This window comes from Burkholderia sp. MS455 (genome assembly GCF_016899445.1).
Classification (GTDB): Bacteria; Pseudomonadota; Gammaproteobacteria; order Burkholderiales; family Burkholderiaceae; genus Burkholderia; species Burkholderia pyrrocinia_C.
This window is the reverse complement of sequence record NZ_CP041777.1, coordinates 631264-855619: the sequence shown is the minus strand read 5'-3', so window position 1 is coordinate 855619 and position 224356 is coordinate 631264. Positions and strand designations below refer to the sequence as shown.

215 protein-coding genes and 9 pseudogenes (2 of these 224 running past the window's edge) are annotated in these 224356 nt (G+C 67.1%); 131 read left to right on the top strand and 93 right to left on the bottom strand.

Going from position 1 to position 224356, the window contains the following annotated elements:
- Together FPJ27_RS03600 and FPJ27_RS03595 are read left to right on the top strand one after the other, a co-directional pair.
- A protein-coding gene (locus FPJ27_RS03600) for an RNA polymerase sigma factor (RefSeq protein ID WP_204420869.1) crosses the window boundary here: on the top strand, positions 1 to 418 show its 3' portion. It extends 131 nt beyond the left edge of the window; only the last 418 of its 549 coding nucleotides appear in the window; the start codon falls outside the window, past its left edge; the stop codon is at positions 416 to 418.
- A complete protein-coding gene (locus FPJ27_RS03595) occupies positions 415 to 1353 on the top strand; it encodes an anti-sigma factor (protein WP_204420868.1) in 939 nt (312 codons plus the stop codon). The genes FPJ27_RS03600 and FPJ27_RS03595 overlap by 4 nt, the downstream gene beginning before the upstream one ends.
- A 150-nt stretch (positions 1354 to 1503) precedes the next feature.
- On the opposite strand, the gene FPJ27_RS03590 is transcribed toward FPJ27_RS03595, so the two are convergent.
- Positions 1504 to 1749: a hypothetical protein gene (locus FPJ27_RS03590; protein ID WP_204420867.1), complete on the bottom strand. Its 246-nt coding sequence runs from the start codon at positions 1747 to 1749 to the stop codon at positions 1504 to 1506.
- 383 nt (positions 1750 to 2132) lie between these two features.
- Here FPJ27_RS03590 and FPJ27_RS03585 point away from each other — a divergent pair, with 383 nt between their 5' ends.
- From FPJ27_RS03585 to FPJ27_RS03570, 4 genes are read left to right on the top strand one after another with little or no spacing between them, the layout of a single operon-like run.
- Positions 2133 to 3923, top strand: coding sequence for an acyl-CoA dehydrogenase (locus FPJ27_RS03585; protein ID WP_204420866.1), 1791 nt, complete (start codon positions 2133 to 2135; stop codon positions 3921 to 3923).
- A 36-nt stretch (positions 3924 to 3959) separates the two neighbouring features.
- Complete coding sequence (locus FPJ27_RS03580; protein WP_204420865.1) at positions 3960 to 5633, top strand: electron transfer flavoprotein-ubiquinone oxidoreductase; 1674 nt, start codon at positions 3960 to 3962, stop codon at positions 5631 to 5633.
- Between the two features lie 42 nt (positions 5634 to 5675).
- Positions 5676 to 6869, top strand: a complete 1194-nt coding sequence (gene bktB / locus FPJ27_RS03575) for a beta-ketothiolase BktB (protein WP_204420864.1) — start codon at positions 5676 to 5678, stop codon at positions 6867 to 6869.
- A gap of 38 nt (positions 6870 to 6907) precedes the next feature.
- Complete coding sequence (locus FPJ27_RS03570; protein WP_204420863.1) at positions 6908 to 7762, top strand: 3-hydroxybutyryl-CoA dehydrogenase; 855 nt, start codon at positions 6908 to 6910, stop codon at positions 7760 to 7762.
- Positions 7763 to 7827: 65 nt separating this feature from the next.
- Here the strand turns inward: FPJ27_RS03570 and FPJ27_RS03565 are convergent, their stop codons facing one another.
- Positions 7828 to 8493, bottom strand: a complete 666-nt coding sequence (locus FPJ27_RS03565) for a TetR/AcrR family transcriptional regulator (protein WP_204420862.1) — start codon at positions 8491 to 8493, stop codon at positions 7828 to 7830.
- A 97-nt stretch (positions 8494 to 8590) separates the two neighbouring features.
- Between FPJ27_RS03565 and FPJ27_RS03560 the strand changes: the two genes are divergently transcribed.
- Together FPJ27_RS03560 and FPJ27_RS03555 are read left to right on the top strand one after the other, a co-directional pair.
- A complete protein-coding gene (locus FPJ27_RS03560) occupies positions 8591 to 9415 on the top strand; it encodes an NmrA family transcriptional regulator (protein ID WP_204420861.1) in 825 nt (274 codons plus the stop codon).
- 2 nt (positions 9416 to 9417) lie between these two features.
- On the top strand, positions 9418 to 9903 hold the full coding sequence (locus FPJ27_RS03555) for an anthrone oxygenase family protein (RefSeq protein ID WP_204420860.1): 486 nt from the start codon (positions 9418 to 9420) through the stop codon (positions 9901 to 9903).
- A gap of 24 nt (positions 9904 to 9927) precedes the next feature.
- On the opposite strand, the pseudogene FPJ27_RS03550 reads toward FPJ27_RS03555, so the two are convergent.
- The 4 genes and pseudogenes from FPJ27_RS03550 to FPJ27_RS03535 form a co-directional block, all read right to left on the bottom strand.
- Positions 9928 to 10127: pseudogene (locus tag FPJ27_RS03550) on the bottom strand (helix-turn-helix domain-containing protein); the annotation flags it as partial.
- 248 nt (positions 10128 to 10375) lie between these two features.
- Positions 10376 to 10603, bottom strand: coding sequence for a hypothetical protein (locus tag FPJ27_RS03545; RefSeq protein WP_083534036.1), 228 nt, complete (start codon positions 10601 to 10603; stop codon positions 10376 to 10378).
- Positions 10604 to 10988: 385 nt separating this feature from the next.
- Positions 10989 to 11579, bottom strand: coding sequence for a dimethylsulfoniopropionate lyase (locus tag FPJ27_RS03540; protein ID WP_204420859.1), 591 nt, complete (start codon positions 11577 to 11579; stop codon positions 10989 to 10991).
- A gap of 342 nt (positions 11580 to 11921) precedes the next feature.
- Positions 11922 to 12065, bottom strand: a pseudogene (locus FPJ27_RS03535) (IS5/IS1182 family transposase); the annotation flags it as partial.
- A 129-nt stretch (positions 12066 to 12194) separates the two neighbouring features.
- Here FPJ27_RS03535 and FPJ27_RS03530 point away from each other — a divergent pair.
- The 12 genes from FPJ27_RS03530 to FPJ27_RS03480 all read left to right on the top strand — a co-directional run bounded on the left by FPJ27_RS03530 (position 12195) and on the right by FPJ27_RS03480 (position 26414).
- A complete protein-coding gene (locus FPJ27_RS03530) occupies positions 12195 to 15650 on the top strand; it encodes an adenylate/guanylate cyclase domain-containing protein (RefSeq protein WP_204420858.1) in 3456 nt (1151 codons plus the stop codon).
- Between the two features lie 92 nt (positions 15651 to 15742).
- The gene (locus FPJ27_RS03525; RefSeq protein ID WP_204420857.1) at positions 15743 to 16792 is read left to right on the top strand and encodes a patatin-like phospholipase family protein; all 1050 of its coding nucleotides are present in this window, start codon (positions 15743 to 15745) and stop codon (positions 16790 to 16792) included.
- Between the two features lie 63 nt (positions 16793 to 16855).
- On the top strand, positions 16856 to 17470 hold the full coding sequence (locus tag FPJ27_RS03520) for a hypothetical protein (protein WP_239483136.1): 615 nt from the start codon (positions 16856 to 16858) through the stop codon (positions 17468 to 17470).
- A 61-nt stretch (positions 17471 to 17531) separates the two neighbouring features.
- Positions 17532 to 17654 carry a hypothetical protein gene (locus tag FPJ27_RS36765; protein WP_275557377.1) on the top strand — a complete coding sequence of 41 codons (123 nt, stop codon included), beginning with the start codon at positions 17532 to 17534 and terminating at the stop codon, positions 17652 to 17654.
- 166 nt (positions 17655 to 17820) lie between these two features.
- Positions 17821 to 18624 carry a transporter substrate-binding domain-containing protein gene (locus FPJ27_RS03515; RefSeq protein WP_083534028.1) on the top strand — a complete coding sequence of 268 codons (804 nt, stop codon included), beginning with the start codon at positions 17821 to 17823 and terminating at the stop codon, positions 18622 to 18624.
- Between the two features lie 4 nt (positions 18625 to 18628).
- On the top strand, positions 18629 to 19363 hold the full coding sequence (locus tag FPJ27_RS03510) for an ABC transporter permease subunit (RefSeq protein WP_204420856.1): 735 nt from the start codon (positions 18629 to 18631) through the stop codon (positions 19361 to 19363).
- Complete coding sequence (locus FPJ27_RS03505) at positions 19360 to 20127, top strand: ABC transporter permease subunit (RefSeq protein WP_204420855.1); 768 nt, start codon at positions 19360 to 19362, stop codon at positions 20125 to 20127. Before FPJ27_RS03510 ends, FPJ27_RS03505 begins: the two co-directional genes overlap by 4 nt.
- A 27-nt stretch (positions 20128 to 20154) precedes the next feature.
- The gene (locus FPJ27_RS03500; protein WP_072437980.1) at positions 20155 to 21537 is read left to right on the top strand and encodes an LLM class flavin-dependent oxidoreductase; all 1383 of its coding nucleotides are present in this window, start codon (positions 20155 to 20157) and stop codon (positions 21535 to 21537) included.
- A 351-nt stretch (positions 21538 to 21888) separates the two neighbouring features.
- Positions 21889 to 23397, top strand: a complete 1509-nt coding sequence (locus FPJ27_RS03495; protein WP_204420854.1) for a sugar ABC transporter ATP-binding protein — start codon at positions 21889 to 21891, stop codon at positions 23395 to 23397.
- Between the two features lie 15 nt (positions 23398 to 23412).
- Positions 23413 to 24471, top strand: a complete 1059-nt coding sequence (locus FPJ27_RS03490) for an ABC transporter permease (protein ID WP_204420853.1) — start codon at positions 23413 to 23415, stop codon at positions 24469 to 24471.
- A 263-nt stretch (positions 24472 to 24734) separates the two neighbouring features.
- Complete coding sequence (locus FPJ27_RS03485; RefSeq protein WP_204420852.1) at positions 24735 to 25811, top strand: substrate-binding domain-containing protein; 1077 nt, start codon at positions 24735 to 24737, stop codon at positions 25809 to 25811.
- Positions 25812 to 25883: 72 nt separating this feature from the next.
- A complete protein-coding gene (locus FPJ27_RS03480) occupies positions 25884 to 26414 on the top strand; it encodes an OsmC family protein (RefSeq protein WP_204420851.1) in 531 nt (176 codons plus the stop codon).
- Positions 26415 to 26464: 50 nt separating this feature from the next.
- Here the strand turns inward: FPJ27_RS03480 and FPJ27_RS03475 are convergent, their stop codons facing one another.
- The 3 genes from FPJ27_RS03475 to FPJ27_RS03465 are packed head-to-tail and all read right to left on the bottom strand — an operon-like array spanning position 26465 to position 29149.
- Positions 26465 to 27295 (bottom strand): ABC transporter ATP-binding protein, encoded by an 831-nt coding sequence (locus FPJ27_RS03475; RefSeq protein WP_072437732.1) that lies wholly within the window; start codon positions 27293 to 27295, stop codon positions 26465 to 26467.
- Positions 27292 to 28146 (bottom strand): ABC transporter permease, encoded by an 855-nt coding sequence (locus tag FPJ27_RS03470; protein ID WP_072437981.1) that lies wholly within the window; start codon positions 28144 to 28146, stop codon positions 27292 to 27294. Before FPJ27_RS03470 ends, FPJ27_RS03475 begins: the two co-directional genes overlap by 4 nt.
- 10 nt (positions 28147 to 28156) lie before the next feature.
- Positions 28157 to 29149 (bottom strand): aliphatic sulfonate ABC transporter substrate-binding protein, encoded by a 993-nt coding sequence (locus FPJ27_RS03465; RefSeq protein WP_204420850.1) that lies wholly within the window; start codon positions 29147 to 29149, stop codon positions 28157 to 28159.
- 344 nt (positions 29150 to 29493) lie between these two features.
- Here FPJ27_RS03465 and FPJ27_RS03460 point away from each other — a divergent pair, with 344 nt between their 5' ends.
- On the top strand, positions 29494 to 30921 hold the full coding sequence (locus tag FPJ27_RS03460) for an MFS transporter (RefSeq protein WP_204420849.1): 1428 nt from the start codon (positions 29494 to 29496) through the stop codon (positions 30919 to 30921).
- A gap of 121 nt (positions 30922 to 31042) precedes the next feature.
- Here the strand turns inward: FPJ27_RS03460 and FPJ27_RS03455 are convergent, their stop codons facing one another.
- Positions 31043 to 32443 (bottom strand): LLM class flavin-dependent oxidoreductase, encoded by a 1401-nt coding sequence (locus tag FPJ27_RS03455; RefSeq protein ID WP_204420848.1) that lies wholly within the window; start codon positions 32441 to 32443, stop codon positions 31043 to 31045.
- The gene (locus FPJ27_RS03450) at positions 32440 to 33699 is read right to left on the bottom strand and encodes a monooxygenase (RefSeq protein ID WP_204420847.1); all 1260 of its coding nucleotides are present in this window, start codon (positions 33697 to 33699) and stop codon (positions 32440 to 32442) included. Before FPJ27_RS03450 ends, FPJ27_RS03455 begins: the two co-directional genes overlap by 4 nt.
- Before the next feature lie 292 nt (positions 33700 to 33991).
- Here FPJ27_RS03450 and FPJ27_RS03445 point away from each other — a divergent pair, with 292 nt between their 5' ends.
- Positions 33992 to 35230, top strand: coding sequence for an SfnB family sulfur acquisition oxidoreductase (locus FPJ27_RS03445; protein WP_204420846.1), 1239 nt, complete (start codon positions 33992 to 33994; stop codon positions 35228 to 35230).
- Positions 35231 to 35476: 246 nt separating this feature from the next.
- On the opposite strand, the gene deoC is transcribed toward FPJ27_RS03445, so the two are convergent.
- The gene (gene deoC / locus FPJ27_RS03440; protein WP_204420845.1) at positions 35477 to 36157 is read right to left on the bottom strand and encodes a deoxyribose-phosphate aldolase; all 681 of its coding nucleotides are present in this window, start codon (positions 36155 to 36157) and stop codon (positions 35477 to 35479) included.
- 146 nt (positions 36158 to 36303) lie between these two features.
- On the opposite strand from deoC, the gene deoR reads away from it, so the two are divergent.
- Positions 36304 to 37074 (top strand): DNA-binding transcriptional repressor DeoR, encoded by a 771-nt coding sequence (deoR, locus tag FPJ27_RS03435; RefSeq protein WP_204420844.1) that lies wholly within the window; start codon positions 36304 to 36306, stop codon positions 37072 to 37074.
- A 22-nt stretch (positions 37075 to 37096) separates the two neighbouring features.
- Here the strand turns inward: deoR and FPJ27_RS03430 are convergent, their stop codons facing one another.
- The 5 genes from FPJ27_RS03430 to FPJ27_RS03410 form a co-directional block, all read right to left on the bottom strand.
- Positions 37097 to 38149, bottom strand: a complete 1053-nt coding sequence (locus FPJ27_RS03430; RefSeq protein ID WP_072437739.1) for an aldose 1-epimerase family protein — start codon at positions 38147 to 38149, stop codon at positions 37097 to 37099.
- Positions 38150 to 38151: 2 nt separating this feature from the next.
- A complete protein-coding gene (gene fucP, locus FPJ27_RS03425) occupies positions 38152 to 39525 on the bottom strand; it encodes an L-fucose:H+ symporter permease (protein ID WP_204420843.1) in 1374 nt (457 codons plus the stop codon).
- A gap of 41 nt (positions 39526 to 39566) precedes the next feature.
- Positions 39567 to 40493 (bottom strand): ribokinase, encoded by a 927-nt coding sequence (rbsK, locus tag FPJ27_RS03420; RefSeq protein WP_204420842.1) that lies wholly within the window; start codon positions 40491 to 40493, stop codon positions 39567 to 39569.
- A gap of 726 nt (positions 40494 to 41219) precedes the next feature.
- Positions 41220 to 41630 carry a type II toxin-antitoxin system VapC family toxin gene (locus FPJ27_RS03415; protein ID WP_204420841.1) on the bottom strand — a complete coding sequence of 137 codons (411 nt, stop codon included), beginning with the start codon at positions 41628 to 41630 and terminating at the stop codon, positions 41220 to 41222.
- Positions 41630 to 41848, bottom strand: coding sequence for a type II toxin-antitoxin system PrlF family antitoxin (locus FPJ27_RS03410; protein WP_072437743.1), 219 nt, complete (start codon positions 41846 to 41848; stop codon positions 41630 to 41632). The genes FPJ27_RS03415 and FPJ27_RS03410 overlap by 1 nt, the downstream gene beginning before the upstream one ends.
- Positions 41849 to 42208: 360 nt before the next feature.
- On the opposite strand from FPJ27_RS03410, the gene FPJ27_RS03405 reads away from it, so the two are divergent.
- Complete coding sequence (locus tag FPJ27_RS03405) at positions 42209 to 42592, top strand: hypothetical protein (protein WP_239483135.1); 384 nt, start codon at positions 42209 to 42211, stop codon at positions 42590 to 42592.
- Between the two features lie 1022 nt (positions 42593 to 43614).
- Here FPJ27_RS03405 and FPJ27_RS03400 read toward each other — a convergent pair.
- Positions 43615 to 43998, bottom strand: coding sequence for a hypothetical protein (locus tag FPJ27_RS03400; RefSeq protein ID WP_204420840.1), 384 nt, complete (start codon positions 43996 to 43998; stop codon positions 43615 to 43617).
- 249 nt (positions 43999 to 44247) lie between these two features.
- Between FPJ27_RS03400 and FPJ27_RS03395 the strand changes: the two genes are divergently transcribed.
- The 3 genes from FPJ27_RS03395 to FPJ27_RS03385 all read left to right on the top strand — a co-directional run bounded on the left by FPJ27_RS03395 (position 44248) and on the right by FPJ27_RS03385 (position 45983).
- A complete protein-coding gene (locus FPJ27_RS03395; RefSeq protein WP_072437744.1) occupies positions 44248 to 44688 on the top strand; it encodes an Hsp20/alpha crystallin family protein in 441 nt (146 codons plus the stop codon).
- 15 nt (positions 44689 to 44703) lie between these two features.
- Positions 44704 to 45111 (top strand): Hsp20/alpha crystallin family protein, encoded by a 408-nt coding sequence (locus tag FPJ27_RS03390; protein ID WP_204420839.1) that lies wholly within the window; start codon positions 44704 to 44706, stop codon positions 45109 to 45111.
- A 308-nt stretch (positions 45112 to 45419) separates the two neighbouring features.
- Positions 45420 to 45983, top strand: coding sequence for an Hsp20/alpha crystallin family protein (locus tag FPJ27_RS03385; protein ID WP_204420838.1), 564 nt, complete (start codon positions 45420 to 45422; stop codon positions 45981 to 45983).
- A gap of 159 nt (positions 45984 to 46142) precedes the next feature.
- On the opposite strand, the gene FPJ27_RS03380 is transcribed toward FPJ27_RS03385, so the two are convergent.
- Entirely contained in the window at positions 46143 to 47222 is a 1080-nt protein-coding gene (locus FPJ27_RS03380; protein ID WP_204421255.1) for a PHB depolymerase family esterase, read from the bottom strand.
- Positions 47223 to 48009: 787 nt separating this feature from the next.
- Between FPJ27_RS03380 and FPJ27_RS03375 the strand changes: the two genes are divergently transcribed.
- The 4 genes from FPJ27_RS03375 to FPJ27_RS03360 all read left to right on the top strand — a co-directional run bounded on the left by FPJ27_RS03375 (position 48010) and on the right by FPJ27_RS03360 (position 50951).
- A complete protein-coding gene (locus FPJ27_RS03375; RefSeq protein ID WP_034184581.1) occupies positions 48010 to 48816 on the top strand; it encodes a transporter substrate-binding domain-containing protein in 807 nt (268 codons plus the stop codon).
- A gap of 65 nt (positions 48817 to 48881) precedes the next feature.
- Positions 48882 to 49568, top strand: coding sequence for an amino acid ABC transporter permease (locus FPJ27_RS03370; RefSeq protein ID WP_034184580.1), 687 nt, complete (start codon positions 48882 to 48884; stop codon positions 49566 to 49568).
- Positions 49565 to 50215 (top strand): amino acid ABC transporter permease, encoded by a 651-nt coding sequence (locus tag FPJ27_RS03365; RefSeq protein WP_072437748.1) that lies wholly within the window; start codon positions 49565 to 49567, stop codon positions 50213 to 50215. The genes FPJ27_RS03370 and FPJ27_RS03365 overlap by 4 nt, the downstream gene beginning before the upstream one ends.
- Positions 50202 to 50951 carry an amino acid ABC transporter ATP-binding protein gene (locus FPJ27_RS03360; RefSeq protein ID WP_152862234.1) on the top strand — a complete coding sequence of 250 codons (750 nt, stop codon included), beginning with the start codon at positions 50202 to 50204 and terminating at the stop codon, positions 50949 to 50951. The genes FPJ27_RS03365 and FPJ27_RS03360 overlap by 14 nt, the downstream gene beginning before the upstream one ends.
- Before the next feature lie 70 nt (positions 50952 to 51021).
- On the opposite strand, the gene FPJ27_RS03355 is transcribed toward FPJ27_RS03360, so the two are convergent.
- The gene (locus FPJ27_RS03355) at positions 51022 to 51999 is read right to left on the bottom strand and encodes an AraC family transcriptional regulator (protein WP_204420837.1); all 978 of its coding nucleotides are present in this window, start codon (positions 51997 to 51999) and stop codon (positions 51022 to 51024) included.
- A gap of 94 nt (positions 52000 to 52093) precedes the next feature.
- Between FPJ27_RS03355 and FPJ27_RS03350 the strand changes: the two genes are divergently transcribed.
- Both FPJ27_RS03350 and FPJ27_RS03345 read left to right on the top strand, forming a co-directional pair.
- Positions 52094 to 52927 carry an oxidoreductase gene (locus FPJ27_RS03350; RefSeq protein ID WP_204420836.1) on the top strand — a complete coding sequence of 278 codons (834 nt, stop codon included), beginning with the start codon at positions 52094 to 52096 and terminating at the stop codon, positions 52925 to 52927.
- Between the two features lie 160 nt (positions 52928 to 53087).
- Positions 53088 to 53924 (top strand): alpha/beta hydrolase, encoded by an 837-nt coding sequence (locus tag FPJ27_RS03345; protein WP_204420835.1) that lies wholly within the window; start codon positions 53088 to 53090, stop codon positions 53922 to 53924.
- A 301-nt stretch (positions 53925 to 54225) separates the two neighbouring features.
- Here FPJ27_RS03345 and FPJ27_RS03340 read toward each other — a convergent pair whose 3' ends face one another.
- The 3 genes and pseudogenes from FPJ27_RS03340 to FPJ27_RS03330 all read right to left on the bottom strand — a co-directional run.
- Positions 54226 to 54498 carry a hypothetical protein gene (locus FPJ27_RS03340; RefSeq protein WP_174378959.1) on the bottom strand — a complete coding sequence of 91 codons (273 nt, stop codon included), beginning with the start codon at positions 54496 to 54498 and terminating at the stop codon, positions 54226 to 54228.
- Positions 54499 to 55095: 597 nt separating this feature from the next.
- On the bottom strand, positions 55096 to 55749 hold the full coding sequence (locus tag FPJ27_RS03335; protein WP_204420834.1) for a YitT family protein: 654 nt from the start codon (positions 55747 to 55749) through the stop codon (positions 55096 to 55098).
- A 139-nt stretch (positions 55750 to 55888) separates the two neighbouring features.
- Positions 55889 to 56077 (bottom strand): annotated as a pseudogene (locus FPJ27_RS03330) (aminotransferase class IV); the annotation flags it as partial.
- A gap of 191 nt (positions 56078 to 56268) precedes the next feature.
- On the opposite strand from FPJ27_RS03330, the gene FPJ27_RS03325 reads away from it, so the two are divergent.
- Positions 56269 to 57417, top strand: a complete 1149-nt coding sequence (locus FPJ27_RS03325; protein WP_072437754.1) for a porin — start codon at positions 56269 to 56271, stop codon at positions 57415 to 57417.
- A gap of 91 nt (positions 57418 to 57508) precedes the next feature.
- On the opposite strand, the gene rfbB is transcribed toward FPJ27_RS03325, so the two are convergent.
- From rfbB to FPJ27_RS03275, 10 genes are read right to left on the bottom strand one after another with little or no spacing between them, the layout of a single operon-like run.
- Positions 57509 to 58513: a dTDP-glucose 4,6-dehydratase gene (gene rfbB, locus FPJ27_RS03320; RefSeq protein ID WP_204420832.1), complete on the bottom strand. Its 1005-nt coding sequence runs from the start codon at positions 58511 to 58513 to the stop codon at positions 57509 to 57511.
- Positions 58510 to 59394, bottom strand: a complete 885-nt coding sequence (gene rfbD, locus FPJ27_RS03315) for a dTDP-4-dehydrorhamnose reductase (protein WP_204420831.1) — start codon at positions 59392 to 59394, stop codon at positions 58510 to 58512. Before rfbD ends, rfbB begins: the two co-directional genes overlap by 4 nt.
- Positions 59391 to 59963, bottom strand: coding sequence for a dTDP-4-dehydrorhamnose 3,5-epimerase (gene rfbC / locus FPJ27_RS03310; RefSeq protein WP_072437757.1), 573 nt, complete (start codon positions 59961 to 59963; stop codon positions 59391 to 59393). Before rfbC ends, rfbD begins: the two co-directional genes overlap by 4 nt.
- Complete coding sequence (gene rfbA / locus FPJ27_RS03305) at positions 59960 to 60856, bottom strand: glucose-1-phosphate thymidylyltransferase RfbA (RefSeq protein WP_072437758.1); 897 nt, start codon at positions 60854 to 60856, stop codon at positions 59960 to 59962. Before rfbA ends, rfbC begins: the two co-directional genes overlap by 4 nt.
- A gap of 41 nt (positions 60857 to 60897) precedes the next feature.
- Positions 60898 to 62277, bottom strand: a complete 1380-nt coding sequence (locus FPJ27_RS03300) for an MFS transporter (protein ID WP_239483134.1) — start codon at positions 62275 to 62277, stop codon at positions 60898 to 60900.
- Positions 62274 to 62993, bottom strand: coding sequence for an ABC transporter ATP-binding protein (locus FPJ27_RS03295; RefSeq protein ID WP_072437760.1), 720 nt, complete (start codon positions 62991 to 62993; stop codon positions 62274 to 62276). Before FPJ27_RS03295 ends, FPJ27_RS03300 begins: the two co-directional genes overlap by 4 nt.
- Entirely contained in the window at positions 62990 to 63772 is a 783-nt protein-coding gene (locus FPJ27_RS03290) for an ABC transporter ATP-binding protein (protein ID WP_072437761.1), read from the bottom strand. Before FPJ27_RS03290 ends, FPJ27_RS03295 begins: the two co-directional genes overlap by 4 nt.
- On the bottom strand, positions 63769 to 64656 hold the full coding sequence (locus FPJ27_RS03285) for a branched-chain amino acid ABC transporter permease (RefSeq protein ID WP_204420830.1): 888 nt from the start codon (positions 64654 to 64656) through the stop codon (positions 63769 to 63771). The genes FPJ27_RS03290 and FPJ27_RS03285 overlap by 4 nt, the downstream gene beginning before the upstream one ends.
- Positions 64649 to 65542, bottom strand: a complete 894-nt coding sequence (locus FPJ27_RS03280; protein ID WP_204420829.1) for a branched-chain amino acid ABC transporter permease — start codon at positions 65540 to 65542, stop codon at positions 64649 to 64651. Before FPJ27_RS03280 ends, FPJ27_RS03285 begins: the two co-directional genes overlap by 8 nt.
- Before the next feature lie 17 nt (positions 65543 to 65559).
- Positions 65560 to 66654, bottom strand: coding sequence for an ABC transporter substrate-binding protein (locus FPJ27_RS03275; protein ID WP_072437764.1), 1095 nt, complete (start codon positions 66652 to 66654; stop codon positions 65560 to 65562).
- A gap of 306 nt (positions 66655 to 66960) precedes the next feature.
- Here FPJ27_RS03275 and FPJ27_RS03270 point away from each other — a divergent pair, with 306 nt between their 5' ends.
- The 10 genes from FPJ27_RS03270 to FPJ27_RS03225 all read left to right on the top strand — a co-directional run bounded on the left by FPJ27_RS03270 (position 66961) and on the right by FPJ27_RS03225 (position 75400).
- On the top strand, positions 66961 to 67308 hold the full coding sequence (locus FPJ27_RS03270; protein ID WP_034184553.1) for a RidA family protein: 348 nt from the start codon (positions 66961 to 66963) through the stop codon (positions 67306 to 67308).
- A 12-nt stretch (positions 67309 to 67320) separates the two neighbouring features.
- Positions 67321 to 68565: a D-amino acid dehydrogenase gene (locus FPJ27_RS03265; protein ID WP_204420828.1), complete on the top strand. Its 1245-nt coding sequence runs from the start codon at positions 67321 to 67323 to the stop codon at positions 68563 to 68565.
- Entirely contained in the window at positions 68562 to 69353 is a 792-nt protein-coding gene (locus FPJ27_RS03260) for an aspartate/glutamate racemase family protein (protein WP_081938620.1), read from the top strand. Before FPJ27_RS03265 ends, FPJ27_RS03260 begins: the two co-directional genes overlap by 4 nt.
- Before the next feature lie 79 nt (positions 69354 to 69432).
- Positions 69433 to 70137, top strand: coding sequence for a GntR family transcriptional regulator (locus FPJ27_RS03255; RefSeq protein WP_072437766.1), 705 nt, complete (start codon positions 69433 to 69435; stop codon positions 70135 to 70137).
- A gap of 122 nt (positions 70138 to 70259) precedes the next feature.
- Entirely contained in the window at positions 70260 to 71144 is an 885-nt protein-coding gene (locus FPJ27_RS03250; RefSeq protein ID WP_072437767.1) for a glycosyltransferase family 2 protein, read from the top strand.
- A gap of 70 nt (positions 71145 to 71214) precedes the next feature.
- Positions 71215 to 72150, top strand: coding sequence for a dihydrodipicolinate synthase family protein (locus FPJ27_RS03245; RefSeq protein WP_204420827.1), 936 nt, complete (start codon positions 71215 to 71217; stop codon positions 72148 to 72150).
- Positions 72151 to 72191: 41 nt separating this feature from the next.
- Positions 72192 to 73370 (top strand): L-rhamnonate dehydratase, encoded by a 1179-nt coding sequence (rhmD, locus tag FPJ27_RS03240; protein WP_204420826.1) that lies wholly within the window; start codon positions 72192 to 72194, stop codon positions 73368 to 73370.
- Positions 73371 to 73379: 9 nt separating this feature from the next.
- Positions 73380 to 74165 (top strand): SDR family NAD(P)-dependent oxidoreductase, encoded by a 786-nt coding sequence (locus FPJ27_RS03235; RefSeq protein ID WP_072437769.1) that lies wholly within the window; start codon positions 73380 to 73382, stop codon positions 74163 to 74165.
- 11 nt (positions 74166 to 74176) lie between these two features.
- Positions 74177 to 74491, top strand: a complete 315-nt coding sequence (gene rhaM, locus FPJ27_RS03230; RefSeq protein ID WP_175961837.1) for an L-rhamnose mutarotase — start codon at positions 74177 to 74179, stop codon at positions 74489 to 74491.
- A gap of 15 nt (positions 74492 to 74506) precedes the next feature.
- Positions 74507 to 75400: an amidohydrolase family protein gene (locus FPJ27_RS03225; protein ID WP_204420825.1), complete on the top strand. Its 894-nt coding sequence runs from the start codon at positions 74507 to 74509 to the stop codon at positions 75398 to 75400.
- Between the two features lie 45 nt (positions 75401 to 75445).
- On the opposite strand, the gene FPJ27_RS03220 is transcribed toward FPJ27_RS03225, so the two are convergent.
- The 4 genes from FPJ27_RS03220 to FPJ27_RS03205 all read right to left on the bottom strand — a co-directional run bounded on the left by FPJ27_RS03220 (position 75446) and on the right by FPJ27_RS03205 (position 80970).
- On the bottom strand, positions 75446 to 76153 hold the full coding sequence (locus tag FPJ27_RS03220; protein WP_204420824.1) for a DUF3142 domain-containing protein: 708 nt from the start codon (positions 76151 to 76153) through the stop codon (positions 75446 to 75448).
- A 7-nt stretch (positions 76154 to 76160) separates the two neighbouring features.
- Positions 76161 to 78332: a hypothetical protein gene (locus tag FPJ27_RS03215; RefSeq protein ID WP_204420823.1), complete on the bottom strand. Its 2172-nt coding sequence runs from the start codon at positions 78330 to 78332 to the stop codon at positions 76161 to 76163.
- A gap of 364 nt (positions 78333 to 78696) precedes the next feature.
- The gene (locus tag FPJ27_RS03210) at positions 78697 to 80109 is read right to left on the bottom strand and encodes a 3-deoxy-D-arabino-heptulosonate 7-phosphate synthase (RefSeq protein ID WP_204420822.1); all 1413 of its coding nucleotides are present in this window, start codon (positions 80107 to 80109) and stop codon (positions 78697 to 78699) included.
- A gap of 99 nt (positions 80110 to 80208) precedes the next feature.
- Positions 80209 to 80970: a fumarylacetoacetate hydrolase family protein gene (locus tag FPJ27_RS03205; RefSeq protein ID WP_204420821.1), complete on the bottom strand. Its 762-nt coding sequence runs from the start codon at positions 80968 to 80970 to the stop codon at positions 80209 to 80211.
- 426 nt (positions 80971 to 81396) lie between these two features.
- Between FPJ27_RS03205 and FPJ27_RS03200 the strand changes: the two genes are divergently transcribed.
- Together FPJ27_RS03200 and FPJ27_RS03195 are read left to right on the top strand one after the other, a co-directional pair.
- The gene (locus FPJ27_RS03200) at positions 81397 to 81873 is read left to right on the top strand and encodes a universal stress protein (RefSeq protein WP_204420820.1); all 477 of its coding nucleotides are present in this window, start codon (positions 81397 to 81399) and stop codon (positions 81871 to 81873) included.
- Positions 81874 to 81888: 15 nt separating this feature from the next.
- Positions 81889 to 82080 (top strand): DUF2964 family protein, encoded by a 192-nt coding sequence (locus FPJ27_RS03195; RefSeq protein ID WP_034184541.1) that lies wholly within the window; start codon positions 81889 to 81891, stop codon positions 82078 to 82080.
- A gap of 133 nt (positions 82081 to 82213) precedes the next feature.
- Here the strand turns inward: FPJ27_RS03195 and FPJ27_RS03190 are convergent, their stop codons facing one another.
- The gene (locus FPJ27_RS03190; protein WP_239483133.1) at positions 82214 to 83404 is read right to left on the bottom strand and encodes a tetratricopeptide repeat protein; all 1191 of its coding nucleotides are present in this window, start codon (positions 83402 to 83404) and stop codon (positions 82214 to 82216) included.
- Positions 83405 to 83767: 363 nt separating this feature from the next.
- On the opposite strand from FPJ27_RS03190, the gene FPJ27_RS03185 reads away from it, so the two are divergent.
- The 3 genes from FPJ27_RS03185 (at position 83768) to FPJ27_RS03175 (ending at position 86996) form a co-directional block, all read left to right on the top strand.
- The gene (locus FPJ27_RS03185) at positions 83768 to 85489 is read left to right on the top strand and encodes a site-specific integrase (RefSeq protein ID WP_204420818.1); all 1722 of its coding nucleotides are present in this window, start codon (positions 83768 to 83770) and stop codon (positions 85487 to 85489) included.
- Between the two features lie 168 nt (positions 85490 to 85657).
- Entirely contained in the window at positions 85658 to 85981 is a 324-nt protein-coding gene (locus FPJ27_RS03180; RefSeq protein ID WP_204420817.1) for a TfoX/Sxy family protein, read from the top strand.
- Positions 85982 to 86075: 94 nt separating this feature from the next.
- The gene (locus FPJ27_RS03175; protein ID WP_204420816.1) at positions 86076 to 86996 is read left to right on the top strand and encodes a hypothetical protein; all 921 of its coding nucleotides are present in this window, start codon (positions 86076 to 86078) and stop codon (positions 86994 to 86996) included.
- Positions 86997 to 87021: 25 nt separating this feature from the next.
- Here the strand turns inward: FPJ27_RS03175 and FPJ27_RS03170 are convergent, their stop codons facing one another.
- Together FPJ27_RS03170 and FPJ27_RS03165 are read right to left on the bottom strand one after the other, a co-directional pair.
- Positions 87022 to 88173: a branched-chain amino acid ABC transporter substrate-binding protein gene (locus FPJ27_RS03170; protein WP_204420815.1), complete on the bottom strand. Its 1152-nt coding sequence runs from the start codon at positions 88171 to 88173 to the stop codon at positions 87022 to 87024.
- Between the two features lie 40 nt (positions 88174 to 88213).
- Complete coding sequence (locus tag FPJ27_RS03165) at positions 88214 to 89443, bottom strand: FAD-dependent oxidoreductase (protein WP_204420814.1); 1230 nt, start codon at positions 89441 to 89443, stop codon at positions 88214 to 88216.
- A gap of 231 nt (positions 89444 to 89674) precedes the next feature.
- Here FPJ27_RS03165 and FPJ27_RS03160 point away from each other — a divergent pair, with 231 nt between their 5' ends.
- Positions 89675 to 91087, top strand: coding sequence for a PLP-dependent aminotransferase family protein (locus FPJ27_RS03160; RefSeq protein WP_204420813.1), 1413 nt, complete (start codon positions 89675 to 89677; stop codon positions 91085 to 91087).
- A gap of 10 nt (positions 91088 to 91097) precedes the next feature.
- On the opposite strand, the gene FPJ27_RS03155 is transcribed toward FPJ27_RS03160, so the two are convergent.
- Positions 91098 to 93272, bottom strand: a complete 2175-nt coding sequence (locus tag FPJ27_RS03155) for a DUF4132 domain-containing protein (RefSeq protein ID WP_204420812.1) — start codon at positions 93270 to 93272, stop codon at positions 91098 to 91100.
- Complete coding sequence (locus FPJ27_RS03150; RefSeq protein WP_072437784.1) at positions 93265 to 93579, bottom strand: hypothetical protein; 315 nt, start codon at positions 93577 to 93579, stop codon at positions 93265 to 93267. Before FPJ27_RS03150 ends, FPJ27_RS03155 begins: the two co-directional genes overlap by 8 nt.
- A 447-nt stretch (positions 93580 to 94026) precedes the next feature.
- On the opposite strand from FPJ27_RS03150, the gene FPJ27_RS03145 reads away from it, so the two are divergent.
- The 3 genes from FPJ27_RS03145 to FPJ27_RS36245 all read left to right on the top strand — a co-directional run bounded on the left by FPJ27_RS03145 (position 94027) and on the right by FPJ27_RS36245 (position 97503).
- Positions 94027 to 95451 (top strand): PLP-dependent aminotransferase family protein, encoded by a 1425-nt coding sequence (locus FPJ27_RS03145; protein WP_072437985.1) that lies wholly within the window; start codon positions 94027 to 94029, stop codon positions 95449 to 95451.
- Between the two features lie 882 nt (positions 95452 to 96333).
- On the top strand, positions 96334 to 96837 hold the full coding sequence (locus FPJ27_RS03140) for a hypothetical protein (RefSeq protein ID WP_072437785.1): 504 nt from the start codon (positions 96334 to 96336) through the stop codon (positions 96835 to 96837).
- A gap of 261 nt (positions 96838 to 97098) precedes the next feature.
- Positions 97099 to 97503 carry a hypothetical protein gene (locus FPJ27_RS36245; RefSeq protein WP_239483132.1) on the top strand — a complete coding sequence of 135 codons (405 nt, stop codon included), beginning with the start codon at positions 97099 to 97101 and terminating at the stop codon, positions 97501 to 97503.
- A gap of 401 nt (positions 97504 to 97904) precedes the next feature.
- Here the strand turns inward: FPJ27_RS36245 and FPJ27_RS03130 are convergent, their stop codons facing one another.
- Complete coding sequence (locus tag FPJ27_RS03130) at positions 97905 to 98516, bottom strand: TetR/AcrR family transcriptional regulator (protein ID WP_072437787.1); 612 nt, start codon at positions 98514 to 98516, stop codon at positions 97905 to 97907.
- A gap of 95 nt (positions 98517 to 98611) precedes the next feature.
- Here FPJ27_RS03130 and FPJ27_RS03125 point away from each other — a divergent pair, with 95 nt between their 5' ends.
- From FPJ27_RS03125 to FPJ27_RS03115, 3 genes are all read left to right on the top strand, one after another.
- Positions 98612 to 99532: an alpha/beta fold hydrolase gene (locus FPJ27_RS03125; protein WP_204420811.1), complete on the top strand. Its 921-nt coding sequence runs from the start codon at positions 98612 to 98614 to the stop codon at positions 99530 to 99532.
- The gene (locus tag FPJ27_RS03120) at positions 99519 to 100388 is read left to right on the top strand and encodes an SDR family NAD(P)-dependent oxidoreductase (RefSeq protein WP_204420810.1); all 870 of its coding nucleotides are present in this window, start codon (positions 99519 to 99521) and stop codon (positions 100386 to 100388) included. The genes FPJ27_RS03125 and FPJ27_RS03120 overlap by 14 nt, the downstream gene beginning before the upstream one ends.
- A 121-nt stretch (positions 100389 to 100509) precedes the next feature.
- Positions 100510 to 101367, top strand: coding sequence for an SDR family NAD(P)-dependent oxidoreductase (locus FPJ27_RS03115; protein ID WP_204420809.1), 858 nt, complete (start codon positions 100510 to 100512; stop codon positions 101365 to 101367).
- Positions 101368 to 101763: 396 nt separating this feature from the next.
- Here the strand turns inward: FPJ27_RS03115 and FPJ27_RS03110 are convergent, their stop codons facing one another.
- On the bottom strand, positions 101764 to 102786 hold the full coding sequence (locus FPJ27_RS03110; protein WP_204420808.1) for a PHB depolymerase family esterase: 1023 nt from the start codon (positions 102784 to 102786) through the stop codon (positions 101764 to 101766).
- Between the two features lie 231 nt (positions 102787 to 103017).
- The gene (locus tag FPJ27_RS03105; protein WP_204420807.1) at positions 103018 to 103227 is read right to left on the bottom strand and encodes a hypothetical protein; all 210 of its coding nucleotides are present in this window, start codon (positions 103225 to 103227) and stop codon (positions 103018 to 103020) included.
- A gap of 322 nt (positions 103228 to 103549) precedes the next feature.
- Between FPJ27_RS03105 and FPJ27_RS03100 the strand changes: the two genes are divergently transcribed.
- Positions 103550 to 103948, top strand: coding sequence for a hypothetical protein (locus tag FPJ27_RS03100; protein WP_175961812.1), 399 nt, complete (start codon positions 103550 to 103552; stop codon positions 103946 to 103948).
- Complete coding sequence (locus FPJ27_RS03095; protein WP_175961811.1) at positions 103945 to 104172, top strand: hypothetical protein; 228 nt, start codon at positions 103945 to 103947, stop codon at positions 104170 to 104172. Before FPJ27_RS03100 ends, FPJ27_RS03095 begins: the two co-directional genes overlap by 4 nt.
- A 277-nt stretch (positions 104173 to 104449) precedes the next feature.
- Here the strand turns inward: FPJ27_RS03095 and FPJ27_RS03090 are convergent, their stop codons facing one another.
- Positions 104450 to 105463: a LysR family transcriptional regulator gene (locus tag FPJ27_RS03090; protein ID WP_204420806.1), complete on the bottom strand. Its 1014-nt coding sequence runs from the start codon at positions 105461 to 105463 to the stop codon at positions 104450 to 104452.
- A gap of 105 nt (positions 105464 to 105568) precedes the next feature.
- Between FPJ27_RS03090 and FPJ27_RS03085 the strand changes: the two genes are divergently transcribed.
- The 3 genes from FPJ27_RS03085 to FPJ27_RS03075 are packed head-to-tail and all read left to right on the top strand — an operon-like array spanning position 105569 to position 107711.
- A complete protein-coding gene (locus tag FPJ27_RS03085) occupies positions 105569 to 106303 on the top strand; it encodes an SDR family oxidoreductase (RefSeq protein ID WP_204420805.1) in 735 nt (244 codons plus the stop codon).
- 12 nt (positions 106304 to 106315) lie between these two features.
- Positions 106316 to 107083 (top strand): SDR family oxidoreductase, encoded by a 768-nt coding sequence (locus FPJ27_RS03080; protein ID WP_204420804.1) that lies wholly within the window; start codon positions 106316 to 106318, stop codon positions 107081 to 107083.
- A 28-nt stretch (positions 107084 to 107111) separates the two neighbouring features.
- Entirely contained in the window at positions 107112 to 107711 is a 600-nt protein-coding gene (locus tag FPJ27_RS03075; RefSeq protein ID WP_072437795.1) for an NADPH-dependent F420 reductase, read from the top strand.
- 248 nt (positions 107712 to 107959) lie between these two features.
- On the opposite strand, the pseudogene moaD reads toward FPJ27_RS03075, so the two are convergent.
- The 5 genes and pseudogenes from moaD to fdhD form a co-directional block, all read right to left on the bottom strand.
- A pseudogene (gene moaD / locus FPJ27_RS03070) lies at positions 107960 to 108218 on the bottom strand (molybdopterin converting factor subunit 1).
- Positions 108219 to 108261: 43 nt separating this feature from the next.
- The gene (locus FPJ27_RS03065; protein ID WP_072437796.1) at positions 108262 to 108834 is read right to left on the bottom strand and encodes a molybdenum cofactor biosynthesis protein MoaE; all 573 of its coding nucleotides are present in this window, start codon (positions 108832 to 108834) and stop codon (positions 108262 to 108264) included.
- Between the two features lie 46 nt (positions 108835 to 108880).
- Positions 108881 to 110005, bottom strand: coding sequence for a GTP 3',8-cyclase MoaA (gene moaA / locus FPJ27_RS03060; protein WP_175961805.1), 1125 nt, complete (start codon positions 110003 to 110005; stop codon positions 108881 to 108883).
- Between the two features lie 199 nt (positions 110006 to 110204).
- A complete protein-coding gene (glp, locus tag FPJ27_RS03055; protein WP_204420803.1) occupies positions 110205 to 111419 on the bottom strand; it encodes a gephyrin-like molybdotransferase Glp in 1215 nt (404 codons plus the stop codon).
- The gene (fdhD, locus tag FPJ27_RS03050; RefSeq protein WP_204420802.1) at positions 111416 to 112288 is read right to left on the bottom strand and encodes a formate dehydrogenase accessory sulfurtransferase FdhD; all 873 of its coding nucleotides are present in this window, start codon (positions 112286 to 112288) and stop codon (positions 111416 to 111418) included. Before fdhD ends, glp begins: the two co-directional genes overlap by 4 nt.
- 422 nt (positions 112289 to 112710) lie before the next feature.
- Between fdhD and FPJ27_RS03045 the strand changes: the two genes are divergently transcribed.
- The 5 genes from FPJ27_RS03045 to FPJ27_RS03025 all read left to right on the top strand — a co-directional run bounded on the left by FPJ27_RS03045 (position 112711) and on the right by FPJ27_RS03025 (position 117553).
- Positions 112711 to 114111, top strand: coding sequence for a cytochrome ubiquinol oxidase subunit I (locus tag FPJ27_RS03045; RefSeq protein WP_072437800.1), 1401 nt, complete (start codon positions 112711 to 112713; stop codon positions 114109 to 114111).
- A 2-nt stretch (positions 114112 to 114113) separates the two neighbouring features.
- Positions 114114 to 115121, top strand: a complete 1008-nt coding sequence (gene cydB, locus FPJ27_RS03040) for a cytochrome d ubiquinol oxidase subunit II (protein WP_131947247.1) — start codon at positions 114114 to 114116, stop codon at positions 115119 to 115121.
- A 163-nt stretch (positions 115122 to 115284) separates the two neighbouring features.
- Positions 115285 to 116205 (top strand): bestrophin family protein, encoded by a 921-nt coding sequence (locus FPJ27_RS03035; protein ID WP_204420801.1) that lies wholly within the window; start codon positions 115285 to 115287, stop codon positions 116203 to 116205.
- 209 nt (positions 116206 to 116414) lie between these two features.
- Positions 116415 to 116801, top strand: a complete 387-nt coding sequence (locus FPJ27_RS03030) for a VOC family protein (RefSeq protein WP_204420800.1) — start codon at positions 116415 to 116417, stop codon at positions 116799 to 116801.
- A gap of 338 nt (positions 116802 to 117139) precedes the next feature.
- Entirely contained in the window at positions 117140 to 117553 is a 414-nt protein-coding gene (locus FPJ27_RS03025) for a VOC family protein (protein ID WP_204420799.1), read from the top strand.
- A 117-nt stretch (positions 117554 to 117670) separates the two neighbouring features.
- Here the strand turns inward: FPJ27_RS03025 and trpS are convergent, their stop codons facing one another.
- From trpS to FPJ27_RS03010, 3 genes and pseudogenes are all read right to left on the bottom strand, one after another.
- Complete coding sequence (gene trpS / locus FPJ27_RS03020) at positions 117671 to 118684, bottom strand: tryptophan--tRNA ligase (RefSeq protein ID WP_204420798.1); 1014 nt, start codon at positions 118682 to 118684, stop codon at positions 117671 to 117673.
- A gap of 209 nt (positions 118685 to 118893) precedes the next feature.
- Positions 118894 to 119049 carry a hypothetical protein gene (locus FPJ27_RS03015; RefSeq protein WP_175961797.1) on the bottom strand — a complete coding sequence of 52 codons (156 nt, stop codon included), beginning with the start codon at positions 119047 to 119049 and terminating at the stop codon, positions 118894 to 118896.
- Positions 119050 to 119311: 262 nt separating this feature from the next.
- Positions 119312 to 119722 (bottom strand): annotated as a pseudogene (locus tag FPJ27_RS03010) (HipA N-terminal domain-containing protein); the annotation flags it as partial.
- A gap of 232 nt (positions 119723 to 119954) precedes the next feature.
- Between FPJ27_RS03010 and FPJ27_RS03005 the strand changes: the two are divergent.
- From FPJ27_RS03005 to FPJ27_RS02990, 4 genes are all read left to right on the top strand, one after another.
- On the top strand, positions 119955 to 120605 hold the full coding sequence (locus FPJ27_RS03005; protein WP_204420797.1) for a hypothetical protein: 651 nt from the start codon (positions 119955 to 119957) through the stop codon (positions 120603 to 120605).
- A gap of 93 nt (positions 120606 to 120698) precedes the next feature.
- Positions 120699 to 121031 carry a RebB family R body protein gene (locus tag FPJ27_RS03000; protein WP_072437807.1) on the top strand — a complete coding sequence of 111 codons (333 nt, stop codon included), beginning with the start codon at positions 120699 to 120701 and terminating at the stop codon, positions 121029 to 121031.
- Positions 121032 to 121216: 185 nt separating this feature from the next.
- On the top strand, positions 121217 to 121612 hold the full coding sequence (locus tag FPJ27_RS02995) for a RebB family R body protein (RefSeq protein ID WP_239483131.1): 396 nt from the start codon (positions 121217 to 121219) through the stop codon (positions 121610 to 121612).
- Positions 121613 to 121808: 196 nt separating this feature from the next.
- On the top strand, positions 121809 to 122132 hold the full coding sequence (locus FPJ27_RS02990) for a RebB family R body protein (protein ID WP_072437809.1): 324 nt from the start codon (positions 121809 to 121811) through the stop codon (positions 122130 to 122132).
- 76 nt (positions 122133 to 122208) lie between these two features.
- Here FPJ27_RS02990 and FPJ27_RS02985 read toward each other — a convergent pair whose 3' ends face one another.
- Positions 122209 to 123093 (bottom strand): Crp/Fnr family transcriptional regulator, encoded by an 885-nt coding sequence (locus FPJ27_RS02985; protein WP_239483130.1) that lies wholly within the window; start codon positions 123091 to 123093, stop codon positions 122209 to 122211.
- 196 nt (positions 123094 to 123289) lie between these two features.
- Between FPJ27_RS02985 and FPJ27_RS02980 the strand changes: the two genes are divergently transcribed.
- The 8 genes from FPJ27_RS02980 (at position 123290) to argE (ending at position 129362) form a co-directional block, all read left to right on the top strand.
- Complete coding sequence (locus FPJ27_RS02980) at positions 123290 to 123847, top strand: sigma-70 family RNA polymerase sigma factor (protein ID WP_204420796.1); 558 nt, start codon at positions 123290 to 123292, stop codon at positions 123845 to 123847.
- Between the two features lie 113 nt (positions 123848 to 123960).
- Positions 123961 to 124254: a RebB family R body protein gene (locus FPJ27_RS02975; RefSeq protein WP_072437812.1), complete on the top strand. Its 294-nt coding sequence runs from the start codon at positions 123961 to 123963 to the stop codon at positions 124252 to 124254.
- Between the two features lie 35 nt (positions 124255 to 124289).
- Positions 124290 to 124895 (top strand): hypothetical protein, encoded by a 606-nt coding sequence (locus FPJ27_RS02970; protein WP_239483129.1) that lies wholly within the window; start codon positions 124290 to 124292, stop codon positions 124893 to 124895.
- A gap of 159 nt (positions 124896 to 125054) precedes the next feature.
- Positions 125055 to 125501, top strand: coding sequence for a hypothetical protein (locus FPJ27_RS02965; protein ID WP_034184499.1), 447 nt, complete (start codon positions 125055 to 125057; stop codon positions 125499 to 125501).
- Positions 125502 to 125684: 183 nt separating this feature from the next.
- Positions 125685 to 127007, top strand: coding sequence for an NAD(P)/FAD-dependent oxidoreductase (locus FPJ27_RS02960; protein ID WP_204420794.1), 1323 nt, complete (start codon positions 125685 to 125687; stop codon positions 127005 to 127007).
- 75 nt (positions 127008 to 127082) lie between these two features.
- On the top strand, positions 127083 to 127532 hold the full coding sequence (locus FPJ27_RS02955) for a RidA family protein (protein WP_204420793.1): 450 nt from the start codon (positions 127083 to 127085) through the stop codon (positions 127530 to 127532).
- Complete coding sequence (locus FPJ27_RS02950) at positions 127529 to 128206, top strand: DUF1028 domain-containing protein (RefSeq protein ID WP_204420792.1); 678 nt, start codon at positions 127529 to 127531, stop codon at positions 128204 to 128206. Before FPJ27_RS02955 ends, FPJ27_RS02950 begins: the two co-directional genes overlap by 4 nt.
- Complete coding sequence (gene argE, locus FPJ27_RS02945; protein WP_204420791.1) at positions 128199 to 129362, top strand: acetylornithine deacetylase; 1164 nt, start codon at positions 128199 to 128201, stop codon at positions 129360 to 129362. Before FPJ27_RS02950 ends, argE begins: the two co-directional genes overlap by 8 nt.
- Before the next feature lie 56 nt (positions 129363 to 129418).
- Here the strand turns inward: argE and FPJ27_RS02940 are convergent, their stop codons facing one another.
- Positions 129419 to 130342, bottom strand: coding sequence for a LysR substrate-binding domain-containing protein (locus tag FPJ27_RS02940; protein WP_204420790.1), 924 nt, complete (start codon positions 130340 to 130342; stop codon positions 129419 to 129421).
- A gap of 389 nt (positions 130343 to 130731) precedes the next feature.
- Between FPJ27_RS02940 and FPJ27_RS02935 the strand changes: the two genes are divergently transcribed.
- The gene (locus FPJ27_RS02935; RefSeq protein ID WP_204420789.1) at positions 130732 to 132153 is read left to right on the top strand and encodes a cytosine permease; all 1422 of its coding nucleotides are present in this window, start codon (positions 130732 to 130734) and stop codon (positions 132151 to 132153) included.
- 132 nt (positions 132154 to 132285) lie between these two features.
- Here the strand turns inward: FPJ27_RS02935 and FPJ27_RS02930 are convergent, their stop codons facing one another.
- From FPJ27_RS02930 to FPJ27_RS02910, 5 genes are all read right to left on the bottom strand, one after another.
- A complete protein-coding gene (locus FPJ27_RS02930; RefSeq protein WP_204420788.1) occupies positions 132286 to 134565 on the bottom strand; it encodes an FdhF/YdeP family oxidoreductase in 2280 nt (759 codons plus the stop codon).
- A 127-nt stretch (positions 134566 to 134692) separates the two neighbouring features.
- The gene (locus FPJ27_RS02925) at positions 134693 to 137539 is read right to left on the bottom strand and encodes an AAA family ATPase (RefSeq protein ID WP_204420787.1); all 2847 of its coding nucleotides are present in this window, start codon (positions 137537 to 137539) and stop codon (positions 134693 to 134695) included.
- A 566-nt stretch (positions 137540 to 138105) separates the two neighbouring features.
- On the bottom strand, positions 138106 to 138375 hold the full coding sequence (locus FPJ27_RS02920) for a hypothetical protein (protein WP_175961783.1): 270 nt from the start codon (positions 138373 to 138375) through the stop codon (positions 138106 to 138108).
- 93 nt (positions 138376 to 138468) lie between these two features.
- Positions 138469 to 139284, bottom strand: a complete 816-nt coding sequence (locus FPJ27_RS02915; protein ID WP_204420786.1) for a family 1 encapsulin nanocompartment shell protein — start codon at positions 139282 to 139284, stop codon at positions 138469 to 138471.
- Positions 139277 to 140344 (bottom strand): Dyp-type peroxidase, encoded by a 1068-nt coding sequence (locus FPJ27_RS02910; protein WP_204420785.1) that lies wholly within the window; start codon positions 140342 to 140344, stop codon positions 139277 to 139279. Before FPJ27_RS02910 ends, FPJ27_RS02915 begins: the two co-directional genes overlap by 8 nt.
- 391 nt (positions 140345 to 140735) lie before the next feature.
- Here FPJ27_RS02910 and FPJ27_RS02905 point away from each other — a divergent pair, with 391 nt between their 5' ends.
- The 5 genes from FPJ27_RS02905 to FPJ27_RS02885 all read left to right on the top strand — a co-directional run bounded on the left by FPJ27_RS02905 (position 140736) and on the right by FPJ27_RS02885 (position 144021).
- Complete coding sequence (locus FPJ27_RS02905) at positions 140736 to 141185, top strand: phosphate-starvation-inducible PsiE family protein (protein ID WP_072437823.1); 450 nt, start codon at positions 140736 to 140738, stop codon at positions 141183 to 141185.
- Positions 141186 to 141226: 41 nt separating this feature from the next.
- Positions 141227 to 141424, top strand: a complete 198-nt coding sequence (locus FPJ27_RS02900; RefSeq protein WP_072437824.1) for a hypothetical protein — start codon at positions 141227 to 141229, stop codon at positions 141422 to 141424.
- A gap of 75 nt (positions 141425 to 141499) precedes the next feature.
- A complete protein-coding gene (locus FPJ27_RS02895; RefSeq protein ID WP_072437825.1) occupies positions 141500 to 141955 on the top strand; it encodes a DUF1269 domain-containing protein in 456 nt (151 codons plus the stop codon).
- A gap of 32 nt (positions 141956 to 141987) precedes the next feature.
- A complete protein-coding gene (locus tag FPJ27_RS02890; protein WP_072437826.1) occupies positions 141988 to 142236 on the top strand; it encodes a hypothetical protein in 249 nt (82 codons plus the stop codon).
- A gap of 360 nt (positions 142237 to 142596) precedes the next feature.
- The gene (locus FPJ27_RS02885) at positions 142597 to 144021 is read left to right on the top strand and encodes a PLP-dependent aminotransferase family protein (protein WP_204420784.1); all 1425 of its coding nucleotides are present in this window, start codon (positions 142597 to 142599) and stop codon (positions 144019 to 144021) included.
- A gap of 56 nt (positions 144022 to 144077) precedes the next feature.
- Here the strand turns inward: FPJ27_RS02885 and FPJ27_RS02880 are convergent, their stop codons facing one another.
- On the bottom strand, positions 144078 to 145238 hold the full coding sequence (locus FPJ27_RS02880; RefSeq protein ID WP_072437828.1) for an NAD-dependent formate dehydrogenase: 1161 nt from the start codon (positions 145236 to 145238) through the stop codon (positions 144078 to 144080).
- Positions 145239 to 145490: 252 nt separating this feature from the next.
- Between FPJ27_RS02880 and FPJ27_RS02875 the strand changes: the two genes are divergently transcribed.
- Both FPJ27_RS02875 and FPJ27_RS02870 read left to right on the top strand, forming a co-directional pair.
- The gene (locus FPJ27_RS02875; protein WP_204420783.1) at positions 145491 to 147023 is read left to right on the top strand and encodes an FAD-dependent oxidoreductase; all 1533 of its coding nucleotides are present in this window, start codon (positions 145491 to 145493) and stop codon (positions 147021 to 147023) included.
- A 37-nt stretch (positions 147024 to 147060) separates the two neighbouring features.
- On the top strand, positions 147061 to 147438 hold the full coding sequence (locus FPJ27_RS02870; protein WP_204420782.1) for a DUF5594 family protein: 378 nt from the start codon (positions 147061 to 147063) through the stop codon (positions 147436 to 147438).
- Positions 147439 to 147517: 79 nt separating this feature from the next.
- Here the strand turns inward: FPJ27_RS02870 and FPJ27_RS02865 are convergent, their stop codons facing one another.
- On the bottom strand, positions 147518 to 147736 hold the full coding sequence (locus FPJ27_RS02865) for a DUF6566 family protein (protein WP_204420781.1): 219 nt from the start codon (positions 147734 to 147736) through the stop codon (positions 147518 to 147520).
- A gap of 171 nt (positions 147737 to 147907) precedes the next feature.
- Between FPJ27_RS02865 and FPJ27_RS02860 the strand changes: the two genes are divergently transcribed.
- From FPJ27_RS02860 to FPJ27_RS02850, 3 genes are all read left to right on the top strand, one after another.
- Positions 147908 to 148546 (top strand): NAAT family transporter, encoded by a 639-nt coding sequence (locus FPJ27_RS02860; protein WP_204420780.1) that lies wholly within the window; start codon positions 147908 to 147910, stop codon positions 148544 to 148546.
- A gap of 131 nt (positions 148547 to 148677) precedes the next feature.
- Positions 148678 to 148815, top strand: a complete 138-nt coding sequence (locus tag FPJ27_RS02855; protein WP_083534020.1) for a hypothetical protein — start codon at positions 148678 to 148680, stop codon at positions 148813 to 148815.
- Positions 148816 to 148836: 21 nt separating this feature from the next.
- Entirely contained in the window at positions 148837 to 149160 is a 324-nt protein-coding gene (locus FPJ27_RS02850; RefSeq protein ID WP_204420779.1) for a four-helix bundle copper-binding protein, read from the top strand.
- A gap of 52 nt (positions 149161 to 149212) precedes the next feature.
- On the opposite strand, the gene FPJ27_RS02845 is transcribed toward FPJ27_RS02850, so the two are convergent.
- Positions 149213 to 150271, bottom strand: a complete 1059-nt coding sequence (locus FPJ27_RS02845; RefSeq protein WP_072437831.1) for a sigma-54 dependent transcriptional regulator — start codon at positions 150269 to 150271, stop codon at positions 149213 to 149215.
- 347 nt (positions 150272 to 150618) lie between these two features.
- On the opposite strand from FPJ27_RS02845, the gene FPJ27_RS02840 reads away from it, so the two are divergent.
- The 8 genes from FPJ27_RS02840 (at position 150619) to FPJ27_RS02805 (ending at position 158564) form a co-directional block, all read left to right on the top strand.
- Positions 150619 to 151986 (top strand): sigma-54 dependent transcriptional regulator, encoded by a 1368-nt coding sequence (locus FPJ27_RS02840; RefSeq protein WP_072437832.1) that lies wholly within the window; start codon positions 150619 to 150621, stop codon positions 151984 to 151986.
- Positions 151987 to 152062: 76 nt separating this feature from the next.
- On the top strand, positions 152063 to 154369 hold the full coding sequence (locus tag FPJ27_RS02835) for an ATP-binding protein (protein WP_204420778.1): 2307 nt from the start codon (positions 152063 to 152065) through the stop codon (positions 154367 to 154369).
- A gap of 371 nt (positions 154370 to 154740) precedes the next feature.
- Positions 154741 to 155136 carry a BON domain-containing protein gene (locus tag FPJ27_RS02830; RefSeq protein ID WP_204420777.1) on the top strand — a complete coding sequence of 132 codons (396 nt, stop codon included), beginning with the start codon at positions 154741 to 154743 and terminating at the stop codon, positions 155134 to 155136.
- Positions 155137 to 155163: 27 nt separating this feature from the next.
- Positions 155164 to 156189 (top strand): SDR family oxidoreductase, encoded by a 1026-nt coding sequence (locus tag FPJ27_RS02825; RefSeq protein ID WP_072437836.1) that lies wholly within the window; start codon positions 155164 to 155166, stop codon positions 156187 to 156189.
- Positions 156190 to 156222: 33 nt separating this feature from the next.
- On the top strand, positions 156223 to 156522 hold the full coding sequence (locus tag FPJ27_RS02820; RefSeq protein WP_072437837.1) for a DUF2795 domain-containing protein: 300 nt from the start codon (positions 156223 to 156225) through the stop codon (positions 156520 to 156522).
- 52 nt (positions 156523 to 156574) lie between these two features.
- A complete protein-coding gene (locus FPJ27_RS02815) occupies positions 156575 to 157144 on the top strand; it encodes a hypothetical protein (protein WP_072437838.1) in 570 nt (189 codons plus the stop codon).
- 151 nt (positions 157145 to 157295) lie between these two features.
- Complete coding sequence (locus tag FPJ27_RS02810) at positions 157296 to 157901, top strand: DUF4142 domain-containing protein (protein ID WP_204420776.1); 606 nt, start codon at positions 157296 to 157298, stop codon at positions 157899 to 157901.
- Positions 157902 to 157955: 54 nt separating this feature from the next.
- Positions 157956 to 158564: a DUF892 family protein gene (locus FPJ27_RS02805; protein ID WP_204420775.1), complete on the top strand. Its 609-nt coding sequence runs from the start codon at positions 157956 to 157958 to the stop codon at positions 158562 to 158564.
- 131 nt (positions 158565 to 158695) lie between these two features.
- Here the strand turns inward: FPJ27_RS02805 and FPJ27_RS36240 are convergent.
- Positions 158696 to 158881: pseudogene (locus FPJ27_RS36240) on the bottom strand (hypothetical protein); the annotation flags it as partial.
- Complete coding sequence (locus FPJ27_RS02800; RefSeq protein ID WP_239483128.1) at positions 158826 to 159533, bottom strand: UdgX family uracil-DNA binding protein; 708 nt, start codon at positions 159531 to 159533, stop codon at positions 158826 to 158828. The pseudogene FPJ27_RS36240 and the gene FPJ27_RS02800, both read right to left, overlap by 56 nt.
- 165 nt (positions 159534 to 159698) lie before the next feature.
- Between FPJ27_RS02800 and FPJ27_RS02795 the strand changes: the two genes are divergently transcribed.
- The 3 genes from FPJ27_RS02795 (at position 159699) to dctA (ending at position 162273) form a co-directional block, all read left to right on the top strand.
- A complete protein-coding gene (locus FPJ27_RS02795) occupies positions 159699 to 159869 on the top strand; it encodes a hypothetical protein (protein WP_204420773.1) in 171 nt (56 codons plus the stop codon).
- 114 nt (positions 159870 to 159983) lie between these two features.
- Complete coding sequence (locus FPJ27_RS02790; RefSeq protein ID WP_204420772.1) at positions 159984 to 160907, top strand: LysR family transcriptional regulator; 924 nt, start codon at positions 159984 to 159986, stop codon at positions 160905 to 160907.
- A gap of 43 nt (positions 160908 to 160950) precedes the next feature.
- Positions 160951 to 162273 carry a C4-dicarboxylate transporter DctA gene (gene dctA / locus FPJ27_RS02785; RefSeq protein ID WP_204420771.1) on the top strand — a complete coding sequence of 441 codons (1323 nt, stop codon included), beginning with the start codon at positions 160951 to 160953 and terminating at the stop codon, positions 162271 to 162273.
- A gap of 24 nt (positions 162274 to 162297) precedes the next feature.
- Here dctA and FPJ27_RS02780 read toward each other — a convergent pair whose 3' ends face one another.
- The 5 genes from FPJ27_RS02780 to FPJ27_RS02760 form a co-directional block, all read right to left on the bottom strand.
- Complete coding sequence (locus FPJ27_RS02780) at positions 162298 to 163080, bottom strand: substrate-binding domain-containing protein (RefSeq protein WP_204420770.1); 783 nt, start codon at positions 163078 to 163080, stop codon at positions 162298 to 162300.
- Between the two features lie 45 nt (positions 163081 to 163125).
- A complete protein-coding gene (locus FPJ27_RS02775; RefSeq protein ID WP_034184471.1) occupies positions 163126 to 164421 on the bottom strand; it encodes an MFS transporter in 1296 nt (431 codons plus the stop codon).
- Between the two features lie 193 nt (positions 164422 to 164614).
- Positions 164615 to 165097 carry a PRC-barrel domain-containing protein gene (locus FPJ27_RS02770; RefSeq protein ID WP_072437843.1) on the bottom strand — a complete coding sequence of 161 codons (483 nt, stop codon included), beginning with the start codon at positions 165095 to 165097 and terminating at the stop codon, positions 164615 to 164617.
- A 95-nt stretch (positions 165098 to 165192) separates the two neighbouring features.
- Positions 165193 to 165624 carry a CBS domain-containing protein gene (locus FPJ27_RS02765; protein WP_034184469.1) on the bottom strand — a complete coding sequence of 144 codons (432 nt, stop codon included), beginning with the start codon at positions 165622 to 165624 and terminating at the stop codon, positions 165193 to 165195.
- A 94-nt stretch (positions 165625 to 165718) separates the two neighbouring features.
- On the bottom strand, positions 165719 to 165973 hold the full coding sequence (locus FPJ27_RS02760; RefSeq protein ID WP_072437845.1) for a hypothetical protein: 255 nt from the start codon (positions 165971 to 165973) through the stop codon (positions 165719 to 165721).
- Between the two features lie 169 nt (positions 165974 to 166142).
- On the opposite strand from FPJ27_RS02760, the gene FPJ27_RS02755 reads away from it, so the two are divergent.
- The 11 genes and pseudogenes from FPJ27_RS02755 (at position 166143) to ligD (ending at position 174777) form a co-directional block, all read left to right on the top strand.
- Complete coding sequence (locus FPJ27_RS02755) at positions 166143 to 166445, top strand: hypothetical protein (RefSeq protein WP_034184667.1); 303 nt, start codon at positions 166143 to 166145, stop codon at positions 166443 to 166445.
- A gap of 175 nt (positions 166446 to 166620) precedes the next feature.
- A complete protein-coding gene (locus FPJ27_RS02750) occupies positions 166621 to 166863 on the top strand; it encodes a hypothetical protein (protein ID WP_072437847.1) in 243 nt (80 codons plus the stop codon).
- Positions 166860 to 167171, top strand: coding sequence for a hypothetical protein (locus FPJ27_RS02745; protein ID WP_204420769.1), 312 nt, complete (start codon positions 166860 to 166862; stop codon positions 167169 to 167171). Before FPJ27_RS02750 ends, FPJ27_RS02745 begins: the two co-directional genes overlap by 4 nt.
- 25 nt (positions 167172 to 167196) lie before the next feature.
- Entirely contained in the window at positions 167197 to 167505 is a 309-nt protein-coding gene (locus FPJ27_RS02740) for a hypothetical protein (protein WP_072437849.1), read from the top strand.
- Between the two features lie 220 nt (positions 167506 to 167725).
- Positions 167726 to 169165 (top strand): RNA polymerase factor sigma-54, encoded by a 1440-nt coding sequence (locus FPJ27_RS02735; RefSeq protein ID WP_204420768.1) that lies wholly within the window; start codon positions 167726 to 167728, stop codon positions 169163 to 169165.
- A gap of 85 nt (positions 169166 to 169250) precedes the next feature.
- A complete protein-coding gene (locus FPJ27_RS02730) occupies positions 169251 to 169439 on the top strand; it encodes a DUF3008 family protein (RefSeq protein WP_175961755.1) in 189 nt (62 codons plus the stop codon).
- A gap of 46 nt (positions 169440 to 169485) precedes the next feature.
- Complete coding sequence (locus FPJ27_RS02725; RefSeq protein WP_152859985.1) at positions 169486 to 169647, top strand: DUF1328 domain-containing protein; 162 nt, start codon at positions 169486 to 169488, stop codon at positions 169645 to 169647.
- Positions 169644 to 170030, top strand: a complete 387-nt coding sequence (locus FPJ27_RS02720; RefSeq protein ID WP_204420767.1) for a DUF3022 domain-containing protein — start codon at positions 169644 to 169646, stop codon at positions 170028 to 170030. Before FPJ27_RS02725 ends, FPJ27_RS02720 begins: the two co-directional genes overlap by 4 nt.
- Positions 170031 to 170391: 361 nt before the next feature.
- Complete coding sequence (locus tag FPJ27_RS02715) at positions 170392 to 170895, top strand: YetF domain-containing protein (RefSeq protein WP_204420766.1); 504 nt, start codon at positions 170392 to 170394, stop codon at positions 170893 to 170895.
- Between the two features lie 53 nt (positions 170896 to 170948).
- Positions 170949 to 171938: a Ku protein gene (locus FPJ27_RS02710; protein ID WP_204420765.1), complete on the top strand. Its 990-nt coding sequence runs from the start codon at positions 170949 to 170951 to the stop codon at positions 171936 to 171938.
- A gap of 24 nt (positions 171939 to 171962) precedes the next feature.
- Positions 171963 to 174777 (top strand): annotated as a pseudogene (gene ligD / locus FPJ27_RS02705) (DNA ligase D).
- 92 nt (positions 174778 to 174869) lie between these two features.
- Here ligD and FPJ27_RS02700 read toward each other — a convergent pair.
- Positions 174870 to 175226, bottom strand: a complete 357-nt coding sequence (locus tag FPJ27_RS02700) for a DUF3175 domain-containing protein (RefSeq protein WP_204420764.1) — start codon at positions 175224 to 175226, stop codon at positions 174870 to 174872.
- Between the two features lie 235 nt (positions 175227 to 175461).
- Here FPJ27_RS02700 and FPJ27_RS02695 point away from each other — a divergent pair, with 235 nt between their 5' ends.
- From FPJ27_RS02695 to FPJ27_RS02680, 4 genes are all read left to right on the top strand, one after another.
- The gene (locus tag FPJ27_RS02695) at positions 175462 to 175830 is read left to right on the top strand and encodes a hypothetical protein (protein ID WP_204420763.1); all 369 of its coding nucleotides are present in this window, start codon (positions 175462 to 175464) and stop codon (positions 175828 to 175830) included.
- 174 nt (positions 175831 to 176004) lie between these two features.
- The gene (locus FPJ27_RS02690; protein WP_034184452.1) at positions 176005 to 176553 is read left to right on the top strand and encodes a type 1 glutamine amidotransferase domain-containing protein; all 549 of its coding nucleotides are present in this window, start codon (positions 176005 to 176007) and stop codon (positions 176551 to 176553) included.
- A gap of 4 nt (positions 176554 to 176557) precedes the next feature.
- Complete coding sequence (locus tag FPJ27_RS02685; RefSeq protein WP_072437858.1) at positions 176558 to 176899, top strand: DUF1488 domain-containing protein; 342 nt, start codon at positions 176558 to 176560, stop codon at positions 176897 to 176899.
- 279 nt (positions 176900 to 177178) lie between these two features.
- The gene (locus FPJ27_RS02680; RefSeq protein WP_204420762.1) at positions 177179 to 177406 is read left to right on the top strand and encodes a hypothetical protein; all 228 of its coding nucleotides are present in this window, start codon (positions 177179 to 177181) and stop codon (positions 177404 to 177406) included.
- A 29-nt stretch (positions 177407 to 177435) separates the two neighbouring features.
- Here FPJ27_RS02680 and FPJ27_RS02675 read toward each other — a convergent pair whose 3' ends face one another.
- Complete coding sequence (locus tag FPJ27_RS02675; protein WP_204420761.1) at positions 177436 to 178686, bottom strand: phosphatidylserine decarboxylase family protein; 1251 nt, start codon at positions 178684 to 178686, stop codon at positions 177436 to 177438.
- A gap of 123 nt (positions 178687 to 178809) precedes the next feature.
- Here FPJ27_RS02675 and FPJ27_RS02670 point away from each other — a divergent pair, with 123 nt between their 5' ends.
- Positions 178810 to 179052: a hypothetical protein gene (locus FPJ27_RS02670; RefSeq protein ID WP_204420760.1), complete on the top strand. Its 243-nt coding sequence runs from the start codon at positions 178810 to 178812 to the stop codon at positions 179050 to 179052.
- 174 nt (positions 179053 to 179226) lie between these two features.
- Here FPJ27_RS02670 and treY read toward each other — a convergent pair whose 3' ends face one another.
- From treY to FPJ27_RS02610, 12 genes and pseudogenes are all read right to left on the bottom strand, one after another.
- On the bottom strand, positions 179227 to 182016 hold the full coding sequence (treY, locus tag FPJ27_RS02665; RefSeq protein ID WP_204420759.1) for a malto-oligosyltrehalose synthase: 2790 nt from the start codon (positions 182014 to 182016) through the stop codon (positions 179227 to 179229).
- On the bottom strand, positions 182013 to 184229 hold the full coding sequence (gene malQ / locus FPJ27_RS02660; protein ID WP_204420758.1) for a 4-alpha-glucanotransferase: 2217 nt from the start codon (positions 184227 to 184229) through the stop codon (positions 182013 to 182015). The genes treY and malQ overlap by 4 nt, the downstream gene beginning before the upstream one ends.
- Positions 184226 to 186091, bottom strand: coding sequence for a malto-oligosyltrehalose trehalohydrolase (gene treZ, locus FPJ27_RS02655; RefSeq protein WP_204420757.1), 1866 nt, complete (start codon positions 186089 to 186091; stop codon positions 184226 to 184228). The genes malQ and treZ overlap by 4 nt, the downstream gene beginning before the upstream one ends.
- Before the next feature lie 8 nt (positions 186092 to 186099).
- Positions 186100 to 188214, bottom strand: a complete 2115-nt coding sequence (glgX, locus tag FPJ27_RS02650) for a glycogen debranching protein GlgX (RefSeq protein WP_204420756.1) — start codon at positions 188212 to 188214, stop codon at positions 186100 to 186102.
- Between the two features lie 34 nt (positions 188215 to 188248).
- A complete protein-coding gene (gene glgB, locus FPJ27_RS02645) occupies positions 188249 to 190456 on the bottom strand; it encodes a 1,4-alpha-glucan branching protein GlgB (RefSeq protein ID WP_204420755.1) in 2208 nt (735 codons plus the stop codon).
- Positions 190453 to 193881 carry a maltose alpha-D-glucosyltransferase gene (treS, locus tag FPJ27_RS02640; RefSeq protein WP_204421251.1) on the bottom strand — a complete coding sequence of 1143 codons (3429 nt, stop codon included), beginning with the start codon at positions 193879 to 193881 and terminating at the stop codon, positions 190453 to 190455. The genes glgB and treS overlap by 4 nt, the downstream gene beginning before the upstream one ends.
- Positions 193881 to 197273: a maltotransferase domain-containing protein gene (locus tag FPJ27_RS02635; RefSeq protein ID WP_204420754.1), complete on the bottom strand. Its 3393-nt coding sequence runs from the start codon at positions 197271 to 197273 to the stop codon at positions 193881 to 193883. The genes treS and FPJ27_RS02635 overlap by 1 nt, the downstream gene beginning before the upstream one ends.
- A 151-nt stretch (positions 197274 to 197424) precedes the next feature.
- The gene (locus tag FPJ27_RS02630; protein ID WP_204420753.1) at positions 197425 to 197913 is read right to left on the bottom strand and encodes a phage protein NinX family protein; all 489 of its coding nucleotides are present in this window, start codon (positions 197911 to 197913) and stop codon (positions 197425 to 197427) included.
- 29 nt (positions 197914 to 197942) lie between these two features.
- Positions 197943 to 198725, bottom strand: a complete 783-nt coding sequence (locus tag FPJ27_RS02625) for an endonuclease/exonuclease/phosphatase family protein (protein WP_204420752.1) — start codon at positions 198723 to 198725, stop codon at positions 197943 to 197945.
- Positions 198716 to 200879, bottom strand: a pseudogene (locus FPJ27_RS02620) (VTT domain-containing protein). Before FPJ27_RS02620 ends, FPJ27_RS02625 begins: the two are co-directional and overlap by 10 nt.
- Positions 200880 to 200953: 74 nt before the next feature.
- Complete coding sequence (locus tag FPJ27_RS02615; protein WP_204420751.1) at positions 200954 to 201289, bottom strand: hypothetical protein; 336 nt, start codon at positions 201287 to 201289, stop codon at positions 200954 to 200956.
- Positions 201286 to 201569 (bottom strand): annotated as a pseudogene (locus FPJ27_RS02610) (MgtC/SapB family protein); the annotation flags it as partial. The pseudogene FPJ27_RS02610 and the gene FPJ27_RS02615, both read right to left, overlap by 4 nt.
- Positions 201570 to 201827: 258 nt before the next feature.
- Here FPJ27_RS02610 and FPJ27_RS02605 point away from each other — a divergent pair.
- Positions 201828 to 202070 carry a DUF6566 family protein gene (locus FPJ27_RS02605; protein ID WP_034184441.1) on the top strand — a complete coding sequence of 81 codons (243 nt, stop codon included), beginning with the start codon at positions 201828 to 201830 and terminating at the stop codon, positions 202068 to 202070.
- A 193-nt stretch (positions 202071 to 202263) separates the two neighbouring features.
- On the opposite strand, the gene FPJ27_RS02600 is transcribed toward FPJ27_RS02605, so the two are convergent.
- A complete protein-coding gene (locus tag FPJ27_RS02600; protein WP_047904178.1) occupies positions 202264 to 202938 on the bottom strand; it encodes an HAD family hydrolase in 675 nt (224 codons plus the stop codon).
- A gap of 222 nt (positions 202939 to 203160) precedes the next feature.
- Between FPJ27_RS02600 and FPJ27_RS02595 the strand changes: the two genes are divergently transcribed.
- Positions 203161 to 204372 (top strand): sugar transporter, encoded by a 1212-nt coding sequence (locus FPJ27_RS02595; protein WP_204420750.1) that lies wholly within the window; start codon positions 203161 to 203163, stop codon positions 204370 to 204372.
- Positions 204373 to 204512: 140 nt separating this feature from the next.
- On the opposite strand, the gene FPJ27_RS02590 is transcribed toward FPJ27_RS02595, so the two are convergent.
- The gene (locus FPJ27_RS02590; protein WP_204420749.1) at positions 204513 to 205289 is read right to left on the bottom strand and encodes a glucose 1-dehydrogenase; all 777 of its coding nucleotides are present in this window, start codon (positions 205287 to 205289) and stop codon (positions 204513 to 204515) included.
- 158 nt (positions 205290 to 205447) lie between these two features.
- Here FPJ27_RS02590 and FPJ27_RS02585 point away from each other — a divergent pair, with 158 nt between their 5' ends.
- The 9 genes from FPJ27_RS02585 to FPJ27_RS02545 all read left to right on the top strand — a co-directional run bounded on the left by FPJ27_RS02585 (position 205448) and on the right by FPJ27_RS02545 (position 213730).
- Positions 205448 to 206350: a LysR family transcriptional regulator gene (locus FPJ27_RS02585; protein ID WP_204420748.1), complete on the top strand. Its 903-nt coding sequence runs from the start codon at positions 205448 to 205450 to the stop codon at positions 206348 to 206350.
- A 186-nt stretch (positions 206351 to 206536) separates the two neighbouring features.
- A complete protein-coding gene (locus tag FPJ27_RS02580; RefSeq protein WP_143155706.1) occupies positions 206537 to 206974 on the top strand; it encodes a hypothetical protein in 438 nt (145 codons plus the stop codon).
- Positions 206975 to 207342: 368 nt separating this feature from the next.
- Entirely contained in the window at positions 207343 to 208479 is a 1137-nt protein-coding gene (locus tag FPJ27_RS02575; protein WP_204420747.1) for a muconate/chloromuconate family cycloisomerase, read from the top strand.
- A 51-nt stretch (positions 208480 to 208530) separates the two neighbouring features.
- Positions 208531 to 209466, top strand: coding sequence for a catechol 1,2-dioxygenase (gene catA, locus FPJ27_RS02570; protein WP_204420746.1), 936 nt, complete (start codon positions 208531 to 208533; stop codon positions 209464 to 209466).
- A 114-nt stretch (positions 209467 to 209580) separates the two neighbouring features.
- Positions 209581 to 210939, top strand: a complete 1359-nt coding sequence (locus FPJ27_RS02565; RefSeq protein WP_204420745.1) for a Rieske 2Fe-2S domain-containing protein — start codon at positions 209581 to 209583, stop codon at positions 210937 to 210939.
- Positions 210936 to 211424 (top strand): benzoate 1,2-dioxygenase small subunit, encoded by a 489-nt coding sequence (gene benB, locus FPJ27_RS02560; protein WP_072437880.1) that lies wholly within the window; start codon positions 210936 to 210938, stop codon positions 211422 to 211424. Before FPJ27_RS02565 ends, benB begins: the two co-directional genes overlap by 4 nt.
- A 39-nt stretch (positions 211425 to 211463) precedes the next feature.
- Positions 211464 to 212486: a benzoate 1,2-dioxygenase electron transfer component BenC gene (gene benC / locus FPJ27_RS02555; protein WP_072437881.1), complete on the top strand. Its 1023-nt coding sequence runs from the start codon at positions 211464 to 211466 to the stop codon at positions 212484 to 212486.
- A complete protein-coding gene (benD, locus tag FPJ27_RS02550) occupies positions 212483 to 213259 on the top strand; it encodes a benzoate diol dehydrogenase BenD (RefSeq protein ID WP_204420744.1) in 777 nt (258 codons plus the stop codon). Before benC ends, benD begins: the two co-directional genes overlap by 4 nt.
- 72 nt (positions 213260 to 213331) lie before the next feature.
- Positions 213332 to 213730: a RidA family protein gene (locus FPJ27_RS02545; RefSeq protein WP_072437883.1), complete on the top strand. Its 399-nt coding sequence runs from the start codon at positions 213332 to 213334 to the stop codon at positions 213728 to 213730.
- Positions 213731 to 213790: 60 nt separating this feature from the next.
- On the opposite strand, the gene FPJ27_RS02540 is transcribed toward FPJ27_RS02545, so the two are convergent.
- From FPJ27_RS02540 to FPJ27_RS02525, 4 genes are all read right to left on the bottom strand, one after another.
- Positions 213791 to 214597: an oxidoreductase gene (locus FPJ27_RS02540; protein WP_072437887.1), complete on the bottom strand. Its 807-nt coding sequence runs from the start codon at positions 214595 to 214597 to the stop codon at positions 213791 to 213793.
- A gap of 34 nt (positions 214598 to 214631) precedes the next feature.
- On the bottom strand, positions 214632 to 217763 hold the full coding sequence (locus FPJ27_RS02535) for an efflux RND transporter permease subunit (protein ID WP_204420743.1): 3132 nt from the start codon (positions 217761 to 217763) through the stop codon (positions 214632 to 214634).
- Positions 217760 to 218875, bottom strand: coding sequence for an efflux RND transporter periplasmic adaptor subunit (locus FPJ27_RS02530; RefSeq protein ID WP_204420742.1), 1116 nt, complete (start codon positions 218873 to 218875; stop codon positions 217760 to 217762). Before FPJ27_RS02530 ends, FPJ27_RS02535 begins: the two co-directional genes overlap by 4 nt.
- Before the next feature lie 82 nt (positions 218876 to 218957).
- Positions 218958 to 219575, bottom strand: coding sequence for a TetR/AcrR family transcriptional regulator (locus FPJ27_RS02525; RefSeq protein ID WP_072437890.1), 618 nt, complete (start codon positions 219573 to 219575; stop codon positions 218958 to 218960).
- 78 nt (positions 219576 to 219653) lie between these two features.
- Here FPJ27_RS02525 and FPJ27_RS02520 point away from each other — a divergent pair, with 78 nt between their 5' ends.
- Together FPJ27_RS02520 and FPJ27_RS02515 are read left to right on the top strand one after the other, a co-directional pair.
- Positions 219654 to 221114 carry a TolC family protein gene (locus FPJ27_RS02520; RefSeq protein ID WP_204420741.1) on the top strand — a complete coding sequence of 487 codons (1461 nt, stop codon included), beginning with the start codon at positions 219654 to 219656 and terminating at the stop codon, positions 221112 to 221114.
- A gap of 229 nt (positions 221115 to 221343) precedes the next feature.
- A complete protein-coding gene (locus FPJ27_RS02515; protein WP_072437892.1) occupies positions 221344 to 221838 on the top strand; it encodes a low affinity iron permease family protein in 495 nt (164 codons plus the stop codon).
- A gap of 342 nt (positions 221839 to 222180) precedes the next feature.
- Here the strand turns inward: FPJ27_RS02515 and FPJ27_RS02510 are convergent, their stop codons facing one another.
- Complete coding sequence (locus FPJ27_RS02510; protein WP_204420740.1) at positions 222181 to 222891, bottom strand: response regulator; 711 nt, start codon at positions 222889 to 222891, stop codon at positions 222181 to 222183.
- Positions 222892 to 223512: 621 nt separating this feature from the next.
- Between FPJ27_RS02510 and FPJ27_RS02505 the strand changes: the two genes are divergently transcribed.
- Both FPJ27_RS02505 and FPJ27_RS02500 read left to right on the top strand, forming a co-directional pair.
- The gene (locus FPJ27_RS02505) at positions 223513 to 223860 is read left to right on the top strand and encodes a hypothetical protein (RefSeq protein WP_072437908.1); all 348 of its coding nucleotides are present in this window, start codon (positions 223513 to 223515) and stop codon (positions 223858 to 223860) included.
- 82 nt (positions 223861 to 223942) lie between these two features.
- Positions 223943 to 224164: a hypothetical protein gene (locus FPJ27_RS02500; protein ID WP_204420739.1), complete on the top strand. Its 222-nt coding sequence runs from the start codon at positions 223943 to 223945 to the stop codon at positions 224162 to 224164.
- Positions 224165 to 224231: 67 nt separating this feature from the next.
- On the opposite strand, the gene FPJ27_RS02495 is transcribed toward FPJ27_RS02500, so the two are convergent.
- Positions 224232 to 224356 carry the end of a GNAT family N-acetyltransferase gene (locus FPJ27_RS02495; protein ID WP_235212566.1) on the bottom strand. Its footprint extends 430 nt past the window's final position, so only the last 125 of its 555 coding nucleotides appear in the window; its start codon lies off the right edge, out of view; the stop codon is at positions 224232 to 224234.

The window sequence follows — 224356 nt, the reverse complement described above, 5'->3', positions numbered from 1 at the left end:
GCGCGCGCATCAATTGCGACCGGACACCGCGCCGCTGAGCTGGATGTTCTCGATCGTCCAGTCCACCTGGCTCAACGAACTCCGCGCACGCAGCGTGCGCAGGCGCTCGGGCATGGAGTGGGACGACGACTTCCTCGAAACCGTCTCCGATCCCGCTGCACCGACGCTGGAGCAACAGGCCCTGGATGGACAGATTGTCAGGGCAGTGCAGCAGTTGCCCGAAGCCCAGCGGGTGGTCATGCTGCTGGTCGGCGTGGAGGGGCTCAGCTATAGCGAAGCGGCCGACGTGCTCGGCGTACCCATCGGTACGATCATGAGCCGGCTTTCGCGAGCTCGCCAGGCGATCGGTTCCCTGTTCATCGATCGAAAAGAACGACGTGTGAAAAGCGCAGCGAATAGAGAGGATCAGGGGGCATGAAAATGAACGACATCCTGCTCATGGCATACGTGGATGGAGAGCTCACGTCGCACCAGCGCGAGGAAGTCGAGAGGGCGATTGGAACGTCGGCCGATATCGCCACACGCATTGCATGGCTCGAAGCATCGGTGTTGCCGTATCGGCGTGCATTCGAGCAGCAGGAATGGCCGTCGGTTCCGCAGAGCCTGGTGCGCAAGGTCGCCGAAATCGCGCAGGCGGACGCCGCGCCTTCGGATAATTCCGCGGTTGGCGTCAGTCATCCGATGGATGCGCCTGTTTCGCAACGCGATGTACGCGAAGCGCCCGCCGTGCCGATACGCTCGCGCGTTCGCATGATGGTGCCGTGGCTCGCCATGGCCTTCATCGCGGGCGCGTTCTTCTGCGGCGCCATACTGCGCTTCGCGCCGGGCGCGGCTCACGGTGACTTCGCACCGAAGGGCGCACCGGTGGTTGCGCAGACGCAGGCGTCCCCCTGGGTTATGGCCGCTGTGAATTATCTGCGACTCTATACGCGCGACACCGTTGCTTTCGATTCGTCGAATCTCGCTGTCGCGGCGCATACGGTGGAAAACATTCGCCGTGACGACGGGCTGCCGATACGGATTCCGGATCTGCGCTCGACGGGGCTGACGTTCAAGCGCATACAGCGCCTGCACTTCAACGACAAACCGTTGGTGCAGATCGTCTATCTGCCGGGAAATGGCATGCCAGTGGCGCTGTGCGCGATGAAGGACGACAAGCCCGACACGGCGCTCGCCCGACAACAGGTCGGCGGCATGGACGTCGTGACATGGCGGCGTGCCAGGATCACTTATGCGCTGATCGCCCGACCCGGCGACACCGACCTCGGCGCAATCGGCAAGCAGATATCCGAAAACGGCGTGGGAGAAATGCTCGGTCAGTTGCCGCATGTCGACCAGGCGATCGCGAGTTGAAGGAGATCTCGAGGTCTGCAGCGCATTTCGGTTGCACGGCGCGCATTTCCACGCCAGTTTCACGTTGAGTTAGCGGCGGCATTGCCGTCGAGCGGCGATGCGGCATGGACGCCGCTGGCGACGGCGCAGGCTTGCCGATATGCAAGCGCGCTACGCTTCGCCGGGTGCGTCGGGCGTCGGCGTGATCAGCCGTTTCAGGCCGGCGTCCATTTGTCGCGCCTGCTCCTGAAGTTCCGCGATGGCGGCGCTCGCATCCTTGCGTCCACGCCGACTCGCGATGGCATTGTTGACCCGTTCGACTGACGTACCCACGCGTCGTATCGTCAGCTCCCGGAAACTCATCGCGCCATCGTCCGGATTGGCGTCGCGTCGTTGATTCTTGATGTTGGTGACCATTCCCTGGGTCGAGGCCGTAGAGTCCTCGCGACCCGTGCCGACTCCTGCCGCACGCTCCCATGGGCGGCTCCCATCGGCGATTCCCATAACCGGCTCCCATTGCCGGCACGCGTCGTCACCACGCTCGTCGCTTCGACCCCATCACCCGGGCATACCGATGGCCGGCCGCTGACTCGATCCGGACAAACCCGTATGCTGCAGGCCGTTTCCGGGCAACGCCCGCGCCTCTCATGGCCGATTTTGTCACCAGGTGGGCCGAATATGACATTGGGAATCGGCCATCGCGGCATTACGATGGGTCACGTCGTCGCCCGGGTCCGGCCGGCTTTGCCGTACCGGCCCGGTAGCGCACCTCATTCACCGCCTGATTTGGAACATCGACCATGAGCTATAACGCCCCCGTCAAGGACATGCTGTTCGTGCTGAAGGAACTCGCGGGTATCGACGCCGTCGCGCAGTTGCCGGGCTTCGAGGATGCCGGTTACGACACGGCGCAGGCCGTGCTCGACGAGTCCGCGAAGTTCTGCGGCGAGGTGCTGGCGCCGCTGAACGTCGAAGGCGACCGCAACCCGAGCAGCTGGAAGGATGGCGTCGTGACCGCGACGCCGGGCTTCGGCGACGCGTTCCGCCAGTTCGTCGAAGGCGGCTGGCAGGGGCTGCAGCATCCGGCCGAGTACGACGGCCAGGGGCTGCCGAAGTTGATCGCGACGCCGTGCATCGAGATGCTGAACGCGTCGAACCTGTCGTTCGCGCTGTGCCCGCTGCTGACCGACGGCGCGATCGAGGCGCTGCTGACGGCCGGCACCGACGAGCAGAAGCAGCGCTACGTGCCGAAGCTGATCTCGGGCGAATGGACGGGGACGATGAACCTGACCGAGCCGCAGGCGGGCTCCGATCTGGCGCTGGTGCGCTCGCGCGCGGAGCCGCAGGGCGACGGCACCTACAAGGTGTTCGGCACGAAGATCTTCATCACGTGGGGCGAGCACGACATGGCGGACAACATCGTCCACCTGGTGCTGGCGCGCACGCCGAACGCGCCGGAAGGCGTGAAGGGCATCTCGCTGTTCATCGTGCCGAAGTTCATGGTCAACGACGACGGTTCGCTGGGCGCGCGCAACGACGTGCACTGCGTGTCGATCGAGCACAAGCTCGGGATCAAGGCGAGCCCGACGGCGGTGCTGCAATACGGCGACCACGGCGGTGCGATCGGCTACCTGGTCGGCGAGGAGAACCGCGGCCTCGAATACATGTTCATCATGATGAACGCGGCGCGTTTCGGGGTCGGGATGCAGGGGATCGGCGTGGCCGACCGTGCGTACCAGAAGGCGGCGGCGTTCGCTAAGGAACGCGTGCAGAGCCGCCCGGTGGACGGCTCCGCGAAGCAGTCGGTGACGATCATCCATCACCCGGACGTGCGTCGCATGCTCGGCACGATGCGTGCGCTGACCGAAGGCGCGCGGGCGCTGGCGTATGTGGCAGCCGCGCACAGCGACATTGCCCACCGCCATTCGGACGAGGCGACGCGCGGCCGTCATCAGGCAATCTACGAATATCTGGTGCCGGTCGTGAAGGGCTGGAGCACGGAGATGGTGAACGACGTGGCGAGCCTGGGCGTGCAGGTGCACGGCGGGATGGGCTTCATCGAGGAGACGGGTGCGGCGCAGTACTACCGCGATGCGCGGATCCTGGCGATCTACGAAGGGACGACGGCGATCCAGGCGAACGACCTGGTGGGCCGCAAGACGATGCGCGACGGCGGCGCGGTGGCGAAGGCGCTGATCGCGGAGATCGGCGACACGGTGGCAGCGCTGGGCAGGCTGGACGGTGCGGCGGCCGCGTCGATGAAGGCGCAGCTGGAAAAGGGTGCGCGCGCGCTGTCGTCGGTGGTGGACTACGTGGTGGCGAACGTGAAGCAGGACCCGAACGCGGTGTTTGCGGGCAGCGTGCCGTATCTGAAGCTGGCGGGCGTGGTGCTGTGCGGGTGGCAGATGGCGCGCGCGCTGGTGGCCGCGCAGGCGAACCGCGCGAGCGACCCGGCGTTCTTCGACGCGAAGATCGCGATCGCGCAATGCTATGCGGAGCACATTCTCGTGCAGGCCGGCGCGCTCGAAGCGTCGATCGTTGGCGCGAAGGGCAACGAGAGCGTGCTCGCGTTGACGGAAGACCAGTTCTGACCGGCTGACGGTCGGGACGCAGGAGGAGACAGGATTTTGACCACACAGGACTTGCTTGCGCAATACGGCCCGCGCGAATCGATGGAATACGACGTCGTGATCGTCGGCGGCGGCCCCGCCGGGCTGTCGGCGGCGATCCGGCTCAAGCAGCTGGCCGCCGAGAAAGGCACCGAGATCGGCGTGTGCGTGCTCGAGAAGGGTTCCGAGATCGGCGCGCACATCCTGTCGGGCGCGGTGATGGACCCGCGCGCGATCACCGAACTGTTCCCCGACTGGAAGGAACAGGGCGCGCCGCTCACCGTCGAGGTGAGCGAGGACCGCTTCCTGTTCCTGTCCGAGAAGAGCGCGGTGACGACGCCGAACTGGGCGCTGCCCGAGAACTTCAAGAACCACGGCAATTACGTGATTTCGCTGGGCAACGTCACGCGTTGGCTCGGCCAGCAGGCCGAGGCGCTGGGCGTCGAGATATTCCCGGGATTCCCGGCCGCGGAAATCCTGTACAACGACGACGGCTCCGTGAAGGGCGTCGCGACCGGCAACATGGGCGTGGGCAAGGACGGCGAGCCGACCGAGAACTTCCAGCTCGGCATGGAGCTGCACGCGAAGTACACGCTGTTCGCCGAAGGCTGCCGCGGCCATCTGGGCCGCCAGCTGATCTCGAAGTTCAAGCTCGACGCGAACGCCGATCCGCAGGCGTACGGGATCGGCATCAAGGAGCTGTGGGAAATCGATCCCGCGAAGCACAAGCCGGGCCTCGTGATCCACACGGCCGGCTGGCCGCTGAAGTCCGATACGTACGGCGGCTCGTTCCTGTATCACATGGACAACAATCAGGTCGTGGTCGGCTTCGTGGTGGGCCTCGGCTACACGAACCCGTACCTGTCGCCGTTCGAGGAATTCCAGCGCTACAAGACGCATCCGTCGATCCGCGCGTTCCTGGAAGGCGGCAAGCGCGTGTCGTACGGCGCGCGCGCGATCACCGCGGGCGGGCTGCTGTCGCTGCCGAAGACGGTGTTCCCGGGCGGCGCGCTGATCGGCGACGACGCGGGTTTCCTGAACGCATCGCGGATCAAGGGCAGCCACGCGGCGATCAAGACCGGCATGCTGGCGGCGGACGCCGCGTTCGACGCGGTGCAGGCCGGCCGCCAGAGCGACGAACTCAACGCGTACCCGGACGCGTTCAAGCAGTCGTGGCTGTACACGGAGCTGTACCGCGCGCGCAACTTCAAGCAGTGGATGGCCAAGGGGCTGTATCTCGGCACGCTGATGGTCGGGCTGGAGCAGAAGGTGATGGGCGGCAACGTGCCGTGGACGCTGCACCACCAGCACGCGGATCACGAGATGCTGAAGCCGGCGTCGCAGTGCGAGCCGATCGAGTATCCGAAGCCGGACGGCAAGCTGACGTTCGACCGGTTGTCGTCGGTGTTCATCTCGAACACGAACCACGAGGAGAACCAGCCGGCGCACCTGACGCTGAAGGATGCGAGCGTGCCGGTGAACGTGAACCTGCGCACGTACGCGGGGCCGGAGGGGCGCTTCTGCCCGGCGGCGGTGTACGAGTTCGTGAAGAACGACGACGGCAGCGATCGGCTGGTGATCAACGCGCAGAACTGCGTGCACTGCAAGACCTGCGACATCAAGGACCCGACTCAGAACATCGTGTGGGTCACGCCGGAAGGCGGCGGCGGGCCGAATTACCCGAACATGTAACGCATCAGCGCGCATGCTTGCGCGAACGAACCGGAGCAGACGATGAGCAATGCAGCGAAAGAAGTCGTGGTGGTGAGCGGTGTCCGTACCGCGATCGGTGATTTCGGCGGCAGCCTGAAGGATTTCTCGCCGACCGACCTCGGTGCGAAGGTCGTGCGCGAAGTGCTGTCGCGTGCGAACGTGCCGGGCGACGCGGTCGGGCATGTCGTGTTCGGCCACGTCGTGAACACCGAGCCGAAGGACATGTATCTGTCGCGCGTCGCGGCGATCGACGGCGGCGTCGCACAGCACACGCCCGCGATGAACGTGAACCGCCTGTGCGGCTCGGGCCTGCAGGCGATCGTGTCGGCCGCGCAGACCATCATGCTCGGCGATGCCGACGTCGCGATCGGCGGCGGCTCGGAGAACATGAGCCGCGCGCCGTACACGGTGCCGGCCGCGCGCTTCGGCCAGCGCATGGGCGACGGCAAGCTCGTCGACATGATGCTCGGCGCGCTGCACGACCCGTTCCAGACGATCCACATGGGCGTGACGGCCGAGAACGTCGCACGCAAGTACGACATCTCGCGCGACGCGCAGGATGCGCTCGCGCTCGAATCGCATCGTCGCGCGGCGCGCGCGATCGCGGAAGGGCGCTTCAAGGATCAGATCCTGCCGATCTCGATCCGCACGAAGAAGGGCGAGGTGGCGTTCGACACCGACGAGCACGTGCGTCACGACGCGAGCGCGGACGATTTCACGAAGCTGCGCCCGGTGTTCGCGAAGGAGAACGGCACCGTGACGGCCGGCAACGCATCGGGCATCAACGACGCGGCCGCGGCCGTGCTGATGATGAGCGCGGACGCCGCACGCGCGCAGGGCGTGAAGCCGCTCGCACGCCTCGTCGCGTATGCGCACGCGGGCGTCGATCCGGCGTATATGGGCATCGGCCCGGTGCCGGCCACGCAGAAGGCGCTCGAACGCGCGGGCTTGAAGATTACTGATCTCGACGTGATCGAGGCGAACGAGGCGTTCGCAGCGCAGGCCTGCGCGGTCACTCAGGAACTCGGCCTCGATCCCGCGAAGGTCAACCCGAACGGGTCGGGCATCTCGCTCGGTCACCCGATCGGCGCGACCGGTGCGTTGATCACGGTCAAGGCGCTGTACGAGCTGAAGCGCATCGGCGGGCGTTACGCGCTCGTGACGATGTGTATCGGCGGCGGCCAGGGGATTGCTGCGATCTTCGAGAACATCTGATAATCGGACACTCAGCACCCGAACACACAGGAAACTTCATGGCCATCGAAATCGTCGGCGTCGTGGGCGCCGGAACCATGGGCAACGGCATTGCGCAGACCGCCGCCGTTGCGGGACTCAACGTCGTGATGATCGACGTCAGCGACGCTGCGCTCGACAAGGGCATCGCGACGCTGAAGGGCAGCCTCGAGCGGCTCGTGTCGAAGGACAAGCTCGACGCGGCCGCACGCGATGCGGCGCTGGCGCGCATCACGACGTCGACCGACTACGCGAAGCTCGCGTCGGCCGACATCGTGATCGAAGCCGCGACCGAGAATGTCGAGCTGAAGGGCCGCATCCTGAAGCAGATCGAGGCCGTCGCGCGGCCCGACGCGATCGTCGCGACCAACACGTCGTCGATCTCGATCACCGCGCTCGCGGCGCCGCTCGCCGATCCGGCGCGCTTCGTCGGCATGCACTTCTTCAATCCGGTGCCGCTGATGCCGCTCGTCGAGATCATCCGCGGGCTGCAGACGAGCGACGCGACCGCGTCGGCCGTGCGCGAATTGACCGAACGTTTCGACAAGTCGCCGATCGGCGTGCGCAATTCGCCGGGCTTCGTCGTGAACCGGATCCTCGTGCCGATGATCAACGAGGCGTTCTTCGTGCTGGCCGAAGGCATCGCGTCGGCCGAGGAGATCGACGCGGGGATGAAGCTCGGCGCGAACCACCCGATCGGGCCGCTCGCGCTGGCCGACCTCGTCGGCCTCGACGTGTGCCTCGCGGTGATGGACGTGTTCGTGAAGGACTTCGGCGATCCCAAGTATCGTGCGTGCCCGCTGCTGCGCGAGATGGTGTCGGCAGGGCGGTTGGGGCGGAAGGTGGGGCGCGGGGTGTACGACTACAGCAAGTAAGCGGCACACCATGCCACTTCGTCGCGCGGCCGCCTCAGGGCGGCCGCGTGCATTAAGCGGTGCGACTACGCGTCCAGCACCCCCAGATCCCGCGGCAACATCCGCTTGAACATCGCGAGGATCTGCCGCGCCGTCTTCGGCGGCAGCGTGATCGCATGGCGCACGGCCGCTGCGATCTGGATCATCATCAGCTCGGCGAACGCGCGCCGCTGCGCGCGTGTCGTGTCGGGCGCCACGTCTCCCAATGCATCCGCTAACAGCGCGGCCAGAAACTCGCCGTCCGCCCGGTCGAGTTCCTGCAGCGCGCGGTCGGCCTGCGTCGCGCGCCAGATGTCGCGCATCAGCGGCTCGTCGACGAACATCCGGTAGTAGCTGTCCGTGATGCGGGCGAGCGTGCCGTGCAGGTCGTCGAGCGTCTTCATCGCGGCGAGATCGCGCCGCACGCAGTCGTGCCCGACGGCGTTGTAGCGTTCCGCGAGCGTGCCGATCACGGCCGCCTTGTCCGGAAAGTACTGGTACAGCGAACCGAACGAGATGCCCGTGCGTTCGACGATGTCGCTCATCCGGAACGCGTCGCAGCCTTTCTCGATCATCACGTCCGACGCACACGCGAGGATGCGCTCGAACCGCTCGCGGCTGCGCTGCTGCGTCGGCACGAGCCGCGCGCGCGCCGGCGCGTCCGCTACCGCCGCTTCGGGCGCGTCGTTCTGCCCCGATTTTTGTCGGCTCATGCCGCCTCCGGAAAAACTTGACGTTGCAAATGCGAGAGTCTATCGTGTTTTTAAAACGCGAGACATTCTCGCATTTTAGAGAGAAAAGGAGACGCACATGTCGGCACTTCCCATCCTCATCGTCGGCGGCTCGGGCAAGACGGGCACCCGCGTCGATGCACGGCTGCGCACACGCGGCATCGCTACCCGGCCCGTGTCGCGCACGTCGGCCGTCCGCTTCGACTGGACCGAGCTCGCGACGTGGCCCGCCGCACTCGACGGCGTGTCGGCCGCGTACGTGACCTACCAGCCGGACCTGGCCGTCGAAGGCGCGGTGGAAGCGATTGCCGCATTCGCACGGCTCGCGCGTGAAAGCGGCGTCGAGCGCGTGGTGCTGCTGTCCGGGCGCGGCGAGCCCCGCGCGCAGGCTGCCGAGGCCGCGCTGCAGGCGTCGGGGGTGGGCTGGGGCGTGGTGCGCGCGAGCTGGTTCAACCAGAACTTCTCCGAGGGCTACCTGCTCGACGGCGTGCTGGCCGGCGAGGTCGCGCTGCCGGTCGGTGCGGTGCGCGAGCCGTTCGTCGATGCGGACGACATCGCGGACGTGGCCGTGGTCGCGCTTACCGATGCCCGGTTCGCGGATCGCGTGATCGAGGTCACGGGCCCGCGCGCGCTGACGTTCGCCGAAGCCGTCGGCGAAATCGCGCGGGCCGCCGGCCAGCCGATCGCGTATCGCGAGATTCCGCCCGATGCGTTCGTCGCGGGGCTGCGCGAGGTCGGCGTGCCGGAGCCGGTCGTCGAGTTGCTCGACGAATTGTTCGGCACGGTGCTCGATGGGCGCAACAGCGCGGTGGCGCACGGCATCGACGACACGCTCGGGCGGCCGGCGCGCGATTTCGCCGACTATGCGCGTACGACGGCCGCAACCGGCGTGTGGAGCGCGTGACCATGATCGCGTTCGTGACTTCCGCATTGCTGTGGGGTTCGGCCATCGGCTGCGGGCTGATGGCCGGCGTGTACTTCGCGTTCTCGACGTTCGTGATGACGTCGCTCGGACGGATCGCGCCGCAGGCCGGCGCGGCCGCGATGAATGCGCTCAACGTCGACATCGTGCGTTCGCCGTTCATGCCGCTGTTCCTCGGCACGACGCTGATGGCGCTCGCGCTGGTCGTGCTCGCGCTGTTCGATCGCGATCAACCGGGCGCGATGGCGGCGCTCGCGGGCGGCGTGCTCTACGTGGCCGGCATGTTCGCGGTGACGATGGCCGTCAACGTGCCGCTCAACGATGCGCTCGCCGCGGCCGATCCGGCGACCGCGCAAGGCGCGGCGCTGTGGACGCGCTACGTGCACGACTGGACGATGTGGAATCACGTGCGCACGGTGGCGTCGGCGGCCGCGTGTGTGTTTTTTATCGCGGGGATTGCGGCGCGTTAGCGCTGCCGTCGAGCCGGACACGCGCTACGCATGAAACGCCGACGGCGACGTGTCGAAATGCCGCTTGAACATTGCGGAAACGCGCTCTGGCTGCTGTAACCGTGATCCATCGCGACGGTCGGCACCCACTCGCCATGTGCGAGGCGCTTGAGCGCGAGCCGCCGCCGCGCCTGCTCGCGCCAGCGGCGGAAGCCGAGCCTCGTCTCGCGCCGGAACGCGCGATTGCGGTTCGAACGGCCGCTCCCTGATGTCGCGCAAGCCGTGCCGGAAGCGAAAACACCGGCGGCCTGCATGGCCGATGAAGGACGCCGGGAATCGGGGTCCGCGATACAGCGATTTCGTTTTCTTCATCCCGGCGTCCTGGACTCGCCAATGTGACAAGTGCCATGGAAGCTGCATTTATTTCGGGTTTTCCGGAAATTTATTCTAATAAGACCCCGGGTTGCCGGAAGGAATGCAGATCGGTCGATTTTTAGCTGATCGAGCCGATAACGACGAAACTGAAATTCCGGTCGGAATATTTTCCGTTTGCGTCGCCGGTTTGAATCGTGGCTCCGCTGCCGGAAAGTGCCGGAAAGATCACGTTGTCCAGCGTGTTTTGTCCGCCGCCGTATCCCCATTGCGAGCCGACAATCGCGGGCGTTTTGATGAATGCGGTATTGAACGAGAGCTGGTACGTGCCGGTGCTTTCGCGTTTCACGGCGAATCCGCCCGAGCCATCCACGACCGTGCCGTTGCCCTGGACGCTGCCCCACAGTGTAACTTGAGCCATGATCGTTTCTCCTTCGCTATTCTTCTAAAACAATATCGGGAATTGAAACGGAATGTCGATCGTATGCAGTCGGGATTCCCCGGATCGACAGCTGTATTGTATGTGATGGATTTTTAAAGCCGGGATCATCGGTAAATAATTTATTCTGGTTTGTATTCTAAATAAGTCGAATTTGTAATGGCTGGCGCGAATTGTTGCGCAATATCGGCGCGTGGCGTCGGCAACCGATAAAAACCCGCATTTATCGGGAGCGGACCGTGGCATGCCGATCGCGGCGGGCAATCCGCGAGCGGCTGTGAACCCGACGCCGGGCTCAAGGCAAGAGGCACCACATCGCGAGAAACGGCGCGCTGCCCGAGCGCATCGCATGCACGATATTGGGCGTGTTGTGCAGCCCGCCGCCGATGCCCGGATCGAACCACGCGCCGTCCCGCTGGCGAAATTCACCCGCGGACAGCAGCACGTATGCCTCTTCCGGCAGATGCTGGTGATCGGGGTAGCGGGTAAAGGGCGCGATCAACGAAAACCCGAGCTGAACGTCGTAACGGCTCTCCATTCCGCCCGGCCCGCAGATCATCCCGTTTACGTGCTTCTCGACGTAATCTACGCTCCCGTTCAACCCCGACGTTCGTCGTTGCCAGCCCAGCGAGGGTTCGAGCGTCTTGAGCGCGCGTGCCGCGGCGCGCAGGTCGGACGAATCGTCAAGAAGGGGCGCAAGCGCGGAATCGAGGAGGTCGCAGGCCGGATATCGTTTCGCGGCACGCATGCCGTCGTGAGACGGATGCTCGAGGCGAGCGAAAACCTGCGCCGCTGCGTGGCGGGCCGCATCCGGCAACCTGGTCGACTGAAACAGGGCCTGGGCGATGGCGATGAAATGTTCGAGGTTTTCGTTGCGCGTGTACATGGTGCTCCATGAATGCGGTGACGGCCGTGTCGCATGCGTTGCGACGCGTTGAGTGCGTGGCGATTTCCCGTGAATGCCATTGCACGCTCTCGGGCGTTGCCCTCCGTCCGAATCATAGGCCAAGCGCGTCATGTCCGGCACGGCTGCCGTATCGTGTCGCGCTCGGGTGGAAAGCGCTCGCGCGGCGACACCTCTCGCGTCGAGAAGGCCCGCCGGTATTGGCATTGTGCACCGGCCGGCGCACCGTCCGAGCGCTATCTCAATCAGTGATCGACAGCGGTGCCGAATGCGGGCGGTCGGCCAGCGCCGATCGTCGAGCGTCGCACGCCGCGCCAAGAAGCTCTAACAAAATGAATTTTGAAGCCGTCGCCGGCAAATGATGCAGGCGGCGATTCTCACGAATGCTTCATGGATCGCCGCGAGGCATTCGAACCGGATGCACAGGCGTCTGAAGTTGTGAAGCCATGCGAAGGTACGCTCGACCACCGCATCTGCTACCGTCGGGCCATTGGTTTCTTCTCTGGTCGGCATGCATGATCACGGTCGCCGGCCTGAATACCCACAGATAGTGGCGCATAATGTTTTGATATCGACCCTTGGCAGAAAGAGGGTTTTATGCGCTGCACAATATGCGGATCCGAGAATCCTCCCGGTGCGAGGGTCTGCCAGGAGTGTCAGGCCGTGCTGTCCCGCACTTGTCCGCAATGCGGACATGAGGCCGAGCCAGCAGCCCGCTTCTGCAGCAATTGCGGGGCGTCGCTGGCTACACCCGCCGCTGCGCCGTCATTTTCTCGACCATCGGTTCGGGAGCCGCCGCCAACCCCCATTCATTACACGCCCGATCATCTCGCCGAGCGGATCCGTGCCGAACACGCGGCCATGGAAGCGCGCGGCGAGCCCGCCGGCGAGCGCAAGACCGTTACCGCGCTGTTTGCCGACATGGCCGGGTCGACCGCGTTGATCCACGATCTCGATCCCGAAGTGGCGCATCGCTTGATCGTGCCCGTGGTCGAGCTGATGATGGAAGCCGTCCACTACTACGAAGGGTACGTAGCGAAATCGCTCGGCGATGGCATCCTCGCGCTGTTCGGCGCACCGATCGCCCACGAAGACCATGCGCAGCGAGCGCTTTTCGCCGCATTGCGCATGCAGCAGGCGATGCGGCAGCATGGCGACCGCATTCGTCTGCGGGAAGGCATTCCTCTGCAAATTCGCGTCGGCGTTCATACGGGCGAGGTCGTCGTCCGTTCCATCCGCACCGACGACTTGCACACCGAATACGATCCGCTCGGGCATACGATCCACATCGCGTCGCGGATCGAGGGAATCGCCACGCCCACGTCGATTCTCGTCAGCGAGTCCACCCATAAGCTGGCCGAAGGCTATTTCGAGTTCAAGGCGCTCGGGGCAACGCAACTCAAGGGAATTCCGGCGCCGCTGTGCGTATACGAGGTGCTTGGCCTGGGGGCGTTGCGCACGCGCCTGCAGCTGGCGGCGCATCGCGGTCTCGCGCGGTTCGTCGGCCGTGAAACGGAAATGGACCATCTGAACCGGGCACTGGAGGCAATGAGGGGCGGGCATGGGCGCGTGGTCGGCGTGGTGGGGGAAGCGGGCGTCGGAAAGTCGCGCCTTTTTCACGAGTTCAAGGAGCGTTCACGGCGTGGCGCGCTGGTGCTGGAAACGTTTTCGGTCTCGCACGGCAAGGCGTTTCCCAATTTGCCGCTCATCGAACTCCTGAAGAACTATTTCCAGATCACGACGCAGGACGACGAGCGGCGCTGCCGGGAAAAGGTCATCGGCAAGGCGCTCACGCTCGAGCGCAGTTTCGAGGACCTTGTGCCATACGTCCTCTATCTGCTTGGAATCGGTGAGGGCGGGACGATACTGGTCGAGATGGATCCGCAGATCCGGCGCGACCGTACCTTCGACGCGATCAGGAAGCTTCTCGCGCGAGAGAGCCGGAATCAGCCGGTCCATTTGCTGTTCGAGGATCTGCAATGGCTGGACCGTGAGACAGAAGCCTTCCTCGCATACCTGGTCGACCACGTGCCGGACGAGCGAATACTCCTTCTGGTGAACTACAGGCCCGAGTATCGGCCCGCGTGGGGCCGCGCGGTTCATTGCAGCAAAATCCGTCTCGAACCGCTGGGTCCGTCCGATGCTCAAGGACTGCTTACGGCGCTGCTCGGCGAAGATCGCACACTCGTGCCTCTAAAGCAGCTCATTCTGGAGAAGACGGAGGGCAACCCGTTTTTCATGGAGGAAGTGGTTCAGACGCTTGTCGAAGAGAAATCGCTGCTCGGCGATGCCGGGCATTACCGCATCGTGGAGACTCCGGCGACGCTGCACATTCCCACCACCGTGCAGGGCGTGCTGGCTGCCCGGATCGATCGGCTTCCCATCGAGGAAAAGGAACTGCTACAGGCGCTCGCAGTGATAGGCCACGAGTTTCCGTTCAGCCTGATCCGGCGAATTTGCAGTGAAGCGCCGGCGTGGGACGATGAACTGCGTCGTCTGCTCGCCCATCTGGAAGCCGCGGAGTTCATCTACGAGCGACCCGCCTTTCCCGAGGTCAATTATTCATTCAAACACGCGCTGACTCAGGAAGTGGCCGGGCGCTCGTTGCTCACGGAACGGCGTACCACATTGCACGAGCGCACTGCGCAGGCGATCGAGGTGCTGTTCCCGACGCGCATCGCCGATTACTGCAGCGAACTTGCGCACCACTACAGTCAGAGCGGAAACATTCCCAAGGCTGTCGAATATCTGCATCGTGCGGCGCAGCAGGCGCTACGTCATGCCGCCCACCCCGATGCAATGAATCACCTCGGAGCGGCGCTTGCGCTGCTCGAGCGTTTGCCGGATACACCGATGCATGCGCATTGGGAACTGACGCTGCTGCTTTCCCTTGGGCCGGTCTTGATGGATGTCCGTGGGTATGGCGCGACAGAGGTGGGCGTGACATACAGGCGCGCGCTCGAGTTATGCGAGCGGACCGGTGAGGCATCGCAACGCTTTGCGACGCAGTTGGGCTTGCGGATACACCATGTGGTGCGCGGCGAGTATGCAATCGCGACCGATCTGAGCAACCAGATGCTCGGTATTGCCAGGGATGCGAATGATCCAGGCATGCTCGTGGAGGCACATGGTGCGCTGGGCGTGTGCTTTTTTCTGCAGGGCGATTTCGGCGCTGCTCGCGCAAACCTGGAACAGGCCTGTGCGATCTACGATCCGAAGCAGCATCAGGCACACGTCTTCGCACACGGGGTGGATCCTGGTATTCGGGCGCTCAATTACCTCGTATTGACTTTGTGGTTTCAGGGCTATCCGGAACAAGCGCTCAAACGCAGCGCCGAAGCACTCACGCTCGCGCAGGGCCTTGCTTATGGGCCATCTCTGGCGTTCAGTCTTACCTACGCAGGCCACTTGCATCAACTGCGGAGGGAGCCGGCGCTTGCCGGTGAGCGTGCCGATGCGGTCATTGCCGTATCGACCGAGCACGGATTGCCTTACTGGCTCGCGTGGGGGACGCTTCTGCGAGGCTGGGCGACGAGCGAGCAAGGAAACATCCAGGACGGGATCGCGCAGATGCGGCTGGGCCTCGACGCGCAGCGGGCAGCCGGCGGCGAAGACCTGCGGCCATATTCTCTCGCGTTGCTCGCCGACAGTTACTGGCGTGCGGGCGACAAGAGGGCAGCACGAGACACGCTGGAAGAGGCGATGGCGATCGTCGAGAAATCCGGTGAGCATTGCTACGAAGCCGAGCTCTGCCGGCTCACGGGAATCTATTTGGCCGGAGAGGCGATCAAGGACGGCACGGCACCCGTACGCGATAACGAAGCCGTAGACTGTTTTCACAGAGCGATCGCGCGAGCGCGCCGGCAGGGTGCCAGGGCGCTGGAATTGCGAGCAGCGTCGGACCTTGCGAGGCTGTTGCAACGGCAGGGGAAGACCGTGGAGGCAAGGCGGGCGCTGTCCGAGGTGTACAGCTGCTTCACGGAAGGATTCGGCACGAGCGACCTGCGAGAGGCGAAAGCGCTGCTGGATGCTTTGGACGCGCGCGCCGGATGAATGGACCTGCGGCGCACGACGACGTATCGCGTGACGCCGTATCGTCCATTACCTGCCGGTGCTCCGCATAACGGAGAGCTGGGGAGACGGGCATGACGATCACGCACGCAAGACGCCGCAATGATGGACCGCGCAAACAGATCGCGCTGGCTTTGCAGGGTGGCGGGATGCATGGCGCCTTTACCTGGGGTGTGCTCGACAGTCTGCTCGAAGACAGCAGGCTCGAAATAGAGGGTGTCAGTGCAACCAGCGCCGGCGCGATGAACGCCGCTGTACTCGCATACGGGCTGCAAAAAGGTGGCGAAGACGGGGCGCGTCAGGCACTGCACGACTTCTGGCGGGCAGTCGCGCAATCGGCCGAGCGTTACAACCCGCTGCGTTGGGTGCCCTGGCTGAAGGGCACGCACAGCTTCGGGCTCGATCATTCGCCGCTGTATGCATTTGCCGACATGATGCTGCGCGTTTTTTCGCCCTATCAGTTCAATCCGAACAACCTGAACCCGCTGCGCGAAGTGCTCGAAAGCCAGGTCGATTTCGACGCGCTGCGCAAGCACTGTCCGATCCGGTTGTACCTGTGCGCAACCAATGTCGAGACGGGGAAAATACGCATCTTCACGGGAGAGGATGTCAGTGCAGACGCGGTACTTGCGTCGGCATGCGTGCCGACACTGTTCCAGGCGGTCACGATCGATGGCGAGTACTACTGGGATGGCGGTTACATGGGTAATCCGGCCATCTATCCTCTCATCTACAATTGCGCGACCCGCGACGTCGTGATCGTGCACATCAATCCGCTCGTGCGCCGCGGTGTGCCGATCACGGCTGCGGAAATTCTCAACCGTATCAGCGAGATCAGTTTCAATTCGTCGCTGATGCGCGAGATGCGGGCAATCTCGTTTGTCACCGACCTGATCCGGCAAGGCACGATAAAACGTGGCGAGATGAAGGAAATGCTGATCCATTCCATTTGCGCCGACGACGCTCTGTGCGCGTTGAGCGTATCGAGCAAGTACAACGCGGATTGGGGATTTCTCAGCGAACTGCATGACTACGGGCGACGCGAAGCGGATACGTGGCTCGCGCATCACTACGGAAACATCGGACAGCGGTCGAGTATCGACATCCGCAGTGAATTTCTCTGAGCGCATCGCGGTAATGTCGGCACCGGGCGATCATGCGCAGCCGTCCCGGGCCAAGGAGCGAACGTGAACCGGACGCGGGCGCGGTTCGTCGCGTTGTGGTCGTGCAGCGGCGGGACACATGCCGAGGATGTCTATCGCATGCTGGCGCGATGCTATATGGAGCCGGCGCGCCATTACCATACGCTCACGCATGTACGGCGATGTTTGCGTCATCTCGACCTGGCGCGCGACTCGGTTCCCGAACCGGACGCCGTCGAGCTCGCGCTCTGGTTCCATGACGTGATTTTCGTTCCGGGCGCGCAAAACAACGAGCAGCGTAGTGCGGACTGGTTCAGACGCCAGGCAGGGGAGCGAATCCGCGCGTGCGACCGAATCTGCGCGATGATTCTCGCGACGACCCACTCGGGCATTGCCGCGGAACTGGATACCCGTTTCGTGTGCGACATCGACCTGGCCGTGCTTGGCGCTTCTCGCAGCCGATTTCGCGAAGACGGTCGGCGCCTCCGGGCAGAGCGCCCCGATCTTGACGACCGGGCTTACGACCTTCATGAACGGACGATTCTTCGCGGGTTACTCGCACGCCCGCGCATCTATCTCACGGATTTCTTCTACGCGCGCTGCGAGACGCGAGCGCGCAGAAACTTGAGCTGGCGGCTGGGCTTGCCGAGTCCGGAATAGCCTCGACAAGCTGCTGTCGGCGTTCGCAATTGGCACTGGCGGTGCGATCGTCGATTTACCGGTGCCTGATTCGCTGACGATGCCGAGCGTCGGCGCGATGCACCGGCGGCCGAGCGGCGGCATGTTCGATGGAGAGTCCCGCGATCGCGATCTGCCGGCGCGCAAGTTCGCCGGGTTGTACTGATCCACGCATCGCGCGGCTGTTCTCACCCCCCGATTCACATATCGCCCGATCAGATATCGATCGCAAAAATAACCATTTGGTACACGCGTCGGCACGCATTACAGTCTCGCCTCCTGCTGCCGGTCGCGACGCCGGTCATTCCGACGCTATTTCAGAAATCTGCCAAATGAATCGTTTGATGCGTTCCAGGGTCCGCGGCGCCGCCGCCACGCTGTTCGTGCTCGGCGCGGCGTGCGCCGCCCACGCGGCTCAACCGACGCTGCGCGTCGGTATCGATGCCGAGTCGTATCCGCCGTTCTTCTCGAAGGACGCGACCGGCAAATGGAAAGGGTGGGAAATCGATCTGCTCGAGGCCGCATGCGGCAAGCTGAACGTGCGCTGCGAACTCGCCGACATCGCGTGGGACGGCCTGATTCCGGCGCTGCAGAACCGCAAGATCGACGTGATCTGGTCGTCGATGACGATTACCGGCGAACGGCAGAAGGCCATCGACTTCAGTCGTGCCTACTACGAATCGCCGACGGTATTCGTCGGCGCAAAAAGCGACCGGCGCCGCGTCGATTGCGCGGTGCCCGCGAGCTTCAAGGGCCGAGTGATCGGCGTCGAGGCCGGCACCAATTTCTCGGCCTTCCTCGATGCGCGATTCAAGCAGGACGTGCAGATCAAGGCCTTCGACAAGTTCGACAATGCGCTCGCCGATCTGGTCTCCGGCCGGGTCGATTACGTGCAGGAAGCGAAGGGCCTGTTCACGGCGTTCCTGTCGTCTCGCGACGGCAAGGATTTCGAGGTCAAGGCCACCTGCGCGGACAACCCGGTGCTGGGTCTCGGCATCGGCGCGGGCGTGCGGCGCGGCGATGCGCTGCGCGACCGGCTGTCGGGCGCGATCGCGCAATTGCAGCAGGACGGCACGTGGGATGCGATCACCGCGCGCTATCCGAACCTGAAAGGCACGATCGAGAAGGGCCGTTGAACCGATGGCCGCAGACGATTCGCTGCTGGCGCTGCTCGCATTCGGCGACGGCGGTTACGGCCGCATCTTCGCGAGCGCGTTCGCGCTGACGCTCGGCGTCGCGGCCGCGTCGTTCGGCGCAGGCACGCTGTTCGGCATCGCCGGCGCGCTCGGCAAGCTGTCGCGGCACGTGGCGCTCGCCTGGCTCATCCGGCTCTACACGACGCTGGTGCGTGCGCTGCCCGAGCTGTTGTGCCTGCTGCTCGCGTTCTATGCGCTCGCGCCCGCCGTCGAGGCCGCGCTGCGCCGCGGCGGCCTGGTGCCTGACGGCTTCGCGTTTCCGCCGTTCCTCGTCGCCGCACTGTCGCTCGGCTTCATCCAGGGCGCCTATCTGACCGACATCTTCCGCGCGGCGCTCGTCAACGTGCCGGTCGGCCAGATCGAAGCCGCGCATGCGTACGGAATGACGCCGTGGCAGACGCTGCGACGCATCCGGCTGCCGGCCGCGGCGCGGCTTGCGCTGCCCGGTGTCGGCAACGTTTGGCTGAACGCGACCAAGGATGCGTCGTTCATCAGCGTGCTCGGATCGTTTACGGATCTGCTGAAGGCGAGCCAGCTCGCCGCCGGCGCGACCCGGCACTACGTGTTCTTCTATCTGGTCACGGCGGCGCTGTTCCTGCTGCTGAGCGTCACGTCGACGGGGCTGTTCGCCGCGCTCGAACGGTACGCGAGCCGTGGCGCAACGAGTGCAACCGCATGAGCTTCTCGCTGCCGTTCCTGCTCGATACGGTGATGCCGAAGCTGCTCGCCGCGGTGCCTACGACGCTCGCGCTGATGCTGTTGGCCGGCGTGGCCAGCGTGCTGCTCGGCATGCCGCTCGCGCTGGCCGCCGGCGCACGCCGGGCGCCCCTTCGCTGGTCCGCACGCGGCTGGATCATGCTGATTCGCGGCACACCGATGCTGGTGCAGCTTTATCTGCTGTACTACGGATTCGGCCAGATCGTGCCGCGCGAATGGATGCGCGACAGCTGGGCGTCGCCGCTGTTGCGCGACGCGTTCTGGTATGCCGTCGTTGCCTTGAGCGTGAACGAGAGCGCGTATGTCGCGACGATCCTGCGCGGCGCGATCGCCGGCGTGCCGGCCGGCGAGATCGAGGCCGGCTACGCGTACGGAATGACGCGCGCCGGTGTGCTGCGCCGCATCGTCGGCCCGCGCGCGTGGCGGCTCGCGCTGCCCGCGCTCACCGGCGAAGCAATCCTGCTGCTGAAGTCGACCGTCCTCGCGTCGACCATCACGGTGTTCGACGTGATGGGCACGGCCAATACGCTGCGGTTCGAGACGTTGCGCGTATACGAACCGCTGGCCGGCGCGGCGATAGTCTATGTCGTGCTGGTCGCGCTGCTGACGATTCCTGCCGCCCGTCTCGAGAGACGCCTCAACCGCTACCTGACGCGCGAGTCGGACGACCGCGCACCCGCGCGCGCACGTAACGCGTCGTCGGGCGTGTGGGCGGCACCCAACTGATTCCCCTGTTCCGCATTGAGCATGACGATGTCCGATCCTCGACCCCTGCTGTTTTCCCTCTATGAACAAGCCAGCGTCGGCTGCGGCGGCGCGCCGAGCCTCTGGACCCATCCCGCCGACGAACGGCTGCGCGCCAATACGCTCGCGTACTGGTCGGACCTGGCGCGCAAGGCCGAGCAGGCCGATCTCGACATGCTGTTCTTCGCGGACGTGCTTGGCCTGTACGACGTGTACGGCGGGTCGGCCGACGCCGCACTGCAGTGGGCGGTCGAAGCGCCCGCGAACGATCCGATGATGCTGATCCCGGCGCTCGTCGCGCAAACCGAGCGGCTGGCGTTCGGCGTGACCGCGAGCACGACCTACGAACATCCGTTCGCGCTCGCGCGCCGCTTCAGCACGCTCGATCACCTGAGCAACGGCCGGATCGGCTGGAACATCGTGACGTCCTACCTGACGAGCGCGGCGCGCAATTTCGGGCTAGACCGGATGATCGGCCACGACGAACGCTACGCACGCGCGGAGGAGTTTCTCGACGTCGTGTACAAGCTGTGGGAAGGCAGCTGGGCGGACGACGCGGTCGTCGCGGACAAGCAGGCGCCGCGCTATGCGCGCGGCGACCGCGTGCGGCCGATCGCACACGAAGGCACGCACTATCGGGTGCACGGCCCGCACGTGTGCGCGCCGTCGCCGCAGCGCTCGCCGGTGCTGATTCAGGCGGGCTGGTCCGGGCGCGGACGGGAATTCGCGGCGAAGCACGCCGAGATGGTGTTCGTCGCGAAGTCGAATCCGCACGAGATCCGCGCAGGCCTCGACGAGATTCGCCGGCTTGCAGTCGAAAACGGCCGCGCGGCGGACGACGTGAAGGCGCTGACGGTGCTGCGGATCGTGACGGCGCGCTCGTCGAGCGACGCGAAGGAGAAATACCATGCGCTGCAGCAGCACTATCACCTGCAGGCGCAGCTTGTCAGCTACGCGGGCGACACCGGCATCGACATCGATCGCTATGCGGACGACGAGCCGCTGACGACGCAGACGGAAGGGCTGACGTCCTACGTGGTGCGACCGGACGGCAGCGGCAAGCCGCTGACGGCCGGCGACGTGCGGCGCAAGTTCGCGAACGTCACGCGCGGCACCGACCTGATTCTCGTCGGTTCGCCGGACGAAGTCGCGGACCAGCTTGCCGAGCACGCGCAGCAGTCGACGACGAGCGGCTACATGCTCAATCCGCTGATCAGCCCCGGCACGCTCGACGATTTCGCCGAACTGATCGTGCCGGAGTTGAAGAAGCGCGGCCTGTACCGGACGCAGTCGCCGGGCGGCACGTTCCGCTCGCGCCTGGGCGGCGGCGATCGCCTGCCGGACAGTGCGTATGGCGCGTCGTTCCGGCAGCCCGCGGCGGCCGGGCGCTGACGGTCGGACGGATATCGATTCCCCAAAACATTGGTAGGGCCGCGCGATGACGAGCGGTAGAGTCGACTATTCGGTCGCGGACCGGCCGCATCGGGAACAGCGGGCGCAGCATGCGTCCGTCCCGGCGGAACGACGAACCCGGGAGTTGCCTGACATGAACCGTGAGGTGCCGTTTCAGCCGGAAGCAGGTTGTGCCGACTCGAAGCATGACGACGAGCGTTTCGTATCCGCCTGCGGGAGCGCGATCGAAGCGCCGTTCGCGAGCGATGCCGAACGCGGCTTCGAATGCGAACGGCTGGCCGGACGGCGGTACGACTTTCCGAAGTGGCACGGGCGCCGGCGGGCACGACCATGAGCGCAGGCGCCGCAAATCGACCGCGCCGAGCACCGACGCCGCCCGTCCTGAGCGCGGCCGGCATCGCGAAACGGTTCGACGCGACCGTCGCGCTGGCGGCGCTTGACCTGTCGATCGGCGCCGGTGAAGTCGTCGCGTTGATGGGCGCGAACGGCGCCGGCAAATCGACTTTCGTGAAGATCCTGAGCGGCGTGATCAGGCCCGACGGCGGCACGCTGACGCTGCGCGGCGCCTCCTATCGGCCGGCTTCGCCGCACGCGGCGAAGCGGCTCGGCGTCGCCACGGTGCACCAGTCGGTCGCCGACGCCGTCGTGCCGACGCTGTCGATCGCCGACAACCTGTTGCTCGACCGGCTGTGCGATCCGGCGTCGCCGTGGCATGCGCCGCCGGCTGCGCGGCGCGCCGCGGCGCGACCGCTCGCCGCGCGCGTCGGGCTCGACGTCGACCTGTCGGCGCCGCTCGCATCGCTGTCGCTGGCCGATCAGCAGCGCGTGACGCTGGCGCGCGCGCTCGCCGGGCAGCCCGGCCTGCTGATTCTCGACGAGCCGACCGCGAGCCTGTCCGCGCCGGAAGCGGAGCGGCTCTTCGGGCTGCTGGACGCGTTGCGCGACGACGGGGTCGCGATCCTGCTGGTGTCGCACCGGCTCGGTGACTTGCGCCGCATCGCCGATCGCGTGGCGATCGTCCGCGACGGCCGGATCGTCGCCGATCTGGCCGCGCCGGTCGACTTCGATGCCGCGGTGGAAACGATGATCGGGCGGCCGTTGCCGAAAGCACGCGCGGCGGAGGCGGGCCGCGCCGCGTCGTCGCCCGAAGCGGGCCTCAGCCTGCGGAACCTCCGGCTGTCGCCGGCCAGCGTGCCGTTCGATCTCGACGTCCGGCGCGGCGAGATCGTCGCGATCGCGGGCCCGGTCGGCGGCGGCAAGTCGTGCCTCGCCAGCGTGATCTTTGGCACCGTGCGCGCGGCTGCCGGCGAGATGGCGCTCGATGGCCGGCCGTGGCGGCCGCGCTCGCCGGCCGATGCCATTCGAGCCGGCGTGTTCCTGGCCGGCGAGGACCGCTGGCGCACGTCGCTGTTTCCCGACAGCGTGCCGTTCGCGTCGATCGCCGGCACGATCAGCTTTCCGTTCCTGTCGCGCTGGTTCACGGGCGGCGCGCTGAGGCCGGCCCGCGAACGCGCCGCCGCCGCGGCCGCGATCGCCGCCTTCGGCATCCGCTGCACGGGCCCGGACGACCGGCTCGTGCGCCTGTCCGGCGGCAACCAGCAGAAAGTCGTGCTCGCGCGCTGGCACGCGGAACGCGCGCGGCTGCTGCTGCTCGACGAACCGTTCCAGGGCATCGATGCCGGCGCGCGCGCCGATATCGTCGATACGCTGCGGCGCCACGCGCACGAGCGCGCGACGCTCGTGTTCGTCAGCGATCTCGAAGAAGCGGCCGAGATCGCCGATCGCATCGTGCGGTTCGATCGCGCCACGCTCGACCATCCGCTTTCGTCTTCCTCCTGAATGACTGCGCCTCCCATGAAACCCGTTTCCACTTCCGTCGTGCCCGATGCATTGCCGGGCGAGCGGGCGCGCCGTCCCGCGCCGGCCCGCATCCGCGCGGCGCTCGAACGCACGGGCATCCTGCTCGTGCTGGCCGCCCTCGTCGCCGTGTTCGCACTCAGGGAGCCCGCGTTCCTGAACCTCGACAACCTGTTCAGCATCCTTCAGGCGGTGTCGATCGTCGCGCTGCTCGGCATTGGCGTGACGATCACGCTCGCGGCCGGCGGCTTCGACCTGTCGGTGGGCAGCGTCGCCGCGTCCGCGCAGATGGCCGCCAGCTACGTGCTGGTCGTCTGGCACGGCGGCACGTTCGCGGCGGTGGCCGCCTGCGTCGCGCTCGGCGTGGCCGCCGGGTTGTTCAACGGCCTGCTGATTACACGGCTGCGCGTGCCCGACCAGCTCGCGACGCTCGGCACGCTGTTCCTGCTGGCGGGCCTGCAGCTGATCCCGACCGGCGGCCGGTCGCTCGCGACCGGTTCGGTGCTGCCCGACGGCACGGACGCGACGGGCGTGTTCCCCGTCGCGTTTCTCGCGCTCGGGCGCCTGCGCCTGTTCGACGTCGTGCCGTTGCCGGTGCTGTTGCTCGCGGCGGTGACGGTGCTGGCCTGCGTCGCGATGGAGGCGACGCGCTGGGGCCGCGTGATCTATGCGATCGGCGGCAACGAGACGGCCGCGCGGCTCGCCGGCGCGCCGGCCGCGCGCTACCGGGTCGCCGCGTATGTCGTGTCGGGCGTGATCGCGTCGCTGGGCGGCGTGCTGATCGCCGCGCGGGTCGGACGCGGCGACGCGAGCGCCGGGCACTCGCTGCTGCTCGACGCGGTGGCCGCCGCGCTGGTGGGTTACGCCGTGTGGGGGGCCAAGCGACCGAACGTGTTCGGCACGGTCGTGGGCGCGGTATTCGTCGGCGTGCTGCTCAACGGGCTGACGATGCTGAACGCGCCGTACTACATGCAGGACTTCATCAAGGGCGTGTTGCTGGTGCTCGCGCTGGCGTTCACGTTCGGCATCGGCCGCCGTGCGGACGCGCATGCGTGACGGGGCGGGGCGCGCGGCGCCCCGTCAAGCGGCTCGGCTGCGCCGTGTCGCGGCGTCTGCAGTCAACCCGGGCGCGGTCCGCAACCGTCGATTCCGGAGACGGTTATCACGAGCGCGCTCGATTGCTTGTTCCCGAATCGACGCGCTGCCGCCGCAACCGATTTGACGTCCGAAGGAATATCCATTGCCGAATCGCTCGGTTTGAGCGCGCGTGTCGCGCTGATAGATTGTGCGGGTATCGTTCCCACGGAGACAGGCAGACCATGCGATCGTCGCTTCGCCACAAGCCGCGCATCGACCGGAAGGTCGGCGCGCTCGCGCTGTTTTTTGCAGCTGCATTGGCCGCGCTCGCATCCGCGGCGCACGCCGGCCCGCTCAAGGGCGCGCCCGCACCGTTCGACAAGGGCGGCGTGAAGATCGCACTCGTCAACTATCTGTCGACCGGCGACTTCTTCCAGGCCTACGAGGCCGGCGCGCAGAAGCAGGCGAAGGCGCTCGGCGTCGATTTGCGCATCTACGAGGGCCGGCAGGACGCGGCCGAACAGCGCGAGCAGATCCAGCAGGCGATCGGCATCGGCGTGTCCGCGATCATCGTCAACCACGGCTTGCCCGAATCGTTGAAGGACGTCGTCCAGCGTGCGCTGGACAAGGGGATCAAGGTCGTCGCGTTCGACGTCGATCTCGGCAATCCGAAGGTGCCGCAAATCGAGCAGAGCGATCGCGACCTGGCCAACCTGCTGCTCGGTCAGGCGGTCAAGGACAACGGCGACGCATTCGCGGCCGGTTATGTGTATGTCGCCGGCTTTGCGCCGCTCGACCGGCGCGATGCCGCATGGCGCGACTTCAAGCGCGCGCACCCGAAGGTGCAGGAAAAGGCGCGCTGGGGCACCGTCGACAATCCGATTGCGCAATCGGTCGCGAATCAGGCGGCAGCGGCCTATCGAGCGAATCCCGACATCCGCGTCGTGTTCGCGCCTTACGACGAGTTCGCGCGCGGCGCGAAGCTCGCCGCGGACGAAGCGAAGCTGTCGTCGAAGATCCGCATCTACAGCGCGGATATCTCGACCGCCGACATCGAGGCCATCCGCGCACCGAACAGCGCGTGGGTCGCGACGGCCGCGACCAATCCGGCGATCGTCGGCGCCGTGTCGGTGCGGGCCGCCGCGCTGCTCGTCGCCGGCCAGGACCCGGGAGCGCGCATCGTCGTCAAGCCGACGCTGATCACGCGCGACGATCTCGTGAAAAACGACATCCGGACCGTGGCCGAACTCGGCGCGAAGTTCCCGGCGTTCCGCGCGAGCGACGCGGCGACTGCCGCATGGATTCCGAAGGCGGACTGAGCGCCGCCGACAGCGGGCGGCGGACGCCGCCCTGCGCGAAGCACAATCGACTGACGCACCGACGACCCGGCCATGACGACCCTGAACGACTATCTCGCCCAAAAACGCGACGCCTGGCATGCGAAGCAGGAAGCGGCACGCAACGATCCCGATTTCAAGGCGACGCCGCTGAAGGCGACCGTGCGCGCGCTCGGCCGCAGCGGCGTGCGGGAGATCCGCATTCGCGACTTCCAGGTGATCAGCGACAGTCCGCCCGACTTCGCGGGCTACAACCTCGGACCCGCGTCGCCGGAGCTGCAGCTCGGCGTGCTGGGCAGCTGCCTCACGCACATCACGCTGATCCAGGCCGCCGAGCGCGGCCTGAAGATCGATGCGATCGAGGTGGAGGTGACCGGCGACCAGCATCCGCTCGCGCAGCAGCCGGGTTTCGAGCATGTGCCCGTGTTCCCGCACAACCTCCGCTATACGCTCGACATCGTGTCGCCCGAGCCGCCCGACGCGATTCGCGCGCTGCATCAGGCGGTCGAAGCGGTCTGCCCGATCTTCAACCTGCTGAGGTTGCCGCAAACCATCGACGGCGAACTGCGGCACACCCGTGCATGACGCGCCGGGGCGGCACGCTCGCAGGACTGGCCGGCTCTTGCCAGGGAATTTCAAGCCCCCCGGATTCCGGATGCCTGATGGCCGCGCGGCTGGGGTCTCGTGCCGTCGGCGCGATCGTGAAAACGCTGGAACGCGTCCATTAGCCGCGCGCGTTGCGCGGCCAGCGACGGGTCGCGCCGATCGCGCGGCTGCGCGACCGCGACGTGGATCTCGTCGTGGACGCGGCCCGGGTTCGGCGCGAGCATCAGCACGCGATCGCCGAGATACAGTGCCTCGTCGAGATCATGCGTGACGACGATCGCGGACATCCGGTGACGGTGAACCACATCGAGCAGCAGCGTCTGCAACCGCATCCGGGTGATCGCGTCGACCGCGCTGAACGGTTCGTCGAGCAGCAGCAGGTCAGGCTCGCCGAACAGCCCGCGCGCGATCGCGGCGCGCTGGGCCATCCCGCCCGATAACGTGGCCGGCAACTGCCGCGCGGCGCCGGCAAGGCCGACTTCGTCGAGCAGCCGTGCGACAGTCGGCTCGCGGCCGCCTCGCGGGCCGGACGCGAAGCCGACGTTGTCCGCGATCGATAGCCACGGCAGCAGCCGCGGTTCCTGAAAAATGACGCCGACGCGCGGGGATGGCCCGTCGAGCGCCATTCCGTCGAGCTTCACGCTGCCGCGGAAGTCCGTGTCGAGACCGGCGACGATTCGCAGTAGCGTGCTTTTTCCGCAACCGCTTGGGCCAACGATGCAGACGATCTCGCCGCGGGCGACCTGCAGCGGGATGCCGGCGAGGATCGTGCGATCTCCGTAAAGCTTGCTGGCGATCCGCAGGTCGAGCAGCGGCGCATCGGTGCCCGCCGTCGTGTGCGCAGAAGGAAGCGTGCTCATTTCGACGCCTCGCGCGGCGTGTTGTCGAACGCGTCGCGCCAGCAGAGCCAGTGCGACTCGATGCGCCGCATCGCGCCGTCGGTCAGCTTGCCGAGCAACGCGAGCAGCAGGATCGCGCCGAACACGAGATCGGGGCGCCCGGTTTCCCGGCCGTCGCTCAACAGGAAGCCAAGGCCGCGCGTTGCCGCGATCAGCTCCGCGGCGACCATGAACATCCACGCAAGGCTGAGGCCGGTACGCAGGCCGGTAACGATTTGCGGCAGCGCGGCCGGCAGCAGGATTCGACGGAACAGCGCGATCGGGCCAAGCCGGTATACCGCGCCGAGCTCGACGAGCTTGCGGTCGACGTCGCGAATCCCGGCGACCACCGCCAGATGAACCGGAAAGAACGCGCCGATCGCGATCAGCGTGATTTTCGGCGCTTCATCGATGCCGAGCCACAGCAGCAGCACCGGCACCCACGCGAGCGACGGGATCGCGCGCAGCGCCTGGAACGTCGGCTCCAGCAGCGCGTCGATCCGTCGGCTCAGGCCCATCGCCGCGCCGACGACGAGCGCGAGTCCGGCACCGGCCGCGAAACCCGACGCAACCCGAAGCGTGCTCGCGCCGATATGGCGTGCGACGCGCGTGATGCCCATCCGGGCGAGCGTATCAAGAATCTCGCTCGGGGCCGGGACGAGATGGTCCGGCAGCCAGCCGTGCCGCACGCCATATTCCAGCAGCGCGAGCGCGGCGAACGGCAGCGCGAGGCCCGCGACGCGCCACGCGCGAAGCGGGTCGCGCCGGCTCGCGCGGGGCGATTCGGCGAGGCGGGGCGCGAGTGCGTCGTCGCGGGCAGCGGTGTCCGTCATCGGCGGCACCTCAGTGCGATGCGGCGACGAGCGGGCGCGCAAATGCCGGATCGATCAGCGTATCGACAACCTTCGCGGGATCGACGCCTGGCTTGGTTAGCTGTTCGGCCGTCAGCACCGGTGCCGCTGCCTTCAGCGCCGCGCGCTGGGTATCGCCCGGCACCGGGTCGCCGAAGTCGTTGCGCTGAAGCTGCAGTTTCGCGACCGGCAGCGATACCTTCGATTCGTCGGCGACGATCTGGGCGGTGTCGGCCGGATGCGCGATGATCCATTGGCGTGCGCGATCGTATACCTTCAGCACGCGCGTGACCGCCTGCGGGTACTGGCTGGCGAATGCGTCGCGGACGTTCAGGAAACCATACGTATTGAATGCGACGTTGCGGTACAGCAGGCGCGCGTTGTCGTCGAGCTGGGCGGCGGCCATGTGCGGATCGAGACCGGCCCATGCGTCGACCTGACCGTTCGCGAGTGCGGAGCGCCCGTCCGGATGCTGCAGGTTCACGATCTCCACATCGTCGCGCGTCAGGCCAGCCGTGTGCAACGCGCGCAGCGTGAACAGGAACGGATCGGTGCCGCGCGTCGCCGCGATTTTCTTGCCCTTCAGGTCCGCGAGCGAGCGGATCGGCGAATCCTTGCGGACCACGAGCGCAGTCCACTCGGGGCGCGAGAACACGTATACGGCGCGGATCGGGTTGCCGTTCGCCCGGGCGAGCACCGACGCGAGCCCCGCGGCCGATCCGAAATCGACCGCGCCGCTGTTCAGGTATTCCAGCGCGCGATTGCTGCCGAGACTCAGCACCCAGCGAATCGACGTGCGGTCGGCCTTGAACTCGTCGTCGAGCCAGCCGAAGTGGCGAATCACCAGGCTCTCCGGCGAGTAGTACGCATAGTCGACGCGGATTTCCGCGGGGGTTGCCGCACGTGCGTGCATCGATACGAGACCGGCGAATGCGGCAACGACGACGGCCGCGGATTGCCATGCGCGGGACCAGGACAGCTTCATCGGGGAATCTCCGGAAGAGCGGCAACGCGCCGCGAACAGGCAGGATGACCGTCCAATGTACCGAAGCGCCGGCGAATCGATAACGAAGAAATCCACGATTGCACATGCGCGCTGCTGCTAAGCGAACGAGACGAACAACTTTATGACGCACACCGAATAATTTATCGCTTTATATCGCTTGGGATAACCGGATCGCGAGAACAGAATCTCCGCTGCCGGAACTCGTCGGCAGTACGTGCTGATGATCGAGCATTTGCTCCACGCACCGTCGACAGCGAGTGTATGCGCTGCGTTCCTGGCTCCCTGTGGATATCGCCGAGCATTCGGCGCAACAAAGGAAAGCGATGAGTTCGATCGATCTGAACGCGGTCACGCCGGTTTCCGCGCCTATCCGCTCCGCGAGCGACGTGGCGCGCCTGATCAATACGACGGACAACTCCGTCAGCCATGCGCGGATGATCGTGCTGCTCGCGCTCGGCGGCGTGTTTCTCGATGCGTACGACCTGACGACGTTGTCCTACGGCATCGACGACGTCGCGCGCGAGTTCGGTCTGACGCCCGCGCTGACCGGGCTGGTCGGTTCGGCGATCATGATCGGCACGATCTTCGGCAGCCTGATCGGCGGATGGTTGACCGACAGGATCGGTCGTTATCAGGTGTTCATGGCCGACATGCTGTTTTTCGTGATCGCCGCGATCGCGGCCGGGCTGGCGCCGAACGTCTGGGTGCTGATCGGCGCACGCTTCGTGATGGGGCTCGGTGTCGGCATCGACCTGCCTGTCGCGATGGCGTTTCTCGCGGAATTCTCGAAGTTCAGCGGCCGCGGCAACAAGGCGTCGCGGCTCGCCGCGTGGTGCCCGATGTGGTACGTGGCGTCGTCGGTCTGTTTCCTGCTGATCTTCGGCCTGTATTTCCTGTTGCCGGCCGAGCACGCGGGTTGGCTTTGGCGCGCGTCGCTGATCTTCGGCGCGGTGCCCGCGCTCGTCATCATTCTGGTCAGGAATCGTTTCATGAACGAGTCGCCGCTATGGGCCGCGAACCAGGGCGACCTGGCCAATGCCGCGCGAATCCTTCGCGAGTCGTACGGCATACACGCACACGAAGCGGAGGATGCGCGACGCGAGCCGAGCCAGCCGCCCGTGCGGATTCGCGTGCTGTTCCAGCGCCCGTATCTCGGACGCACGATCGTCGCCAGCGTGATGAACCTGTGCATCCCGTTCGAGTACACGGCGATTGCGTTCTTCCTGCCGTCGATCCTGTCGCAGTTTCTCGGTGCGGGCGTGTTCGAGACGATCGCGGCGTCGCTCGCGTTGAACGTTCTGTTCGCGTTTACCGGCGGCTTGCTGGGCATGCGCCTCGCGTATCGATATCCGTCGCGTCATGTCGCGATCACGGGCTTCGCGCTGCAGTTCGTCGCGCTTGTCGCGCTTGCGCTGGCCGGGCATCCGCACGGCGCGCTCGCGGTCGGCATCGTGCTGCTGATGCTCGGCACCTGGCTGTTCGCCGAAGGTTTCGGGCCGGGTGCGCAGATGATGATCTATCCCACCTTGTCTTACCCGGCGGCGATCCGCGGCACCGGTGTCGGCTTCGGGCGTTCGCTGTGCGGCATCGGCCAGGCGCTTGCGCTGTTCGTGCTGCCGATCCTGCAGGCCCGTCTCGGTACGGATATGTTCTGGGTCGTCGCGATCAGTGCGGTCACGCCGATCGTGTTTCTGTTGATCGTGCGTTACGAGCCGACGGCGCGCGACATCGACGACGAAAGCGCCGCGTAAACGCTGGCGGAGGAGCGTTCACCGCCCCGGAAAATACCAACGGCTTCGTCGGACCGCACGAAGCCGTTTGCGCTGAAGCCGGTCGCCGCAGAATGCGGGCAAGCCGGCTTCGACCTTGCCGTCACGCGCTGACGGTCTCCCGCCCGGCATCGCGCTTGACCTGCTCGATATCGCGAAACTGCGCGGCCGGATGCTCGTCCGGCAGCCGCGCCGTGCCGCCGAACAGTTTCTCGCGCAGCGTGCCCGGCGCATACTGCGTCGGATAGACGCCGCGCCGTTGCAGCTCCGGAACGAGAAAGCGCACGATGTCTTCGAAGGTTTCATGCGCGACCGCATACGCGAGATTGAAGCCATCCACGTCGGTTGCGGCAACCCATTCCTGCAGGATGTCCGCCACGGTCGCTGCCGACCCGACGAACACCGGGCCGAGTCCGCCGATGCCGCCCCATGCCGCCAGCGCCTCGATCGTCCACGCGGTGTCGCCGCCGGCGAGGTGCTCGACCGCCGACACGATCGCATTGGTTTCGACGCGCCTGACCGGATCGGCCGGCGCATACTGGCCGAAGTCGATGCCGGTCCAGCCGGACATGAACACCAGCGAGCCGTCGTACGACACGTAGCGGCGGTACTCGTCGAACTTGGCCTGTGCTTTTGCGTCGGTTTCGTCGACGATCACCGTGGCGAGGTTGTAGATCAGCACCTTGCGCGGATCGCGGCCCGCGGCGGCGGCCTGCGCGCGCACATCGGCCACGTAGCGCGCGAGCTGCTCGCGGGTCGGCGCGGCGACGAACACGCATTCGGCGTGCTGCGCGGCGAACGCCTTGCCGGGGCCGGACGCGCCGGCCTGGAACAGCACCGGCGTGCGCTGCGGCGACGGTTCGCACAGGTGATAGCCGGGCACGTCGAAGAAGCGGCCCTTGTGGCCGATCTCGTGCACCTTCTCGGGATGCGTGAACACGCGGCCGTCGCGATCGCGCACCACCGCGCCGTCTTCCCAACTGCCCTCGAACAGCTTGTACAGCACCTCGACGTATTCGGCCGCGACCGCATAACGGTCGTCGTGCGTGCGCAAGCCGTGATCGCCGACGTTCTTCGCGCCACTTTCCAGATAGGACGTGACGATGTTCCACGCGAGCCGGCCCTTGGTGTGATGGTCGGCGGTCGATAGCCGGCGCGCGAACGTGTACGGGTGCTCGAACGTGGTCGACGCGGTGATGCCGATGCCGAGATGCTCGGTCGCCATCGCGATCGGCGCCGCGAGCTGCAGCGGGTCGTTGACCGGAATCTGCGCGGCCTGGTGCAGTGCGTGGTAGTTGCTGCCCTTGTAGACGTCGTAATAGCCGATCACGTCCGCGATGAAGATCGCGTCGAAGATCCCGCGTTCGAGGATGCGGGCGAGGTCGGTCCAGTAATCGAGGTCCTTGTACTGCCACGAACGGTCACGCGGATGCGCCCACAGCCCCGGCGACTGATGGCCGACACAGTTCATCTCGAACGCGTTGAAGCGAATGGTCTTGCTCATCGCGCGACTCCCGGTTCCGCGCCGGCGCTCGTGCCGTTGCCGACGCGCCAGACGAACGGCGGCGTGCGGCCGTTGATGACCCAGTCGCCGACGATCCTGGCCTTGTAGACGAGCGGATTGTGCGACGACACCGTGCGCGCGTTGCGCCAGTGGCGGTCGAGCGCGGTCGTGCTGCGCGTGGCGGACGCACCGAGCGCGTCGAACAGGCGTGTTGCGGCGCGCAGTACGAGTTCGGACACGACGAGCTGGCTCTGCGCGGATTCGATTTCGGCCGCGACGTTCGCGTCGTGCTCGGCCTGCTCGTCGCCGCCGAAGCGGGTTTCGTAGGCGAGCTGAAGCGGCTGCGCGGCGCGCAGCGCGAGCGCGTCGGCCGCATAGGCCCATGACGCGATCTCGCCGATCACCTGCTGGAGCTGCACGTCGTCGCCCGCACGTGCGGCGTTGCCGTGGCTGTACACGCGGGTGCGAGTGCGCACGAGCGCGCCCGCATCGCGCACGATCGCGTGGCCGATGCCGGCCAGCGTCGCAACGTGGAAGAGCTGGTAGAACGCGGTCTGGTACTTGAAGCGGCGTGCGAAGTCGATCACGTTGTCGGCGTCGACCGTCGCATTCTCGAAGTGCGTCGTGCCGCTGCCGGTGGTCGTCTGGCCGAAGCCGTCCCAGTCGTCTTCTCTGATCACGCCGGGCTGTGCGGTCGCGACGGCGACGATCACGTCGCTGCCGTCGTGCGCGCGCTGCGCGAACACGTCGATCCAGTCGGCGAACAGGCTGCCCGTGCTGTAGAACTTTCGCCCGTTCAGCACGAGCCGGCCGTTCTGCTCCGACACCTTCGTGATGGTCTGGCCGAGCGGCACGTCGCCGGCCTCCGACCACGCGTTGCCGACGAGCTGGCCGCTCGCGAACCGGTCGAACCATGTCGTGCGTTGCGGCCCGGGCGGCGCGTTCAGCCAGTCCTCGACGAACGCGAAGTGTCCACGCAACGCCTGCGGCAGATTGGAATCGGCGGCGGCGAGCTCGATCAAGAGCCGGAACAACTGCGGCAGCGATGCGCCGGCACCGCCGTCTCGTATCGGCAGCCGCACCGCGCCGAAGCCGGCCGCCTTCAGCCAGCCGATCGCTTCGTGCGGCAGTTCGCGGCGGCGTTCGCGTTCGGCGGTGCCCGCAGCGATGCGGTCGAATATCGGCCGGAACCGGCTCGCGAGTGCGTCGTAGTCGGTGCCGGTGGAAAGGTCGGTGTCTGCGTGCGACGAAGTCATGCGGATTTCCTCGAAGGGCGGGGCCGTTTGCGCCGGGAGGCCAGTATAGGAAGCGCGGGGCGTGCGTTCCAATAACGGATTCGCAGATCGTTATCGTCGATGAGCATTACGCGGACCGGCTGGGGACGCTCCGCCGTTCGGGCATCGATTGCGACGCTGAAGCATGGTGCCGCGTACGTGATTCTCGATATCGTTTGTGATCCGAAGGAATATCGTTACGAGAATCGCTCGGTTTGCCGACCTGCAGCGCACTGCTAGATTGAACGCTTTCGCCATTCGACAGGAGAGCCCGATGTCAGATACGAGCGCCACGATTCAGGAGCGGCCGGCCGAAGCGAAACCGCAAGCGGCCCGAGTGATCACCGACGATGCGCAGGCGATCGCGGCCGCGCATGTGCTGGCGCAGCGGCTTGCGGAAGGCGCCGCCGAACGCGATCGGGAGCGCCGGTTGCCGCGCGACGAGATCGAATGGTTCTCGCAGTCGGGGCTATGGGCGATCACGGTGCCCAAGGCATACGGTGGCGCGGGCGTATCGCATGTGACGCTCACCGAGGTGATCAAGATCGTCGCGGCGGCCGATGCGTCGCTCGGACAGTTGCCGCAGAACCATTTCGGGCTGGTCGACGTGATCGCACTGGTCGGCACCGACGCGCAGAAGCGCTATTTCTTCGCGGAAGTGCTGAGCGGCAAGCGGTTCGGCAACGGCTTCTCGGAGAAGGGCACGAAGCACGTGCTCGATCTGAAGACGCGCGTGCGCGGCGACGGCGACGACTATGTCGTCGATGGCACGAAGTTCTACTCGACGGGCGCGCTGTTCGCGCATTACGTGCCGGTGCTCGGCCTCGACGATGCGCAGCACGCGTGGCTTGCGTACGTGCCGCAGCCGACGCCGGGGCTGACCGTGATCGACGACTGGTCGGGGTTCGGGCAGCGCACGACCGCGAGCGGCACGGTGGTGCTCGACGGCGTGCGCGTGCCCGCGTCGCATGTACTGCCCGCGCAGCGCGTATCGGACGAGCCGACGCTCAACGGCCCGCTGTCGCAGATCATCCAGGCGGCGATCGATGCCGGCATCGCGAAAGCGGCCATCGACGATACGCTGGTGTTCGTGCGCACCCGTACGCGGCCATGGGTCGACAGCGGCGTCGAACGGGCGGCAGACGATCCGCTGATCCTCCGCGAGATCGGCCGTCTGCATATTCAGCTTCATGCGGCGGAAGCGCTGCTCGAACGCGCGGCGCGCACGCTCGACGAGATCGGCGCGCGCGGCACGGTGACCGATGACGATGTCGCGCGCGCGTCGGTCGCGGTCGGCGAAGCGAAGGTGCTGACGACCGAGATCGCGCTGCTCGCGGGTGAGAAGCTGTTCGAGCTGGCCGGCACGCAGTCGACGCTCGCCGAGCACAATCTCGACCGGCATTGGCGCAACGCGCGCACGCATACGTTGCACGATCCGGTGCGGTGGAAGTATCACCTCGTCGGCAACTACTACCTGAACGGCGTGCGTCCGGCGCGCCATGCGTGGAATTGAGCCGCTCGCGATCCGGCCGATAGCGGATACGCACGTTGCGCAAGTCGCCGACGGTGGCCGTGATTTGCGGATGATCGGTTGATTTTTTGGACCGGAGCTGCGCTCTGGCTCGCCTCCCGAGGCAGGCAAGCCGAATGCGGATCCACGCTTCGTGGCTTGCCGCGGTGACGGACGAACGGCTCGTGGCGGTGAATGGAGTTCGACACCGCCGCTGACAGTCCTGTGCGGGCACCCACCCTTCGCGCGTCAGTACGCCGAATCGCTGCCGCCCCGATCGGTGACGATCGCCACCCCCGAGCTCGTGCCGAGCCGCGTCGCGCCGGCCTCGAGCATCGCGAGCGCGGCCGCGCGGTCGCGCACGCCGCCCGATGCCTTCACGCCAAGGTCCGGCCCGACCGAGCGGCGCATCAGCGCGACATCCGCGAGCGTCGCGCCGCCGTGGCCGAACCCGGTCGACGTCTTCACGAACGCGACGCCGAGATCGCGGCACATCTCGCACACGCGCACCTTCTCGTCGTCGCTCAGCAGCCCCGTCTCGAGGATCACCTTCAGCGGCACCGCGCCGCATGCGTGCTGCACGGCCGCGATGTCGGCCTTCACGTCGTCGGCGCGGCCGCTCTTCAGCGCGCCGAGGTTGATCACCATGTCGATCTCGCCGGCGCCCGCCGCGATCGCAGCCGACGCCTCGAATGCCTTCGCGGCCGACAGCGCCGCACCGAGCGGAAAGCCGACCACCGCGCAGACGAGCACGCCGGTATCGGCCAGCTCGCGTGCGGCGAGCGGTACGTTCGCCGAATTCACGCAGACCGAGTAAAAGCGATGCGCGGCCGCCTGGCGGCAGAGTTCGCGGATCTGCGCGTCGCTCGCGTCGGGCGCGAGCAGCGTGTGATCGATGGTTTGGGCGAGTTGGGCGTTGGAAAGCGGCATGTTTCAGGACTCCACGGATCGTGTGCCGGAAAGGCACACGGAAAGTTGATGTTTTCACATCGGTTTGTTACAAATACGACATTCCGGCCGGGCCCGCGCGCCCGGCACGACGAGCGACGAGTGCGACAGGCACGCAGGATACAGGCATGGAAACGAAGAAGGGCGAACGGATCAAGACGCTGATGAACGTGCTGCAAGGGCAGAACGCGATTCATCTGAGGGAAGTCGCCGAGCTGTTCGGCGTGTCCGAGATGACGATCCGCCGCGATCTCGCGGACAACCCGCACGGCCTGAGCCTGATCGGCGGCTACGTGACGCGCCATTTCGCCGCGCAGCGCAGCGACATCGGCGAGTACCTGATCAGCGCCGAGAACAACCGTCAGACCGAGGAAAAGCGTCGCATCGGCAAGCTGGCCGCGCAGTTCGTGACGACCGGCGACACGATCTTCGTCGACTGCGGCTCGACCACGCCGTTCATCGTCGACTTCATTCCGGACGACCTCGAATTCACGGCCGTCTGCAATTCGCTGAACGTGTTCGCGAAGCTGCAGCAAAAGCCGCATTGCAGCGTGATCCTGTGCGGCGGCGCGTATCACCGCAAGAACATGGTGTTCGAGTCGGTCGCCGAAACCGGCATCCTCGACACGGTGCGCGTGTCGAAGGCGTTCATCTCCGCGGCCGGCGTGAGCGACCGCTGCGGCGTCACGTGCTTCAACTTCCACGAAGTCGACGCGAAGAAGAAGGTGATGGCGCGCGCGCAGAACCGCTTCCTGCTCGTCGACCACACGAAGTTCGACGAAGTGCGCGCGGCCTATTTCGCCGAACTGACCGACTTCAACTATGTAATCTCCGACGGGCAACTGGGCAGCCGCTACGAAACGGCGATCCGCGAACACGGGATTGCGTTCGTGACCTGACGCAACGCGGCCGCGCATCGCTTCACGCATCGCGTGCTTCCGCCGCGCTCAGGTAGCCGGTCACCACGTCGAAGCGGCGCGTCGCGCCCGGCGCGAGCGCCGCGACATGGCCCTTGCGGCGTTCGGCTTCATACCCCTCCGGCTCGCAGGTCGACGGCAGCGCAAACGCGGCGACCTGCTGGTCCGCGTTGTGCAGGATCCAGCGCGTCGCATGCGGGAACTGTTCGGGGCGGTACGAGGTATGGAATGCGCCGCCGTCCGGATGCGCGAGCAGGAAATGCGCGACGCCGTCTGCATCCGTTTCCGCACCGTTCATGAAAAACACGATCTCGGGGTCGTACAGCGCGGGCGCATCGAGCGTCGCGAGCCGTTCAGGTTCGCGTGCGAGCGTGGCCGTGTAGTCGCGCCACGCGGCGGTAGGCTTCACGTGCGCGGGCACGCTTTCACGCAATCGCAACCCGCCGCGCGGCAACCACTGCACGAAACGGCCGCCCGGCACGTATGCATAGTTCAGGTGTGCCATGTACATCAGGTCCATCGGTGCGCCGCCGAGATTCGTCACGTCCATCGCGATCGTCATCTGCGCGTCGTGTTCCGCGAGCCGTACCGACGGACGCGCGACGTAGTGGCTGCCGAAACCCTGCACGTATTCGTATTCGCCGGTCACTTCGGCTGTTGCGCCTTGCGCATCCGTGCCGACGATCAGGCTTGCGCGATCCATCGGCGCGCACGGCATCTCGCCGTGCAGCGCGTGCGTGTCGTCCGGGCCCGGGCAGCCATTGCGCAGCAACCCGCTGTGGAACATGAAGCAGCCGTAGGTATCGATGATCGACACCGCGCGCTTCGGCTGCCGGAACATGTGCTTCATCGTCAGGTCGCGGCCGTCGAACGCGGCGGCCCAGATCATCTGTCCGAGATACGGCAACACGACGACGTGGCCGCGGCGGTTCTCGAGCTTCAGCGCCTCGACGCCGGACGGATACGCGAACGCGGTGACGGTGATGCCGTCGGTGCGGTACAGCGTGCGCGGCATGTCGCGGAAGTCGTCGCGCCGCAGTTCGATCTCGCCTCGCATGGTTACGCTCCCGACGTGGTGCGCGTCGCGGCGTAGCGCGCGGGCGCGTTGCCGTCGGCTGCCGCGTCGGGCGTCGCGACCGGCAGGTGGCGCAGGCAGTAGACGCCGTAGTAGACGATCACGACGAAGCACGCGAGCGGCACGGCGAACGCGAGCTGCATGTTGCCGCCGGTATGGTCGGAGATCAGCCCCTGGATCAGCGGCACGACCGCGCCGCCGACGATGCTCATCACGAGGATCGAGCCGCCGTATTCGGTGTCCTTGCCGAGGCCGTCGATCGTGAGGCCGTAGATCGTCGGCCAGCACGGGCCGAGGAACACGCTCACGCACACTGCTGCGTAGACGGCCGTGATGTTATGCACGCTGATCGTGTACGCGAGCAGCGCGATGCACAGGATGCCGTAGACGATCAGCACCTTGGCCGGCCCGACGCGCTTCATCACGAGCGTCGCGACCAGCTTGCCGACGAAGAACGCGAAGAACGTCGCGAGCAGGTAGCGCGATGCGCCGCGCTCGGTCAGGCCGCCGATCTGCATCGCGAGCCGGATCGTGAAGCTCCACACGCCGACCTGTGCGCCGACGTACAGGAACTGCACGACGATGCCCGCGACGAAGCGTCGGTTGCCGAACAGGCGCGCGAGCGTGCCGCGCGCGTCGATCCTGTGCGTGGCCGCGCTCGGCCCGTTGCCCTTGCAGGCCGGGTAGGGCGTGAGCGCAAACACGATGAACACCGCGACGAGCACGACGATCAGCCATTTATACGGCTCGAGCGTGGCCTGGATCATCGCGAGCTGGTGCACGTGCGCGTCGGCCGCCGACATTGCCGCGAGCTGCGCATGCGACGCATCGCCTTCCTTGAAGATCAGGAAGCTGCCCATGTACACGCCGGCCATCGCGCCGAACGGGTAGAACGTCTGCGAGATGTTCAGCCGCCGCGTGCTGGTGTCGCGTGGGCCCATCAGTGTCGAATACGAGTTCGACGCCGTCTCGAGGAACGACAGGCCCGCGGCGATCACGAACAGCGCGACGAGGAACATCCCGTACTTCGCCATCGACGCAGCCGGGAAGAACAGCAGGCAGCCGGTCGTGTAGAGCAGCAGGCCGACGAGGATCGTCGTCTTGTAGCTGAACTTCTTCACGATGGTCGCGGCGGGGATCGCGAGGAAGAAGTAGCCGAGATAGAACGCGGACTGCACGAACGCCGATTCGAAGTCGGACAGGAAGAACGATTTCTTGAACTGCGCGATCAGCACGTCGTTCAGGTTCGCGGCGGTGCCCCACAGCGCGAACAGGCAGCACAGCAGCGTGAATGCGAAAAGCGGTGTGCGGGTCAGGTAATAGCCGTCGGGTGTGTGTTCGATTCTGGCTCGGCTCACGGGTGTCTCCTTCCCAATTGTCTCGTCGATGAAGGCGCCGGTCAGAGGCCGGCGTCGCGGAGGAAGCGTTCGAACGTTGCGGTGTCGGCGTACGACTTCTGCGTGCCGAGGCCGGTGACCGAATGCGCGGCGTACGCGGATGCGTGGCGCATCGCGTCGATCGCATCGCGCGACGCGGCGTAGCAGCGCGCGAAGCAGCCGATATACGCGTCGCCGGCGCCCGTCGTATCGCGCGCGTCGACCGGCACGCCCGGCACGTGCCGCACGCCGTCGCGCGACACGAGCAGCGAACCCTTGTCGCCGAGCGTGACGAGCACGTGCTTCAGGCCGCGCGTGACCAGCGCTTCGGCGGCGCGCGCCGCGGTGTCGCGCGAATCGACCGGCATGCCCGACACGATCGCGAGCTCGGTTTCGTTCGGCACGAAGAATTCAACGGAGTGGATCCGCTCGAAATCGAGATCAGCCACCGCGGGCGCGGGATTCAGCAAAACGGGGATGCCGTGGCGCGCGCCGAACGCGATCGCGTGATAGACGGTGTCGAGTTCGATCTCGAGCTGCAGCACGATCAGCGCGCATTCGGCGAGCGCCGGCGCGGCCGCGTCGATGTCGGCCGGCTTCAGGTGGCGGTTCGCGCCCTTGACGATCAGGATGCTGTTGCTCGAATCGGGTTCGACGAAGATCGGCGCGACGCCGCTCGGCACGCCGGCGACCTTGCGCACATGCGTGGTGTCGATCCCCTCGCGCTCGAAGTTGCGGATCGTGTTGTCGGCGAACACGTCGTCGCCGACCTTCGTCACCATCACGACGCGCGCGCCGAGGCGTGCGGCCGCGACCGCCTGGTTCGCGCCCTTGCCGCCGCAGCCGAGCTCGAAGTTCGGTGCTTCGAGCGTTTCGCCCCGGGCGGGCATGCGCGCGACATAGGTCACGAGGTCGACCATGTTGCTGCCGATGACGGCGATTGTCTCCATCTGCGTCTCTTCCTTGGTATGGGGTGCGCCGCATGCGTGGTCGGCAGCGGCCTGCTACGAGTGATAATAAAATAACATTAAATGTGAAAAAGCAATCTCGTGATGTTAGGAAGATCACTATTTGGGATGGAGGCGTGCGTTGCTGGGGCGGGACTCGACTCAATGCGAGCAGGTGGGATAACTGGCGTCGGCGCTCTCTTCGCGGGTGACAGAAGGCGAAGGGCGTGGCACGGATGCACGGGACGCCGACCGCACGGGGTGGTTCAACATAGACGCCGTTCGGAACGACGACAGACCTGCAAGGACCGTGTGACGCCTCGTCGACGTTGTGGCGCTCAATCGCGAGAACTGAAGGAAAACATATTAAGGGCTATGTTCCCCCTTCATTTCGGGACGTCGCGCGAAAGCTCTACGCTCGCGGCGTTCTCCAGAGGGAATTGAGCGCTCCACCGCGGCGATCGAGAAACGGCGCCGCCACCACTTCGGCGCCCCTGTATTTCCTGCGTTGGCGACGACGTGCCGGCGGGCAGGTTCATTGGACATTGCGTCACACGCGGGCCTGGACGTTCTTTGATTCGGGCGGGGCTGCGGGTGAGGTGGCTTCGCCTGAGACGGGGTTGAAGCTCAATTGCGAGCGCCCATACACTCAGCGGGGCGAGAGGCAACGGCCTCGGCGGGCCGATCGAAATCGAATCCAGTGCGTGTCGGTGAGCTTTGTAATGCCTACTACTTGAGCTGTGGATCGAGATTCTGGGCACCCGGCAAACGTGACGCACGCTGGTCGAAAGTTAGAAGCGGTGCGCGACCCGCGGCTCCGCTTTGGCCAACGTGCAGGCAGTCAGCAAAATCCCCGCCGTGCTCTCGGTACAAGTGGAGGGCGCGTTCAACGGCGCCTTCCGCTTCAAAACTGAGTTCGCGCGTCTCGAGCAGCGCCGTGAGTGCTGTCACGATCTCTTGCCGATTGAACTTGTAGCGTGAACGCAGGACCCATTCGATTTCCAATGTCACGGTCACTGGAACGTAGAACGCCTCGGCTTGTCCGGCTGACGCGGCGAACAACTCACGGATGCGCGCGACCTGATCGACGTCGTCGTTGGTGAGCCAGCGCACGAGGACGTTGGTATCGAGACTGGGCATCAGGCGTCGCCCATCCGCATGACCTCGGTCGGTACACTGGTGTTCGACGGTAGCGCGCCCTGCAGATCGAGCAGGCTGCGGGTTTTGGCGCGCAGGATGACCGTCCCATCGTCGAGCGGGGTAAACACGATCCGTACGCCGGCCGCGAGGCCGAGCGCGTGCCGGATCCCGGCGGGCAACGTCAGTTGCCCCTTACTGGTGAGCGTGGCTTCAAACATGATTCCTCCTTACATTTGAGGTAATTGTAAGGCGATGCGATGATCTTCGCAATCGGCTCGACGCGAGCGGTAACCGCCCCTCGCGCGACCCGACCCAGCAAGCGCATGACACGGTTTTATCATACGAATTTGCGCCGAATCTCTATATTGAACGTTCGGCAGTTGAGGGCCGAATCTTCAAAACGCGCACGCGTTGGCAAAAGCGCCCATGTCGACGACCGAGCATGCTGCCGATCACGGATCACTACGAGGAGTTGCAACCATGGGATCGTCTCTGCAGGGCATTGCGTTCAGGTCGGTGTACAACAAAAAGTGGATATCGCTGGTTACTAGCTTCTTCGGCCGAGATTGTTACGTCGCATGCAAAGACACACCGGATGCGTTCTGCATGTTTCCCTGAATCCGCCGATGGGGGTATTTAGCGATGTGGATGACAACTGGATCATGCAAAGCCCGGACGATCCGCCGAAATTGATCCCATATTCAGCCGTTGAGCCGCCGGATGACAATATCCTCAATCACGCGCGCTTCGGGTTCACGAAGTCCGCGCTCGGCCAGGGCACCGTGGTAGGGCTCTATACGCTGGATAAAAACTGGAGCTGGGTGGTCGACGACAACGGCACCGACCAAGGCGTGCTCAGCTTGGTCGCCAATGATTCGTTAGATGGCATAGGCGACAACTTCGTTGGCAAAACGGCGTTCGAGTGCTGGGACAGCGTGCTGTCGCCATGGCCGCCCGCCTAAGGGCGGTCGGGCCGTCTGACTGCCGGCCCCCCTGGCGCTTGCCCTTGCTGCGGGCGTGAAGCAGACCGCACCGCACTGCCGCTCACGCCGCTGAGCGGTCCTGCGAAATCGCCTGGACGACCCACGGTCACGTCCCTCATAACCCGGCTTCGGCCGGGTTTTTCATGGCCGGCGCCAGCACACAGCAGGGCAGAGGCGTAAAAGTGCTGCATCTGATAACTCGGCTTATCAGATGGGTGATTTTTCACTCCCCGATTGAGTCGATTCCACCGCACCTGAACCCAGTCGCAGCGAGTTCGGTCCGAGGTCGTTAGCTTCGGTTTCCACATATGCCATCCTGAACGACCGGCCACTTGAATGTGCCTCGGTGATGCCTAATGTGCGCGATAGGTGTCTATAACTAGTGCATAAAAGGAGCGCGACACCATGAACACCCTCGCGCCCTCCGCCCAGCGGCCTCTGCAGCGACGCCCGCCGGCGCCGCACCCGCCAGCTTCGAGGCCTTTCTCAGCTCGCTGCGGGAACCCGACACGGCAGCCCCCGTGCTGTCGGCCCGACGCTATGTGGCGGCCCTGAACATCGACCTGCAGACGCTGGCCGATCAGGCGCATGTTCACCGCAACACCGTAGCGCGGGCCTCGGAGTCGGTGTCGGTTCAGTACTTCCTGAGCGAGGCGATCCGCGTGATTCGCGCCGCGACCGACCTGTCCGGTGACGTGCACCGCGCGTTACTATCCCGGCGATTTACGCCGCGTACGGATAGTCTCCCGGCGCGAACTGCGCGTTGCCCCGCCGATCCGGATGTCCTGCTGGATCGGCAATGCCCGCGGCAGTGGTGCAATAGCGACCACTGCCGCAGGGACGGCGCCCGCGGCAGGGCAGCCGCGGCGAATAATCGGCGTGACCCTATTTTCATGGTGGTACTCCCATTCCGCGACCAGCGCCGCCACGTCCGCGCCTTGTCCGCATGGCGCGAGGCGGGAGCCGGCACCGGCCGCATGGCGAGGCGCCGGACCGATCGCTCACTGGATCGGCGGTGCCGCGCCCAGCTTCTCTGACAACATTCGCTCGTACACGCCAAAGTGTAGATCGACCTCCTTCTGCGTGACGTGAGAGACCGTGATGGTGATCTGGCCAGGTAACAGGCCCAACACGACCGCGACCGCAGCTTCAAGTTGCGGTGCACAAATCTTGTCCTCCACCATCGTCGTGCCGACCAGCACATCGTAGGTCTTCTCCTGCCGACAGACGACCTCGACGAGTCGCGCCCGCGCGCTCATGTTGTTGTCGATCGCGAGCCTGACGACCTCGGTCACAGTGCGCATCGTCTCGGTCGGAAAGCCCTTCGTCGAGCGCAGCCGGATACGATGCCTGCCAAGCGTAAGCCAGTCCGTGTCGAATTCCATGGCGTCCTCCGCATGCAGTTCCAAGCCGCTGCGATGATAGGTTCCAGCGCCGAAATTTCAAGTGCGAAAATCCGCCGACACCCCTTGAAATTTTCCGTAGAGTTCCTATCTTAAGTTTCGCTCAGGCAGACGCGCGAGTTGCTTCATTCCGCGCGCTGCGTGTTTCGATTTGTTTGCCAGCAGTCTGGCAGGCGAACTGGAGCGCGTAGGCCCGTTCGCCTCCCGGCTGCACTCAAGGAGGATACGATCGTGAGCGATCTTTACTTCGGAACCGACCTCTTCAGCGAGTTCGACCGCCTGCAGCAGCAGATGGCGCAACTCTTCGGCGGGTTCCCGTCCAGCCTCCGCGCCGGCCGGCTCGGCGCGTTTCCTCAGATCAACATCGGTGCGACCGACGAGTCGATCGAAATCGTCGCCTTCGCGCCCGGCGTCGATGCCGCCGCGCTCGACGTATCGATCGACAAGGGCCTGCTGACCATCAGCGGCGAACGCAAATCGACACAACCCGATACGGGAAGCGAGACGCGCACCTATGCGCAGGAGCGCTTTGTCGGCACCTTCCGACGCGTCATCGAATTGCCCGACACCGCTGATCCCGACAAGGTCCAGGCGCGCTACGAAAATGGCTGCCTGTCGATCAGTGTCGGCAAGCGCGAGTCGTCCAAGCCGCGCGCCATCACTGTCCAGTAGCCTGAGGAGACGATCATGACTGACACGACCCAACTGGCCGAACGCGACCAATCCACCGTAGCACGTCGCGACACTGAACTGCCCATGCGCCGGATCACTCTCGTCCCGGCCGTCGACATATACGAGGACAGCCAGGGCGTCACACTTTGGGCGGATCTGCCCGGTGTGACGAAGGACAAGCTGGACGTCAAGGTTCACGACAGCAGCCTCTCGATCGAAGCCGAGGCGGTGGTGCCGACGCCGGCAAACCTGCGACTGCAACATGCCGAGGTCCGCGAACCGCACTTCGCCCGGACGTTCACGCTGTCACCGGACTTCGATACGTCAAAGATCGAGGCGAGCCTCCAGGATGGGGTGCTGAAGCTGACGATCCCACGCCGCGACGAAGCGCGCCCGCGGCGCATCGAAGTCAAGTCCACCTGACCGTCAGCAACGGCAGGTCAGAAGCAGCGGCGGGAGCGATCGCGCTGCCGCCGCTGCGAATCAGGAGCAGTGGCACCGGTGTCTGATGTCATGCAGGAGTCCTGGAAAGAACATGCGATCCGAATCCGTACGATTCCCGTGCGAAAGATCGTGACACGCGCGGCCGAAACGCAACGCGACGCGGTCTGGTACGCGCTGAAACTGATCGATCACGACGTGCTTGGAGCAGTCGGAGGTCAGGGCGCGCTCGCTACCTGATGGGCTGGGCGCCACGCTCAAAGCAGGTTGAAACCGAATCGGAGGACGCTATGGATAACGATCTGAAAAAGTGGAATCCCTTCAAGTTCCTTCGCGGGGCTGCCCGCCAGTCCGATGCAGAAGGCCCGGAAAGCCCGCCGGCAAGCGAACAGTGGCGGGCCCCGTGGCCTGACATTCCGCGACTGTTCTCACGCGAACCGTGGCGTGCAGTGGAGGAGTTCTTTCACGACCCATTTGCGGGCCGTGGCGCGCTCGAACGATGGTTTGGCGATTTCAGTTCATCGCGCTTCCAGCCGCGCATCGACGTCGTCGATGAAGGAAAGGTGTTGCGCGTGACCGCCGAACTGCCTGGAATGGAGCGCGAAGATCTGACGGTGAGCGTCGAGGATGGGGTAATCGTGCTGCGCGGCGAGAAAAAGCAGGATGTGCGCAGCGAGGAAAACGGCTGCTACCGGCTGGAGCGATCGCATGGAAGCTTCATGCGCACGATCCCGATGCCGGAAAACGCCGACCCCGACCACACCTTGGCAAAGTTTGATAACGGCGTACTCACGTTGACCGTGCCGAAATCGGAGCCGGTGCACACTGTGAGTCGCACGATCGATATCGGCTAGGGCAAGCACGCAAAGTGCCACGGTGGAGGGTGGATATCGAACGCAACGAATCCATGGATGACGGTCGCCAGCCGAGGTAGAAGGGTCGTTACGGAAATGCATGAAGCTGGAGACACTCGACGCATATCGCGCTGCTTATCCCATGATACGGCGGACGCTTCATGCCGCGCCGCGCCGCTGCCGGCGAAAAAAATCCCACAGCATCGCCGTCGCGTCAGGGCCCTTGTCTGAATGAAACGCTTCGCGAGGGTCGCCACCGCTCCATGCGTGACCGAGGCCTCGAACGATGCAGATCCTCACGACGAGCCGGCCGGTCTTCAGAAAGTCCACGTAGTCGACCGCATCGCGAGTGTATGTTCGCTGTTCGCCGACGCGTAACTCGCCTTGCGCATCGACCAGCCGGTTGAGCCGTGCAAATTCGATGCCGAGCTGTGCGGCGTTGCGCTTCGCGACAACGACATCGAGCTCACCGTGGACGATGATGGCAGGCATGCCCGGATAGCTGGATACGTCGACCGACGCCTCGATCAGGCGCAGCGGATCTTCACGGCTGCCGTTACGCATGACGCGCATGGCGGTCATGGCGGAACTGGTGACACCGAACACCGGGCCCGAGTGTAGACCGACGGCGGCAAAGAGCGCGGGGTAGTGAATCCCTAGAACCGCAGCGAGGCCGGCTCCCGCCGAGATGCCCGCGAGATAGACGCGCTGATGGTTGAAGCCGTGTTCCCGGACGGTCGCCGCGACGAGCGATGCGACGGCAGGCGCCTCGGAGTGCGTCAGGTTCTCGTGCCAATGCCAGCATCGGTGAGGGTGCGTGGTCTTCGCCTGCTCGGGAAGCAGCACCGCAAAACCGGCCCGATCGGCGAGCCTGCAAATGCGCGTGCCGGCGGCGAACGACTCCACGGTCTGCCGGCAACCATGCAGCATGACGACGAGGGGCAGCCCCGTCGGCGACGCCGCGGTAGCCGGCAGATACAACGCGTACGTGAGATGGTTGACGAGCCGACCGGCCAATGGCGGCGCGGAGTGAAACGAGCGTATCCACCGACCGTCCGTCCGCATCGATGGAGGGCGACCCGTGCGCGGTTTGCCGACGCGCTTCGCGGCGACCGGGCGAGCGGGCTTGACCGTCGACGGCTTGCGCGCGACGGTTTTCCTCTTCTTCGGCCGCGAGACCGTCAGGCTGGAGAGCAGACGGAGACCGCTGAGCCAGACGCTGGTCTTTTTCCTGGGCATGGAGGCTTGCAGCAAGACTTCGCTGTCGATGTCACGCGTCGATGGCGGGTTTGCGTTCGACCCCGAACGACACTCCGCATACTAACGCAGAGCCGCGCGCGGCGGGCAGGCGAAGCCGCGACCCATCCAGGTGAGCGTTGAATCGGCGGCTGCATTGGCGCGCGTGTCGGGCAGGGCCGGGCACGCATTCCAGTCCGAACTCGTCGCGAGTCGGTTCGCCGCGCTCGAGTCGCCGATCGGCGAAAACGATGTGTTGCCCCTGCATGCTTGCGCTGAGCAAAAGCGGAATGTGTCTCGGATCGTTCGGTGGTTGGCAGGACTATCGAACGGCGGCGATTCGAAACGGGACTTGCCTGAAGCGTAATCGGACCGACCGTCTGCCGCGATTCCGCCGTGCGTTACCGGACAACGAAGGTGACTGGCGAGCCGGGGCCGCCGAAGCCCGCGGATGCCGAGCGCGCTGGACTTTCGTCTGATTCTCCGATTTCGATGTTTCGCGCATTCCGGATCGACCGATGGGCGCCGGCGTGTCCTTCCGCGACCGCCGGCCGATTCGTCTGGTCAGACTGGTCGGATGGTTTGGTGCATGGGCGCGCGCCGCGAACGGGCAACCGCGGCGTTCGGCATCGAATCATGCACCGAAATGAGGAATGTGTTTCGGCATATGTGGAGGCAATTGCGGGCAATTGAAGCGTTAAGCGGGGGTGGCCCGGTTTTTGCTGAAGTGGGCATGGCCGCGCAACGGTTGCGCGCTGCCCGACGACAGACGAGACAAGGAAGACTCACCGTGAATTCGATCACCCGACCGTTCCCCCGACGCGCATGGCTGGCTGCGCTGATTGCCGCGCCCGTAATGGCGCTGTTTGCCGCCGCGCCCGCGCGCGCCGATGCGCTCGACACCATTGCGAAAAGCGGCGCGCTGCGCGTCGCGGTGCCGGAGGACTATCCGCCGTTCGGCTCGGTTGGTACGGACATGCAGCCGCAGGGCTACGACATCGACATGGCCGAACTGCTTGCGAAATCGCTCGGCGTGAAGCTGAAGCTGGTGCCCGTGAACAGCGCGAACCGGATTCCGTATCTGACGACCAACAAGGTCGACATGGTGATCTCGTCGCTCGGCAAGACGCCGGAGCGCGAGAAGGTCGTCGACTTCTCGACCGCCTACGCACCGTATTTCCAGGGCGTGTTCGGGCCGGCCGACGTGAAAGTGAGCACACCCGCCGACTTGAATGGCAAGACGGTCGGCGCTACGCGCGGCGCACTCGAGGAGATCGCGCTGTCGCAGCTCGCACCGAACGCGACAATCAAGCGCTTCGAGGACAACAACGCGACGATCCAGGCGTTCCTGTCCGGGCAGGTGCAGCTGATCGCGGCCGGCAACATCGTCGCGGCAGCGATTCTCGCGAAGAATCCGCCGCGCCGGCCCGAGGTCAAGTTCGTGATCAAGAATTCGCCGTGCTTCGTCGGCGTGAACAAGAACGAAGCACGCCTGCTCGCGAAGATCGACGACGCGATCGCACATGCGAAGCAGGACGGCACGCTGAGCGCGATGTCGAAGAAGTGGCTCGGCCAGCCGTTGCCTGCCGGCCTGTGAGCGATCGCCGCCGTGCCTGCGACGGCGCGGCGATCGTCGTCTGAACCCGATCCTTCCCATCTGTCATGAGCTATCAGCTTCGATTCGGCGAGCTCGCCGAATACGCCGGCATGTTCGCGAGCGGCGCGGCGACGACGTTCGCGCTGACCGCCGTCGCGACCGTGCTCGGCGTTTCGATCGGCGTGCTCGGCGCGGCCGCGTACAGCGCCGATGCGCGCGCGGCCGTGCGGCTGCGCCCGTTGGTCGGCGCGTACGTCGAGGCGATTCGCAATACGCCGTTCGTCGTCCAGCTATTCTTTATCTTCTTCGGATTGCCCGCGCTCGGCGTGCATATCGACGAATACACGGCCGCGATTCTCGCGATGACGCTGAATCTCGGCGCGTACTCGGTCGAGATCGTGCGCGCGGGCGTCGCCGCCGTGCCGAAGGGGCATCTCGAGGCGGCCGCCGCGCTTGCGATGTCGCGCGCGCAGATGCTGCGCCACGTCGTGTTGCCGCAGGCGCTCGCGAAGGTGTTTCCGGCGCTCGCGAGCCAGATCGTCATCACGATGCTCGGCTCGGCCGTCGTGTCGCAGATTTCGGTGGCCGATCTCACCTATGCGGCGAGCTACATCCAGTCGCGCAATTTCCGCTCGTTCGAAACGTATTTCGTGATCGCGCTCGCGTATCTGGCGATGGCGCTGCTGCTGCGCGCCGCGCTTGGCTCGATGGGGCGCCGCCTGTTCTCCCGCCGGGTGCGAGGTGCGCGATGATCGATTTCACGTTCGGGCAGATTCTGGCAAACCTGCTGCTCGCCGCACGCTGGACGGTCGTGCTGTCGATCGTGTCGTTTCTGTCCGGTGGTCTCGTCGGCCTCGGGTTGCTCGTGATGCGCGTATCGAACTCGCGTGTGCTGCGCAGTTGCGCGAAGCTGTATATCGAGGTGTTCCAGGGAACCCCGTTGCTGATGCAGCTGTTCGTCGTGTTCTTCGGCCTGCCGCTCATCGGTCTCGATGTGTCGCCGTGGGTTGCGGCCACGGCCGGCCTCACGTTCTTCACGAGCGCGTATCTCGCGGAAATCTGGCGCGGCTGCGTCGAGGCGGTGCCGAAAGGGCAGTGGGAGGCATCGGCAAGCCTCGCGATGAGCTACGTCGAGCAGTTGCGTCATGTGATCCTGCCGCAGGCCGCGCGCATCGCGATCGCGCCGACGGTCGGGTTCGGCGTGCAGGCCGTGAAGGACACTGCACTGGTGTCGATCATCGGCTTCACCGAGCTGACCAAGGTCGGCGTCGCGATCTCGAACGCGACGTTCCGTCCGTTCGTCGTGTACGGGCTCGTCGCGCTCATCTATTTCGCACTCTGTTATCCGCTTACCCGTTACGCGCGCACGTTGCAAAGGAGATGGAATGCCGCTCGTTGAAACCCGTGGTCTCGAAAAGAATTTCGGCACCCATCATGTGCTCAAGGGCATCGATTTCTCCGTCGAACGCGGGCAAGTCGTGTCGATCATCGGCCGCAGCGGCTCGGGCAAGAGCACGCTGCTGCGCACGCTCAACGGGCTCGAAAGCATCGACGCGGGCACGATCGCGATCGACGGAGAACGCGTCGACGCGCGACACGCGGACTTGCGTGCACTGCGGCTCAAGGTCGGGATGGTGTTCCAGCAATACAACCTGTTCCCGCATCTGAGCGCCGGGCAAAACGTGATGCTCGCGCAGTCGGTCGTGAAGAAGTCGCATCGCCAGCAGGCGCGCGCGATCGCGGAGCTGATGCTCGAGCGTGTCGGCCTCGGCGACAAATTCGACGCGTTTCCGGAACAGTTGTCGGGCGGTCAGCAGCAGCGCGTCGCGATTGCGCGCGCGCTCGCGATGAAGCCGAGCGTGCTGCTGTGCGACGAAATCACGTCGGCGCTCGATCCGGAACTTGTCGGCGAGGTGCTGGGTGTCGTCGAGCAGCTCGCGCGCGACGACATGACGTTGATCATGGTCACGCACGAGATGAACTTCGCGCGCGCGGTGAGCGACAAGGTGGTGTTCATGCATCAGGGCAGGGTCTGGGAAAGCGGGACGCCGGAGGAGATCTTCGCGCGACCGGGGACGGTGGAGTTGAAGCGGTTCCTCGGGGGGCTCCAGAAGACGGAAGCGTTCGTGAACTGACGCCGGTCCGATCCGCGGAGTTCGTGATGGCGCTTGATCTGCTCCGGGCCGCCATCCGGCCACGCGCCTCTCAATGCGACGACACGAACACCGCATCCTCGAACGCCTCCGGAATCGCGAAGCTCTCGCGCATGCGCCGCGTTTCCTTGGCCGGTGTCAGGCCGAACAGGCGCTTGAATTCCCGGCTGAACTGCGACGGGCTCGTATAACCGACCGCGTAGCCGGCCGCCTCGGCCGTCAGGTCCTGGCGCACCATCAGCAGCCGCGCCTGATGCAGGCGTGTCGACTTTAGGTACTGCATCGGCGACACCTGCGTGATCGCCTTGAAGTGGCTGTGAAAGCTCGGCACGCTCATGCCGGCCTCGTCGGCCAGTTGCGATACGTCGAGCGGTTGCGCGTAATCGGCATGGATCACGCGCAGCGATCGGCCGATCCGGCCGAATTGCCCGCGCATCGCGAGTGCGCTGCGCATCGCGCTTCCCTGCGCGCCGGTCAGCACACGGAAATACAGCTCGCGAAGCAGCGCCGGGCCGAGCACCGCGGCTTCGAGCGGCTGCTGCATCGCCTCGACGAAGCGCAGCACCGACGCGTGCATCGCTGCATCCATCGGCGTAGACATCATGCTTCTGGGCGCCTGCACGTGTTCCGCCACGCCTTCGCGGTCGATCTGCGCCGCGAGTTCGGCGGCCATCGTGAAATCGAGGTGCAGATACAGCGCGAGAAGCGGGCGTTCGGGCGTCGCGTCGGTTTCCATGCTGAACGGGACGGGTACGGACACGGCGAGGTAGTGATGTTCGTCGTACAGATAGCGTTCGCCGCCGAAGTAGCCGCGCTTGCAGCCCTGGCAGACGATCACGATTCCCGGGTCGTACAGTACCGGCGTGCGCGACAGCGCGCGGTTCGAGCGCAGGATGCGCACGCTCGGCAGCGCCGTCAGGTTGTAGCCTTCGTCGGGCGCCAGCGCGCGCAGTAGCGCGACCAGGCGTTTGCGGTTTCGCGGTGATGACGACAGTGACGAATGTCGGGCGGAGGAGGGCTCGGCGCTCATAGTTTTGTGCAAGAAAATCAGCGGAATCGGGCTTATTCGACGTTGATCGTCAGACTAGTATGCATGCTTCTATCGACATTCGGGAGAAGCGAACATGGCATCCGGCAACATCATGCTCATCACCGGCGTCAGCAGCGGCTTCGGCCGCGCGCTCGCACAGGAGGCGCTCGCGGCCGGCTACACGGTGGTCGGTACCGTGAGAAGCGCGCCGGCGGCGCGGGAATTCGAGGCGCTGTCCGCGCAGTCGGCTTTCGCGCGCGTGCTCGACGTGACCGATTTCGACCGCATCGACGGCATCGTCGCGGAAATCGAAGCGAACGTCGGGCCCGTCGACGTGCTGGTGAACAACGCCGGCTACGGGCACGAAGGCATCATGGAAGAAGCGCCGCTCGCCGAGATGCGCCGGCAGTTCGACGTGAACGTATTCGGTGCGGTCGCGATGATGAAGGCCGTCGTGCCGTTCATGCGCGCGCGCCGGCGCGGCCGCATCCTGAACATCACGTCGATGGGCGGCCACATCACGATGCCGGGAATCGCTTATTACTGCAGCAGCAAATTCGCGCTGGAAGGCATTTCCGAAACCGTCGGCAAGGAGCTCGAGCCTTTCGGCATTGCGGTGACGGCCGTGGCGCCCGGTTCGTTCCGCACCGACTGGGCCGGCCGCTCGATGGCGCGCACGCCGCGCTCGATCGCCGACTACGACGCGCTCTTCGATCCGATCCGCAAGGCGCGCGAGGAGAAGAGCGGCAAGCAGCTGGGCGATCCCGCGAAGGCCGCGCGGGCGATGCTCGCAGTCATCGCGGCGGAACATCCGCCCGCGCACCTGTTGCTCGGCAGCGATGCGCTGCGGCTGGTGCGAACCAAATTGTCGGCGCTGGAAGCGGAAATCCGTGCGTGGGAGGCCGTGACGGTGTCGACGGACGGTTGACGATCGGCGCACCGGCATCGCTCGCATCCCAGGCGTTTATCTCCCGTCAGTAGATGATCGGCAGTCGCGGCGCACCGTGGCATCACGGTTTCACAATAAAAGCAGATAATGGCTGCCGGCCGGTACGCCGAGCTTATCCACCTCACAGGAGTCAATCGCGATGCCATACGTCACTACGAAGGATAACGTCGAGATCTTCTACAAGGACTGGGGCCCGAAGGATGCACAGCCCATCGTCTTCCATCATGGCTGGCCGCTGTCTTCCGACGACTGGGATGCGCAGATGCTCTTCTTCGTTCAGAAGGGCTATCGCGTGGTTGCGCACGACCGGCGCGGCCACGGCCGGTCGGCGCAAGTGTCGGACGGCCATGACATGGATCACTACGCAGCGGACGCGTTCGCGGTCGTCGAAGCGCTCGACCTGCGCAATGCAGTGCATATCGGTCATTCGACCGGCGGCGGCGAAGTGGCGCGCTACGTTGCGAAGCACGGCCAGCCGGCCGGTCGCGTCGCGAAGGCGGTGCTGGTCAGCGCGGTGCCGCCGCTGATGCTGAAAACAGAATCGAACCCCGAAGGCCTGCCGATCGACGTGTTCGACGGCTTCCGGAAAGCGCTCGCCGACAATCGCGCGCAGTTCTTCCTCGACGTGCCGAGCGGCCCGTTCTACGGTTTCAACCGGGCCGGCGCGACGGTGCATCAGGGCGTGATCCGGAACTGGTGGCGGCAGGGGATGGAAGGCAGCGCGAAGGCGCACTACGAAGGCATCAAGGCGTTTTCGGAAACGGATCAGACCGGGGACCTGAAGTCGATCACCGTCCCGACGCTCGTGCTGCATGGCGAAGACGACCAGATCGTGCCGATCGCCGATGCCGCGCTGAAGTCGATCAAGCTGCTGCAGAACGGCACGCTCAAAACGTATCCGGGTTATTCGCACGGCATGCTGACGGTCAATGCGGACGTGCTCAACGCCGACCTGCTGGCGTTCGTGCAGGCGTAACGGTGTCGGCAGGCGATCCGGCAGTGCCGTTGGAAACGGCTGCCGGATCGCCTGCCGCATCCTGCATGTGTTGCATTGCGATAGTCCTCGCCGAGTCCGTTCTCCGATTCCAGGTCCTTGAGCCGACGGGCGTCGGCCACATCCTGCCGCCGAACTTATCAATCGAAAGAAGCGCCGCGTGGCGGGCGTGAGTGTGTCATGCCTCATCATTTTTGGAACTGCAATAAACAATGGGGCTGGATTGAAAAATGGAATCCAGCCCCCGGTGCCGAATGTCGGTAATTTCCGGATTATTTAAAGTTTATCGAATGGCAAAGCGGGTGGCCGGTGAGCCATTCGCACAATTATTGCCGTAGATAAACAGATTTCTGTTTTCGGAATATGCGGAGTAAATCAGGGGGTAAACTTCCTTGGCGCTGAAAGAATAGGCGCCATCGCCAATGGTCACCAGCAGGTTGCCGGTCGTGTCGGTTTCGATCTTGTCGATCTTGCCGGCCTTGCAAAGTGCCTGTGCGGAAGCATACGAGGAGGCGAACATCAGGGCTGAGAAAAGCACGGTCGCAATCTTGTTCATGTTTTTTCCTAGGATAGTAATGAGTGGAGTAACGCGGTTTGGTGCCGCATGGCCATGCCCGGAACTAAATGCCTGTTTTTCCGGATCGCTGATTCTCGAATGTCGAGAAGTCCGCGATGGCCTGGTCAAGAAAAACTCGTGAGAATTAGTTTTAAAAATAATATTTCGCACCTCCTTTGCCTCATCGATTTGGAATCAAAATGCTGCGGCGCGGAACACAGGCTATTGATTGGATTCGATGGATTCCAATCGAATTAATTTATCGGCTTCTTGATTCGATAATTTTTCGAATTAACTCTGTTTTCGTAAATTTTCGGTGAGGCTGTTTTTATTTATTGATTGGTGTTGGAATTTGAATAATCGGCGATGAATATTGATTCGATGGTTGATGGTGTCGTGAGCGGGCAGGCGAGGCGCACGGGATCGACGCCGGAAATGTCGACGGTCAAGTGGAGCGGTGCGGGCCGGACCGGACTTCATGTCTTGCCGTGCACCGGAGACTTGCGTTTGATATGTTCAACGGCTGCCCCTTGCTTCAGTCGGCATGAGGCTGCCAATACCGGCTGGACGAGATGTGCCGGTATGTCGACCGGGCGCTCAGGGCGCGGTACCGGTATAGCGGCCCGGGCGATGCCATGCGACGACCATCGCGCTCATGGCGACGGCGCTGATCGCCGACCAGCCGACGCGATCGGCCTGAATGACCAGCGTGGACGTCAGCAGGATCATCGCGTCGATACACACTTGCGTAATACCGGCGTTGATGCCTCGCACGCGCTGCAGCCACAACGTGACGACACCGGTGCCGCCGACGCCTGCGCCGTGCCGCGCGAGCGCAAGAATGCCCATGCCGCACAGCGTGCCGCCCACCAATGCCGCGAACAGCGGGTTCACGAAGGCAATTTTCAGGGTCCGGGGCATCGCCGCGAGGGCGAACGTGATGCCGCAGCTCGCGATCGTCGATTTGATTGCGAAACGTGGCCCCATCACGAAGTGCGCGAAGATGAAGAATGGCAGGTTGACCAGCGTGAAGATCGTCCCCACCGATAACGGACAGAGATACGAGACGAGCAGCGCAATGCCGGCGATCCCGCCGGTGACAAGTCCGGCCGCCTTGAGCAGGACGAGCCCGATAACCACAAAGGCCATGCCGACCATCATCCCGTAGATGTCTTCGAGCACGGAGTGCGGCGTTGCGCTTGTGTCGCGTGTCGGGATGGCGCCGGATACGGCGCCTGATTCGTGCTTCATGATGTCTGCAGCCACATCGGGACGGCGGATCGAATCCTCCCAGGTCGATCGCGCCGCGGGTTCCTGGTACGTGCCGATGTCTCCTGGCGGCGCGCCGTCAGGCAGCTTACCTACGCAAAATTATTTGGGCAAATAGCTCGAATGCGTACGGCAACTCGTCGACGGCGATACCTTCACGCGTCGCCAGTTCGATAATCGACGCGCGCGTGACGCCCGGCAGGATCGCGCCCGATAGCGGCGGCGCGCGCAGCGAGCCGTCGTCCGGAACGAAGAACACGTTCATGCCACCTGGTTCCTCGATCCACTTGTGTCGCGCGGCGTCGGGAAACTGCTATCCGTTTTCCGTACCTCCAAACAGCCCCCGTTCCGAAGAGCACCTTTCCACGGCAGGGGACTAACAGCAGAAAAACGGCTCATTACACTGCGCCCGTTGCATCGCCGAGAGATCTCGACGCGGCACGCATACGCAGCGCACAAGCGTTGCGACCGGCAAACGAAAGACTTTGGGGGGAAATCGTCATGAACAAGCGTTGGGGGATCATCGCGCCCGCCGCCATGCTTGCTGCCGCCGCGCATGCACAAAGCAGCGTGACACTGTATGGCAAGATCGAGGACGGCATCAACTACACGAGCAATGCACGCGGCCACGGAACCGTGCAACTGCAGAGCGGCTACGATTACGGTAGTCGCTGGGGTATCAAGGGCACCGAGGACCTCGGCGGAGGCTACCAGGCGATTTTCACCCTCGAGAGCGGCTTCGACGTCAACAACGGAAAAATGAGCCAGGGTGGCCGGGAGTTCGGCCGCCAGGCCTTCGTCGGTATCGCGTCGGATCGTTACGGCACCGTGACGTTCGGCCGTCAGTACGATCCGAGCGTCGACGTTTTCTCGCCGCTCACCGCAAACGGCAACTGGACCGGCTATCTGTTCTCGCATCCGTACGACAACGACAACACGGACTACTCGTTCCGCGTGAACAACTCGGTCAAGTACGTGTCGCCCGTGTGGCACGGGATTACCGCGGAGGCAATGTATGGACTCAGCAACCAGGCGGGCGGCTTCGCGAACAACCGTCTGTATGGCGCCGCGCTGCAATATCAGCAGGGCGGGCTAACGGTCGGCGCGTCATATTTGAAGATCAACAACGCCCGCAATGCCGATTCGACCGGCGCGATTACCGGCGACAACACGTTCGACGCGTCGTCACAGCAGAACATCGGTATCGGTGTGAATTACGCGTTCTCGAATGCCCTCGTCGGGTTCACGTATTCGCACGTCGACGTCTACGATCCGACGTCGAACGCGTATTTCACCGGTACGACGCAGCCGGCGGGCGGTGCGTGGAAATCGTGGAAATTCGACAACTTCGAGGTGAACGGGCTCTATCACTTCACGCCCGCGTTCTATATCGGTGCTGCATACACGTACACGCAGGCTCGTGTCGCTTCGACGGTCGGCGCGTTCAATCCGAAGTGGCATCAACTGAGCACGAAGTTCAATTACGACATGTCGAAGCGGACGTCGGTGTTCGTGGAAGGCGTCTACCAGCACGCGATGAACGCGCACACCGGAACCGACTTCGACTACGCATACGTTCCGGGCGCCGCCGATATCTCGTCGGGCCCGAACCAGTATGTCGTGCGGGTCGCGCTGCTGCATCACTTCTGAGACCGGCGCCGTTCGCGGATGCCGCACACCGTGCGACGGCCCCGATCCGCATGACGGACGCGATGGGCAATGTCGAGTGACGTCAGGATGCCTACAGATACCAGTCGAGCGTCTTCAGGATGCCCGTCTCGAAGGTTTCCGCCGGCTTCCATCGAAGTTCGCGCTCGAGCTTGCCTGCGTCGATCGCATAGCGGCGATCGTGACCGGGGCGATCGGCGACGAAGTGCTTGAGGCGCGCGTGCGGCGCGCCCTGCGGCCGGCGCACGTCCAGCAGCGAGCAGATCAGGTCGACGATGTCGGCGTTGCGCCACTCGTTGCATCCTCCGACGTTGTACGTCTCGCCGACCGTGCCGTGCCGGATCACGGCATCGATCGCCCGGCAGTGATCGTCGACGTATAACCAGTCGCGGACGTTTGCGCCGTCGCCGTAGAGCGGAATGGGTACGTCGTTGACGCAGCTGCGGATCACCGTCGGGATGAACTTCTCGGCGTGCTGGCGCGGGCCGTAGTTGTTCGAGCAGTTGGTCGTCGTGACCGGCAGCCCGTACGTGTGGAAGTACGCGCGCACGAGATGGTCGGAGCCGGCTTTGCTGGCGGAATACGGCGAATTCGGCGCGTACGGCGTGGTTTCGGAGAACGGTGGATCGTCCGGCGCGAGCGATCCGTACACCTCGTCGGTGCCGATGTGATGGAAGCGGCGCTGCGCGTGCGCGTCGGCGTCCCGCCCCGTCATCCAGACCGTGCGCGCCGCGTCGAGGAGGGTCCAGGTGCCGACGACGTTCGCGCGGACGAATTCGCCCGGGCCGGTGATCGAGCGGTCGACGTGGCTCTCGGCGGCAAAGTGGACGATCGTGTCGATCGCATGGTCGCGCAGCAGGCTCTCGACGAGCGGCCGGTCGCAGATGTCGCCGAGCACGAACCGGTGGCGGCCGGTGTCTTCCGAGCCCGCGAGATGGTCGAGGCTGCCGGCGTAGGTGAGCAGGTCGAGATTGATGATCCGGACCTGCGGATCCGTTGCGAGCAGGTAGTGGACAAAGTTGGCGCCGATAAACCCGGCGCCGCCCGTGACGAGGACATGTTTCGGTCGATGGCTCATGAGGTTCGTTTCCAGGTATCGAGCACGTCGGCGAGCGCCGGGATCCAGCAGGGCGCCTCGATGCCGAAATGCTCGCGAATGCGGGTGCAGTCGAGTGCGGAGTTCGCCGGCCGCGGCGCCGGCAGCGGATAGGCGGCCGTGCGGATCGGGCGCACGAGCGGGATGCGATCGATGAGGCCGGCGCGCCGTGCCTGCCCGAAGATCGTCTCGGCGAAGCCGTGCCAGGTCGTGACGGGCGTGCCGCACAAGTGGTAGGTGCCCCAGCGCGTCGTGGCACCCGCGCGGTGGCGATCCGCGATCGCAAGCAGCGCGTCGGCGACCGCGCCGGCGTGCGTCGGGCCGCCGTACTGGTCGGCGACGACCGCGAGTTCGTCGCGCTCGCGGCCGACCCGCAGCATCGTGCGCACGAAATTGCCGCCGTGCGCGCCGAACACCCACGCGATCCGGAGGATCAGGTGCGCATCCGGCAGCCGCTGGCGGACCGCTTCCTCGCCTGCCCATTTGGTGTGCCCGTAGACACCGAGCGGCGCGACGCCCGCCGCTTCGTCGTACGCGCCTTGCGCGCGGCCGTCGAACACGTAGTCGGTCGACAGGTGCAGCAACGGGATGCCGGCCGCGGCGCACGCATCGGCGAGTGTCGCCGGGCCCGCGCAATTGGCGCGCCATGCGGCGTCGGGTTCGGTTTCCGCGCGATCGACGGCCGTCCACGCGGCCGCATTGATCACGAGCGTCGCGCGGTGCGTGGCGAGCGCATCGCGGACCGCTCGCGGATCGGCGATGTCGAGCTGCGCGCGGGATAGCCCGATCGCCGCTCGCGCACCCGCGCGCAGCAGGAGTTCACGACCGACCTGGCCGAGCGCGCCGGTCACGACGATCGTCATCGCAGGGCTCCGTGAAGGTCGGGCGACGCCTGCGCACGGTCGCGCAGGCGCGGCTGTCGGCGATCCTTGTCGGACAGCTCGAACGGCACGTCGAGCGCGGGCCATTCGATGCCGATGTCGGGGTCGTCCCACAGCACGCCCGCGTCCGACGACGGGTCGTAGTACGCGGTGCACTTGTACGCGAAGTCGGCCTCGTCGGACAGCACGCAGAAGCCGTGCGCGAAGCCCGGCGGAATCCACAGCTGGCGATGCGACACGTCGTCGAGCACGGTGCCGAACCAGTGCCCGAGATGCGGCGAACCGGGCCGGATGTCGACCGCGACGTCGTACACGGCGCCGCGCGACACACGCACGAGCTTGCCCTGCGGATGCCGGAACTGGTAGTGCAGGCCGCGCAGCACGCCGCGCCGGGAGCGCGAGTGGTTGTCCTGCACGAAGCCCGCGTCGACGCCCGCGTCGCGCAGCCAGGACTCGCGATAGCTTTCGACGAAGAAGCCGCGCGCGTCGCCGAAGCTCGCCGGTTCGATCAGCAGCACACCCGGCAGCGTCGTCTCGATGACGGACGTCATGCGGCGACCTCCTTGTTCAGCACGTCGAGCAGGTAACGGCCATAACCGCTTTTCGACAGCGCATGCGCGAGCGCTTCGAGCCGTTGCGAGTCGATCCAGCCGAGCCGGTACGCGATCTCCTCGGGGCAGGCGATCTGCAGCCCCTGGCGTGCCTGCATCACCTGGATGAAATTCGCCGCATCGAGCAGCGACTCGTGCGTGCCGGTGTCGAGCCACGCGTAGCCGCGGCCGAGGATCTCGACGTTCAGCTTGCCGTTCTCCAGATAGGCGCGGTTCAGGTCCGTGATCTCCAGCTCGCCGCGCGCGGACGGGCGCACCTCCTTCGCGAGCGAGACGACGTCGTTGTCGTAGAAGTAGAGACCCGTCACCGCGTAGTGCGATTTCGGTTCGCGAGGCTTCTCTTCGAGATCGATCGCCCGCCCGTGCTCGTCGAACGATACGACGCCGTAGCGCTCCGGGTCGCGCACGTAATAGCCGAACACCGTTGCGCCCGTCGTGCGCGCGGCGACGCGCTGCAGCAGCGACGACAGCGCCGGACCGTGATAGATGTTGTCGCCGAGCACGAGCGTCGCCGCGTCGTGCCCGATGAACGACGCGCCGATCACGAACGCCTGCGCGAGCCCGTCCGGGCTCGGCTGCACCGCGTACGAGAAATTCATGCCCCATTGCTCGCCGTCGCCGAGCAGTTGCCGGAACGCATCGAGATCGCGCGGCGTCGAGATGATCAGGACGTCGCGGATGCCGGCCAGCATGATCGTGCTGAGCGGGTAGTAGATCATCGGCTTGTCGTACACCGGCATCAGCTGCTTCGATACCGAATGCGTGAGCGGATGGAGCCGGGTGCCGGATCCGCCCGCCAGAATCAGTCCCTTACGGCCAGTCGCTGTGTGCATGATGTCCTCGCTGTGATGAAGAAGGGCGGCCCGCGTGCGCGTCAGCCCGGGTCGATGCGCCGGAACACGATCGCGAAGCCGGCCAGGTAGACGGCCGCGATCACCGCGAAACCGGCGGCGGTCGCGCGGTCCGGGTCGGCGATCGCGTGCAGCACGACCGACGCGATCGCGACGCCGACCAGCGAGCCGATCTGCCGGCTCGAGTTCAGCGATGCGGCGGCGAGATTCGCGTCCGCGGGGCCGGCCGACTGCATGACGACGAGATTCATCGCGGGGATCGCCTGGCCCGCGCCGAAGTTCGCGATGCCGACCGCGATCGCGAGCGCCGTGTAGGGCATCGCCTCGATGCCGATCAGCGCGGTGCTGCCGAGCGTGGCGAGCGCGAGGCCCGCGAGCAGCGTGCCGCGCGGGCCGAGCCGCGCGCTCACGCGGGCGGACGCGAGATTGCCGATGCCGAACATCGCCATCAGCGGAAACAGCTCGAAGCCGGCGCGCAGCGCGCTCGCGCCGCGCGTCTGCTGCAGGTAAAGGCTCAGCAGGAAGATTTCCGCGAGGATGCCGAAATTGATCGCGAGCCCGAGCAGGCCGCCCGCGACGAAGCGCGGGTTGCGCAGCAGCGCGGGCGACAGGATCCGGTGGCGGGCGCGACGTTCGCGCCACACGAATGCGGCGCCGGCAGCGAGCGTCGCGGCCGCGCCGGCGACGATGGCGGGCGAGCGCCAGCCGGCGCCCGGCCCCTCGATCAGCGTATAGCTGAGCGCCGCGAGCGCGAGCACGCCGAGTAGATGGCCGAACGTGTTCAGCGGGCCGGGATGGCGCGGCGAATGCCCGACATGGCGGCGCGTGAGCCACAGTCCGGCGAGACCGACGGGCAGGTTGACCCAGAAGATTCCGCGCCAGCCGATCGCGTCGACGAGCATGCCGCCGACGCACGGCCCGATCGCCATCGCCGCCGATACCAGTGCGCCCCAGATGCCGATCATCCGCGTGCGCAGCGGCCCGGCCGGAAACGCCAGCGTGAGCAGGCTGAGCGAGCTCGGCATGAAGAGCGCGGCACCGACGCCCTGCAGCAGCCGCGCGGCGACCAGCATGCCGCTCGTCTGCGCGGCCGCGCACAGCACCGACGCGGCGACGAACAGCGCGAGCCCGGCGACATAGATCGTACGCGGCCCGTAACGGTTCGCGAGCGCGCCGCCGAACAGCAGCAGCGCGGCGAAGCTGAGCGTATAGGCGTCGACCACCCAGACGAGTGCCGTCAGCGACATGTCGAGACTTGCCTGCATCGCCTTCAGCGCGACGTTCACGATGGTCACGTCGAGCATCGCCATCACGAAGCCGCAGGCGAGCGCGATCATCACGCGCGCGGGCTGGGTGGCGGTCGCGCCGCTCGCGCCGGCAGCGGGGGCGGCGTTCGTGCTCATGCCGCGCGCCCGCCGAGATAGAGACGCCGCATCTCGTCGCTGTCGAGCAGTTCGGCCGACGTGCCCGTCAGCGCAACGCGGCCCATCGTCAGCACCACGCCGCGATCGGCGATGCGCAGCGCCTCGAGCGCGTTCTGTTCGACCATCAGTACTGCGATGTGCTCGGTGTCGCGCATCCTGACGATCGCGTCGAACACCTCGTCGACCATCTTCGGCGACAGGCCGGCCGACGGCTCGTCGAGCAGCAGCAGCACGGGGCGCGGCATCAGCGCGCGTGCGAGCGACACGATCTGCCGCTCGCCGCCCGACAGTGCGCCCGCGGGCGACCGGTAGCGGCGCCGCAGCACCGGGTATTGCTCGCACAGCTCCTCGATCCGCGCTTCGCGCGGGAACGCGGACATCGCGTGGCCGCCGAGCATCAGGTTCTCGCGAACCGTCAGCGCGCCGAACACGTTGTCGGTCTGCGGAACGAAGCCGATGTCGTACTCGCGGATCTTGCGGTATACCGGCACGCGTGCGATGTCGCGGCCGTGCATCGTGACCGCGCCGGCGCGCGGCAGCACGAAGCCGGCGATGGCCTTGAGGAGCGTCGACTTGCCGCAGCCGTTCGGGCCGAGGATCGTGACGATGTCGACCGGCCCGACGGATAGCGATACCCCGTGCAGGATGTCGATGTCGGGTGTGTAGCCGGCGATCAGATCGCGGACGTCGATCATGACACCCCCAGCGGACGGCGCGCATGCGCGCGGCCCAGGTAGGCATCGAGCACGCGCCGGTTGCTCTCGAGTTCGGCGGGACGGCAGTCGGCGATCGCGGCGCCGCGATCGAGCACGATGCAGCGGTCGCACAGCTCGCGGATGAAGTGCATGTCGTGCTCGATCACGACGAGCGTGACGCCCTGTCCGCAGATGCGGCGCAGTTCGGCGACCAGCTCGCCGCGCAGGTTGGGGTGGACGCCCGCGGTCGGTTCGTCGAGCAGCAGCAGCTTCGGCTCGGTCATCATCGCGCACGCGATGCCGAGCAGTTTCTTCTGGCCGCCCGAAATTGCCGCGGCGCCGAGCTGCGCGACGTGCGCGAGCTTCAGCTCTTCGAGCAGCGCGGTAGCGCGTGCGCGGGTTTCGGCTTCCAGCGCGCGCGTCGCACGACTGCGCAGCAACGCGGCGACAGGCCCGTGACGGGCCGACGACGCGGCCATCGCCAGCTCCAGCACCGACATGCGCGCGGGCATCGACGGCAACTGGAACGTCCGGCGGATGCCGAGCCGCGCGATCCGGTGCGGCGCAAGCGTGTCGATGCGGCGCCCGGCGAAGCGGATCGCGCCGGCCGCGACGGGAGCGAAGCCCGTGATCGCATTGAGCGCCGTGCTCTTGCCCGAGCCGTTCGGACCGAGCAGCCCGACGATCTCGCCGTCGCCGACGGACAGCGTGAGGCCGGACAGCACGGTGTTGTCGCCGTAGCGTATCGTGACGCCTTCAAGGTCGAGCAGGGCGCTCATGGGTGAACCTCCAGTCGTTCCGGCACAAGGCCGCGCGGGCGCCACAGCACGCATGCGAGCAGCATCAGGCCGACGAGGCCGAGGCGCACCGCGCCCGCGAGATCGCTGCCGACGCCGAGCCAGTCCTTCAGGAACGGCGCGACCGCGTAGACCACTTGCACGATGAGTGCGCCGGCCAGCACGCCCGCGTGGCTGCCGAGCCCGCCGACCATGACGATGGTCCACAGCGCGAAGGTTTCGGATGCCACCATCGTGTCCGGGCCGACGTAGCTGATGTACCAGGTGAGGAGCGCGCCCGCGAACGCCGCGGGCAGCGCCCCCGCGACGCTCGCCCGGGTCTTCAGCGCGACCGGGTCGTAGCCGAAGCAGACGGCGAGCGCGGGCTCTTCGCGCATCACCTTCAGCGCGCGGCCGAAGCGGCCGGTGGTCAGCAGCCGGCATGCGGCGTATGCGACGGCGAGGCCGCCGGCCGCGACGGCGAGGAACGCCAGGTCGGCCCACGGCGCGCGCAGCCCGGGAAAGAGCGGCGCGATGCCGCCGATGCCTTGCGCGCCACCCGTCAGCCAGCCTTCGTTCAACGCAAACATGCGCAGGATCTCGGCGATCGCGAGCGTCGCGATGCCCCAGTAGTCGGCCGACAGATGGCGGCCGAGCCGCGCGATCGCGACGGCCAGCACGCTCGCCGCGCCGGCCGCGAGCGCGAGCGCGGCCGGCAGCGGCCAGCCGAGCTGCGACGCGATGCCGGCGGCGTAGGCGCCGAGCCCGGCGAACGCGACGAAGCCGAAATTGACGAGCCCCGCGTAACCGGCCTGCAGGTTCAGGCCGAGCGCCATCGTCGCGTACAGGCACGCGACGGTCAGCAGATGGACGATGAAACTAGACACGACGCACCTCCCTGTCGAAGATCCCGTGTGGCCGGAACACGAGTACGGCGAGCAGGATCGCGAACGACACGGCGCCGACGTATTCGACCGGAAAGAACGCGAGCGGCCGGCCGACCAGCCCGCCGAAGTCGACGTCGAGCGCGGTCGTTTCGGCGAACGCGATCAGGAGCGCGCCGGCCGCCGCGCCGAGCGGATTGCCGAGGCCGCCGAGGATGGCGGCGGAAAACACCGGGATCAGCAGCCCGTAGCCGAGGTTGACGTGCACGCTTTCGGTCGCGCCGAGCATCGTGCCGCCGAGCGCCGCGAGCACGCCGCTTGCGAACGTGATCACGTTGGTCACGCGCTGCGCGTCGATGCCCGTTGCGAGCGCGAGCGCGCGATTCGACGCGAGCGCGCGCATCGCGCGGCCGAGGCGGGTGCGGTACAGCAGCAGCGCGAACACGGCGAGCGCGACGGCGCCGCACGCGATCGAACCCGCCTGCGCGGATGACATCGCGACGCCGCCGACCATCAGCGGCGGACGCACCGCCTGCGCATACTGCAGCGGCCTCGAGCCGGCGGCGCCGAGCATCAGCGCGACGGCGAGCAGCGACACGGCGAGCGAACCGATCATCGCGACCGCGCTGCCCGAGCGCAGCAGCCGCGTGAACACGAACAGGTTCAGCAGCGTCGCGGCAAGGCCGACCAGCACGCACGACACGGCGGTCGCGAGCGCGAACGGCAGGCCCGCGCGCTCGAACCCGAGGGTCGCGAACGCACCGATCATCGCGTACTGGACGTGCGCGATGTTCGGGAAGCGAATCAGCGAATACAGCGTCGACAGGCCGACCGACACGAGCAGCAGGTCGGACGTGCGCATCAGGACATCGATCAGGAATTGCAGCATCGCGTTGCTCCCGGCGGCTAGCGCGCGACGACGGATTGCCGGTACACGACCTTCTCGTACGGCTGCACCGTGCGCTGGCCGTCGGCGTCGAAGGCGATCGTGCCGGTCACGCCCGTATACGGCCGGCTGGCCGCGAGCGCCGCGCGCACCTTCGCCGGATCGGCCGATTGGGCGCGATTGATCGCGGCGGCGGACAGCATCGTCGCGTCGTACGCGTAGCTGCCGAACGCCGAGCGCGGCGCCTCGTGGTAGGCGGCTCGATAGTCGGCCGCGTACGCGTCGGCACTTGTGCCGAGCGCCGCGACCTCCAGGCCGATTTGCCCCTGCGCGATCTGGGCGGGCGTGTCGCTCGTGCACATCGTCAGGTAGATCCCGTACCACGGCCGCTGGTTGAGGCGCATTTCGAACGCCTGCCGGTTCAGCGTCGCGGCTTCCTGTCCGTACGCGCTGTACACGTAGCCGTCGGGCTGCGCGCGCGATGCCTGCTCCAGCTCGCGCCGGTAGGTCGACTGGCCCTCGGTGTAGAGCACCGTCGACACGATCGTGCCGCCGAGCGCCTCGAAGCGCTTCCTGAACTCGGCCGCGATGCCCTGGCCGTAGCCGTTGTTCGGCGCGATCAGCGCGACGCGCCGCAGTTTGCGGTCGTACACATCCTGCGCGGCGAAGCGCGCGGACAGGTCGTCGAGCCCGATTGCGCTGAACGAGCCCGCGCCGATCTTGCGGACCTGCTGGCTCGACGAACCGATGTTGATGTGCACGTCGCCCTGACGCACGAGGAACTGCCCGACCGGAATCGTCACCGACGAAGAGAATTCGCCGAGCACGAGCGGCACGCGCTCGACCGTCGCCAGCTTGCGCGCGGCGTCGAGCGCCGTGTTCGCCGTGCCGCCAGAATCCTCGATCTGCACCTGCAGCTTCTGCCCGAGCACGCCGCCTTGCGCGTTGATCTTCGCGACCGCGAGCTCGATCCCGCGCCGCTGGTCCTCGCCGATCGACGCGCTTGCGCCAGTCAGCGGCAACACGGCGCCGACGCTGACGTCGGCGCGCGCAGGAAATGTCGCCCACGCGCCGAGCGCGACGCAGATCCCGAGACTCCAGCAACCCAGCTTCATTTTTGTTCTCCTGAATGCGTGTTGAATTGCGTTTGAAATACAGAAGTGTCGACAGAATCACAGAACAAAAATCGTTGGCAAACACTTTTTGAACGGATGTGGCGAAGTCCGTCAAATGCACCGATGTGCGTAAGAAAATGCCTTGTTTTAAAGCGTTAAATGCACAAAATAAGCGACGGTAAACACCAGCGTCGGGCATCTGCGCCAGACTGGCGCGGCGTCGAATATTTTTGAAAAAAGTGTATACAGTTGTGAATATGGATGCTTAGAATTCAACCCACTCGACACGGAAACGGAGGCGGTGCGATGGAGATCAAGCGATATGGCGCAGGCGAACGGATGAGCCAGCTCGTGGTTGCGGGCGGCTTCGCGTTCATTGCCGGACAGGTTGCCGACGACACAGCGCTCGACGTCGCCGGCCAGACCCGCCAGATCCTCGACAAGATCGACCGGCTGCTCGACGGCGCGGGGCTCGACAAGCGCCGGATCGTGTCCGCGAACATCTGGCTTGCCGATCACCGGAGCTTTGCCGACATGAACCGGATCTGGGACGCATGGGTGCCGCAGGGCGACGCGCCGGCGCGCGCATGCGTCGAGTCGGCGCTCGCGTTTCCCGAGTACACGGTTGAAATCGCGGCGATCGCCGCGTTCTAGCGGAGGCGAGCGATGAGGACGGTCGTGCTCGGAGGCGGCATCGTCGGTGTGACGACCGCATACTTTCTCGCGAAGGCGGGCGACGAGGTGGTGGTGGTCGACCGGCGCGACGGCGTCGCGCTCGAGACGAGCTTCGCGAACGCGGGGCTGATCGCGCCCGGGCATTCCTATACGTGGGCGTCGCCGCGCGCGCCGAAGATCCTGCTCAAGTCGCTGTTCTCGGACGGGCAGGCGCTGCGCCTCAAGTGGTCGCCGGACTGGCGGATGTGGGCGTGGTGCCGCCAGTTCCTGCAGAACTGCACGGCGGAGCGGTCGCGCCGGAACACGTCGATCAAGGTGCGGCTGTGCCGCTACGCGCAGCAGCAGCTCCAGTCCGCGACCCGCGACGAGGGGCTCGCGTACGACCGGATCAGCGGCGGGCTGCTGTACCTGTACCGGGATCCCGCGTCGTTCGAGCGCGGCATCGCGAACATGCGGATCCTGTCCGACAACGGCCTGCCGCTCGAGACGCTCGACCCGCGCGCGGTGATCGAGCGCGAGCCCGCGCTCGCCGGCGCGGCGGGCGAGATCGCGGGCGCGATCTACTGCCCGTCCGACGAGAGCGGCGACGCGCATCTGTTTACCCGCGCGCTCGCCGAGCGCTGCCGCGCGCTCGGTGTCGAGTTCCGCTTCGGCGCGACGATCGACGGCATGCGCGCGAACGCCGGTGCAGTGGACTACGTGCAGACGTCGCAGGGCCGCGTGAGCGGCGACCGCTACGTGCTCGCGCTCGGCGCATACTCGCCGTTCATCGCGCGCCGGCTCGGCTACCGGTTGCCGATCTATCCGGTGAAAGGCTATTCGGTCACGCTGCCGATCGACGCGCGCCACGAGCCGCCGACGCTCGGCGGCGTCGAGGAAAACCAGCTCGTCGCGTGGGCAAGGTTCGGCGAGCGGCTGCGCCTGACCGCGACGGCCGAATTCGGTGGTTACGACACGACCCACACGCCGGCTGACTTCGCGCACATGCTGGCGACCGCGAAGGCGCTGTTTCCGAACGGCGCCGACTATACGAAACCGTCGTACTGGGCCGGATTGCGGCCGATGACGCCGGAAGGCACACCGATCATCGGCGCGACCCGGCATCGCAACCTGTTTCTCAACACCGGGCACGGCCACATGGGCTGGACGATGTCGTGCGGTACCGCGAAGATCGTTGCCGACCTGATCCACGGCCGGCAGCCCGACATCGACATTACCGGGATGACACTCCAGTGAGCGAACTTCTTTCGACCCCTGTGCAGCACGGCGCCGGTTCGTACGCGCGCTTCGGCTTCTCGCTCGATGCGGGCATCGCGCGCCGCGCGGCGATCGGGCTCGTCGTGCTCGCGACCGACCATACGATCGAATACGAATGGCGGCGCGTGCTCGCGCTCGACGGCGTCGCGTTCTACGAGAGCCGGATCGCGAACTCCGCCGACATCACCGCGGAGACGCTCGCGCGGATGGACGGCGGGATCGCGGCGGCCGTCGAGCTGATTCGCCCCGGCGAGCGGCTCGACGTGGTTGCGTTCGGCTGCACGTCCGCGTCGATGGTGCTCGGCGAGGAGCGCGTGTTCGAGCGGATCCGCGAGGCGCGGCCGGGCGTCGCGTGCACGACGCCGATCACCGCGGCGCGGGTCGCGCTCGGCGCGCTGGGTGCGCGCGGCGTCGCGCTCCTCACGCCGTACGAGCGTTCGATCAACGAAGCGATGGCGGCCTACCTGCGCGCGCGCGGCGTCGACGTCGTGCGTGCGGGCTCGTTCGAGCACCGCGACGACAACGAGGTGGCGCGAATCGACCGCGCATCCATCGAGCGCGCGGTGCTCGCGCTGGCCGCCGATCCGGCGGTGGACGCAGTGTTCGTGTCGTGCACGAGCCTTCGGCTCGTCGACGCGCTCGCGGAGATCGAGGCGCGCGCCGGCAAGCCGGTGTTGTCGAGCAATCACGCGCTCGCGTGGCATGCGCTGCGGCTCGCCGGCGTCGACGATCCGGTGCCGGGCTTCGGACGCCTGCTGATGCAATGACGGTAGCAGCACGAGAGGCGTCCGCAGGCCGGTCCATGGCCGATAATGACGGTCGCCGACAGACGAAGGAGGAGGCGAGATGGCAGCGAATTCCGTGCTTGGCGGCCGCGAGGCGCTGGCGCCCAGGCGCGCGGGCCTCACGGTCAACGAGATTTACGAGCAGCTGAAGCAGATGGCCGTGGTGTATACGATCCGGCCGGGCGAGCGGGTCAACGAGCTCGAACTGGCGGAACGGTTCGACGTCAGCCGCACGCCGATCCGGGAGGCGCTGAACCGGCTCGTCGCAGAGAACCTGCTGGTCTTCGTGCCGAATCGCGGATTCTTCATCCGCCAACTGGAAGGGAAAGACGTGTTCGATCTCTTTGAGCTGAGGCGTTCGATCGAGTCGACCGCGGTGATGCTCGCGTGCGAGCGGGCGTCCGACAACGACATCAAGACACTGCGCCGCTTCTGGCGCCAGGTGATGAAGAGCGCGCCGCGGATGCCGTCGTCGGAGCTCGTCCTGAAGGACGAACTGTTTCATCTGGAGCTTGCCGCGCTGTCGGGCAATGCGGAGATCGGGCGCGTACTGCAGGGAATCAACGCGCGGATTCACTACGTGCGATGGGTCGACGTCGACCAGCGGCGCGACGCGGCCTTCACCGAGCATCTGGAGATCCTCGATGCGCTCGCCGCGCGGGACACCGAACGATGCGTCGCGTTGACCGACACGCACATCCGCTGGCGGATGGAGGAAATCACGCGCGTCGTGGCGGCGAGCGTCGTCAAGCTGTACGCAAAATAACGGGCGGTCCGCGGCGCACGCGCGCCCGGCGAGACCGCGTCGACGAGACGCAAGGCAAAGGAGGACGGGCCGCCCGCCTGCCGGTGCGGCGCATCGCCACGCTTTCGTTACGAGGTGCCGTCATGAAACATGGCACGCTGGTCACGCTGTACAAGCCGTCCGCGGCGCAGATCGACCATCTGCTGGGCCTGCCCGCGCACTGTCCGGCCGTCGTCGCGGTCGACAACTCGCCCGTCGTCGATCGCGAACTGCACGCGCGGCTCGCCGCGCACGGCGTCGACGTGGTCGCGAACCACAATCGCGGCGGGATCGCCGGCGCGTTCAACGCCGGTGTGGAGTTTCTCATTCGCCGCGGCTGCGACGTGTTTTTCATCTTCGATCAGGATTCGACCGTGCCCGCCGATTACTTCGAGCGGATGCTCACGGGGTGCGCGACGGTCGGCGATACGCGCTTCCTGGTCGGGCCGCGCATCTTCAACCGGAACTTCCGGCGCAACCTGCCGCTCTTCACCGTGCGCCGCTGGTCTGCGCGGATCACGCCGATCGGCGACGGCGCGCGCGGCTTGCTGCCGTGCTCGGTGATCATCTCGTCCGGCACCGCGATCTCGCTCGACGCGTATCGCGCGCTCGGCCGGTTTCGCGAGGATTTCTTCATCGATCATGTCGACGCCGAGTACTGCATGCGCGCGCAGGCGAACGGCGTGCCGGTGTGCGTGAATGCGGACGTGTCGCTGCCGCACGAGCTCGGCAGTCCGTCGGCCCGGCAGCACTGGCCGCGCGTCGAGATCTTCGATCAGAGCGCGCTGCGCCATTACTACGCGGCCCGCAACTGCATCCTGGTCGCACGCGACTACTGGCGCCGCTATCCGGCCATGCTGCTGATCAACCTGATCACGCTGAAGCACGTCGCGTTCATCCTGCTGCATGCGCGCGACAAGCGAACCAAGCTGCACGCGATTCTGTGCGGCGTGACGGACGGGCTGCGCGGCCGGTACGGCCGGGTCTGACCGACTCGCGACGACGTGCGGAATCGCGTTTCATCATTTTTGCAATCCTAAATGAAGTGAGGCCGACAAGATGATCCATGACACGCAGGCAGCTCGCCGCTATACGGGCGCGTTTTCCGTCGCGCCGACCATTTTCACCGAATCGGGCGAACTGGACCTGGAAGGGCAGATGCGTTGCGTCGACTTCATCATCGACGCGGGCGCGGACGGGCTGTGCATCCTCGCGAACTACTCGGAGCAGTTCTCGTTGTCCGACGACGAGCGCGAGCGGCTCACCGGGATGATTCTCGAGCACGTCGCGGGCCGGGTGCCCGTGATCGTGACGACGACCCATTTCAATCCGGTGATCTGCGCGGCACGCAGCCGGGCCGCACAGGCGGCCGGCGCGGCGATGGTGATGGTCATGCCGCCGTATCACGGCGCGACGATTCGCTGCGGCGAGGCGGCGATCGGCGCGTTCTTCTCGGAGGTCTCCGATGCGATCGACATCCCGATCATGTATCAGGACGCGCCGATGAGCGGCACGCAGGTATCGGCGGCGTTCCTCGCGCGGCTCGCGCGCACGATTCCGAACCTGCGCTATTTCAAGATCGAGGTGCCGCAGTCGGCGGCGAAGCTGCGCGAGCTGATCGCGCTCGGCGGCGACGCGATCGAGGGGCCGTGGGACGGCGAGGAGGCGATCACGCTGCTCGCCGATCTCGACGCGGGCGCAACGGGCAGCATCCTCGGCGGCGGCTACCCGGACGGGCTGCAGCCGATTCTGGCCGCTTATCGCGCGGGCCGGCGCGACGAGGCGGTGGCCGGCTACGAGAAGTGGCTGCCGCTGATCAACTATGAAAACCGGCAGGCCGGGCTGCTCGCCTGCAAGGCGCTGATGAAGGAGGGCGGCGTGATCGCGTCGGACGCGCCACGGCGCCCGCTGATGCCGCTGCACCCGGAGACGCGCTCGGGCCTCGTCGAGATCGCGCGGCGGCTCGACGCGCTCGTGCTGCGCTGGGCGCGCTGACACGCGCGCATTTTTCTTCTTTCCGATCGAGGAACGTCCCGATGAGCATGCCCACGATACGACACATCTGCGCGCTGACGGTACGCGGCGGCGGCGCCGACTACCACGACCAGGGCGCTGACCACTGGATCGACGATCACATCGCGACGCCGATGGCGCGTTACCCCGAATACCGGCAGAGCCGGCAGTCGTTCGGCATCAACGTGCTCGGCACGCTCGTGATCGAGATCGAGGCGAGCGACGGCACGGTCGGTTTCGCGGTGACGACGGGCGGCGAGATCGGCGCGTTCGTCGTCGAGCGCCATCTGGCGCGCTTCATCGAAGGGCAGCGCGTGACCGACATCGAGAAGATGTGGGATCAGATGTTCTACGCGACGCTCTATTACGGGCGCAAGGGCGTGGTGCTGAACGCGATCTCCGGCGTCGATCTCGCGTTGTGGGACCTGCTCGGCAAGGTGCGCGGCGAGCCGGTGCACCAGTTGCTCGGCGGCAAGGTGCGCGACGAACTGCAGTTCTATGCGACGGGGGCGCGGCCGGATCTCGCGAAGGAAATGGGGTTCATCGGCGGCAAGCTGCCGCTGCATCATGGCCCGGCGGAGGGCGACGAGGGCCTGCGTCGCAACCTCGATGCGCTGGCGACGATGCGCGATCGCGTCGGCGCGGATTTCTGGCTGATGCTCGACTGCTGGATGAGCCTCGACGTGCGCTACGCCACCCGGCTCGCGCACGAGGCGCGCGCTTACGGGCTCAAGTGGATCGAGGAGTGCCTGCCGCCCGACGACTACTGGGGCTACGCGCAGTTGCGCCGCGCGGCGCCGCCCGATCTGCTCGTGACGACGGGCGAGCACGAGGCGACCCGCTGGGGCTTCCGGATGCTGCTCGAGATGGGCTGCTGCGACATCATCCAGCCTGATGTCGGCTGGTGCGGCGGCCTGACCGAACTCGTCCGCATTTCGGCGCTCGCCGACGCGCACGGCGTGCTGGTGGTGCCGCACGGTTCGTCGGTCTACAGCTATCACTTCGTGACGACGCGGCACAACAGCCCGTTCGCGGAATTCCTGATGATGGCGCCGCAGGCGGATCGCGTCGTGCCGATGTTCGATCCGCTGCTGCTCGACGAACCGGTGCCGACGGGCGGGCGGATGAAGGTGCCGGATACGCCCGGCTTCGGCGTGCGGCTCAATCCGGCCGTGCGCACCGAACGGCCCTACACGCACTGAGCCGCCGCGATGAAACTGCTCGAGAACAAGGTCGTGATCGTCACCGGCGGCTCGCGCGGAATCGGCCGGGCGATCGCGCTCGCGTGCGCGCGGCATGGCGCTGACGTGGTCGTCAATTACTGGGCCAACCCGTTGCTGCCGGCGCAGTCGGATCACGCGCTCGACGCGCTGGTCGACGAGATCGGCGCGACCGGCCGGCGCGCGCTCGCCGTGCCGGGCGACATCGCGCGGCCGGACACCGCGGACGAACTGGTCGAGCGGGCCGTCGACGCGTTCGGCCGGATCGACGTGCTGGCGAGCAATGCGGGGATCTGTCCGTTCCACGCGTTCCTCGATTTGCCCGCCGACCTGCTGCGACGCACGATGGAGGTCAACCTGCACGGCGCGTTCCACGTGACCCAGGCGGTCGCGCGCCGAATGGCCGCGCAGGGCGACGGCGGCGCGATCGTCGCGACGAGTTCGATCAGCGCGCTCGTCGGCGGCGGCATGCAGACGCACTACACGCCGACGAAGGCCGGCGTGCACGCGCTGATGCAGTCGTGCGCGGTCGCACTCGGCCCGCACCGGATCCGCTGCAATTCCGTGCTGCCGGGCACGATCCGCACCGAGATCAACGAAGCGGATCTCGCGGCGCCCGGCAAGGCCGAGTACTTCGAGCAGCGCATTCCGCTCGGCCGCCTCGGCGAACCCGACGACGTCGCGGACTGCGTGGTGTTCCTTGCGTCGGACCTGGCGCGCTACGTCAACGGCGCGGCACTTCTCGTCGACGGCGGCCTCTACGTGAACCTGCAATGACGGGGGCGGACATGGAAACGATCGCTTTCCGGATGCGGCTGCATCCCGGGCAGAAGGACGAGTACCGGCGGCGCCACGACGCGATCTGGCCGGAGCTGGCCGACGCGCTGCGCGCGGCCGGCATGGCCGATTACTGGATCTTTCTCGACGACGAGACGGATTGCCTGTTCGCCGTCTTGAAACGGCCGGCCGGGCACCGGATGGGCGAACTCGCGCAGGCCGACGTGATGCGTCGGTGGTGGGCGTACATGGCCGACCTGATGGCGACGGACGGGGACGGGCGGCCGCTCGAAAAACATCTGGAACCGATGTTCCATCTGGCGTGATCGCAGGGAGGCGCAATGCAGGTCGTCGATCCACATGTGCATTTCTGGGATGCCGATGCGTTGAGCTACGGCTGGCTCGACCGCGCGCAACCGGCGTTTTCCGGGCCGGTGGCGGCGCTGCCGCGCGCATACGGTCCGGCCGACCTGCGCGCGGACGCGGGCGGGATCGACATCCTGAAAGTCGTGCACGTCGAAGCGATCCATGACGCGTGGACCACGCCGAGCGAGGTCGAATGGCTGCAGGCGCTGGCCGACACGCCGGCGAGCGGCGGCATGCCCGAGGGCATTGTCGCGGGCGTCGACCTGTCGCGTGCCGACGCGCCTGCGAGGCTCGAGGCGGCCGCCGCCTGCGCGAACGTGCGCGGCATCCGCCAGGTACTGAACCGCCACGCGAACCCCTGGTACAACTACGTCGATCGCGACTATCTCGACGATCCGGGCTGGCGCGACCATTTCGGGTGGCTCGCACGGCTCGGGCTGTCGTTCGACCTGCAGCTCTATCCGTCCCAGGTCGGGGCCGCGCTGACGCTGGTCGACGCGCATCCGGACACGGTCTTCATCGTCAATCACGCGGGCATGTTCGTCGACCGCGACAGCGTGCACGGCTACCGCGCGTGGCGCACCGGGCTGCACGGGCTCGCCCGGCGCGAGAACGTCATGCTCAAGCTGAGCGGGCTTGCGATGTTCGATCACCGGTGGACGACCGAGAGCTTCCGGCCATATGTGCTCGAGGGGATCGACGCATTCGGCGCCGCGCGATGCATGTTCGCGTCGAATTTTCCGATCGACCGGCTGCATGCCGGGTATCCGGCGCTCTGGCGAGCGTATTCGGAGATCATCGCAGGGGCGAGCGATGCGGAGAGGCTCGCGTTGTTTGTCGGCAATGCAGAGCGGATTTATCGCATCTGATACTCCGGCACGCGGGCGGGATCAACGTCGCCGCGTTTCCGCCCGCTAGCTGTTGCGCAGGAACACGACGTAGCCGCGGAACCACGGATTCGTCGCGAGGTACGGCGGCGCGTCCCATTCGCCGCCCTGGATCACGCCGATCCGGAACGGCAGTTGCAGCCGCGCGACGCGCGGCAGGTAGGCCGCATAGTCGGGGATCGTGCTGCGCCCCTGGTAGGTCTGCACGACCACCTCGTCGACGATGCCCCTGAGCTGGTTGACCTGGTCGGCATCGATGCGGCTGCTCCAGTCGAGCAGCCCCGTGATGCTCAACCGGCAATCGGCGGGCAAGGTCTCGCGCAGCGTGCGCAGGAATTCCAGGTAGTCTTGCAGATGGCGCGTACGCGCATCGAAGTCGATCTGGATGCCCGCGATCGTGCGGCCCGATGCGCGCGAGCGCGTGAGCTGCGCCAGCATGATCTGCGTGACGCGCGACGTCCAGCGCAGCGTATGCGCACGGTAGACGAGCCAGACGCGCGCGTTCGGCGCGGGCGGCAGTGCGACGCCCTGCGCGATGACGCGTACCTGCGATTCGTCGCGCGGCGACGCTTCGATCTGCCCTTGCAGCACGTAGACGGCGCGCGCGCCGCTTACGACCGCCTGCGGTTTCACGCCGGCCCACAGCCAGAACGCGTCGTACTGTGCGGGATCGACGGTGCCGGCCAGCACGATGCGTCCGGCCAGCAGCAGCGCGACGCACGCAATGCGCTTCACGCCGCGCTCACCAGTAGTAGCGGAGCTTCTGCGCCCACGGACTGCCCGGATAGGTGGCCTTCAGCGTATCGAACCAGCGCTTGCGCGTGTTCTTCGGCACGTCCTTGCCGCCGCAGTCGTTGCTGCCCGACGGCGCATAGCACTTGATCGCGCGGTAGAACGCGTACGCGCGGTCGTTCGGGTTCGCCTGCGCGTCGGCCATCACCGTCGCGTAGCTCGACATCCGCGCGTACGGCTTGCCCGCGAACTGCGACGGCGATGCACCGAGCGTCGGCGGTACGCGCGTGGAGGATGTCGACGACGCGTTGCGCATCCACGGCGGCACCGGATCGCTTTCGAGGCCGAACGCGGGCGGATGAAGGCGCACGAAATCGGCGAGGCAGTTCAGCCCTTTCGAATCGCCGGGGTTTTGCTGAAGCGTCGCGGCGATGTCGCGTGCGGACGGGCACGTGTAGCCGTCTTCGTTCCTGGCGCCGGGCGCGATGAACGGCTTTAACGGATCGGCGGGCGTGCCGGACACCAGCGCGGCGTCGGCGATGAAGTCGGCATAGTGCGAGCGCGTGAGCTCCTTGTACAGCAGCGTGTACAGCGCGGTGTCGCGCAGCGCGCCGCCGGTCGCCTGGTTCTGCGCCTGCGCGCGCAGCAGGTCGGCACCGGCCGTGCTCTGCAGCAGGATCGCCCGGAGCGCGGCGTTCTGCACGGGCGAATCGTCGGCGAACACGTCGTTGACGAGCCCGGCCTGTTCCAGGTTGATCGCGAGCGCGAGTTCCAGCGCTTCGCGCTGGAAGCGGAATTTCGCGAGCGGGATCAGGTCGCGCCACAGCTGGCGGGCCTTGTCGGTCTGGCCGCTGTCCTCCAGCGCGAACGCGCGCAGCGCCTGCTGGCTCAGGCCGAAGTAGTCGAGCGGCACGGCGGGCGTCTGCGGCAGCAGTTCGAGCGCGGCATCCGGCTTGTGCCCGATCTGGACATACCAGATCGCGAGCAGGTAGTCGTAGAGCGCGGGCGCGTTCGCGAAGCGCGGCTTCTGCGCCTGCAAATCGTCCAGCGTCAGCGGCTTGTTGCGGCTCGAATCGCTGCTGTCCGACGTACGCATGCGCAGCAGGTCGACGGTCGCGAGCACGGTCGGCGACTGGATCTGGGCCGCGTCGAGGTCCGACCCGAACAGCAGCTTGCTGTCGAGTTCGTTCGCCAGTTGCATCAGCGGAACGTTCGACGTCGCGGGCGACCAGCGCGCGAGCGCATGGCCGTAGAGGTCGGCCTGCTGCGCGACGTTTCCGCCGAGCCACGCGACGCGCCGTAGCAGCCCCGTCGCGGACACCGCATAGCGCCCCTGCGGATACACCTTCAGGTAGGTGCGAAACACCGTATTCGCGGCGTCGAGCGACACCTTCGTCACGCGAGCGCGCGACGGCGTGGGGCTGTCGTTGTCGAATACATTGGCCTGCGCGGCGTTCAACTGCGCGCGCCCGGCCATATAGAGGCCGGTTTCCTTCAGCCACGGGTTGGCGCTGTGCGATGCGTTCGCGAAGGCCTTGGTCGCGGCGAGGAAGTCGGTGCGATAGAACGCGTTCGTGCCGTCGAGGTACGCGGCGAACTGCTGGCCAAGCGGCGATTTGACCGGCGGCTTCGTCCATGCGGCGCTCGCGCCGCCCGCGGCACAGGTTTTCTGCGCGATGTCGGCGCGCGCTGCGCGCAGGCGCGCGGCTTCGTCGGCGGGGACGCCGGCGGCACCGCTCAGTGCGTCGTTGAACGCGTCCGCGCCGGCGTTCATGCTGCGGCAGATGCTGCCTTCGCCGTCGGCGTACCGGTTCGACGGCGCATCCGCATCCGACCCGCTGCCGGTCTTGTCGGGCTCCTTCTGGCCGATATAGATCCATCCGGAAAAGTCCATCGGGAACGGCACGATGATCTGGTTGATCCGGTCCTTCGCCGGGATCGTCTTCGGGTCCGGAAACACCTGCGCGACCTTGGCGCTGTCGACCATCATCAGCATCGCGTTGATGCGCGTGTCGTTGGCGGGGCTCAGCATCGGCACGTTGCCGCACGAGTAGCCGTTTTGCCGGAGCGTGGCCGGCACGTTGCAACTGTCGTCCGAACTGGCGTGGGCCGTGGGGATCCAGAGCAGGCCGGCCGCCAGCGCGGCGAGCAGGTTTCGGTGCAGCGTCGGGTTTCTTCGCATTTTTCTTGTGCTGGGTGGGGCCGCGATGGCCGGGTCTCTCAGGGGGCGTCGTGCCCCGGCGCGTATCGTACCTCACGGGCGGGACGGATAGCGCCGGCGGGTAGTGCGGTCGCGGTGATCAGGCGACGGGCGCGAGTCTGTCGGCCGGACGCGGCGATTGCCGGCCCGGCGAAATGGAAGTCCACTCGGCGTAGACGTAACGCCACCTTGAATCCGGATCGCCTGAATCAAGATTCAGCCGGCAGTTGCGGCCGACGATCGATGGGCCGACGGCGGCCGGCTGGCGGGGTGGACGCTGCCGTTCGGCGTGCTCGCCAACTGAGCGGGCGGCGCGTTGTCGTCGCGCGACGGCCCGGCTCGTGCATCACGCGTACACGCTGCTCGCGACGCCGTCGTCGGCGACATCGTCGATCGCGGCCCGCAAGTCGTCGATCGCCACCATCAGTTCGCGGACCTGCCGCAGCGACGGGTATTGATGCAACACGGCATGCCATTGCGGCAGCGTCAGCAGCGCGTGCCAGATGACGCCGAGGCCGCGCGGATCGGCGTCCGGCTGCCGTGCGAGCGCGCTCGCGTATTCGAGGCTCGCCTGCGCCGACAGCAACTGCATCCGGCTCGCGGCGCCCAGCAAGCGCGGCGTCGCGTCCGCGGACGCATCGCAGCAATAGAGCACTTCCCGTTGCAGCGCCGCGTCGTCGGTCGTCAACGCGCGCAGCGACGCGCCGTGCACGCGCACCGTGCCCTGGTGCGTCTCGAACGAATAGGTCGTGTCGGGGTCGGCTTGCGCGAGCAGGTTCAGGCCGCGCAGCAGCCGCGGCAAATCGGTCGTCGCGGCATCCGCGGACGCCTTCGCTTCGACGAGGAAGCGGACGTTCCATGCGGGCGCCGCTTCGTCGCCGCGCGGGCGTTCGAGCAGGATCGCATCCCATTCGGTTTTGGCGCGGTCGTGCCGGCCCGGGATCGACGACGGCACGCGCATCGATGTGACCACACGGTAGGTGCGCCGTTCGTCCACGGCTTCGAGCCTGCCGGCCAACGCGTCGAGCGCCCGTGCGGCCAGCGCTTCGACGGCCGCGCCGCGCCGCTGCGACGCGGCGCCCTGCGCGACCGCGATCGTGCTGCCTTCGAGCGGACCCTGGCGTACCCACAGTGCGCGGTATCGGCGGACGTGCTCGTCCGACGCCAGCGCATCGAGACGCAGCAGGCGTTCGAGTGGCGCGCCATCCTTCAGCTTGAGGATGTCCTGCTCGAACGCGGCGTCGGTCGCCATGTCGGGTAGCGCGAGCAGTTGCTGCAGCGTCGCATGGAGATCGGCCCACGACGCGGACGTTGCGGCCGCATGCAGCCGTGCGAGCCCGTCGCGTTGCCACGCCTGGGCGCTGCGCTCGAGTTTGGCCGGGTGCGCGATCGCGTTGACGGCCGAGTGCAGCGCGCGCCGATCCTGCTCGGCATGCGCGTGCAACGACGCGTATTCGCGCACGCTCGGCGCGTCGTGCCGCAGCACCGCGGCCTGGAAGGCGGGATCGCCGGATTGCCTGTCCATCGCGTCGCGGATCATCCGTGCGAGCGCATCGATGAAGCGCTGCTGCAGTTCCACGCCGGGAGCGTGTCCGTCGCTTCGCATCCGGCGCGCTTCCTCGATCACGAGTGCAAGGGTGGCGGCCGGGTTCGCGGCGTCGGCCGGCAACGACGCGCTGTCGAGCGGCGGCAGCCGGTAACGGCGAGCGACGGTGCGCAGGACTTCGTCGAGCAGGGCGGGAAGCGGCGTCAGCGACATGTCAGGTATCGGGGTGGACGCGGTTCGTGTGATCGGTGTTGAGGCCAGGCGCGATGAGGCTGTCGTCACGCAAGGTCGGGCGGCAGCGCGCGTGACACATTACGCCGTCAACGTCACCGACAAACTGCCGAGCTCGCCGAAGCGGACCGTCAGCGCGTCGCCGAGCGGCACATCGATCGCGCCCGCGTACGAACCGGTCGTCACGATCTGGCCGGCGCGCACCGCATCGCCGCGCGACGCGAGGAAATTGACGAGCCACACGAGCGGCTTCAGCGGATCGCCGTCCGGATGGCGGCCGTCGATCGTGCGGTTCAGCGCACCGTCGAACGACAGCGCCAGCGTCGCGAGCGGCACGTTCAGCCCGTCGCGCACGACCGGGCCGACGCACAGGCCCTGGTTGAACTGCCCGTCGGCCAGCAGCTCGAACTTCGACGCGCGCGCCGGCTCCGCGTAGCGGCAGCCGAGCACTTCGAGCACGATGCGCACTTCGCGGATCGCGCCGCGCACGTCGTTCTCGTCGTACGGCTCGCCGCGCGCGGGCAGGTCGCGATCGAGCACGAACGCGATTTCCGGTTCGATCCGCACGATCGGCCCGCCGACGACGCGGTACGGCGCATCGGCTTCGCGGATCGTCGACGCGAAGATCGGCGCGAGGATCACGCGGTCGGGCGGCGGCAGCGCGCACTTCCATCCGGCGACGGGTTCGCCGAGCAGGTCGGCGACGCGCTGCTGGATCGCCAGCGCGGTGTCGACGTCCTCGGGGCGCAGCGCATCGGGCAGCAGCGGGCCGGGCGAGCCGGCATGGCGGGCGGCGACGAGATGCTGGGCGGCGCCGTCCACGCGTTCGGTAGTCGTTGTCATGTCGGTTGAGCGGGTTGAAAGTGAGCCGGCAAAAAAGGGCCGGACGAAAGTCGTACATTCGATGATAGCGCTTTCGGCGCGATGGCCGCTCGATCCGGTCGCGCATTGGCGGCCCGCGGCCGCCGCACGCCACCCTCGGGATCTCCGCTGGACGATCGGCTCGCCCCGGCGCCAGCAAGCCCGGCACGTTGTGCGACGCAACAGGGAAAGCGGCTTCCCGAGTGAATCGAACGACGCGAAACGCGGGTTTTCCGTCCTGCGCGGCGGCCGAACGCCGCGCGCGTGGCGGGCGCCTGCGTCGCCGGTTCGCGGATCGAATACCGGCCCGGCTTGATCGTCATCAACAACCGAACCCGCCAGCCGCCGATGATGGCGACATGGCCGCGCGCGATACGGTGCGCGGCAGTTCACCCCAGCGAGGTTCGCATGTACGAGAAGATCATGGTGGCCGTCGACGGCAGCGCGACGTCGAAACAGGCGCTTGCCGAGGCAGTGAGGATGGCACTGGCGGGCGACGCGCACGTCAGCGTCGTGTATGTGGTCGACAAGTCGGTGCTGTTCACTTACGCGGGCCGTTTCGACCCGCATGCGCTCATCGAGGAAATCCGCGCCGACGGGGTCAAGGTGCTGCGCGAAGCCGAACAGATCGTCGCGGCCGCCGGCGCGAAGGGCGAGGCCGAACTCGTCGAGACCGAGAGCATCGGCGAGGACGTTGCGGAACGCCTGCAGCGCTACGTGAAGGAACGCGGGATCGATCTCGCGGTGGTCGGCACGCACGGGCGGCGCGGCATCCGGCGCGTGCTGCTCGGCAGCGTCGCCGAGCGCTTCGTGCGCGGCTCGAAATGCCCGGTGCTGCTGATTCGCGGCGACGACGCCGACGTATCGGCCGCCGCCGCGGCCTAATGAGGCGGGTGCGAGATGATACGCCGCCAGTACCGGATCGTCGTCGCGGCGATCGCCGTGTTCGTGTCGCTCGCGGGGATGATGGCCGTCGTGACGGGGCTGCTGTTCGATGAAGCGATGGCGCTGCGCGGCGGCGCGATCGCGTTGATCGTCGGCGTGGCCGGCTTCGTCGTGATGCTCAATCCGGGCGTGAAAGGCGAGGAGTGACGCGGGGCATGCTCTGCCCGCGTCTCCCGCTCGACCGGGCCCGACAGGTCCGGCGGCCGTCTTTCGAAAAGCCGGCGGTAGCCGCGGCCGCACCAGCCCCGGCTCCGTCGCTTCGCGCCGCTGCCCGGCGCCGTTACTCCGCGTGCGCGCCTGCCGTTCCCGGCGCCTTCGCGCCGTCCTGCCCGATCTGTATCTCCAGCCGCTTCACCGTTTCCTCCAGCTCCGCGTTTTTCGGCTGAATCTTCCGCGCCCGCGCGAACGCAGCGCGCGCCTCATCCTGGCGTCCCCGCTTCCACAGCACTTCGCCCTTGTGCGTCAGGCCGGTCGCATAGGCTTCGTGCGCGTCGCCGTCGTCGCCGTCCTTCGCGAAGATCGCGATCGACCGGTCGAACCACGCGAGCGCTTCGTCGTTGCGGCCGAGGCGATACAGCGCCCAGCCCTTGCTGTCGAGCGCATACGCATCGTCCGGTGACTTCGCGAGATGCGCGTCGATCATCGCGAGCCCGCGATCGACTTCCACACCCGCGTCGACGAGCCGATAGCCGATGTCGTTCAGGCGGTCGTCGGGGATCTCGCCGAGATCGAGCACGGCGGCGACGCGGCCCGCGTCGTGCCCGGCGATCGCGAGCGACAGCAGCTTGGTGACGATCTGTTGCCGCAATTCGGTGCTGATCCGGCTGCCGTTGGCTACCAGGCTGCCGAGGTATTGCGTGTACAGGTCCGGCGCGCCGGGATCGCTCGCGCCGTTCGCGATGGCCGCGCCCGGGCCCGCGCACCAGTCGGCGTCGGCGGACCCGGCCAGCGTCCCGGCGTACAGACTGACGTTCCGCGGCGTGCGCGATTGCGCGTAGTAGGTGTAGCCGTTCGCATCCGAGTAGCCGCACGCCAGATATTCGTTTTCCACGTCCAGTACATACGGGAATTTGCCGAGCGGCTCATTGCCGAATGGCTCGACCAGCCGGAACGATTCGCCCATGTCGCCTTCGCCGACGATCGCGTTGAACACCCACTGCTTCTGCGGATGAACCTTCGGCAGCCGGATTCTGACGGTGCGCCCGGCAGCGTCGGTCGTGCCGAAGATCACGCTGTCGTGCTGGTCCGGCTTGACGGGCAGGCCCGCGATGACCTGGCCGGGCAGGAACAGCCGGTACCGCGCATTCGGCAGCGGCTGGTGCGTGACGGGGTCGCGCAGCACGAACCGGTGAACATGAGCGCCTTTTCCGAACGACTGCGTCGATGCGACGTAGGTGCGCGCATGGGCGGCGGGCAGCGCGGTGCAGCTCAAGGCCGCGGCAACGAGCGCGGCGAGAAGGCGTGATGTCATGGAATTGTGGTTCTTATATGTAGCGGTTTTATTGACCGACGGCCGGAAATGCATTGAACGTCCGGCGCAACCTTCGATAAACAACGGGCTGTGGCCCGCGAATTCCGATGCGGATTGCCGGATCGTCCAGCGCAATTCAATGCGGATCCCGACCGCAGCAACGTGATGCGTGGAAGATGCGGACGGGTGACGCGCGAATGCAGTGCGCAGCATAACAGGCGCGCGCGGCGCAGTTGCGCCCACCTATTTTTGTCGTTGCGGCCGGATGAACGACATCGTGATTTGTATCAAATCATGATCGCCGTGCCGGGAACGCCGCACACGACGCTTCCGGCCGCGCGCGCTTCTGTCAAACTGGCGCCCATGAAACCGCGCCTCACCTCACCGCTTTCCTCCGATTCCGCGTCTGCGCCCGCAGGTTTTCCCGATGCCGACGAACTGGCCGCGCTGCGCGCGTGGTACGCGGGCATGACCGTGCGCCAGGCCGTCGAACGCTACCTGCCCGATCGTCTCGGTGCAGGGCGCTCGGCGCGCGGCGTGATCGGCGGCATTCGCCGCCGCCTCGTGCGCGTCGCACGGCTGGCCGGCCGGCCCGATCTCGCGGAACGGCTCGGTCATCCCGACGGTGAGCGTGTGCGGGAGGCGAAGGCCGCGACCGAAGCGATCGGCCTGCTGCGTCATGCGCGCGCGCCGGTCCCGCAGATCAGCGACGACGTCGGCCTGTGGCTGCCCGCGCGCGCGGTCGCCGCGCTGCGTGCGCACGGGATCGCGACGCTCGCGGATCTGACCGTGCGGATTCCGCGCCGGCGCCAGTGGTGGAGTGCGATTCCTGGCCTCGGCATGGCCGGTGCGCGACGCATCGAGGCGTTTTTCGCCGCGCATCCGGACCTGACCGAACGGGCGCGCGCGCTGATCGCCGCGACACCGCGCAGCAGCATCGTGCCGTGGGAGCAGTTGAAGCTGCCGCACGAGGTCGACGGTTCGGCCGGCACGTTCCGCGCACCGCGCGCGACCAGCACGCTCGACGCGGACAACGATTACGCGGCCGTGCACGCATGGCTGTCTCTGCACGAATCGGCTGCGACGCGGCGCGCATACCGGAAGGAGGCCGAGCGGTTGATCCTGTGGGCGATCGTCGAGCGCGGCCGCGCGCTGTCGTCGCTGACGACGGAGGATGCGGTCGCGTATCGCGCGTTCGTGCGGCGCCCGACGCCGCACGAACGCTGGGTCGGGCCCGTGCAGCCGCGCGGCGCGCCCGACTGGCGGCCGTTCTCGGGCGGGCTGTCCGCGCGTTCGGCGGCGTACACGCTGTCGGTGCTCGGCGCGCTGTTCCGCTGGCTGATCGAGCAGCGCTACTTGCTCGCGAATCCGTTCGCGGGCGTCAAGGTGCGCGACACGCGCGGTGCGAACGCACTCGACACGTCGCATGCGTTCACCGAAGGCGAGTGGCTGCTGGTCCGTACGATCGCCGACGGGCTCGAGTTCCGCAAGGACGCGTCGTCCGGCTGGACGCTCGCCGCCGCGCAGCGGCTGCGCTTCATCCTCGATTTCGGTTATGCGACCGGACTGCGTGCGAGCGAGCTGGTCGGCGCGACGCTCGGCGACATCGAGACGGATGCGCACGGCGACGCATGGCTGAAGGTGATCGGCAAGGGGCGCAAGGCCGCGCGCGTCGCGCTGCCGCCGCTGGCGCGCACGGCGCTCGATCGTCACCTGGTCGCGCGCCGGTTGCCGGTCACGCCGGTGCGCTGGCGGCCCGACACGCCGCTGATCCCGAGCCTCGCGGAAGACGGCGCGGCCGCGATCACGAGCGTGCGGCTGTGGAAGGTGATGCAGCGCTTTTTCGCGCAGACGGCCGATGTCGTCGATGCCGATAACCCCGCGCTCGCGCAGAAGCTGCGGCAGGCGAGCCCGCACTGGATGCGTCATACGCATGCGACGCACGCGCTTGCGCGCGGCGCGGAGTTGACGACCGTGCGAGACAACTTGCGGCATGCGTCGATTTCGACAACGTCGATCTATCTGCATGGCGACGATGTGAAGCGGGCGCGGCAGATGTCGAATGCGTTTGCTGCAGACAAGTAAGGAGGCGAGTCGGAAGTTGCTGGCCGGCAACGCGCACGCGACGACAGCGGTCGATGGTTGGGCGCGTTTCCCGTCTGCGAATGAATGACGCACCGCAGCGTATCCGCCGACAAGACGGAACGGGCCGGTGCACACGACGGTCATAAACTCTTTCACCAGGAGCAGCGGATGGCATCGAGCCAGGGCACGGTCGATTTCATCGTCGAGCAGATGGCGGCGGCCGGCACCGTATCGGCCCGCAAGATGTTCGGCGAATACGGCATCTATTGCGACGGCAAGATGGTCGCGCTCGTCTGCGACGACCGGCTGTTCGTCAAGCCGACGCCGGAAGGCCGCGCGTTTCTCGGCACCTGCGACGAAGGCGCGCCGTATCCGTCCGCGAAGCCGCACCTCGTCATCGCCGGCGATCGCTGGGACGACCGCGAATGGCTGTCGGCGCTGATCCGGATCACCGCCGCGCAGTTGCCGGTGCCGGTGAAGCGAAGCCGATAGCGGCCATGCGCGACGCGCCACGTCGCGTAACGTCGCGCAGGCGTATTCTGTGACACATGCGCGCGTCCAGCGCGCGCCCGGAGGGAGCACAAGAATGGAGACATCCGGACATCCGAGCGGCACGCAGCTTGCGCGTCGCGCCTGGCACGCGCTCGTCGCGGCCCTTTGTGTCGGCTGGAGCGCGCTGGCGTTCGGCGCGGACGGCGTAGGCGGCGCGGCGGCGCTGCTCGACCGTTACCACAGCCTCGGCGCGCAACTGAAGGACAACGCGTTTCACCGGCCGCTGACCCTCGAATCGTCGGAGGCGTCGTCGTCGCTGAAGGGCGACATCTACGCGGTGGTCGACTATCCGTTCGCGGTCGTGAACGGCCAGCTCAACGATTCCGCGCAAGGCCCGGCGAACTGGTGCGCGGTGCTGATCCTGCACCTGAACACGAAGTACTGTCGCGCATCGAGCGACGGCAACGGCCCGGTGCTCGACGTCAACGTCGGCCGCAAGATCCAGCAGAAGCTGTCGGATACCTATCGCCTGCAGTTCCGCTATCGCGTGGCGGCCGCGACGCCCGACTACTTCCAGGTCGACCTGACCGCCGACAGCGGCCCGATGGGCACGAAGGATTACCGGATCGCGCTGGAGGCCGTGCCGGTCGGCGCGTCGCGCACGTTCCTGCATCTCACGTATTCGTACGGCTTCGGCACGGTCGGCCGGATGGCGATGAAGACCTACCTCGCGACGGTCGGCAGCGACAAGGTCGGGTTCACGGCCGTCGGCGACGCATCGGCCGCGCGGCCGCAATACATCGGCGGCGTGCGCGGGCTGCTGGAGCGCAACACGATGCGCTACTACCTCGCGATCGACACGTATCTCGCGACGCTCGACAAGCCGCTCGACCAGCGCCTCGCGCGCTGGTTCGACGCGACCGAGCAGTATCCGCAGCAACTGCACGAAGTGGAAAAGAGCGCGTATCTGCAGATGAAAGCGCAGGAGATACAGCGGCAGCAGGCGGCGCGGTAGGCGGCGCCGTCCGCTGTCCTGCCGCTCAGTTCGACGCGCCGCCGACCGTGCGGATGCTGCGCCACTGCCCCTGTTCGACGCGGAACAGCGTGTAGGGCGGCTTGATCAGGTCGCCGCGCTCGTCGAACGAGATCTTCCCGGTCACGCCGGTGACCGACACGCCCGGCAGGCTCGCGACGATCCGGGCGCGATCGACCGAATCGGCCTTGCGGATCGCCGCGATCATCGCGAGCGCCGCGTCGTACGCGAACGGCGCATACAGCTCGACGTCCTGGTTGAAGCGCGCCTTGTAGCGCTGCGCGAATGCGACGGCGGACGGCAGCTTGTCGAGCGCGGGGCCCGGCTCGAGATCCTGCGTGCCTTCGCCCGAACTGCCGGCGATCTTCAGGAATGCGTTGCTTTTCAGCGCGCCGGCGCCGAACAGTTGCGCGCGGATGCCGAGCGAGCGCATCTGCTTGACGAGCATCGCGCCCTGTTCGTCGAGCCCGCCGAAGAACAGCAGGTCGACGTTGTTGCTCTTCATCGTCGTCAGGATGCCGCGGAAATCGACAGCCTTGTCGTTCGTGTATTCGCGGCCGACGACGCTGCCGTGCGCGTCCTTCACGCCTTTCTCGAACGCGTCGGCAAGCCCCTGGCCGAACGCGGTGCGATCGTCGATGATGCCGATCCGCTTCGCCTTCAACTGCTCGACCGCGAAGCGGCCGGCCACCACGCCGCCGATGCCGTCGTGCCCCATCGTGCGGAACACGTTCTTGAAACCCTGCATCGTCAGTTGCGGATTGGTCGAGCCGGGCGTGATCATCGCGACGTTCGCCTGTCGGTAGACGGCCGACGCGGGAATGCTGCAGCCCGAGTTGTAGTGGCCGATCACGCCGGCCACGCCGTCGTCGACGAGTTTCTGCGCGACCTGGATCGCGATGCGCGGATCGGCCTGGTCGTCCTGCACGTCGAGCACGAAGCGCACCGGCTTGCCGCCGATGGTCGGATGTTTCGCGTTTTCCTCGTCGAGCGCGAGCTGCGCACCGTATTGCAGGTCCTTGCCGACGCGCGCGACGGGCCCCGTCAGCGGGCCGGCGAAGCCGATCTTGATGGTTTCCGGGTCCGCGGCCTGCGCGGACGCGGCGACCGCGCCGATCGAGCAGACGGCTAGCCAAACCAGCCAGTTACGACGATTCATGATGGATGCCTCCTTGCAGTGGTGGAAATCGCGGCGCGCGTCAGAATCGCGCGGCCCGGTATGGCGAGAGGTCCAGCGGCGGTGCGCGCTGGGCGACGAGGTCGGCGACGATCTGCCCGGTGATGCCGGCGAGCGTCACGCCGAGATGCTGATGGCCGAATGCGTGGATCACGCGCGCGCTGCGCCGCGCGCAGCCGATCACGGGCACACCGTCCGGCAGCGTCGGCCGGAAACCGAGCCAACTGCGCGTCGGCGCGCCGAGCGACGGCAGCGCCTCGCGTGCCGAGCGCGTGAGCAGTGCGACGAGCGAGCGGTTCATCGGCGCGTCGAAGCCGCCGAGCTCGACGGTGCCGGCCGCGCGCAGCCCTTCGTCGAGCGGTGTCATGTAGAAACCGCGCTCGGCCCAGCCGACCGGCCGCGTGACGATCTGCTCATGCGCGGCGAACTGCACGTGATAACCGCGCTCGGTATCGAGCGGTACCGCGTCGCCGCACGCAGCCGCGAGTTCACGCGAGCGTGCGCCTGCGGCAATGACCACGTGATCGAAGGCGCGCACCGAGCCGCCCGCCTGCACGTTCACGCCGTCGCCGACGGGCTCGATCCGCTCGACGCGCTCGCGTTCGAGCGTCGCGCCGCCGGTTGCGAGATGCGCGAACAGTTCGCCGAGAAACCCGTGCGGATCGGAGAAGTGCCAGCTTCCGGTGAACAGCACGCCGCGCGCGAAGATCGGCGCGAGCGCGGGCTCGAGCCGGCGGATCGCGTTCGCGTCGAGCAGCTCGAACGGCACGCCGAGCCGGCGCCGCAGCGCGAGCGACGGCTCGGCGGCATCGAACGACGCCTGCCGCGCGTACAGGTACAGGCACTCGCGCGGCCGCACGAACGCCGCGAGCCGCGCGGTGGAGAGCAGCGGCGCATAACCGTCGGCGGCGCGCGACAGCAATGCGGCGAGCGCGCTCGCGCTGCGTGCGTGGCGCGCGGGCGTCGATGCGAGCAGGAACCGCGCGAGCCACGGCGCGCCGCGCAGCAGGTACGGCCAGCGGATACGCAGCGGGCTGTCGGCGGCGAACAGGAAGTGCGGGATGTTGCGGAACACGGACGGGCCGTTCACCGGCACGCAGCCGTACGGCGCGAACGTCGCGGCGTTGCCGAACGACGCGCCGTGGCCGATGCCAGCCGGATCGAACAGCGTCACGCGATGCCCGTCGCGCTGCAGCCATGCCGCGGCGCCGAGCCCGATGAAGCCTGCACCCACAATGGCGACGTTCGCCATGACGCATTCCCTCCGGTACACATGGTTCACACAAAGTTGAGATAAAGAATCACACAGTAATTTTTTGTGTGCAATCAAAATGAGATTGTGTGGCGCTAGTGTTTACCCGATTTCAATCGGCTGATTCAACAGACTTTTCCGGCGACGTTTGACCGGGAGGGGATGTCATATACAATCGCTGGGCAGGCCAAAATGGCAGACAAACGCTTTTTGTGTGGTCACAGGCGATAAATGGCATCAGACAAACTTTCCGGCGAGCGCGACGGCGGTGCGCCGGTGCAGGCGAAGCGGCCGACTTATGTCGAGGTATCGAGCTCGATCGAGGAGGAAATCCGCAACGGCACGTATCCGCCGGGCAGCCGCCTGCCGCCGCAGCGCCAGCTCGCGACCGAGCTCGGCATCAACGTGTCGACCGTGTCCCGCGCGTACAAGGAACTGCAACTGCGCGGCCTCGTGATCGGCAGCAAGCGGCGCGGCTCGCTCGTCACCGGCGGCGCGATGCCGAGCATCGCGCCGGCCCGTGCGGCGCTCGCGGCGGGCAACGGCGTGATCGACCTGACCGTGAACCGTCCGGCGACCGGCGAGTTTCTCGCGAGCCTCGCGCAGACGTTCGGCACGCTGCCGAACGACCCGCGTTTCGCCGCGCTGCAGGAATACCAGCCGCCGCAGGGGCCCGACTGGGCACGCGCGGCCGGCGCGCAGTGGCTTGCCGCGCCCGGCTTCGCGCCATCGCGCGACCAGGTGGTCGTCACGAGCGGCGCGCAGCACGGGCTATATGCGGTGCTGAACAGCCTGATCGGCACCGACGGCGTGATCGTTGCCGATCGCCTCACGTATTACGGGCTCAAGGCGCTCGCGCCGGTGTTCCAGTTCGAGATCGTCAGCGCGCCGGCCGACGACGACGGCCTGCTGCCCGACGAGATCGAACGGATCTGCCAGCGCATGCCGGTCAAGGCGATCTTCGTCGTGCCGAACCTGCAGAACCCGACCGTGACGACGATGAGCCTCGCGCGCCGGATGGCGCTCGTCGACGTCGCGCGGCGCCATCACGTGACGATCATCGAGGACGACGTATACGGCCCGCTCGTGCGCGACCGGTTGCCGGCGATCGCGGGGCTGTGCCCCGAGCTGACGTTCCATATCGGCGCGACGTCGAAGATTCTTGCGCCCGGTCTGCGCCTCGGCTACCTGAGCTGCCCGCGCGACAGCGTCGCGCTGTGTGCGGAAGCGGTGCGCACGACCGCGTGGATGCCCGCGCCCACGTCGATGCTGATCGCGACGGTATGGATCGAGGACGGCACCGCCGAGCGGATCATGGCCTCGCAACTCGCCGAGATCCGCGCGCGCGTCGATCTCGCGCGGGAACTGCTGCCGGCCGGGCAGTTGAAGTCCGACCCCGCGTGCATGTTCGTGTGGCTGAGACTGCCGCCGCCGTGGCGCGCCGACGACTTCGCCGCGAACGCGAAGGCGCGCGGCGTGATCGTGATGCCGTCGTCGACGTTCGCGGTCGACCGCGCGGAAATCGAGCACGGCGTGCGCATCAACCTCGCGTGCCCGGCCACGCGCGACGAGCTCGTCAACGGGCTGCGGATTCTGTCCGGCACGCTGAAGGACCGGCCGCGCGCGCTGTTCGGTTCGATCTGACGGCGGGCGCTCAGTCGAGCAAGCCCGCGACGACGTCGACGATCCGTTGCAGCAACGCTTCGTCGTAAGGCAGCCACGGCACCGCACGCAGCGGCGACGGCGGCGGCTCGGTCGGGGGGGCGACCGGCTCGCCGTCGCGCGTCACGCGCCCGGTCGCGCAATGTACCGACCACGCGCCGACACGCACATGGCGCTCGTCGATCGTCATCCTTCCTTGCGCAATCGCGTCGGCGAACACGAGCGACAGCACGTGCTTGCGATGGCGCGCCATCACGCCCAGCGGCAAATCCGACAGCCGGTTCAGGCGCTCCTGGCGTTCGGCTTCGATTTCGAGCTGGCGAACCGGATCGACCGCAAGCGCGGCGGTGGTCGCGCGCGTCGCGTCGTCGTCGAGCGCGAATGCGGACACGCTGACGAGCAGGTCGACCGCGCGCGCCACTTCCGAGAACACGACGCGATCGATTTCGCCGATCGGCAGCGGCATCCAGCGCCGTTCGTGCCGGCGTTCGAAGTGCAGCCGGCGCGACGTGCCGTGGCATTCCGAGCCCGGATAGAGCCGCGCATCGACGACGAAGGTCGCGCGCACGTCGCCGAATTCGCGGACGAGTCCGTCGTCGTATGCGCGGATCGACCAGCCCTCGCGGCGCGCGACGCCGAGCAGCGGCCGGCTCGACAGCACGTGACCTTCGAACATCGCGGAATCGCTGGCTGCGGCGTCACCGTCGGGCGACACGTAGTACTCGCGGAATGCCTGCCTGACCGGCTGCCGCAGCGCGCGGCCGACGATCGCGCGCTGCCACGCGAGCCGCTCGTCCGCATCGGCCAGCAGCGGGTGCCATAACCGGATGTCGCTGTCGTTGGCGAGGTCGCACGCGCGCCCGGCCGCGTCGCGCAGCACGACCTTGCCCTTCGCGATTTCAGGCATGAACGACTGCGTCGATCCATCGCTGCCGCGCGCTTGCCAGATCATGCGCGCCGAGAACGCGGCGCCGGCCGGCGCATCGACGAGCCGCTTCCGCCATTCGGCGTGACCGAGCGTGATCGGCTGCCAGAAGCCCGCTTCCATGCACCCGGCGAGCATTGCGAGCTGTTTCTTGTCGGGCTTCGCGTCGAGCGTCATGCGCAGCGCGGTATGCGGCCGCTCGCCGAGCGCGCGTTCGGCCGGCTTCAGGTTGCGCGCGAGCTTCTTCTGCACGCCGGCATGACGCACGGCGGCCAGCGCGTCGCGCAGCGCACGCACGCTCTCGGGTGTGGGAATCGTCTCGACCGCGTGGCCGAGCGCGATCGCGAGCGACTGCGACGGCGCCGTCTTCGCGGCGGTCGGCGCGACGCACACGCCTGTCAGCAGCGGCCCGATCAGCGGGCGCAGCCACGCTTCGTCGCGATAGGCGGCCACGCGCGCCGCGCGGGCGACGACCTGCGCGTCGTCGGTCGTGAACGCGCGATCGGCCTCGTACGGAACGGTGCCGGCATGAATCGCCGCGACCTGTCGTGCGGCCTCGGTCAGCGCGTCGCGCGCGAATTCGACGTACGCGGCGTCTTCCGCGAGCGTGACGGCCGGATCGCTGAAGTCGATCCACAGCCGCTTCGGCGCGAAATAGCCGTCGTGCGTCGCGGCCAGCGCGAGCAGCGCGGCCGGCCCGAGTTCGGGCAGCACGTCGAGCTCGCGCACGCGAAACGGCGAATCCGCCAGTGCTTGCGCATACGCGTCGCGTCGCGCCGAGAAGTCGCGGCGGCCGGCGAACCAGTCGAGCGCATACGCGCCATACGCGGATGCCGCACGCAGGCCGCCTTCCTCCGGCTCGCCCGCGATGCGTGCAAGCTCGGCCTGCAGCGCGGGCGACGGCAGCGCGTCGAGGCAGGGCAGTTCCTCCAGCGCGCGCTGCCACGCGCCCGGCGGGATATCGCGGAACAGTTCGAGCGCGGCGTCGGCGTCGACGAGTGGCACGAGGCCGAGCGCGTCGATCTGCCCACGCAGCCAGCGCGTGAACTCGGCGCGCGGGTCGCCGTATGCGAGGTCGCGCTGCATGATCGCGCGCTCGGTGCGACGCAGCGCCGGCCAGGCCGCGCCGAGTGTGTGCGCGTCGAGCGTCGACAGGTCGATCGGCGTCCCGGTGAAGCGCGGATGGTCGGCGGTGCCGGTCAGCCGCGCGACGAGCAGGGCGGCGAGCGCGCGGTCAGTCATGCGCGGTCTCCTTGCCGGCGGCGCGCGATGCGCGGACATCGGCGCAACGGCTCGCGCACGCCGACTCGAGTTCGGGCAGTTCGTCGCTCGCATCGGGGAGGTTGACGGCGATCCGTACGCCGGGCCCCTGCGGGATCCGGAACACCTTGCCCCGCCGGGCGGCGTCTGCGCCGCGCTCGGCCTTGACCATGAACGACTCGCTGACGCCGAGCCGGCCGGGCGCGTCGTTCTGGCGCCATTTCTGCACTTTCCGGGCCGCGCGGATCACGCCGCCGACGCCGGATGCCTGTTCGATCGTGTGCTGCATGGTCGGACTCCACCCGTGAAAACCGTGCGATCGCACAGTATTGCACCCCAATTGCGGTAGTCGGACGAAAGGCCGTGCGGCCGTCGCTTCGGGCTGGCGCCGGCGGCGCCGCGCAAGGCTTCAGGCCGCCCGGGAATTTCATAAGACGTACAGTTATCCCGCCATGCGCGATTCGCGCCGAACTGTACTCTTGTTCGCGCGATCGATGTGTGTACTCGTCGCCGACTGTTCTGCTTTTAAGATTCCATCATCAAGTGCACAGTGCCGCAGATCCTGTCGTACCGGACCTCTGCCGGCGCATCTTCAAGAGAGAGCCAGTGTGATGGAAAAGGCAAAACCGGAGGGAAAGATCAGGAATCACGGCGGCCCGGTCGGCGGGCGGAACACGCGCGTGTCGGACGCGCAAGGCAAGGCGGCGCGGTGGCGCATGCCGGCGGGAGGCGCGCGATGAAACTCTATGAAAAACTCGCGGACGATATCGAGCGCCTGATCCGCCAGGGCGTGTACCGGCACGGCGACCGGATTCCGTCGGTGCGGCAGGCGAGCCAGCAGCACCGGATCAGCATCACGACCGTGCTGCATGCGTATCTGCTGCTCGAAAGCCGTGGGCTGCTGGAAAGCCGCCCGCAGTCGGGTTACTTCGTGAACCTGCGCCGCGACGACAGTCATGCGCCGGTGCGCGAGCTGCGGCCGTCGAAGCCGATCGCGATCTCGTCGTCGGTGGACGTGAGCCGGCTCGTGCTGTCGACGCTGCGCTCGATCGGCACCGACGATGCGGTGCCGCTCGGCTCGCCGTATCCGGACCCGAGCCTGTTCCCGTTCGAGAAGCTGAACCGCTATGCGTATGCGGCCGGCCGCGACAAGTCGTTGTGGGGCGTGACGGACGGGCTGCCGCCCGGCCATCCGCGGCTGATCCGGCAGATCGCGCGCCGCTACCTGGAAAACGGGATGTCGGTGGACCCGAACGAGATCATCGTGACGGTCGGCGCGACGGAGGCGATCAACCTGTGTCTGCAAGCGGTGGCGAAGCCGGGCGACACGATCGCGGTGGAGTCGCCGACGTTCTACGCGATGCTGCACGCGATCGAGCGGATGGGGATGAAGGCGATCGAGGTCGCGACGCATCCCGAGTACGGGATCGACATCGCCGCGCTGGCGGCGATTGCGAAGTCGCAGCCGATCGCCGCATGCATGGTGATGCCGAACTTCCAGAACCCGCTCGGCTTTCAGATGCCCGACGAGCGCAAGCGCGAGCTGGTTGAGTTCGCAACGAAGTCTGGCATGCCGATCATCGAGAACGGTGTGTATAACGAACTGTATTTCGGCGATACGCACCCGAGTTCGCTGAAGTCGTACGACCGCAGCGGGATCGTGCTGCATTGCTCGTCGTTCTCGAAGAGCCTGACGGCCGCGTACCGGATCGGCTGGGCGTTGCCGGGCCGCTATCGCGATCAGGTCGAGAAGCTGAAATTCCTGAACACGCTCGCGACGCCATCGTTGCCGCAACTGGCGATCGCCGAGTTTCTCGAGCGCGACGGCTACGAGCATCACCTGAGGCGGATTCGCAAGGCGTACGCGCAGCAGGCGAACCTGATGCGCGCGATGGTGTCGCGGTTCTTTCCGGAGGGCACGCGCATTTCGAGCCCGGCCGGCGGGTATGTGCTGTGGGTCGAACTGCCGGCGCAGGTCGACGCGATGCGGCTGTATCAGCTCGCGCTGGAGCAGGGGATCACGATCGGGCCGGGCTACATGTTCTCGATCGCGGACAGCTATCGGAACTTCATCCGGCTGAACTACAGCAGCCCGTGGTCGCCGGAGATCGAGCAGGCGGTGATCGCGGTCGGGAAGCTGGCCGCGGCGTGCATGCGGTGAAGCGGCGTGTGTGGTGTCCTGCGCTTCGACGACGAAGCCGGCCTGGTGCCGGCTTTTTCTTGGTTCTTCGTGGATTCCCGTGGATGTCGCTTGACGACCCGAAGCCGTCTTCCGACGCGTCTTGGCGACAATGGCCAGCACCGGATCCTCTCCGGACGTTGAGTTGGGCGTCACCTCTGCGGCTGCAGCGTCGGCATGGCGTGTATCACGTGCAACTCAAACGCGAACTTATTCGCAGCTTCGACGAGTCGGAAAACGTACGCTTTGTCATTCTTCTATTAATAATAGGTGAGGGTCGAGCTGCAGTGCCGCAAAATTTTAAATATAGTTCAGCTGCGCATAAGTTGCGCACCAAGATGCAGCGAAAAACCCCCGCCAAACAAAAAAGAAATTTCTAGTTCATTGCCTTTCATTCTCTATACTTTCTATAAATTGATTGGCATGCCAAAGATAATTAAATTAAGAAGTGAATATTATTAATACGAAGAGGGAAGATTGCCGCCATGGCTTGAGGTATCTGCTGACTATTGAGGAACGAAATCCAGGCGCGGGTTGAGCATCCTTTTCGCGTGGTCAATGATCGGTTAGGTCGCGGCAAGGCGCGCCACAAAGGTCTGACGATGAACACTGCGCGGTTGTTGACCTGTCATGGGGGAGGTCCGTCCTGAGTGCGTAAGGCGATTCAGGAAAGCGACCAAACTCGGCTAATTTTCGGCAAGAGCACTCTCGGCGCGCACTCTTATATATCGCTGCATTTAATTGCAGGGTTGCGTCGATAATCTCGTCGACAAAAAATGTGATTAATTAGAGCTTCCTTGATCTGGTGAAAGGAGAAAATTAATAGCAGGCCAGTTATTTATCAATAGCTTCTTGGAGAAAAGCATGAAGAATCTAGCTTTGATTACATTGGCAGCGGCGCTGGTCGCTCCCGCAGCGTGGGCCGAAACCAATGCCGCCGATGGGCCCAGCGGAGCACATTTTGCGACTGCCGAGCCGGTATGCACAGTAGATCAAGCCACCCTGGATGTCAGTTGTACTGGGACCACCATCGGGGGGATCGGCCACACGAATGCGACAGCGAACCTGTCAGCGACTTACTCGGGCACCGTGCAGTGCACAAACCATGGCGGTCAGGTCGTTGACGTGAAGACGCAGGCCACGGATGCTGCTTCGTCGGGAAAACTGACAGCGTCCAAGAACGGGCAAATTGTAGTGCCGCCGCTCGGCGTGGTGGCGCCGACCACCCAACAGTTGCTAGCCGATGCCAGCTGCCCCAACGGGAACTGGACCAAACAGCTGATAGCGGGCCCAACCCTTGCGAATTTCGTGTATACGATCACCTTCGCGGGCTTCAGTGGGCCTTATTTCAGCCTCGTGGGTCCTTGATTGACTTGGCACAGGCTTCGGCACATTCCACTGAACGGGAAAACCCGACATTAGCGAGAGCGCCCTAAGCGATAGGGATGGGCGTGCCGGCATCCGCCGGCACGTCTGCAATCGGTGGCGGCTGGTACCGTCATTTCATACGGTGCCACGCCCACTTTTTCCTGAATCATCGGATGCTTGGTCATGCAACAAGATGTTCACCTTGGTTGCCGCGTGTGGCATGGCTCACATGCACCGCGCCATTCTTTGCACGCTCGGTGGATGCTGCTGTTCAGTCTGCTGCTCACCGGATGCAGCGGAGGGGATTCCGCCCCGCCACCAATGGCAGCCCCGCAGCAAGCGTCGTCGGGACCGGGCCCGTTGGCCGCGCAAAGCACGTCGCCAGGAGGGGAAAAATCGGTACCGTCGGTCGTGACGGACGAACCTGCCGTACCTTCGGCAGACTCTGCCAGGATGGTGCAACTCAGCGCGCTACCGCATCTGTCATCGCTGTCCGACCGTGAGAAGGCGGGGTTGCTCATGCTGCTGCCCTCCAAGTCGTCTTCGCAACGGCTGGCTTTGATCAACATGTATCCCAGTCTGGTCAAGCTGCCGGAGCAGCAAAAGGAGCTGTTGCTGGATAAGCTGGAAAAAATCGTCCCGGTCACGGTAAGTGAGCGTCAATGACCGTTTCTTTCCGAGGAAGCTTTGGTGCTTTCGCAAACGACCGAAATCGGATGTGAAGCGGCCGTCTGAGTGTCTGAGCCAATCGATGGCGGGATGGCTGTTCATGGCCGGACTCGGCCGGCCGCAGTCCCGGCGGACTGCGACTGGCTCAACCCGACCCATTGCAGCCCTTCGACACCGCCTGAATCAACGGCAGCTTGCGAGGTACAACTGCCATTTCCGCCATCGTCCACACCGGCGGAAGTTGGGTCCTTACCTGCGGTTCACGCGTTCGTGATAATTCCCCAACTTCCGAGCCGAAGCCCTTGGCGTGCGGGCACCTTGGAAGGCCGCCTGACGGCAGACCAATTGAGAACTGCTTGACGCTTTTGCAATCGCCAGAGTTCCCTGGGCCCAAAGCATCAATCGCCCCGCCTCTTGATACCGCCGGTCAACAATGAGATCGCGGTGCCCAGTAGATCGTCGATGTGATCGACATCCAGTCGAAGGCTATCGGGGCGCCACATCAGGCTGATAACGCCATTCATCATTGCCCACAGCGCCGTCGAGGCGTGTTCCGGCTCGACGTCTGCATGCACCCACCCTTCGTCGATACCTCGGCTGATCAATGCGGCCAATTTGGCGTTTTGCTGTCTGATCAGGGCAGCAATGCGCGCGAGCGCCTCCGGCTCATTCGGTGGCTCGACAAGGATACGGAACTGGTGCGGGCGCTCCTTGGCAAACCGCGCGTAAGCAGCTGCCACACAACGTAATTTCGTCTCCACATCGCCATCGGATGCATAGGCCGCGTCCATGTACTCGCGGTTTTCTTCCAACGCGCGCTCCGCCACGGCAATGAGCAACGCGGAACGGCCACCTACACGGTTATAGAGCGTCTGCACTGCGACATCCGCCCGGGTCGCAACCGCTTCAGGCGTGACCGCGTCTAGTCCGCCCTCCGTCAGCAACGTCTCGGCGGCTTGCACGATCGCCAGGCGGGTCGCGGCTGCCCGGCGCTGAGTTCTGGATTCCATACGGGGTTTTCCCTCATTAATTGGAACGAACTACAAACATAGAATGCATTCCAACATTGGATTTCAATCTACGATTTTACACCTTGGAGGGACACATGGCCGGGCGAAGAAGTGTCGAGTTCGTGGCTGGCGGCCGCGGTGAACATTGCCGAGGTTGGCTGTACGAGCCTCCGGGGACGGCCCCGTTTCCTGTCATCGTGATGGCACACGGGCTGGGCGGAATCAAGGAAATGCGGCTCGACGCCTATGCGCAACGCTTCTGCGCGGAGGGCTACGCGTGCCTCGTGTTCGACTATCGACATTTCGGTGCGAGCGACGGCTCCCCTCGCCAATTGCTCGATATCGATCGTCAACTGGAGGACTGGTCGGGTGCGATCGCTTTTGCACGCGGGCACAGCAATCTCCGGCCGGATCAGGTGGTCCTGTGGGGAACATCCTTCGGCGGCGGTCATGTGATTCTCTCCGCAGCACGCGACCGGACCATTGCCGCTGCCATCGCGCAATGCCCGTTCACGGACGGGGTCGCGTCGTTGTTCGCGTTGAACTGGCGTAGCGCGCTCAAGGTTACCGCGCTCGCTCTATGCGATGTATTGCTATCCCTCGTGGGCAGGGCACCGGTGATGGTGCCGACGGCGGGTCCGCCCGGTTCTGCCGCGTTGATGACTGCACCGGATGCCCTGGACGGCTATCTCGCGCTTGTCCCTGACGGCACTGCATTTCGCAATCAGGTCACAGCACGCTTCGGCCTGAACATCGTTCGGCACCGCCCCGGTCGCAAAGCAGGCGACATTTCCTGTCCGATTCTGTTTTGCGTTTGCGAAGCCGATTCCGTCGCTCCGGCGGGGCCGACGAAACGGTATGCCAGGCGCGCTCCCAAAGGGGAAGTGCACGCGTATCGGGCAGGCCACTTCGACATCTATGTGGGCAAGGACTTCGAACAGGTGGTCGCCGACCAACTGGCATTTCTCCACCGTCACGTTCCAACGAAGCAAGGAGGCGCGCATGTCGACTTATAAGCTGGCGAACAAGGTGGTGGCCATTACCGGTTCCACCGGCGGCCTGGGATCGGCCTTGGCCGAAGCGCTGCACGCACGGGGCGCGCGTCTCGCACTTTTCGACCTGAAGGCAGACAGGCTCACGGCGCAAACTCGCAGCTTCGGCCGCCCTTCTGACGTTCTTGGCTGGACCGCCGACGTCCGCGATTTCGAAAGCATCGAAGCCGCAATGGCCAATGCGGCGGATCACTTCGGTCAAATCGATGTGGTCATCGCAAACGCGGGCATTGACACCATGGCCCCGATGGCCACCATCGATCCGGCCGCTTTTGATCGTGTCATCGACATCAACCTCAACGGCGTGTGGCGTACCTTCCGGGCCGGCTTGCCATTCGTCCAGCAACAGCGCGGGTACATGCTGGCGATTTCGTCAATGGCCGCGTTTGTGCATTCGCCGCTACAGGCGTCCTATACGGCCAGCAAGGCGGGCGTCTGGGCGATGTGCGACAGCATCCGTCTGGAGCTTCGTCATCTGGGAATCGGGGTCGGCAGCGCGCATCCGACGTTCTTCCCGACGCCCCTGATGGACGATGTCGTTGCCGATCCTGCCGGCCGGGCATTGTGGGGAGGCAACGATCAAGGCTTCTGGAAGATGATCCCGCGCGAGCAGGTCGTGCGGGACATCGTGGCAGGCATTGAGCGCCGCGCGGACATGATCGTCGTACCGAAGATGAACACGATAGTGGCCAAGGCACCCGGCTTCTTCAGGCGCTTCGTCGAACGCGCTGGCTTTCGCGGCGAGGACATTGAACGTGCCATCAGTCTGGCGTCGGCAACAGGCTGGAACGACTCGGCTGCGCACGCTCCGGCGAAATGAATGGCATCCGGTGGCCGCAGGAACCGATCGGCTTCGCACGATCAGCGGAGCCGATGGCCCGACATCCATCGCCCCTCGTTTGCGCGGCAATGGAAATTCAATAGCAGAGGAGCAGTACAAAGTGGCTTACGATCTTCAGGGAAAAGTCGTGCTTATCACGGGTGCTGCAGGCGGCATTGGTGCCGCGACCGCGCGTGAGTTGCATGCATGTGGAGCACGGCTCGTTCTAACAGATGTGACGCAGGCTTCAGTGGACCGCCTCGCCGCGGAGTTTGACGCCGAGCGCACGCTCGCCTTGGCGCTCGATGTCACTGATGCTGCCGCCACCAGGGCCGTCGTGCAACGCGCCGTCGATAGATTCGGTCGCCTCGACATTGCGTTCGCCAACGCCGGCATCTCATGGCACGATGTGCCCGCCACCGTGTACAGCTGCGATGAGCAGGAGTTCGAGCGAATCGTCGAGGTCGACCTGTTCGGTGTCTGGCGCACGATCAAGGCTGCATTGCCGGAGATCGTGCGCAATCGAGGCCAGGTCCTGGTCACCGCTTCGGTCTATGCGTTCGTGAACGGCATGGTCAACGCGCCTTACGCAGCGTCCAAAGCCGCAGTCGAGATGCTCGCGCGTTCACTGCGCGCCGAACTTGGCGGCACCGGGTCTACGGCAAGCGTGCTCTATCCGGGATGGGTGGCTACAGCAATTGCCAAGGTCGGCTTTGGCGGAAATGCGCTGGCGACGAAATTGATTGAAAAAGGGTTTCCTGCACCGTTGCGGCGACCGATACAACCCGAAGACGTCGCTAGGGCTGTCATAAAAGGGCTGCGAGACCGCCAACCGCGCATCGTCGTCCCGTTCCGGTGGGCACCGTTTTCGTGGACGCGAGGAATCTTCAACATTGCGACCGACTGGCATCTCGGGCGACAACATGAAATGCATAAGTTGATGCGCGAGCTTGAGCGCGCTCGAGACCGACAAAGCTAGCGCGAGTTCTGAGCGGTATGTTGGCAGCGCCGGCGAGCGGCTTTCCGTCTGAAAGGACGGCTGCTGCGCGCTAGCGTAAGACTCCCGGCAACTGAGAGGATCGGGTTGCCTCCCAATGGCCGTTTGCTAGCGCGGAGCGGACGTCCACGCGCCATGTGACTGTGCTGGAGAATGACGCCTCCTGGCCGAACCCGGCCGGTGCCCGCCCCGACAAACCGCGACTGGCTCAACCCGGCCCACAAGCGACGGTCAATCCGCTCCGATGCGGTCGTACAGATGGCTGTCGTCGCGGCGCGGAAGGATTCGTGAGAATCGTAAATCTCGCCGTGTCCGGATTCTTCTGTATGGCATTGAACTCCCCGTGTGAGCACTTTCGTGCACACACCGGCTCGCGCGTTACGGCTTGGAGAGCAGTCGGCCGACCATGGCGTTAACCGCAGTAAGCTGGGAACCCGATTTCACCGCGTAGTCGGGACCCGTATAACCGAACCAGTCCCAGCAACCTTGCGGATTGAACGGGATCGTGGACGCATTCACCTGCGGATACAGAACGAGGATGTTGTTCGTGTCGGCCCAGTAGTTGTAGTTGGTCTTCTCATAGAAATCGTCGCCAACCACAGCTGCCGACTGCTTGCATCCATGGAATGCGACGTGAACCTTGCACGCCGCTCCCTGATCGCACGACTTAGGCACGTAGACGAACCCCGTGTCCGCCATGCCGGTCGCAGATGCTGCGAATTCGCGCTGACTGAACGGCACGATTCTCCCGGTCAGGCTCTTTGCTGGCGGCTTTAATGGACCGTAGATGTACTGCAGCAACGCGCCGGCCTGGTCGTACCTCTGCTTGTCGACCTCGCAGTGGCTGATGTATGGAGGCGCATTGTCAGCACACACATTGCCGAACGACGGTGCAATGAATGCGTGACCAGCCGGCACGTTATTCACGTACTTCAGGTTCGACGCAGGGACGCCGGCCTCCTTGAAGAACGACACTGTCGAGTCGACTGCCTGTTGGTAGACAACTGTGTCTTTCGTTCCGCTGAACACGTAGATCCGCGCCTTCTGAAGGTTCGATAGTGGGTCGATCTGATTCAGCGAAGCAAAGCCTGCGGCGGCGGTTACCATCAACGTCGAGTTCGGCGGAACGAACGGTACCTGCCCCATGCAGATCGAGGCGTTAAACAAGCTCCCTGCCGCGCAGTAGTACGGACCGCCGGCGACCACGCCAGCCCCGACTACGGAACCGGAGTACGCGACCTGGTACTGGACCGCCATGAAGGCGCCCGACGACAGGCCGGACACCGACGTCTGCGACGGGTCACCGTGGTACGACGGCAGCGCATCAGCGGCCAGCGCGGCATGGGTCAGGGCAGCAGCGAGCGCGAGAGCGGTAATGGCGACGCGAGGATGCAATTTCATCGTGATACCTCCTGTGGCATAGCGAATGAAACGGACGTCGAGCGAAAGGACGACTTGCCGAGAAACCTTGCCGTTCGTCGCGGCTGTGCAATGCGCTCGGCCCGGTACGTTGCGTACGCGGTCACGCATCCCGCACGAAGGGCTGCAACCTCGATCGGACCGACAACAGCCGCCGCGGCGACCACGATATAGGCGACATATCGATGGCCGATTTCCGCGGCTCCGTCATCGTCATGCCGCCACTGTGCCGATCTGGCGCGTTTGAAGGCTTGAGTGGGGTGCGAATTCGTATGATGAAGCATCATCGACGTAAAAAACCGTCAACCCCGTATTCTTTTTTGTGTGTGAGATTTGCAACGTCGTCGTATTGCTGTCATCCGGGGCATCCAGGCGTCTTCGATTGCGGCGCAACGCAATCGACGGTTTTGTACCGTTTTGCATGCAAACTCGACCGGCTCTTGTTGGCTGCGGATTCAACCCGGTCGGTGCCCGCTCCGACAAACCGCGACTGGCTCAACCGACCCTGAACAGACAGTCGAACTCGCGATATCGCGATGACCGTCTTCATACCGCAATCAGTCGTTAAATTTTCGCTATACATCGCAGTAACAAAATCCGACCGAATGAGTGAATTTTGCGTTTGTGCAATAACACACGGAAAATTCACGAATTTTGCTAGGGTATTCCTTAGTGCGAACTTGCTAAAAATGTCTATTGTTGCAAAGGTAATCCGAGTCGAAATTACTTTCCCGGACGGAAATCTATGCTGCGGGAATGGTACATCGGTTTGACTATCGCAGACGGATGCCGACGCCCCACTCTGGAGGAAATTTTGAAAGAACAACATACGTTCAGCTATCCTGCATCCAGTCTGTATGCCGGGCCCGAGTTCGAAGAGTATTGCATTAGCGAACAAAAGTACCTACCGGCAACGAGGGACCGCACACCATGCCTTTCATGTCCACTTTCCAACCTTTGTCAGGCGGGATTCGATGAACAGGTCCGGCGCTTGCAAAAAGGAGAGAACCCAAGCCTTACCGAAGGTTGTGCGTTTGACCCCAAAGCCTTGACACCACAGGCACTACTCGAAAACCTTACGCACGAGCAGAAGGCGTTTGTTATTTCGAAGATCCCGACGTTTAAACAATCGGAGCCATTATGAGCCAAAATATCGTTGCGTTGCAATTGGAAGCAAAGAAGCAATTGGCGCAGAAAGCTGACCTCCAATCAAAGCAACAGCTCGAAGCAAAGAAACAATTAGCGCAAAAAGCCGACTTGGTATCGAGACAGCAGTTGGAATCGAAGAAGCAGTTGGGGCAGAAAGCTGACCTTCTATCGAGGCAACAGCTCGAAGCAAAAAAACAACTGGCTCAGCGTTCTGAGTGATTGCTATCGACCAACTTGAGAAGGCGTACCCGTTACAGTCAAGCTGTGCGGTGCGCCTTTCGACATTCAAGCGTCCCCATCTGGCAGGTTCCAGAGCGAACCAGCCGTCTGAATGACAGCTCTGCGGAATTGACGGGTTGAATCCGGAGCCGACCGCCGCCCGATGCAGCCGGCCGAATCCGCCACCCGTTTCCGCCGGTTGATTCTCAAGGAGCCGACTGGCTCGATTCTGAGCATTGCTGCCATCGAAGCTTCCAGAAAGCGGACTTCCGGCCATCTACTTTGCGGACGTCCGCCGAGGAGCGACAGGCCGTACCGGTTGCTCCTCAGGCTTGGCGGGCTTTCTGGCTTTTTTAGTTTTGTGCAAGACCGGGCTCGGGGTAGCATCCTTCGGGCAGCTCTGGCGATCGCCTAGACGCTCAACGAGTCGTGCCTCGCATTCGGAAATCGAGTACCCGCGCCGCAGCGAGATCATGAAGGTGAGAGGACGCATGTGCCATGCGCGCCGTTGGAGTTCGACCAGCGTTCCCTTCGCGAGGTCTTCATCGACCATATGGCGCGGCATGTGGCCCCAGCACAAGCCTCCCCTGAGCAGATCGTGCTTCGCGCCGAGGTCATTCACCCACCACTGGCGTTCACTGGCGACCCCCTGTTGTGTCTTTTCCGCATCGGGCTGATTGTCCGTTACAACAAGCTGGATGTGCCGGCCAAATTCCTCCCGCGGGATTGGCCCCGCGATCGAGGCCAGCGGATGCGATGGTGCACAGACGGTCACCATTTGCGAGTCGCATAGATGCTGCCTTTCTATGGTGCCGGGGCTCAGCTCCGGCACGTCCGTGATCGTCACCGCCAATGCGCACGTGCCTTCGAGAACCAAACGCTCGCCGCCCTGCATGGTTGTCATGCGCAGATTGATTGCAACCGTTGGAAAGTCCGCCTGCAAGGCGCGCAGGCATTCGATCAGGTGCGCACGCGGGAAATAGGTGTCCACGGCAATCGAGACCTGTGGGACCCCGGCTTCGGCAATCGCAACCGCACGCATCTTCATTTCCTCGGTGCGTGAGATCACCCCACGCGCGTCAGGCAGGAGGCTGCGGCCCGCGGCCGTCAGCGTCGCTTTGCGAGTGTTGCGCTCGAACAGCACCACATCGAAGGCGCTCTCGAGTGAGCTGATCGCATGACTGATCGCGGACTGTGCACGCCTTAGCTGCCGTGCCGCTCCGGAAAAGCTCCCCTGGTCACACACGGCGACGAATGCCCGAAGTTGATTGATGGTGACGTTGTCCAACATATTTATCTAGAAAGTAGATGGTATCTATAGATATTCAGTCAATTGGCTTTATGAATCAAGGGCCTCAGAATCGGTTTGTCGCTTTTGTTTCGAAGGATGCAGGGCATGAACAGACTGAATGGAAAGACCGCGGTGATCACCGGTGGCGCTACCGGCATCGGCCGCGCCGCGGCAAAGCGCTTCATAGAGGAGGGCGCCTTCGTCTTCATCTTCGGCCGCCGGCAGGAAGCACTCGATGCCGCCGTGGCCGACCTCGGGCCCAATGCCCGCGCAGTGAATGGCTCGGTCTCCGATCTGGCCGACCTCGACCGGCTCTACGCGGCGGTGAAGGCCGAGCGCGGAACCCTTGACGTCGTCTTCGCCAATGCCGGGGCGGGAAGCCAGCTGCCACTCGGCAAGATTACCGCCGCGCACATCGACGAAATCTTCGACACCAACGTGAAGGGTTCGATCTTCACGGTCCAGAAGGCGCTGCCTCTGATGGGCCAGGGCGGTTCGATCATCCTGACCGGATCGAGCGCCGGCACCACGGGCGCCCCGGCATTCAGCGCCTACAGCGCGAGCAAGGCGGCCGTGCGCAACCTCGCACGGACCTGGGCAGAGGACCTGAAGGGCACCGGTATCCGGGTGAACGTGCTGTCCCCTGGGCCGACCGCGACCGAACTCGCGAAGGAAGCGCTAGGCGAGGAAGGCATGAAGGTCTTCGCTTCGCTCAATCCGCTCCAGCGTATGGCCGATCCGGCGGAGATCGGGGCGGTGGCCGCCTTTCTTGCGTCGTCGGACAGCAGCTTCATGACCGCCAGCGAGATCGCCGTTGACGGTGGCCTCGCACAACTCTGAGGAAATAAACGAATGACACAATCTCTAAAGGGCAAAACAGCTCTCGTTACCGGGGCATCGCGGGGCATTGGCCGCGCCATCGCCGAACGTCTTGCAAAGGACGGCGCGTTGGTCGCGCTGACCTACAATGCCAGCAAATCCGGCGCAGACGAGGCGGTCGCGGCCATCGAGAAAGCGGGTGGCACCGCGTTCGCGATCCATGCGGATCTCGTCGACCCGGCGACCGTCCCGGCCTTGTTCGAGAGACTTGACGACGAGTTCACCAGGCGCAACGGAAGCAAGGCCCTCGACATTCTGGTCAACAACGCTGGCAATTCCGGCTGGGTTGGCTTCAAGGACGCGACGCCGGAGAGTTGGGACACCCTGATGGCGGTCTACGCCCGCGCGCCCTTCTTCATCATTCAGGCCGCTCTCGATCGTCTCGCCGATGGTGGACGCATCATCAACATTTCTTCCGCTGCCGCAACGAAGCCCGTGACGGCTGCGCCCGTCTACTCGATGGCGAAAGCGGCCATCAACACCCTGACCCATACGCTCGCAATCGAGCTGGGGCCGCGTGGCATCACCGCGAACGCCGTGGCGCCGGGCTACACGCGAACGGATGCGAACGCAGCCTTGCGGGAGAACCCCGAACTCGTCAAGGCGCTCGAGGCCCAAATCGCGCTGGGGCGCTGCGGCGAGCCCTCGGAAATCGCCGCCGTCGTGGCGTTCCTGGCTTCCGATGATGGCCATTGGGTGACTGGCCAGACGATCGAAGCGAGCGGCGGCTACAAGCTCTGATCGCACCGAAAAACCGAAGGAGGAACTCATGAGCTACGCAATCATCGGCTTCGGCAAGATCGGCCAGGCGCTGGCCAGGGCGTTCGCCCGTAACGGTATCGAAGTAGCCGTTGCAACCACGCGCGACCCGAAAAGCTTTGCAGCCGAGGCAGCCGCGATCGGACCCACGATTGTTCCCAAAACCCTGACTGAAGCCGTCAAGGCGGACATCATCTTTCTGGCAGTTCGTTTCGAGTCGCACCCGGAGGTCGCAAAAGCACTGCCCGACTGGACGGGGAAGACCATCGTCGACGCGATGAACACGCAGGCCCCGCTTGAGGAACTGAGCGGTCTCCCGTCCTCTGCTTTCGTCGCGAAGGTGTTCACCGGAGCCAGGCTGGTGAAAGGCTTCAACCATCTGGTCGCGGCCGTCCTTGGTCAGGATCCGGCCGTCCACGGTGGCAGGAGAGTCGTGTTCCTCGCGAGCGACGATGACGGCGCCGCAGCGAAGATTGGCGAGCTTGCGGAAAATCTCGGTTTCGCGCCAATCGAACTTGGCGGGCTTTCGGAAGGTGGACTGCTTGTGCATGCGCGCGGGAAAAGCTGGGGTCGGCTGATCTTCAAGGACTTGATCAAGTTCGACCGATGACAACGGCTTCCGGCGATTTCGCCGAGTCGAATGGCCGATTACCGGTGCGGACTCAACCCGTCGATGCAACGGCCCCGTGATCATGGCCACCAGTCGCATGAACACCGTGATCCCGGTGAACACGCCGGGCACGCCGAAATCCTTCAGCCGCGCCGCGACGCCGACCGCCCGGCGGTAATTCTCGAAACCCGCGGGCGTGTGCTGCACGGGGCCGTCGACGTCGTGACGAATTGCGGCCCATCATCATGTCACCCGCCCGTCACCGGCGGAAAAAAACGCCACCTCGCTATCCTCCCGCACGACGAATCCGCCCGTCACCATCTCGAGATTGACGGCCGCCCGCACGGGCCGGTCCATCCGCAGCGCTTCGGCGCTGCGCGCGTCGCGCGCGGCCAGCGTGCTGCGCAGCGCATCGACGGTAAGTTCGCGCGCATCGATCTCGACGATTTCCTCATCGGTATCGAGTTGCTCGCGAATGCTTGCAAAGTATTTGATTGTCAGTTTCATCGCGATGTCTTGAATGGAATCGGAAAACGCGAAGCGGGCGCGGTCAGCCCCAGCGCCGCATTGCCTGGTCGTCGTGCGCCTTCGCCTCGACCCAGCCGGATTCGCCGTCGTGCCGGATCTCCTTCTTCCAGAACGGTGCGTGGGTCTTCAGGAAGTCCATCAGGAATTCGCATGCATCGAACGCGGACCCGCGATGCGCGGCAGCCACCACGACCAGCACGACCGCCTGGCCGAGCGGAATGCGCCCGACGCGGTGCACGATCCTGACCGCTTCGAGCCGCCAGCGCGCGCTGGCTTCCTCGACGATGCTCCACAGGGCCTGTTCGGTCATCGTCGGATAGTGCTCGACCTCGAGCGCGATGACGTCGTCGACGTCGCCTTCGTTACGCACGACACCGAGGAAATTCACGACCGCGCCGACATTCGGATTGCGAACGATCGGTGCTAGCTCGGCACCCGCGTCGATCGCAGCGTACTGCACGCGCACTTCGAAGCCGGCGGCAATCGCCGGCGGCGGCTCGGTGTTCGGCTCGGTGGCGTCGGCGGAATGGGAATGGCTGGCGGCGCGCAGCGGATCGTCCGGCAGTCCGGCGCGGGATTCGGTGAAGCTCGTCATCACGGTTCTCCTGTAGGCGGTGCGCCCCGTATCGCGCGGCGGCCCGTCAGCCGCCGACGAGCGACATGCGCACGGTCGGATAGGTCTTGCCCGGCGCACGAGCCGGCCGTGCGGCCCGGCGCTCGGAATAGCGGTCGTCGCGCCGCGTCCAGCGATCGCGCACGGCGGCGGCGAGCGTGTCGACCGGCGCCGCGTCGTCGAGCCACGGCCGCAGGTCGGTGCCCTGGGTCGCGAACAGGCACGTATAAAGCTTGCCGTCGGCCGACACGCGTGCGCGCGAGCAGGTGCCGCAGAACGGATGCGACACGCTCGCGATGAAGCCGACCTCGCCGGCGCCGTCGATGTGCGCGCAACGGATCGCGGTCGCGTCGTGCCCAGGTTCGCCGACCAGCACGAGCGGATAGTGCTCGTCGATCAGCTCGCGCATCCGCGCGGCCGGCACGACCTTGTCGCCGGACCAGAAGCTCGCGCCGCCGACGTCCATGTATTCGATGAAGCGCACGGCCACGCCGCTATGCCGGAAGTGACGCACGAGCGGCAGGATCTGGTCGTCGTTCGCGCCGCGTTCGATCACCGCGTTGACCTTGACCGGCGCGAGCCCGGCCGCATGCGCGGCTTCGATGCCGGCCAGCACGCGCGACACGGGCACGTCGGCGTCGCTCATCCGGCGGAACACCGCGTCGTCGAGCGCATCGAGGCTGACGGTCACGCGCGACAGCCCGGCGTCGCGCAGCGCGCGTGCTTTCGCGGCGAGCAGCGAACCGTTGGTCGTCAGCGCGATTTCGACGGGCTTGCCGTCGACGGTCGTCAGTGCCGCGAGCCGTTCGATCAGCGCCTCGAGATTGCGGCGCAACAGCGGCTCGCCGCCGGTGATGCGGATTTTTTCGACGCCGAGCGACGTGAACGCGCGTGCGATCTTTTCCAGTTGCGCGAACGACAGCCGCTCGGACGACGGCATGAATGCATAGCCGGCGCCGAAGCTTTCGCGCGGCATGCAGTAGCCGCAGCGGAAATTGCACTGGTCGATGACGGACAGGCGCAGGTCGCGCAGCGGGCGGCCGAGCGTGTCGGTCGTGCGGGGAAAGGCGCCGGGCGATGCGCCGCCGGAGGATGCGGCGGCGGCCGGCGCGGCGGAAACGATGGCATTCACGATCGGGTCGTCGGCCTGCATGAAGTAAGCGGGTGGGCGTCGCCGATCGGCCGCGCGCGTGCCGACGTATCGGCGCACAGGTCGTGGCGAGCCTCATCGTGAGCATAGTCCGCCGGACTTTTGCGGCAGGGACACAATCGCGCCCGAATTGCAGGAATACAGTTCGCCGTACGGGGTGCGCGGCGAATGCGCGGCATCGGGCGGCTATCCGGCGTCGCGATCATGCGAGCCAATGCGCGAATTCGTAATACGGCACCGCGTCGCCGCGCGCGATGCGCTTCCCGGCCGGCAGCCGCGCGAGCCCGCTCGCCTGCACGAGCGATTGCAGCGTGCCGGCGCCTTGCTGCCGCAGCGTGTCGAGCACGGCCGAGCCGTCGGCGCCGATGGTGCGGCGCACGCGCACGAAGCGCTCGCGCTGCGCATCCGGCTCGAAGTCGATGTCGACCGGCAGCGACGGCACGATCGGCACGCACGCGTCGCGCCCCTGCAGGCAGCGGATCAGCGGCGCGACGAACAGCGCGAATGCCGTCATCGCGGCGCCCGGATTGCCGGGCAGCAGCACGACGGGCCGCGCGTCGAGCCGCGCGAGCGCGACCGGCTTGCCGGGTTTCATGCGCACGCCGCCGACGACGAACGATGCGCCGAGCGCGGCCAGCGCGGGGCGCAGCAGGTCCTTGTCGCCGACCGACGCGCCGCCGACGCAGATCACCAGGTCGCAACACGCGTGCAGGTCGCGCAGCGCACGATCGACGGCGGGCGCCGTATCGGCCGCATGCAGGCTCATCGCAACGCCGGCACCGGTTCCCGATACCAGCGCGGCGAGCATCGGCGCATTGCTGTTGTAGATCTGCTGCGGCGCACGCGGCTGGCCGCACGCGACGAGTTCGTCGCCGGTCGTCAGGATGCCGACGCGCAGCGCCGGGCGCACGCCGATGCGCGCGAAACCTTGCGCGGCGGCCACGCCGACGTGCATCGCGCCCATCCGCACGCCGGCCGGCACGAGCAGGTCGCCGGCACGCACTTCCTCGCCCCGGCGGCGGATGTGCGAGCCGCTGCGCTGCGGCGCGTCGAATGCGACCCAGCCGTCCTGTTCGTGCGCATGCTCCTGCATCACGACGGTGTCGGCGCCGGGCGGAATCAGGCTGCCGGTGAAGATGCGTGCGGCCGTGCGCGCGGCCAGCGACGCGGGCGTGTCGCCCGCATAGCAGCGCTGCGCGACGCGCAGCGGCTCGCCGTGCGCGAGATCCGCGTGACGCACGGCGTAGCCGTCCATCGCACTCTGGTCGGCCGGCGGCTGGTCGAGCACGGCGGTTAACGGTGCGGCCAGCACGTGGCCGGCCGCGTCCGCGACGGGCATGGAAACGACCGCGTCTGGCGGCGCGAACGCGCCGGCGAAATGCTGCTGGGCGGTGTCGAAATCGATCAGTTGTTTCATGACGAGAGAGCCGGATGCGCTTGCGAAAGCGCCGGTTGGTCGGGATGGGCGGCGTCGGGCGACACGTATTCGACGAAGCCGTCGTTGCGGCAGAAGCCGAGCAGCCGCACGCCGGCTTCGCGGGCGACGTCGATTGCCAGCGACGTCGGCGCCGAGATCGTCGCGATCATCGGGATGCCGACCCGAGCGGCCTTGCGCACCAGTTCGTAGCTCGCGCGGCTCGACAGGAACACGAAACCTGCGCGCAAGTCGGCGCGGCGCCGCGCGAGCCGGCCGATCAGCTTGTCGAGTGCGTTGTGGCGGCCGACATCCTCGAACACGTCGAGCACGGCGCCGCCGCGGTCGCACCATGCGGCCGCGTGGATGCCGCCCGTCTCGCGCATCAGCGTCTGGTGGGCCGGCAACGCGCGCGCGGCGCGTGCGATCGCGTCGGCGCCGATGCCTGCGGCCGCGCCGGCGGCATCGATGCGCGGCGGGTGCAGATCGAGCTGCGCGATGCTTTCGATCCCGCATACGCCGCAGCCCGTGCGGCCGGCCAGCGCGCGGCGGTGCGCCTTCAGTGCCATGAACGCCTGCTGCGACACGGTGAGCCGCACTTCGGCGCTGCCGGGCCGGCATTCGCTCTCGATGTCGAACACGTCGGACGCGCGCTCGACGATGCCTTCGCTCAACGCGAAGCCGAGCCCGAACGCGTCGAGGTCGATCGGCGTCGCCATCATGACCGTGTGCGAGATGCCGTTGAACACGAGTGCAACCGGCGTTTCGTCGACGACGCGATCGACGGTGTCGCGCGTTTCGCCGGCACGATGGCGCGTCACATGACACGCGGTGCTGCCGGTCGGATCGTCGCGGCGGGTGCAGGACTCCATGCGTTTTTCTCCAGGCGGATCGGCCGGCGTGCCGGCCGGGCCCGGCGCGTATGCCGGGCGACGGAAATCGATGCTGCCGGGCGGGCGCCGAGGGGCGCACCGTCGCCGCGGGCAGGCGTTGCATCACATGGTAAGGGCGGTGAACAGCGCGCCGCAGGCACAGCGTCGCAACGCGGAAAGCAGTACAGCTTGCGACGCCCGGCGCCGGTTGTGTCTTTTCCGGACACACATCTTTGCCGGGACGGAAAGCACAGTTTCAGGACGCGTTCGCGCGATTGCGAGTATCGTGGCAAACGCGATATCGTCGTTCACGCTTCGATGCCATGCGAGCGATCGTTTGTGTTCGCATGTGTTGTCGCGAAGCCGTCGCGCGATTTCCTGCTTCGGGCGGACGTTTTCACAATCACGAGCAAATTACGGTCATGGAAATCTTCGATGCGTTCCATCTCGCACGATTGCAATTCGCGTTCACGGTGTCGTTCCACATCGTGTTTCCCGCGATCAGCATCGGCATGGCGAGCTTCCTGGCGGTGCTGGAATGGCGTTATCTCGTCACCGGCGACGCCGCCTACAAATCCATGTTCCAGTTCTGGTCGAAGATCTTCGCGATCGGCTTCGGGATGGGGGTGGTGTCCGGCGTCGTGATGGCATACGAGTTCGGCACGAACTGGGCCGGCTTCTCGCGCGTCGCCGGCAACATCACGGGGCCGCTGCTCACGTATGAAGTGCTGACGGCGTTCTTCCTCGAAGCCGGCTTCCTCGGCGTGATGCTGTTCGGCTGGCAGCGCGTGAGCCCGCGCGCGCACTTCTTCGCGACGCTGATGGTCGCGGTCGGCACGCTGATCTCGACGTTCTGGATTCTCGCGTCGAACAGTTTCATGCAGACGCCGCAGGGCTACAAAATCGAGAACGGCCTCGTCGTGCCGGTCGACTGGTTCAAGATCATCTTCAATCCGTCGTTCCCGTACCGTCTCGTGCACATGACGATCGCGGCGTTCATCGTCGCGGGCTTCATCGTCGCCGCGTGCGGCGCGTGGCACCTGCTGAAGGGGCGCCGCGACGAGCCGGTGAAGCGCAGCTTCTCGATGGCGCTGTGGATGCTGCTGCTGCTCGCGCCGATCCAGATCGTCGTCGGCGACGCGCACGGGCTGAACACGCGCGAATATCAGCCGGCGAAGATCGCGGCGATCGAGGGGCTGTGGGAAACCGAGAAGGGCGGCACCGCGCTGAACCTCGTCGGGCTGCCCGACATGCAGGCCGAAACCACACGCTATGCGATCCAGGTGCCGCACCTCGGCAGCCTGATCCTTACGCACAGCTGGGATGGCGAAATCCGCGGGCTGAAGGAATTCCCGCCGCAGGACCGCCCGTATTCGCCGATCGTGTTCTGGACGTTCCGGATCATGGCGGGCCTCGGGATGCTGATGCTGCTGACCGCGCTGCTCGGGCTGCTGCTGAGAAAGGGCGGGCGCCTGTATGAAACGCGCTGGTTCCAGTGGTTCGTGGTGGGCATGGGGCCGTCGGGCATCGTCGCGCTGCTGGCCGGCTGGATCACGACCGAGGTCGGACGGCAGCCGTGGACCGTGTACGGCGTGCTGCGCACCGTCGATTCGGTCGCGCCGCTCAGCGCGCAGCAGGTCGGCGTGTCGCTGCTGATCTTCGTGGTCGTGTATTTCCTGGTGTTCGGAACGGGTATCTATTACATGATGAAACTGATGAAGCGCGGGCCGGCCGCCCAGGCCGGGTACATCGAGCTGCACCGGCATCCGGGGCTGCGCAAGAGCGCGCTGTCCACGCCGCTGAACGTCACCGAAGCGGAGTAACCATGCAAATCGATCTTCCTGTCGTCTGGGCCGCGATCATCGGCCTCGGCGTGTTCATCTACGTGATGCTGGACGGCTTCGATCTCGGCATCGGCCTGCTGTTTCCGTTCTTCGATGCGAAGGCCGAGCGGCAAGTGATGCTCGACACCGTCGCGCCGGTGTGGGACGGCAACGAGACGTTCCTGGTGCTCGGCGGCGCGGGTCTCTACGGCGCGTTCCCGGTCGTGTATTCGACGCTGCTGCCCGCGAATTACCTGCCGCTGGTGCTGATGCTGGTCGGGCTGATCTTCCGCGGCGCGGCGTTCGAACTGCGTGCGAAGGCGACTCGCACGCAACACATGTGGGATCTCGCGTTCATCGGCGGCTCCGCGCTCGCGGCGTTCTGCCAGGGGATCGTGCTCGGTTCGCTGCTGCAGGGCATCAAGATCGAGAACAACCAGTTCGCGGGCGGGCCGTTCGACTGGCTGTCGCCGTTCAGCCTGCTCTGCGGGATCGGCGTGCTCGTCACGTATGCGACGCTCGGCTGCGGCTGGCTGATCCTGAAGGTCGACGGCGAACTGCAGCGCAAGATGCGGCTGCTGATGAAGCCGCTCGCGGGCGTGTTGCTCGCCGTGATGGCCGTCGTCAGCCTGTGGACCGTGATCGGGCTGCCGGCCGTCGCGCACCGCTGGTTCGGCAGCGGCAACCTCGGCTGGTTCCTGCCGGTGCCGGTCCTCGTCGTCGCGTGCGTGTGGGGCATTTTCCACACGGTGAAGCGCCAGCACGAGGCCACGCCGTTCCTGCTGACGCTCGCACTCGTGTTCCTCGGCTACACGGGGCTCGTGATCAGCATCTGGCCGAACATCGTGCCGCCGTCGCTGACGATCTGGGACGCGTCGTCGAGCCATTCGAGCCAGCTGTTCGCACTCGTCGGCACGGTGATCGTGCTGCCGATCATCCTCGTGTACAACGCGATGCAGTACCGCGTGTTTCGCGGCAAGGTGCGCGAGGGCGACATCGGCTATCACTGAGCGGCGCGCGATGTGACGGGGCGCGGCGGGCGTGGGCGTATCATCGCGCGCAGCGCGGCCCCGGCACGTCCCCTGCCCGAAAGCGGCCCGCCACGCGCGGGCCGTTGCACATCGGGTGCGGGCGTTCCGTGTTGCGTATTCCTTTGTCAGTCGAGAAACAATCATGATCGTCAGACCACGACAAAACTGGCTCAGGATGCTGTTCGTCTGGAACGGCTCCGTGCTGCAATCGATCATTCCGCAACTGGTGTTCATGGCGATCGTCAGCACGCTGGCGGTCTTCACGAACGGGCGCATCTTCGGCGAGAAGATTCCGCTCAACACCGCGCCGTTCACGCTGTTCGGGCTCGCGCTCGCGATCTTCCTCGCGTTTCGCAACAACGCGAGCTTCGAGCGCTTCAAGGAGGCGCGGCATCTGTGGGGCAACCTGCTGATCGCGGCGCGCAACGTGACGTCGCAACTGAATCGCTACCTGCTCGACAGCGTCGGCGATGCCGAGCGCAACCGGCTCGCCGATCTGCTGATCGCGTTCACGTATGCGCTGAAGCATCAGCTGCGCCATACCGATCCGACCGAAGACCTGCGGCGCATCCTCGGCGCGGAGCGTGCCGGCGCGCTCGCACGCAAATGCTTCAAGCCGGTCGCGATCCTCGACGAGCTGCGCGGCGGCATTGTCCGCGCGCTGGGCCGCGCGCCCGGCAGCGACGCGACGTGCTGGATGTTCGAGACGCAGCTCGACGAACTGGGCAAGTCGGTGGGTGGTTGCGAGCGCATCCTGTCGACGCCGATCCCGTTCTCGTACAGCGTGCTGCTGCACCGCACGGTGTATGCGTACTGCGTGCTGCTGCCGTTCGGCCTCGTCGATTCGACGGAGTTCTTCACGCCGTTGATCTGCGTGTTCATCTCGTACACGCTGATCGCACTCGAAGCGATCGCGAACGAGGTCGCCGAACCGTTCGGCCTCGCGCCGAATGCGCTCGCGCTCGATGCGATGACGCGCACGATCGAGCGGTCGGTGCTCGAGCTGGGCGATCGGCCGATGCCGGAGGAGTTCGTGCCGGCGTCGACGTATCAGATCACGTAAGCGGGCACGCGCAACGCGTCGGTTATCCGGCTGGCCTACGCGGTGATCGGCGACGATTTCGACGGCTGCCTGCACAAGCGGATCGACGGCGGTTATGCGTTTGTCATTGATTTCGACGAAGAATAGCGGCACGGGCGTTGCCTGTTATCGCTGATGCAGCGTGACCGTACGAACGGCGGTTGCCGATTGCCGCTTCAGGAGGGATTGAAATGCGAATCTACGTGACGAGTATTTTTGTCGACGATCAGGACAAGGCGTTGACGTTCTATACCGACAAGCTCGGCTTCAGGCTGAAGAACAACATCCCGGTGGGCGACTACCGCTGGCTGACCGTCGTGTCGAAGGACCAGCCGGACGGCACCGAGTTGTTGCTCGAGCCGAGCAACCATCGTGCGGTCGGACCTTACAAACAGGCGCTGTATGAAGACGGCATTCCGGCGGCGTCGTTCCAGGTCGACGATCTCGATGGCGAATTCGCGCGGCTTACCGCGCACGGCGTGCGGTTCACGCTGGAGCCGATGGACGCAGGGCCCGTGCGCGTCGCCGTGATCGACGATACGTGCGGGAACCTCATTCAACTGATGCAGATGAAGTAACGCGTTGCGCGGGCCTGATCAGCCGGCCGATCGTTTCCGCTGGCCTCATGGTGTCGCGGGCGGGACGGGAGCGATCGAGGCATGGACCGTTCCCGTAGCAAAGGGTGGCTCGAACCGAAAGGTTGCCCAATGTCGCTAGCAGTGTTCCAGGCCGAGGTATCTCGAAAGCGAGCGCCGGCCATCCGGCAGCGCGCTTTGTGCTGCATCTGCATGGGGGCGCAGCGAAGCGATGTGGTGACCGAAATGCAGCGGACCGGCCGGGCAATCGTAGGTGACGATGGTCGGTACATGTCGGCCATGGTTGTGTAAGCTCATGCTCGTTCAACGGAGCAAACACCATGCAACTTCTCGATCACGTGTCCATCGGCGTTCCGGATATCGAGCAGGCACGCCCCTTCTACGATGCCGTCATGGCCGCGCTCGGTGCATCCAAGGTCTATGACCGGCCCACCGCACTCGGTTATGGCGAACGTTGCAATGCCAACGACATCGCATCGACCTGTCTGGCGGTTTACCTGGATCCCGCCGAAGTCGGGACGAGCAAGCGACACTGGTGCTTCAAGGCCGCTACCCGCGAGCACGTGCATGCGTTTTTCGAGGCCGGCCTGTCTGCGGGCGGCCGGTCCGACGGCGACCCGGGATTGCGGCCGCACTACCATGGCGACTACTACGCAGCCTTCCTGGTCGACCCTGCCGGCAACCGGATCGAGGCTGTATGTCACGCCGCTCCGCCGGCGCACGAACGGGCATGACGGCGCCGATCGGTGGCTGACCGCCTGCGGGGCGGCCTTGCGCCGTCCGGAGCCTGACAAGCCGCTCCGGCTTTCCGCCGCGCATCGTCCTCGCACCGCGTTTGCCGCCTGCGCCGCTCAATCGAAATACGTGAGCCCCAGCGCGCCCTTCACCTCCGCGAGCGTCGCACCCGCGACTTCCCGCGCGTGCAACGTGCCGCGCTTCAGGATCGCCATTACCTCGGCCTTGTCGGCCTCGAACTCGCGGCGGCGCGTGCGGATCGGCTCGATCAGTGCCTGCAGCCGCTCGTTCAGCACGCGCTTGACGACGCTGTCGCCGAGCCCGCCGCGCCGATAGTGCGCCTTCAGCTCATCGACCGTCTGCACATCCGGCTCGAACGCGTCGAGGAACGTGAACACGACGTTGCCCTCGACCTGGCCGGGGTCGCTCACGCGCAGGTGGTTCGGATCTGTATACATGTCCTTCACGGCCTGCGCGATCTCGTCCGGCGTCGCGCCGAGCGTGATTGCATTGCCGAGCGACTTGCTCATCTTCGCCTTGCCGTCGATGCCCGGCAGCCGTGTGACCGACGACAGCACGGCCTCGCATTCGACCAGCACCGGCTGCTCGACGGTCGCGTTGAAGCGGCGCACGAGTTCGTTGGTCTGTTCGATCATCGGCAATTGATCGTCGCCGACAGGTACGTGCGTCGCCTTGAACGCAGTGATGTCGGCGGCCTGGCTCACCGGGTAGGTCAGGAAGCCGGCCGGGATGTCGCGCTCGAAGCCGCGCAGGCGGATCTCTTCCTTGATGGTCGGATTGCGTTCGAGGCGCGCGACCGTGACGAGGTTGAGCAGGTATTGCGACAGCTCGGCGAGCTCGGGCACCTGCGACTGCACGACGATCGTCGAGATCGCCGGATCGATGCCGACGGCGAGATAGTCGAGCGCGACCTCGATCACGTTCTCGGTGACGCGCTGGCGGCGGCCCATGTTGTCGGTCAGCGCCTGCGTATCGGCGAGCAGCAGGAATTGCCGCGCCTCGTGCTGCATCTGCACGCGCGCGCGCAGCGAGCCGATGTAGTGGCCGAGATGCAGCGGGCCGGTGGTGCGGTCGCCGGTGAGGATGGTCGGGCGGTTCGGGTGGCTCATGGTGGTCGTTGGCTCCGGATTGTCGAAGCAGCCAGCCATGATGTCGGCGCTGAAACGCAAATGCCGCCATGGCTGGCGGCATCACGTTTGGGACATGCAAAAGGAAACGGGCCGCCTGGGTCAGGCGCGCCACCAGCAATGCAGGTTCGGCAGGGCAGGTTTGGTTTCCATCGCGAAAGTATAACGCAGCGCGGGGACTGCCATGCGCGTCAGCGCAACACCGATTCCATCGCGAGGTACGCGGTTTCGGCGGACGGCCACAGCAGGTACAGCAGGCCGGCCATCAGCAGCAGCGCGCCCGCGCGCACCAGCGGCGTGCGGTCTTTGTCGCGCGGGGAGGGGATGGGCGGATTCGGTTTCTTCATGCTTGCAGGCGCGCGATGCGCCACTCCAACGGTTACTGCAACGGGTCGAGCGGGGCGACGCCGGGGTGTTGCGGGGTTCAACGGGGCTGGGGCGCGGTTGGCGCACCGAGTCGCCTGGGCGCGACTGCGGAGTTGACCGGTCGCGGGGCATTAAAAAAGGGACGGTTGAACGTCCTGTGGCTGCCGTCCATGCCGAGGCGACGGGCATCCTACCAGTTCGCCAGTCCGGCCACAGGCAAGAATTGTCGGGGATGGGCGCGGCCGTCGGCTCGCTGCCCATCTGCTCGAAAAGCGCGTAGCCCGGCGTCGCCGCGCAACATCGACAGCAGCTTCTGCCGTGCGTCGGCCAGTGACACACTCTTCGGCGCGGTCTTCAGCGCACACTCGGGCATCTTCTGGATGCGGCGTTCAAGCTCGTCGAGCGAAAGTGGCTGCGTGCTGCCGCCGCTTCCCGCTCGCCTTCGGCGCGCAGCGTGAGCGCGCCGGCCGATTCGCGTCCGAAGTATGCGAGCAGGCCCCAGGCGTCGCCTGCGTCGCCTTTCACCTCTCGCGCGAGCGACATGCGCCCCCCTTCCTCGGGCAGCAGATTGTCGAAGAACCGCTGGACCGGGCGATCGGTCGACATATCGATGCACGCTTCCACGCGCAGCCCGAACGTCGGCGACATCCGGTACCGACACACGCAGCCGGCGCGAGCCGGCGACTGACTTCACAGACCCGTCGCACGGTTCGTCCCTGCAGCAGTCCTGCCGAAATTTCCGGCAAGGCCGTCGCGCATCCATTTCCCGGAGAACACCATGCGATATCCATTGCAGCACGTCGACCAAGGCGCGTCGGCGCTGCGTCCATCCGAACCCGAACCGCACGCACCGGCGCCGCGGGCGGACATCGAGGAGGTGTGAGCCATGAGCAGCGAAGCACTCGACCCCCTGCTGAGGCAGTTCGCAGAGAAGCGCTTGGGACGGCCCCTCGATCCGGGCGAAGAACAGGCGCTGCTGGAGCGGCTGCCGGGCAGGCACGGGAACCAGCCGGCGCCGGCCGCCGGCACGGCCAAGCAGGCGAGCGCCGCGAACCCGCCATTGCCGCGGTTGAAAACCCGGCAGGAGGCGCGCGAGCAGGTCAAGCATTTTCTGCAGCTCAACCAGCAGAAAGCGTACGAGAAGATGCGCGGCATCCTGCAGACGATCGACGCGCAGAACGAGACGACCCTCGGCATGCTGGCGTCGGAGCAACAGAAAGTGTCCGGCGTACTCGACGCGCACGAGCCGCCGGGCGATGCGCAGGCATCCGGCGCGGCGGACATCCAGGACAGCACCCGCCAGGCGCTTGCGATGATCGGCGAACAGCTGACGGGCCTCATCCGGCAGGAAATCGACGCCTGCTTCCGGCAATACGTCGATTCGCTCGCCGACCGGCTCGCCGTACGGCTCGACGCGATAGACGGCCGGCTGCAAAGCGTCGGCGCCGGTCCGACCGAACGGTCCGAACCGACCGCGCCGGGTGCTGCCGCCACCGCCGCCGTTCACGATACCGCCGGCCCAGCGTCCATGGAGTAGCACGCGGGTCATGCGGCGAAGTCGAGCGGCTGGACGCGAAACCGGCCGGCCCCGATGTGCGATCTCTCAACTACGTGAATCAAGGAGCAAAAAATGAGTGATAAGTGTCAAGTGTGCCAGGTCAATCCTGCGATTACCGATGCCGTCACGCAGGTCAACGTCAAGGTGGTCGCCGAGGCGCCGGCAATGGCGATGGGCTCGCTGTACCAGGCCCAGAGCCATTCGCTCAGCATCCTGTTCGAGAACGCGGTGCAGCAGCAGTCGCAGGCCGCGATCCAGTCGCAGACGTCGACGAACGTGGGGACGATGCAGCTCTACACGATCGGGCCGGAAAGCGCGGGTGCGGCCGCCACGGAAATCGGCTCGAACGGGATCATCTCCCTGCTGGCCGACGTGATCGCGATTGGCAAGGCGGTGACCCCCTAAGGGGTCAACGCCGTAGTCGAGCGGCGGCGCAAGCGGCACGAGCCGCCCATGCCGCCGCCGTGCCGCGGATCCGCAGCACGGCCGCCGGCACCTGAACAGCGGTGCCGCGCGGTGTTCCGGAGCAACCGACAGAACGGGCCGAGCCAATTCGATGCGGCGCCCGTTCGCAAACCAGGAGAAATACGATGGCAAATGACGCAAACGCGAACGCCGACGATCCGACGGTCTCGAATGACACGAAGGATCCGAATGACCCCCACAACTGCAAGACATGCGCGGTCAATGCAGCGATCACCGACGCGGTCACGCAGACCAACGTCAAGGTGGTGGGCGAAGCACCCGCAATGGCGACGGGCTCGCTGTACCAGGCCCAGAGCCATTCGCTCAGCGTGCTGTTCGAGAACGCCGTGCAGCAGCAGTCGCAGGCCGCGGTCCAGCTGCCGACCTCGACGAACGTGGGCACGATGCAGCTCTACACGCTCGGGCCGGCGAGCGCCGGCGCCGCCGCGACGGAAATCGGCTCGAACGGCGTGATTTCCGTGCTGGCTGACGTGCTCGCGCTCGGCAAGGCGCTTGTCTGACGCGTAACCGGCGTCGACGCCGGGCGGCGGCCTCGATCCAGGTGGCTGCCGCCCGGCGCCCGGCGACGTGTCGACGCCCGCGACGGCGAGCGAGCGCGCCGCATCGACGGCACCGTGCGGCGCGGCGTCGCCGACCAACCCACTCATGCTTTCGCCGTGACTGCGCCGTAGCGGCGAGCAAACCAGGAGTAACGACATGACGGAACAGGTTTCCGCCGCGATTACCGATGCAGTCACGCAAGCCAACGTCAAGGTGGTGGGCGAAGCCCCGGCCGTGGCCTTGGGCACGCTCATGCAGTCGAACAGCCATGCGTCCGCGATCCTGCTTCACAACGCGGTGCAGATGCAGGCGAACCAGGCGGCGTCCAACCTCGCCGCCACGACCGTCGGCATCATGCAGCTCTATGCCGGCTCGCCGGTGGCGGCCGCCGCCGCGGCGCGCTCGGCGAACGACAACTTTGCGTCGCAGCTGGCCGCCATCGCGCAGTTGATGAACGCCATCAGCCACTGGCGCGGCTGACCTTCACCGCGCGCCGTGCAACCCGGCGCGCGCAACCTCCCCGCGCCGCGGCACGACGCATGGGCTTGCCGGGGCATCAATTGGCGTCGGCGATGTCGCGGAGCTGCTCCGGTTTTTCGATCGTCACACCGTGCTCGTGAAGCCGGATCAGGCCGTCGCGCTGCATCCTCTGCAGGCTGCTGTTCAGTCGCGGCCGGCTGACGTTGAGCATCGCAGCCAGGATGCTCTGGTTCTCCGGCAGCGGCACCTCGAGATCGTTCCCTTGCATGCGGTTCAGCAGATGGCGCGCGAGCCTTGCTTCGAGCCGGTACAGGCACGCCGACTCGACGAAGTCGCTCAGCTGATGGATGTGCCGGCACAGCTGCTCGTGGATGCGCTCCATGAAATCCGCGTTGGCCAGCAGCGGCGCGAAGTACTGGCGATGCAGCAGCGAAATGCGGCAGTCGGGGCTCAACTGCGCTGTGAAGCTGCGCCGGTGTGCGCGAATCAGCGTGCTTTCGCCGATGAGTTCGCCCGGCACCGAGTGGCCGAGAATGATTTCGCGTCCGCCGGGTTCGTGCAGCGTCATGTAGACGCGGCCGCGGTGCACGAAGGCGACGAAATCTCCCGGATCGCCCTTGAAGAACAGCAGGCGATTGCCGTGTTCGGGCCAGGGCGTGACATGCCGCTCGATATGAGCCAGCAGGCTTTCCGGTAGATCGGTGAGTATCGGTATATTGCGCAGCGTTTGAACGTTAGCAAGGGCAGGCATGTTTTCCGTGCGAGGTTGTTTGACGATGCGGCCACCTAGCGAAAAACGCTGCCTTTGGCACTGCGTGAAAAATGAACAATGAAGATAGCCAGATAATCGGCAAGCAATCCGGATATGGCGGCACTTCGGTGGCAAGGACGCTTGGTCGATCGACGCGGATAGCAGCGCGCGGCTCGCGAACACGTCGCGGCGGCAGTCGTTCTTTTTCATCGCAATGCCGTTATTCACGCCCGGCGGCGCGCCTGAAACGACGGATGGGGCTATGCCGGGGGATTAAAATTTCCGTTCATAATAATCAAGAAAATTTACCGAAACCGATTATCTTGATAACGGTGTTACGCGGGTAACAGCGCCATTCGCGGCATCGAATCGATTCTGTGTTTTCCATGAAAAAGGAAGGCACGGGATGACAACCTCGAACCAGCACGCTGCCCCGACGCCTGAGTCACCGGCGCAGCAGCTCGATCGCACGTGGCGGGAAATGCAGGGGAAATTGCGGCGCCGCGCGCGCCTGCTGTGCAAGGGCGATGTTTACCGTGCCGACGAACTGCTCTCCGATACCGCACTCAAGGTCCACATTTACCTGCAGCGTTCGCCCGAGCGCGTTCAGAACCTGGCCGGCTTTCTCTTTCTGGCACTGAACCATGCGTTCCTCGATGGCGCGCGCCGCCGTCTCCGCGAAAGCGGCAGGCTCGAATTCGACCCGGACTGGGACGACGATCACACCGTCGAGCTGGCTGGCCACGCGCCGTCGATGGAGCAGCAACTGCTGCTCCGGCAGCTGCTGCTGCGTCTCGAGCAGGCGCTGTCCACGCTCCCGCCGCAGCAGCAGATGCTGTTCACGCTGAAGTTCGAGGAGGACCGCCCCTATCTCCACATCGCGGCGACGCTCGGGATCAACGAGCCGCTTGCCAGAAAGCGTGTCGAGCTGCTGCGCAAGAAGTTGCGCGAGGAACTCGCCTGAGCACGTTCACGAACGCGGGCACGCAGCGTTCCTAACGGCATGCGCGGCGTCGATGGCCTGCCGGCCCGCCGTTCCTTCAATCGCATGCCGGAGCCGAGATCCGAGGAGGCCTCGTGGCAGACAAAGTCAATGAGCAGGTTACCGACGCGCTGACGCAGACCAATGTCAGCGTCGTCGCGGGATCGCCGGCCCAGGCGCTGGGCACGCTTTACCAGATGTTCAGCCAGGCCGTCGGTATCTCGGCGCAGAACATGACGCAGCAGCAGGCGGCGCTGAACCAGATTTCGAACGCCGTCGTGTCGAAGGCGGTGGCCATGATCCTGTCCGTCGAAGCATCGCCGAAGGGGGCCTCGGGCGGCGCGGCGCATGCCCCGACGGCCGGGCCGCAGACGGGTTCCACGCATTAGGACGCGCTGACTCTCGGGATACCTGAACCATGAACATGAAAGGCATTTTGGGCGGGCGCGGCGACGGCGCGCCGCAGACACCGCAGACACCGCGCGACGCCGCAGCCGAAGCAACGACGCCGGCCGATGTCGCGCCGAACACCGCGGCGTCGAAGGCCGGCGCGCGTACGTGGCCGATCAACCGGCTGCGCAGGCTCACCGATGCGCTGAAGGCGCCGAACCAGATCGCCGATACGGCCGGGTCAGGCGGTTCGGCGCTGCAGACCGTGCAGGCGATCAACGCGGAAGCCGCGTCCTACGCGACGACGCAGATCGCCGTCGGCCCGAACATGATGATCACGCAGGCGGGCGGCATGGTCGCGCAGGCGGCGGCCAACTACTTCGAGGCGTCGACGTCGCTGGCGATCGCGGGCAAGAGCGTGCTGATGAAGGATCTGGCGCAGAAGACCATCGACGAGAACGTGCCCGGGATGGCGATGGATGCGATGGGCCTGCTGTTGACGGACCTGTTCGTCGCGACCGCGGCGATCGTCGCGGGCGCCGCGGAGGCGATCGAAGGGGAGGCCGCGAGCGTCGCGCTCGACAAGATCGACGAGAGCCTGCAGAAGTATCAGGCGCTGCTGGACAAGAAGGGCACGTAGAGCGCGACCGCGCGCGCAGTGGCAAGGAATCAACCGACACGACCCGCCGGGCCATCAGGCCGGATGCGGGATGTGAGCGGCGGGACCGACGCGCGTCCGTTTTCCCGGACACGTCGCGGCCCCGCCACCGGCAGTCCCATCGAGTCAAATGAGGAACCCATGCCCTACGACATTCACAACGTACAAGGTCCCGCGCCGCTGGCGGTTGGCGAGCGCATCTGGGGCGATGCGGCGGAAATCGATTTCGGCGCGATGACGAGCTGCATCGCGCTCGTCGAGCAGACGCCGGGCCAGCCGACGTCGGTGCGCGCAATCCATCTGTCGATCGTCAGCGGCGACGGCACGAAGGTTTACGATCCGTCGGCGAACGTGGCCGGGCAGGTCGAGACGATCATGCAGCAGAGCGGCGACCTGCGTACCTGCCTCGGGCGCATCGATCTCTGGCAGGCCAGCCAGCAGCAACAGCTGCAGGATTTCTTCGCCGCGCTGATGCTGAGCCTCGACATGCAAAACTGGGTGCAGGTGCCGGACGGCAACCTGCGGGTGCGGATCAACGGCGGCGTGATCCAGTATCAGAAGGGCACCGGTCCATGGACCAACGCGTAGCCGGCACAGTACGGGCGCGTCGTCCTGCGCCGCTCGCCGCCCGCGCGACACCCAGCTTTTTGCTCGTCAACACCAACAAAAATCATCATTTCGCCTCCGGCGGTGTGTCAGCAGAATGTCTCCATTCCAGCTCGTGCGACAGCAGGAACGTCGCATCGAGCCGCACTTCAGAAGGAGACAGCCGTGGCAGTCGAAACAACCTCAATCGATACGCTCGTCGTCGGCGCCGGGCAGGCCGGCGTGGCCATGAGCGAGCACCTGGGCAAGCTGGGCGTGCCCCATCTCGTGCTGGAGCGCAGCCGCATCGCCGAACGCTGGCGCACCGGGCGCTGGGATTCGCTGGTCGCGAACGGCCCCGCGTGGCACGACCGCTTCCCGGGGCTCGAATTCGACGGCCTCGATCCCGATGCGTTCGCATCGAAAGACCAGGTCGCGGACTACTTCGAAGCGTATGCGCGGAAGTTCAACGCGCCGATCCGCACCGGCGTCGAAGTGAAGAACGTCGTGCGCAACGCAGGCAAGCCGGGCTTCGTCGTCGTGACGTCCGACGGCACGATCGAGGCGAACCGCGTGGTCGTCGCGACGGGGCCGTTCCAGCGCCCGGTGATTCCGCCGATCGCGCCGGACGACGCACGTCTCGTGCAGATCCACTCCGCCGACTATCGCAACCCGGGCCAGCTTCCGGAAGGCGCGGTGCTGGTGGTCGGCGCGGGTTCGTCGGGCGTGCAGATCGCCGATGAGCTGCAACGTGCGGGCCGGCAGGTCTACCTGTCGGTCGGGCCGCACGATCGTCCGCCGCGCGCGTATCGCGGCCGCGACTTCTGCTGGTGGCTCGGCGTGCTCGGCGAGTGGGACAAGGAAGTCGCGACGCCCGGCCGCGAACACGTGACGATCGCGGTGAGCGGCGCACGCGGCGGCCATACGGTCGATTTCCGCGCGCTTGCGAACCAGGGCGTGACGCTGGTCGGGCTGACGAAGTCGTTCGACGGCGGCGTGGTCACATTCGAACGCGACCTCGCGATCAATCTCGCACGCGGCGACGAGAACTACCTGTCGCTGCTCGCTGCGGCCGACGCGTATGCGGCGCGCAACGGCCTCGACCTGCCGGAAGAGCCGGACGCGCGCCGCATCCTGCCGGACCCCGAATGCGTCGCGCATCCGATCCTTTCCCTCGACCTCGCCGGTGCCGGCGTCACGTCGATCGTCTGGGCGACCGGCTATGCGGTCGACTACGGCTGGCTGAACGTCGACGCGTTCGCGGCGAACGGCAAGCCGCAGCACCAGCGCGGCGTGTCGACGGAGCCCGGCATCTATTTCCTCGGGCTGCCGTGGCTGTCGCGGCGCGGTTCCAGCTTCATCTGGGGCGTGTGGCACGACGCGAAGCACATCGCCGATCACATCGTGACGCAGCGCAAGTACCTTGACTACCACGATGCATCGCAACATCGCGCGGCCGCGCAAGCGGCGCAGGCCGACGCGCGCCCGCTCGCCGAAGCGACGAACTGACGAGCAGACACGAACCCGCCGCGCTGCGTCCGCTGCCGGCGCGGCGGGTGTTCCACCGACGATCGAAGGACCTCGATGAGCCAACCTACCCATATGCGTATCCGCATGTTCAACACGAAGGATACCTATCCGAACCAGACGCTCGACAACGACCTGTGCCAGGCCGTGCGGGCCGGCAATACCGTCTACGTGCGCGGCCAGGTCGGCACCGATTTCGACGGCAACCTGATCGGCCTCGGCGACGCGCGCGCGCAGGCCGGGCAGGCGATGAAGAACGTCAAGCAGTTGCTGGAGGAAGCTGGCAGCGACATCACGCATATCGTGAAGACGACGACCTACCTGATCGACCCGCGTTATCGCGAGCCGGTGTACCAGGAAGTCGGCAAGTGGCTGAAGGGCGTCTATCCGATCTCGACGGGGCTCGTCGTGTCCGCGCTCGGCCAGCCGCAGTGGCTGATGGAAATCGACGTGATCGCGGTGATCCCGGACAACTGGCAGCCGAACCGCGCACAGGAGGCGACATGACTTTCTCCATCGTCGGGCGCTGCCCGGAGACGGGGCAGCTCGGGATCGCGATCAGCTCGTCGAGCATCGCGGTGGGTGCGCGCTGCCCGTGGGTGCGTGCGGGCGTGGGCGCGGTCGCGACGCAGAACATCACGCTGCCGGCGCTCGGCCCGCAGATTCTCGACCTGATCGAGCACGAACAGCTCGCGAGCGCCGCGGCGCTCGACCGCGCGCTCAGCGCGAACGGCTGGAGCCAGTACCGGCAGGTCACGGTGATCGACGGGCAAGGGCAGACGGCGTGTTTCACCGGCAAGGAAGCGCTCGGCACGCATCACGCGGTGAAGGGCGAGCAATGCGTGGCGGCCGGCAACCTGCTGGCCGCGCCGGCCGTGATCGATACGATGGTGCGTGCATTCGAACAGGCGCCCGGCCTGCTCGCCGATCGCCTGCTGGCCGCGATGCATGCGGCGATCGCAGCCGGCGGCGAGGCGGGGCCGGTGCATTCGGCCGCGCTGAAGGTGGTCGGCGACGTGACCTGGCCGATCGTCGACCTGCGCGTCGACTGGGCCGATGCCGACCCGATCGGGCAGCTCGACGCGCTGTGGCGCGCATATCGACCGCAGATGCAGGATTACCAGACCCGCGCGCTGAACCCGACCGCCGCGCCGAGCTACGGAGTGCCGGGCGATGAGTGACGCATCGGGCCGCGCGCTGCTCGAACGGCTGATCGCGTTCGCGACGGTCAGCCGCGATTCGAATCTCGAGATGATCGCGTTCATCCGCGACTATCTCGCGGGCTTCGGCGTATCGAGCGAACTGTTCTACAACGCGGAGCGCACGAAGGCGAGCCTGTATGCGACGATCGGGCCGCGCGATCGCGGCGGCATCGCGCTGTCGGGCCACACCGACGTGGTGCCGGTAGACGGGCAGGCGTGGACGGTCGAGCCGTTCCGGCTGACCGAGCGCGACGGCCGCTTGTACGGTCGCGGCACGGCCGACATGAAGGGCTTCATCGCTTCGGTGCTCGCGGCGGTGCCCGCGTTCGTCGCGAGGCCGCTGAGCGTGCCCGTGCATCTCGCGTTCTCGTACGACGAGGAAGTCGGTTGTGTCGGCGTGCGGCCGATGCTCGAAGCACTGGCCGCGCGCGAGCATCGGCCGCGCCTGTGCGTGATCGGCGAGCCGACCGAACTGAAGCCGGTGCTCGGTCACAAGGGCAAGCTCGCGATGCGCTGCCGCGTGAAGGGCGCCGCGTGCCACTCGGCGTATGCGCCGTCGGGCGTCAACGCGATCGACTATGCGGCGAAGCTGATCGGCCGGCTCGGCGAGATCGGCGCGGCGCTCGCGCGGCCCGAACGGCACGACAGCCGCTTCGATCCGCCGTTCTCGACCGTGCAGACCGGGTTGATCAAGGGCGGCCGCGCGCTGAACATCGTGCCGGCCGAATGCGAGTTCGATTTCGAGGTGCGCGCGCTGCCGGATTTCGATGCGCACGACGTGCCGAGAAAGCTGCAGGACTATGCGGAATCCGAACTGTTGCCGAAGATGCGCGCGGTGCAGCCTGATACCGATATTCAACTGCAGCCGCTCGGCGCGTACCCGGGGCTCGCAACCGCGCCCGACAGCGAAGCCGCGCGCCTGCTCGCGATGCTGAGCGGGTCCGATGCGTTCGGTACGGTCGCGTTCGGCACCGAGGGCGGGCTGTTCGGGCAGGCGGGCATTCCGACCGTGGTGTGCGGGCCCGGCAGCATGGACCAGGGGCACAAGCCCGACGAGTTCGTCACGCTCGAACAACTGCATGGATGCGACGCGATGCTGGGCCGTCTGGCCGCGCATCTTGCTTCGGCCGCCTGAACCCATAGCCGACACGCACGCGCCCGTCCGGCGGCGCGTGCGTTTTTTCTCCTTCGTTATCGCGCCGATTCCGCGACGATCCGCGCGAGCCGCTCGCGGCAGAAATCGACGAACGACTGTGCCTGCTTGGTGAGCTGGCCGCGTTTCAGTCGTGCGCTCACGAGCCCGGACGGGCTCACCGTTTCGCTGAGGCCGATCGTCACGACGCGCCGGCCGTCGTACGTATATTCCGAATACGGGCGCGTGACGAGCAGCGAGAAGCCGAACCCCTGGCCGACCATCCCGCGCACCATCTCGATCGACGGCGAGCCGAACACGATGTTCGGCGTCAGCCCGAGCTCATGAAACAGGCTGACGAAATACGTGCGGCTCGGCTGCACGTCGAGCAGGATCATCGGCTCGACGCAGAGGTCGCGCAGCGACACGTGCGACTGGCCCGCGAACCGGTGGTTCTCCGGCAGCAGCACGTACGGCTGCTGCGGCGGCATCAGCGGCTCGGTTTCGATCGTGCCGTCGAGATCGTGGTCGTACATCAGCGCGAGATCGAACGTGCCGGACGTCAGGCCCTGCACGAGTTCCTGCTGGTCGCCGTCGCGCAGCCGGATGTTGACGCCCGGGTAGCGCTCGCGGAACCCTGCAATGAGCTGAGGAAGATAGAGCGGCGCGACCGTTTCGAAGCAGCCGATGTCGATCTGCCCGGTAATCACGTCGTTGTCGGCGAGCGCGTTCTGTTCGAATTCGTGCGCGATGCGCAGCAGCTCCTGCGCTTTCCGGTAGAAGCGCGTGCCGCTCGGCGTCAGCGATACGCCCTGCGCGTGATGGCGGATGAACAGCTTCACGCCGAAGCTTTCCTCGAGCCCCTTGATCGCGCTGGAGATCGACGGCTGCGCGATGAAAAGCTGGCGCGACGCCTCGGCGACGCTGCCGGATTCCACCGTCGTCACGAAGTATTTCAGTTGCCGCAAAGTGTAGTGAGCCACATGCACCTCTGATGCCCGGCCCCGGCGTGCCGCCGAGGGCGAATTCTGTCCGTGGTTTCGCGTAGCACCTTACCTGAAGAAGCCCGAAGCCGAAATTTCCGCTACAGAGCTTTTTCGTATGTCCCGGAAATATTTTTAGTATTTCTCCGTCGCGGCATCGGGGGCGCACCATCGTCTCCAATCCGGATCGCAACGAGGCCGCACACGTGCCGGCGGGACATGTCGTCCGTCCCCGCAAGCCGCGCATTGTCCGCTTCGGCCGACAACCGCCGCGCGTGCACGCGGCGCGTCGTCGCTCGCGTATCCGGACCCGATTGCAGGTGCGCACCCCATCGCGCGCCGGCTTGAACGGCAAGCGCGCATCGCCGCGCAGGACAGGAGACTTCACCATGACGAACGTGGACCGCAACGCGTCCCCGATGATAGAGAAACACACGATCGGCTACGTGCCGCCCGCGGAGCGCCACGGCAAGGTGCGCGACCTGTTCACGCTCTGGTTCGGCGGCAACATCGCGCCGCTGCCGATCGTGACCGGTGCGCTCGGCGTGCAGCTCTTTCACCTGAACCTGATGTGGGGCATCGTCTCGATCGTCGTCGGCCAGGCGGTCGGCGGCGTGCTGATGGCGCTGCATTCCGCGCAGGGGCCGCAAATGGGCATCCCGCAGATGATCCAGAGCCGCGCGCAGTTCGGTTCGTGGGGCGCGCTGCTCGTCACGGTGATCGCGGCCGTGATGTACGTCGGCTTCTTCGCGTCGAACATCGTGCTCGCCGGCAAGTCGGTGCACGGTATCGCGGCGTCGGTGCCGGTGCCCGTCGGCATCGTGATCGGCGCGGTGGGCTCGGGGCTGATCGGCATCGTCGGCTACCGCTTCATCCATATCCTGAACCGCATCGGTACGTGGGTGCTCGGCATCGGGATCCTGGTCGGCTTCTGGATGATCCTCACGCACGTGACGACCGACGATTTCCTGACGCGCGGCGGCTTCGACTTCGCGGGCTGGCTCGCGACGGTGTCGCTGTCGGCGTTGTGGCAGATCGCGTTCGCGCCGTACGTATCGGACTATTCGCGTTATCTGCCGGAGGATGTCGGCGTCGCGTCGACGTTCTGGGCGACCTATCTCGGCTGCACGATCGGCTCGACGCTTGCGTTCATCTTCGGCGCGGTCGCGGTGCTCGCGGTGCCGGCCGGCGCGGACACGATGGATGCGGTCAAGCAGGCGACCGGCCCGCTCGGGCCGCTGATGCTCGTGCTGTTCCTGCTGAGCGTGATCAGCCACAACGCGCTGAACCTGTACGGCGCGGTGCTCGCGGTGATCACGTCGGTGCAGACGTTCGCGTACAGGTGGATTCCGACCGCAAAAACCCGCGCGGCGGTGTCGGTGGTGATCTTCGTCGCGTGCTGCTATGCGGCGATCGGCGCATCGACGAACTTCGTCGGCAACCTCGTCGATCTCGTGCTCGCGCTGCTGGTCGTGCTGGTGCCGTGGACGGCGATCAACCTGATCGACTTCTACGTGATCCACAAGGGCAAGTACGACATCCAGTCGATCTTCATGGCGGACGGCGGGATCTACGGCCGCTTCAATCCGCAGGCGCTGCTCGCGTATGCGATCGGCATCCTCGTGCAGATTCCGTTCATGAACACGCCGATGTATGCGGGGCCGATTCCCGCGCATCTCGGCGGCGCGGACCTGTCGTGGCTCGTGGGGCTGGTGCTGACGTCGCCGCTGTACTACTGGCTCGCGTCGCGCGACAGCGCGTATCGGCGCCGGCAGGGCGGTGCGCATCTGCCGCCGACTGCAGCGCAGTAAGCGGGGCGCCTTTCGAAGCGGAGCAGGAAGAGGGGGCCACCGCATCGGTCGAGATGCGGTGGCCCGTGGAAGCGTTTCGACATGACGAAGGCAGGCCCGCGGCGGGTGAGGCGCCGCAAGCCTGCCCATGCATCAGACGGCCGCCGAGCGCGCGACGCGTACCGGCACCGACTTGTACGACGGCGTGCCGCTTTCCTTGTCGATGTAGTCGAGCGGCACGAGCACGTTCGCTTCCGGGTAGTACGCGCCGACCGAACCCGGCGCGATGTCGTACTCGATCGCGGTGATCTTCTCGAGACGCAGCGTGCGGCCCGACGCGGTGATCGTCTCGATGTCGACGAGGTCGCCGTGTTCGAGCCCGTACTTCGCGAGATCCGCCGGGTTCATGAACAGCACGTCGCGCCGCCCGAACACCCCGCGATAGCGGTCGTCGAGCCCGTAGATCGTCGTGTTGTACTGATCGTGGCTGCGCAGCGTGATCAGCCGCAGCACCTGCTCTCCGCCGAGCACCGCCGCGTCTTCCGCGACGCCCTTGTAGACCGAGAACATCGCCTTGCCGGTCGCCGTGGGCCACACGCGCTCGGTGGGCGGCAGCGGCAGGCGGAAGCCGCCCGGCGTGCGGATGCGTTCGTTGAATGCCTCGAAGCCGGACACCGTGCGGTCGATCAGGTCGCGGATGCGGTCGTAGTCGGCGATCAGGTCGAGCCACGCGACCTTGCTGTTCGGCAGCGTCGCATGCGCGATGCCCGCGACGATCGCGGGCTCCGAGCGCAACTGGTCGGACGCCGGCTTGAGCTTGCCGGCCGACGCGTGAACCATCGACATCGAATCCTCGACGGTGATCGACTGCCGGCCGGTTGCCTGCATGTCGAGCTCGGTGCGGCCGAGCACCGGCAGGATGAAGGTTTCCTTCGCGACCAGCAGGTGCGAGCGGTTCAGCTTGGTGCCGAGATGCACGCTCAGGTCGAGCTTCGCCATCGCCGGGAACGACTGCTCCGGATCGGGCAGCGCGACCGCGAAGTTGCCGCCGAGGCACAGCAGCGCCTTCGCGCTGCCGTCGACCATCGCCTGCATCGCCTGCACGGCGTCGTGCCCGTGATGCGCGGGCGGCGTGAAGCCGCATACGTCCTCGATCTTCTTCAGGAATTCGGCCGACGGTTTCTCGGTGATGCCGACCGTGCGGTTGCCCTGCACGTTCGAATGGCCGCGCAGCGGGCAGATGCCGGCGCCGGGCTTGCCGATGTTGCCGCGCATCAGCAGCAGGTCGGCGATCAGGCGCACGGTTGCCGTGCCCTTGTTGTGCTGCGTGACGCCCATCCCGTACGTGACGATCGTCGCGTTCGATTTCGCGTAGGCGAGTGCGACCTGTTCGAGCTGCGCCTGGCTGAGGCCGCTCGCGCGCTCGATGTCGTCCCACGACGTGACCTGCAGATCGGCCGAGAACGCGTCGAAGCCGTTGGTGTGCTGCGCGATGAAGTCGCGGTCGAGCACGTCGCCGCGCTCGGCTTCGAGCTGCAGCAGCGCCTTCATGATGCCCTTCAGCGCGGCCGCGTCGCCGCCCGCGTCGAGCTGGTAGTACGTCGATGCGATGCGCGTCGAGCCGAACGACGCCATCTCGATCATGTCCTGCGGATCCGCGAAGCGTTCGAGCGCGCGCTCGCGCAGCGGATTGAACACGATGATCGGCACGTTGCGCCGCGAGCACTCGTGCAGCGTGCCCATCATCCGCGGGTGGTTCGTGCCGGGGTTGTGGCCGATCGAGATGATCAGCTCGCAGTGGTCGAAATCCTCCAGCGACACGGTGCCCTTGCCGATGCCGATCGACTGCGGCAGGCCGACGCTGGTCGGCTCGTGGCACATGTTCGAGCAGTCGGGGAAGTTGTTGGTGCCGAGCTCGCGCGCGAACAGCTGGTACAGGTACGCGGCTTCGTTCGACGCGCGGCCGGACGTATAGAACTCGACCTGCTCGGGCGGCAGCGCGCGCAACACTTCGCCGATGCGCGCGAACGCATCGTCCCATTCGATCGCACGGAACGTGTCGGTCGCGCGATCATAGACGAGCGGATGCGTGAGCCGGCCCATGTTCTCCAGTTCGTAGTCCGACATGCGCAGCAGCGACGATACGGTGTTCGCCGCGAAGAACTCGGGCGTCACGCGCTTGGTCGTCGCTTCCCACGTGACGGCCTTCGCGCCGTTCTCGCAGAACTGGAACGTCGACTTGTGTTCCTTGTCGGGCCATGCGCAGCCGGGGCAGTCGAAACCGTCGGGCTGGTTGGTCCGCATCAGCACGATCGGCGCCTCGATGGTTTCCATCTGCGTGCGCACGGCGTCGGCTGTCGCGCGAAGCGCGCCCCAACCGCCGGCGGGCCCGTCGTACTTCCTGATGCCTGGCACTTCGCGTCGATTTGTCATTGTGAATCTCCATGAGCCGGGCCCGGTGCGGGCGGCTCGGGTTGCGCCGTGTCGCGGCGTGGTGCGGCTCCGTCCGTCGGACGGAGTCGGTCATGCGTGCCCCGGGCATGCAGGGCAGGCGGGGGTTTCAGTGCGCGTCCTTCTTCGCGCCGGACGACTTCTTGCCGGACTGCTTTGCGGTGGGCGGCGGTACGTCGGCACGCGCATCGCCGGCGCTCGCGTCGCCGGATGCGTTGGCGGCCGCCTTGCCGTTCGGTTTCGCCTTGCCGCCGGCGTCCTTCTTCGCGTCCTTCGTGTCCTTCGCTTCCGGCGCGGCGAGCTTGTCGAACTTCACTTCGTCGCTGTCCTTGTCGTAGTCGACTTCGACGCGATCGCCCGACTTCAGCCGGTCGGCGAGGATCTCCTTCGCGAGCTTGGTCTCGATGGTCTGGCGGATCTGGCGCTTCAGCTCGCGTGCGCCGAACTCCGGCTGGTAGCCGGCTTCGGTCAGGTGCTCGACGAGCGAGTCGCCCATCACGAGCGTGATGTCCTGCGCGGCGGCCGTGCGCACCACGCGGTCGAGCTGGATCTGCACGATCGCGCGGATGTTCTCCTTCGACAGCGCGTGGAAGACGATCACCTCGTCGATCCGGTTCAGGAACTCGGGGCGGAAATGGCCCTTCAGCACCTGCATCAGTTCGTCGCGGATCGCCTTGTCGGTCTTGCGCGCGGCTTCCGGCTGCGTGAGGTTGTCCATGATGATCGCGGCGCCGAGGTTGCTCGTCGCGATGATGATCGTGTTGCTGAAGTCGACCACGCGGCCCTTGCCGTCGGTCAGGCGGCCGTCGTCGAACACCTGCAGCAGAACGTTGTAGACGTCCGGGTGCGCCTTCTCGATCTCGTCGAGCAGGATCACGCTGTACGGGCGGCGCCGCACGCGCTCGGTGAGCTGGCCGCCTTCGTCGTAGCCGACGTAGCCGGGCGGCGCGCCGATCAGCCGCGCGACCGCATGCCGTTCCATGTACTCGGACATGTCGATGCGGATGATCGCCTGCTCGTCGCCGAACACGGTCTCGGCCAGCGCCTTCGCGAGCTCGGTCTTGCCGACACCCGTCGGCCCGAGGAACAGGAACGTCGCGATCGGCCGGTGCGTCTGGCCGAGCCCCGCGCGCGACAGCCGCACGGCGTCGCTGACGGCCACCACCGCGTCGCTCTGGCCGACCACGCGCTCGCGCAGCTGCTCTTCCATCTTCAGCAGCTTCTGGCGCTCTTCCTGCGTGAGTTCCGACACGGGGATGCCGGTCAGCCGCGACACGACCTCGGCGACCGATTCGACCGTCACCTCCAGCGTTTCCGAGCCGGTCTTGCGCTGCCACGCCTCCATCTTTTCATCGACCGTCTTCTGCTTCGCGTTGATCTGCTCTTCGAACTGCTTCGCTTCGTCGAAGCGCTTGCGCGACGTCGCGTAGTCCTGTTCGCGCTTCAGTTGCGCGATCTGCGCTTCGCCTTCCTGGATGTCGACGGGGCGCGACGTCGCGCCGATCCGCACGCGCGCGGCGGCCTGGTCGATCAGGTCGATCGCCTTGTCGGGCAGGAAGCGCGACGTGATATAGCGGTCGGCGAACTCGGCGGCCGAGACGAACGCGTCGTCGGCGAACGTCACCTGGTGGTGCGCCTCGAGGCTGTCGCGCAGCCCGCGCAGGATCACGATCGTCTGCTCGACGCTCGGCTCCGGCACGAACACCGGCTGGAAGCGCCGTTCGAGCGCCGCGTCCTTCTCGATGTACTTCTGGTATTCGTTGAGCGTCGTCGCGCCGATCAGGCTCAGCTCGCCGCGCGCGAGCGCGGGCTTCAGCACGTTCGCGATGTCGAGGCCGCCTTCGCCGCCGCCCTGGCCCGCGCCGACGATCGTATGCAGTTCGTCGATGAACAGGATCAGTTCGTCCTGCTTCGCAGTCACTTCGTCGATCAGCTGCTTCGCGCGCTCCTCGAACTCGCCGCGATACTTGGCGCCGGCGACCATCGAATTGATGTTGACCTCGACGAGCCGCTTGTTGCGCAGCACCTCGGGCACGTCGCCGTTGACGATCCGCTGCGCGAGCCCTTCGACGATCGCGGTCTTGCCGACGCCCGGCTCGCCGATCAGCACCGGGTTGTTCTTCTTGCGGCGCGCGAGCACTTCGATCGTGCTTTCGATTTCCTGCGCGCGGCCGAGCACGGGGTCGAGCTTGCCCTGGCGCGCGATCGCGGTGAGGTCGCGGCCGAACTTGTCGAGGTTCGGCGTGCCGGTCGGTGCGTCGACGCGGCCGTCCTCGGCGCCCTTGCCGACCACCTTCACGACTTTCTGGCGCAGCGCCTCGGGCGTCACGCCGTATTTCTTCAGCAGCGTGCCGGCGATGCTGTCCGGCACCGATGCAAGCCCGATCAGCAGGTGCTCGGGGCCGATATACGAGTGGCCAAGATCGCGCGACGCCTGGAACGCGTATTGCACGGCCTTCTTCACGCGAGGCGAGATCGACAGCTTGTCGAGCGGCGCATCGGGGGCGGCCGTGCCGGTGTGCGCATGCTCGTCGATATACGACTTGATGTCCTGCGGCGACAGCTTCAGTTCCTTCAGCAGCGCGGCGCAGACGTCGGTGTCCGCGAGCGCGTAGAGCAGGTGTTCGGAGTCGAGCTCGCTGCGGCGCAGTTCGTGCGCCTTCTCGGCCGCGCGCTGCAGCAGTTCGAGCGTCTGTTCGCTGAACGCGTCGGTCGGGTCGACCGATTCGCGCGGCACCTCGGCGGCGAGCGGCGATTCGTCGCCGAGCTCACCGAACAGCGACGACGAGCCGCCGCCGCCCAGCAGCGAATCGAACGGGTTCAGCATGCTCTGATGCCGCATCAGCTGACGGAAATGGTAGTCGCAGATCGAGATCGTCTTGCGCTCGCCGTCCTGCATCACGGTTGCGCGCGCAACGGCCGGCCGGGCGTGGCAGATATCGCAAAGTGCGGGCATGGTGGTCTGGCTCCTGTCTGTGAAGGTGGGTCGAACGGTGAAGTCACGATGCGGTGCAGCGCTGGCGCGTGCCGACCGCGAACACGCGACGCGCGGCGCGGCGGCGCGCGGGCCGCGCCCACGCTGTCGCGCCGCGCGCGCCGGCGAGGTGCACGGTCGCGGCGGGGAGCGCGCATGCTGCGAGGAGCCCACGGCATCGCTTCGACTGCGTTCAAAATAGCGCCTCGGCGGGAGGCATCCAAGACACAGTTTCGCGCCGGACCGACTGCGAATTGCACCCTCACATGCGCGCACGCACGGGGGACAAGGAGTACAGACGGGCGCGCACGCGGCGACGCGGGCGCGCGCGGCATGTGCAGCGTGCGGTGACTGGAGGCACGGGGGAGGGAAACGCGAACGGATCGCGGTGCGACATCGGCGCGCAGGGCGCCGGTCGGCGGCAAACGGACGGTGATGCGGGTGGGCCGGCCGCGCGCGCATCGCAGCCGATGCGTGCGTGGCGGCCGAACGAGAGGTCCAGTTGCACGGTACGGGCCGGACATGGCGCCAACCGTGGCGAACCACGATCAGTCGGACAGTTTCATCGCGAGCCGCTGGCGGGCGATCTGCTTCACGTCCGTCGACAGTGCCGCATTCGGCAGACCATTGGCCCAGACGGAGAACGAATCCTCGATCAGGTTGCGCGTGTCGGGCGGCAACTCGGCCAGCATCAGCGACACGACGGTAAACAGCACGGCGGTGTCGCTGGCCTCGCTGCCCGCGTTCGCATCGACCGTTTTCTTCAGGCTGTCGACCGACGCTTGCAGTGCCTGCAATGCATCATTCGTATCGCTCATGACATTCTCCATGCAAGATGGGTTCGATCGGCGACGAACATGCGGCCGGTCGCGCGCGACGCCCGGGCGGGCATCGCGCGCAGGCAACTTGGATCAGGTGGCCGTGTTGGCCTGCGGCGCCACGGCCACCGATGCTTCGCTCGTCAGCATCAGGAACGTGAAGGTTTCGCGCAGGTACAGGCGGACGGCCTTGTCGCTATGGCTCGTGTAGCCGATCGATACGTCTTCCCCGAGGTGCAACTCGTAATCGCCGCCGCGCATCGACAGCACGCAGCCGCCGCTGAGCGCCGGCGCCCAGATGATCTCGCCGCTGACGATCCGCTTGATGTGGCCGAGAACCGGATACCCCTGGTCGCGCGCCTCGCTGAGCGCGGTATACGCGTCCGAGCCGAGCACCACCGAGTACGGGCCGTCGACGCCCGCGAGCCGCAGCGCTTCGAGCGCGTCGCTGATCGCGTCCGGGTACGCGCTGACGTCCGCCGGCAGCGTGAGCTTGCGGTTCGACGTGCCTTCGCGGATGCCGACGATGCCGGCGGCCGGGTAGCCGTCGAAAATCGCGTTGTCCTCGGCGAACGCGAGCCGCTGCGCGGCGTCCTTCGCCGGTTGCCAGTCGGCGTCGCGCGCGCCGCGCTCGACGCTGTCGATCGCATCGCGGCTCAGTTCGAACGGCACCGTCAGCTCGACGATCGTGCGGACTTCGCGCAGCCGCGCGTTCACCTGCTCGCGCGGCGCGGCGACCTCCACCAGGTGCCCGGTGCCGACGGCCGACAGCTCGGGGCCCGCGGGGCCGTCGACGTCGACGACGCGGCGGCCGGCCACCGATCGTTTGAAGGTGCGCGCCACTTCCTCCTCGATTTGTTCCCAGGCGGACGACGAGATCGGGGCGAGTTCGCGGTGCAGGTTATTCATAGGCTTGGGTTCCTTTCAGCGAGCCGATTTTCAGCGAGCCGTCGCGCTGCGGCGCGGACGACGAGGATTCCGGTTGCGCGGCGTCGGCGGCCGGCGCCGCGCGATCGGCGAGCGCTTCGAGCAGGTCGGCCGACGGCACGAAGAACAGCGAGCCGGTGACCGCGCGGCTGTAGTCGAGCAGGCGGTCGTAGTTGCCGGGCGGGCGGCCGACGAACATGTTCTCGAGCATCTGCTCGATCGGCGCCGGCGAGCGAGCATAGCCGATGAAATAGGTGCCGAATTCACCGGCGCCCGGGCGCCCGAACGGCATGTTGTCGCGCAGGATCTTCACTTCCTGGCCGTTCTCGTCGAGCGTGGTCAGCGAGCTGTGCGACGACGACGGCTTCACGTCCGGCGCGAGCTCGATGTCGGACAGCTTGGTGCGGCCGATGATGCGCTCCTGCGTCTCGACCGCGAGCGCGTTCCAGCCGGCCATGTCGTGCAGGTACTTCTGCACGATCACGTAGCTGCCGCCCGCGAATGCCGCGTCTTCATCGCCGATCACCGTGAAGTCGACCGCCTCGCGGCCTTCGGGGTTCTCGGTGCCGTCGACGAAGCCGATCATCGCGCGCTGGTCGAAATTGCGGAAGCCGTGCACCTCGTCGACGACCGTGACGGCGCTGCCGAGCGCGCCGAGCAGTTGCGTCGCGAGTTCGAAGCACAGGTCCATCGCTTCGGCGCGGATGTGCAGCAGGATGTCGCCCGGCGTCGCGACCGCGACGCGCTGCCCGGCGCCGAATTCGCGGAACGGATGCAGCGACGCGGGGCGCGGGTCGCCGAACAGCGTATCCCACGCGTCGGCGCCGAAGCCGCACACGCAGGTCAGGTTGCCGCCGGGCACGCGCTTGCCGACCGAGCGCACGAGTGCGGCGATGTCGCCGCACCATGAACGGATCGTGTCGGCGTGATCGGCACCGGGATTGATCGTTGCCACGAGGAAGATCGCGCTGCGCGTGATCGGGCTGTGAACGGCCTGGGAGAGCGGGGGAGGTGTCTGCATCGCGGCCTGCCGGTCAGTCATGTCGGGGCGGACGGGCCGCGGCTGCCGCGGCGCGCGAAGGCGAACGGTTGGACTGTGTCATGCGACTGTTCTCTTTGTGACATGCGGATGAAGGACGTTGCGCAGGCATCGCGCAACGGGCCGCAGCGGCGGCGGCCGGCCGCCCGGCGCGTGACTTGCCCGCACCGCGCAACGTCGTCGAGCATGCAATCTAGCAGCTTCGGCGGGTCTTTGGAACACGTATCGTCAATCTGTCATTCGAATGCGTCAAACGGGGCCGGAATTTGCGCGGCGGCCGCGCAGCTGTACTCCTGGCATGCGCGGCGCTGTGCTCTTGAGCGTCCGTGCAGCGTGCAGTAGATTAGGTCCCGCTGCCCGGTACCGCTCACGGATCTTCATACCGACCGTCACCTTGAATACGTCCACCGTTTCCTGTTCGCCGTCCGAGCGCATCCGTCGCCGCTTCGGCCATTTCCTTCACGCGGCCGAACTGGCCGGGCTGATCGTGATCGGTCTCGCGACCGCGTTCGCGATGACGCAGGAAGCGTGGAAGGTCGTGCTCGCGGGCGAGGTGTCGCTGACCGACCTGCTTCTCATGTTCCTGTATCTGGAAGTGCTCGCGATGAACGTGCGCTACCTGCGGCTCGGCCGGCTGCCCGTGCGGTTTCCGCTGTTCATTGCGATGACGTCGCTCGCGCGCGACCTGATCCTGCGCGGCGCGACCGACGGCCCCGAGCGGATGCTGATGACGACGTTCGGGATCGTGCTGCTCGCGGTGGGCGTGCTGATCCTGAGCTTCGGCCAGCATCGTTTTCCGGCCGACGTCGACGATGTCGAGGAGGACGCGCATGTGGGCCGGTGACGCGCGAACGATATGCACCATGTTTCTACAGGAGGGGCCGGATGAGCACGCATTCCGTCGCAACGAAGCAGGCGATCGATTTGCAGCACGCGTCGTCGGACGCGTACCGGCAGGCACGCGACGCGCGTGACGCCGATCCGGCGCGCGCACGTGCGCCGTCCGTCGTCGCGATGCAGCAGGCGGCCGCGCATGCGTATGTCGAGGCAGCCCGCGCACGTGTCGAAGCCACAGGCATCTGAATGAACACCGGGTTGCCGGCGCGCCGCGCGATGTGCGCCGGCAGCATATGCCCATCTACACGAGAGAGGTGTCGCATGACCAAGCAACTGATCGTCGCCGTGTTCGGCAGCGTCGACACGGCCCGCCAGGCGGCGAACGATTTCGAGGCGCTGTCGGAGAAGAATGAAGGATTCCGCATCGAGAACGGCGTCGTCGTCGAAAAGGACGCGGCCGGCAAGCTCGCGGTGCTCGCCGCCGAATCGCGGCCGTTCAAGGGCGGCGTGATCGGCGCGATCGCGGGCGGCCTGCTCGGGATCCTCGCCGGGCCGCTCGGCGTGGTCACCGGCATGGCGGCCGGCGCGGGTGCCGGCATCCTCGCGGACGCGGCCGGCAACGCGCTGCTCGACGGCACGTTCGTCGAGACGGTGGCCGCGCGGCTCGTGCCCGGCAGCGTCGCGATCATTCTCGAGGCGAAGGAAGCCACGCCGTTCTCGGTCGACAACGTCGTGACGGGATTCGGCGGCAAGGTCTTCCGCCAGGCGCTCGGCTGAGCGCCGCCTTCCAACCGTTTCGGGAGAACCGCATGCGCATCGATCAATCGTACCGGCGCTTCGACATCGCGGCGACGCTGTCGCCGCTGCCCGGCAACCGCGCGATCGCGACCGTCGACGTGACGACCGACGATCCGGCCCGCATCGCCGATCTCGGCACCGGCTACTTCCTGCAGATCCGCAAGTGGGTCGAGTCGAACGACGTCGCGCAGCTGACGGTGGTGTTCGACGAGTGCAAGGTCGCGATCGACCACTACGCGGACAACGTCGACGACGCGTGAGTCCACGCATCGCCACGCCGGACACGCATCGAGTCGTCGCCGGCTGCCGGCGATCGGAAATACAAAACGACTTGTGCCGGCGCAGCGCGGCGCCGCACCGGCGCGTTTGAATCTGTTCACCACGCCAACCGGATTTGGCGTTTGATCGCCAAACTGTCACTTACATTCGTCGAAATGACGCAGTAGGATGCCGATCCTTGTCTTGATGGGATCCGCATTGCTATCCGCCTTCAATTTCGGTAACGGACGAGGCTCGAACCGGGACGCCCGCGGCCGGGCACGGCTATCCGGCTTCGTGCATCGGCGCGGCCGGGACGCGCACGCGTCCCGGGCCGGTTCACCGCTGGCGGGGCGAGGCGGATGAAGCTCTACGAGAAATTCGCGAACGACATAGAGAGACTCATCCGGCAACGCGTGTATCGACACGGCGATCGTGTGCCGTCGGTGCGGCAGGCGAGCCAGCAGCACCGGATCAGCATCACGACCGTGCTTCATGCGTACCTGCTGCTCGAAAGCCGCGGGCTGCTGGAAAGCCGCCCGCAGTCGGGTTACTTCGTGAACCTGCGCCGCGACGACAGCCATGCGCCGGTGCGCGAGCTGCGGCCGTCGAAGCCGATCGCGATCTCGTCGTCGGTGGACGTGAGCCGGCTCGTGCTGTCGACGCTGCGCTCGATCGGCACCGACGACGCGGTGCCGCTCGGCTCGCCGTATCCGGACCCGAGCCTGTTTCCGTTCGAGAAGCTGAACCGCTACGCGTATGCGGCCGGCCGCGACAAGTCGCTGTGGGGCGTGACGGACGGGCTGCCGCCCGGCCATCCGCGGCTGATCCGGCAGATCGCGCGCCGCTACCTGGAAAACGGGATGTCGGTGGATCCGAACGAGATCATCGTGACGGTCGGCGCGACTGAGGCGATCAACCTGTGTCTGCAGGCGGTGGCGAAGCCGGGCGATACGATCGCGGTGGAATCGCCGACGTTCTACGCGATGCTGCACGCGATCGAGCGGATGGGGATGAAGGCGATCGAGGTCGCGACGCATCCGGAATACGGGATCGACATTGCGGCGCTGGCGGCGATTGCGAAGTCGCAGCCGATCGCCGCATGCATGGTGATGCCGAACTTCCAGAACCCGCTCGGCTTTCAGATGCCCGACGAGCGCAAGCGCGAGCTGGTTGAGTTCGCAACCAAAGCGGACCTGCCGATCATCGAGAACGGTGTGTACAACGAACTGTACTTCGGCAACATGCATCCGAGCACGCTGAAGTCGTACGACCGCAACGACATCGTGCTGCATTGCTCGTCGTTCTCGAAAAGCCTGACGGCCGCGTACCGAATCGGCTGGGCATTGCCGGGCCGCTATCGCGAACAGGTCGAGAAGCTGAAATTCCTGAACACGCTCGCGACGCCGTCGTTGCCGCAACTGGCGATCGCCGAGTTTCTCGAGCGCGACGGTTACGAACATCACCTGAGGCGGATTCGCAAGGCGTACGCGCAGCAAGCGAACCTGATGCGCGCGATGGTGTCGCGGTTCTTTCCGGAGGGCACGCGCATTTCGAGCCCGGCCGGCGGGTATGTGCTGTGGGTCGAACTGCCGGCGCAGGTCGACGCGATGCGGCTGTATCAGCTCGCGCTGGAGCAGGGGATCACGATCGGCCCCGGCTACATGTTCTCGATCGCGGACAGCTACCGGAACTTCATCCGGCTGAACTACAGCAGCCCGTGGTCGCCGGAGATCGAGCAGGCGGTCGTCGCCGTCGGCAAGCTCGCCGCGTCCTGTATCGGCTGACCGCGGCCGCGGCCGCGGGCGCGTGCAACGACACGCAACCCGCGCGTCGTGTTGCGTCAGGTCAGCCGGTACGATTGCGCGCCCGTTCCCGCGAGCGTGCCGCCGTCGACGATCAGGTATTCGTTGCGGATCGGCTTGCCGTCGAACCAGCATTGCAGGATCTCCAGCGTGCCGGCCGCATAGCGCGCCTGCGCGGACAGCGACGTGCCCGAGATGTGCGGCGTCATTCCGTTGAACGGCATCGCGCGCCACGGATGGTCGGGCGGCGCCGGCTGCGGAAACCACACGTCGCCGCCGTAGCCCGCGAGATGGCCGGACGTAACGGCGCGCACGACCGCGTCGCGGTCGACCAGCTTCGCGCGCGCGGTGTTGATCAGGTACGCGCCGCGCTTCATCCGCGCGATCATCGCCGCGTCGAACAGGTGCTCGGTCGACGGGTACAGCGGGATCTGCAGGTTCACGATATCGACGGCGCCGGCGAGCGACGCGGCATCGGCGTGATACGTGAGCGCGAGTTCCTGCTCGATCGCGGCGTCGAGCCGGTGCCGCTGCGTGTAGTGCAGATGCAGGCCGAACGGCTTCAGCCGGCGCAGCACCGCGAGACCGATGCGCCCCGCGCCGACCGTGCCGAAATGCATGCCTTCGACGTCATAGCTGCGCGACACGCAATCGGCGATGTTCCAGCCGCCTTGCTGAGCGATCGCATGCGACGGCAGATAGTTGCGCACCAGCGCGAGCGTCGTCATCACCACGTGTTCGGCCACGCTGATGCTGTTCGAGCCCGTGACTTCGGCGACGGTGACGTGCGCGCGCGCCGCGGCGTCGAGATCGACGTGATCCGAACCGATGCCGGCCGTCAGTGCGAGCTTCAGCTTCGGCGCGCGGGCGATCCGTTCGGCCGTCAGGTACGCGGGCCAGAACGGCTGCGAAATCACCACGTCCGCCTCGGGCAGCCGGCGCTCGAATTCGGAGTCGGGGCCGTCCTTGTCGCTCGTCACGATCAGCGTGTGACCGTGCGTTTCCATATAAGCGCGCAACCCGAGCGCGCCGGATACCGAGCCGACGAGTTCGCCGGGCCGGAAGCCGACGGGGCCGGCCGGCGTCGGCGCGGTTTGTCCGTCCGCGTATTGCGCGATGACCGGAATCGCGTCGCGTACGTAGCGCGGCGGATAGCCGTCGACGGGATCGGGGTAGAGCACGCACAGGACGGTGGCCATCGGGAGAACCTCTGGTGACGGAATGAAGGCGGAGCGGCACGCGAATTGCGCGGTCCGCGCGGAAGTACGCGCGGAAGTACGATGCCGCGGCCGCCGCGTGTTGCGTCGCAACGTCGATGACGTTCTACGCCGGTCATGGATCTCGTACAAGCTACAGTCGGTGTTTGCGTGCGCTGCGGGGCGTCTGTACCTGTTCTTTTCATGAAGGACGCCGATAATGGGATCGTTACCTGACTCTGCGGGAGCGATGTCATGTCCGGAAGCGATTCCTCGTCTTCACACCCTGATCTCGCGCTGGGCATCGCGCTCGACGACATCGCCGACGGCGCGATGATCGAGGGCCATGTCGGCGACGCAGCGGTGCTGCTCGTGCGCCGCGCCGACGAACTGTTTGCCGTGGGCGCGCAATGCACGCACTACGGCGCGCCGCTGGCCGACGGCCTGCTGGTCGGCGACACGATCCGCTGCCCGTGGCACCACGCGGCGTTCTGCCTGCGCACCGGCGCGCGGCTGCGCGCGCCGGCGCTCGACGGGCTGCCGTGCTGGCGCGTCGAACGCCGCGACGGTCGCGCCGTCGTGCTCGATGCGCGGCCGGCCGCCGCGCCGCCGGCGCTGAATGCGGCCGGGTTGCCCGCATCGGTGGTGATCGTCGGCGGCGGCGCCGCCGCGATCGCGGCCGCCGTGACGCTGCGGCAGGAAGGTTATCCGCATCCCGTCACGCTGCTGAGCGCAGACCGCGATCCGCCGTACGACCGGCCGAATTTGTCGAAGGACTATCTCGCGGGCACGGCCGACGCCGACTGGCTGCCGCTGCGCGCGCCGTCGTTCTATACCGACCATCGAATCGACGTGCGGTGCGGCACGCGCGTCGCGCGGATCGATCCCGCGCAGCATGCGGTCGAGCTGGCCGACGGCAGCCGCGTCGGATACGGCGCGCTGCTGCTTGCAACGGGCGCCGAACCGAACCGGCTGACCGTGCCCGGTGCGGATCTGCCGCACGTGTGCGTGCTCCGCTCGTGCGCCGACTGCGACGCGCTGATCGGCAAGCTGAAAACGGCGCGTCGTTGCGTCGTGGTCGGCGCGAGCTTCATCGGGCTCGAAGCGGCCGCTGCGTTGCGCACGCGCGGGCTCGACGTGCATGTCGTCGCGCCCGATGCGCAACCGATGGCGCACGTGCTCGGCGAAGCGCTCGGCGACGCGATCAAGGCGCTGCACGAATCGCATGGTGTCGTGTTCCATCTCGGCACGACGCTCGCTCAAATCGCACCGGACAGCGTGACGCTGCCGACCGGCGACGTGCTGCCGGCCGATGTCGTGGTGGTCGGCATCGGCGTCCGTCCGAACGTTGCGCTCGCGCAGGACGCGGGGCTTGCGGTCGAGCGCGGCGTGACGGTCGACCGCTTCCTGCAGACGAGCGCGCCCGGCGTCTACGCGGCCGGCGACATCGCGCGCTGGCCCGATCCGCTGACGGGCGAGCGCATTCGCGTCGAGCACTGGGTCGTCGCCGAGCGGCAGGGCAGCGTCGCGGCGCGCAACATGCTCGGGCAGCAGCGGCCGTTCGACGCGGTGCCGTTCTTCTGGAGCCAGCATTACGACATGACGATCAACTATGTCGGGCATGCGGAGCAATGGGATCGCGTCGAGATCGACGGCGACCTCGGCGCGCACGACTGCTCGATTGCATACTGGCGCGGCGACACGCGGCTCGCGGTCGCGACGATCGGCCGCGATCTCGACAGCCTGAAGGCGGAAGCGGCATTGGAGCGGCAGATTGCAGCCGCGTGACAGCGGCCCGGCTACACGATTCGAACCAGGAGGAAAAATGAATCCCGACGTCCGTGCACGTTTCGAAACCGAGTTCGCGCCGCGCATCGCGGCGCGTGTGCTCGGCCTGTACCGGCCCGGCGAAGTGAAGGTCGATGTCGTGCCGCACGACGGGCAGGGCAGTCCGACCTGCGTCGACGTGATCGGCCTCACGTCGACCGTCGGCTTGCCTAACCCGCTGAACGCGCGGCTCGCGTGGCGCGACGATGCGATCGACGGTCTGCTGGCCGAGCCCGACCGCAGCCGCTTCGACCGTTATCTCGCGGCACTGCCGGTCACGATCGAACGATGGCAGATGGAGTTGCCGGTCGACTTCGGCACGCGGACCCAGCGCGACCGCGAGATCCTGATCGGCGATCTGGATTTCGATGCGTGATCGCGTCGTGCCGTTCGCGCATGATGGGTGGCCGACGTACTGGCTGCTGGCGCGATGTCCGGCGATGAACCGATCGCCGTTACCGGTCGCGAGTCCTGATCATCACGCGCCCCTGGTCGATGCCGCCGCGCAGCGCTTCGTCGCACGTGAGCCATTCGGGCGTGACGAGTTCGGGGGCCGGCAGGTCCACCGTCGCGCCGTCGCGGAAGATCCGCACCTGCGCGACCCATGCGCCGTTTGCGTTGCGCGTCGCTTCGACGCGAATCTCGTGATCCATGAAGGTGTCGGTTGCTTGCATCGGTCGGGGTCCTCCGTCGGTCGTGAACGACGATCCAGCGGCGCTGCGTCGCGCGATCGCGGGCATGCGGCCGCGCGCGCCGCCAAACGCGGTGCGTCGATCGTAGCAGCATGGCGCGCGCCGCGCACCGGAACCTGGTTTCGATATGACAAGCGATACGGGAGCGAACCTGTGGCCTTCGACCTGACCTTCTCCATCAAGGTGTTCGCGGCGCTGTTCGCGATCATGAACCCGATCGCGAACATCCCGGTGTTCCTGTCGCTGACGGAGGGCGCGGCGGACGGCATGCGCCGCAAGGTCGCGCTGACGGCCACGATCGGCGTGACGATCGGCTGCATCGTGTCGGCCGTCGCGGGCGGCGCGATCCTCCACGTGTTCGGCCTGACGATCGACGATTTCAGGCTCGCGGGCGGGCTGCTGGTGCTGCTGATCGCGCTGTCGATGCTGCACGGCGCGCCGAGCCGCCAGCATTCGCCGGGCGACGACGAAGGCGGCGATCCGGCAGCGGCCGACAGCGTCGCGATCTATCCGCTGACGATTCCGCTGCTGGTCGGCCCCGGCACGATCGCGACGATGATCGTGCTCGGTCACGGCGCGTTCTCGACCGGACAGGAACTCGCGTTCGCGCTCGGGCTCGCCGCGTTTCTCGTACTGCTGGCCGTGGCGTTGCTGTCGGCGCCGCTGATCGGCCATTACCTGTCGCCGCGCGTGACGGCCGTCACGCAGCGCCTGATGGGGATGATTCTCGCGGCGATCGCGATGCAGATGATCGTCGCGAGCCTGAAGGCCGCGTCCGCGCTGCCGCATTGAAGGCGACGCACGACTCGACGCAAACCCGCCGCTGTTTGACCTGACGCTAGCGCCGTTGCGCGGGCGCGCGCCTTGCTCGATCAGTTCGACGGTCACGTTCGCCGTCCCGCTTTCGACAACGAGGGCCGCACATGAAAGCCGTCATATTTCACGGCAGCGGCGACATTCGCATCGATACGGTGCCCGACCCGGATATCGCCGATATGGCCGATGCGGTCGCGCGCGAACCGGGCCGGATGAAGGTGCAGCTCGAACCCCGACGTATGTGAACCGGAACGAGGAGCGATGCGATGGACGATCGATACGACAACTGCATGGCTGCGTGCGACGCGTGTGCGCACGCGTGCGATGCGTGTTTGGCCGCGTGCCTCGCGGAACCCGACGGGCACGCGCTGGCGGCCTGCATCGCGCTCGATATCGAATGCGCGCAGCTGTGCCGCTTCGCGTCGGGCGCGATGGCGCGCCGCAGTGTGCTCGTGCCGAGCGTGTGCGCACTGTGTGCACAGGCGTGCGACCTGTGCGCGACCGAATGCCTGCTGCATGCGCACGATCATTGCCGCAACTGCGCGCTCGCGTGCGAAACGTGCGCGGCGATGTGCCGCGCGATGGCATGAGCATGTGCGGTCGCGGGGCGCGCTGACCCCGGTGCGCGACGCGCTGCCGCGCTCACTGATTCGGTGCGCCCGGCGGCGGGGCTGCGCTCGCGCTGGTGGTGGCGATGGTGGCGGCGCCCGCGTCACCGGGGTTCGGCGCCGCAGCGCCGTTCACCGCGCTACGCTCGTGCTCGGGCAGCAGCGCGAGACGGTTGTACAGCGTCTTGAGGCTGATGCCGAGCGCTTTCGCGGTGCGCGGCTTGTCGCCGTTGAAATGCCGCAGCGACGCGGCGATGAAGCGCTGCTGCGTGTGCGCGAGCGTCGTGCCGATATGCAGCGTCATCGCGTTGTGGCGCACTTCCTCGTGCGGCGGTTGGCGGCGCGGCAGTTGCAGGTCGATCTGCTCGTCCGCGAGGATGAACGCACGCTCGAGCGCATTGCGCAGTTCGCGCACGTTGCCGGGCCACGTATACGCGCGCAGCGCCTTCATCGCCTGCATCGACAGGCGCTTTCTCGTGCGGTGCCGCGCATTCAGCCGCTCGACGATCTGGAGAGCGATATCACCGACATCGTCCTCGCGCTGCCTGAGCGGGGGCACATGCAGCGCGATCATCGCGATTCGGTAGAACAGGTCTTCGCGCAGCCGGCCGCTGCGCACGGCCTCGACGGGATCGTGATGCGTGGCCGCGACGATCCGCACGTCGAGCGGAATCGATTCGTGGCCGCCGACGCGCACGATCGTGTTCGATTCGAGCGTGCGTAGCAGCTTGACCTGCAGCTCGCCCGGCATTTCCGCGATCTCGTCGAGGAACAGCGTGCCGCCGCACGCGGCTTCGAACATGCCCACATGCTGCGCGACCGCGCCGGTGAAGCTGCCTTTTTCGTGACCGAACAGATGCGATTCCGCGATGTCGGGCGCGATCGCCCCGCAGTTGACGGGGACGAACGGCCCGCGCCGCCGCGGGCTCAGGTCGTGCAGGAGACGCGCGACGATATCCTTGCCGGCGCCGCTTTCCCCGACGATCAGCACGCTGGCGTGCGTGGTCGCGACGCGCGACACCTTCAGTAAAAGGGCCTGGATCGTACGCGAGCGACCGAAGAGTCGCGCGCTGTCATCGCCGGTTTTCGCCATGGCGCGATATCGAATCACGAAGATTTGACCGAATATTGTCGAGGTCTGATGAAAAAACGACGTGGCATGCGTCGTTTTCCTGTACGGAGCTTACCTTTTATACAAACGGCGCGACATTGAATCTGGCAATGCGAGCCGCCGCGGCAGATAGATTTATTCGATGAGCGACGAATGCGCGACCGGGGTCTTCTATACTTCGAAGCAGCGTTTTTCATTGCAGGACGGCCGGTCCGCTCATTGGTATGCAGTGCGGAAGGTGTCGCCGTGTGCCGGCCGCGCGTGCTGCGCCGCACATCCGTCGCGGTTCCGGCCAGTGCCCGCGCCGGGCCGCCTCACAAGGAGCCTCGATGCCCTATGTCCTGATCGTCGAAGACGATGCCGATACGCGCACGATGCTCGCGACACTCGCACGCACGCAGCAGCTCGCATGCGATACGGCCGCGACGCTCGAAGAAGCGCGCACGCTCGTCACGACGCATACCCCCGATCTCGTGCTGTGCGATCTCGTGCTGCCGGACGGCAACGGCATGGATCTGTTCGACGCATTGCCGAAACGCTCGCACTGCGAAATGGTGTTGACCACCGGCCACGCGAGCCTCGAAACCGCGATCGACGCATTGCGGCGCGGCGCGACCGACTATCTCGTGAAGCCGCTGAACATGCAGCGGCTGAACAGCATCTTCGCGCGCGTGCCGCGCACGACCGCGCTGCACGAAGAGATTGCCGAGCTGCGCTCGGAGCTGAAGCGCCTCGGGCGTTTCGGCCGCATGCTCGGCAGCTCGCCCGCGATGCAGGCCGTCTACGATGCGATCGGCCGCGTCGCGCGCACCGAGGCTTCGGTGCTGCTGACGGGCGAATCGGGCACCGGCAAGGAGCTGGCCGCGCAGACGGTGCACGACCTGAGCCTGCGCCGCCGCGGCCCGTTTCTCGCGGTGAACTGCGGCGCGATCGCCGCGAACCTGGTCGAGAGCGAGATGTTCGGCCACGACCGCGGCAGCTTCACCGGCGCCGAGCGCCAGCACAAGGGCTTCTTCGAACGCGCGGACGGCGGCACGCTGTTTCTCGACGAGATCACCGAGATGCCGGTCGAATCGCAGGTCAAGCTGCTGCGCGTGCTGGAGACGGGGCGGCTTACGCGGCTCGGCTCGACGCGCGAGATCGACGTCGACGTGCGCATCGTCGCCGCGACGAACCGCGATCCGGAAGCCGCGATGGCGGACGGCAAGCTGCGGCCCGACCTGTTTCACCGGATCAACGTGTTTCCGATTCCATTGCCGCCGCTGCGCGAGCGCGGCGACGACATCCCGATGCTCGCCGACGCGTTCCTGCAGCATTTCAACGAAGAGAGCGGCCGGCATCTGCGCTTCGCGCCGGCCGCGCGCGAAGCGCTGAAGACCCACGAATGGCCCGGCAACGTGCGCGAACTGCGCAACTTCGTGCAGCGAGCGAGCATTTTCAGCGATGCGGACGTGATCGAGACGCTGCCGCCGCCGATCATGGAAGAGCTGTCGAACATGGTCGATTCGCACGAGGATCGCGTGACCGTGCCGTTCGGCACGCCGCTCGAGGAAGTCGACCGGCGGCTGATCCTCGGCACGATCGCGCAATGCGGCGGCGTGAAGGCGCAGGCGGCCGAAGTGCTCGACGTCAGCCTGAAGACGATCTACAACCGGCTCGCGCAACTGGAAGACGAAGCGGACAAGCCGGATTCCTGATGCCGCCGCGATCGCGCTCGTGCATCCGTTCCCGCGTGGCGTCGCGCATCGTCGTCGCGCGGCAGGAGCGTATCCGATGATCGACTTCTCGCGCATGCGCGCCGGGAATTACGCAACGGCCGTGATGCTGGTCGCGATCGCGACCGTGCTGCAGGCGCTCGCGATCCGCTTCGGCGGCGTGAACCTGCCGTTCGTCCTCTACTACCCGCTGCTCGCGGGCGCCGCGTGGGCCACCTCGTTCCTGTTCGGGATGGTGGCGACCGTGATCAGCGGCATGCTCGTGTGGACGCTGTTCCTGTCCGATCCGGCTGCCTATACGGAGCCGCTGCCCGAGCGGCTCGTCCGGCTCGGGATGCTCGTGCTGATCGGTGCGCTCGTCTGCGCGATTGCGTCGATGCTGCGGCACGCGCGACTCACGAACGAATACGCGCGCCGGCGCGAAGCGGCCAGGCATCGGCGGCTCGAAACCGTGTTGCAGGCGCTGCCGCATGGTGTGATCGCAACCGATACGAACGGACGGCTCACGTACATGAACGCGGCCGCGGCTGCACTCGTCGGCTGCGCACCGGCCGATGCGACGGGCCGCGCCGCGCGCGACGTGCTGCGGGTGTTCGATCGCGCCGGCCGCCGCGTGCCGGCGACGCCGCTCGATCGCGCGCTCGGCGGCGCGGGCGTCGTGTCCGACCAGCACTGGCTGCATGCGGACGGCCGCGAGCCGGTGCCGATCGTCGAGGTCGCGTCGCCGATCGCCGATGTCGATGGCAACATCGACGGCGCGGTGCTGCTGTTGCGCGATGCCGGCGCGGATCGTTCGCGCGTCGACGCGTCGCGGCTGCAGCGCGCGGTGGTCGACGCATCGCCGGACGCGATCGTCGGCGTTGATGCCGGCGGCCGCATCGTCAGCTGGAACCCGGCGGCGCAGCGCCTGTTCGGCTATGACGAAGGCGACGCGCTCGGGCGCGCGTTCGAATCGCTGGTCGCGATGCGCTGGCTGAAACGCAGGCCGTTCGCCGAATCGTTCGACGATATGCGCGAAGCGGTCGGGCCGATCGACCTGCTGTGCGTGCGACGCGATGGCCGGCGCTTTCGTGCGACGGCGGCTGCGGGCCCGGTGAGCGGCGACGCGCGGGCGTGCGTCGCGCTGTCGCTGACATTGCGCGAAACCGGCGCGCAGCGCCTGCGCGACCTGCGCACGCTGCGCTCGCTGCAGCGCGCGCGCCATGCGCGCGACCAGGCCGATACGTCGAACCGCCTGAAGGACGAGCTGCTTGCGACGGTATCGCACGAATTGCGCACGCCGCTGAACGTGATCTACGGCTGGGTCGAGGTGCTGCGCAACGCGGGCGACGACGCGCTGCAGCAGCAGGCGATCGACGCGATCGACCGCAGCGCTCGCTCGCTCACGCGGATGGTCGGCGACATCCTCGACGCATCGTCGCTCGCGACCGGCAAGCTGCAGCTCGACGCGATGCCGGTGGATGTCGTGCGGCTGTTCTCCGACTCGGTCGGCGCGTTCCAGACGGCCGCGTCGTCGGCCGGTATCGTGCTCGAGTTCGAATGCACGGCGGCCACCTGCATCGTGTCGGGCGATGCCGAGCGGCTGCGGCAGATGCTGTCGAATCTCGTGTCGAACGCGCTCAAGTTCACGCCGAGCGGCGGCGCCGTGACGGTCGCGCTGGCGCGCGTCGATACGCGCGTGGTGCTGACCGTGTCCGACACCGGGCAGGGTATCGCGGCGGAGTTCGCACCGTTCGTGTTCGACATGTTCCGCCGTGCGGACGATTCGCCCGCGTCGTCGCGGCGCGGCCTCGGGCTCGGCCTGTCGATCGTGCGGCATATCGTCGAACTGCACGGCGGCAGCGTGGCCGTCGAGAGCGCGGGCCGCAATCGCGGCGCGACGTTTACGGTGACGCTGCCGGCCGGCTGGCAGCCGATGGGCGCGATGGCCTGGGGGATCGCGCAGGCGGATGGCCGTCACGAGCCGCTCGTGCTGGATGCGCAGCGCATCCTGATCGTCGACGACGATGCAACGACGCGCGCGAGCCTGACCGCCGCGCTGACCACGTTCGGCGCGACTGTCGCGATCGCATCGTCGGGCCGGGAAGCGCTCGCGGTGGCCGCCGACATGCGGCCGACCGTCGTGCTGTCCGATCTTGCGATGCCGGACGGCGACGGCTTCTGGCTGCTCGATGCGTTGCGGCGCAGCGCGATGAACGGCGGCGGCGGGCTGTCCGACCTGCGCGTGCTGGCCGTGACCGCGCACGCGGGCCTCGCCGACGAACGCCGCGCGCTCGAAGCCGGGTTCGAAGGTTATCTGTGCAAGCCCGTCGACGTGCGCGAACTGGCGCGCAAGATTGCGCAGGTAACGAAGCGCACCGGCTGACGCCGCGCATGCGTAGCGCGCCGTCGTGCCGGGGTTCCGCGGGTATCTCCTTTCCCGCGCCGGTGCGCGTTCGCCGATCGATGCGATTCCCTCATGATGTCGCCCGATGCGGGCAGGCGCGTCGACGCGCGCCCGTTACCCGCCCGTTACCCGCCCGTTACCCACCCGTTAAGTGCCTGTTACCCGCCCGTTACCCATCGCCCGGCAATCGTCATGCCCGGCTGATGTGCGCCGAAAAAATTACAACGCATTGGATGAAAGCACCTCCACCAGGCGCCACGCGCGTGCATGCGGCGCCGGCGCCGCGGCACGCGCCTTGCGCGGGTGACACGTGCCCGCCGGCCATGCCGGCCCGACGAAAGGAGGTCACGATGAAGATATTCCCGCTGCAAGCCCGGTCACCGCGATCGGGTCGTCATCCCGCAAAGCGCATCGGCATGGCCGTCGCGATCGCCGCGGCCACGGCCTGCGCAATGGTCGCGCCGAACGTGCTCGCCGCCGGCGACGACAGCGCCGCGTCGTCGTCGTCGCATTCGACGACCGGCATGAAGATCCGCGACGCGACGATCACGACCAAGGCGAAGGCCGAACTCATCGGCACGAGCGGCCTGACGGCCGGCGACATCCATGTGAAGACGCGGCGCGGCATCGTGACGCTCACCGGCAGCGTGCCCGACGAGCAGCAGCGTACGCAGGCCGTCGGCGTCGTGAAGCAGCTCGACGGCGTGCGGAGCGTGCGCGATCAGCTGACCATCCGGCCCAAGTGACGTCGGCGCCGTAACAGGAGTCCAGTCATGAACTGCATGCTCAAACCGGTCGGCGAGCAGACGATCGTGATTACCGGCGCGACGAGCGGCATCGGCCTCGTCACCGCGCGCAAGGCGGCACGGCGCGGCGCGAAGCTCGTGCTGTTCGCACGCAACCAGGAGGCGCTGAACACGCTGTGCGACGAAATCCGCCAGCACGGCGGCCTCGCGGTGCCGGTCGCCGGCGACGTCGGCAACATCGAGGATCTGCAGCGCGCGGCCGCGGCCGCGGTCGATACATATGGTGGTTTCGATACGTGGATCAACAACGCGGGCGTGTCGATCTTCGGCACGGCGGCCGCCGTGCCGCTCGAGGATCAGCGGCGGCTGTTCGATACCAACTACTGGGGCGTCGTGCACGGGTCGCTCGTCGCGGCCGACCATTTCCGGCGCAAGAGCGATTTCCACGGCGGCGCGATCATCAACATGGGCAGCGAGGCGTCCGACGCGCCGGTGCCGCTGCAAAGCGCCTACGTCGCGTCGAAGCACGCGGTGAAGGGCTTCACCGATTCGCTGCGGCTCGAGATGGAAGCGGACCACCTGCCCGTATCCGTCACGCTGATCAAGCCGGCCGCGATCGATACGATGTTCGTGATGCACGCGAAGAACTACATGAACGTCGAAGCGAAGCTGCCGCCGCCGATCTACGACCCCACCCTCGTCGCCGACGCGATCCTGTTCGCGGCCGCGCACGCGCGCCGCACGCTGTTCGTCGGCGGCGCCGCGAAATTCGCGTCGGCGAGCGCGTACCACGCGCCGCACCTGTTCGATCGCGTCGCGGCCACGCTGTTCTCGCGCGGCCAGCGCACGGTGCGGCCCGCGCGGCCGCGCGACGACAACGCGCTGTACGAGTCGCGTCACGCGCTGCACGAGCGCGAAGGCATGGACGGGCCGGTGCTGCGCGGTTGCGCGTACAACACGGTGGTGCAGCGGCCGAAGGTCGCGGGTGCGGTCGCGCTGGGCGCGGCGCTCGTGGTCGCCGCGCTCGCGCGTTCGCGACGCGCTTCCACGTGAGCCGAGCCCGGCATTTTTCCGAAGGAGGCTTCGATGACATCCCGATTGCACACCGGCCACGAACTCAGCCGCTCGCGTTCGCACGAAGGCGAGCGCGCGGTGCAGGACCGCGACAAGGGCGGCCACCAGACCGGGCACGGCAAGGCGCCGGGCCCGGTCGACATCCGGAAGACGCTGAAGGGGCTCGACTATCCGGCGAGCAAGGCGGACGTCGTCCAGTGCGCGGAGCGCGCGCATGCGGACCGCGGCGTGATCGACCTGCTCACGCGCATTCCCGATCGCGAATACGGCACGCCGGCGTCCGTGTCGAAGGAACTCGGGCGGCTGATGTAAGCGCCGCCATGTCGCGCCGCCCACGCGGCGCACCGTCACGAGGAGCACGAACATGGCGATGATCGTCGCAGGCCGCTTCACGACGTTCGACGAAGCGGAAGGCGGGGCGCGCTACCTGTACGAACGCGCGTTCGGCCCCGACGACGTGTCGATCTTCTTCCTGAACCCGGGCGGCCAGCATGCGCGCTTTCCGATCGGCGGCGACGTATATGCCGACTCGGCGGCTAAGCCGGGCGGCCGCGGCGCGATGATCGGCGCGATGCGCGGGTTGCTGATCGGCGTCGTCGCGGGGCTGGCCGCTTACGCACTCGGCGTGCGCGAGTGGTTCGTGCCGGCCGCCGGCGCGCTGGCCGGCGCGTATCTTGGCGCGCTCGGCGGCGCGCTCGGCCGGATGCGCGGCGAGCGCGTCGAAGGCAAGGGCGCGCTCGCGCACAGCGACACCGGCGTGATCCTGGCCGCGCGCGTGACGCCCGACACCGCGAACACGGCGGAGGACGTGCTGCGCGCGACCGGCGCGATGTCGATCGAGCGCGTCGAAGGCGACTGGCAGGACGGCGAATGGCGCGACTTCGATCCGGTGCGCCGGCCGGACGCCGCCGCGTCGGGGAGCAGGACGAACTGATCGGCTGCAACGCGCCGCTCGCGTCCGGTCGCGCGAGGGCACGCGAGGGCACGCGAGGGCGGGACGGGCCGGACATCGCGCCCGAACGGCGGTTCGATCGGCGGCGGCTGGCGGTTGTCGGTCCCGGCCGCCCCAAGCAAGGAGAAGACGGATGAAGCACTTCAACTGGACGATCGCAGCACTCGCCGCGCTCGCGCTCGCTGTCCCGGGCCTCGTGCATGCGCAGATGCCGGGCGGGCCGCCCGCGTCGAATTCGCGCGCGCCGGGCGGCGTGATCGACCCGTCGTCGGGCGCGGGCGATGCGCGGATCGCGAAGGCGCCGCAGGGCGGCGACGCGGAATTCATCGACAAGGCCGCGATCGCCGGCAAGGCCGAGGTGCAGGCGAGCCAGCTTGCGCTGAAGCAGGCGCAGTCGCCGGACGTGCGCGCGTTCGCGCAGCGCATGGTGGCCGATCACGGCAAGGCGAACGCGCGGCTGAACGAGATTGCCGCGCGCAAGGGCATGAAGCCGCAGGCCGATCAGATCGTGGACCCGGACGTCGAGGCGCTGCGCGGCAAGAGCGGCCACGATTTCGACGTCGCGTACGTCGCGGCGGCCGGCCCCGATGCGCATCGCAAGGTCGTCGCGCTGTTCGAACGCGAGGCGCGCGAGGGCGGGGACGCCGAACTGCGCGCGTTCGCGAGCGCCGTGCTGCCGACGCTCAGGCATCACCTGAGCCTGGCGCAGGCGCTCGAGCGCAAGGTGGGCGCGCAATGACGCGTGCCCGTTCAACCCCGGGCCGCATGTGCGGCCCGTATCCTGGAGACGTTCATGGCACACCGGCAACAGAAGCACGAAGGCATCCGCGAACTGCTTTGTCAGGCGTATGAAACCGAGCTTGGCGGCGCGAATATCTACGAGGCTGCGCTGCAGTGCGCGACCGACGAGGATTTGCACAAGGAATGGGAGAAGTACCACCGCGAGACGCTCCATCATCAGGAGGTGCTGCGCAAGGTGTTCGATACGCTCGGCATGGATCCCGACGCGCAGTCGCCCGGGCGCAGCGCGGTGGCGGCCACCGGGAAGTCGCTCGTCCACGTGATCGAGCAGGCGCGCAAGCAGGCCGATCCGGCCGTCGCGCAGATCGTCGCGGCCGAATGCGTGGTGCTCGCCGAGACCAAGGACCACCTGAACTGGGAGCTGATCGGCTATGCGGCCGACCAGTTGTCGGGCGATGCCGCGAAGGTGCTGAAGGGCGCGCACGACGAGGTCGAGGCCGACGAGGATCACCACCTGTACCACACGCGCGGCTGGGCACGCGAGATGTGGATCGAGTCGATGGGCTTCAAGGCCGTGCTGCCGCCGCCGGAGGAGGTGAAGAAGGTCGAATCGGCGGCCGATGCGGCGCGTGCCGAACGCTCGCGCGGCAAGATGATGTAACGGGAGCGGCAGCCGGGCAGCGGCAGATTGCCGGCGGCCTGGCTGCCATCACGTGCCATCACGTTGTGGGCGCAACGATTCGCCGGAGCCGGATCACGTCGGCATGCCGACGACCATCCACAGCATGTTGAACCGAACTGGCTGCCCGCCGGTGCGTAGACGGCGACGTTGCTCGGGTCGGCGTCGGATGCGCCCGCGAGCAGGCCCGGGCCGAGCCGCCGGTACCACGGCTTCGTGGCCGCAGGCCGCGGCGCAGGCCGCTCATCCGGCGTCTCCCGATGCGCCCGGCCGGCCGCCGTTGCTGCCGTCGTTGCCATTTTGGTCGCCGTGGCCTTGGCCGTCGCCGTGGCCGCGCGCGAGGCGCGACGCGGTACGCAACGCATCGACGAGCGTCAGGTATGCGTGTTCGCGAGAGTCGGCGCCGCGGGTACGCAGCACATACGACGGATGGCAGGTTGCGACGACCAGCCGGCCTTCGGCGGTCCGCACCGGCGCGCGCGTGCGCTCGAGCGTCGCGTCGTTGTCCTGCAGCACCGCGCGCAGCGCGGTACCGCCGAGCGCGACGATCACGCGCGGGCGCACCGCGTCGAGCTCGCGTTCGAGCCAGTAGCGGCACGCGGCGACCTCGCGTTGCGCGGGCGTCTTGTGCAGGCGCCGCTTGCCGCGCGGCTCCCATTTGAAGTGCTTGACCGCATTCGTCAGGTAGACGTGCGCGCGCTCGATTCCGGCCTCGTCGAGCGCGCGGTCGAGCATGCGGCCGGCCGCGCCGACGAACGGCAAACCCTTGCGGTCCTCCTGATCGCCCGGCTGCTCGCCGACCAGCATGATCGTTGCGTCGACGGGCCCGGCGCCCGGAACCGGTTGCGTCGCGTGTTCCCACAGCGCGCAGCGTCGGCACACGTCGAGCGTCGCCGGCGCGTCGTCTCCGCGGGCGGCAGGGGCCGGACGAGCGGCCGCCTGGCGCGTCATGCGGCGCCTCTTGAGCGGGCTCGCGCGCCGCATGCGGCTGCCTGCGCGAACCGACGCGCCGGCCTGCACGCGGCAAGCGACGCGCTCGCGTGGCCTGGCTGGAAAATCGACATCCCGCGCATCGATGGCTCCCATATCGACGATACGGAACATGGAGCAACCGGCATGCCGCATGCAGTCGACATGGGCGCGCAGCTTACGGCCGGCCTGCATCCGCTGACGGGGAGAGACGCGATGCAACCCATCCCCGGCGACGATCCGGCCGCCGTCGACGTGCCGCACCATACGAGCGCGACGGCGATCGCCGCCAGGCATTGCGCGCGTTCTCCGTCGTGATCGATGCGCTGCGGCACAGCGCGTAGCGGGCGCAGGAGCCGGGCATCTCCGGGCTGGGTGAGCTTGCCCGAATCATGCACAATACCCGGCATCTGAAATGCGGAGGCGTGGCCCGTGGGAATCAACTTCGATTTGACCGACTTGCAGGCGTTTCGCGCGGTGGTGGAGCTGGGAAGCTTCCGAAAGGCCGCCGACGCGATCAGCATTTCGCAGCCCGCGCTGAGTCGCCGGATCGACAAACTCGAGGAAGCGCTCGGCGTGCGGTTGTTCGAGCGCACCACCCGCAGCGTCACGCTGACCACCGTCGGGCGCGTGTTCGCGCCGAGCGCCGAGCAACTGCTGGACGATCTCGACGTCGCGCTGCTCGGCATCCGCGACGTTTCGTCGAGCCGCCTCGGTCATGTGACGATTGCATGCGTGCCGTCGGTGGCCTACTACTTCTTGCCGAACGTGATCGCGAGCTATCATCGCCGCTTTCCGCGCATCAGGGTCAAGCTGCTGGACGCGAGCGCGAACGAGGTGCTGGGCGCGGTCATCAGCGGCGAGGCCGATTTCGGCGTGAGTTTCATGGGCAGCCAGGAGCCGGAGATCGAGTTCAAGCTGCTGCTGCAGGAACGGTTTGTTGCCGCGTGCCGGCGCGACCATCCGCTCGCGCGCAAGAAGCGCGTGACCTGGAACGAGCTTTACGAGTACGAGTATGTGTCGGTGGACAAGACTTCCGGCAACCGCCTGCTGCTCGACCAGGCATTGACGACCGTCGCGCCGCGGGCGCCGAGCGTGTGCGAGACGCGCCACGTGACGACCCTGCTCGGGTTGATCGAAGCCGGGCTCGGCGTCGCCGCGGTACCGTCGATGGCGATGCCCGGACACGACCATCCCGTGCTCACGAGCGTGCCCCTCGTCGAACCGGTGGTCAAGCGCCGGGTGGGCATCGTGAAACGGCGCGGGCGCCCGCTGACGCCGGCCGCGGAGGAGTTTCACCGGGCGATCGTCGATGCGAAACGCGGCGGCGCCGCAAGCAGCGATGCATCGAAGTGACGAAGATAAAGAACACAAACAGGACATCGGGGAACACCGCATCGTGAGGCTGGCAAGACCGCTCCGTTCGCTCTACGTGCAGGTTCTGCTGGCGATGGTGCTCGGCGTGAGCGTCGGCCACTTCTGGCCGTCGGCGGGCTCGCTGCTCAAGCCGCTCAGCGATGCATTCGTCGGCCTCGTGCGGATGATGATCGCGCCGATCGTGTTTTGCACGATCGTCTCCGGCATCACGTCGCTGGCGAACGGCAAGGCCATCGGGCGCACGATCGTGCGCGCGCTGGTGCTGTTCTATCTGCTGACCGCCGCCGCACTCGCATTCGGGCTCGTCACCGCGTTCGTGCTGCGGCCCGGCGCCGGCATGCATGTCGACGTGCGCCATCTCGATTCGAGCATCCTCGCGCAATATGTACGGCATGCGCAACCGCACGGGCTCGTCGAGTTCGCGTTGAGCGTGATCCCCGATACGATGCTCGGCGCGTTCCAGAAGGGCGAGGTGCTGCCGGTGCTGCTGCTGTCGCTGCTGTTCGGCTTTTCGCTGAATGCGTATCCGCAGGCCGGTCGGCCCGTGCTGGCGCTGATCGACGGCGTCGCGCAGATCGTCTTTCGCGTGCTCGCGATGATCATGCGGCTCGCGCCGCTCGGCGCATTCGGCGCGATGGCGTTCACGGTGGGCCGCTTCGGCATCGGCTCGGTTGGCTCGCTCGCGAGGCTGATGGCGTCGTTCTACGTGGCCTGCGTGCTGTTCGTCGCGCTGGTGCTTGCGCCGCTCGCACGACTGCACGGTTTCGCGCTGTGGCGGCTGTTGCGCTACCTGCGCGAGGAATTGCTCATCGTCCTCGCGACCTCGTCCACCGAGCCGGTGTTGCCGCGGCTGATCGTCAAGCTGGAGTCGCTGGGGTGCGACAAGGGCGTCGTGGGGCTCGTGCTGCCGGCCGGCTACTCGTTCAACCTGGACGGCACCGCGATCTACCTGACGCTCGCGGCATTGTTCATCGCGCAGGCGTGCGACGTGCCGCTTTCCGCGCCGCAAATCGCGGCGATGCTTGCCGTCATGCTGCTTACGTCGAAGGGGGCGGCCGGCGTGTCCGGCAGCGGGCTCGTCGCGCTCGTCGCGACGCTCGCCGTGATGCCCGACCTGCCGGTTGCCGGGGTCGCGCTGCTGGTCGGCATCGATCGCTTCATGTCCGAGGCGCGCGCGCTGACGAGCGTGATCAGCAATGCGTGCGCGGTGATCTTCGTTTCGTCGTGGGAAGGGGAGTGCGATCGTGAGCGGCTCGCGCGGATGCTGAGCGCGGCCGAGCCGGCGAACCTGAACTGCGCCGATGATGCCGCGGACAACGCCGGGCGCGACGGGAAGGCTGTCTGACGCACGCCTTCCCGTGGTTCGTGCTTACTGTGCGGAGACGGAATCCAGTCCGGTCGACTTCACTTCCGGCTGCACGTCGGGCGACGCGAGATAGTCGAGGAGTGCCTTCGCTTCCGTTGGATGTTGCGCGCCGACGGGGATGCCGGCGGCGAAGCGTGTGACCGACTGCAGCGATTCGGGAATCTTGCCGACGAAGGTCGCGCCATGGACGGGCAGCAGTTCGCTCACCTGCTGGAAGCCGATTTCGTAGTCGCCGTTCGCGACCACGGACGCGACCGGGATCCGCGGGACCATCTTCGCCTTCGCTTTCACCTGATCCTCGATGCCGAGCTTCCTGAACAACTCCCGCTCGATATAGACGCCGCTCGCGCTATCCGAGTAGGCGATCGACTTTGCGTGCAGCAGCGCCTGCTTCAGGCCTTCGGTCGAGCTGATGTCGGGTTTCGCCGCGCCTTCGCGCACGACCATGCCGATGCGGGAATCGGCCAGCTCGACGCGCGATCCGGGGATCACCTTGCCTTGCTTGATCAGATCGTCGAGCGCGTAGCCGACCATGATCACCGCGTCGGCAGGCTCGCCGCGCGCGAGCCGGTTCGGAATCGCCTCGGGCGACTTGCCCATCGACGGGCCGAGCGCGGTGTCGAGCGTGTTGCCCGTGCGGGACGCGAACTGCGGGCCAAGGAGCTTGTAGGCCGCGGTGAAGCCGCCCGAACTCATCACGTGCAGCTCGGCGGCCTGCACGTTCGGGGCGACTGCGGAGGTGGCGACGAGCGCGGTCGCGCACAGTTTCAGGAGCAGGTTTTTCATGGTTGTGGTCGTGCGGAGTCGGGGCAGGTTGCTCGGCATGGGGCGTCAGTGCGCGGGTGTCAGCGTCGGCGTCCGGCGGCGATAGAGCGCGAACGTCGCAAGCAGCGCGCACACCGCGGCGAGGCTCATCCAGTAGCCCGGCGCAGCCTTGTCGCCGGTCATGTGAATCAGCGCTGTCGAGATGGCGGGCGTGAAGCCGCCGAATACGGCCGTCGCGAGGCTGTAGGCGAGCGAGAAGCCTGCCACGCGCACCTCCACCGGCATCACTTCCGTCAGCGCGACGATCATCGCGCCGTTATAGATCCCGTACATGAACGACAGCCACAGGAGCACGAGCAGCATGTTGACGAACGACGGCGCATGAGCGAGCAGCGACAGCGCAGGATAGGCGGTCGCGATCGCGAGCACCGTCATGCCGACGAGCAGCGGCCGGCGGCCTATCCTGTCCGACAGCGCACCGCCGATCGGAAGCCAGACGAAATTCGACACGCCGACGCACAGCGTCACGAGCAGGCTGTCCGCGGTGCTCAGGTGCAGAACCGTCTTGCCGAAGGTCGGCGCGTAGACCGTGATCAAGTAGAAGCTCGTGGTCGTCATCGCGACCAGCATCATGCCTGCGAGTACCACGCCCCAGTTCTGGACCAGCGTACCGAACACTTCCTTCATGCCGGGACGATGCCGGCGCGCCTTGAATTCCTGCGTTTCCTCCAGATTGCGACGCAGCATGAAAATGAACGGCACGATCGTACAGCCGACGAAGAACGGGACGCGCCATCCCCATGCGGCGATGGCCGATGCGCTGAGCCATTGATTGAGCGCGAAGCCGAGGCCCGCCGCGACGACGATCGCGACCTGCTGGCTGGCGGACTGCCAGCTCGTATAGAAGCCCTTGCGGCCGGGCGTGGCCATCTCGGCAAGATAGACCGACACGCCGCCCAGCTCGGCACCCGCCGAAAAGCCCTGCAGCAGTCGACCGATCAGCACGAGCGCGGGTGCGAGCAGGCCGATCGTCGCGTAGCCCGGTACGAACGCGATCAGGATGGTGCCGCTTGCCATGATGGCCAGCGTGACGATGAGACCCTTGCGGCGGCCGACGTCGTCGATGTACGCGCCCAGCACGATCGCGCCCAGCGGCCGCATCAGGAAGCCGGCGCCGAACACGGCGAACGTCATCATCAGCGAAGCGAACTCGCTCGCGGCGGGAAAGAACACGGCGGCGATCTGCGTCGCATAGAAGCCGAACAGGAAGAAATCGAACTGCTCGAGGAAGTTGCCGGCCGTGACGCGGAATACCGCGGCGGCCTTCGAACGTCCGGTCGGAAGGCTGGGCGAGGGGTGCATCGGGGTGTCTCCAGAAAAATCCTGACAATGCGCGGAAGGCGATCGATTGTCGTTTTGGCAATGTTCACCCGGAGACGGAGAAACGATAAGTGCGATTTTTGGATGAATTGATGTCGTATGGTTATCAATAGGGGCGGCCGGCAGACGAAAAAAAGCCCCGCATGCGCGGGGCGTGTCGGCCGGTCGCGAACGCTCAATGAGGGTCGCGTGTGCGCGGATTGTTCAGTTCCTCGGTCGGATCGGTCAGCCCGAGTTCGTCGCCGGGGCTCCAGTACGGCGTACTGCCGTAGTACTCATGCAGCGGCTCGGCCCATTGCGGATCGGCCATTGCCGGCCAGTGGTCCTTGTCGAAGCCGGGAGCGTTCTTGATCCGCTCCGACGATACCGACAGCAGGAAGCACTTGCGCTCGGTGTCGAGCGTCAGCGCGCTCCACGGGATCGCGAGCAGCTTGTCGCCGATGCCGAGCAGGCCGCCGCTCGACAGCACCGCGTACGCGATGCGGCCCGAGCGCACGTCGAGCATGATGTCCTTGATCTTGCCGACGTCGTCGCCGTCGGTCGTATAGACCTTGTCGCCTTCCAGCGTGTTGGCCGCCATGACGTCGGGGCCGGGGCCGGCCGCCGTTGCGGCGCCCTTGCCGATGATGCGGGTCTGACCTTGATTGGAAGTCTGCATGGTGTTTCCTCCAGGCTGCGTGGTGCGCGATCGTACCCGGGTGGGCCGCGGGTCGCGCGGGTGGTCGGGACGGGGCGAAGCAAAGGCTCGACCCGTCACGTCTGCCTCGGCTGCGACACGCCTTCGAGCGTGTTCGCGACGTCGTCATGCGTCGGGCCGGCCGAGCGCGTCGCGATGTCCGCGAGCGACAGCATGCCGACCAGCCGCTTGTCGTGATCGACGACGGGCAGGCGGCGCAACTGCGCGTCTGCCATGTAGTGCTGGATCTCTTCCAGCGAATCGTCGTCGAAGCACCATTCGATCGGGCCCGACGCGACTTCGTGAATCCGCGTCTCCGGCGGCTTGCCGGCCGAGATCGCGCGCACCGCGAGATCGCGGTCCGTCACCATCCCGATCAGCCGGTTGTTGTCGCACACGGGCAGTGCGCCGATGTCGTAGCGCTCCATCAGTTGCGCGGCATGGCGGATCGAGTCGGTCGGCGCGATGCACACGACGTCCTGCGACATGATTTCGTTGACGCGATGCATGAAATTCCTCCTTGCGGGTTGGGTGTGGGCAATGCTTCGGCACATTCAGCAAACCGCATGCCGTGCGGCGCACGCGGCCTGTCGTTCGTCGCCGTCATCTGTCGCGGCGTTCGCGCTTGTCCTGCCACGGCCCTTCGTCGTGCGTGCCGGGCGGCGTGTCGGGCTCGATGCGCGTGATGCCGCCGGTCGCGGGCGGGTCGCTCGCCGGAAACGTGTCCTCGAGCTGCTTGTCGATATGGCGTTCCGAATGGCGCGTGTGCGTGCGGTCCTCAGGCTTCAGCGGCTGCGATGGGGAGGGTCGCTGCTTGCGCTCCGGCGCGTCGTGGCCGGACCGGGTCGAATCCTTCATGGCGAAGCTCCGTTATCGGTGACGATGACGCCGATTTCCCGCAACGGCCGTTCCCGGATCGCACGCGGCACGCGATTTGCCACGTCGGCGGCGAAGACGAAGACGACCATGGCAGCAACGCGCGGCGCACCCGGTACCTGCGGTGCGCGCATCAAGCGGAGACACGACGATGATTCCGAAACGACGACCAGGCGTACGCTACGAGATCAACGTATGCGGCGGCGGATTCGATTCGGTGAAGAGCCATTTCGATACGTGGAAACACGAACCGCTGATCTACCGGCCCGAGCGCCGGATGTTCGAGGGCAAGGCCGACGTGCGGCCGCTCGGCGACGAGACGTTCGGCTCGACCGAGCCGGCGCGCTTCGCGCTGCAGCGCGCATGCGAGCCGGCCGACCCGTATGCGCTGGCGGCGCGTGTGCGGGACGACGGCCGCGAGCTGTGGCTCGTGATGGCCGCGTACGACGCGTAGCAGCGCGCTTGCAAGAATTGCAGCGAACGGTGTAGCGAATGCACGGCGCGCGCCGCGGGCGCGCGCGTATGCGCAGCAGCGCCGGCGTGCGGGTGCCGCGAACGGACGGCACACGGATTGCGGACCCTGGCCGCATCCGTCAGACAACGCAACGAAGCGCCCCTATGGAGTGCAGATGAATCACGACCGCGATCAGTGGCTGCACCGGCCTGACCCGCCGATGCCCGACGTGGAGCCGGACCCCGAGCCGCCCGATCCCGACGACGTGCCGCCCGACATGCCGGAACCGTACCGCGAACCCGAAGGCGATCCGCCCGGGCATGCGCCGCCGGAACGCGAACCGCCTTTGCGCGATCCGCCCGTGCATGCACCGCCAGCGGGCGCGGCGCCGCGAACGCGAATGGAGGGCATGCAATGAGCATCCGTATCAGACCCGGCATGCTGCGCGACATCGCCGAGACGCTCGGCCGCCATTTCGAGGCGCGCGCGATGCCGTTCCATGTCGAGGAGCAGCCGGCCGGCGCATTGCATATCGGCTTTCGCGTCGACGGCCATCCGGCGTCGCTGACCGTGACCTTCGATGCCGACGCGTTCGCCGCGCTCGAACAGGCGGATATCGAGCGGCAACGCGGCACGCTCACGCGCGTCGCGGCCGAATTCGACGTGATGATGGCGCGCCGCGCACCCACCTCGTATGCGGGGGATTTTCATTTCAACCGGCTCTGAGCCGTCGATCCGACGGAGGATTTCGATGAACACGATCCAGACGATACGCGCGGGTGCATGCGCGTTCGCCGCCGCGTGCGCGTTGGGCGCATGCACGCAGGGCACCACCTACGGCACGCGCGCTGCGCCGCCCGCACCGCCCGACGGCCATGCGGCGCCGCCGAGCGCGACGATGCCGGATGCCAATACGCGCTACGAGACGCGCCCGTCGCCGGGCAACACGATGCCGCAGGGCGCGACCGGCGGCGATCCGGCCGACGTCCCGCCGCCGGGCCCGAACGGCGTGCAGGGCGACCAGCGGCTGCCGGGCACGCCGCCGCCGATGCAGTACTGACGCGTCGCGTGTGCCGCACGGCATGCGCGCCGAGCATCGCGCCGCGCGAAATGCGTGCCCCAAACTTGCCGCCGGCTTGTAAAAAAGCGGCCCCGTCAGGTTGCGTGATGGGGCACGAACCCGCGAAAGCCCCGGCACGGCGCGCATGGACGGATTGGCACGAAAGCTGCGTAAACCCTGTCGACGAAATACCGCGAACCGAACCGTCAGGAGGCTTTCGATGTCCGTCTCGCTTGCGCTGCAGATGCGGCAGCATCTCGCACTTACGCCGAGGCTTCAGCAGTCGCTGCGGCTGCTGCAGTTGTCCTCGCTCGAGTTTCAACAGGAATTGCGGCAGGCGCTCGACATGAATCCGTTTCTCGAAGACGGCCAGGGCGACGGCGAAGAGGAAGTCCCCGCCGGAACGCCCGAGCAGGCGGCCGAAGCCGCCGCGCCCGAAGCGTCGCCCGAACCCGACGACGTGCGCCCGCCGGACGGCGAGGTGTCGTATACGGCCGCGCCCGCGCCGCGCGGTACGGGCCGCCAGGGCGACGACGCCGACGGCCTGTCGCCCGGCGAATGGATGGCCGCCGAGCCGTCGCTGCATCAGCAACTGCACGATATGCTGCGGCTCTACCCGCTGAACAAACGCGACCGCGAAGCCGCGCGCATCGTGATCGATGCGCTCGACGACGACGGCTACCTGCGCCAGGAGCTGCCCGACTTGCTGGTCGCGGCCGATCCGGCGCTGCTGCTGTCGCAACAGGATCTCGCGGTCGCGCTGCGGCTCGTGCAGATGCTCGACCGCCCGGGCATCGCCGCGCGCTCGCTGTCCGAATGCCTGGTGCTGCAACTCGACGCGATCCCGGCAGGCACGCCGGCGCTCGCGGAAGCGAAGGCGATCGCGCGCGAGCATCTCGAACGGCTCGCGCGCCGCGAAACGGCCGAGATCCAGCGGCGCATCGGCTGCAACCCGCAGACGCTGCACGCGGCGTGCGCGCTCGTGCGCGGGCTCGATCCGCGCCCCGGCAATCACTATGGCAGCACGCGCGGCGACTACGTGGTGCCCGACGTGATCGTGCGCCAGGTGCGCGACGAATGGATCGTGACGATCAACCCGGCCGTGCTGCCGCGCGCGCGCCTGCACGAGCGTTATGCGGCGCTGTTCGCGCAGTCGAGCGGCGAGCGCGATTCGCCGCTCGGCCAGCAGTTGCAGGAAGCGCGCTGGCTGATCCGCAACGTGCAGAAGCGCTTCGAGACGATCCAGCGCGTCGGCGAATGCATCGTCGCGCGGCAGCGCGATTTCTTCCGCTACGGCGAGATCGCGATGAAGCCGCTCGTGCTGCGCGATATCGCGGATGAGCTCGAGCTGCACGAATCGACCGTGTCGCGCGCGACGGGCAACAAGTACATGGCCACGCCGCACGGCACGTTCGAATTCAAGCACTTCTTCCCGCGCAAGCTCGAGGCGGCGGGCAAGGGCGTGTGCTCGGCATCGGCCGCCAAGGTGCTGATCCGCGACATGATCGCGGCCGAGCGTCAAACCGATCCGCTGTCCGATGTCACGCTCGCGCAGAACCTCGCGGGGCGCGGCATCCTTCTTGCGCGCCGCACGGTGACGAAGTATCGCCAGGCGATGAAGATCCCGCCGGCCGACCTGCGGCGCCGCGACGCCGCATGACGACCCGGGCGACCCAACCGCGCGCGTGCCGTCCGTTGCACCGACATTGCGTCGTATCGCGCGCGCCAACGAGAGGAGCGCAACCATGCCAGCAAAATCCCAGGCCCAGCAGCGTGCTGCCGGGGCCGCGCTGTCGGCCAAGCGCGGCGAGACGAAGATGAAGGACCTCAAGCCGCCGGCGAAGTCGATGGCCAAGTCGATGAGCGAGAAGGAACTCGAGAGAATGGCTTCCACGCCGGTTCGCGGCAAACCCAGGCACAAGCACGATGCGTGATCGACGACGACGTGTGTTCGCGACCGCTGTCATCCAGGAGGGCTCCATGCTTCGATACGCCGTCATTTTCTTCATCATCGCGCTCGTCGCGGCCGTGCTCGGCTTCGGCGGCATTGCGGCCGGCGCGGCCGAGATCGCGAAGATCCTGTTCTACATCTTCGTCGTGATCTTCCTGGTCACGCTGCTGTTGGGCGTCGTGCGACGATGACCAGCGCGCCCGACCGCTCGCAGCGCGTCGCGGAACTCGAGCACGCGCTCGCGAACGGCTTCCCGTCGGAGTCGACCGTCGTCGTGCATGCGGACGACGCATCCGGGCGGTTGACGATCCAGGTGTCGTGGGTGCGCGTGCCGGCCGACGAAAGCGCGCGCGAATGGCGTTGCACGGTCGACCTGCGGTTCGATGCGCACGTGGTCGAGCGTTATGCGTGGCTCGACGAGGACGACCGGCTGCGCGTGCGCACGTATCTGTGCGACGGCGCGCGACGCGCGGTGGACGAACGCAAGCCGCGCGTCGAGGACGACGCGATCGAGTGCAACGTGGCGCTCGATATTACGGATACCGAACTCGACGCGGCATTGCGCGCGCCCTGACGCCGAGGCCGGCCGCCGCAGGCGCGCTCGCGCGCGCCGCAGCGGCTGCGCGCGTGGCGGCCGCCCATCGAATTCGACGAGGACGCCCTGATGACGAATCCCCCACCAGCCGGCAACGCGCAGCAGGCCGCGCAGCGATACGTGTGCAGGGCGTTCAGGCACCTGAAGCCGATCTCGGCCGTCGGTGCCGAACGCCTATTGCCGGGCGCCGCATATCCGCCGGACCCGGCGCAACGCTTGGGCGTCGGGCAGGCGGTCGATCCCGACGCGATAATGCACAGGTTCCCGGACGACATCGGCCACCCTCGGATCCGGGCGCGCCGGCAGCAGGCGGCCGATCTGCCCGCATAGCGCCGCCATCATGGACGTCGTCGTCGCGCTGTTCGGACAGGGCCGGATGCTCGGCCCCGGCCAGATGGCGTTGCGTGCGATCGTCGTGTTCGTGGTCGCGCTGGTGCTGATTCGCATCGCCGGGCGGCGCGCGTTCGGGCAGCGTTCGCCGTTCGACTACGTGGTCGGCATTCTGCTCGGCGCGATCCTGAGCCGCGCGGTGGTCGGCGCGTCTCCGTTCGTCGCGACCGTCGCGGCGTCGCTCGCGATCGCGCTGCTGCATCGTGCGATCGGCTGGGCATGCGTGCGCTCGTGCCGGCTCGAGCGGTTGCTGGTAGGCGCCGAGCGCGAGGTGTATCGCAACGGCCGCTTCGACGACGCACAGATGCGTGCCGCGCTGCTTACGCCGACCGACGTGCGCGAAAGCGTCCGGCAGGCGACCGGCGCGACCGACCTGTCCGACGTCGACGCGGCGATCCTGGAGCGCAACGGACACCTGAGCATCGTGCGGCGCAGCCGCGGCCGCCGGCCGTAGCATCGGCCGCGGACGAAGGCGTCCGACGCAACGACGCCGCAAGGAGGACACCCATGGCACGCATGATCTGGAAAGGCGCGATCAGCTTCGGGCTCGTTCACGTGCCCGTGCAGCTGTTCCCGGCGACGCGCACCGTGAAGCCGTCGTTCCGGCTGCTCGACAAGCGTTCGATGGACCCGGTCGGCTATCGGCAGATCAACAAGCGCACCGGCAAGGAGGTCGCGCGCGAGGACATCGTGCGCGGCTACGAGTACGAGAAGGAGCGTTATGTCGTGCTGACCGACGACGAGATTCGCGCGGCGAACCCCGAATCGACGCAGACCGTCGACATCGTCACGTTCGTCGACGCGGACGCCGTGTCGTTCCTGTATCTCGACACGCCGTACTACCTGGTGCCGGACCGCAAGGGCGAGAAGGTCTATGCGCTGCTGCGCGACGCGCTGAAGGACAGCGGCAAGATCGGCATCGCGCATGTCGTGATGCACGATCGCCAGCATCTCGGCGCGCTGATCCCGGTCGGGCCGCTGCTTGCGCTCGATACGCTGCGCTGGCAGGAGGAACTGCGCCCGCTCGACGAGCTGCCGGTGCCGGCCGGCGACGCGAAGCGCGCGGGCGTCAGCGCGCGCGAGCTCGCGATGGCGAAGAAGCTGATCGACGACATGTCGGGCACGTGGACGCCCGACGAGTATCGCGACACGTTCCGCGACGACATCCTCGAACTGGTCGAGCGCAAGGTGCGCGCGGGCAGCGTCGAGGAGATCGAGGACCGGCCGGCGCAAACGGCGCGCACGGCGGCCAACGTCGTCGACCTGACCGAGCTGTTGAAGCGCAGCCTGAAGGGCGGCGGCGCGCGTGCTGCGCGCGAGGACGACGACACCGGCGCGTCCGCGCCGCGCACCGCGAGCGGGCGACGCAAGCCGGCCGCGAAGGCTGCCGCGCGGAGCGCCGCGAAAGCACCCGCGAAACGGCCGGCCGCGAAGCAGGGCGCGACGGGCGCGCATGCGGCAAAGAAAACCGCCGCGCGCCGGAAGCACGCCGCATGACACCGCGCGACACGAGGTGACGCGATGGCCGGCAAGCTCGATCCCTATCGTCGAAAACGCCGCTTCGACGCGACGCCGGAGCCGGAAGGCGCGCGCGGGAAGCGTCGCGCAAAGCCAGGCACCGAATCGAAGCAGACCAAGCAGTCGAAGCAGGCGCGCACGGCTGTCCGGGCGCGCCATCCGTTGCGTTTCGTGATCCAGGAACATCACGCGACGCGGCTCCATTACGACTTCCGTCTCGAACTCGACGGCACGCTCAAATCATGGGCCGTGCCGAAGGGGCCGAGCGTCGATCCGTCGGTGAAGCGTCTGGCCGTGCAGGTCGAGGACCATCCGCTCGAATATGCGTCGTTCGAAGGCGAGATTCCGGCCGGACATTACGGCGCGGGCACGGTCGTCGTGTGGGACGAAGGGACGTGGACGCCCGACGGCGGCGTCGCGCAGGCGCGCGACGGCTATCGCGCGGGCAAGCTGACGTTCCGGCTCGATGGCGAAAAGCTGCACGGCGGCTGGGCGCTCGTGCGCAGCGGGCGGCAGCAGGGCCGTCAGCCGCAATGGCTGCTGATCAAGGAGCGCGACGACGACGCACGCGATGCGGACGAATTCGATGTCGTTGCGCAGCAGCCGGGCAGCGTGCATGACCGCAGTGCGCGAGCCGCACGCGCGGCGCCCGCCGATGCATCACCGCCTGCACGCACGTCGCGACGCAGCCGCGACGATGCGCCCCGTACATGCGGCACGCCGCGCGACCGCAAGGATCGCAAGCCGCCAGCCGACGCCGACCTGTCGCACGTCGAAGGCGCTGTCCGCGCGCCGCTGCCCGAGCGCGTCGCGCCGCAGCTCGCGACGCTGGTCGAGGCTCCGCCCGCGCAAGGCGACTGGCGCTACGAAGTGAAGTTCGACGGCTACCGGATTCTCGCGCGCGTGTCGGGCCGCGGTGCGCGGCGGCATGTCGTGCTGATGACGCGCGAGGGCCGCGACTGGACCGCGAAGCTGCGTGCGCAGCGCGATGCGCTTGCGGCGCTCGATATCGAAAACGCGTGGTTCGACGGCGAGGCCGTCGTGCTCGGCGACAGCGGCCTGCCCGATTTCCAGGCGCTGCAGAACGCGCTCGGCGCGGGCCGTTCCGATGCGATCACGCTGTTCGTATTCGATCTGCCCTATCTGAATGGCAAGGATTTGCGCGATGCGCCGCTCGCTGCGCGCCGCGCGTTGCTCGAACCGCTGCTGGCCGGCAGCGACGCCGCGCGGCTGCGCTATTCGCCGGATCTCGGCGGCGACGTCGCGTCGCTGATCGCGAGCGCGTGCGACACCGGCCTCGAAGGGTTGATCGGCAAGCGCGCCGATTCACGCTATCGCGCCGGCCGCTCGGCCGCGTGGATCAAGCTCAAATGCCGGCGGCGGCAGGAGTTCGTGATCGGCGGCTACACGGAGCCGTCGGGCAGCCGGCACGGCTTCGGCGCGTTGCTGCTCGGTGTGTACGAGCCCGAATCGGGCGGCAAGCGGCGGCGCGGCACGCCGCCGTTGCGCTATGTCGGCCGGGTCGGCACCGGGTTCGATGCGCGCATGCTCGACCGGCATCGCCGCGATGCTGCGCAGGCACGAACGCGATACGACGCCGTTCGACCCGCCGCCGCGCGAACGGTCGCGCACGCGCGTGCACTGGATCGATCCGACGCTCGTCGCCGAATGCGAATTCGCGGAATGGACGGGCGACGGCATCGTGCGGCAGGCGGCGTTCGTCGCGCTGCGGGAAGACAAGCCGGCGGCGCGAATCGTCCGAGAGATGCCGCGCCGCACCGAAACGGAGACGACGATGGACGAACGCGATGCAGCGCACGACAAACACGACAAGCACGAACGCGCACGGCACACGGATACCGGGAGCGGCCACAAGCGTCGCGCGAAATCGCACACGCCGTCCGGCGACGCGCGCGGCGAATCCGGCGCCGACCACGTCGGCCGCGTGCGCATCACGCATCCCGATCGCGTGCTCGATCCGCGGCACGGCACGCGCAAGATCGACCTCGCGCATTACTGGCAATGGGTCGCGCCGTGGCTGCTGCCCGACCTGAAGGGCCGGCCCGTGTCGCTCGTGCGCGCGCCGGGCGACATCACGGGCGAGCTGTTCTTCCAGAAACATGCGGAGCGCCTCGAGATTCCGTTCGTCACGCAGCACGAAGGGCTCGATCCCGGCCACGGGCCGCTGCTGTCGATCGACAGCGTCGACGCGCTGCTCGGTGCCGCGCAGATGGGCACGGTCGAGCTGCATACGTGGAATGCGCACGCATCCAATATCGAGCGGCCGGACCGCATCGTGTTCGATCTCGATCCCGATCCGGCACTGCCGTGGCGCGCAATGATCGACGCCGCGCAACTCGTGCGCGGGCTGCTCGACGAGCTGGGGCTCGCGTCGTTCTGCAAGACGAGCGGCGGCAAGGGGCTGCATGTCGTCGTGCCGATCGCGCGGTACGCGGGATGGGACGACGTGAAAGACTTCGCGCGCGCGGTTGCGCAGCACGTGGCGGGCGCGCTGCCCGAGCGCTTCACCGCGACGATGGGGCCGCGCCACCGGCGCGGGAAGATTTTCGTCGACTATCTGCGCAACGGCCGCGGCGCGAGCACGATCGCCGCGTATTCGGCGCGCGCGCGGCCGGGCATGGGCGTGTCGGTGCCGCTCGGCTGGGACGAGGTGCCCGATACGACGGGCGGCGCGCAGTGGACGATCGACACGCTGCATGCGCGTCTCGACGGGCTGAAGCGCGATCCGTGGGAAGGCTATGCGGATGCGCGCCTGCGGATCACCGCGAAGATGCGAGCGCGGCTCGGCGCATCGTGAGCGCCGCGAGCAGCGGCACGTGACGATCATCGCGGTGCTGCACGGCAGGCGGCGCAGCACGGACGCCGCGATGCGGCGGTGGCCGGCCGCCGTCACGGCTTGCGGCCGAAGGCTTCGCGCAGTTTCCGCTTCGCGCGTTCGAGCGTCGCGCGGCGCGTTTTCGGCAGGTTGCGGCCCGCGCGGTTCACGTAGAAGTTCAGCATCGACATCGCCGACTGGAACGGCGAAGACTTGCGGCGGCGGCTCTGTTCGGCCGAGCGCTTCAGCGAAGCGGCGATCGCGCCCGGATCGTCGGACTTGAAGATGTCGGGCTCGATGTCGAGCACATCGCTTTTTTGCGTGACTTCGGCGGACCAGCGCTTGCCGTGTTGCGGGTCGGCGCCGCGTGCGCGGCCGGGGCGTTTCGTCAGCCGTTTGCCGTGCGCGTGGGAAGCGGAAGCTAATGGCATCGCGGGCTCCGTATGGCATCGCAGGGACGTACGGGCAACGGCGCCGCAATTCGCGTGCCGCGCGGCGACCTGCCGCCGGAGGCATGGCCCTTGCTGCAAGGTCCGGGCAGGCGTGCCATTCCGCCCTCTTCGTTCAGCACGAACACCTCGTGACATCCGCATTACATCCGCATTCGAACCGAATGGCCGGCGCCGTTTGAAGCAAGCGCGCGCGGCCACCACGCAGGAGGACACCATGCGATCGAACTCCCGGATCAGTCTGGAAGACGATGCGACGGACGCCGACACGGTCGACGCCGGCGATTTCGATACGACGGTCCGTCTCGACGTCGAGGCAGGCACGGTCACGTTTCATGCGGCGTGGTCGATGGAGGCCGATGCGCCACCCGACACGGGGCGGCATTCGGTCGTGCTGGTGCTCGACTGCGACACGATGGAACGCTACGCGGGCCTCGACGACGGCGCCCGGATGCGCGTGCACGCAATGCTGCACGAGGCCGTGCGGGACATGCTCGACCGGCTCCCCGACAACGACGACGACGATCTGACACTGACGGTCGAACTGACCGACGCGATGCTCGATGCGGCGATCCGCCTGCAGTAATCGTGCCGGGTCGGGTTACACGCCGTTGAAATCTTTTCAGCCCGTGCGCGGCGGCGCGGCATGGGCCGGTTTCGGCCGGTCTCTTCTGTCGCCGTCGTCCGGCCGCATGCGGCACGGCAATTGCTCCGTGACCGGGACGGCATAAAGGGTGCAGCGGCATCCACGGAGGTTTCCATGAGCGGCAGACTGGACCATTGCAAGGTAGCGATCCTCGCGGTCGACGGCTTCGAGGAGGCCGAGCTTGTCGAACCGCAACGTGCGCTGGCGGCCGAAGGCGCGCAGGTCGACGTGATTTCGCAGAAACGCGGCGAAATCCAGGGGTTCAGGCACGTCGACAAGGGCGCGCGCGTGAAGGTCGACCGCACGTTCGACGACGCGCGCGAGGGCGACTACGACGCGGTCGTGCTGCCCGGCGGTGTCGTCAACGGCGACGCGATCCGGATGATCCCGGCCGCGCGCGAGTTCGTGACGGCGGCCGTCGGCGCCGGCAAGCCGATCGCCGCGATCTGCCACGGCGGCTGGCTGCTCGTGTCGTCCGGGCTCGTGGAAGGGCGCACGATGACGAGCTGGCCGAGCCTGCAGGACGACATCCGCCATGCGGGCGGCAAGTGGGTCGACGAGGAAGTCGTGCGCGACGGCAACCTGATCACGAGCCGCAAGCCCGCCGACCTGCCGGCATTCAGCGGCGCGCTGGTCGAAAGTCTCGCGTCGCGGAGCGCGTAATCCGATGCCGGCCGATTCCCCCCGCCGCGTGACGCTGGCCGATGCGCCGCCCGAATTCGACGGCGCGGCGCTGCAACTGTGCTTCACCGTCGACGTCGACGGTCAGCCGGAGCACTGCGCGATCACGGTCGAGGCACTCGAGGATCATTTCGGCGCGCCCTCGGCGCTGGAAGCCGACCTGCGCGACGCGTTCGAGCGCGGCCGCGCGCGTATCGAGGCTGCCTGCGCGGATGTGCTGGCGGACGGCAAGGGCGGCGTGGTACTGCACAGCGGCTATTTCCGCGCGCACGGCCGTGCGGCGGCGGGCAGCGTGAAGGCCGGCATGTCCCGTTCGCGGCGCTCCTGATCGAGGCGCCGTGGCCGACGCGTTGGACCCGCGTTCGCGTTCGGCCGCTCGGGTTCGGCCCGCTCGCATCCGGCATTACACATCGTTGAAAACTTTGCACGGGCGGCCGGACGCCGCGCGGTGCCGTATCGCGCCGCGCGCCCACGGCTCCGATGAGCACCGCTTCGCGCGCATTGGCATGGTCCGTGCACGCATCGACGGTCGCCGGCGCGCGTGTCGCGCCGCATGCCGATGCGACGCCGTCGTCGCATCGCGTGAAGCCGTCAACGGGGAACGAGCATGCTGACCGCCCATGAATTTGCCGCGCTGTTCCTGGTGTATCGCGCACCGGAACAAATCCAGATCGATCGCGAGGACGTCGCCGCGCTGGTCGAACAGAACCTGATCGTGATGCAGGGCGACGACGCGTCGGGCGGGCACCGGCCCGCGTTGACGGCCGACGGCCTGTCGGTGCTGCGGTGCGTGCAGCGGCACGACGGGTACGAGCCCGACGGCACCGATGCGTGACGGGTGACGATGACGCGCGGGCGCGCTGCTCACCGCGCGATCGCGACGGACGCGTTCACCTGCACGACGGGCGTGTCGCCGTCGAACGGCGGCGCGTACAGGAAGCGCTCGATCACGCCGGCCTCGAACAGCAGGCAGTACGTCGATCCGCCGAACTGGAAGCGGCCGATCTCGTCGCCCTTGTCGACGCGCTGGCCCGGCACGACCTCGATCACGCACGACGACACGTCGCCCATCCCGACGAATACCGCGGCCACGGTGCCGATGCCCGGGTCGTCGCTCTCGATCGCGACGATCGCGCGCGTGGCGACCGCCGTCATGTAGCCCTGCGAGTCGTTGAGCCCGGCCGGGTCGGGGCCTTCGGCTTCGGCGACCGAGTAGTAGGTGCCGTCGATCCGGTATGCATGCGTGACGGTGCCGCGCACCGGCGCATGCCAGCGATGGTAGTTGTACGCGCTGAGATAGGCCTGGTAGAGATCGCCGCCGACGAAGCGCTCGGCGAGCGGCCGCCCCGCGCGCGTGAAGATGTCGTGCAGCGAATACGGCTGCGCCTTGATCCAGAAGGTGTCGCGCATCTTCACGTTCGTTTCGATGTGGTACGGCGCGGCCTCGCATGCGCTGACGATCACGTGCGGATCGTCCGGCGCGTCGACGGGCCGCGCGCCTTCCCGAAAGCGTCGCGTGAAGAAGTCGTTCCACGAATCGAAGCCGAGGTGCGGTTGATCGTCGCGATAGCGGAATTGCGACAGCCCGATGCGCTTGCTCGCTTCGTCGCAGAACCAGCCGTCGGGCGCCGACGTATCGAGATGCGCGCGCGAATGCGGGCCGCCGAGGAAGTCGCACCAGACGTTCAGTACCCGTTTCAGGTGCGCGTTGACGGTTGCGTCCCGAAACACGGCGTGGCCCGACGGCATGCACATCGGCCAGTCGAGGAACGCGTTCAGCGGGCACACGATCAGGCTCGATTCGCTGAACGGCGGCGTGTAGGTCATCAGGTGGTCGATCACGGTCATCAGTTCGCCGATCGACGTGTAGCCGAGCCGGCGGCCGGATTCGACCGCCTCGTCGATCGCGCGGACGAGACCCATGCGCAGCACGGCGCAGTCGTCGAACAGCCGCGCGAGCGCCTGCACGGCCGGCGAGCGCAATCGTTCGCCGGCATGCGCGCGCGCGTCGGCCGCGATTTTTTCGCGGAACGCGGCCATGTGCGTTTCCTCGCAGGTCAGCCATTCGCCGAGCCGGCGGCGCGCGGCGGGCGGCGTGTGGGGTTCGGTCGGCATCGTCGGCTCCTGCGGCTGGATTCGGTATGAACACGTAGCAAGACGCTTGCCCGGAGGCGGCATCGAAATTGCGGCGGTCTTTTCACCGGTTGTTCAGTTTTTCAGTGACGCAGGAGAGAAACGATGAATGCAGGTTCGAATGTGCGGCAGACGAAAGGCACGGCATCGGCCGACGAGCGCCGGGGCGGCGGGCAGCGCACCGTGACGCCGACGCGCACGCGGGTTCGTGCGGCGAAGCACGGCGAGACGCGACGGTCGAGGGAGCGCGATGCGAAAGGAACCGTGACCGCGGGCCATGGCGACAACGCGGGCGTGCCGCTGTGGGAGGACGACGGCGGGACGCTGCCGCCGGACGAGTGGTCGTGAGGTCGGGCGTTTACTGTCCCGCCTGTCGCTCTGGCCGGTAACGATCGACTAGTGCGCCATCGCTCGCTTCCCCGTCGCGAAAGGCCAGGGATACTGTGACATCACGGTTCGCGATCAGCCATGCGGCACCGATTGGATCGTCGGGTATCCGCGGACCGGTTTGCATCAATTCGATTACGACGGGGCGATTGAGGGATTCCGATCCGTTGGGTGAGCCGCGACGAGTACGGCAACAGGCAGCGCAGCCAGACAGCGATCGAGCCTGATCAAGCCATCCGGCGCGTCGATTCCGTCCCGCGCATTCAGCCAGTCCGTCCAGGGTCCTTTGACGCCACGCGGCAACACGACCGCCGTATCGCCCCATAACGCGGGCTCCACGCTCGGCAACCCGGGCATGTCGCCGAGCAGCCGGCACGCAAACCGCGTTGCAACGATCACCACGGTCGCCGCATTGCCGCACCGCGCGAACGCAACCGCGTGACGCCCGAGCGTGCCGCGCACGCGCAGCGGCACATACGCACCGTCGGCGAACGTCGCCGGCCACCGCGCGCGCAGCGCGAGCATCCGTTCGATCAGCGCCCGTTTCACGCGCGCGTCCGGCCAGGTCGGCAGGTACGACGCGACCGGCCCGTCGACGCGCTCGGCCGCCAGCGCCGCGAACGGCACGTCGCGCCGGTTGTCCGGATCGACGAGCGAGTGATCCCATCGCTCGGTACCTTGATAGAGATCGGGCACGCCGGGGGACGCGATCCGCAGTGCCGTCTGCGTCAGGCTGTTGACGATGCCGGCCGGCGCGATCCGCGCCACGAACGCATGCAGCCGGTGCGCGAAATCGCCTGCGCCGCGCGGCGTCAGGATCGCGCGGACGAACGCTTCGCAAGCGCGCTCGTAGTCGGTCTCGGGCGCGAGCCAGTCCGTATGCCGCTTCGCTTCGCGCAGCGCCTTCGTCTGCCAGCGCACCACGCGTTCGACGAGCGCCGCGAGCCCCGCGTCGTCGTCGGGCATCAGCGACGGCGGCCAGCAGCCGACCAGCGTCTGGTACAGCATCGCCTCGGCGGCCGGCCCCGGCGCCCACGCCAGGTCGCGATGCGCGCCGCCGCGCCGGCGCAGGTTGAGCGCGGACCAGTCGAGCGATACCGCGCGCCAGGCGTCGGGCATCTCGCTGAGCACCGCGAGCCGCGCGCGCGCGTCCTCGCCGCGCTTGTGGTCGTGCGTGGCCGTCGCGACGAGCGTATGCGGCACGATTCGGGCGCGGCGCCGGTTGCGCGCATGGAACGCGCCGCGCGACAGGCTGAAGTCGCCTGCGTCGGCGCCGACCTCGTTGCGCGACAGCAGCCGGCCGTAGCGATAGCAGGCCGTATCCTCGACACCCTTCGCGGCCAGCGGCGCGGTGAGCTGCACGAACGCGACGCGGGCCGCATGCAGCGCGGCGGCGCCTGCGCGCGGCACGCGCACGACCGGTAACCCGAGCCACGCGGCGACCCGGTCGAGCGCGTAGCGGTCGGCCGGATCGACGGCCGCGCATGCCCGTTGATACGCCTGCGCGAGCACCCGGCGGTCGGTGTCGGCGGGCGCGTCTTCCTGTGCCGGATACATTCGGTACACGGGTAGCCGCACCGCGAGCTCGCCCAGCACGCGCTGGATCGCGACCAGACTGACGTCGCGCGTCGCGGGCGACGCGCGCGCAATGCCGTGCAGCGCCCGCGCGACGCGCGCATGCTCGGCGGCGAGCTGGCGCATCAGCACGCGCCGCTTGCCGTCGAGCGCCTCCTGCGCGAACGTGTGCGATGAACCGGACACGGCCGCCCAGTGGGCGGCCAGCGGCGCGGCGCCGGCCGGGTCGTGCAGCAGCGCGCCGACGTCGTTCATGAAGTCGTAGCCGGTCGTGCCGTCGACGCCCCAGTCGTCGCGCAGCGCTTCGCCGGGCGCCAGGATTTTTTCGACGACGACGTACGGTCGCTCGTCGCGCAGCGCCGCGAGCCGCGCATGCAGCCGCCGGCAGTACGCGCGCGGATCGGCGAGCCCGTCGACGTGATCGACGCGCACGCCGTCGATATATCCGGCCGCGTAGAGGCGCAACGGCAGCGCATGAACGGCGTCGAACACCGCATCGTCGTCGACGCGGATGCCCGCGAGCGTCGCGATGTCGAAGAAGCGCCGCCAGTTCAGTTCGTCCGCGGCCGTGCGCCACCACGCGAGCCGGTAGTGCTGGCGTTCGAGCAGCCGGTGCAGCCACGCGCGCGAGCGTGCGCTGCGCGGATCGGCGCCGCGCAGCACGGCGTCGAACGCATGCGGGCCGTGCGCGGCCGCGTAATCGCGCAACGCCGCATGAGCGGCGGCCAGCCGGGCGCTGCCGTGCGCCGGCGCGGCGCCGAAGCGTTCGGCGAGCGTGTTCAGGTCCGAGCGGTTCGCGATGCGCAGGATGTCCGCATAAGTGGCGGCGGCCACGGGTAGCTGCCGCCCCGGGCACGCAACGAAGAAGCGGCCGGTCGACGGATCGGCGCCGAGCGCGATGTCGCCGGCCGTGAGCGCGTCGCCGTACGGCGTGCCGAGGCAGGGCAGCAGCACCTTGCCGTCGAGCGCCGCGTCGGGCGGATGCCAGTCGATGTCGAAGCAGCATGCGTACGGGCTCGCCGGCCCCCATTCGAGCACGTCGTTCCACCAGCCGTTCGACGAGCCGCCGACGCCCATGTGGTTCGGCACGATGTCGACGATCACGCCGATGCCGCGCGCGCGCAGCGCGCGGACGAGCCGGACCAGGCCGGCCTCGCCGCCGAGTTCGGCGCTGACCGAGCCGTAGTCGACGGTGTCGTAGCCATGCAGCGAACCGGGCTCGGCCGTCGTGACCGGCGACAGGTACAGGTGGCTCACGCCGACGCGCGCGAAGTAGTCGGCGTGCGTGGCCGCATCGTCGAACGTGAAACCCGCATGCAGCTGCAGCCGCAGCGTCGCGCGCGGCGTCATGCGTCGCGCTCCCGCGAACGGCGCGCGTGCACGACGGCCGCGATGCGCTTGCGCGCGTCGGCGTCGAACAGCGTGTCGACGGTGCGCGGCAGGCGCCGCAGCCAGTTCGGATGGCCGCATGGCGGCCCCGGCAGGTTCGGCTGCTCATCCAGCCCGAGCAGATCCTCGAGCGGCAGGATCGCGAGCGGCGACGGGCTGAGCGCGACATACGCGAGTATTGCGCTCACGGGCGGCGCGCCGGCCGGCGGGACGGCGCTGTTGGCGGGTGCGCAACCCGCGTGCTGCAATGCGTGCCACAGCGCCGCGCGTTCGGTTGCGCGTTCCGCCTGGGCGGCGATCAGGTCGGGATCGGACGCGGGCGGGGGCGTGGCGGGCGCGGCGCGGTTTGTTTCCGTGCGGGGCATGCCGTCATGCCCGACGTCGGCGCCTTGCACGATTTCGTTCGAGTCCTGCGCACTCGCATCGCTCGGCATGCTTTCGGCCGCGCCGTCTTGCTGCTTCCCGCTGTCGGCCGCCACCCGCCGCCACCCCAGATCGACCCCGCGCCACCAGCCGGCCACGGTCGGCAAGTCGTGCGTCGACGTCGTCGCGATCGCATCGCGATCCCACGCGGACGGCGGCCGGAACGCGCGGTTCGCATCGCGCTCGAACCACAGCACGCGCATCCCCGCGATCCCCTGTGCACCGAGCCGTTCGCGCAAACCGCCCGGCACCGTGCCGAGATCCTCGCCGATTGCGATCGCGCGATGGCGTGCCGCCTCGAGCGCGACGAGCCGCACGAGATCGTCGACCGGATAGCGCAGGTAGGCGCCGTCGCGCGGCGTGCCGCCGTCCGGCACGATCCACATCCGCGCGAAGCCGAGCACGTGGTCGATGCGGATGCCGCCCGCATGCGCGAACGCCGCGCGCAACAACTCGATGAACGGGACGAAACGGTCGGCGCGCAGCGCGGCGGGCGTCCACGTCGTGACGCCCCACGCCTGGCCAGTCGCATTGAACAGGTCGGGCGGCGCGCCGAGCGACACGCCGCGCAGCAGCGTCGTGCCGTGCGCCCACGCGTCGCTGCCCGCGCGGTCGGAGCCGACCGCGAGATCGGCGATCAGCCCGGTCGCCATGCCCGCGCCGCGCGCCGCATGCTGCGCGTCGCCGAGCGCGCGCGATGCGCACCATTGCAGGAACGTGTGAAACGCGATCGTGTCGGCATGCGCGTGCGCGAATGCATCGACTTCGGCCGATGACGGCATGCGCCACGGCGCCGGCCATTGCCGCCAGTCCGCGCCGATCCCGTGTTCGATGCAGAACGCCTGCAGCGCGTCGAAGCGCGCATGCGCGTCGAGCGCCGCGCCGCCGGCCGCGCGAAAGCGCTGGTACGCGTCGCGCGATGGCGCGCCGTTGGCACGCCATGCATCGAAGCATGCGCGCAGGCGGCGCAGCTTCGGCGGCAGCACGCGCGGCCAGTCGATCAGCGGCGCATCGATTGCATCGTCGCGCGCGTGAAGCGCAGCCCCGGCGCCCGGCACCGCGTCGCAGTCGAGATACGCGACGTTGTGCCAGCGCCGCGACGACGGCGAATACGGGCTGTCGTGCGCGGGCAGTGCGGGATAGCCGGCGTGCGTCGGGCTGATCGCCACCGCCTGCGCGCCGTGCCGCGCCGCGTGCGCGGCGAGCCGCGCGAGCGCGGTGTAGTCGCCCGCGCCGTCGTCGCCGGTACGGCGCAGGCTGTACAACTGGGCCGCGACGCCCCAGCGGCGGCCTGCGTCGGGCGCGCGCGCGAACGCGTCGAACGGGCGCGCACGCAGCGGCGCGATCGCGAGCCCGATGCGCTGCTCGCCGATGTCGAGCGCGTGATAGCCGGGCATCGCGAGCGGCGGCAGCGTGCCGTGCTCGCCCGCACCGGCCACGCGCCCGTCGACGTAGCCGCCCGTTTCGAGCGCGATCCGGAAGTGTGCGCCCGGCAGTGCGATCGTATGCGGGAGCGTCAGCGGCAGGCAGGCATCGCCGGTGACGATGCGCGGCGGCGCCGCGTTCGCATCGGCGAGCGCCGCCGCGCTGTCGACGCGCTGGAGCGCCGTGCCGCACGGCCAGCCGAGCGCGTCGACGAGCGCGGCGAGCGCATCGTCGCCTACCCGCCGCGCGACGCCGCCCGCATCGGTCCAGTCGGTTTCCAGTCCGGCCGAACGGGCGAGTGCCGCGATCGATACGTCGGTCGTCATGATCGGCCTCGCCCGTTCGTGCGGCGACTCAGCGCATCGTGGTTGACCGCGCCGTCGCGCCACGCGATGCACGCACGTGGCGGCAGGCGCAGGTCCCGCAGCCGGTCGCGCGCGCGCGGCGGCGTCTCGAACACGATCTTGCCGAGCGGCAGCGCGGGCAGCACCGCGTCGTGCGAGCCGAGGTTCAGCGCGATCGTCAGCGTGCTGCCGTTGCCGAGACGCCAGCGTGCGGCGAGCGCCTGCGGTTCGCCGTCGCCCGCGAGCAGGTCGACGCCGAGCGCGCGCGCGCCGGCCAAGTGCGGCGTCACGAGCGCCGCGCGCACGGTCAGCGCGCTGCGGTAGAAGTGCCGCCATGCATCGGCGTCGGGCCATGCGTCGTCGGCCGGGTGTTTCGACAACGAGCGCACGAACGTCGCGATGTCGTTCGGATCGGGAATCGCGTCGCGATGCGCGGGATCGGCGAACGCGGGAAACGCCGCGAATTCGCGGCGCCGGCCTTCGCGCACGGCGTCGGCGAGTGCGCCGCGATAGTCGGTGAAGAACTGGAACGGCTGCGTGCTGCCTTCCTCCTCGCCCATGAACAGCAGCGGAATCTGCGGCATGAGCAGCATCAGCGCGGTGGCCGCGCGCAGCGCGTCGTCGTTCGCGAGCGTGCGCAACCGTTCGCCGAACGCGCGGTTGCCGATCTGGTCGTGGTTCTGCAGGAATGCGACGAACGCGGTCGGCGGCAGGTGCGCGCTCGGCTCGCCGCGCGCGGCGCCGCCATGCAGCGGCGACGGCTCGCCCTGGTACGCGAACCCTTCGCCGAGCGTGCGCGCGAAATGGCGCAGCGGCGCATCGGCGTACGCGCGGTAATAGCCGTCGCGCTCGCCGGTTAGCAGCACGTGCGCGCTGTTATGGAAATCGTCGTTCCACTGCGCGTCGAAGCCGCCGGGCCCGAGCAGGCTCGCCGCGTTGCGTTCGTTTTCGAGCACCAGATGCACCTGGCGTGCGTCGCCCGCATGCGCGCGCACGCGGCGCGCGAGCTCGCGCAGCCACGCATCGTCGTCGATCGCATGCGCGGCGTCGATGCGCAGCCCGTCGAAGCGGTATTCGTCGAGCCAGTAGAGCGCGTTGTCGATGAAGAACGCGCTCGTCTGCGCACGCGCGAAGTCGATCGCGGGCCCCCACGCCGTTTGCCGGTCCGCGCGGAAGAACGCGGGTGCGTAGCGCGGCAGCAGGTTGCCGTCGGGGCCGAAGTGGTTGTAGACGACGTCCAGGAACATCTGCAGCCCGAGCCCGTGCGCGGCGTCGACGAGCGCCTTCAGTTCGTCGGGCCGCCCGTACGACGCATCGGGCGCGAACGGCAGCACGCCGTCGTAACCCCAGTTGCGCGTGCCCGGGAACGCATTGACGGGCATCAGCTCGATCGCCGTCACGCCGAGCGCGGCGATGGCCGGCAGGCGCCGCTCGACGCTCGCGTAGCCGCCGCATGCACCGACGTGCAGTTCGTACAGCACCGTCTCGTGCCACGGGCGGCCGCGCCATGCGTCATGGCGCCAGCGATAGGCGGCCGGATCGACGACCTGGCTCGGGCCGTGCACGTCGTACGGCTGGAAACGCGACGCGGGATCGGGCACGGCGAGATCGCCGTCGAGCACGTAGCGATACAGCGCGCCGGGGCCGCACGGCGCGACGGCGTCGAACCAGCCGTCGCCGGCGGCCGTCATCGCGACGGATGGCCCGCCGTGCAGATCGACGGCCGCGGTGCGGCTCGCGGGCGCCCACAGCCGGAAGCGCGTACGGCCCGCGTCGATGCAGGTCGCGCCGAACGACGACGCGAACGCATGCGTGCCGGGCGGATGAGCGGAACGTGACGTCATGGCGGTCCTCACGAAGGCGGGTCGGGCGGCACGGCCGCGACGGCGACCGCGACCGCATGCGCGGCGACGTCGAGGCCGTCGGCCGGCCACGCGCGCGGGCCGGCATCCGGCGTGGCCGTGTCGACCAGCACGCGGTAGGCGAGCACAGGCGCGGGCGGCGCAAACGTGATCGTTTCGGACGACGCGTTCAGCATCACGAGCAGCGACTCGGTGCGCCCGGTGCGGCCCGCGCCGACGCGCCGCATCGTCAGCGCGCGGCGCTCGCGGTCGTGCCACGCGGGCACGGTCAGCACGTCGCCGCGTTCGTCGAACCAGTCGATCTCGGCCATGCCCGGCGCGCCGTCGTGATCGCCCGACGGATAGCGCGGCGCCGACATCAGCGGGTACATGCGCCGCAGCGCGGCGAGCCGCGACACGAAGCGCATCAGCTTCACGGCTTCGTCGCTGCGCGCCAGATCCCAGTCGAGCCACGACAGTTCGTTATCCTGGCAGTAAGCGTTGTTGTTGCCGTGCTGGGTGCGGCCGAACTCGTCGCCGGCGACGAGCATCGGCGTGCCGAGCGCGGTGAACAGCGTCGCGAGCATCGAGCGCGCGACGCGCGCGCGCACGTCGCGGATCGCCGCGTCGTCGCTCGGCCCTTCGGCGCCCCAGTTCGCGCTGCAGTTGTCGTCGCGGCCGTCGCGGTTGTCCTCGCCGTTCGCGTCGTTGTGCTTGTCCGCATACGACACGAGATCGGCGAGCGTGAAACCGTCATGCGCGGTGACGAAATTGACCGATGCCCACGTATGGCGCCGCTGGTGGTTGAACAGGTCGGCCGATCCCGCGAGCCGCGCGGCAAGTTCCGGCCGCTGGCCCGCGTCGCCGCGCCAGAAGCGCCGCACGGTGTCGCGAAAGCGGTCGTTCCATTCGGCGAAGCCCGGCGGGTGGCGGCCGAGCTGGTAGCCGCCGGGGCCGAGATCCCACGGCTCGGTGATCAGCTTGCGCTGCGCGAGCACCGGGTCCTGCCGCAGCGCGTCGAAAAATCCCGCGCCGGGATCGAAGCCGTGATCCTCGCGGCCGAGCGTCACGCCGAGATCGAAGCGAAAGCCGTCGACGTTGAACGCGGTGGCCCAGTAGCGCAGCGAATCCATCACCATCTGCACGACGCGCGGGTGCGACAGGTTCAGCGTGTTGCCGCAGCCCGTCTCGTCGACATGAAAGCGATGGTCGCCCGGCACGAGCCGGTAGTAGCTCGCGTTGTCGAGGCCGCGCCACGACAGCGTCGGGCCGAGCTCGTTGCCTTCGCAAGTATGGTTGTAGACGACGTCGAGCACGACCTCGATGCCGGCCGCATGCAGCTGGCGGATCGCGATGCGCATCTCGTCGAGCCGCCGCGTCGCGAGATACGCGGGTTCCGGCGCGAAGAACGCGGCCGTGTCGTAGCCCCAGTAGTTGCGCAGCCCGCGTTTCACGAGTTCGCGCTGCTGCAGGAACGCGTGGACGGGCAGCAGCTCGACCGTCGTCACGCCGATCGACAGCAGGTGATCGATGAACGCCGGATGCGCCAACGCAGAGAACGTGCCGCGTTCGGGCGCGCGCAGCCCGGCGCGGCGCATCGACACGCCGCGCACGTGCGTCTCGTAGATCACCGTGCTGCGCCACGGCACGCGCGGGCGCCGGTCGTTGCTCCAGTCGAACGCCTCGTCGACCACCACGCATTTCGGCATCGCGGGCGCCGAGTCGCGCCGGTCCATCGACAGGTCCGCGCGGCTCGAATGCACGCGATAGCCGAACAGCGCGTCCGACCAGCGGAAGTGGCCGACCAGCTTGCGCGCGTACGGATCGAGCAGCAGCTTGGTCGGATTGAAGCGATGGCCGTGCTGCGGCTGGTACGGGCCGTCCGCGCGCAATCCGTACACGGTGCCCGGATGCGCGTTGGGCAGGTAGCCGTGCCACACCTCGTCGGTGCATTCGGGCAGGTCGAGGCGCGCGAGTTCCCTGCGGCCGGTCGGATCGAACACGCATAGCTGGATGCGCTGCGCGTGCGCGGAAAACACCGCGAAGTTGGTCCCGAGGCCGTCCCAGGTCGCGCCGAGCGGATAGCGGCGGCCGGATTCGAGGCGAGCGGGCAGGGCACTCGGCATGGGGCGGAACTCTCCGTGTCGAAGGGGTGGGGAATCAGGCTGGGCTCAGCCACAGCGTCGCGAGCGGCGGCAGGCGCAGCGTCGCCGACCACGCCTCGCCGTGCGCGGGCACGGCCTCGGCCCATACGGCGCCGTCGTTGCCGGCATTGGTGCCGCCGTACGATGCGGCATCGGTGTTCATCCGTTCGCGCCATTGGCCGGGCGCCGGCAGCCCGACGCGGTAGCCGGTGCGCGGCACCGGCGTGAAGTTGCAGACCGCGACCACCAGGTGCCCCGCATCGTCGCGGCGTACGAACGCGAACACGCTGTTGTCGCGGTCGTCGCCGATCAGCCAGGCGAAGCCGGCTGCGTAGCAGTCGAGCGCATGCAGCGCGGGTTCGGCCGCATACGCGCGGTTCAGGTCGCGCACGAGCCGCTGCACGCCGCGATGCGCGGGCGCGTCGAGCAGATCCCAGTGCGGCGTCGAGTCGTGCGCGAATTCGGCCCATTGCGCGAACTCGCTGCCCATGAACAGCAGCTTCTTGCCGGGATGCGCCCACATGAAGCCGAAGTACGCGCGCAGCGTCGCGAGCCGCTGCCACGCGTCGCCGGGCATCTTCGCGACGAGCGAGCCCTTGCCGTGCACGACCTCGTCGTGCGACAGCGGCAGCACGAAGCGCTCGGAGAACGCGTAGATGAGCCCGAACGTCATCCGGTCGTGGTGATAGCGGCGGTGGATCGGGTCCTCGCGCAGATACGCGAGCGTGTCGTGCATCCATCCCATGTTCCACTTGAAGTCGAAGCCGAGCCCGCCATTGACGGTCGGCGCCGTGACGCCGGGCCACGCGGTCGATTCCTCCGCGACGGTGACGACGCCGGGCGGCGCGGCCGCACCGTGCAGCGTGTCGTTCAGCATGCGCAGGAACGCGACCGATTCGAGGTTCTCGCGCCCGCCGTACATGTTCGGCACCCATTCGCCTTCGTTGCGCGAATAGTCGCGGTACAGCATCGACGCGACCGCGTCGACGCGGATGCCGTCGACGTGATACCGGCGCGCCCACGCGAGCGCCGACGCGACGAGGAACGCGCCGACCTCGGTGCGCCCGACGTTGAACACGCACGTGTGCCAGTCGGGATGCAGCCCTTCGCGCGGGTCGGCATGCTCGTACAGCGCGGTGCCGTCGAACTGCGCGAGGCCGTGCGGATCGTCGGGGAAATGCGCGGGCACCCAGTCGACGATCACGCCGATGCCGGCCGCGTGCGCGCGGTCGATGAACCGCGCGAAGCCGTCGACCGGCCCGAAGCGCGCGGACGGCGCGAACTGCGCGAGCGGCTGATAGCCCCACGAGCCGCCGAACGGGTATTCGGCGATCGGCATGAACTCGACGTGCGTGAAGCCCATCCCGTGCACGTACGGAATCAGCCGCTCGGCAAGCTCGTCCCACGTCGCGCTGCGGTCCATCTCCTCGGGCACGCGCTGCCACGATTCCGGATGCACCTCGTAGATCGACCACGGCGCGCGGTAGCGGTCGGCGCGCGGCCGCGCGTGCATCCAGCCGTCGTCGTGCCACGCGAACGCGTCGAGCGCCGCGACATCGGCGACGACGGACGCCGTGCGCGGCGGCGCTTCCGTCGCGCGCGCGCACGGATCGGCCTTGTGCGGCAGCACGCGCCCGTCGGCCGCGCGCAACTCGTACTTGTAGCGCTCGCCCGCGCCGATGCCCGGCACGAACAGCTCCCATACGCCCGACGGCCGCCGCAGCCGCATCGGATGGCGGCGGCCGTCCCATCCGTTGAAATCGCCGACCACCGACACGCGCTGCGCGTTCGGCGCCCATACCGCGAAGCGCACGCCATCGGTGTCGTCGATGCGCGCGGGCGTCGCGCCCAGGCAGTCGAGCACGGCGGCCGGATCGCCGGCCGCGAAGCGCGCGAGCGCGGCGTCGTCGAGCAGCGTGCCGAACGCATACGCGTCGTCGGTCACCTGCCGCGCGTTCGGCCAGTCGATCGCGAGCAGGTAATGGGGAACCCCGCCGTCGTGCGCGATCGTGCCGGCGAAGCAGCCGGCGCGGTCGACGCACGCGAGCGCGCCGAGTTCGTCGCCGTCCGGCGACAGCGCGCGCACGCGCTCGGCGCCGGGCAGCAGCGCGCGCACGACGATCCGGTCGGCCTGCCCGTGCGGGCCGAGACACGCGAACGGATCGGGATGTCGGCCGGCGAGCAGCGCGTCGATGTCGGCCTGTTCGAACAGCGTGTCGGTCATCGCGTTCCTCCGGGTTCGGGCGCGCTGCCGTCGTCGAGCAGGCGCTCGACGAGCGCCGCGAGCCCGCTGACCGGCACGCTCAGCCAGTCGGGCCGGTTCGCGGCCTCGTAGCACAGCTCGTACGACGCCTTGTCGATCAGGAACAGCGCGAGCAGGCGATCGGCATAACGCGGGTCGACGAAGCGTACGGGCGCGAGCGCGGCGGCCGCGCGATAGCATTCGACGAAACGGTCGGCGGCGGCCTGCCCGAACCGGTCGAACAGCGCGCGCTTGCGGCCGGCCGCCTGCGGCGGCGCTTTTTCGATCGCGAATTGCGCGGTCGCGCTCACATACGACAGCGAGCGCAGGAAGCCGGCCACGTCGCGCAGCGGATGCGATTTCGCGCGGCGCCGTTCGAGCGGGCGCGCCGGTTCGCCTTCGAAGTCGATCAGCAGCGCATCGCCCTGCACGTCGAGCACCTGTCCGAGGTGGAAATCGCCGTGAATCCGCGTGCATTGCGCGTCGAGCGTGCGCGGCACGAGTTCCCCGAGCGCGCGCACGGCGGCGTCGCGCGACGCGAGCAGCGCATCGGCCGATGCGCGCATCGCGGGATCGAGCGCATCGAGCGCATCGAGCGCATCGAGCCGCGTGCGCAGCACGTCGAGCGCGCGTTCGAACGACGCGATCGCGTCCACGCACCAGCCGTCGACGTGATCGGGTGTCGCGCGTTCCGGCGCGAACGCAGGATCGTCGGACGGCTGCGCGAGCGCGACGTGCAACTGGCCGAGCCGCGTGCCGACGATGCCCGCGAACGCCGCATAGCCGACCAGCGCCTCGGGTTCCTCGTCCTGTTCGGCCGCTTCGTCTTCGTCGGCGGCCGGCAGCGCGAGCTCGTCGACCGCGCGCCGCAGGAAGTCGAACGAACGCGTCCATGCGTCGCCCTGGTTGTCGACGTAGCGCTGCAGGATCGCGACCGTGTGCGGCGTGCCGTCCGGATCGACGTGCACGACCTCGCCCGCGAGCGTCGCGGTGTTCGCATAGCCGATGCGCGTCAGGTGCCGGCTCATTTCCGCTTCCGGATGCACGCCGTGCGCGACCTTGCGCACCAGCTTCAGCACGATCGCGTCGCCGATCACGAGCGAGCTGTTGCTTTGCTCGGCCGCGAGCCAGCGCACTTCGGCGTCGTCGCCGGGATCGAGCGCGGCGAGCGCGCTCTCCGGCAGGAACGCGAGCCGGCCGCCGTCGGAGGTCGGCACCGTCGCGCCGTCGCGCAGCATGCGCAGCATCCCGCGCGCGAACGACGGCAGTGCGAACGCATCGGTCAGGTAGCCGACCGTATGGCCGCGCCGCACGCGCGCGAGCGCGAGCTGCGCGAACAGCGGCTGGGACGTCTCGCCGCCCCAGGCCGTCGCGAGCGGCACGATATAGCGCTCGACGCCGCCGTCGCTGGCGCTGACCCACGCCTCCGCATACTGGAACGCTTCGCCCGGCACCGGCGTGACGACGTTCAGCCATGCATCGCCGATCGCGCGATCCTTCGACGCGAACCAGCGCCGCCGCGCGAGCCACGACGCGAGCGCATCGTGCGCGAGCGCGTGCAGCTGCCCGACGTCCGGCCGCGCGTCGCCGCGCCGCATCACGAGCGTCACGTATTCGGGCAGCGGCTCCGCATGCGGCTGCCGCCACGACGGCTCGCGGCCGTGCCCGGACAGCTCGAACCACAGGAACCCGTACGGCGGAAAGGTGAGGAGATACGGGAGCTGGCCGATCGGCGGAAACGGCGAATCCGACGTCATCTCGATCGGCACGCGGCCCGCGAATTCCGACAGGTCGAGCTCGACCGCCTGCGACGCGCGCGACAGGTTCGCGACGCACAGCACCGGATCGCTGCCGTCCAGCTCGCGCAGGTACGCCAGCACCTTGCGGTTCTCCGGGCGCAGGAAACGGATCGTGCCGCGCCCGAACGCCTGCGTCGCACGGCGCGTCGACAGGATGCGGCGCGTCCAGTTCAGCAGCGAATGCGGGTCGCGCGTCTGCGCCTCGACGTTGATTGCGTCATAGCCGTACAGCGAGCCCATCACCGGCGGCAGCACGAGCAGTTCGGGGTCGGCGCGCGAGAAGCCGCCGTTGCGGTCCGACGACCACTGCATCGGCGTGCGCACGCCGTCGCGGTCGCCGAGGTGGATGTTGTCGCCCATGCCGAGCTCGTCGCCGTAGTAGATCACGGGCGTGCCGGGCATCGACAGCAGCAGCGAGTTGATCAGCTCGATGCGGCGCCGGTCGCGCTCCATCAGCGGCGCGAGCCGGCGCCGGATGCCGAGGTTCAGCCGTGCGCGCCGGTCGCTCGCATAGGTCTGCCACAGCAGGTCGCGCTCCGAATCGGTCACCATCTCGAGCGTCAGCTCGTCGTGGTTGCGCAGGAACACGGCCCACTGGTTGCTCGGCGCGAGCGCGGGCGTCTGCCGCATGATGTCGACGATCGGGAAGCGGTCCTCGCTCGCGATCGACATGTAGATGCGCGGCATCAGCGGGAAGTGGAACGCCATGTGGCATTCGTTCTCGTCGCCGAAATATTCCTGCACGTCTTCCGGCCACTGGTTCGCTTCCGCGAGCAGCATCCGGTTCGGGTACTCGGCGTCGATCGTCGCGCGGATCCGTTTCAGGATCGCGTGCGTTTCCGGCAGGTTCTCGTTGTTCGTGCCTTCGCGCTCGACGAGATAGGGCACCGCGTCGAGCCGCAGCCCGTCGATGCCGAGATCGAGCCAGAAGCGCATCACCTGGATCACCTCGCGCACGACGGCCGGGTTGTCGAAGTTCAGGTCCGGCTGGTGCGAATAGAAGCGGTGCCAGTAGTACTGGCCGGCGATCGGGTCGTGCGTCCAGTTCGATGTTTCGGTATCGAGGAAGATGATCCGGGTGCCCGCGTATTTCGTGTCGGTGTCGGACCACACGTAATAGTCGCGGTGCATCGAGCCCGGCTTCGCGCGCCGCGCGCGCTGGAACCACGGATGCTGGTCCGACGTGTGGTTGATCACCAGCTCGGTGATCACGCGGATGCCGCGCGTATGCGCTTCGCGGATGAAGCGCCGCACGTCGGCGAGCGTGCCGTAGTCGGGATGCACGTCGCGGTAGTCGGCGATGTCGTAGCCGTCGTCGCGGCGCGGCGACGGGTAGAACGGCAGCAGCCAGATCGTGTCGACGCCGAGTTCGGCGATGTAGTCGAGCTTCGCGATCAGGCCGGGGAAATCGCCGATGCCGTCGTTGTTCGAGTCGTAGAACGACTTCACGTGCACCTGGTAGATGATCGCGTCCTTGTACCACAGCGGATCGTCCGCACAGAGCGCGGGCGCGCGGCGGCGCGCGCGGCGCCGGCGCGGCGTGCCGGCCGGCGCGAGCGACGGGAACTGCGCGCGGCGCACGTCGTCGAGGGAATCTTCGCGTTTCATCATCCGTGGGCTCCCGAAGGTCGTCGGGCGTCGTCCGGTCCGGGCGCGGCCGCCCGCGCGGTGCCCGGAGACGGCGCGAGCCGCCAGATCGCATACGGCCGTACGTGCGGATCGAGCGACACGTACTGGCGATGGCCGCGCCATGTCTGCGCGTGCGCGGCATCCAGTTCGAGCGCGTCGAGCGGTTCGCCGTCGGCGAGCCCGAAGCCGCGCCACAGCGCCGCGTCGAGTGTGAAGTTCGCGGCCTGCGGATGCCACGGGTCGAGGCTGATCGCGACGACGACGACGCTGTCGAACGCCGGCGTCGCCTTGACGAACACGAGCACGGCGTCGTTGTCCGCGTCGGCGAACGTCAGGCCGAGATGCGTCTGCAGCGCCGGGTGATCGCGCCGTGCGCGGTTCAGCCGCGCGATTTCGGCGCCGATGTGCGCGGCGCGGCTCCAGTCGCGCGCGCGCAGCTCGTACTTCTCCGCGTTCGCGTATTCCTCGCTGTCCGGCAGCGGCGCCGATTCGCCGAGCTCGAAACCCGAGTACATGCCCCATGAACCGGCCAGCGTCGCCGCGAGCGCCGCGCGGATCACGAACTGCGTGCGCGGCGCGTTCTGCAGGTGGCGCGGGTTGATGTCGGGCGTGTTGACGAAGAAATTCGGCCGGAAGAACTCGCGCGCGGGCCCGGCCGTCAGCTCGGTCAGGTAGTCGATGAACTCGCGCTTCGTCTCGCGCCAAGTGAAGTACGTGTACGACTGCGAGAAGCCGACCTTCGCGAGCCGATACATCATCGCCGGCCGCGTGAACGCTTCGGACAGGAACACGACGTCCGGATGCCGGCCGCGCACGTCGTCGATCATCCACGCCCAGAACGGCAGCGGTTTCGTGTGCGGATTGTCGACGCGGAAGATCCGCACGCCCGCGTCGACCCAGAACTGCACCGCGTCGCGCAGCGCGAGCCACAGGCCGGGCAGTGCATCCGGCGCGTAGAAATCGGGGTTCACGATGTCCTGGTAGCGCTTCGGCGGGTTTTCCGCATAGCGCAGCGAGCCGTCCGGGCGCCACGCGAACCAGCCCGGATGCGCGGCCAGCCACGGGTGGTCGGGCGAGCACTGGATCGCGAAATCCAGCGCGATCTCGAGCCCGTGAACGCGCGCGGCCTCGACCAGCGCGCGGAACGATTCGAGCGTGCCGAGCTGCGGGTGCACGGCCGTGTGGCCGCCGTCGGGCGAGCCGATCGCGTACGGGCTGCCGACATCGTCGGGGCCGGCTTTCAGGCTGTTGTTGCGGCCCTTGCGCGCGGTGGTGCCGATCGGGTGGATCGGCGGGAAATACAGCACGTCGAAACCCAGGTCGCGAATGCGCGGCAATTGCGCGATCACGTCGTCGAACGTGCCGTGCCGATGCGGATCGTCGCTCGCCGAGCGCGGGAACATCTCGTACCAGCTCGAGAAGCGCGCCGCGCGGCGCTCGACGTCGACCGGATACACGGTCTCGTCGTGCGTGACGAACGGGCGGTAGCGCAGTGCGGCGAACGCGTCGGCCAGCGACGGCGCGCCGAGCAGCGCGAGCCGTTCGGCGGGCGGCGCGTCCCTGAACTCGGCGACGAGGCGTTCCATGTGCGGGACCGCGCGTGCGTCGGCCGGATCGGCGAGCTTGAGCGCGGTCGCGAGCAGCAGCTGGGCTTCGCGCAGTTCGAGCGTCACGTCCTGGCCGGCCGCGTGTTTCTTCGCGACGTCGTCGGCGAGCGACGCCCAGTCGTCGCGCCACGCGATCACGCGAAATGCGTGGCGGCCGACCCGGTCGAGCATGATGCGCGCGTGCCAGCGGTCGTTCGGTTCGGCTTCGAACGGCACTTCACGCCAGGCGTCGTCGCCTTCCGCGTGCCACTGGAGCGCGGCCGCGAGATGCGCGTGCCCGTCGGAGAAGATCGATGCATGCACGACGAGCGGTTCGCCGATCACGCGCTTGACCGCGAAGCGGCCGCCGTCGACCGACGGCTCGACGCGCTCGATCGCGATCCGGTCGGCCGCGAGCGCGGCCGACAGCACCGTGCGTTCGCGTGCGGCGTCGGGGCGCGTCGTGACGGGCGGGGCGCGCCGGGCATTCAGCAGCGCGTGCGCGCCGGGCCCGAGCGTGAAGGCTTCGAGCGCGGCAGGCGGGTGGGTTGGCGCGCCGTCCCGCGTCACGACGCGCGTGAAGCTGCCCGGCACGCCGGGCAGGATCGCGGCGGGATCGACGGTTGTCGCCGTGTCGAGGTCGGGATTCAACGCGATCAGCAGTGCCGCTTCGTCGTGTTCGAGCGACGGCCCCGTGCCGCGCAGCAGCACCGTCGCGGTGGCGCCGGGCGCGCTCAGCTGCGCGATCTCGCCGCGCGCGGCCGCCACGGGCGTCGCGCGACGCCACGCGTTCGCATCGGCGATCGCACCCGACAGGTCGAAGCGCGCGCGCTCGAACGCGGTGCGGTAGCGATCGGCATCCGCGTCGCGCGACATCAGCGGCAGCGTGACGCCGCGCTCGAAGCCCATCGGCGCGAGCCAGCCGGTGCCGACGGCCGCGGCCGTCCACAGTGCGCGGCGATACGCGCGTGCGACGGTGTCGTCCGGTGCGTCGGGCCAGTCGTCGGCGAGGCGCGGGCCGTCGAACGCATCGGGAAACGCAATCGGCGAGCCGATGCGCCGCAGCAGCCGGTGTTCGTCGGCGAACCACGGTGCGTGGAGATCCCACCAGCGCACCGACGAGAACACCGCATCGAACCCGGCCGCTTCGAGCTGCGCGAGCGCGTCGCGTGCATGGCCGGGCACGCCGGCGAGCACCGCGGCGTCCGGGCGCGCGCGGCGCAGCGCCGCGCGCCAGCCGGGCCACCAGTCCGCCGGCAGATGATGCGGCGCGTCGACCAGGAAGCCGGCCGCGCCCGCGTCCGCAAAGGCGGCGAGGTGCGCGCACCACCACGCCGACAGCGCGTCGCGCGCCGCATCGTCGCCGAGGTTGGCGTGCACGACATCCAGCGCGTGCGCGGTGCCGCGCGGGTCGATCAGCGCATCGTCGTGCGTGCGCTCGACGTACCAGTCCGGATGCGCGGCGCGCAGCGGGTTCTCGCGCGCGATGCGGTCCGGCACGACTTCGAGCAGCATGCGCAGCCCGTGGCCGTGCGCGAGCTGCGCGAGCCGCGAGAACGTTTCGAGCGCGCTCGCGCGCGTCGCGAACGTGTGGGCCGGGCGATGGAAATCGGCCACGTGGCGCGGGAAGCCGGCCACGCTCGCGGCCCAGAACGACCCGACCAGCACGTGATCGAAGCCCATTCCCGCGATATGCGCGCAGGTTTGCCCCCACGCGTCGAGCGGCCCGACGAGGCGGGCGTCGCAGAAATAGATATGCGGAGCGAAGGTCGGCGTGGAGTCCATGGCGCGGAGCGTGCGGGCGGCGGCGGTCGATAACGCCGGGTTGCCGCAACGCGTGTGCCTGCCGCGCGGAGTCCGGCGCGGCAATGGTCAGGCGGGATGCCGGCGCCGGCGGGCTGTCGTTTTTACATGACCGCTGTACTGCCGCTTGCACTTACATGCGCGGGATGGAGCGGATATCCGTGCTGTCGCCCGCGGCGCGATCGTCGTCCGTTTCGGGAAGCGGCATGCCGGGGTCGTAGCGCGCCATGGCGCCGTGTTCGATCCGGTGCGCGAACGGCGGCGGTGCGTCGACCTCGTCGCCGAAGCGCGCGCGCACGAATGCGCGCAGCAGCGCCACGCGTGCGTTGGCGCCACGCGCGCCGCAGGCGGACGGGCCGTCGATGAAGGTCGCGTCGCATTCGACGCTGTTGCCGTGGTGTGCGATCCGCAGGTCGTCGACGCGATCGAGCACGGCGCCCGCGTCGGCCCACGACGCCGACGGCGCGAACGGCGCGTCGAGGCGCCTCAATGCGTCGCAGGCGGCCGTCACGACGACCGCCGGCGCGACGGACGTGAAACGCAGCGTGTCTTCGTCATCCGCGCACAACGCGCGTGCGCACCAGTAGTCGAGATCCTTTCCGCCGAGTGCGTCGGTTCGCATGGGCAAGCTCCGCTGGACCGGAAAGGTTTTCAACGCGCAATCGACGTTCCCGTCGCGCGCATCCGCGCGACGAGCGGGTAGTGGTCGGATGCGTGCCGCGCGCGCATGCTGCGATGCACGATCACGTCGATCAGCAGTTCCCCCGGGTGGATCCAGATCCGGTCCAGCGAGAACACCGGATACAGCGTCGGGAACGTGCGCGGCGCGGGCGCGCGCCGGAACCGCGTGACGAGCGCCTGCAGCGCGCGGCCGCGCACGAACCATTCGTTGATGTCGCCGAGCAGGATCACCGGCATCGCGCCGGTGTCGAATGCGGCGAGCAGCCGTTGCACCTGTGCGCTGCGTTCGCTTGCCGACAGGCCGAGATGGGTCGCGACCACGCGGATCGTGCCCGCGCCGCAGTCGATGTCGGCATCCAGCGCGCCGCGCGGCTCGCGCTGATGGAACGACAGGTCGAGCGTGCGCGCCGCGCGGATCGGGCAGCGCGACAGCACCGCATTGCCGTAGCGGCGCTCCGGCGTGTCGATCGTCGGGCCGGCCACCGCATGCATGCCGGTCGCGTCGCGCAGGTGCGCGAGCACGTCGGGCGCGCGCGTGCCGCCGAGCGGCACTTCCTGCAGCGCGATCACGTCCGCGTCGAGTTCGTCGATCACGGCCGCGATCCGGTCGGCCGCGCGCGCCGGCCACACGCCGTAGCCGCCGCGGATGTTGTACGTCGCGATCCGCAGGTCGCGCCCGCCCGGCGCCGCGGCGGGCGGGCCGTCGGCCATGACGACTTCGGGCGGCGGCGCCGCGTGTCGGCTCAACGCCATCGCCGCAGCACCCTGATGAGGATCGCCGAGACGCCGACCAGCGCGATGCCGATCGCCGCAAGCCATGCGAACGCGCCCGGCCGCGGATGGCTGAGCGCGGCGGTCAACTGGTGCGCGAACGTAACCGTCAACACGATGCCGGGCAGCATCCCGATCGCGGTGCCGACCAGGAAGTCGCGCAGGCCGATGTGCGACGCGCCGGCGACGAGGTTCACGACGGTAAACGGCGCGATCGGCAACAGCCGCAGCACGGCCATCGCGACCACGCCGCGCCGGCCGATGCGTTCGCTCAGCCGGTTCGCACGCGCGCCGGCGAGCCGGCGCACCGCGTCGCGGCCGAGCCAGCGGCCGAGCCCGTAGGTCGCGGCGGCAGCCGCCATCGAGCCGAGGCCCGCATACGCGAAACCGGGCCACGCGCCGAACACGAGCCCGGTCGCGGCGATCAGCAGCGTGATCGGCACCGCGAACGTCGCCGCGACCACATAGCCGGCGAGCAGCAGCGCGGGCGCGGCCGGCCACTGCGCGATGCCGGCCGCCGCGTGCGACAGCGAAGCGACATTCAGCCGCGCGCCCAGCGGCGAGAAGCGCCACACGAGCGCCAACGCGGTGATGGCGAGCACGATCGCGCCGAGCACGAAGAACCGCGCGCTCAGCGAGCGATGCTGTTCGCGCGGTACGAATTCGCGGACGAATCGGTCGGGTTCGATCGGCTGCTCGGGATCGAGCCGCGTGCTGACCGGCACGAGCGCGTCGAGTTGCGGTGCGACGGCCGGATCGAGCGTGCGCAGCGTGCGGCCATGCTTCGCGCGCAGCCGGTCGAGCACGGCGTTCGGCCGGTCGGCGCAGGCGAATGCGGCGGCAACCGCGGCGGGTGTCGTGCCGAGATGCTCGGCCAGCAGCCGCTCGCGCGTGCCGGCGATCGCCGCGCGGATGCGCGCGTCGCCGGCCGCGACGAGCGCGATGCAGCATTCGGTGTCGAGCAGCATCGAGCGGTTGTTCAGGTTCGCGCTGCCGATGACCAGGCATTCGTCGTCGACGATCGCGAGTTTGCTGTGCACGTTCACGCACGCGTCGCCGAGCCCGTCGACGTGCGGATACAGCAGCCGGTAGCGGCCGAAGCGGTCGGCCGCCGCGAGCGTCGCGTGCAGCCGCGCGCGCAGCACGCCCATCGTCGCTTCCTGCAGCCAGCCGCTCTGCACGCGCGGTGCGACGACCGTCACGTCCGGCCCGTGCGCGTCGGCGAGGCGCGCGGACAGCGTCTCCCGCACGACCGCCGCGGTGAAATACTGGTTCTCGACGTACAGGTGCCGGCCGCGCGGCGCGGATCGCGTCCCCAGACGAGGGCGCGCGCACCTGCAAGCACCGGCTCGCGGCCGGCCGTGGCGCGGCGCCGTATACGCGATGCCGAGCCGCACGTCGCGCACGTCGACGCGCGCACGGGCGGCCACGGATCGTCGTCCGGCCGTTCGAGATGCCGCTGCGCGCGGATCGCGATCGGCCGCCCGCACGCGTGCAGCCAGCGCGTGCGCGCCTGCTCGCCGATCGCGGCGGCCGCGTTTCGCCGTCGAACATCGCCTGCACGTCGTGGAACGGGCGCCGTACGCATCCCGTGCTCGTCGCGGCGGCGCGGGTCGCCGGCCGCATTGCGCGGGGCGTGTCCCAGCGCGCGAGCTGTGTGAGGTCGAGGCCGCCGACGAACGCGAGCCGGTCGTCGATCACGACGAGTTTCTGATGATGCGACGCGCCGCGCGGATGCGTGTCGTCGAGCCGAAAGCGGATGCCGCGATGCACGCGCCAGCCGGCGCGATACACGGGCGGCCAGTCGCGCTCCAGCGCGTAGATCATCGCGAAGTCCCACGCGAGCACGTAGATGCGCAGGTTGTGCCGCGCGGAGGCGAGCGCGTGCAGGAACGCAGCGAGCGTGTCGGGGAAGGTGTCGCCATCGCCCGCGCCGCCCGGCGCAAGCCGCATCCGGCTGTCGACGTCCCAGCCGACGATGAATACCGTATGGCGTGCCCGCAGCAGCGCGGCGCGCAGCGTCGCGAAATACGCATCGCCGTCGACGAGCGTCGCGAAGCGGTCCGCATGGCAAATCGCGTCGCAGTTGCGGCCACGTTCGAGCAGGCCGTGTCGCGACGCGTCGCCCGGCGGCAGCGCGGCGGCCGCTGCATCGTCCGGGCCTGCCGTTGCGATGGCAGCGAGCCGCACGCTCCTGCGGTCCGGCGCGATCATCGTGCGTCGACGTCCCGGTCGCCGTCGATGCGCTGCAGCAGCGCGCCGCAGCGGGCGCGCAGCGCCTGCAGCTCCGGCGAACGGGCGTCGAGCCGCACGCGTTCGCCGTTTTCGAGGCCGTGCTCGACCGCGATCTCGTAGATCTCCTGCGCGATCGTCGCGGCCGCGCTCGCGATCCTGATCCGGTCGAGCCAGCCGCATTCGGCGTGATGGCACGCGAGCCACGCGCGCAGCGCACCGACGCGCTGGCTGATGGTGAGCCATCCGCCGAACCGCATGCGGGCGGCCAGCTCGCTCGTCACCAGATAGGAGAGCAGGTCGGTCTGGGTCACACGAAGCTCCTTGACGAAGTGTCGGGGCGGCAGGTCCGCACGCCGGCGATGTTCAGCAGCGTCTTGCCGAGCGCCGCAAATTCCGGTCCGCTTGTGCACGAGAACGGAGCCGGGACGTTGTCGGTGTCCGGATCGTCGTCCGACTGCTGGACGATGAACCGCTTCACGCGCACGCGTCCCGCGCCGGGTGTATCGTGCAGCGTGCCGAGCGTGAGATCGCTATGCTCGACGACGAGCGCAGCGTGCGCGGTTGACGCTGCGCGATGAGGCGGCATTCGAGCCGTGAGCATCACGAGTGCCGGGTAGCGTGGCCGGTAGCAGGCGTCCGACGCGTTCGAGGTGCCCGATCATGATGTGCATTCCTTCCGTTTCACCCAGGCGCGTACCGGTAGCGGTTCGACGCGAAATGGGGACGTAAGGGGGCGCAAGGCGCGTGCCGGCCGCGCACGCTGCGTGCGAGCAGGGCGGCCGGCGCGCGCGGCGATCGGGCGGCGCGCATTTTTTGCATCGTTATCGCAGATAAGCACAGGAGGCCATCGTGCAACATCAACAGGATGCACAGGTTCGCGACCCGTATCGCGGTCACGAGATCCTCGTATGGGCGCGGCGCAACGATAGCGGCGCATGGCGCGACGAGGTACAGGTGTATGTCGGCGGCGAGCGCATCGAGCTGGTCGAGCCGGCTGCTGCCGGCCCCGAATGGCTGACCGAGAATGAAGCATTGCGCGCGGGCGTCGAGCGCGGCCGTTACCTGATCGACAAGCGCGTCGACGACGATTGACCGGGATGCATCGACGCGCGATCCGCGCACCCGCGCCGTCTGCCGGTACGACCCCGGCCGCGCGCGTGGCCTTGCCTGCAGCCGCTACGAAATCGACGTGAACCCGGCCGGCCGCATGCTGTTCGCCGTGCCGGCCGCGTGAAGCGCGCGGGAGCTTCGATCCGGCGAAGGCGACCCCGGCGAAGCGGACGGGCTACGGCCGCGCGGCGATTTCATCCAGATGCCACAGCAGATCCGCCGGATCGTCGTACACGCGCAGCGCGCCCGCGCGTTCCAGTTCGTCGCTGCCGTAGCCGCCCGACAGCAGCCCGACGCCGAGCGCGCGGCAGCGGCTGGCGGCGAGCATGTCCCAGATGCTGTCGCCGACGACCACCGTGTGTTCGATCGGCACGTTCAGTTGCGCGGCCGCGGTCAGGAACAGGTCGGGGTCCGGTTTCGCATATTTCACCTGGTCGCGCGTGACGACGACGTTCTTTGCCGGATCGACGCCGAGCGCCTCGAGATTGATGGCGGCCGTTTCCATCCGCCCGCTGGTGGCGATCGCCCAGCGGATGCCCGCGCTCGACAGCGCGGCCAGCAGCTCGCGCGCGCCCGGCAGCGGCCGAACCTGCGCGCGCAGCCGCTGGTACGCGGCCGCATGCAGCCGGGCGAGCCGTTCGACGCGCTCGGCGTCGATGTCGCCCGCCGTCTCGCGCAGCAGCTGGTTCAGGAACAGGCCGCCGCTCATCCCGATCTTGCGGTGGATGCGCCACACCGACAGCTCGATGCCCTCGGCATCGAGCGCTTCCTTCCACGCGAGCACGTGCTGATAGACGCTGTCGACGAGCGTGCCGTCGAGATCGAACAGAAAAGACGTTTCAATGCGCATGTGAATCTCCTGGCTCGATAGGGTTCGAGCGAATCGTCGATGAAAATCCTGCCGACACATTATCGGCGCGCGGCCATGTCATGGCGATGTCCCGTGGCCCCAACGTGCCGCGCCGTGCCGTGCCGTGCCGCGACGAGTCAGGCGGCGCTGGTACAATCGCGCGATGCGCGGGGCCGGACTTTTCCGCGCCGTACGCGCCCCCAACCCTCGTCGATTCCAGGTATGGCAACACCGGACGCCGTCAGTTCCAGTCAATCGTGGTGGGGCGTATGGGCCCTGGCACTCACCGCCTTCATCTTCAATACCACCGAGTTCGTCCCCGTCGCGCTGCTCGGCGCGATCGGCGACAGCCTGCACATGCAGCCGACCGACGTCGGCCTGATGCTGACGATCTATGCGTGGGCCGTCGCCGTCGTGTCGCTGCCGCTGACGCTGGTCACGCGCCATGTCGAGCGCCGCAGGCTGCTGGTCTGGGCGCTGGTGGCGTTCATCGTCAGCCATATCGTCACCGGTATCGCGTGGAATTTCGCGGTGCTGATGGCCGGCCGGCTGGGCATAGCGTGTGCGCACGCGGTGTTCTGGTCGATTTCCGTCCCGCTCGCCGTGCGGCTCGCGCCGAGCGACCGGAAAAGCCGCGCGCTCAGCATGCTGGCGATGGGCACGTCGATCGCGATGGTCGCCGGCATTCCGCTCGGGCGCGTGATCGGCGAGGCGTTCGGCTGGCGCGTCACGTTCCTGATCATCGCGGGCGCGGCGGGCATTGCGTTGCTGCTGCTGCGCGCGACGTTGCCGGAACTTCCGAGCCAGGGCGCCGGATCCGTCGGCAGCATCGGCGTGTTTCTGCGCAAGCCGGCGCTGGTGGCACTGTACGCGATCACCGTGCTCGTCGTGTCCGCGCATTTCACGTCGTACACGTATATCGAGCCCTTCGTCCAGAGCGTGAACCACGCGAGCAGCAGCCGGATCACGTATGTGCTGATCCTGTTCGGCATCGCCGGCATGCCGGCCGCGATCTGCTTCAATCGCGTCTATCCGCACCGGCCGGACGATTTCCTGCTGGCGTCGATCGTTGCGTTGTCGGGATGCCTGCTGATCCTGTTCCCGTGTGCGCTGAACATCGTCACGCTGTCCGTGCATACGCTGGTCTGGGGCGGGGCGATCGTCTGTTTCGGCCTCGCGATGCAGGCATGGGTGCTGAAGCTGGCGCCGGAGGGGACCGACCTGGCCGTGTCGATCTTCTCGGGCCTGTACAACGTCGGCATCGGTGCCGGCGCGCTGCTCGGCAACCATATCGCGGGCGACTTCGGGCTGCCGTGGGTCGGCACCTTCGGCGGCGTGGTCGGCGCGTTCGCGGTCGGGCTCGCGTGGCTCGCGTTGCGTCTTCACGCGAAACGGGCGATGGCGGAGCCGACACCGACCGCCGGCGTGCAGTGAAGTGAAGGCGGCAGCGGCCCGATGCATTTGCTTCCCGCGCGAACCGGGATGCGCGAACCGACAGCGCGCGGTCATTTCGCGCTGTCGGTCCGGTTACGCGACGATGAGCCGCCACGGAATTCAGGTTCGCGCTTCAGGTGTCATGCAATCGAATAGCCGCCGTCGGCCACGAGCGCATGCCCCGACACATAGCTGGAATCGTCCGATGCGAGGAACGCGACGATCGTCGCCATTTCCTCGGCGGCCCCCCACCGTCCTGCCGGTGTCGCTGCGGCAAAGCCCTGCCGTGCATCGTCCGACGGCCAGATGCCGCGATGATGGAACGGCGTTTCGATCAGCCCGGGGCACAGTGCGTTGACGCGGACGCCTCGCTTGAACCACTCGATCGAAGCCGTCTTCGTCATCCCGATCACCGCGTGCTTGCTCGCGATATAGACCGACGCATTCTCGAAGCCGATGAGCCCGCCCATCGACGCGTTGTTGATGATGCTGCCCGAGCCCTGACGCAGCATGATTTCGGCCGCGTACTTCATCGAATTGAACACGCCGCGCACGTTCGGTTCGAACACCATGTCGAACCGTTCGGCATCCTGCTCGAGCAGCGGCGCGAACATGCCTTCCGTGCCGGCATTGTTGAACGCGATGTCGAGGCGTCCGTAGGTCGATACCGTGAAATCGAAGAGCGTGCGGAGCGCGTCTTCATTCGCGACGTCCGCAACGAAGGCCTTCGCTTCGCCGCCGGCGGCCGTGATTTCCTCGACCAGTCGATCCAGTTCGGTCTTGCGCCGTGCGGAAACGACGACCTTCGCGCCGCGCCGCGCGAGTTCGATCGCGGATGCGCGGCCAATGCCGGAACTCGCACCCGTCACCAGTGCGATGCGGCCCTCGAGTTGAGCCGGATATGTGCTTGCGTTCATGACGAGATTCCCCAGAGTGGTTGACCATTCACGTCGAAACGACGTCTGACGCTCATTGTGGTCGTTCGCCGGTCGCAAAAAAATGGAACAATGGCGCATTCAGAATTCCTGTTTTGGGAATTAGAATCGCTTCTTCGCGAGCGTCAAAAGGGTTCCTCATGCTCAACCGGCTCGACATCCTGAAGATCTTTTCCGCGGCGGCCGCGGCGCCCACGTTCCGCGAGGCGGCCGCGCGGCTCGGTGTGTCGCCGCAGGTCGTGACGCGCGCGGTGCGCGAACTGGAAGAGATGCTGGGCGAAACCCTGTTTCATCGGACGACCCGCAGTATCCGGATTACCGCCTTCGGGCAGTCGTTTGCGCTTGAAGCGCAGGCGGCGCTTTCTGCCGTCGACGGGCTGTTCGGGCCCGCGAACGCTCAGGTCGACGAGCCGGTCGGCGTCGTCAGGATCACGGCCCCGTCAGGCATGGGGCGTCATTATGTCCAGCCGATCCTGACCGATCTCACGCAGCGGTATCCGGGTCTCGTGCCCGACCTGAGGCTGTCGGATGTGCCTTCGCCGGTGGTCGACGAACAGATCGACATCGGCGTGCGGGTCGGGGCGATCGGAGATAACCGCTTTGTCGCGCGAATGGTCGGGCCGTTGCCGATGTGGGTCGTTGGCGCCCCGTCGCTGATCAAACGGCTGGGCGAGCCGAAAAACCTCAAGGCACTCGAATCGATGCCGGTGACGTGCCTGATCGACCGCGCGAGCGGTCGGGCGTGGCCGTGGATTTTTCGCGGGGAGCAGCAATTCAAGCCCGCGTCGCCGGCCTACCTGACCGACGACGCCGAGGCTGAGATCGAGGCCGTGTGCGCAGGGCTGGGATTCGGCCAGTGCTCGGAATATCTCGTCCGGCCGACCATCAAGAAGGGGCGCCTGGTGCGGTTGCTGTCGAGCCTCGAACCCGAGCCGTGGAAGTTGCACGTCTATCGGCCGCGGCGTGGCCCGATGCCCCGTCGCATCCGGGTGGTGTACGACGAACTGGTGGCGAAGCTGGCGCAGGCAACGTGGCGAGGATAGGCGGCACCGCCGGGTCGAGTCGGCGTACCGACCGGGTAGTAAAGGCGGTCGCGTCATGCTCCGGGTGCGGACCTGACGACGTCCGTCTCCACGCGCCGGAAGGCATGTGGAAAGCCGACATATTGCGGCATCGCCATGGGGCAGACGCACCCGCGTCGGTGCCCGATGATCGACTGGAGACCCTGCATGCCGATACCCCGGATTGAAACGCGCGACGCCATGGGCGATCCCGATGTCGTTTATGTGAACCCGGATCATGTGCTCTGGATGTCGCTGCCGAGCGCCGCGCAGCGGCGGCCGGACAGCATGGCCATCCGCGTGGACGACCGCGTCAAGGGCGGCACGCTGCTGATGGCCGATCATCCGCCGGCTACCCAGCTCCTGCATGACCTCGGCCCGTTCGTGACGGTGACGCTGGCGAACCCGTCGTCCGACTATCCGAACGGTCTCGCGCATATTTGTGCGCCTGCGATCGTCAAGATCGCGACGGACGAGCACGACAAGCCGCTGGCCGTTCGGACGCTTGGCCGGGTCCATGTCCAGGACGGCTCGGCTTTCAAGGTCAAGGATTACGCCGGCGTGGCCGCGCAATGGCAGGCGTCGGTCGCGGCGGCTGGCCGCTGACCGGATATTCACCGCTTGCGGGACGACGCAGCGGCCTGTCATGCCGCTGCCGCCCGGCCGGCTTTTCCCTCAGGAAAACCCTTGCTTCCCCGCGACGACCGCTGATTTCCGCGGTCGCTACTCGCCTGCAAGCGGCCACGGCGCAACGCTCGACCGTCCGCCTCCCGCATCCGTTCTCATCCCGCTCCAGCAAGGCTCTGCGCATCAATAACTAGCCAAAACAGGTATGGTGCATCGCACTAAAACGTGAATATTCCCGGATTTCAATACCTGTCAGGTATTGAAATCTGCAACTAAAAGTATTGGACGGTGAATTTGCCCGGCGCGTATAAATCCGTCCCATGAACTCCCCACAAGCAGCGCGCCCCATGTCCACCGTCACCATCGAACGCATCGAAACCCGTCTCGTCGACCTGCCGACGATCCGCCCGCACAAGCTGTCGGTCGCGACGATGCACGGCCAGACGCTGATGCTCGTGAAGGTGTTCTGCAGCGACGGCGTGACGGGCATCGGCGAAGGCACCACGATCGCCGGCATGGCGTACGGCCCGGAAAGCCCCGAGGCGATGAAGCTCGCGATCGACACGTACCTTGCACCGGCGATCGTCGGCAAGGACGCGACGCGCATCCAGACGCTGATGGCGTTCGTCGGCAAGCTCGCGAAGGTCAACCACTTCGCGAAGAGCGCGCTCGAAACCGCGCTGCTCGACGCGCACGGCAAGCGGCTCGGCGTGTCGGTCGGCGAACTGCTCGGCGGGCGCCGGCGCGACCGCCTGCCGGTTGCATGGACGCTCGCTTCGGGCGAAACGGCCACCGACATCGCCGAAGCCGAACGGATGCTCGACCTGCGCCGCCACAACGTGTTCAAGCTGAAGATCGGCGCGAAGTCGCCGGACGCGGATATCCGGCACGTGGCCGAGATCAAGCGGGCCGTCGGCGATCGCGCGTCGGTGCGCGTCGACGTGAACATGGCGTGGAGCGAAACGCAGGCCGCGCGCGCGATTCCGGCGCTGGCCGATGCCGGCTGCGAGCTGGTCGAGCAGCCGGTCGCGTCGGCCGCGGCGCTCGCGCGCCTGATGCGCCGCTTCCCGGTCGCGCTGATGGCCGATGAAATCCTGCAGGGCCCCGACAGCGCATTCGACATCGCGAAGCATCACGGCGCGGACGTATTCGCGATCAAGATCGAACAGAGCGGTGGGCTGTTCGCGGCACAACGCGTGGCCGCGATCGCGGACGCGGCCGGCATCGAGCTGTACGGCGGCACGATGCTCGAAGGCGCGTTCGGCACGGTCGCTTCCGCGCACCTGTTCGCGAGTTTCGCGAACCTGCAGTGGGGCACCGAACTGTTCGGGCCGCTGCTGATCACCGAAGAGATCCTGACGCAGCCGCTGGATTACAGCGATTTCGAACTGACCGTGCCGGACGGCCCCGGTCTCGGCATCGAACTCGACGAGGAAAAGGTCAGGCGTTTCACTCGCGACGGGCTGACGAAAGTCGCGCGGTAGCCCGAGTCACGCAAAGCCGTCATTCCCCCAAATACACGTGGAGACACCATCATGAGCGTCAAAGTTTTCGATGCCCGGGAAGTGCAGGATCTGCTGAAGGCCGCGTCGAACGCCGGCGGCAACGGCGGTAGCGCGCGCACGCAGCAGATCGTGCTGCGCCTGCTCGGCGACCTGTTCAAGGCGGTCGACGATCTCGACATCACACCCGACGAAGTGTGGGCCGGCGTCAACTACCTGAACAAGCTTGGTCAGGATGGCGAAGCAGCGCTGCTCGCGGCCGGTCTCGGCCTCGAGAAGTATCTCGACATCCGGATGGACGCCGAGGACAAGGCGGTCGGCCTCGACGGCGGCACGCCGCGCACGATCGAAGGTCCGCTGTATGTGGCGGGCGCGCCGGTGCGCGACGGCGTATCGAAGATCGACCTCGACGCGGACGAAGGCGCGGGCCCGCTCGTGATCCACGGCACGGTGACCGGCCTCGACGGCAAGCCGGTAGCGGGCGCGGTGGTCGAATGCTGGCACGCGAACTCGAAGGGCTTCTACTCGCACTTCGACCCGACCGGCGCGCAGACCGAATTCAACCTGCGCGGCGCGGTGAGGACGGGTGCCGACGGCAAGTACGAATTCCGCACGCTGATGCCGGTCGGCTACGGCTGCCCGCCGCAGGGCGCGACCCAGCAACTGCTGAACGGCCTCGGCCGCCACGGCAACCGCCCGGCGCACGTGCACTTCTTCGTCGACAGCAACGGCCACCGCAAGCTGACGACGCAGTTCAACATCGCCGGCGATCCGCTGATCTGGGACGACTTCGCGTATGCGACGCGCGAGGAACTGATCCCGCCGGTGGTCGACAAGACCGGCGGCGCGGCACTCGGCATGAAGGCCGATGCGTACCAGGACATCGAGTTCAACTTCGTGCTGACGCCGCTGGTGCAGGGCAAGGACAACCAGATCGTCCACCGCCTGCGCGCAGCCGCGACGGCCTGACCGCCCGCCGGCGCGGCGCGCATGCGCCGCCGCCGGCCGGGTCCCCCAGAGATTCAACCGATACCGATGCGAGCGTGCGTTGCAGGACGCGGCACGCGCATCGGAGGAGCCAACATGTCCGCCACCCTCGACCAATCCAACGAACTGGATCACCTGCTTGCCACCGCCGTGCAGGATGACAAGGAGGCCGGCGTATTCCGCTGCCGCCGCGACATCTTCACCAATGCCGAGCTGTACGAGCTCGAGATGAAGCACATCTTCGAGAGCAACTGGGTGTATCTGGCGCACGAAAGCCAGATCCCGCACAACAACGACTACTACACGACGTGGATCGGACGTCAGCCGGTGGTCGTCACGCGCGACAAGGCCGGCGAGCTGCACGCGGTGATCAATGCGTGCGCACACAAGGGTGCGATGCTGTGCCGCCGCAAGCACGGCAACAAGGGCAGCTTCACGTGCCCGTTCCACGGCTGGACGTTCTCGAACACCGGCAAGCTGCTGAAGGTGAAGGACGAGAAGACGACCGAGTATCCGGTGCAGTTCAACACGAACGGGTCGCACGACCTGAAGAAGGTCGCGCGCTTCGCGAACTATCGCGGCTTCCTGTTCGGGAGCCTCAGCGCCGACGTGCTGCCGCTCGAGGACTACCTCGGCGAAACGCGCGTGATCATCGACCAGATCGTCGATCAGGCGCCGAACGGGCTCGAAGTGCTGCGCGGCAACTCGTCCTACATCTACGAAGGCAACTGGAAGATGCAGATGGAGAACGGTTGCGACGGCTACCACGTCAGCACCGTGCACTGGAACTACGCGGCGACCATGGGCCGCCGCAAGGAAGACGGCACCAAGGCCGTCGACGCGAACAGCTGGAGCAAGTCGGTCGCGGGCGTGTACGGCTTCGACAACGGCCACATCCTGCTGTGGACGAAAACGATGAACCCGGAAGTGCGGCCCGTGTACCAGCACCGTGAAGAGATCAAGGCGCGCGTCGGCGACGTGCAGGCCGATTTCATCGTCAACCAGACGCGCAACCTGTGCGTGTATCCGAACGTGTTCCTGATGGACCAGTTCAGCACGCAGATCCGCGTCGTGCGGCCGCTCGGCGTCGACAAGACCGAAGTCACGATCTTCTGTTTCGCGCCGAAGGGCGAGAGCGAAGCCGACCGCACGCTCCGCATTCGCCAGTACGAGGATTTCTTCAACGTGACGGGCATGGGTACCGCCGACGATCTCGAGGAGTTCCGCGCATGCCAGGCAGGCTACGCGGGCATCACGGCGATGTGGAACGACCTGTCTCGCGGCGCGCCGCTGTGGGTCGACGGCCCGGACGAGAACGCGAGGAAGATGGGGCTGAACCCGCGCATTTCGGGCGAGCGCAGCGAGGACGAAGGGCTGTTCGTGTGCCAGCACGAACACTGGGCGCAGGTGATGCGCGATGCGCTGAAGAAGGAACGCGGGGAGGTGGCGGCATGAACTTCGATTACCGGACTATCTGCGCCGCGTTGTATCGCGAAGCGCGCCTGCTCGACGATCGCCAGTGGGACGAGTGGCTGACCTGCTACGCGGAAGACGTCACGTACTGGATGCCCGCGTGGGACGACGACGATCGGCCGACCGACGACCACCAGAGCCAGATCTCGCTGATGTACTACCCGGATCGCGGCGGCCTCGAGGATCGCGTGTTCCGGATCAAGACCGAGCGCAGCGGCGCGTCGACGCCCGAGCCGCGTACCAGCCACAACGTGACGAACGTCGAGGTGCTGGCCGAACGCGACGACGAGGTCGACGTGCGCTACAACTTTCACACGCTGAACCATCGTTACCGCGTGACCGATCACTTCTTCGGCACGATGTTCGTCACGTTGCGCAAGGCGGGCGACGCGTGGCTGATCTCGTACAAGAAGATCGTGCTGAAGAACGACTACATCCGGCAGGTGCTCGACGTCTATCACGTCTGACGCCGTTGTTTTGTCAAGAAGGGAAGTGGAGGTGATGCCATGTCCAGCTACAAGATTGCACTGAATTTCGAGGACGGGGTGACCCGCTTCATCGACTGCAAGGCCGGCGAGAAAGTCCTCGACGCGGCTTTCCGCGCGAAGATCAACTTGCCGATGGACTGTTCCGACGGCGTGTGCGGCACCTGCAAATGCCGCGCCGAAAGCGGCAGCTACGACCTCGGCGACGACTACATCGACGACGCGCTCACTGAAGACGAAAAGGACGGCGGCCTCGTGCTGACCTGCCAGATGGTGCCGCAAAGCGATTGCGTGATCGCGGTGCCGACGTCGTCGGTCGCGTGCAAGACCGGCCACAGCGGGTTCGCCGCGACGGTGACCAAGGTCGAGCAGCACAACGATGCGGCCGTCGTGCTCGAACTCGACGTCGGCGCGGCCGCGCCCGTGTTCCTGCCGGGCCAGTACGTGAACATCGACGTGCCCGCGAGCGGCCAGCACCGTTCCTATTCGTTCTCGTCGGCGCCGGCCGATGCGAAGGTCAGCTTCCTGATCAAGAAGATTCCCGGCGGCGTGATGAGCACGTGGCTCGAATCGGCGCGGCCGGGCGACAAGCTGGAACTGCACGGGCCGCTCGGCAGCTTCTACCTGCGCGACGTGCAGCGGCCGCTGCTGTTCCTCGCGGGCGGCACGGGCCTCGCGCCGTTCCTGTCGATGCTCGAGGTGCTGGCGCGTACCGGTTCGCGGCAGAAGGTGCACCTGATCTACGGCGTGACGCGCGATCTCGATCTCGTGCTGGTCGACGCGATCGAAGCGTATGCGGCGAAACTGCCGAACTTCAGCTTCGCGACCGTCGTCGCGGACGCCGGGTCGGGCCATCCGCGCAAGGGCTGGGTCACGCAGCACATTCCGGCCGATGCGCTGAACGACGGCGACGTCGACGTCTATCTGTGCGGGCCGCCGCCGATGGTCGACGCGGTGCGCACGTACTTCGACGACGAAGGCGTGAAGCCGAACAGCTTCCACTACGAGAAGTTCACCCCCAACGTCACGGCAAAGGCGGCATGATCATGCAACGATTCTCGGGCAAGGTCGTCGTCGTTACCGGCGCGGCGCAGGGCATCGGCCGCGGCGTCGCGCTGCGCGCGGCGGCCGAAGGCGGCAAGGTGCTGTTCGTCGATCGCGCGGATTTCGTCGCCGAGGTGGCGGCCGAAGCGACGGGCGGCGAGACGGCCGGATTCGTCGCGGATCTCGAAACCTACGAAGGCGCGCACGCGGCGATCGCGTGTGCGGTGCAGACGTTCGGCGGCATCGACATCCTGATCAACGGCGTCGGCGGCGCGATTCGGATGCGCCCGTTCGCCGAATTCGAGCCGGCGCAGATCGACGCGGAGATCCGCCGCTCGCTGATGCCGACGCTCTACACGTGCCACGCGGCGCTGCCGCACCTGCTTGCGCGCGGCGGCGGCACGATCGTCAACATCTCGTCGAACGCGACGCGCGGGATTCGCCGCGTGCCGTATTCGGCGGCGAAAGGCGGCGTCAATGCGCTGACGCAGGCGCTCGCGATGGAATACGCGGAGCACGACATCCGCGTCGTCGCGACCGCGCCGGGCGGCACCAGCGCGCCGCCGCGCCGCGTGCCGCGCAATGCGGCCGGCGACAGCGAGCAGGAACAGGCGTGGATGAGCGAAGCCGTGCGGCAGGTGACCGATTCGACGTTCTTCAAGCGTTACGGCAGCCTCGACGAGCAGATCGCGCCGATCCTGTTCCTGGCATCCGACGAGGCGAGCTACATCACCGGCACGGTGCTGCCGGTCGCGGGCGGCGATACGGGCTGAGCGGTGCGCCGCTTGCCATTATTCATCGACAATCAACCGGCCGGCGCCGAGACGCCGGCCACGGAGACATTCATGCGTGATCGCAAAGCCATCGTTCCGGCGGGAATGGAAGCGGTGTACGAAAAAATCGGCTACGCGCCGGGCCTGCAGGTCGGCGATACGCTTTACGTGTCCGGCCAGATCGGCCGCGACGCGGCGATGCAACTGGTCGACGGCCGCGAAGCGCAGATCGTGCAGGCGTTCGAGAACCTGAAACGTGTGCTGGACGCGGCCGGCGCATCGTTCAACGATGTGGTCGACCTGACGACGTTCCATACCGACATGCGCGACCTGCCGCTGTTCATGCAGGTTCGCGACCGTTACATCGATGCGCACCCGAAGCCGGCGTGGACGGCGGTCGGCGCACACATGCTGGGCGGGTCGCCCGGTTATATCGTCGAGATCAAGGCGGTGGCGGTGCTGCAACGGTGATCGCCGATGCCGATTGCGATGTCGGGCATGTCCTTCAAGGCCGTTTCATTGCCAACCGCATTACGCGAGCCGGAATTTCTTTCTCAGGCTCGCATCGACAGGGCCGGCCGGCATGAAGCGCCGCAACTTGCGCAAAAGCGATGCCTCTCCGTTCGGCGTGCGCCGCATGCGCCATGCACCGAGCGCCGCTTCGACAATGGTGGCGGCCACGCCGTCGGGCTCGGGCGCGGTTTTCACGCTGTCGACGACCGCGCGCGATGCAAGCGTTCGCTCGCGGTCGTAATCGGCGATCGGCGCGCTTGCTTGCGGCGCATTGACGTCCAGGTTGGTCCGCGTAAACGACGGTTCGACCAGCGTCGCGCGAATACCGAACTGGCGCACTTCGTGATCCAGCGTTTCGGTCAGCCCCTCCACCGCGTGCTTGGACGCCGCATAGAGTCCCATGTATGGCGCCGGCAAAAAGCCGAGCACCGAGCTGACATTGACGATCCGTCCGCGCCGTTGTGCCCGCATGTGCGGAAGTACGGCCTGGGTCGTACGCAGGATGCTGAACACGTTGGTGTCGAACAACGCCGTTGCTTCCGTCACGGAGGTTTCCTCCACCGCGCCGATCAGGCTTGTTCCCGCATTGTTGACGAGCACGTCGATACGCCCGGCGCGATCGACGATCGTTCGAATACCTGATTGAACGGACGCATCGTCGCGAACGTCCATCTCGATCAGCTCGACGCCGGCGACGGGTGCCGTTTTCGCGATGCTGCGCACGGTGCCGAACACGCGGCACCCGCGTTTGGCGAACTTCTCTGCGGCGGCGCGCCCGATACCCGACGACACCCCGGTCACGAGTACAACGGTGGAATTCGACATGCTGTTTCCTTCGATATGGTGAATGGAGGGGGTGTCAATCGCGCGCGTCGAGCGCATGCTGGAGCACGGGCTCGGCAGGCGCATGTCGGCCATCGCGCGAACCGGCGGTATGGCCGGGCCGGATCCTGAACCAGATCGCGTACATGGCCGGCAGGAACACCAGCGTGAGGACCGTCCCGGCGAACGTGCCACCGATCAGCGTGTACGCGAGCGTTCCCCAGAACACCGAATGGGTCAGCGGGATGAACGCGAGCACCGCCGCCATGGCCGTGAGAATCACCGGGCGCGCGCGCTGCACGGTGGCCTCGACGACCGCATGGAACGGATCGAGGCCCGCCTGTTCGTTCTGATGGATCTGCCCGATCAGAATCAGCGTGTTGCGCATCAGGATGCCCGACAGCGCGATGAGGCCGACCAGCGCGTTGATGCCGAACGGCTGCCCGAACAGGATCAGCGTCGGCACCACGCCGATCAGCCCGAGCGGGCTCGTCAGGAACACCATCACCATCGCGGAGATCGAGCGCACCTGGAAGATGATGATGATCAGCGTGACCGCGAGCATGATCGGGAACAGCGGCAGCATCGCAGTCGTCGCCTTGCCCGATTCCTCGATGGAGCCGGCCTGCTCGATCCGATAACCGCTCGGCAGTTTCGCGATGATCGGCTGAAGCTGCTTGGTGATCGCTGTCGAGACATCCGGTGGTTGCAGACCCTCGGCGATATCGCCGCGCACCGTGATCGTGGGAACGCGATCGCGCCAGCGCATGATCGGCTCCTCCATCCGCACGTCGACCTTGCCGACCTGCGACAGCGGAATGCGCTGCCCGTTCGCGCCGGCGAGCGTGAAGTCGCCTAGGCGGGCCGGGTCGAGCCGCGCATCGCCGGCCGAGCGCGCGACGACCTGCACGGTCCGAATATCCTCGCGCACGGCAGTGACCGGCACGCCGGTGAGCAGGAACTGCAGTTGCTGCGCGACGGCGCTGGACGTCAGCCCCACCGCCTGCAAGCGATCCTGCTGCAACGTGAAGTGCAGCGTCGGCGCACGCGTGCCCCAGTCGGCATTGACCGTGCGCATCATCGGGCTGCCTGCCATCAAGTGCTGAACCTCGACTGCGATATCACGCAGCTTGTCCGGATCGGGGCCCGTGATCCGGTAGGCTACCGGGAACGGCGAATACGGGCCGAACACGAGTTGCGTGACGCGCACCCGTGCTTCGGGTGCAAGACCGTCGGCGATCGTCCGCCGCAGTCGCGCCTTCAGCGCATCGCGTTCCTCCTGACTGTCCGTGCGAATCACGATCTTCGCGAACGACGGATCGGGCAGTTCCGGTCCCATTGCCAGGAAAAAGCGTGGCGCACCCTGGCCGACATAGGCGGTAACGATCCTCGCTTCCTTTTGCTTGGCGAGCCATGCCTCGACCTTTGCCGTCGCGGCGCTCGTTTGCGTGATCGAAGTGCCGTACGGCATCTGCACTTCGACCAGCACTTCGGGTCGATCGGAGATCGGGAAGAACTGCTTCTTGACGACCGCCATGCCGAGAATGGCCAGCACGAACAGGCCGACGACCGACCCGGCGACCAGCCATTTGCGCGCGATCACGCGTGCGAGCACCTGGCGGAAACGGTTGTAGCGGGGCGTGTCGTAGATCGCGTCGTGACCGCCGTCGACCTTCTTGAAGTCCGGTAGCATCTTCACGCCGAGGTACGGCGTGAAGACCACCGCGACGATCCACGATGCGATCAGCGCGATTCCCACGATCCAGAACATGTTGCTGGTGTATTCGCCGGCGGTGGAGCGTGCGAAGCCGTTCGGCATGAAGCCGACCGCGGTCACCAGCGTGCCGGCCAGCATCGGCGCGGCCGTATGGCTCCACGCATAGGCCGACGCGGCCACGCGGCCGTAGCCTTCCTCCATCTTCACGACCATCATTTCGATCGCGATGATCGCGTCGTCCACCAGCAGCCCCAGCGCGAGGATCAGCGAGCCGAGCGTGATGCGGTCGAAGTTCTTGCCGGTCGCGGCCATCACGACGAACACGACGGCCAGCGTCAGCGGCACGGCCGCGGCGACGACGAGGCCCACGCGCCAGCCCATGCTGACGAAGCTCACCAGCATGACCACCAGCAGCGCGGCGAAGAACTTGACCATGAACTCGTCGACGGCCGAGCTGATGTTCACGGCCTGATCGGTGACCTTGGTGAGGCTCATGCCGAGCGGCAGCGCGCCATTGATCGCGCCGACTTCGCTGTCCAGCGCGTGGCCGAGATCGAGCCCGTTCCAGCCGTCGCGCATCACGATGCCCAGCAGCAGCGCGGGTTCGCCGTTGTTGCGGATCATGAACGTCGCCGGATCTTCATAACCGCGCTCGACGGTGGCGATGTCCGACAGTTTCAGCGTGCGGCCCTGCGAGACGATCGGCGTGTCGCGAATCTTCTGCAGCTTGTCGAACGCGCCGTCCAGCCGAATGAAGATCTCCGGCCCGCGGGTCTCGACGGAGCCGGCGGGCGTCAGCGCATTCTGGCCGTTGAGCGCGGCGAACACGTCCTGCGGGCTGACGCCGAGCGTCGCGAGCCGGTCGTGCGACAACTGCACGTAGATGCGTTCGGCCTGCTCGCCGACGATGTTGACCTTCTTCACGCCCGGCACATGCAGCAGCCGCTGGCGCAGCGTTTCCGCATCGCGCACCAGCAGGCGCTGCTGTTCGCCCTTCGCCTTCAGCGCGAACAGCGCAAAGGTGACGTCCGCGTATTCGTCGTTGACCAGCGGCCCGATCACGCCGGCCGGAAGGTTGCTCGCCTCGTCGCCGATCTTTTTCCGCGCCTGATAGAACTGCTCCTGCACTTCCGACGGGGGCGTGCTGTCGAGCAAGGTCAGCGTCGTGAACGCGAGGCCGGGCCGCGTATAGGTTTCGGTCCGGTCGTACCAGCGCAGCTCCTGCATGCGCTTCTCGATCTTTTCGGCAACCTGGTCGTGCATTTCCTGCGCGGTGGCGCCCGGCCATGCGGTGACGATCGTCATCACCTTGACCGTGAACGCCGGGTCTTCCGCGCGGCCGAGCTTGAAGAACGAAACGAGCCCGGCCAGCGAGATCAGGCAGATCAGGAACAGCGTGATCGCGCGCTCGCGCACGGCGAGCGCCGACAGATTGAATCGACCTTCGCTCACGGCCGTGCTCCCTCGTTGGCCGCCGCGACGGTCTGGCCGGACATCCGGACCTGTGCGCCTTCATGCAGCAACTGCGCGCCGAGCGCGACGACCCGGTCCCCTTGCTTCAATGCGCCGGACACGCGGGCGCTGTCGTCGTCCAGACGCTCGACCGCGACCGGCCGCCACGCCACCCTGGCCGGCTCTCCCGCGACCACCCACACGCCGGGCCCTTTGCCGGCGTCGAGCAGCGCGCCGATCGGCACCTGCTGGCCGCCCGCCAGCGTCGCACGCGCGTCGGGGATCTCGATCGTGACGGTCGTGCCCAATGGGGCGTCGGCCAGCGCGCCTTGCAGCACATAGCGCGCTTCGAAGGTGCGCGTGCGGATATCCGCGGTATCGGAGAGCTGGCGCAGCGTCGCGGGAACGCTCACGCCCGGCTTGCCGAACAGCTCGGCTTGCGCGGCCGAGCCGATGGCGGGGCGCAGGGTTTCCGGCAGCTGGATCACGGCTTCCCGGCTACCGGCGTGGGCGATGCGTACCACCGGCTGGCCCGCGCTGACGACCTGGCCCGGCTCCGCCAGCGTTTCCATGACGACGCCGTCGCCGTCCGCGACGAGCTGCGCATAGCCGGTCGCATTGCGCGCGACGTCGGCGTCGGCCGCGGCAGCGCTCAGCTGCGCTTTCGCGGCATCGGCCGCCGCCTTGACCTGGTCATACGCCGATGCCGAGATTGCGCCGGTGCCGCGCAGGTCGCGGTAGCGGGCTTCGTCCTCGGCAGTCTGCCGCGCGCGTGCCCGCGCGGCCGCGACGGCCTCGTCGCGTGCGCGCGCCGCGAGTTTCAGGTCGACGGGATCGATCCGCATCAGCGGCTGGCCGCGCCTGACGGTTTGCCCGGCGTCCACGAGCCGCTCGAGCACCTTGCCGGACACGCGAAACCCGAGGTCGCTCTGCACGCGGGCGGCGACGGTGCCGGTAAACGAGCGGGACGCGGGAGCCGCTGCCTGCACGATGGCGGTACGCACGAGCGGCGCCTCCGTGCGCGGATCGGAAGGCGCTTTTCCGCTGCAAGCGACTAGCGCAAAGGGCAGTGCGGAAGCGAGTGCGGAGAGAGCGAGGCGACGCCGAAGCATGAAAGTCCCATTGGCGAAGTGATCAGGACTTTCATTGTGGTTCTAGTGACCAAATTAGTCAATAGTCACAAACGGTGCCGCATCACGGCGACAGGCTGCGAAGCACGAGGCTGGACAGTTGGGCGGGCGCGACGTCGGTCGTGTCGAGGTTGTACTGCAACAGCAGCGGATTGAGATACGGCCGCATGACCAGGTAGATCGCCATCGCGGTTTCATCGAGCGGCGTCTTGCGCTCGAAGTCGCCGCTTTGGCGGCCTTCCTGCAGCACGTCCTGCAGCAGCGTCTGCACGCGCGCTTCGTACGCCTGCACCGACTGCCAGTTCCCGGTGGCGGCCGATGCGGCGATGTCGTACAGCTTCCGATCGCGGAAAAACAGCCGGAGGCTCGCTTCGGTAAAGACCCGGAACATCCGCCGCAGCTTTTCGGTCGGCAGGCCGGCGTCGGCCACGGCCGCCCGGACATCGGTTTCGATCTGGTGCAGGCAGTTCGCGCAGATCATTTCGCCGATCGCCTGCTTCGACTCGAAGAACTTGTAGATATATGCCTTCGAAAAGCCGATGGACTTGGCGAGATCGGACACGGTCGTTTTTTCATAGCCGTACCGGCTGAAGTGCTCGGTGGCGGCGGCCACGATCTGATCCCGTACGTCGTGGTCGGCCGGACCGCGTGCGGGGATCGGGGAAGGGGCGTCTTTTTTCATGGGCTGCGGGCTGACAGGAATGGACAACGAGTGACCATTTGGTATTATAGTCACTACCGGATTCTTGCGAAGACCCTCATGCTACCCAAACCCATCGTTGCCGCGGTTCTTGCCGCTGCTCTGTCGGCCGGCTGCGCCGTCGGGCCCGACTACGTGCAGCCGGATCCGGCCATGCCGGAGCGGTTCCAGGGCCAGGCCGCCGTGGAGCAGCGGCACGCGGCCGCCGAAGCCGAACTCGCGACGTGGTGGACGGGTTTCGGCGATCCGCAATTGACGCAGTTCGTCACGCTCGCGCTCGCGCAGAACCTCGATCTTGCGCAGGCCGCGGCTCGCGTCGCGCAGGCCCGCGCGGCGCTAGGGTCGGCGAACGCCGCGCTGTTGCCGTCCGGCAATGTCAGCGGCCAGGCCGCGCGCGTTTACCAGTCTGTCGAGACCCCGTTGGGACGGGTATTGAATTCGACGCCCGGTTTCGACCGTTACGGCAACGACTATGAGGCCAATTTCAGCGCGAGCTGGGAACTCGACGTGTTCGGCGGCCTGCGCCGCGGCCGGGAAGCGGCGCTTGCCGACTATCGGGCCTCGGAAGCGGGGGCGGTGGCGACGCGGCTGGCCGTCGCGGCGCAGACCGCGGACATTTACATCGTCATTCGCGGGTTGCAGGGCCGCCTGAAGGTCGCGCGGCGCCAGGTGCAGACGCAGCAGGATCTGCTGTCGACCATCAATCTGTTGTATGGAAAAGGTCTGGCGGCGGAGCTTCAGGTCAGGCAGGCCGAAGGCGCGCTGGCCCAGGTTCGCGCATCTGTCCCGGTGCTGGAAGCGGCGCTGGACGCGTCGATGAATGCGCTCGATGTGATGCTCGGTTCGCAGCCCGGCACGCATCGGGCCGAACTTCTGGACGACGGTGATATCCCGGTTGCTCCGCAGATCGCGACGATGGGATCCCCGCGAGAGCTGCTCAGGCGCCGGCCCGACCTGCTCGTGGCCGAGCGTCGCGTCGCGGCGTCGAACGCGCGCATCGGTGTGGCCATTGCCGAGTATTACCCGAAGTTCTCGCTGAGCGGGCTGATCGGCAGCGCAACGACAATCGGCGCGGGCAACCTGTTTTCCGGCGGCGCGAATCAGGCTGCCGGCGTGCTCGGCTTGCGCTGGCGTCTGTTCGACTTCGGCCGGATCAATGCGCAGATCGCGCAGGCAAAAGGACAGGAGGCCGAAATGCTGGCCGCCTACCGGCTCGCCGCGCTGCACGCCACCGAGGACGTCGAAAACGCGTTCTCGGCGCTCGTCAAGCGCGAGGAGCAGGCTACCGTTCTGGCCGACGGAGTGAACTCGCTCGGCAGGGCGCGGGCGGCATCGTTTGCGGCCTACCAGAAAGGCGTCGTCAGTCTGATCGAGGTCTTGCAGGCCGATGAAAGCTTGCTGCGTGCCTCCGATGAGCGCGTGCAGGCGCAAACAGAATCGGCACGAGCAGCGGTTGCCGCGTTCAAGGCACTCGGTGGCGGCTGGCAACCTGGCGCATCCGAAGCGGTCGCCACTCGATAGCGGCCGTATATGCCGGGGAGTTGCCGGGAACGCGGCTCTTGTTCCTTGCCGGGATGAGGACTTTGCCGCAGCGCTACCGCGATAGCGCCCACTATGTCATCTGTGCCGTGCGTGGCACTGCGCGGCGAGGCGACCGGGCATGCGACCTGCTCCTGGGTGTGCAGCGCTTGCATACGGGACCGAACCCCGGGCATGCGTCGCGATCCGACATTCATATCCGGGAGGCGCCATGCAAGAATCGAACGATCCTTCCCGCGTCCGGCAGGACGCGGGCGGCGAACTCAGAGCCGGCGTCGCAGCGGCGTACCGGCCGGCGCGCCATCCCGTCACGCGCCTCTTCGAACGCTTCGCGTCGCACGTGACCGTGTGGGCCGGTTCGCCGGTCGCGTTCGGCAGCGCGGTCGCCGTCACGGTGATGTGGCTCTTCACCGGGCCGCTCTTTCACTATTCGGATGCGTGGCAGCTCGTCATCAATACCGGGACGACGATCATTACGTTCCTGATGGTGTTCCTGCTTCAACGCAACCAGAACCGCGACAGCGTCGCGCTGCATCTGAAGCTCGACGAGCTTCTCGCGGTCACGCACGCGGCGAGCGACCGGCTGATCGGGATCGAGGACGCATCGGAGGAAGAATTGCGCGCACTCGCGCAGACCTACCTCGACATGGCGAAGCGGGCAGCCGAGCGGGAAGGCGAGCCGGCCGGCAATCCGCCCGAATCGTGACGGGGAGAATGGGGGCGCGGTACGGCTGCGGAACGACCGGCACGAGAGCTGCGGACGTTTTTTCAACCGGTTGTCATTTCTGTTGCGGCATCGCAGATCGCAACGCATCCGCGCGGTGAATGCCGGTTGCGCGTCGGTTGCAGTCGGCGTGTTCGTGCGGGGAAAAGGCGCGCTGCAGACGACCGATCTCTGCCTGTCGTGCAAGGCGCCGGGCGGAGGATGGCAGACCGGCGGCGCGCAAGGGGCGACACGCGCGCGCTAGCCGGTGGTTAGCCGATCGACGCGTGCGCTGGTGCGCCGCACATGTGGCACGCGACGCAACGCGACGGCACGCATTCGGCGTTATTCCCAGGCGTGCTTGCTGAACTGATAGCCCTTGCCGCGGATCGTTTTGATTCGCTTCGGTTCGAGCGCGTCGTCACGCAGTTTGCGGCGCAGCTTCGAGATGTGACAGTCGACCGTGCGATCGAGGCCGTCGAACTCGATGCGGCGTAGCAGCAGCGTCAGGTCTTCCCGGCTGACCACCTCGCCGGCGCGGCTGGCAAGGGCCCACAGCAGGTCGAATTCGGTCGAGGTAAGGCGAGGCGCGCTACCGTCCGGAAGAAGAACCTTCCGATCCGTCCGGTCGATCGAAAACTGGCCGAACGCGAATCGCTGGGGCGATTCGGGCGTGCGGCCGGCCGGACGTATGCGTAGCCGTCGCAACTGGGCCTTGATCCGCGCGAGCAGGATGCGTGGCTCGATCGGCTTGTGGAGAAAGTCGTCTGCCCCGAGCTCCAGGCCGAGCAACTCGTCGAACTTTTCGTCGCGTGCCGTCACCATGATGACGATGCCGTCATATTGCGTGCGTGCCTCGCGGCAAATCTCGAAGCCGTCCTTGCCCGGCAGGTTGATGTCGAGAAGCACGAGGTCGGGGCAACTCGCGACGATCGTGGATACGGCGTCGGTACCGTCGAACAGCGTGTCCACCTTGTACTGATGCTTGCGCAGATAGTCTGCGATCAGCGCGGACAAATGGACGTCGTCTTCGACGAGCAGGATTCGGATGGGCATCGGTAAACGAGGGGGGCAATGCGGGAAAATGGCGGGCGGTCAGGCCCAGTCCGAACGCGTGGTAACCGAAGCGAGGTGCATGATACTGCGCAACATTCCGATGGAATGTGATGAAATCTGCATCGTTCGTTGAGCACATCTGCACGGAAATCATCACCGGCTTGCGGAAAAGCGAACGAATGACGATGTGGAATCGTGTCGGCGGCGAACGGCTCGATATTCGGATGAAAAGAGTCTGAGCGATATCCGGCGCGTAGCCGGCGGGAAACCCTGACGAGGCGTCGTTCGGGAGAAAACGTTTGCGGAAAACCGTTTGCGCGAACGCCGCTTGCGCCGGCCGATGCGACGCCCCGTAAAGGTTGCTCGACATATCATTACAAAATATTACGCACGTTGCGGCGCATGGTTCCCTACAATCCTCGCAACTGACGGACGTGCATGCCTTGCAGCGGTTTCCGCTCTGTCGTCAAAGGGCTTGCAGCGACGAAGGCGGTGACCGATCACGCGGTTGCCCGCATTCGGCGCGCCACAGGGCATTGAACGCATGTGGAGGTGTTGACGTCGCACGGGCCTTCGAGGGGCAAGCATCCGGACCGTACGATGTATTGACAGGAGTGCGAAATGGAACCGCTGCAAGTCATCCAGAATCTCGATGTGCTCACGAATGCGATCGAAGTCGCGGTCGCCCGGGCTGACTGGAGCGAGGCCGTCCGGGCCGCGGAAACACGTTCAAGGTTTGTGATTGCGCTTGCGCCCGATCAACCGGACGAGGTTCGCGCGGCGATCGGGAGAATGCAGGAGATCGATGTCAGGATCTCCACCGTCGCCCGGGAAACGTTCGAGGCACTCATCGCCGAGGGCTGGATTGCGTTGTACGAAACGGGGCCGGCGACGCAGGTGTTGGCGGCGCAGCCGCTATCGCCCGGGGCGGATGCGATGGCATCCCGGTCCCCTTCTTTTCCCGCATGAGCGTCACTACCCGGGCGCCCATGCTCAATACGTGGACAGATCTTTGGAAGTGCCTGTCACGGGTTAACGTTTCGGTGGCGGTATGCGATTTCGAAAACGCACCAATTATGTCGATGCAACACGGTGGTTCGCCGATGGCGACCATGATCGAGTGGAGAACCGTGAAGGCATGTGGGCGGTCGCCACGCCGGAGGGTTGGCGTTCGGTGAAGCCTGGCGACTGGATATTGCTCGACGAGCGCGGCAACTGCTGGCCGATGGACGACAGGCTCTTTGCGAATTTCTACGAACCGGTTGCGGAGTGAGTGCGGCTGAAGCACACGCGCCGCAAGCGGATGCGGCACGCCCGCGATAGCGGGTGCGCCGTCGTGCTTACCGGCTCGCGCGTGAAAACAGCAACGAATCGGTGTCGTTGAACCTGATGCGCACCGGATCGCCATAACCGGCTTTCTCCGCGACGCGGATCGACGCGACGTTGGTCGGCGCAATCAGACACA

Bases quoted from the DNA above. Each gene is read 5' to 3' on its own strand.
- FPJ27_RS03035 (WP_204420801.1), top strand. From the start codon at position 115,285: ATGATCGTCAGACCACGACAAAACTGGCTCAGGATGCTGTTCGTCTGG.
- FPJ27_RS02800 (WP_239483128.1), bottom strand. From the start codon at position 159,533: ATGACGCGCCAGGCGGCCGCTCGTCCGGCCCCTGCCGCCCGCGGAGAC.
- FPJ27_RS02625 (WP_204420752.1), bottom strand. From the start codon at position 198,725: ATGGCGTTGAGCCGACACGCGGCGCCGCCGCCCGAAGTCGTCATGGCC.
- FPJ27_RS03445 (WP_204420846.1), top strand. From the start codon at position 33,992: ATGTCAGATACGAGCGCCACGATTCAGGAGCGGCCGGCCGAAGCGAAA.
- FPJ27_RS02825 (WP_072437836.1), top strand. From the start codon at position 155,164: ATGAACTGCATGCTCAAACCGGTCGGCGAGCAGACGATCGTGATTACC.
- FPJ27_RS03195 (WP_034184541.1), top strand. From the start codon at position 81,889: ATGATACGCCGCCAGTACCGGATCGTCGTCGCGGCGATCGCCGTGTTC.
- FPJ27_RS03295 (WP_072437760.1), bottom strand. From the start codon at position 62,993: ATGATCGACGTCCGCGATCTGATCGCCGGCTACACACCCGACATCGAC.
- FPJ27_RS02820 (WP_072437837.1), top strand. From the start codon at position 156,223: ATGACATCCCGATTGCACACCGGCCACGAACTCAGCCGCTCGCGTTCG.
- FPJ27_RS02810 (WP_204420776.1), top strand. From the start codon at position 157,296: ATGAAGCACTTCAACTGGACGATCGCAGCACTCGCCGCGCTCGCGCTC.
- FPJ27_RS03570 (WP_204420863.1), top strand. From the start codon at position 6,908: ATGGCCATCGAAATCGTCGGCGTCGTGGGCGCCGGAACCATGGGCAAC.
- FPJ27_RS03075 (WP_072437795.1), top strand. From the start codon at position 107,112: ATGAGCTACGCAATCATCGGCTTCGGCAAGATCGGCCAGGCGCTGGCC.
- FPJ27_RS03370 (WP_034184580.1), top strand. From the start codon at position 48,882: ATGAGCTATCAGCTTCGATTCGGCGAGCTCGCCGAATACGCCGGCATG.
- FPJ27_RS02805 (WP_204420775.1), top strand. From the start codon at position 157,956: ATGGCACACCGGCAACAGAAGCACGAAGGCATCCGCGAACTGCTTTGT.
- FPJ27_RS03530 (WP_204420858.1), top strand. From the start codon at position 12,195: ATGCGCTGCACAATATGCGGATCCGAGAATCCTCCCGGTGCGAGGGTC.
- FPJ27_RS02690 (WP_034184452.1), top strand. From the start codon at position 176,005: ATGAGCGGCAGACTGGACCATTGCAAGGTAGCGATCCTCGCGGTCGAC.
- FPJ27_RS03180 (WP_204420817.1), top strand. From the start codon at position 85,658: ATGGCATCGAGCCAGGGCACGGTCGATTTCATCGTCGAGCAGATGGCG.
- benB (WP_072437880.1), top strand. From the start codon at position 210,936: ATGAACTTCGATTACCGGACTATCTGCGCCGCGTTGTATCGCGAAGCG.
- FPJ27_RS03585 (WP_204420866.1), top strand. From the start codon at position 2,133: ATGAGCTATAACGCCCCCGTCAAGGACATGCTGTTCGTGCTGAAGGAA.
- FPJ27_RS02915 (WP_204420786.1), bottom strand. From the start codon at position 139,284: ATGAATAACCTGCACCGCGAACTCGCCCCGATCTCGTCGTCCGCCTGG.
- FPJ27_RS02855 (WP_083534020.1), top strand. From the start codon at position 148,678: ATGAAAGCCGTCATATTTCACGGCAGCGGCGACATTCGCATCGATACG.
- FPJ27_RS03400 (WP_204420840.1), bottom strand. From the start codon at position 43,998: ATGGAATTCGACACGGACTGGCTTACGCTTGGCAGGCATCGTATCCGG.
- FPJ27_RS03125 (WP_204420811.1), top strand. From the start codon at position 98,612: ATGGCCGGGCGAAGAAGTGTCGAGTTCGTGGCTGGCGGCCGCGGTGAA.
- FPJ27_RS03005 (WP_204420797.1), top strand. From the start codon at position 119,955: ATGAGCAGCGAAGCACTCGACCCCCTGCTGAGGCAGTTCGCAGAGAAG.
- FPJ27_RS03490 (WP_204420853.1), top strand. From the start codon at position 23,413: ATGAAACCCGTTTCCACTTCCGTCGTGCCCGATGCATTGCCGGGCGAG.
- deoR (WP_204420844.1), top strand. From the start codon at position 36,304: ATGGAAACGAAGAAGGGCGAACGGATCAAGACGCTGATGAACGTGCTG.
- FPJ27_RS03080 (WP_204420804.1), top strand. From the start codon at position 106,316: ATGACACAATCTCTAAAGGGCAAAACAGCTCTCGTTACCGGGGCATCG.
- FPJ27_RS02950 (WP_204420792.1), top strand. From the start codon at position 127,529: ATGACTTTCTCCATCGTCGGGCGCTGCCCGGAGACGGGGCAGCTCGGG.
- FPJ27_RS02545 (WP_072437883.1), top strand. From the start codon at position 213,332: ATGCGTGATCGCAAAGCCATCGTTCCGGCGGGAATGGAAGCGGTGTAC.
- deoC (WP_204420845.1), bottom strand. From the start codon at position 36,157: ATGCCGCTTTCCAACGCCCAACTCGCCCAAACCATCGATCACACGCTG.
- FPJ27_RS02715 (WP_204420766.1), top strand. From the start codon at position 170,392: ATGGACGTCGTCGTCGCGCTGTTCGGACAGGGCCGGATGCTCGGCCCC.
- FPJ27_RS03450 (WP_204420847.1), bottom strand. From the start codon at position 33,699: ATGACTTCGTCGCACGCAGACACCGACCTTTCCACCGGCACCGACTAC.
- FPJ27_RS03225 (WP_204420825.1), top strand. From the start codon at position 74,507: ATGCAGGTCGTCGATCCACATGTGCATTTCTGGGATGCCGATGCGTTG.
- glgB (WP_204420755.1), bottom strand. From the start codon at position 190,456: ATGACCGACACGCTGTTCGAACAGGCCGACATCGACGCGCTGCTCGCC.
- rfbA (WP_072437758.1), bottom strand. From the start codon at position 60,856: ATGCACACAGCGACTGGCCGTAAGGGACTGATTCTGGCGGGCGGATCC.
- FPJ27_RS02730 (WP_175961755.1), top strand. From the start codon at position 169,251: ATGCCAGCAAAATCCCAGGCCCAGCAGCGTGCTGCCGGGGCCGCGCTG.
- FPJ27_RS02740 (WP_072437849.1), top strand. From the start codon at position 167,197: ATGAACACGATCCAGACGATACGCGCGGGTGCATGCGCGTTCGCCGCC.
- FPJ27_RS02600 (WP_047904178.1), bottom strand. From the start codon at position 202,938: ATGCGCATTGAAACGTCTTTTCTGTTCGATCTCGACGGCACGCTCGTC.
- FPJ27_RS02760 (WP_072437845.1), bottom strand. From the start codon at position 165,973: ATGAAGGATTCGACCCGGTCCGGCCACGACGCGCCGGAGCGCAAGCAG.
- FPJ27_RS03455 (WP_204420848.1), bottom strand. From the start codon at position 32,443: ATGAGCAAGACCATTCGCTTCAACGCGTTCGAGATGAACTGTGTCGGC.
- trpS (WP_204420798.1), bottom strand. From the start codon at position 118,684: ATGAGCCACCCGAACCGCCCGACCATCCTCACCGGCGACCGCACCACC.
- FPJ27_RS02955 (WP_204420793.1), top strand. From the start codon at position 127,083: ATGAGCCAACCTACCCATATGCGTATCCGCATGTTCAACACGAAGGAT.
- FPJ27_RS02735 (WP_204420768.1), top strand. From the start codon at position 167,726: ATGTCCGTCTCGCTTGCGCTGCAGATGCGGCAGCATCTCGCACTTACG.
- FPJ27_RS02700 (WP_204420764.1), bottom strand. From the start codon at position 175,226: ATGCCATTAGCTTCCGCTTCCCACGCGCACGGCAAACGGCTGACGAAA.
- FPJ27_RS02520 (WP_204420741.1), top strand. From the start codon at position 219,654: ATGCTACCCAAACCCATCGTTGCCGCGGTTCTTGCCGCTGCTCTGTCG.
- treY (WP_204420759.1), bottom strand. From the start codon at position 182,016: ATGACGCCGCGCGCGACGCTGCGGCTGCAGCTGCATGCGGGTTTCACG.
- FPJ27_RS03380 (WP_204421255.1), bottom strand. From the start codon at position 47,222: ATGCCCAGGAAAAAGACCAGCGTCTGGCTCAGCGGTCTCCGTCTGCTC.
- FPJ27_RS02995 (WP_239483131.1), top strand. From the start codon at position 121,217: ATGGCAAATGACGCAAACGCGAACGCCGACGATCCGACGGTCTCGAAT.
- FPJ27_RS02595 (WP_204420750.1), top strand. From the start codon at position 203,161: ATGGCAACACCGGACGCCGTCAGTTCCAGTCAATCGTGGTGGGGCGTA.
- FPJ27_RS03105 (WP_204420807.1), bottom strand. From the start codon at position 103,227: ATGCAAAACGGTACAAAACCGTCGATTGCGTTGCGCCGCAATCGAAGA.
- FPJ27_RS02980 (WP_204420796.1), top strand. From the start codon at position 123,290: ATGACAACCTCGAACCAGCACGCTGCCCCGACGCCTGAGTCACCGGCG.
- FPJ27_RS02990 (WP_072437809.1), top strand. From the start codon at position 121,809: ATGACGGAACAGGTTTCCGCCGCGATTACCGATGCAGTCACGCAAGCC.
- FPJ27_RS02970 (WP_239483129.1), top strand. From the start codon at position 124,290: ATGAAAGGCATTTTGGGCGGGCGCGGCGACGGCGCGCCGCAGACACCG.
- FPJ27_RS03475 (WP_072437732.1), bottom strand. From the start codon at position 27,295: ATGAGCACGCTTCCTTCTGCGCACACGACGGCGGGCACCGATGCGCCG.
- treS (WP_204421251.1), bottom strand. From the start codon at position 193,881: ATGAAACGCGAAGATTCCCTCGACGACGTGCGCCGCGCGCAGTTCCCG.
- FPJ27_RS02670 (WP_204420760.1), top strand. From the start codon at position 178,810: ATGAATGCAGGTTCGAATGTGCGGCAGACGAAAGGCACGGCATCGGCC.
- benD (WP_204420744.1), top strand. From the start codon at position 212,483: ATGATCATGCAACGATTCTCGGGCAAGGTCGTCGTCGTTACCGGCGCG.
- FPJ27_RS03350 (WP_204420836.1), top strand. From the start codon at position 52,094: ATGGCATCCGGCAACATCATGCTCATCACCGGCGTCAGCAGCGGCTTC.
- FPJ27_RS02770 (WP_072437843.1), bottom strand. From the start codon at position 165,097: ATGCAGACTTCCAATCAAGGTCAGACCCGCATCATCGGCAAGGGCGCC.
- FPJ27_RS02985 (WP_239483130.1), bottom strand. From the start codon at position 123,093: ATGAAAAAGAACGACTGCCGCCGCGACGTGTTCGCGAGCCGCGCGCTG.
- FPJ27_RS02755 (WP_034184667.1), top strand. From the start codon at position 166,143: ATGATTCCGAAACGACGACCAGGCGTACGCTACGAGATCAACGTATGC.
- FPJ27_RS03275 (WP_072437764.1), bottom strand. From the start codon at position 66,654: ATGAAGCTGGGTTGCTGGAGTCTCGGGATCTGCGTCGCGCTCGGCGCG.
- FPJ27_RS03500 (WP_072437980.1), top strand. From the start codon at position 20,155: ATGTCCGATCCTCGACCCCTGCTGTTTTCCCTCTATGAACAAGCCAGC.
- FPJ27_RS03565 (WP_204420862.1), bottom strand. From the start codon at position 8,493: ATGAGCCGACAAAAATCGGGGCAGAACGACGCGCCCGAAGCGGCGGTA.
- FPJ27_RS03165 (WP_204420814.1), bottom strand. From the start codon at position 89,443: ATGGCGAACGTCGCCATTGTGGGTGCAGGCTTCATCGGGCTCGGCGCC.
- FPJ27_RS03480 (WP_204420851.1), top strand. From the start codon at position 25,884: ATGACGACCCTGAACGACTATCTCGCCCAAAAACGCGACGCCTGGCAT.
- FPJ27_RS36245 (WP_239483132.1), top strand. From the start codon at position 97,099: ATGCTGCTGTTCAGTCTGCTGCTCACCGGATGCAGCGGAGGGGATTCC.
- FPJ27_RS02750 (WP_072437847.1), top strand. From the start codon at position 166,621: ATGAATCACGACCGCGATCAGTGGCTGCACCGGCCTGACCCGCCGATG.
- FPJ27_RS03505 (WP_204420855.1), top strand. From the start codon at position 19,360: ATGAGCTTCTCGCTGCCGTTCCTGCTCGATACGGTGATGCCGAAGCTG.
- FPJ27_RS03560 (WP_204420861.1), top strand. From the start codon at position 8,591: ATGTCGGCACTTCCCATCCTCATCGTCGGCGGCTCGGGCAAGACGGGC.
- FPJ27_RS03265 (WP_204420828.1), top strand. From the start codon at position 67,321: ATGAGGACGGTCGTGCTCGGAGGCGGCATCGTCGGTGTGACGACCGCA.
- FPJ27_RS02500 (WP_204420739.1), top strand. From the start codon at position 223,943: ATGCGATTTCGAAAACGCACCAATTATGTCGATGCAACACGGTGGTTC.
- FPJ27_RS02920 (WP_175961783.1), bottom strand. From the start codon at position 138,375: ATGAGCGATACGAATGATGCATTGCAGGCACTGCAAGCGTCGGTCGAC.
- FPJ27_RS03515 (WP_083534028.1), top strand. From the start codon at position 17,821: ATGAATCGTTTGATGCGTTCCAGGGTCCGCGGCGCCGCCGCCACGCTG.
- FPJ27_RS02815 (WP_072437838.1), top strand. From the start codon at position 156,575: ATGGCGATGATCGTCGCAGGCCGCTTCACGACGTTCGACGAAGCGGAA.
- FPJ27_RS03345 (WP_204420835.1), top strand. From the start codon at position 53,088: ATGCCATACGTCACTACGAAGGATAACGTCGAGATCTTCTACAAGGAC.
- FPJ27_RS03085 (WP_204420805.1), top strand. From the start codon at position 105,569: ATGAACAGACTGAATGGAAAGACCGCGGTGATCACCGGTGGCGCTACC.
- glp (WP_204420803.1), bottom strand. From the start codon at position 111,419: ATGAAACAACTGATCGATTTCGACACCGCCCAGCAGCATTTCGCCGGC.
- FPJ27_RS02875 (WP_204420783.1), top strand. From the start codon at position 145,491: ATGTCCGGAAGCGATTCCTCGTCTTCACACCCTGATCTCGCGCTGGGC.
- FPJ27_RS02925 (WP_204420787.1), bottom strand. From the start codon at position 137,539: ATGCCCGCACTTTGCGATATCTGCCACGCCCGGCCGGCCGTTGCGCGC.
- treZ (WP_204420757.1), bottom strand. From the start codon at position 186,091: ATGACGTCACGTTCCGCTCATCCGCCCGGCACGCATGCGTTCGCGTCG.
- FPJ27_RS02505 (WP_072437908.1), top strand. From the start codon at position 223,513: ATGGAACCGCTGCAAGTCATCCAGAATCTCGATGTGCTCACGAATGCG.
- FPJ27_RS03410 (WP_072437743.1), bottom strand. From the start codon at position 41,848: ATGTTTGAAGCCACGCTCACCAGTAAGGGGCAACTGACGTTGCCCGCC.
- rfbB (WP_204420832.1), bottom strand. From the start codon at position 58,513: ATGAGCCATCGACCGAAACATGTCCTCGTCACGGGCGGCGCCGGGTTT.
- malQ (WP_204420758.1), bottom strand. From the start codon at position 184,229: ATGACGACCGACGTATCGATCGCGGCACTCGCCCGTTCGGCCGGACTG.
- FPJ27_RS02965 (WP_034184499.1), top strand. From the start codon at position 125,055: ATGCCCTACGACATTCACAACGTACAAGGTCCCGCGCCGCTGGCGGTT.
- FPJ27_RS03030 (WP_204420800.1), top strand. From the start codon at position 116,415: ATGCGAATCTACGTGACGAGTATTTTTGTCGACGATCAGGACAAGGCG.
- FPJ27_RS03415 (WP_204420841.1), bottom strand. From the start codon at position 41,630: ATGCCCAGTCTCGATACCAACGTCCTCGTGCGCTGGCTCACCAACGAC.
- FPJ27_RS03525 (WP_204420857.1), top strand. From the start codon at position 15,743: ATGACGATCACGCACGCAAGACGCCGCAATGATGGACCGCGCAAACAG.
- FPJ27_RS02530 (WP_204420742.1), bottom strand. From the start codon at position 218,875: ATGCTTCGGCGTCGCCTCGCTCTCTCCGCACTCGCTTCCGCACTGCCC.
- FPJ27_RS03210 (WP_204420822.1), bottom strand. From the start codon at position 80,109: ATGTCGCTGACGCCGCTTCCCGCCCTGCTCGACGAAGTCCTGCGCACC.
- FPJ27_RS02580 (WP_143155706.1), top strand. From the start codon at position 206,537: ATGCCGATACCCCGGATTGAAACGCGCGACGCCATGGGCGATCCCGAT.
- FPJ27_RS02685 (WP_072437858.1), top strand. From the start codon at position 176,558: ATGCCGGCCGATTCCCCCCGCCGCGTGACGCTGGCCGATGCGCCGCCC.
- FPJ27_RS03215 (WP_204420823.1), bottom strand. From the start codon at position 78,332: ATGCGAAGAAACCCGACGCTGCACCGAAACCTGCTCGCCGCGCTGGCG.
- FPJ27_RS03045 (WP_072437800.1), top strand. From the start codon at position 112,711: ATGGAAATCTTCGATGCGTTCCATCTCGCACGATTGCAATTCGCGTTC.
- FPJ27_RS02900 (WP_072437824.1), top strand. From the start codon at position 141,227: ATGAGCACGCATTCCGTCGCAACGAAGCAGGCGATCGATTTGCAGCAC.
- FPJ27_RS03340 (WP_174378959.1), bottom strand. From the start codon at position 54,498: ATGAACAAGATTGCGACCGTGCTTTTCTCAGCCCTGATGTTCGCCTCC.
- FPJ27_RS02765 (WP_034184469.1), bottom strand. From the start codon at position 165,624: ATGCATCGCGTCAACGAAATCATGTCGCAGGACGTCGTGTGCATCGCG.
- rbsK (WP_204420842.1), bottom strand. From the start codon at position 40,493: ATGGAGACAATCGCCGTCATCGGCAGCAACATGGTCGACCTCGTGACC.
- glgX (WP_204420756.1), bottom strand. From the start codon at position 188,214: ATGCCGAGTGCCCTGCCCGCTCGCCTCGAATCCGGCCGCCGCTATCCG.
- FPJ27_RS03235 (WP_072437769.1), top strand. From the start codon at position 73,380: ATGAAACTGCTCGAGAACAAGGTCGTGATCGTCACCGGCGGCTCGCGC.
- FPJ27_RS03300 (WP_239483134.1), bottom strand. From the start codon at position 62,277: ATGAGCACGAACGCCGCCCCCGCTGCCGGCGCGAGCGGCGCGACCGCC.
- FPJ27_RS03090 (WP_204420806.1), bottom strand. From the start codon at position 105,463: ATGTTGGACAACGTCACCATCAATCAACTTCGGGCATTCGTCGCCGTG.
- FPJ27_RS03485 (WP_204420852.1), top strand. From the start codon at position 24,735: ATGCGATCGTCGCTTCGCCACAAGCCGCGCATCGACCGGAAGGTCGGC.
- FPJ27_RS02590 (WP_204420749.1), bottom strand. From the start codon at position 205,289: ATGAACGCAAGCACATATCCGGCTCAACTCGAGGGCCGCATCGCACTG.
- benC (WP_072437881.1), top strand. From the start codon at position 211,464: ATGTCCAGCTACAAGATTGCACTGAATTTCGAGGACGGGGTGACCCGC.
- FPJ27_RS02675 (WP_204420761.1), bottom strand. From the start codon at position 178,686: ATGCCGACCGAACCCCACACGCCGCCCGCCGCGCGCCGCCGGCTCGGC.
- FPJ27_RS03065 (WP_072437796.1), bottom strand. From the start codon at position 108,834: ATGACGAGCTTCACCGAATCCCGCGCCGGACTGCCGGACGATCCGCTG.
- FPJ27_RS03595 (WP_204420868.1), top strand. From the start codon at position 415: ATGAAAATGAACGACATCCTGCTCATGGCATACGTGGATGGAGAGCTC.
- FPJ27_RS02880 (WP_072437828.1), bottom strand. From the start codon at position 145,238: ATGGCCACCGTCCTGTGCGTGCTCTACCCCGATCCCGTCGACGGCTAT.
- FPJ27_RS02585 (WP_204420748.1), top strand. From the start codon at position 205,448: ATGCTCAACCGGCTCGACATCCTGAAGATCTTTTCCGCGGCGGCCGCG.
- FPJ27_RS03120 (WP_204420810.1), top strand. From the start codon at position 99,519: ATGTCGACTTATAAGCTGGCGAACAAGGTGGTGGCCATTACCGGTTCC.
- FPJ27_RS02930 (WP_204420788.1), bottom strand. From the start codon at position 134,565: ATGACAAATCGACGCGAAGTGCCAGGCATCAGGAAGTACGACGGGCCC.
- FPJ27_RS02565 (WP_204420745.1), top strand. From the start codon at position 209,581: ATGTCCGCCACCCTCGACCAATCCAACGAACTGGATCACCTGCTTGCC.
- FPJ27_RS03100 (WP_175961812.1), top strand. From the start codon at position 103,550: ATGCTGCGGGAATGGTACATCGGTTTGACTATCGCAGACGGATGCCGA.
- FPJ27_RS03140 (WP_072437785.1), top strand. From the start codon at position 96,334: ATGAAGAATCTAGCTTTGATTACATTGGCAGCGGCGCTGGTCGCTCCC.
- FPJ27_RS03205 (WP_204420821.1), bottom strand. From the start codon at position 80,970: ATGACAACGACTACCGAACGCGTGGACGGCGCCGCCCAGCATCTCGTC.
- FPJ27_RS03460 (WP_204420849.1), top strand. From the start codon at position 29,494: ATGAGTTCGATCGATCTGAACGCGGTCACGCCGGTTTCCGCGCCTATC.
- bktB (WP_204420864.1), top strand. From the start codon at position 5,676: ATGAGCAATGCAGCGAAAGAAGTCGTGGTGGTGAGCGGTGTCCGTACC.
- FPJ27_RS03250 (WP_072437767.1), top strand. From the start codon at position 70,260: ATGAAACATGGCACGCTGGTCACGCTGTACAAGCCGTCCGCGGCGCAG.
- FPJ27_RS03000 (WP_072437807.1), top strand. From the start codon at position 120,699: ATGAGTGATAAGTGTCAAGTGTGCCAGGTCAATCCTGCGATTACCGAT.
- FPJ27_RS02725 (WP_152859985.1), top strand. From the start codon at position 169,486: ATGCTTCGATACGCCGTCATTTTCTTCATCATCGCGCTCGTCGCGGCC.
- cydB (WP_131947247.1), top strand. From the start codon at position 114,114: ATGCAAATCGATCTTCCTGTCGTCTGGGCCGCGATCATCGGCCTCGGC.
- FPJ27_RS03325 (WP_072437754.1), top strand. From the start codon at position 56,269: ATGAACAAGCGTTGGGGGATCATCGCGCCCGCCGCCATGCTTGCTGCC.
- FPJ27_RS02795 (WP_204420773.1), top strand. From the start codon at position 159,699: ATGCCGCATGCAGTCGACATGGGCGCGCAGCTTACGGCCGGCCTGCAT.
- FPJ27_RS03185 (WP_204420818.1), top strand. From the start codon at position 83,768: ATGAAACCGCGCCTCACCTCACCGCTTTCCTCCGATTCCGCGTCTGCG.
- FPJ27_RS02865 (WP_204420781.1), bottom strand. From the start codon at position 147,736: ATGCAAGCAACCGACACCTTCATGGATCACGAGATTCGCGTCGAAGCG.
- FPJ27_RS02895 (WP_072437825.1), top strand. From the start codon at position 141,500: ATGACCAAGCAACTGATCGTCGCCGTGTTCGGCAGCGTCGACACGGCC.
- FPJ27_RS03555 (WP_204420860.1), top strand. From the start codon at position 9,418: ATGATCGCGTTCGTGACTTCCGCATTGCTGTGGGGTTCGGCCATCGGC.
- FPJ27_RS03510 (WP_204420856.1), top strand. From the start codon at position 18,629: ATGGCCGCAGACGATTCGCTGCTGGCGCTGCTCGCATTCGGCGACGGC.
- FPJ27_RS03495 (WP_204420854.1), top strand. From the start codon at position 21,889: ATGAGCGCAGGCGCCGCAAATCGACCGCGCCGAGCACCGACGCCGCCC.
- FPJ27_RS03095 (WP_175961811.1), top strand. From the start codon at position 103,945: ATGAGCCAAAATATCGTTGCGTTGCAATTGGAAGCAAAGAAGCAATTG.
- FPJ27_RS03290 (WP_072437761.1), bottom strand. From the start codon at position 63,772: ATGAGCGCCCTGCTCGACCTTGAAGGCGTCACGATACGCTACGGCGAC.
- FPJ27_RS03160 (WP_204420813.1), top strand. From the start codon at position 89,675: ATGGCATCAGACAAACTTTCCGGCGAGCGCGACGGCGGTGCGCCGGTG.
- rfbD (WP_204420831.1), bottom strand. From the start codon at position 59,394: ATGACGATCGTCGTGACCGGCGCGCTCGGCCAGGTCGGTCGTGAACTC.
- FPJ27_RS02845 (WP_072437831.1), bottom strand. From the start codon at position 150,271: ATGGCGAAAACCGGCGATGACAGCGCGCGACTCTTCGGTCGCTCGCGT.
- moaA (WP_175961805.1), bottom strand. From the start codon at position 110,005: ATGCAGGCCGACGACCCGATCGTGAATGCCATCGTTTCCGCCGCGCCG.
- FPJ27_RS03590 (WP_204420867.1), bottom strand. From the start codon at position 1,749: ATGGTCACCAACATCAAGAATCAACGACGCGACGCCAATCCGGACGAT.
- FPJ27_RS02935 (WP_204420789.1), top strand. From the start codon at position 130,732: ATGACGAACGTGGACCGCAACGCGTCCCCGATGATAGAGAAACACACG.
- FPJ27_RS03110 (WP_204420808.1), bottom strand. From the start codon at position 102,786: ATGAAATTGCATCCTCGCGTCGCCATTACCGCTCTCGCGCTCGCTGCT.
- FPJ27_RS03385 (WP_204420838.1), top strand. From the start codon at position 45,420: ATGGATAACGATCTGAAAAAGTGGAATCCCTTCAAGTTCCTTCGCGGG.
- FPJ27_RS03130 (WP_072437787.1), bottom strand. From the start codon at position 98,516: ATGGAATCCAGAACTCAGCGCCGGGCAGCCGCGACCCGCCTGGCGATC.
- FPJ27_RS03465 (WP_204420850.1), bottom strand. From the start codon at position 29,149: ATGAAGCTGTCCTGGTCCCGCGCATGGCAATCCGCGGCCGTCGTCGTT.
- FPJ27_RS02910 (WP_204420785.1), bottom strand. From the start codon at position 140,344: ATGACTGACCGGCAGGCCGCGATGCAGACACCTCCCCCGCTCTCCCAG.
- FPJ27_RS02695 (WP_204420763.1), top strand. From the start codon at position 175,462: ATGCGATCGAACTCCCGGATCAGTCTGGAAGACGATGCGACGGACGCC.
- FPJ27_RS03470 (WP_072437981.1), bottom strand. From the start codon at position 28,146: ATGACGGACACCGCTGCCCGCGACGACGCACTCGCGCCCCGCCTCGCC.
- FPJ27_RS02870 (WP_204420782.1), top strand. From the start codon at position 147,061: ATGAATCCCGACGTCCGTGCACGTTTCGAAACCGAGTTCGCGCCGCGC.
- rfbC (WP_072437757.1), bottom strand. From the start codon at position 59,963: ATGACGTCCGTCATCGAGACGACGCTGCCGGGTGTGCTGCTGATCGAA.
- FPJ27_RS03280 (WP_204420829.1), bottom strand. From the start codon at position 65,542: ATGCTGCAATTCCTGATCGATGTCCTGATGCGCACGTCCGACCTGCTG.
- FPJ27_RS02745 (WP_204420769.1), top strand. From the start codon at position 166,860: ATGAGCATCCGTATCAGACCCGGCATGCTGCGCGACATCGCCGAGACG.
- argE (WP_204420791.1), top strand. From the start codon at position 128,199: ATGAGTGACGCATCGGGCCGCGCGCTGCTCGAACGGCTGATCGCGTTC.
- FPJ27_RS03355 (WP_204420837.1), bottom strand. From the start codon at position 51,999: ATGAGCGCCGAGCCCTCCTCCGCCCGACATTCGTCACTGTCGTCATCA.
- FPJ27_RS02775 (WP_034184471.1), bottom strand. From the start codon at position 164,421: ATGCACCCCTCGCCCAGCCTTCCGACCGGACGTTCGAAGGCCGCCGCG.
- FPJ27_RS02780 (WP_204420770.1), bottom strand. From the start codon at position 163,080: ATGAAAAACCTGCTCCTGAAACTGTGCGCGACCGCGCTCGTCGCCACC.
- FPJ27_RS03365 (WP_072437748.1), top strand. From the start codon at position 49,565: ATGATCGATTTCACGTTCGGGCAGATTCTGGCAAACCTGCTGCTCGCC.
- FPJ27_RS03145 (WP_072437985.1), top strand. From the start codon at position 94,027: ATGAAACTCTATGAAAAACTCGCGGACGATATCGAGCGCCTGATCCGC.
- FPJ27_RS02510 (WP_204420740.1), bottom strand. From the start codon at position 222,891: ATGCCCATCCGAATCCTGCTCGTCGAAGACGACGTCCATTTGTCCGCG.
- FPJ27_RS02840 (WP_072437832.1), top strand. From the start codon at position 150,619: ATGCCCTATGTCCTGATCGTCGAAGACGATGCCGATACGCGCACGATG.
- catA (WP_204420746.1), top strand. From the start codon at position 208,531: ATGAGCGTCAAAGTTTTCGATGCCCGGGAAGTGCAGGATCTGCTGAAG.
- FPJ27_RS03155 (WP_204420812.1), bottom strand. From the start codon at position 93,272: ATGACTGACCGCGCGCTCGCCGCCCTGCTCGTCGCGCGGCTGACCGGC.
- rhmD (WP_204420826.1), top strand. From the start codon at position 72,192: ATGAGCATGCCCACGATACGACACATCTGCGCGCTGACGGTACGCGGC.
- FPJ27_RS02630 (WP_204420753.1), bottom strand. From the start codon at position 197,913: ATGCGAACCGACGCACTCGGCGGAAAGGATCTCGACTACTGGTGCGCA.
- FPJ27_RS02515 (WP_072437892.1), top strand. From the start codon at position 221,344: ATGCAAGAATCGAACGATCCTTCCCGCGTCCGGCAGGACGCGGGCGGC.
- FPJ27_RS03170 (WP_204420815.1), bottom strand. From the start codon at position 88,173: ATGAATCGTCGTAACTGGCTGGTTTGGCTAGCCGTCTGCTCGATCGGC.
- FPJ27_RS03360 (WP_152862234.1), top strand. From the start codon at position 50,202: ATGCCGCTCGTTGAAACCCGTGGTCTCGAAAAGAATTTCGGCACCCAT.
- FPJ27_RS02830 (WP_204420777.1), top strand. From the start codon at position 154,741: ATGAAGATATTCCCGCTGCAAGCCCGGTCACCGCGATCGGGTCGTCAT.
- FPJ27_RS02835 (WP_204420778.1), top strand. From the start codon at position 152,063: ATGATCGACTTCTCGCGCATGCGCGCCGGGAATTACGCAACGGCCGTG.
- FPJ27_RS02850 (WP_204420779.1), top strand. From the start codon at position 148,837: ATGGACGATCGATACGACAACTGCATGGCTGCGTGCGACGCGTGTGCG.
- FPJ27_RS03245 (WP_204420827.1), top strand. From the start codon at position 71,215: ATGATCCATGACACGCAGGCAGCTCGCCGCTATACGGGCGCGTTTTCC.
- FPJ27_RS03190 (WP_239483133.1), bottom strand. From the start codon at position 83,404: ATGACATCACGCCTTCTCGCCGCGCTCGTTGCCGCGGCCTTGAGCTGC.
- FPJ27_RS03255 (WP_072437766.1), top strand. From the start codon at position 69,433: ATGGCAGCGAATTCCGTGCTTGGCGGCCGCGAGGCGCTGGCGCCCAGG.
- FPJ27_RS02720 (WP_204420767.1), top strand. From the start codon at position 169,644: ATGACCAGCGCGCCCGACCGCTCGCAGCGCGTCGCGGAACTCGAGCAC.
- FPJ27_RS02540 (WP_072437887.1), bottom strand. From the start codon at position 214,597: ATGTCGAATTCCACCGTTGTACTCGTGACCGGGGTGTCGTCGGGTATC.
- rhaM (WP_175961837.1), top strand. From the start codon at position 74,177: ATGGAAACGATCGCTTTCCGGATGCGGCTGCATCCCGGGCAGAAGGAC.
- FPJ27_RS02890 (WP_072437826.1), top strand. From the start codon at position 141,988: ATGCGCATCGATCAATCGTACCGGCGCTTCGACATCGCGGCGACGCTG.
- FPJ27_RS03175 (WP_204420816.1), top strand. From the start codon at position 86,076: ATGGAGACATCCGGACATCCGAGCGGCACGCAGCTTGCGCGTCGCGCC.
- FPJ27_RS02635 (WP_204420754.1), bottom strand. From the start codon at position 197,273: ATGGACTCCACGCCGACCTTCGCTCCGCATATCTATTTCTGCGACGCC.
- FPJ27_RS02575 (WP_204420747.1), top strand. From the start codon at position 207,343: ATGTCCACCGTCACCATCGAACGCATCGAAACCCGTCTCGTCGACCTG.
- FPJ27_RS03335 (WP_204420834.1), bottom strand. From the start codon at position 55,749: ATGAAGCACGAATCAGGCGCCGTATCCGGCGCCATCCCGACACGCGAC.
- FPJ27_RS03015 (WP_175961797.1), bottom strand. From the start codon at position 119,049: ATGAAGAAACCGAATCCGCCCATCCCCTCCCCGCGCGACAAAGACCGC.
- FPJ27_RS03025 (WP_204420799.1), top strand. From the start codon at position 117,140: ATGCAACTTCTCGATCACGTGTCCATCGGCGTTCCGGATATCGAGCAG.
- FPJ27_RS03430 (WP_072437739.1), bottom strand. From the start codon at position 38,149: ATGCGAGGCGAGATCGAACTGCGGCGCGACGACTTCCGCGACATGCCG.
- FPJ27_RS03390 (WP_204420839.1), top strand. From the start codon at position 44,704: ATGACTGACACGACCCAACTGGCCGAACGCGACCAATCCACCGTAGCA.
- FPJ27_RS03540 (WP_204420859.1), bottom strand. From the start codon at position 11,579: ATGTACACGCGCAACGAAAACCTCGAACATTTCATCGCCATCGCCCAG.
- fdhD (WP_204420802.1), bottom strand. From the start codon at position 112,288: ATGGAGTCCTGCACCCGCCGCGACGATCCGACCGGCAGCACCGCGTGT.
- FPJ27_RS03270 (WP_034184553.1), top strand. From the start codon at position 66,961: ATGGAGATCAAGCGATATGGCGCAGGCGAACGGATGAGCCAGCTCGTG.
- FPJ27_RS03405 (WP_239483135.1), top strand. From the start codon at position 42,209: ATGCAAAGACACACCGGATGCGTTCTGCATGTTTCCCTGAATCCGCCG.
- FPJ27_RS03200 (WP_204420820.1), top strand. From the start codon at position 81,397: ATGTACGAGAAGATCATGGTGGCCGTCGACGGCAGCGCGACGTCGAAA.
- FPJ27_RS03150 (WP_072437784.1), bottom strand. From the start codon at position 93,579: ATGCAGCACACGATCGAACAGGCATCCGGCGTCGGCGGCGTGATCCGC.
- FPJ27_RS02680 (WP_204420762.1), top strand. From the start codon at position 177,179: ATGCTGACCGCCCATGAATTTGCCGCGCTGTTCCTGGTGTATCGCGCA.
- FPJ27_RS02525 (WP_072437890.1), bottom strand. From the start codon at position 219,575: ATGAAAAAAGACGCCCCTTCCCCGATCCCCGCACGCGGTCCGGCCGAC.
- FPJ27_RS02710 (WP_204420765.1), top strand. From the start codon at position 170,949: ATGGCACGCATGATCTGGAAAGGCGCGATCAGCTTCGGGCTCGTTCAC.
- FPJ27_RS02885 (WP_204420784.1), top strand. From the start codon at position 142,597: ATGAAGCTCTACGAGAAATTCGCGAACGACATAGAGAGACTCATCCGG.